Origin of the sequence: Nocardia sp. NBC_01377 (assembly GCF_045040005.1) — a bacterium.
GTDB classification, from domain to species: Bacteria; Actinomycetota; Actinomycetes; order Mycobacteriales; family Mycobacteriaceae; genus Nocardia; species Nocardia noduli.
In genome coordinates this window covers 7,764,695-7,995,380 of the sequence record NZ_CP109566.1, presented here as the reverse complement: position 1 = coordinate 7,995,380, position 230,686 = coordinate 7,764,695, and the positions used below count along the sequence as shown (strand labels likewise).

General features: G+C 67.7%; 200 protein-coding genes, 2 tRNA genes, 4 pseudogenes and 3 riboswitches (2 of these 209 cut by a window edge). Of the genes and pseudogenes, 85 read left to right on the top strand and 121 right to left on the bottom strand.

Annotated features, from left to right (window positions below; all coding sequences use genetic code 11):
- A protein-coding gene (locus OG225_RS36765; protein ID WP_405179305.1) for an A/G-specific adenine glycosylase crosses the window boundary here: on the top strand, nucleotides 1-735 show its 3' portion. The gene continues 198 nt to the left of window position 1, outside the view; the window shows 735 of its 933 coding nt (coding positions 199-933); its start codon lies beyond the left edge, outside the window; it ends in the stop codon at nucleotides 733-735.
- On the opposite strand, the gene OG225_RS36760 is transcribed toward OG225_RS36765, so the two are convergent.
- A complete protein-coding gene (locus OG225_RS36760; RefSeq protein WP_405179304.1) occupies nucleotides 732-1,478 on the bottom strand; it encodes an alpha/beta fold hydrolase in 747 nt (248 codons plus the stop codon). The two genes, OG225_RS36765 and OG225_RS36760, sit on opposite strands and share 4 nt — an antisense overlap.
- A gap of 241 nt (nucleotides 1,479-1,719) precedes the next feature.
- Here OG225_RS36760 and OG225_RS36755 point away from each other — a divergent pair, with 241 nt between their 5' ends.
- The 4 genes from OG225_RS36755 to OG225_RS36740 all read left to right on the top strand — a co-directional run bounded on the left by OG225_RS36755 (nucleotide 1,720) and on the right by OG225_RS36740 (nucleotide 3,821).
- The gene (locus OG225_RS36755; protein WP_216913350.1) at nucleotides 1,720-2,037 is read left to right on the top strand and encodes an antibiotic biosynthesis monooxygenase; all 318 of its coding nucleotides are present in this window, start codon (nucleotides 1,720-1,722) and stop codon (nucleotides 2,035-2,037) included.
- A gap of 114 nt (nucleotides 2,038-2,151) precedes the next feature.
- A riboswitch (cobalamin riboswitch) is annotated at nucleotides 2,152-2,273 on the top strand.
- A 31-nt stretch (nucleotides 2,274-2,304) separates the two neighbouring features.
- Entirely contained in the window at nucleotides 2,305-2,499 is a 195-nt protein-coding gene (locus OG225_RS36750) for a CbtB-domain containing protein (protein WP_216913352.1), read from the top strand.
- Nucleotides 2,490-3,305, top strand: coding sequence for a CbtA family protein (locus tag OG225_RS36745; protein ID WP_405179303.1), 816 nt, complete (start codon nucleotides 2,490-2,492; stop codon nucleotides 3,303-3,305). The genes OG225_RS36750 and OG225_RS36745 overlap by 10 nt, the downstream gene beginning before the upstream one ends.
- A gap of 36 nt (nucleotides 3,306-3,341) precedes the next feature.
- On the top strand, nucleotides 3,342-3,821 hold the full coding sequence (locus OG225_RS36740; RefSeq protein WP_405179302.1) for a hypothetical protein: 480 nt from the start codon (nucleotides 3,342-3,344) through the stop codon (nucleotides 3,819-3,821).
- A 64-nt stretch (nucleotides 3,822-3,885) separates the two neighbouring features.
- Here the strand turns inward: OG225_RS36740 and OG225_RS36735 are convergent, their stop codons facing one another.
- Together OG225_RS36735 and OG225_RS36730 are read right to left on the bottom strand one after the other, a co-directional pair.
- Nucleotides 3,886-4,326 carry an OsmC family peroxiredoxin gene (locus tag OG225_RS36735; RefSeq protein WP_405179301.1) on the bottom strand — a complete coding sequence of 147 codons (441 nt, stop codon included), beginning with the start codon at nucleotides 4,324-4,326 and terminating at the stop codon, nucleotides 3,886-3,888.
- A gap of 62 nt (nucleotides 4,327-4,388) precedes the next feature.
- Nucleotides 4,389-4,844, bottom strand: coding sequence for an SRPBCC domain-containing protein (locus OG225_RS36730; protein WP_405179300.1), 456 nt, complete (start codon nucleotides 4,842-4,844; stop codon nucleotides 4,389-4,391).
- Nucleotides 4,845-5,151: 307 nt separating this feature from the next.
- Between OG225_RS36730 and OG225_RS36725 the strand changes: the two genes are divergently transcribed.
- Nucleotides 5,152-6,534, top strand: a complete 1,383-nt coding sequence (locus tag OG225_RS36725; protein ID WP_405179299.1) for a sensor histidine kinase — start codon at nucleotides 5,152-5,154, stop codon at nucleotides 6,532-6,534.
- A gap of 22 nt (nucleotides 6,535-6,556) precedes the next feature.
- Nucleotides 6,557-7,219 (top strand): response regulator, encoded by a 663-nt coding sequence (locus tag OG225_RS36720; RefSeq protein WP_405179298.1) that lies wholly within the window; start codon nucleotides 6,557-6,559, stop codon nucleotides 7,217-7,219.
- Nucleotides 7,220-7,290: 71 nt separating this feature from the next.
- Here OG225_RS36720 and OG225_RS36715 read toward each other — a convergent pair whose 3' ends face one another.
- Nucleotides 7,291-7,944 (bottom strand): VWA domain-containing protein, encoded by a 654-nt coding sequence (locus OG225_RS36715; protein WP_405179297.1) that lies wholly within the window; start codon nucleotides 7,942-7,944, stop codon nucleotides 7,291-7,293.
- Nucleotides 7,945-8,147: 203 nt separating this feature from the next.
- On the opposite strand from OG225_RS36715, the gene OG225_RS36710 reads away from it, so the two are divergent.
- On the top strand, nucleotides 8,148-8,600 hold the full coding sequence (locus OG225_RS36710) for a DUF1877 family protein (protein WP_216913366.1): 453 nt from the start codon (nucleotides 8,148-8,150) through the stop codon (nucleotides 8,598-8,600).
- Nucleotides 8,601-8,675: 75 nt separating this feature from the next.
- Here the strand turns inward: OG225_RS36710 and OG225_RS36705 are convergent, their stop codons facing one another.
- The 18 genes from OG225_RS36705 to ftsH form a co-directional block, all read right to left on the bottom strand.
- Nucleotides 8,676-11,234, bottom strand: coding sequence for an ATP-dependent Clp protease ATP-binding subunit (locus OG225_RS36705; protein ID WP_216913368.1), 2,559 nt, complete (start codon nucleotides 11,232-11,234; stop codon nucleotides 8,676-8,678).
- A 277-nt stretch (nucleotides 11,235-11,511) separates the two neighbouring features.
- Nucleotides 11,512-12,249 (bottom strand): DUF1772 domain-containing protein, encoded by a 738-nt coding sequence (locus tag OG225_RS36700; protein WP_405179296.1) that lies wholly within the window; start codon nucleotides 12,247-12,249, stop codon nucleotides 11,512-11,514.
- A gap of 143 nt (nucleotides 12,250-12,392) precedes the next feature.
- Nucleotides 12,393-12,953: an FHA domain-containing protein gene (locus OG225_RS36695; RefSeq protein ID WP_254190225.1), complete on the bottom strand. Its 561-nt coding sequence runs from the start codon at nucleotides 12,951-12,953 to the stop codon at nucleotides 12,393-12,395.
- Between the two features lie 320 nt (nucleotides 12,954-13,273).
- Nucleotides 13,274-13,633 carry an Lsr2 family protein gene (locus tag OG225_RS36690; RefSeq protein WP_109525088.1) on the bottom strand — a complete coding sequence of 120 codons (360 nt, stop codon included), beginning with the start codon at nucleotides 13,631-13,633 and terminating at the stop codon, nucleotides 13,274-13,276.
- A gap of 115 nt (nucleotides 13,634-13,748) precedes the next feature.
- Complete coding sequence (gene lysS, locus OG225_RS36685) at nucleotides 13,749-15,227, bottom strand: lysine--tRNA ligase (RefSeq protein ID WP_405183491.1); 1,479 nt, start codon at nucleotides 15,225-15,227, stop codon at nucleotides 13,749-13,751.
- A 359-nt stretch (nucleotides 15,228-15,586) separates the two neighbouring features.
- Entirely contained in the window at nucleotides 15,587-16,009 is a 423-nt protein-coding gene (locus OG225_RS36680; protein WP_216913434.1) for a rhodanese-like domain-containing protein, read from the bottom strand.
- Between the two features lie 8 nt (nucleotides 16,010-16,017).
- Entirely contained in the window at nucleotides 16,018-16,614 is a 597-nt protein-coding gene (locus tag OG225_RS36675) for a cysteine dioxygenase (RefSeq protein WP_405179295.1), read from the bottom strand.
- Nucleotides 16,615-16,802: 188 nt separating this feature from the next.
- Nucleotides 16,803-17,594 (bottom strand): type III pantothenate kinase, encoded by a 792-nt coding sequence (locus tag OG225_RS36670; RefSeq protein ID WP_109525086.1) that lies wholly within the window; start codon nucleotides 17,592-17,594, stop codon nucleotides 16,803-16,805.
- A 32-nt stretch (nucleotides 17,595-17,626) separates the two neighbouring features.
- A complete protein-coding gene (gene panD / locus OG225_RS36665; protein ID WP_405179294.1) occupies nucleotides 17,627-18,073 on the bottom strand; it encodes an aspartate 1-decarboxylase in 447 nt (148 codons plus the stop codon).
- A gap of 14 nt (nucleotides 18,074-18,087) precedes the next feature.
- Nucleotides 18,088-19,056, bottom strand: a complete 969-nt coding sequence (gene panC, locus OG225_RS36660) for a pantoate--beta-alanine ligase (RefSeq protein ID WP_405179293.1) — start codon at nucleotides 19,054-19,056, stop codon at nucleotides 18,088-18,090.
- Nucleotides 19,053-20,009, bottom strand: coding sequence for a Rossmann-like and DUF2520 domain-containing protein (locus tag OG225_RS36655; protein WP_405179292.1), 957 nt, complete (start codon nucleotides 20,007-20,009; stop codon nucleotides 19,053-19,055). The genes panC and OG225_RS36655 overlap by 4 nt, the downstream gene beginning before the upstream one ends.
- 124 nt (nucleotides 20,010-20,133) lie before the next feature.
- Nucleotides 20,134-21,525 (bottom strand): DUF6779 domain-containing protein, encoded by a 1,392-nt coding sequence (locus OG225_RS36650; protein ID WP_405179291.1) that lies wholly within the window; start codon nucleotides 21,523-21,525, stop codon nucleotides 20,134-20,136.
- Between the two features lie 70 nt (nucleotides 21,526-21,595).
- Nucleotides 21,596-22,072, bottom strand: a complete 477-nt coding sequence (locus tag OG225_RS36645; protein ID WP_405179290.1) for a DUF3180 domain-containing protein — start codon at nucleotides 22,070-22,072, stop codon at nucleotides 21,596-21,598.
- Nucleotides 22,069-22,602: a 2-amino-4-hydroxy-6-hydroxymethyldihydropteridine diphosphokinase gene (folK, locus tag OG225_RS36640; protein WP_405179289.1), complete on the bottom strand. Its 534-nt coding sequence runs from the start codon at nucleotides 22,600-22,602 to the stop codon at nucleotides 22,069-22,071. The genes OG225_RS36645 and folK overlap by 4 nt, the downstream gene beginning before the upstream one ends.
- A 28-nt stretch (nucleotides 22,603-22,630) precedes the next feature.
- Entirely contained in the window at nucleotides 22,631-23,050 is a 420-nt protein-coding gene (gene folB / locus OG225_RS36635; RefSeq protein ID WP_405179288.1) for a dihydroneopterin aldolase, read from the bottom strand.
- Nucleotides 23,047-23,901 carry a dihydropteroate synthase gene (gene folP / locus OG225_RS36630; protein WP_405183490.1) on the bottom strand — a complete coding sequence of 285 codons (855 nt, stop codon included), beginning with the start codon at nucleotides 23,899-23,901 and terminating at the stop codon, nucleotides 23,047-23,049. Before folP ends, folB begins: the two co-directional genes overlap by 4 nt.
- Nucleotides 23,902-24,006: 105 nt before the next feature.
- Nucleotides 24,007-24,594 carry a GTP cyclohydrolase I FolE gene (gene folE, locus OG225_RS36625; protein WP_405183489.1) on the bottom strand — a complete coding sequence of 196 codons (588 nt, stop codon included), beginning with the start codon at nucleotides 24,592-24,594 and terminating at the stop codon, nucleotides 24,007-24,009.
- A gap of 196 nt (nucleotides 24,595-24,790) precedes the next feature.
- On the bottom strand, nucleotides 24,791-27,199 hold the full coding sequence (gene ftsH / locus OG225_RS36620) for an ATP-dependent zinc metalloprotease FtsH (protein WP_405179287.1): 2,409 nt from the start codon (nucleotides 27,197-27,199) through the stop codon (nucleotides 24,791-24,793).
- A 417-nt stretch (nucleotides 27,200-27,616) separates the two neighbouring features.
- Here ftsH and OG225_RS36615 point away from each other — a divergent pair, with 417 nt between their 5' ends.
- Nucleotides 27,617-28,561 carry a hypothetical protein gene (locus OG225_RS36615; protein WP_405179286.1) on the top strand — a complete coding sequence of 315 codons (945 nt, stop codon included), beginning with the start codon at nucleotides 27,617-27,619 and terminating at the stop codon, nucleotides 28,559-28,561.
- A 22-nt stretch (nucleotides 28,562-28,583) separates the two neighbouring features.
- Here OG225_RS36615 and OG225_RS36610 read toward each other — a convergent pair whose 3' ends face one another.
- Entirely contained in the window at nucleotides 28,584-29,405 is an 822-nt protein-coding gene (locus OG225_RS36610) for a DUF1266 domain-containing protein (protein ID WP_216913400.1), read from the bottom strand.
- A gap of 142 nt (nucleotides 29,406-29,547) precedes the next feature.
- On the opposite strand from OG225_RS36610, the gene OG225_RS36605 reads away from it, so the two are divergent.
- The gene (locus tag OG225_RS36605) at nucleotides 29,548-29,784 is read left to right on the top strand and encodes a DUF2277 domain-containing protein (RefSeq protein ID WP_109525075.1); all 237 of its coding nucleotides are present in this window, start codon (nucleotides 29,548-29,550) and stop codon (nucleotides 29,782-29,784) included.
- A gap of 22 nt (nucleotides 29,785-29,806) precedes the next feature.
- On the opposite strand, the gene OG225_RS36600 is transcribed toward OG225_RS36605, so the two are convergent.
- The gene (locus OG225_RS36600) at nucleotides 29,807-31,096 is read right to left on the bottom strand and encodes a PucR family transcriptional regulator (RefSeq protein WP_405179285.1); all 1,290 of its coding nucleotides are present in this window, start codon (nucleotides 31,094-31,096) and stop codon (nucleotides 29,807-29,809) included.
- A 185-nt stretch (nucleotides 31,097-31,281) separates the two neighbouring features.
- On the opposite strand from OG225_RS36600, the gene OG225_RS36595 reads away from it, so the two are divergent.
- The 3 genes from OG225_RS36595 (at nucleotide 31,282) to OG225_RS36585 (ending at nucleotide 35,042) form a co-directional block, all read left to right on the top strand.
- On the top strand, nucleotides 31,282-32,874 hold the full coding sequence (locus OG225_RS36595; RefSeq protein ID WP_405179284.1) for an aldehyde dehydrogenase family protein: 1,593 nt from the start codon (nucleotides 31,282-31,284) through the stop codon (nucleotides 32,872-32,874).
- Nucleotides 32,871-33,710, top strand: a complete 840-nt coding sequence (locus OG225_RS36590; RefSeq protein WP_405179283.1) for an SDR family oxidoreductase — start codon at nucleotides 32,871-32,873, stop codon at nucleotides 33,708-33,710. Before OG225_RS36595 ends, OG225_RS36590 begins: the two co-directional genes overlap by 4 nt.
- A 453-nt stretch (nucleotides 33,711-34,163) precedes the next feature.
- Nucleotides 34,164-35,042 (top strand): LysR family transcriptional regulator, encoded by an 879-nt coding sequence (locus OG225_RS36585; RefSeq protein WP_405179282.1) that lies wholly within the window; start codon nucleotides 34,164-34,166, stop codon nucleotides 35,040-35,042.
- Between the two features lie 32 nt (nucleotides 35,043-35,074).
- On the opposite strand, the gene OG225_RS36580 is transcribed toward OG225_RS36585, so the two are convergent.
- Nucleotides 35,075-36,670 (bottom strand): amidase, encoded by a 1,596-nt coding sequence (locus OG225_RS36580; RefSeq protein ID WP_405179281.1) that lies wholly within the window; start codon nucleotides 36,668-36,670, stop codon nucleotides 35,075-35,077.
- Between the two features lie 252 nt (nucleotides 36,671-36,922).
- Between OG225_RS36580 and OG225_RS36575 the strand changes: the two genes are divergently transcribed.
- From OG225_RS36575 to OG225_RS36565, 3 genes are read left to right on the top strand one after another with little or no spacing between them, the layout of a single operon-like run.
- Nucleotides 36,923-39,616: a serine/threonine-protein kinase gene (locus OG225_RS36575; protein ID WP_405179280.1), complete on the top strand. Its 2,694-nt coding sequence runs from the start codon at nucleotides 36,923-36,925 to the stop codon at nucleotides 39,614-39,616.
- Nucleotides 39,613-41,763, top strand: a complete 2,151-nt coding sequence (locus OG225_RS36570; protein ID WP_405179279.1) for a protein kinase domain-containing protein — start codon at nucleotides 39,613-39,615, stop codon at nucleotides 41,761-41,763. Before OG225_RS36575 ends, OG225_RS36570 begins: the two co-directional genes overlap by 4 nt.
- Nucleotides 41,764-41,783: 20 nt before the next feature.
- Nucleotides 41,784-42,467: a cyclase family protein gene (locus OG225_RS36565; RefSeq protein WP_405179278.1), complete on the top strand. Its 684-nt coding sequence runs from the start codon at nucleotides 41,784-41,786 to the stop codon at nucleotides 42,465-42,467.
- A 19-nt stretch (nucleotides 42,468-42,486) separates the two neighbouring features.
- Here the strand turns inward: OG225_RS36565 and hpt are convergent, their stop codons facing one another.
- The 4 genes from hpt to dacB all read right to left on the bottom strand — a co-directional run bounded on the left by hpt (nucleotide 42,487) and on the right by dacB (nucleotide 47,003).
- Nucleotides 42,487-43,047 carry a hypoxanthine phosphoribosyltransferase gene (hpt, locus tag OG225_RS36560; protein ID WP_216913417.1) on the bottom strand — a complete coding sequence of 187 codons (561 nt, stop codon included), beginning with the start codon at nucleotides 43,045-43,047 and terminating at the stop codon, nucleotides 42,487-42,489.
- A gap of 79 nt (nucleotides 43,048-43,126) precedes the next feature.
- A complete protein-coding gene (gene tilS, locus OG225_RS36555; protein WP_405179277.1) occupies nucleotides 43,127-44,227 on the bottom strand; it encodes a tRNA lysidine(34) synthetase TilS in 1,101 nt (366 codons plus the stop codon).
- 216 nt (nucleotides 44,228-44,443) lie between these two features.
- The gene (locus OG225_RS36550; protein ID WP_405179276.1) at nucleotides 44,444-45,553 is read right to left on the bottom strand and encodes a zinc-dependent metalloprotease; all 1,110 of its coding nucleotides are present in this window, start codon (nucleotides 45,551-45,553) and stop codon (nucleotides 44,444-44,446) included.
- 13 nt (nucleotides 45,554-45,566) lie between these two features.
- A complete protein-coding gene (gene dacB / locus OG225_RS36545; RefSeq protein ID WP_405183488.1) occupies nucleotides 45,567-47,003 on the bottom strand; it encodes a D-alanyl-D-alanine carboxypeptidase/D-alanyl-D-alanine-endopeptidase in 1,437 nt (478 codons plus the stop codon).
- A gap of 196 nt (nucleotides 47,004-47,199) precedes the next feature.
- Between dacB and OG225_RS36540 the strand changes: the two genes are divergently transcribed.
- Nucleotides 47,200-47,691 carry an inorganic diphosphatase gene (locus tag OG225_RS36540; protein WP_109525065.1) on the top strand — a complete coding sequence of 164 codons (492 nt, stop codon included), beginning with the start codon at nucleotides 47,200-47,202 and terminating at the stop codon, nucleotides 47,689-47,691.
- 108 nt (nucleotides 47,692-47,799) lie between these two features.
- Here the strand turns inward: OG225_RS36540 and OG225_RS36535 are convergent, their stop codons facing one another.
- The 4 genes from OG225_RS36535 to OG225_RS36520 all read right to left on the bottom strand — a co-directional run bounded on the left by OG225_RS36535 (nucleotide 47,800) and on the right by OG225_RS36520 (nucleotide 51,524).
- Nucleotides 47,800-48,039 carry a hypothetical protein gene (locus tag OG225_RS36535; protein ID WP_216913424.1) on the bottom strand — a complete coding sequence of 80 codons (240 nt, stop codon included), beginning with the start codon at nucleotides 48,037-48,039 and terminating at the stop codon, nucleotides 47,800-47,802.
- A gap of 230 nt (nucleotides 48,040-48,269) precedes the next feature.
- Nucleotides 48,270-50,126 carry an MDR family MFS transporter gene (locus OG225_RS36530; protein WP_405179275.1) on the bottom strand — a complete coding sequence of 619 codons (1,857 nt, stop codon included), beginning with the start codon at nucleotides 50,124-50,126 and terminating at the stop codon, nucleotides 48,270-48,272.
- Nucleotides 50,123-50,626 (bottom strand): MarR family winged helix-turn-helix transcriptional regulator, encoded by a 504-nt coding sequence (locus OG225_RS36525; protein ID WP_405179274.1) that lies wholly within the window; start codon nucleotides 50,624-50,626, stop codon nucleotides 50,123-50,125. The genes OG225_RS36530 and OG225_RS36525 overlap by 4 nt, the downstream gene beginning before the upstream one ends.
- A gap of 76 nt (nucleotides 50,627-50,702) precedes the next feature.
- Nucleotides 50,703-51,524, bottom strand: a complete 822-nt coding sequence (locus OG225_RS36520) for a crotonase/enoyl-CoA hydratase family protein (RefSeq protein WP_405179273.1) — start codon at nucleotides 51,522-51,524, stop codon at nucleotides 50,703-50,705.
- A 217-nt stretch (nucleotides 51,525-51,741) separates the two neighbouring features.
- Here OG225_RS36520 and OG225_RS36515 point away from each other — a divergent pair, with 217 nt between their 5' ends.
- The 3 genes from OG225_RS36515 (at nucleotide 51,742) to OG225_RS36505 (ending at nucleotide 53,250) form a co-directional block, all read left to right on the top strand.
- Entirely contained in the window at nucleotides 51,742-52,062 is a 321-nt protein-coding gene (locus tag OG225_RS36515; protein ID WP_405179272.1) for a 2-oxo-4-hydroxy-4-carboxy-5-ureidoimidazoline decarboxylase, read from the top strand.
- 61 nt (nucleotides 52,063-52,123) lie between these two features.
- On the top strand, nucleotides 52,124-52,600 hold the full coding sequence (locus OG225_RS36510; RefSeq protein ID WP_405179271.1) for a YbaK/EbsC family protein: 477 nt from the start codon (nucleotides 52,124-52,126) through the stop codon (nucleotides 52,598-52,600).
- Nucleotides 52,601-52,782: 182 nt separating this feature from the next.
- Nucleotides 52,783-53,250 carry a flavin reductase family protein gene (locus OG225_RS36505; protein WP_405183487.1) on the top strand — a complete coding sequence of 156 codons (468 nt, stop codon included), beginning with the start codon at nucleotides 52,783-52,785 and terminating at the stop codon, nucleotides 53,248-53,250.
- Between the two features lie 30 nt (nucleotides 53,251-53,280).
- On the opposite strand, the gene OG225_RS36500 is transcribed toward OG225_RS36505, so the two are convergent.
- The gene (locus OG225_RS36500; RefSeq protein ID WP_405179270.1) at nucleotides 53,281-54,600 is read right to left on the bottom strand and encodes an aminotransferase class V-fold PLP-dependent enzyme; all 1,320 of its coding nucleotides are present in this window, start codon (nucleotides 54,598-54,600) and stop codon (nucleotides 53,281-53,283) included.
- Between the two features lie 47 nt (nucleotides 54,601-54,647).
- Nucleotides 54,648-54,760: riboswitch (SAM riboswitch) on the bottom strand.
- 33 nt (nucleotides 54,761-54,793) lie between these two features.
- The gene (locus OG225_RS36495) at nucleotides 54,794-56,218 is read right to left on the bottom strand and encodes a DHA2 family efflux MFS transporter permease subunit (protein ID WP_405179269.1); all 1,425 of its coding nucleotides are present in this window, start codon (nucleotides 56,216-56,218) and stop codon (nucleotides 54,794-54,796) included.
- Between the two features lie 98 nt (nucleotides 56,219-56,316).
- Between OG225_RS36495 and OG225_RS36490 the strand changes: the two genes are divergently transcribed.
- The 3 genes from OG225_RS36490 to OG225_RS36480 all read left to right on the top strand — a co-directional run bounded on the left by OG225_RS36490 (nucleotide 56,317) and on the right by OG225_RS36480 (nucleotide 62,529).
- Entirely contained in the window at nucleotides 56,317-56,772 is a 456-nt protein-coding gene (locus tag OG225_RS36490; RefSeq protein WP_405179268.1) for a MarR family winged helix-turn-helix transcriptional regulator, read from the top strand.
- A 166-nt stretch (nucleotides 56,773-56,938) separates the two neighbouring features.
- On the top strand, nucleotides 56,939-61,177 hold the full coding sequence (locus OG225_RS36485) for a Pls/PosA family non-ribosomal peptide synthetase (RefSeq protein WP_405179267.1): 4,239 nt from the start codon (nucleotides 56,939-56,941) through the stop codon (nucleotides 61,175-61,177).
- Nucleotides 61,177-62,529 carry a M1 family metallopeptidase gene (locus OG225_RS36480; RefSeq protein ID WP_405179266.1) on the top strand — a complete coding sequence of 451 codons (1,353 nt, stop codon included), beginning with the start codon at nucleotides 61,177-61,179 and terminating at the stop codon, nucleotides 62,527-62,529. The genes OG225_RS36485 and OG225_RS36480 overlap by 1 nt, the downstream gene beginning before the upstream one ends.
- A gap of 3 nt (nucleotides 62,530-62,532) precedes the next feature.
- Here the strand turns inward: OG225_RS36480 and OG225_RS36475 are convergent, their stop codons facing one another.
- Both OG225_RS36475 and OG225_RS36470 read right to left on the bottom strand, forming a co-directional pair.
- Nucleotides 62,533-62,721 carry a hypothetical protein gene (locus tag OG225_RS36475; protein WP_405179265.1) on the bottom strand — a complete coding sequence of 63 codons (189 nt, stop codon included), beginning with the start codon at nucleotides 62,719-62,721 and terminating at the stop codon, nucleotides 62,533-62,535.
- 32 nt (nucleotides 62,722-62,753) lie between these two features.
- The gene (locus OG225_RS36470; protein ID WP_405179264.1) at nucleotides 62,754-63,344 is read right to left on the bottom strand and encodes a DUF2752 domain-containing protein; all 591 of its coding nucleotides are present in this window, start codon (nucleotides 63,342-63,344) and stop codon (nucleotides 62,754-62,756) included.
- A gap of 47 nt (nucleotides 63,345-63,391) precedes the next feature.
- Here OG225_RS36470 and OG225_RS36465 point away from each other — a divergent pair, with 47 nt between their 5' ends.
- The 3 genes from OG225_RS36465 (at nucleotide 63,392) to OG225_RS36455 (ending at nucleotide 66,860) form a co-directional block, all read left to right on the top strand.
- Nucleotides 63,392-63,661, top strand: a complete 270-nt coding sequence (locus OG225_RS36465) for a hypothetical protein (RefSeq protein ID WP_357788575.1) — start codon at nucleotides 63,392-63,394, stop codon at nucleotides 63,659-63,661.
- A gap of 298 nt (nucleotides 63,662-63,959) precedes the next feature.
- A complete protein-coding gene (locus OG225_RS36460; RefSeq protein ID WP_405179263.1) occupies nucleotides 63,960-65,015 on the top strand; it encodes an alpha/beta fold hydrolase in 1,056 nt (351 codons plus the stop codon).
- A gap of 627 nt (nucleotides 65,016-65,642) precedes the next feature.
- Complete coding sequence (locus tag OG225_RS36455; protein WP_405179262.1) at nucleotides 65,643-66,860, top strand: FAD-dependent oxidoreductase; 1,218 nt, start codon at nucleotides 65,643-65,645, stop codon at nucleotides 66,858-66,860.
- A 16-nt stretch (nucleotides 66,861-66,876) separates the two neighbouring features.
- On the opposite strand, the gene OG225_RS36450 is transcribed toward OG225_RS36455, so the two are convergent.
- On the bottom strand, nucleotides 66,877-67,650 hold the full coding sequence (locus OG225_RS36450) for an ATP-grasp domain-containing protein (RefSeq protein WP_405179261.1): 774 nt from the start codon (nucleotides 67,648-67,650) through the stop codon (nucleotides 66,877-66,879).
- Between the two features lie 667 nt (nucleotides 67,651-68,317).
- Here OG225_RS36450 and OG225_RS36445 point away from each other — a divergent pair.
- Nucleotides 68,318-68,989 (top strand): hypothetical protein, encoded by a 672-nt coding sequence (locus OG225_RS36445; protein WP_405179260.1) that lies wholly within the window; start codon nucleotides 68,318-68,320, stop codon nucleotides 68,987-68,989.
- 299 nt (nucleotides 68,990-69,288) lie between these two features.
- Nucleotides 69,289-70,824 carry a PepSY-associated TM helix domain-containing protein gene (locus tag OG225_RS36440; protein ID WP_405179259.1) on the top strand — a complete coding sequence of 512 codons (1,536 nt, stop codon included), beginning with the start codon at nucleotides 69,289-69,291 and terminating at the stop codon, nucleotides 70,822-70,824.
- A 3-nt stretch (nucleotides 70,825-70,827) separates the two neighbouring features.
- Here the strand turns inward: OG225_RS36440 and OG225_RS36435 are convergent, their stop codons facing one another.
- The gene (locus OG225_RS36435) at nucleotides 70,828-72,006 is read right to left on the bottom strand and encodes an endonuclease/exonuclease/phosphatase family protein (RefSeq protein ID WP_405179258.1); all 1,179 of its coding nucleotides are present in this window, start codon (nucleotides 72,004-72,006) and stop codon (nucleotides 70,828-70,830) included.
- On the bottom strand, nucleotides 71,999-73,354 hold the full coding sequence (locus tag OG225_RS36430) for a glycosyltransferase 87 family protein (protein ID WP_405179257.1): 1,356 nt from the start codon (nucleotides 73,352-73,354) through the stop codon (nucleotides 71,999-72,001). Before OG225_RS36430 ends, OG225_RS36435 begins: the two co-directional genes overlap by 8 nt.
- Nucleotides 73,355-73,607: 253 nt before the next feature.
- Between OG225_RS36430 and OG225_RS36425 the strand changes: the two genes are divergently transcribed.
- Nucleotides 73,608-73,823 (top strand): heavy-metal-associated domain-containing protein, encoded by a 216-nt coding sequence (locus tag OG225_RS36425; RefSeq protein WP_054814835.1) that lies wholly within the window; start codon nucleotides 73,608-73,610, stop codon nucleotides 73,821-73,823.
- A gap of 307 nt (nucleotides 73,824-74,130) precedes the next feature.
- Here OG225_RS36425 and OG225_RS36420 read toward each other — a convergent pair whose 3' ends face one another.
- Nucleotides 74,131-75,306 carry an acyltransferase family protein gene (locus OG225_RS36420; protein ID WP_405179256.1) on the bottom strand — a complete coding sequence of 392 codons (1,176 nt, stop codon included), beginning with the start codon at nucleotides 75,304-75,306 and terminating at the stop codon, nucleotides 74,131-74,133.
- Nucleotides 75,307-75,554: 248 nt separating this feature from the next.
- Between OG225_RS36420 and OG225_RS36415 the strand changes: the two genes are divergently transcribed.
- From OG225_RS36415 to OG225_RS36385, 7 genes are all read left to right on the top strand, one after another.
- Complete coding sequence (locus OG225_RS36415; protein ID WP_405179255.1) at nucleotides 75,555-76,811, top strand: heavy-metal-associated domain-containing protein; 1,257 nt, start codon at nucleotides 75,555-75,557, stop codon at nucleotides 76,809-76,811.
- The gene (locus OG225_RS36410) at nucleotides 76,808-78,241 is read left to right on the top strand and encodes a decarboxylase (protein ID WP_405179254.1); all 1,434 of its coding nucleotides are present in this window, start codon (nucleotides 76,808-76,810) and stop codon (nucleotides 78,239-78,241) included. Before OG225_RS36415 ends, OG225_RS36410 begins: the two co-directional genes overlap by 4 nt.
- Nucleotides 78,211-79,542 carry a pyridoxal-phosphate dependent enzyme gene (locus OG225_RS36405; protein ID WP_405179253.1) on the top strand — a complete coding sequence of 444 codons (1,332 nt, stop codon included), beginning with the start codon at nucleotides 78,211-78,213 and terminating at the stop codon, nucleotides 79,540-79,542. Before OG225_RS36410 ends, OG225_RS36405 begins: the two co-directional genes overlap by 31 nt.
- Before the next feature lie 72 nt (nucleotides 79,543-79,614).
- Nucleotides 79,615-80,325, top strand: coding sequence for a zf-HC2 domain-containing protein (locus OG225_RS36400; protein WP_405179252.1), 711 nt, complete (start codon nucleotides 79,615-79,617; stop codon nucleotides 80,323-80,325).
- Between the two features lie 74 nt (nucleotides 80,326-80,399).
- A complete protein-coding gene (locus tag OG225_RS36395) occupies nucleotides 80,400-80,921 on the top strand; it encodes a zf-HC2 domain-containing protein (RefSeq protein WP_405179251.1) in 522 nt (173 codons plus the stop codon).
- Entirely contained in the window at nucleotides 80,918-83,323 is a 2,406-nt protein-coding gene (locus OG225_RS36390; RefSeq protein WP_405179250.1) for a heavy metal translocating P-type ATPase, read from the top strand. Before OG225_RS36395 ends, OG225_RS36390 begins: the two co-directional genes overlap by 4 nt.
- A riboswitch (cobalamin riboswitch) is annotated at nucleotides 83,307-83,449 on the top strand. It overlaps the preceding gene by 17 nt.
- Before the next feature lie 135 nt (nucleotides 83,450-83,584).
- Nucleotides 83,585-84,268 (top strand): energy-coupling factor ABC transporter permease, encoded by a 684-nt coding sequence (locus OG225_RS36385; protein WP_405179249.1) that lies wholly within the window; start codon nucleotides 83,585-83,587, stop codon nucleotides 84,266-84,268.
- Between the two features lie 88 nt (nucleotides 84,269-84,356).
- Here OG225_RS36385 and OG225_RS36380 read toward each other — a convergent pair whose 3' ends face one another.
- Together OG225_RS36380 and OG225_RS36375 are read right to left on the bottom strand one after the other, a co-directional pair.
- Nucleotides 84,357-84,524 (bottom strand): hypothetical protein, encoded by a 168-nt coding sequence (locus tag OG225_RS36380; RefSeq protein ID WP_405179248.1) that lies wholly within the window; start codon nucleotides 84,522-84,524, stop codon nucleotides 84,357-84,359.
- Nucleotides 84,521-84,730: a heavy-metal-associated domain-containing protein gene (locus OG225_RS36375; protein ID WP_405179247.1), complete on the bottom strand. Its 210-nt coding sequence runs from the start codon at nucleotides 84,728-84,730 to the stop codon at nucleotides 84,521-84,523. The genes OG225_RS36380 and OG225_RS36375 overlap by 4 nt, the downstream gene beginning before the upstream one ends.
- 280 nt (nucleotides 84,731-85,010) lie before the next feature.
- Between OG225_RS36375 and OG225_RS36370 the strand changes: the two genes are divergently transcribed.
- A complete protein-coding gene (locus tag OG225_RS36370; RefSeq protein WP_405179246.1) occupies nucleotides 85,011-86,960 on the top strand; it encodes a cytochrome c oxidase assembly protein in 1,950 nt (649 codons plus the stop codon).
- On the opposite strand, the gene OG225_RS36365 is transcribed toward OG225_RS36370, so the two are convergent.
- The 7 genes from OG225_RS36365 to OG225_RS36335 form a co-directional block, all read right to left on the bottom strand.
- Nucleotides 86,918-89,203 carry a heavy metal translocating P-type ATPase gene (locus OG225_RS36365; protein ID WP_405179245.1) on the bottom strand — a complete coding sequence of 762 codons (2,286 nt, stop codon included), beginning with the start codon at nucleotides 89,201-89,203 and terminating at the stop codon, nucleotides 86,918-86,920. The genes OG225_RS36370 and OG225_RS36365 overlap by 43 nt on opposite strands.
- A gap of 141 nt (nucleotides 89,204-89,344) precedes the next feature.
- Nucleotides 89,345-93,430, bottom strand: a complete 4,086-nt coding sequence (locus OG225_RS36360; protein ID WP_405179244.1) for an AMP-binding protein — start codon at nucleotides 93,428-93,430, stop codon at nucleotides 89,345-89,347.
- 3 nt (nucleotides 93,431-93,433) lie between these two features.
- A complete protein-coding gene (locus OG225_RS36355) occupies nucleotides 93,434-93,655 on the bottom strand; it encodes a phosphopantetheine-binding protein (protein WP_405179243.1) in 222 nt (73 codons plus the stop codon).
- A gap of 26 nt (nucleotides 93,656-93,681) precedes the next feature.
- On the bottom strand, nucleotides 93,682-95,208 hold the full coding sequence (locus OG225_RS36350; RefSeq protein ID WP_405179242.1) for an AMP-binding protein: 1,527 nt from the start codon (nucleotides 95,206-95,208) through the stop codon (nucleotides 93,682-93,684).
- On the bottom strand, nucleotides 95,205-95,774 hold the full coding sequence (locus OG225_RS36345; RefSeq protein ID WP_405179241.1) for an FcoT family thioesterase: 570 nt from the start codon (nucleotides 95,772-95,774) through the stop codon (nucleotides 95,205-95,207). Before OG225_RS36345 ends, OG225_RS36350 begins: the two co-directional genes overlap by 4 nt.
- Nucleotides 95,771-96,658 (bottom strand): TauD/TfdA dioxygenase family protein, encoded by an 888-nt coding sequence (locus OG225_RS36340; RefSeq protein WP_405179240.1) that lies wholly within the window; start codon nucleotides 96,656-96,658, stop codon nucleotides 95,771-95,773. Before OG225_RS36340 ends, OG225_RS36345 begins: the two co-directional genes overlap by 4 nt.
- A 165-nt stretch (nucleotides 96,659-96,823) precedes the next feature.
- Nucleotides 96,824-97,840 (bottom strand): alpha/beta fold hydrolase, encoded by a 1,017-nt coding sequence (locus OG225_RS36335; protein WP_405179239.1) that lies wholly within the window; start codon nucleotides 97,838-97,840, stop codon nucleotides 96,824-96,826.
- Between the two features lie 198 nt (nucleotides 97,841-98,038).
- Between OG225_RS36335 and OG225_RS36330 the strand changes: the two genes are divergently transcribed.
- Genes OG225_RS36330 through OG225_RS36315 form a run of 4 tightly spaced genes read left to right on the top strand, consistent with a single transcriptional unit; the run spans nucleotide 98,039 to nucleotide 102,198 of the window.
- A complete protein-coding gene (locus OG225_RS36330; protein WP_405179238.1) occupies nucleotides 98,039-99,337 on the top strand; it encodes a lipopolysaccharide biosynthesis protein in 1,299 nt (432 codons plus the stop codon).
- A complete protein-coding gene (locus OG225_RS36325) occupies nucleotides 99,334-100,227 on the top strand; it encodes a glycosyltransferase family 2 protein (RefSeq protein ID WP_405179237.1) in 894 nt (297 codons plus the stop codon). The genes OG225_RS36330 and OG225_RS36325 overlap by 4 nt, the downstream gene beginning before the upstream one ends.
- 25 nt (nucleotides 100,228-100,252) lie before the next feature.
- Nucleotides 100,253-101,197 carry a glycosyltransferase family 2 protein gene (locus tag OG225_RS36320; RefSeq protein ID WP_405179236.1) on the top strand — a complete coding sequence of 315 codons (945 nt, stop codon included), beginning with the start codon at nucleotides 100,253-100,255 and terminating at the stop codon, nucleotides 101,195-101,197.
- Complete coding sequence (locus OG225_RS36315) at nucleotides 101,194-102,198, top strand: alpha/beta fold hydrolase (protein WP_405179235.1); 1,005 nt, start codon at nucleotides 101,194-101,196, stop codon at nucleotides 102,196-102,198. Before OG225_RS36320 ends, OG225_RS36315 begins: the two co-directional genes overlap by 4 nt.
- A gap of 19 nt (nucleotides 102,199-102,217) precedes the next feature.
- Here the strand turns inward: OG225_RS36315 and OG225_RS36310 are convergent, their stop codons facing one another.
- From OG225_RS36310 to OG225_RS36260, 11 genes are all read right to left on the bottom strand, one after another.
- Nucleotides 102,218-102,850, bottom strand: a complete 633-nt coding sequence (locus tag OG225_RS36310) for an MspA family porin (protein WP_405179234.1) — start codon at nucleotides 102,848-102,850, stop codon at nucleotides 102,218-102,220.
- 103 nt (nucleotides 102,851-102,953) lie between these two features.
- Nucleotides 102,954-104,471: a class I SAM-dependent methyltransferase gene (locus OG225_RS36305; RefSeq protein WP_405179233.1), complete on the bottom strand. Its 1,518-nt coding sequence runs from the start codon at nucleotides 104,469-104,471 to the stop codon at nucleotides 102,954-102,956.
- Nucleotides 104,468-105,292 (bottom strand): family 16 glycosylhydrolase, encoded by an 825-nt coding sequence (locus OG225_RS36300; protein WP_405179232.1) that lies wholly within the window; start codon nucleotides 105,290-105,292, stop codon nucleotides 104,468-104,470. Before OG225_RS36300 ends, OG225_RS36305 begins: the two co-directional genes overlap by 4 nt.
- Nucleotides 105,289-105,504, bottom strand: a complete 216-nt coding sequence (locus OG225_RS36295) for a hypothetical protein (protein WP_405179231.1) — start codon at nucleotides 105,502-105,504, stop codon at nucleotides 105,289-105,291. The genes OG225_RS36300 and OG225_RS36295 overlap by 4 nt, the downstream gene beginning before the upstream one ends.
- Nucleotides 105,505-105,507: 3 nt before the next feature.
- The gene (locus tag OG225_RS36290) at nucleotides 105,508-107,661 is read right to left on the bottom strand and encodes a hypothetical protein (RefSeq protein WP_405179230.1); all 2,154 of its coding nucleotides are present in this window, start codon (nucleotides 107,659-107,661) and stop codon (nucleotides 105,508-105,510) included.
- On the bottom strand, nucleotides 107,658-109,895 hold the full coding sequence (locus tag OG225_RS36285; protein WP_405179229.1) for a glycosyltransferase family 2 protein: 2,238 nt from the start codon (nucleotides 109,893-109,895) through the stop codon (nucleotides 107,658-107,660). The genes OG225_RS36290 and OG225_RS36285 overlap by 4 nt, the downstream gene beginning before the upstream one ends.
- Nucleotides 109,892-110,809 carry a glycosyltransferase family 2 protein gene (locus OG225_RS36280; RefSeq protein ID WP_405179228.1) on the bottom strand — a complete coding sequence of 306 codons (918 nt, stop codon included), beginning with the start codon at nucleotides 110,807-110,809 and terminating at the stop codon, nucleotides 109,892-109,894. Before OG225_RS36280 ends, OG225_RS36285 begins: the two co-directional genes overlap by 4 nt.
- Before the next feature lie 109 nt (nucleotides 110,810-110,918).
- Nucleotides 110,919-111,731: an ABC transporter ATP-binding protein gene (locus OG225_RS36275; RefSeq protein WP_405179227.1), complete on the bottom strand. Its 813-nt coding sequence runs from the start codon at nucleotides 111,729-111,731 to the stop codon at nucleotides 110,919-110,921.
- Nucleotides 111,728-112,732, bottom strand: coding sequence for a FecCD family ABC transporter permease (locus tag OG225_RS36270; RefSeq protein ID WP_405179226.1), 1,005 nt, complete (start codon nucleotides 112,730-112,732; stop codon nucleotides 111,728-111,730). The genes OG225_RS36275 and OG225_RS36270 overlap by 4 nt, the downstream gene beginning before the upstream one ends.
- A gap of 49 nt (nucleotides 112,733-112,781) precedes the next feature.
- The gene (locus OG225_RS36265; protein ID WP_405183486.1) at nucleotides 112,782-113,852 is read right to left on the bottom strand and encodes an ABC transporter substrate-binding protein; all 1,071 of its coding nucleotides are present in this window, start codon (nucleotides 113,850-113,852) and stop codon (nucleotides 112,782-112,784) included.
- Between the two features lie 102 nt (nucleotides 113,853-113,954).
- Entirely contained in the window at nucleotides 113,955-114,947 is a 993-nt protein-coding gene (locus OG225_RS36260; protein WP_405179225.1) for a hypothetical protein, read from the bottom strand.
- Between the two features lie 487 nt (nucleotides 114,948-115,434).
- Between OG225_RS36260 and OG225_RS36255 the strand changes: the two genes are divergently transcribed.
- From OG225_RS36255 to OG225_RS36240, 4 genes are all read left to right on the top strand, one after another.
- Entirely contained in the window at nucleotides 115,435-116,172 is a 738-nt protein-coding gene (locus OG225_RS36255) for a hypothetical protein (RefSeq protein WP_405179224.1), read from the top strand.
- Between the two features lie 278 nt (nucleotides 116,173-116,450).
- The gene (locus tag OG225_RS36250; RefSeq protein ID WP_405179223.1) at nucleotides 116,451-117,083 is read left to right on the top strand and encodes a sigma-70 family RNA polymerase sigma factor; all 633 of its coding nucleotides are present in this window, start codon (nucleotides 116,451-116,453) and stop codon (nucleotides 117,081-117,083) included.
- A gap of 70 nt (nucleotides 117,084-117,153) precedes the next feature.
- A complete protein-coding gene (locus tag OG225_RS36245) occupies nucleotides 117,154-117,894 on the top strand; it encodes a DsbA family protein (protein ID WP_405179222.1) in 741 nt (246 codons plus the stop codon).
- A gap of 1,629 nt (nucleotides 117,895-119,523) precedes the next feature.
- Nucleotides 119,524-121,680, top strand: coding sequence for a P-loop ATPase, Sll1717 family (locus OG225_RS36240; protein WP_405179221.1), 2,157 nt, complete (start codon nucleotides 119,524-119,526; stop codon nucleotides 121,678-121,680).
- 542 nt (nucleotides 121,681-122,222) lie between these two features.
- Here the strand turns inward: OG225_RS36240 and OG225_RS36235 are convergent.
- From OG225_RS36235 to OG225_RS36215, 5 genes are all read right to left on the bottom strand, one after another.
- The gene (locus OG225_RS36235; protein WP_405179220.1) at nucleotides 122,223-122,366 is read right to left on the bottom strand and encodes a hypothetical protein; all 144 of its coding nucleotides are present in this window, start codon (nucleotides 122,364-122,366) and stop codon (nucleotides 122,223-122,225) included.
- 3 nt (nucleotides 122,367-122,369) lie between these two features.
- Nucleotides 122,370-122,714, bottom strand: coding sequence for a hypothetical protein (locus OG225_RS36230; RefSeq protein WP_405179219.1), 345 nt, complete (start codon nucleotides 122,712-122,714; stop codon nucleotides 122,370-122,372).
- Nucleotides 122,715-123,105: 391 nt separating this feature from the next.
- Nucleotides 123,106-123,414: a hypothetical protein gene (locus OG225_RS36225; protein ID WP_405179218.1), complete on the bottom strand. Its 309-nt coding sequence runs from the start codon at nucleotides 123,412-123,414 to the stop codon at nucleotides 123,106-123,108.
- Between the two features lie 22 nt (nucleotides 123,415-123,436).
- On the bottom strand, nucleotides 123,437-123,895 hold the full coding sequence (locus tag OG225_RS36220) for a DNA-directed RNA polymerase subunit beta (RefSeq protein WP_405179217.1): 459 nt from the start codon (nucleotides 123,893-123,895) through the stop codon (nucleotides 123,437-123,439).
- The gene (locus tag OG225_RS36215) at nucleotides 123,892-124,272 is read right to left on the bottom strand and encodes a hypothetical protein (protein WP_405179216.1); all 381 of its coding nucleotides are present in this window, start codon (nucleotides 124,270-124,272) and stop codon (nucleotides 123,892-123,894) included. The genes OG225_RS36220 and OG225_RS36215 overlap by 4 nt, the downstream gene beginning before the upstream one ends.
- 165 nt (nucleotides 124,273-124,437) lie before the next feature.
- On the opposite strand from OG225_RS36215, the gene OG225_RS36210 reads away from it, so the two are divergent.
- Entirely contained in the window at nucleotides 124,438-125,646 is a 1,209-nt protein-coding gene (locus tag OG225_RS36210; protein WP_405179215.1) for a helix-turn-helix domain-containing protein, read from the top strand.
- A 13-nt stretch (nucleotides 125,647-125,659) separates the two neighbouring features.
- On the opposite strand, the gene OG225_RS36205 is transcribed toward OG225_RS36210, so the two are convergent.
- Nucleotides 125,660-125,974 carry a putative quinol monooxygenase gene (locus tag OG225_RS36205; RefSeq protein ID WP_405179214.1) on the bottom strand — a complete coding sequence of 105 codons (315 nt, stop codon included), beginning with the start codon at nucleotides 125,972-125,974 and terminating at the stop codon, nucleotides 125,660-125,662.
- A gap of 978 nt (nucleotides 125,975-126,952) precedes the next feature.
- Between OG225_RS36205 and OG225_RS36200 the strand changes: the two genes are divergently transcribed.
- The 4 genes from OG225_RS36200 (at nucleotide 126,953) to xerC (ending at nucleotide 132,699) form a co-directional block, all read left to right on the top strand.
- Nucleotides 126,953-127,471 carry a hypothetical protein gene (locus OG225_RS36200; protein ID WP_405179213.1) on the top strand — a complete coding sequence of 173 codons (519 nt, stop codon included), beginning with the start codon at nucleotides 126,953-126,955 and terminating at the stop codon, nucleotides 127,469-127,471.
- Nucleotides 127,472-127,644: 173 nt separating this feature from the next.
- Nucleotides 127,645-129,078 (top strand): cell division protein FtsK, encoded by a 1,434-nt coding sequence (locus OG225_RS36195; RefSeq protein ID WP_405179212.1) that lies wholly within the window; start codon nucleotides 127,645-127,647, stop codon nucleotides 129,076-129,078.
- 313 nt (nucleotides 129,079-129,391) lie between these two features.
- Nucleotides 129,392-131,158, top strand: a complete 1,767-nt coding sequence (locus OG225_RS36190) for a replication initiator (protein ID WP_405179211.1) — start codon at nucleotides 129,392-129,394, stop codon at nucleotides 131,156-131,158.
- A 266-nt stretch (nucleotides 131,159-131,424) separates the two neighbouring features.
- On the top strand, nucleotides 131,425-132,699 hold the full coding sequence (gene xerC / locus OG225_RS36185) for a tyrosine recombinase XerC (protein WP_405179210.1): 1,275 nt from the start codon (nucleotides 131,425-131,427) through the stop codon (nucleotides 132,697-132,699).
- 102 nt (nucleotides 132,700-132,801) lie between these two features.
- Here the strand turns inward: xerC and OG225_RS36180 are convergent.
- The 4 genes from OG225_RS36180 to OG225_RS36165 form a co-directional block, all read right to left on the bottom strand.
- A tRNA-Thr gene (locus OG225_RS36180) sits at nucleotides 132,802-132,874 on the bottom strand.
- Nucleotides 132,875-132,931: 57 nt separating this feature from the next.
- Nucleotides 132,932-134,137 carry a DNA polymerase III subunit delta' gene (locus tag OG225_RS36175; protein ID WP_216917101.1) on the bottom strand — a complete coding sequence of 402 codons (1,206 nt, stop codon included), beginning with the start codon at nucleotides 134,135-134,137 and terminating at the stop codon, nucleotides 132,932-132,934.
- Nucleotides 134,138-134,199: 62 nt separating this feature from the next.
- Entirely contained in the window at nucleotides 134,200-137,001 is a 2,802-nt protein-coding gene (topA, locus tag OG225_RS36170) for a type I DNA topoisomerase (protein WP_405183485.1), read from the bottom strand.
- Between the two features lie 365 nt (nucleotides 137,002-137,366).
- Nucleotides 137,367-137,573 carry a cold-shock protein gene (locus tag OG225_RS36165; RefSeq protein WP_011206895.1) on the bottom strand — a complete coding sequence of 69 codons (207 nt, stop codon included), beginning with the start codon at nucleotides 137,571-137,573 and terminating at the stop codon, nucleotides 137,367-137,369.
- Nucleotides 137,574-138,072: 499 nt separating this feature from the next.
- On the opposite strand from OG225_RS36165, the gene OG225_RS36160 reads away from it, so the two are divergent.
- Nucleotides 138,073-140,415, top strand: a complete 2,343-nt coding sequence (locus OG225_RS36160; RefSeq protein ID WP_405179209.1) for a DEAD/DEAH box helicase — start codon at nucleotides 138,073-138,075, stop codon at nucleotides 140,413-140,415.
- 297 nt (nucleotides 140,416-140,712) lie between these two features.
- Here the strand turns inward: OG225_RS36160 and OG225_RS36155 are convergent, their stop codons facing one another.
- The 7 genes from OG225_RS36155 to ssd all read right to left on the bottom strand — a co-directional run bounded on the left by OG225_RS36155 (nucleotide 140,713) and on the right by ssd (nucleotide 146,257).
- Nucleotides 140,713-141,117 (bottom strand): Rv3654c family TadE-like protein, encoded by a 405-nt coding sequence (locus OG225_RS36155; protein ID WP_405179208.1) that lies wholly within the window; start codon nucleotides 141,115-141,117, stop codon nucleotides 140,713-140,715.
- 170 nt (nucleotides 141,118-141,287) lie between these two features.
- Entirely contained in the window at nucleotides 141,288-141,617 is a 330-nt protein-coding gene (locus OG225_RS36150) for a TadE family type IV pilus minor pilin (RefSeq protein ID WP_405179207.1), read from the bottom strand.
- A gap of 35 nt (nucleotides 141,618-141,652) precedes the next feature.
- Entirely contained in the window at nucleotides 141,653-141,817 is a 165-nt protein-coding gene (locus OG225_RS36145) for a DUF4244 domain-containing protein (RefSeq protein WP_109525583.1), read from the bottom strand.
- Between the two features lie 504 nt (nucleotides 141,818-142,321).
- Nucleotides 142,322-142,945, bottom strand: a complete 624-nt coding sequence (locus OG225_RS36140; RefSeq protein WP_405179206.1) for a type II secretion system F family protein — start codon at nucleotides 142,943-142,945, stop codon at nucleotides 142,322-142,324.
- Nucleotides 142,946-142,978: 33 nt separating this feature from the next.
- Nucleotides 142,979-143,770, bottom strand: coding sequence for a type II secretion system F family protein (locus OG225_RS36135; RefSeq protein ID WP_405179205.1), 792 nt, complete (start codon nucleotides 143,768-143,770; stop codon nucleotides 142,979-142,981).
- Nucleotides 143,767-144,990, bottom strand: coding sequence for a TadA family conjugal transfer-associated ATPase (locus tag OG225_RS36130; RefSeq protein WP_405179204.1), 1,224 nt, complete (start codon nucleotides 144,988-144,990; stop codon nucleotides 143,767-143,769). The genes OG225_RS36135 and OG225_RS36130 overlap by 4 nt, the downstream gene beginning before the upstream one ends.
- Before the next feature lie 157 nt (nucleotides 144,991-145,147).
- The gene (ssd, locus tag OG225_RS36125; RefSeq protein WP_405179203.1) at nucleotides 145,148-146,257 is read right to left on the bottom strand and encodes a septum site-determining protein Ssd; all 1,110 of its coding nucleotides are present in this window, start codon (nucleotides 146,255-146,257) and stop codon (nucleotides 145,148-145,150) included.
- A 424-nt stretch (nucleotides 146,258-146,681) separates the two neighbouring features.
- On the opposite strand from ssd, the gene OG225_RS36120 reads away from it, so the two are divergent.
- Entirely contained in the window at nucleotides 146,682-147,545 is an 864-nt protein-coding gene (locus OG225_RS36120; RefSeq protein ID WP_405179202.1) for an HAD-IB family hydrolase, read from the top strand.
- A gap of 478 nt (nucleotides 147,546-148,023) precedes the next feature.
- On the opposite strand, the gene OG225_RS36115 is transcribed toward OG225_RS36120, so the two are convergent.
- The 5 genes from OG225_RS36115 to OG225_RS36095 form a co-directional block, all read right to left on the bottom strand.
- A complete protein-coding gene (locus OG225_RS36115) occupies nucleotides 148,024-148,770 on the bottom strand; it encodes an oxidoreductase (RefSeq protein ID WP_405179201.1) in 747 nt (248 codons plus the stop codon).
- Between the two features lie 27 nt (nucleotides 148,771-148,797).
- The gene (locus OG225_RS36110; protein WP_405179200.1) at nucleotides 148,798-150,483 is read right to left on the bottom strand and encodes a dipeptide ABC transporter ATP-binding protein; all 1,686 of its coding nucleotides are present in this window, start codon (nucleotides 150,481-150,483) and stop codon (nucleotides 148,798-148,800) included.
- The gene (locus OG225_RS36105) at nucleotides 150,480-151,445 is read right to left on the bottom strand and encodes an ABC transporter permease (protein WP_405179199.1); all 966 of its coding nucleotides are present in this window, start codon (nucleotides 151,443-151,445) and stop codon (nucleotides 150,480-150,482) included. Before OG225_RS36105 ends, OG225_RS36110 begins: the two co-directional genes overlap by 4 nt.
- Nucleotides 151,438-152,364: an ABC transporter permease gene (locus tag OG225_RS36100; protein ID WP_405179198.1), complete on the bottom strand. Its 927-nt coding sequence runs from the start codon at nucleotides 152,362-152,364 to the stop codon at nucleotides 151,438-151,440. Before OG225_RS36100 ends, OG225_RS36105 begins: the two co-directional genes overlap by 8 nt.
- Nucleotides 152,365-152,428: 64 nt before the next feature.
- A complete protein-coding gene (locus OG225_RS36095) occupies nucleotides 152,429-154,036 on the bottom strand; it encodes an ABC transporter substrate-binding protein (protein WP_405179197.1) in 1,608 nt (535 codons plus the stop codon).
- Between the two features lie 369 nt (nucleotides 154,037-154,405).
- Here OG225_RS36095 and acs point away from each other — a divergent pair, with 369 nt between their 5' ends.
- From acs to OG225_RS36075, 4 genes are all read left to right on the top strand, one after another.
- Entirely contained in the window at nucleotides 154,406-156,367 is a 1,962-nt protein-coding gene (gene acs, locus OG225_RS36090; RefSeq protein ID WP_405179196.1) for an acetate--CoA ligase, read from the top strand.
- A gap of 161 nt (nucleotides 156,368-156,528) precedes the next feature.
- Nucleotides 156,529-157,746 carry a Na+/H+ antiporter NhaA gene (nhaA, locus tag OG225_RS36085; RefSeq protein ID WP_405179195.1) on the top strand — a complete coding sequence of 406 codons (1,218 nt, stop codon included), beginning with the start codon at nucleotides 156,529-156,531 and terminating at the stop codon, nucleotides 157,744-157,746.
- A gap of 86 nt (nucleotides 157,747-157,832) precedes the next feature.
- A complete protein-coding gene (locus OG225_RS36080) occupies nucleotides 157,833-158,345 on the top strand; it encodes a phage holin family protein (RefSeq protein WP_216917487.1) in 513 nt (170 codons plus the stop codon).
- Between the two features lie 84 nt (nucleotides 158,346-158,429).
- On the top strand, nucleotides 158,430-159,365 hold the full coding sequence (locus OG225_RS36075) for an alpha/beta fold hydrolase (RefSeq protein WP_405179194.1): 936 nt from the start codon (nucleotides 158,430-158,432) through the stop codon (nucleotides 159,363-159,365).
- 15 nt (nucleotides 159,366-159,380) lie between these two features.
- Here the strand turns inward: OG225_RS36075 and OG225_RS36070 are convergent, their stop codons facing one another.
- The 4 genes from OG225_RS36070 to nth form a co-directional block, all read right to left on the bottom strand.
- On the bottom strand, nucleotides 159,381-160,574 hold the full coding sequence (locus OG225_RS36070) for a MarP family serine protease (protein ID WP_216917485.1): 1,194 nt from the start codon (nucleotides 160,572-160,574) through the stop codon (nucleotides 159,381-159,383).
- Complete coding sequence (locus OG225_RS36065; RefSeq protein WP_405179193.1) at nucleotides 160,571-161,290, bottom strand: NUDIX hydrolase; 720 nt, start codon at nucleotides 161,288-161,290, stop codon at nucleotides 160,571-160,573. The genes OG225_RS36070 and OG225_RS36065 overlap by 4 nt, the downstream gene beginning before the upstream one ends.
- A 97-nt stretch (nucleotides 161,291-161,387) precedes the next feature.
- Nucleotides 161,388-162,020, bottom strand: a complete 633-nt coding sequence (locus OG225_RS36060) for a TlpA family protein disulfide reductase (protein ID WP_405183484.1) — start codon at nucleotides 162,018-162,020, stop codon at nucleotides 161,388-161,390.
- Nucleotides 162,021-162,025: 5 nt separating this feature from the next.
- Entirely contained in the window at nucleotides 162,026-162,778 is a 753-nt protein-coding gene (gene nth, locus OG225_RS36055; RefSeq protein ID WP_405183483.1) for an endonuclease III, read from the bottom strand.
- A 172-nt stretch (nucleotides 162,779-162,950) separates the two neighbouring features.
- On the opposite strand from nth, the gene OG225_RS36050 reads away from it, so the two are divergent.
- Together OG225_RS36050 and OG225_RS36045 are read left to right on the top strand one after the other, a co-directional pair.
- Nucleotides 162,951-163,193, top strand: coding sequence for a hypothetical protein (locus tag OG225_RS36050; protein ID WP_254190837.1), 243 nt, complete (start codon nucleotides 162,951-162,953; stop codon nucleotides 163,191-163,193).
- 166 nt (nucleotides 163,194-163,359) lie between these two features.
- Nucleotides 163,360-164,034, top strand: coding sequence for a Crp/Fnr family transcriptional regulator (locus OG225_RS36045; RefSeq protein ID WP_216917482.1), 675 nt, complete (start codon nucleotides 163,360-163,362; stop codon nucleotides 164,032-164,034).
- A gap of 75 nt (nucleotides 164,035-164,109) precedes the next feature.
- Here OG225_RS36045 and OG225_RS36040 read toward each other — a convergent pair whose 3' ends face one another.
- The 3 genes from OG225_RS36040 to OG225_RS36030 are packed head-to-tail and all read right to left on the bottom strand — an operon-like array spanning nucleotide 164,110 to nucleotide 165,586.
- Complete coding sequence (locus OG225_RS36040) at nucleotides 164,110-164,901, bottom strand: MBL fold metallo-hydrolase (protein WP_405179192.1); 792 nt, start codon at nucleotides 164,899-164,901, stop codon at nucleotides 164,110-164,112.
- 43 nt (nucleotides 164,902-164,944) lie between these two features.
- A complete protein-coding gene (locus tag OG225_RS36035) occupies nucleotides 164,945-165,418 on the bottom strand; it encodes a RidA family protein (protein ID WP_405179191.1) in 474 nt (157 codons plus the stop codon).
- A 3-nt stretch (nucleotides 165,419-165,421) separates the two neighbouring features.
- A complete protein-coding gene (locus OG225_RS36030) occupies nucleotides 165,422-165,586 on the bottom strand; it encodes a DUF4177 domain-containing protein (protein WP_109522717.1) in 165 nt (54 codons plus the stop codon).
- 146 nt (nucleotides 165,587-165,732) lie between these two features.
- Between OG225_RS36030 and OG225_RS36025 the strand changes: the two genes are divergently transcribed.
- Together OG225_RS36025 and OG225_RS36020 are read left to right on the top strand one after the other, a co-directional pair.
- Nucleotides 165,733-166,752, top strand: a complete 1,020-nt coding sequence (locus OG225_RS36025; protein WP_405179190.1) for an ArsA-related P-loop ATPase — start codon at nucleotides 165,733-165,735, stop codon at nucleotides 166,750-166,752.
- Nucleotides 166,752-167,903, top strand: coding sequence for an ArsA family ATPase (locus tag OG225_RS36020; RefSeq protein WP_405179189.1), 1,152 nt, complete (start codon nucleotides 166,752-166,754; stop codon nucleotides 167,901-167,903). Before OG225_RS36025 ends, OG225_RS36020 begins: the two co-directional genes overlap by 1 nt.
- A gap of 99 nt (nucleotides 167,904-168,002) precedes the next feature.
- Here OG225_RS36020 and OG225_RS36015 read toward each other — a convergent pair whose 3' ends face one another.
- A complete protein-coding gene (locus tag OG225_RS36015) occupies nucleotides 168,003-168,326 on the bottom strand; it encodes a WhiB family transcriptional regulator (protein ID WP_054816825.1) in 324 nt (107 codons plus the stop codon).
- Nucleotides 168,327-168,699: 373 nt separating this feature from the next.
- Between OG225_RS36015 and OG225_RS36010 the strand changes: the two genes are divergently transcribed.
- On the top strand, nucleotides 168,700-171,054 hold the full coding sequence (locus OG225_RS36010) for a penicillin-binding protein (protein WP_216917477.1): 2,355 nt from the start codon (nucleotides 168,700-168,702) through the stop codon (nucleotides 171,052-171,054).
- Nucleotides 171,055-171,239: 185 nt separating this feature from the next.
- On the opposite strand, the gene OG225_RS36005 is transcribed toward OG225_RS36010, so the two are convergent.
- The gene (locus OG225_RS36005) at nucleotides 171,240-171,704 is read right to left on the bottom strand and encodes a GatB/YqeY domain-containing protein (protein ID WP_405179188.1); all 465 of its coding nucleotides are present in this window, start codon (nucleotides 171,702-171,704) and stop codon (nucleotides 171,240-171,242) included.
- A 145-nt stretch (nucleotides 171,705-171,849) separates the two neighbouring features.
- Between OG225_RS36005 and OG225_RS36000 the strand changes: the two genes are divergently transcribed.
- A complete protein-coding gene (locus OG225_RS36000) occupies nucleotides 171,850-172,812 on the top strand; it encodes a metallophosphoesterase (protein ID WP_405179187.1) in 963 nt (320 codons plus the stop codon).
- Nucleotides 172,813-173,329: 517 nt separating this feature from the next.
- On the opposite strand, the gene OG225_RS35995 is transcribed toward OG225_RS36000, so the two are convergent.
- Complete coding sequence (locus OG225_RS35995; protein ID WP_405179186.1) at nucleotides 173,330-173,623, bottom strand: hypothetical protein; 294 nt, start codon at nucleotides 173,621-173,623, stop codon at nucleotides 173,330-173,332.
- Between the two features lie 106 nt (nucleotides 173,624-173,729).
- Here OG225_RS35995 and OG225_RS35990 point away from each other — a divergent pair, with 106 nt between their 5' ends.
- The 4 genes from OG225_RS35990 (at nucleotide 173,730) to OG225_RS35975 (ending at nucleotide 175,968) form a co-directional block, all read left to right on the top strand.
- Nucleotides 173,730-174,434 carry a hypothetical protein gene (locus OG225_RS35990; protein ID WP_405179185.1) on the top strand — a complete coding sequence of 235 codons (705 nt, stop codon included), beginning with the start codon at nucleotides 173,730-173,732 and terminating at the stop codon, nucleotides 174,432-174,434.
- 60 nt (nucleotides 174,435-174,494) lie between these two features.
- Nucleotides 174,495-174,568, top strand: a tRNA-Pro gene (locus OG225_RS35985).
- A 148-nt stretch (nucleotides 174,569-174,716) separates the two neighbouring features.
- Complete coding sequence (locus tag OG225_RS35980; protein WP_405179184.1) at nucleotides 174,717-175,727, top strand: ATP-binding protein; 1,011 nt, start codon at nucleotides 174,717-174,719, stop codon at nucleotides 175,725-175,727.
- The gene (locus OG225_RS35975; protein WP_405179183.1) at nucleotides 175,705-175,968 is read left to right on the top strand and encodes a hypothetical protein; all 264 of its coding nucleotides are present in this window, start codon (nucleotides 175,705-175,707) and stop codon (nucleotides 175,966-175,968) included. Before OG225_RS35980 ends, OG225_RS35975 begins: the two co-directional genes overlap by 23 nt.
- A 6-nt stretch (nucleotides 175,969-175,974) precedes the next feature.
- On the opposite strand, the gene OG225_RS35970 is transcribed toward OG225_RS35975, so the two are convergent.
- The 3 genes from OG225_RS35970 to OG225_RS35960 form a co-directional block, all read right to left on the bottom strand.
- Nucleotides 175,975-176,268, bottom strand: coding sequence for a hypothetical protein (locus OG225_RS35970; protein ID WP_405179182.1), 294 nt, complete (start codon nucleotides 176,266-176,268; stop codon nucleotides 175,975-175,977).
- Nucleotides 176,269-176,392: 124 nt separating this feature from the next.
- Nucleotides 176,393-176,572: a DUF6374 family protein gene (locus OG225_RS35965; protein WP_157978233.1), complete on the bottom strand. Its 180-nt coding sequence runs from the start codon at nucleotides 176,570-176,572 to the stop codon at nucleotides 176,393-176,395.
- A 54-nt stretch (nucleotides 176,573-176,626) separates the two neighbouring features.
- A complete protein-coding gene (locus tag OG225_RS35960; protein ID WP_405179181.1) occupies nucleotides 176,627-176,920 on the bottom strand; it encodes a hypothetical protein in 294 nt (97 codons plus the stop codon).
- Nucleotides 176,921-177,262: 342 nt separating this feature from the next.
- Between OG225_RS35960 and OG225_RS35955 the strand changes: the two genes are divergently transcribed.
- The 4 genes from OG225_RS35955 (at nucleotide 177,263) to OG225_RS35940 (ending at nucleotide 184,729) form a co-directional block, all read left to right on the top strand.
- Nucleotides 177,263-177,970, top strand: a complete 708-nt coding sequence (locus tag OG225_RS35955; protein WP_109522728.1) for a GntR family transcriptional regulator — start codon at nucleotides 177,263-177,265, stop codon at nucleotides 177,968-177,970.
- Between the two features lie 8 nt (nucleotides 177,971-177,978).
- Nucleotides 177,979-181,584, top strand: a complete 3,606-nt coding sequence (gene uca, locus OG225_RS35950; RefSeq protein ID WP_405179180.1) for an urea carboxylase — start codon at nucleotides 177,979-177,981, stop codon at nucleotides 181,582-181,584.
- Nucleotides 181,585-183,324 carry an allophanate hydrolase gene (atzF, locus tag OG225_RS35945; RefSeq protein ID WP_405179179.1) on the top strand — a complete coding sequence of 580 codons (1,740 nt, stop codon included), beginning with the start codon at nucleotides 181,585-181,587 and terminating at the stop codon, nucleotides 183,322-183,324. It abuts the gene before it with no gap.
- A 163-nt stretch (nucleotides 183,325-183,487) separates the two neighbouring features.
- Nucleotides 183,488-184,729, top strand: coding sequence for an FAD-dependent monooxygenase (locus OG225_RS35940; protein WP_405179178.1), 1,242 nt, complete (start codon nucleotides 183,488-183,490; stop codon nucleotides 184,727-184,729).
- On the opposite strand, the gene OG225_RS35935 is transcribed toward OG225_RS35940, so the two are convergent.
- Nucleotides 184,702-185,250 (bottom strand): MarR family winged helix-turn-helix transcriptional regulator, encoded by a 549-nt coding sequence (locus OG225_RS35935; RefSeq protein WP_405179177.1) that lies wholly within the window; start codon nucleotides 185,248-185,250, stop codon nucleotides 184,702-184,704. The two genes, OG225_RS35940 and OG225_RS35935, sit on opposite strands and share 28 nt — an antisense overlap.
- Nucleotides 185,251-185,310: 60 nt before the next feature.
- Between OG225_RS35935 and OG225_RS35930 the strand changes: the two genes are divergently transcribed.
- On the top strand, nucleotides 185,311-187,413 hold the full coding sequence (locus OG225_RS35930) for an MMPL family transporter (protein ID WP_405179176.1): 2,103 nt from the start codon (nucleotides 185,311-185,313) through the stop codon (nucleotides 187,411-187,413).
- Here OG225_RS35930 and OG225_RS35925 read toward each other — a convergent pair.
- The 4 genes from OG225_RS35925 to OG225_RS35910 form a co-directional block, all read right to left on the bottom strand.
- On the bottom strand, nucleotides 187,399-188,079 hold the full coding sequence (locus OG225_RS35925) for an arsenate reductase ArsC (RefSeq protein WP_405179175.1): 681 nt from the start codon (nucleotides 188,077-188,079) through the stop codon (nucleotides 187,399-187,401). The two genes, OG225_RS35930 and OG225_RS35925, sit on opposite strands and share 15 nt — an antisense overlap.
- Nucleotides 188,080-188,868: 789 nt before the next feature.
- Complete coding sequence (locus OG225_RS35920; protein WP_405179174.1) at nucleotides 188,869-189,321, bottom strand: Fur family transcriptional regulator; 453 nt, start codon at nucleotides 189,319-189,321, stop codon at nucleotides 188,869-188,871.
- An 85-nt stretch (nucleotides 189,322-189,406) separates the two neighbouring features.
- Nucleotides 189,407-190,438, bottom strand: a complete 1,032-nt coding sequence (locus tag OG225_RS35915; RefSeq protein ID WP_405179173.1) for a tetratricopeptide repeat protein — start codon at nucleotides 190,436-190,438, stop codon at nucleotides 189,407-189,409.
- A complete protein-coding gene (locus tag OG225_RS35910) occupies nucleotides 190,435-191,853 on the bottom strand; it encodes an AAA family ATPase (protein WP_405179172.1) in 1,419 nt (472 codons plus the stop codon). The genes OG225_RS35915 and OG225_RS35910 overlap by 4 nt, the downstream gene beginning before the upstream one ends.
- A gap of 453 nt (nucleotides 191,854-192,306) precedes the next feature.
- Here OG225_RS35910 and OG225_RS35905 point away from each other — a divergent pair, with 453 nt between their 5' ends.
- Nucleotides 192,307-193,659 carry a serine hydrolase domain-containing protein gene (locus OG225_RS35905; RefSeq protein WP_405179171.1) on the top strand — a complete coding sequence of 451 codons (1,353 nt, stop codon included), beginning with the start codon at nucleotides 192,307-192,309 and terminating at the stop codon, nucleotides 193,657-193,659.
- Nucleotides 193,660-193,662: 3 nt separating this feature from the next.
- Here the strand turns inward: OG225_RS35905 and OG225_RS35900 are convergent, their stop codons facing one another.
- The 3 genes from OG225_RS35900 to OG225_RS35890 are packed head-to-tail and all read right to left on the bottom strand — an operon-like array spanning nucleotide 193,663 to nucleotide 196,935.
- Entirely contained in the window at nucleotides 193,663-194,580 is a 918-nt protein-coding gene (locus OG225_RS35900; protein ID WP_405179170.1) for an aminotransferase class IV, read from the bottom strand.
- Nucleotides 194,580-195,614 (bottom strand): aspartate-semialdehyde dehydrogenase, encoded by a 1,035-nt coding sequence (locus OG225_RS35895; protein ID WP_216917535.1) that lies wholly within the window; start codon nucleotides 195,612-195,614, stop codon nucleotides 194,580-194,582. The genes OG225_RS35900 and OG225_RS35895 overlap by 1 nt, the downstream gene beginning before the upstream one ends.
- Nucleotides 195,615-195,669: 55 nt before the next feature.
- Nucleotides 195,670-196,935 (bottom strand): aspartate kinase, encoded by a 1,266-nt coding sequence (locus OG225_RS35890; protein ID WP_109522741.1) that lies wholly within the window; start codon nucleotides 196,933-196,935, stop codon nucleotides 195,670-195,672.
- A 218-nt stretch (nucleotides 196,936-197,153) separates the two neighbouring features.
- On the opposite strand from OG225_RS35890, the pseudogene OG225_RS35885 reads away from it, so the two are divergent.
- Nucleotides 197,154-197,563, top strand: a pseudogene (locus tag OG225_RS35885) (YjbQ family protein).
- A 1-nt stretch (nucleotide 197,564) separates the two neighbouring features.
- Here the strand turns inward: OG225_RS35885 and OG225_RS35880 are convergent.
- A complete protein-coding gene (locus OG225_RS35880; RefSeq protein WP_405179169.1) occupies nucleotides 197,565-198,140 on the bottom strand; it encodes a dihydrofolate reductase family protein in 576 nt (191 codons plus the stop codon).
- A 73-nt stretch (nucleotides 198,141-198,213) separates the two neighbouring features.
- Between OG225_RS35880 and OG225_RS35875 the strand changes: the two genes are divergently transcribed.
- From OG225_RS35875 to OG225_RS35860, 4 genes are all read left to right on the top strand, one after another.
- Nucleotides 198,214-198,828: a TetR/AcrR family transcriptional regulator gene (locus OG225_RS35875; protein ID WP_405179168.1), complete on the top strand. Its 615-nt coding sequence runs from the start codon at nucleotides 198,214-198,216 to the stop codon at nucleotides 198,826-198,828.
- A 30-nt stretch (nucleotides 198,829-198,858) separates the two neighbouring features.
- Nucleotides 198,859-199,050, top strand: coding sequence for a DUF1918 domain-containing protein (locus OG225_RS35870; RefSeq protein WP_109522745.1), 192 nt, complete (start codon nucleotides 198,859-198,861; stop codon nucleotides 199,048-199,050).
- A gap of 166 nt (nucleotides 199,051-199,216) precedes the next feature.
- Nucleotides 199,217-199,672 (top strand): SRPBCC family protein, encoded by a 456-nt coding sequence (locus OG225_RS35865; RefSeq protein WP_405179167.1) that lies wholly within the window; start codon nucleotides 199,217-199,219, stop codon nucleotides 199,670-199,672.
- A gap of 76 nt (nucleotides 199,673-199,748) precedes the next feature.
- On the top strand, nucleotides 199,749-200,957 hold the full coding sequence (locus tag OG225_RS35860; protein ID WP_405179166.1) for a low temperature requirement protein A: 1,209 nt from the start codon (nucleotides 199,749-199,751) through the stop codon (nucleotides 200,955-200,957).
- A 6-nt stretch (nucleotides 200,958-200,963) separates the two neighbouring features.
- On the opposite strand, the gene OG225_RS35855 is transcribed toward OG225_RS35860, so the two are convergent.
- From OG225_RS35855 to OG225_RS35840, 4 genes are all read right to left on the bottom strand, one after another.
- The gene (locus OG225_RS35855; RefSeq protein ID WP_405179165.1) at nucleotides 200,964-201,812 is read right to left on the bottom strand and encodes an ion transporter; all 849 of its coding nucleotides are present in this window, start codon (nucleotides 201,810-201,812) and stop codon (nucleotides 200,964-200,966) included.
- Nucleotides 201,813-201,941: 129 nt separating this feature from the next.
- Entirely contained in the window at nucleotides 201,942-203,564 is a 1,623-nt protein-coding gene (locus OG225_RS35850; RefSeq protein WP_405179164.1) for a GMC oxidoreductase, read from the bottom strand.
- A 108-nt stretch (nucleotides 203,565-203,672) separates the two neighbouring features.
- Nucleotides 203,673-205,328 carry an alpha/beta hydrolase gene (locus OG225_RS35845; protein WP_405179163.1) on the bottom strand — a complete coding sequence of 552 codons (1,656 nt, stop codon included), beginning with the start codon at nucleotides 205,326-205,328 and terminating at the stop codon, nucleotides 203,673-203,675.
- A gap of 106 nt (nucleotides 205,329-205,434) precedes the next feature.
- Nucleotides 205,435-206,202: a sulfite exporter TauE/SafE family protein gene (locus OG225_RS35840; protein ID WP_405179162.1), complete on the bottom strand. Its 768-nt coding sequence runs from the start codon at nucleotides 206,200-206,202 to the stop codon at nucleotides 205,435-205,437.
- A gap of 267 nt (nucleotides 206,203-206,469) precedes the next feature.
- On the opposite strand from OG225_RS35840, the gene leuA reads away from it, so the two are divergent.
- Complete coding sequence (gene leuA, locus OG225_RS35835; protein WP_405179161.1) at nucleotides 206,470-208,263, top strand: 2-isopropylmalate synthase; 1,794 nt, start codon at nucleotides 206,470-206,472, stop codon at nucleotides 208,261-208,263.
- 292 nt (nucleotides 208,264-208,555) lie between these two features.
- Nucleotides 208,556-210,241: an AAA family ATPase gene (locus tag OG225_RS35830; protein ID WP_405179160.1), complete on the top strand. Its 1,686-nt coding sequence runs from the start codon at nucleotides 208,556-208,558 to the stop codon at nucleotides 210,239-210,241.
- Between the two features lie 47 nt (nucleotides 210,242-210,288).
- Here the strand turns inward: OG225_RS35830 and OG225_RS35825 are convergent, their stop codons facing one another.
- The gene (locus OG225_RS35825; RefSeq protein WP_405183482.1) at nucleotides 210,289-211,185 is read right to left on the bottom strand and encodes a LysR family transcriptional regulator; all 897 of its coding nucleotides are present in this window, start codon (nucleotides 211,183-211,185) and stop codon (nucleotides 210,289-210,291) included.
- A gap of 112 nt (nucleotides 211,186-211,297) precedes the next feature.
- Here OG225_RS35825 and OG225_RS35820 point away from each other — a divergent pair, with 112 nt between their 5' ends.
- The 4 genes from OG225_RS35820 (at nucleotide 211,298) to OG225_RS35805 (ending at nucleotide 216,803) form a co-directional block, all read left to right on the top strand.
- Nucleotides 211,298-212,272: an EamA family transporter gene (locus tag OG225_RS35820; RefSeq protein WP_405179159.1), complete on the top strand. Its 975-nt coding sequence runs from the start codon at nucleotides 211,298-211,300 to the stop codon at nucleotides 212,270-212,272.
- A 431-nt stretch (nucleotides 212,273-212,703) separates the two neighbouring features.
- Complete coding sequence (locus tag OG225_RS35815) at nucleotides 212,704-214,380, top strand: FAD-dependent oxidoreductase (RefSeq protein ID WP_405179158.1); 1,677 nt, start codon at nucleotides 212,704-212,706, stop codon at nucleotides 214,378-214,380.
- Nucleotides 214,381-214,860: 480 nt separating this feature from the next.
- Nucleotides 214,861-216,096, top strand: a complete 1,236-nt coding sequence (locus OG225_RS35810; RefSeq protein ID WP_216916074.1) for a Mur ligase family protein — start codon at nucleotides 214,861-214,863, stop codon at nucleotides 216,094-216,096.
- Nucleotides 216,093-216,803: a type 1 glutamine amidotransferase gene (locus OG225_RS35805; protein ID WP_216916077.1), complete on the top strand. Its 711-nt coding sequence runs from the start codon at nucleotides 216,093-216,095 to the stop codon at nucleotides 216,801-216,803. Before OG225_RS35810 ends, OG225_RS35805 begins: the two co-directional genes overlap by 4 nt.
- Nucleotides 216,804-216,806: 3 nt before the next feature.
- Here the strand turns inward: OG225_RS35805 and OG225_RS35800 are convergent, their stop codons facing one another.
- The 9 genes and pseudogenes from OG225_RS35800 to OG225_RS35760 all read right to left on the bottom strand — a co-directional run bounded on the left by OG225_RS35800 (nucleotide 216,807) and on the right by OG225_RS35760 (nucleotide 227,810).
- On the bottom strand, nucleotides 216,807-217,181 hold the full coding sequence (locus tag OG225_RS35800; protein WP_405179156.1) for a type II toxin-antitoxin system VapC family toxin: 375 nt from the start codon (nucleotides 217,179-217,181) through the stop codon (nucleotides 216,807-216,809).
- The gene (locus OG225_RS35795) at nucleotides 217,178-217,432 is read right to left on the bottom strand and encodes a type II toxin-antitoxin system prevent-host-death family antitoxin (protein WP_308165518.1); all 255 of its coding nucleotides are present in this window, start codon (nucleotides 217,430-217,432) and stop codon (nucleotides 217,178-217,180) included. The genes OG225_RS35800 and OG225_RS35795 overlap by 4 nt, the downstream gene beginning before the upstream one ends.
- A gap of 70 nt (nucleotides 217,433-217,502) precedes the next feature.
- Nucleotides 217,503-218,717 carry a putative zinc-binding metallopeptidase gene (locus OG225_RS35790; RefSeq protein ID WP_405179155.1) on the bottom strand — a complete coding sequence of 405 codons (1,215 nt, stop codon included), beginning with the start codon at nucleotides 218,715-218,717 and terminating at the stop codon, nucleotides 217,503-217,505.
- A gap of 6 nt (nucleotides 218,718-218,723) precedes the next feature.
- Entirely contained in the window at nucleotides 218,724-219,629 is a 906-nt protein-coding gene (locus OG225_RS35785) for a transglutaminase N-terminal domain-containing protein (RefSeq protein WP_405179154.1), read from the bottom strand.
- Complete coding sequence (locus tag OG225_RS35780; protein WP_405183481.1) at nucleotides 219,626-221,218, bottom strand: alpha-E domain-containing protein; 1,593 nt, start codon at nucleotides 221,216-221,218, stop codon at nucleotides 219,626-219,628. Before OG225_RS35780 ends, OG225_RS35785 begins: the two co-directional genes overlap by 4 nt.
- Nucleotides 221,210-222,946, bottom strand: a pseudogene (locus OG225_RS35775) (circularly permuted type 2 ATP-grasp protein); the annotation flags it as partial. The pseudogene OG225_RS35775 and the gene OG225_RS35780, both read right to left, overlap by 9 nt.
- A 235-nt stretch (nucleotides 222,947-223,181) precedes the next feature.
- Nucleotides 223,182-225,287: pseudogene (locus OG225_RS35770) on the bottom strand (transglutaminase family protein); the annotation flags it as partial.
- A gap of 234 nt (nucleotides 225,288-225,521) precedes the next feature.
- A pseudogene (locus OG225_RS35765) lies at nucleotides 225,522-226,793 on the bottom strand (transglutaminase family protein); the annotation flags it as partial.
- 372 nt (nucleotides 226,794-227,165) lie between these two features.
- Nucleotides 227,166-227,810 carry a Uma2 family endonuclease gene (locus tag OG225_RS35760; RefSeq protein WP_405179153.1) on the bottom strand — a complete coding sequence of 215 codons (645 nt, stop codon included), beginning with the start codon at nucleotides 227,808-227,810 and terminating at the stop codon, nucleotides 227,166-227,168.
- A 92-nt stretch (nucleotides 227,811-227,902) separates the two neighbouring features.
- Here OG225_RS35760 and OG225_RS35755 point away from each other — a divergent pair, with 92 nt between their 5' ends.
- On the top strand, nucleotides 227,903-228,559 hold the full coding sequence (locus OG225_RS35755) for a hypothetical protein (protein WP_405179152.1): 657 nt from the start codon (nucleotides 227,903-227,905) through the stop codon (nucleotides 228,557-228,559).
- Between the two features lie 176 nt (nucleotides 228,560-228,735).
- Here OG225_RS35755 and recR read toward each other — a convergent pair whose 3' ends face one another.
- Nucleotides 228,736-229,344, bottom strand: a complete 609-nt coding sequence (recR, locus tag OG225_RS35750; protein WP_405179151.1) for a recombination mediator RecR — start codon at nucleotides 229,342-229,344, stop codon at nucleotides 228,736-228,738.
- A gap of 11 nt (nucleotides 229,345-229,355) precedes the next feature.
- Nucleotides 229,356-229,697, bottom strand: coding sequence for a YbaB/EbfC family nucleoid-associated protein (locus OG225_RS35745; RefSeq protein ID WP_109522764.1), 342 nt, complete (start codon nucleotides 229,695-229,697; stop codon nucleotides 229,356-229,358).
- Nucleotides 229,698-230,169: 472 nt separating this feature from the next.
- On the opposite strand from OG225_RS35745, the gene OG225_RS35740 reads away from it, so the two are divergent.
- Nucleotides 230,170-230,686, top strand: the 5' portion of a protein-coding gene (locus tag OG225_RS35740; protein WP_405179150.1) for a MerR family transcriptional regulator. It continues 299 nt past the right edge of the window; only the first 517 of its 816 coding nucleotides appear in the window; it begins with the start codon at nucleotides 230,170-230,172; the stop codon falls past the right edge of the window.

Sequence of the window (230,686 nt, the reverse complement as noted above, 5' to 3'; positions counted from 1 at the left end):
TGGCGTGAGTGGGTCGCGCGCTGGCCGGTGCCATCGGCGATGGCGGCCTCCTCGCAGGCCGAGGTGCTGCGGGCCTGGGGAAAACTCGGCTATCCGCGCCGGGCGCTGCGGTTGCACGAATGCGCGCGCGTCCTCGCCGCCGACCACGGCGACGAGGTGCCCTCCGATGTCGACGTGCTGCTCGGCCTGCCCGGCATCGGGGCGTACACGGCACGCGCGGTCGCCTGTTTCGCCTACGGTCAGCGTGTTCCCGTGGTCGACACGAACGTTCGCCGCGTGGTGGCGCGCGCGGTGCACGGACTCGCGGACGCGGGCAATCCCTCCTCGCGCGACCTCCCCGAAACCGAGGCGCTACTACCCGAATCCGTCGACCGCGCGGCCACCTTCTCCGCCGCCCTGATGGAACTCGGCGCGACCGTGTGCACCGCGCGCAATCCCGACTGCGCCCGCTGCCCGCTGCCGAGTTGCGCGTGGATCACCGCGGGACGACCGGCGTCGGACACCGTGCGGCGCACCCAGAAATACGAGGGCACCGACCGCCAGGCCAGGGGGCGGCTACTCGACGTGCTGCGCGACGCCACCGGACCGGTCGAGCGGATCCGGCTGGATCTCGCGTGGACCAGAGATCCGGGCCAGCGGGACCGCGCGCTCGATTCGCTGCTGATGGACGGACTGATCGAACAGACCGAGGACGGGCTGTTCGCGCTGGCGGGCGAGGGCGGGTCTCCCGGTTAATCGCCGAGAACTCGGCGCAGGAACCGCTCCACCTCGGCGCGATAACGCTCCGGCTGATCGTCGTGCACGAGATGTCCCGCATCCTTGACCAATACGTAGTCGGTGCCCGGCCTGACTTCAGCCATCTGCCGCATCTGCGCGGGCGGGGTGATGGTGTGCTCCCCCTCGATCAACAGGGTCGGCACCCGAACGGCACGCCACTGCGCCCAGAAATCCCGACTCCCCCACTCCTGGGAGATATCGCGGAACGTGGCGACCGCGCCGTGCAGCCGATAACCGTCGGGGCCGTGCTCGAACGAATTCAGGAAATAGCGACCGGCGACCGGGCCGAAGAAATCGATCACCGCGTCCGCGTCGGGAAACGGCTGCGGCCACGACTCGACCATCGCGGCCCAGTCGTCGGCGGTGCGGCCGGTGAAATCGGGGGCGATGTCCTCCACCACCAGCCCGCGCACCCGATCGGGGAACTCCGCGGCGAAAACCCAGCCGTGCAGGCCGCCCATGGAATGGCCGATCACGACCATCGGCTCGGTGATCACCTCGGTGGCGGCGGCCAGATCGGCGATGAAGGCCTCGGTGGACAACTCGGCGGGCGCCGGACGGCCGTGACCGGCGGCGTCGAAGGTGTAGAGGTGCCCGAACGGGCGCAGCCACGCCAGGTGGTCGGACCAGGTCCGCGCACTACCCATCAAACCGTGCAACAGCAGGATGGGCGTCCCGGAACCACCTTCGTCATACAGCACTGGAACATTTTGCCGCGCCTGCGGCGTGGCGGGTTCGCGGCCCTTATGTCTCGCGTCCGAGCGGTCGAGACTCGCGCCTGCGGCGCATGCGCTTCGACCGCTCGGACGCGAGACGGCCGCGAACCGGGCGCTCGAAAGGCTCGCGCCGGGGTGGGAGGGGTGGGCGGGAGGTGGGGTGGGGGGTGGGGTGGGCACGGAACGGTTGTGGGACTCGGGGCGGTATCTCCGTATTGTCGGGGGCATGGCTGTTGTGAAGATCAACGCGATCGAGGTTCCCGAGGGCGCGGGCCCCGAGTTGGAGAAGCGGTTCGCCCATCGGGCGCACGCGGTGGAGGGGTCGCCGGGGTTCCTCGGTTTCCAATTGCTGCGGCCCGTGGCGGGGGACGATCGGTACTTCGTCGTCACCCAGTGGGATACCGAGGAGTCGTTCGCCGCGTGGCGGGACGGGCCCGCGCGCACGGCGCACGCGGGCGGGGGCGGGCAGAAGCCGGTGTCGACGGGTGCTTCGCTGCTCGAATTCGAGGTCGTCATCGACGTGCCGGCCACCTCCGGTTCCTGAGCGAATCAGGCGATCTACCGGCAGTCGCGGGTATCGGACATGCTGGTAGACGCGCCGTGCGCGGGGGCACGCGCCACGGTCCGTATTGACGCGGAGTGCGGCCAGGTGTCACAGTTCGAGTGATAGAGCGATGGTGACCAGGTCATCCGGTGGAAATCCGGAGCGGTCGCGCCACTGTGTTCCACGCACCGGGTCCCGGTGCCGGAAAGCCAGACGCCGGCACCGTCGCATCAACTCGACGGGACGCGTATCCCTAGGAGGACTCGAATGGCCATCGCGCATTCACCGAGCCGGACCGCCGAATCGCTGGCGACCGTTCTCATCACAGTAGGTGTCGTACTTCTCGCACTGCTCACGCTGTACCTGGTCGGTTTCGACCAGGGCGCCATCTCACGCAGTGGGATGTTCATGCACGAGTTGATGCACGATGGCCGCCACCTGCTGGGTGTTCCGTGCCACTGACACCACCGACGACCGCCGACCCGCTGGGCGGCTCTTTGAAAACCCTGCTGTTACGTGGCCTGCTGGCCGGCTTGATCGCCGGCCTGCTGGCCGCGACAGTCGGCTACTTCGTCGGTGAACCCAAGATCGACGCCGCCATCGCCATCGAAGAGGCCGCGTCGGCCTCGGAACCGGCGCATCAGGAGGCGGCCGAGTCCGCGGGTCACACCCACGGTGACGAAGAGGAACCCCTGGTGAGCCGGGACGGCCAGAAGGCCGGGCAGTTCCTCGCGCTCGGACTCGGCGGTATGGCCTTCGGCGCGATCTTCGCGGCGGCGGCGCATCACGCGCGACGTTTCACCACGCTTTCGGGTCCGAGGCTGGCACTCGGACTCGGCATCGGCGGATGGCTCGCCATCGCGGCGGTGCCGTTCTTCAAATATCCGGCGAACCCGCCCGCGGTGGGCGACCCGGAAACCATCAACGACCGCACACTGCTGTGGGTGGCGTCGGTCCTGTTGGGTCTCGTCGCCGTCGGCGCGGGGGTCTACGTGTACAAATCGCTGCACGGAAAACTCGACACGCTCCGACTGATCGGCGGGGTCGCGGCCTTCGTCGTCGTCGTCACGCTCGGCTACGTCCTGCTGCCAGGCGTCGACGAGGTGAAGGCGGATTTCCCGGCGAGCCTGCTGTGGCAGTTCCGGGTGGCGTCACTGGCGCAGACCGCGACGCTCTGGGCCGCGCTCGGCCTCGGCTTCGCGTTCCTGACCGAATTCACCACCCGATCCACTACCCCGGTACGGGAAGAAGTCGCTACCGCGGTGTGATCCGCGCGTCGCATGGACGAAGGCAGTGTCGGTCTCATGACCGACACTGCCTTTTCCGTTCCCGCGTCGCTGCGTCGGGCCGATCACGTGCCGCGCCCGGTCGCGGTCGCGTATCTGGCCTTGGTCGTCGCGCTGCTGGCCGGGATCGCCGAGACGATCGCGCGGGTCGCGATCGCGCTGGACGATTCCGACGTCGAGCCCGCGGACCTCGCGATCGAGCTGACGACGCGCTGCGTCCTGTATACGGCCGTACTGCTCGTGGCGATCCGGATGACGCACGGCGATCGATGGGCCCGGCTGCTGCTGACATTCGGCATCGGCGTCGTCGGCCTGGCCTCGCTGCTGATCGAACCCCTGACCGCCGCGCTCGATGCCGATGACCTGGGCGCGATCCTCATCGGCGCGACCGTCGACGACGTGCTGGTGGCGACCCTGCGAACGGTCCACATCCTCGCCGTACCGATCGCCGTCGTCGCGATGTACAGACCTGCCGCGCGGAACCACTTCCGCCGGTGACACCGCCTCGCGTCGCCGGAACTTCCCGCGCACCGACCCCTCGGGTGCGCGGGAAGTCGGCGCGTCAGACCAGCGCGGCGTCGAGGGAGATCTCGTCGACGCCCGCGAGCGCCTTGCTCACCGGGCATCCGGCCTTGGCCGCGGCCGCGGCGGCCGCGAAACCGTCGGCGTCGAGGCCGGAAACCCGGCCACGCACGGTCAGCTTGATCCCGGCGATACGGAATCCGCCCGCCGGATCCGGACCGAGAGTGACGTCGGCGCTGACATCCAGGCTCTCCGGCGTTCCACCCGCGTTGCCGATCTGCGCCGAGAGCGCCATCGCGTAGCAGGAGGAGTGCGCGGCGGCGATCAACTCCTCGGGGCTGATGGTGCCGTCGGCGTCCTCGGCGGAACGCTTCGGGAACGACACGTCGTATTTGCCGACACCCGAGCTGGCCAGTTCGACCTGGCCCGAGCCGTCCTGGAGGCCGCCGGTCCAAGCGGTGCGCGCGGTACGAGTAGGCATCACGGTCCTTTCACAGAAGTCACAGAGTTCGATGCGATCGCAGACGAACCTACTCGCCGGATTCAGTCCACGGTGCCGGTACGGCGATCGAGTTGCTCCAGCACGAGCGGCCAGGCCACCAGATGCCGATCGCGCGCCACCTCGTTCGGAAAACCCGCGTGCCGCAAGCGAAGTCGGATACCGCGCGGCTGATGGACGAATTGGAAGGTGACGACTGTTTCCGCGCCCTCGGTCCCGTCGGCGCCGGTGACCCAGGTCAGTTCGACCAGGCGTTCCGGTTCCAGGCGAAGGAATCGGCCGTAATGCGGATAGCGGTTGCCCGCGTGTTCGGTCTCGAAGAAGAAGGGCTCGTTCACAGCGGGCTTCATCAGCACCGAACCGGGTGCGGCAAACCAGATATCGAAACCCTGGGTGAGTGCCGCGTATAGCAACGCCGGTGGTGCTGACATGACGCGCTCGACTTTGAGCTCGTGCGGACGAGCGGAGAGATCCGGAAAGCGAATCGGCTGGTCGGACATGACTGGACAATACCCGGACGACCCCGCCGAACCTGGAATTCGCTACTCGGAACGGGTAACCGCACCGATCCGCTCCCCGTCGCGCGCGCACGAGTTCCCGCTGCCACGAAGCGGTCCCGCTACCACGTGGTCTACCGGCGACGGCGAGGGCCGATATCCGCCATGCTCGAGCGAATCCATCGCGGGCGGCACCGGCGGGTACGTCGCGCGGCGGTCGTCCGGGTACGCGGCGCGGCCTATCCGGGCGGTGTACTTCGTGTACCCGCGACCGGCGGAATATGCGAGGAGGCGGACTAGTCTCACAGGGGTGAGAGCGCCAGGCATACCCAATCGTGGCTCGGTCCTGTGGGACTGTGGACTCGCCTTCGCCGTCGCGGTCGTGCAGGTACTGGGAGGACGCGCGGCGAATCTGGGCCAGGACGACGTGCAGTCGCTGGATCTGTTCGGCTACATCCTGCTGCTCGCGGGGCCGATCGCGCTGGTATTCCGCAGGCGTCAGCCGCTCGCGGTGCTGCTGATCGCGCTCGCGGCGGCCGGGATCTACCTCGCGCTCGACTACGGATACGGCCCGATCTTCATTTCGCTGGTCATCTCCTTCCTCACCGCGGCGATCATCGGATCACGATGGTGGACTTACCCGTTGGTGCCCGCGGGATACCTGTTGATGGTCTGGCCGGTACCGCATCTGATCGGTCGCCCGACCGACGCATGGCAGCAGTTCGGCATCATGGCCTGGCTCGGCGTCCTGGTGGCGGTGGCAGAGGGGATCCGTCAGCGTCGAGCGGTGCTGGAGGCCCGCGCGCAGCGCGTCGAAGCGGCGCGTCGCGACGAGGAGGCCCAATTGGAACGGCGGGCGAGCGAGGAACGTCTCGCCATCGCCCGCGAATTGCACGACGTTCTGGCGCACAGTCTTTCGCTCATCAACGTGCAGTCCTCGGTGGCGCTGGAACTGTTCGACAGGAAACCGCAGCAGGCCGCCACGGCGCTGGCCGCGATCAAGACGGCAAGCAAGGAAGCGCTCGCCGAGGTACACGTCCTGCTACAGACGATTCGCGCCGGTTCGGTCTCCGGGGCCGCCGCGGAAGAGCCCGAACCGGATCGGACCGAATCGCACGGCCGGACGACGCTGTATCGCAACCTCTTCGGCGTCCGGCGCGACGGCGACGACGGTGTCCGCAACGGCGCGCAGCGTGTCGTGACCGAACCGCAACCCGCACCCGCGCCACGCACCCCGACGCCGAGTATCGATGATCTCGACGGCCTGTTGCAGCGCACCCGCGCGGCCGGTGTGCACGTCGACACCCGGGTCATCGGCTCCCCGACGAAACTGCCGAGCGTGCTCGATGTGGCCGCGGCCCGCATCATCCAGGAATCACTCACCAACGTGGCCACGCACGCGCCCGGCGCGGGAGCGACGGTCACGGTGCGCTACACCGCCGAATCGGTGGATCTGACGATCGACAACACCAGACCCACCGCGCCGCAGGCGAAGTCGACGACCGGCGGCCGCAACGGCATCATCGGCATGCGCGAGCGGGCACACGCGCTCGGCGGCCAGCTCACGGCGGGCCCGCGACCCAGCGGCGGCTTCCGTGTCGCGGCCCGGCTGCCCGTGCGGGTCATGGCGGCGACCGAATCGAACGGTCGGAACGCTTCGCTCCCGGACGAGTCGACGCCGCGGGAGCCGTGATGGGCACCGGACGGCGGCCGCGGTGAGCATCCGGGTGCTCGTCGCCGACGACCAGGCGCTGGTGCGCGGCGGATTCGTCGCGCTGCTCGACGCCCAGGACGATATCGAGGTGGTCGGCGAGGCGGACAACGGCGAACAGGCCGTCCGGATGACACGCAGTCTCGCCCCCGACGTGGTGCTGATGGATATCCGGATGCCGATCCTCGACGGCCTGGCCGCGACGAAGCTGATCGCCGAGGACGCGCGGCTGTCCGGGGTGCGCGTGGTCGTGCTGACCACCTTCGAACTCGACGAATACGTTTTCGAGGCGATGCGCTGCGGAGCGACGGGTTTCCTGGTCAAACACACCGAACCCGCGGATCTGCTGCGCGCGGTGCGGGTGGTCGCCGAGGGCGAGGCGCTGCTGTCGCCCGGCGTCACCCGCCGCCTGATCGCCGAATTCTCGGCGCGTGCCAAGCCCCCGCCGGACACGATGCTGACCGAACTCACCGATCGCGAACGCGAAGTGATGGCGCTGGTCGCCGAGGGGCTGACCAATGCCGAGATCGGTGCGCGACTGTTCCTGAGCCCGGCCACCGCGCGCACGCACGTCAGCCGGATTCTCACCAAACTCGGCGCACGCGACCGCACCCAACTGGTGGTGCTCGCCTACGAGTCGGGACTCGTCCGCCCGGGCTGGCAATAGCGCGTCGGGCTCGGCTGTCACCGCGGCCTCGCGGCGATCGCTCGCACGTCAGCCGCGCGAATTCGCCCGATCTAGACCTGATCCTGCCCCGGCTGCGCCGCCGCGCGCTCCGCGTCGGAGAAGCCGCCGTCCCAGGCCGCCGCGGGCGCCGTACGGCGGCGCGCCGAATAGGCCGCACCCGCCCGGAACGCACCGGCCACACCTGCGGGAGCCGCGGTGTAGGTGATGGATCGGCGCGGGTCGAAGCCCATCTGCGAACCGATCCGCACCGCGTCCATATTCGCGCCGAGGAACAGGAAATCCCAGGAGTAGACCTCCTGCTGCTGGGTGATCAAGGCTCGCACCGCCTCGTGGGTCCATTCCCTGCTGGAATTCTCGTGACCGTCGGTGAGCACGACCACGATCACCGTGCCCGGCCGCTCGTTCTCCGGTCGGTCGGCCAGGCTTTCGCCGACCTCGGTGACCAGTTTCCCGACCGCGTCGTAGAGAGCCGTGCCCCCGCGTGGACGCAGATCCAGCGCGGGCACCCGCTCGATCGGCAGATCGGCGTAGACGCATTCGTATTCGGTGTCGAATTGCGCCAGCGTCACCCAGGTGCTTCCCGGCAACGCGCGCTGTTCTTCGATATAGGCGTCGAAACCGCCGTCGGTATCGGACTTGATCGATTGCATGGAACCGGAACGATCGAGCAGTACGGCCAGCAAAGTCAGTTCGGCATTCGTCATCTCACTGCCCCTGGTAGTGAATATCTCGAACGCTGTCCACGGTACGCCGCCGTACCTACCGAACGGTCGACAAGTAACGACGGTCGATGTGGATTCCGATCGGGTAGTAGAGCGTGGCGGGATGCGCGGTCGCGCGCTGTCTGCTCACGCTGATACCGTCGCGGCACTTTGACCGAAAGAACGACCGGGGGTCGAATATGGGCATGATCATGAGCTTCGCGGCGATCACCACCGAGGAGTTGGCGAGCGTGCTCACAGATGCCGACGCGGTGACCGAACTCGTCGCGACGGGACCGAGAGCCGGATACGCCCGGGTGGATCTCGACAAATCATGGGACGGGATCCGCTATCTCATGCGCACGGCCGGGCTCGGTGTCGATCTGCTCGAAGACGGTCGCACGATCGGTGACGAGGGCACCATGTCCGGGTGGAGTACAGCCGATGTGGAACGCGCGGCCGTAGCCATGCGGGATGTGCCGTTCTCCGACCTGCTCGACCGGTACGACCCGAAGCAGATGGAAGACGCGGACGTGTACCCGAATATCTGGGCCACCGAATGGGCGCTGGACTACCTGCTCGATAACTACCGCCGATTGCGGCATTTCTTCATCGACACCGCGGCCGAGGGGCAGGCGGCGCTGATGGTGTGGGGCTGAGCGAGCCCCGAGGCAGGAGAACACGAAAAAAGCCCACCCACGGCGTGAACCGTGGGTGGGCCTTTTCGTGGTCGACTACTCGCCCGAGGCGGCCTCGGTCGGGCCTTCGGTCGCGCCGGTCAGCACGACTTCGGGCTTGTCCTCGGCGGCGGGGGCCTTGGTCAGCTTCGCCTTGGGGGTGAAGGTGAACTTGGCGTCCTCGCCGGAACCTTCGCCGTCCCAGCCCTCGACGTCGACGAAGACGGTCTGTCCGGGGCCGATCTCGCCGAAGAGGATCTTCTCCGAGAGCTGATCCTCGATCTCGCGCTGGATGGTGCGACGCAGCGGCCGCGCACCGAGCACCGGATCGAATCCACGCTTGGCCAGCAGCGCCTTGCCCTGCGCCGACAGCTCCATCGACATGTCCTTGTTCTTCAACTGCTTGCCGACGCGCTCGATCATCAGATCGACCATCTGCACGATCTGATCGGTCGTGAGCTGGTGGAACACAATGACGTCATCGATGCGGTTGAGGAACTCGGGCCGGAAATGCTTCTTCAGCTCGTCGTTGACCTTGAGCTTCATCCGCTCGTAGTTCGAGCCCTCGTTGTTGGACTGGGTGAAGCCGAGACCGACGGCCTTCGAGATATCCGAGGTGCCGAGGTTCGAGGTGAAGATCAGCACCGTGTTCTTGAAGTCGACGGTGCGGCCCTGGCCGTCGGTGAGACGACCGTCCTCGAGGACCTGCAACAGGGTGTTGTAGATCTCCTGGTGGGCCTTCTCGATCTCGTCGAACAGCACGACCGAGAACGGCTTGCGCCGCACCTTCTCGGTGAGCTGGCCGCCCTCCTCGTAACCCACGTACCCGGGAGGGGCACCGAACAGGCGCGAGGCGGTGAAGCGGTCGTGGAACTCGCCCATGTCGATCTGGATGAGCGCGTCGTCGTCGCCGAACAGGAAGTTCGCCAGCGCCTTGGACAGCTCGGTCTTACCGACACCGGACGGACCGGCGAAGATGAACGAACCGGACGGACGCTTCGGATCCTTCAGGCCGGCGCGAGTGCGGCGGATCGCCTTGGAGACCGCCTTGACGGCATCCTCCTGGCCGATGATCCGCTTGTGCAGCTCGTCCTCCATGCGGAGCAGACGGGTGGTCTCCTCCTCGGTGAGCTTGAAGACGGGGATACCGGTCCAGTTGGCCAGCACCTCGGCGATCTGCTCGTCGTCGACCTCGGCCACGACGTCCAGGTCACCCGAACGCCACTGCTTCTCCCGCTCGGCGCGCTTGGCGACGAGCTGCTTCTCCTTGTCGCGCAGCCGCGCGGCCTTCTCGAAGTCCTGCGCGTCGATGGCGCTTTCCTTCTCCCGGCGCGCGTCGGCGATCTTGTCGTCGAATTCGCGCAGGTCCGGCGGAGCGGTCATGCGACGGATGCGCATGCGCGCGCCCGCCTCGTCGATCAGGTCGATCGCCTTGTCCGGGAGGAACCGGTCGTTGATGTAGCGGTCGGCCAGGGTGGCGGCGGCGACGAGGGCGCCATCGGTGATGGAGACCCGGTGGTGTGCCTCGTAGCGGTCACGCAGACCCTTGAGGATGTTGATGGTGTGCTCGACGGTCGGCTCGCCCACCTGGACCGGCTGGAAGCGGCGTTCCAGGGCGGCGTCCTTCTCGATGTACTTGCGGTACTCGTCGAGGGTGGTCGCGCCGATGGTCTGGAGTTCACCACGGGCCAGTTTCGGCTTCAGGATCGAGGCCGCGTCGATGGCGCCCTCGGCCGCGCCCGCACCGACGAGCGTGTGCAGCTCATCGATGAACAGGATGATGTCGCCGCGGGTGTTGATCTCCTTGAGCACCTTCTTCAGGCGTTCCTCGAAATCACCGCGGTAGCGGCTGCCCGCGACCAGGGAACCCAGGTCGAGGGTGTAGAGCTGCTTGTCCTTGAGGGTCTCGGGGACTTCGCCGTTGACGATGGCCTGCGCGAGGCCCTCGACGACGGCGGTCTTACCGACACCGGGCTCGCCGATCAGCACCGGGTTGTTCTTGGTGCGGCGGCTCAGCACCTGCATGACGCGCTCGATTTCCTTCGAGCGGCCGATGACCGGGTCGAGTTTGCCCTCGAGCGCGGCCTGGGTCAGGTTGCGACCGAACTGGTCGAGCACCAACGAGGTGGACGGCGTACCCGCCTCACTCCGCGTGCCGGATTCGACGGCTTCCTTGCCCTGGTACCCGGACAGCAGCTGGATGACCTGCTGACGGACCCGGTTGAGGTCGGCGCCCAGTTTGACGAGCACCTGGGCGGCGACGCCCTCGCCCTCGCGGATCAGCCCGAGCAGGATGTGCTCGGTGCCGATGTAGTTGTGACCGAGCTGCAGCGCTTCGCGCAGGCTCAGTTCCAGCACCTTCTTCGCCCGCGGGGTGAAGGGGATGTGACCGGACGGGGCCTGCTGACCCTGGCCGATGATCTCCTCCACCTGGCTGCGCACACCCTCCAACGAAATGCCGAGGGATTCCAGCGACTTCGCCGCGACGCCCTCGCCCTCGTGGATCAACCCAAGCAGGATGTGCTCGGTGCCGATGTAGTTGTGGTTGAGCATCCGGGCCTCTTCTTGGGCCAGGACAACGACACGCCTCGCGCGGTCGGTGAACCTCTCGAACATCGCTCCCTCACTCTCCTGCTCAAGCCTTCACTGGCGTCCGACGCTTCAGTGCTGTTGTCCAACCTGTGGTCGTCAGCCTGCCATGAAGCCCGGGGGTTGCGGTCCCCGCCTCCACTCTAGTTGGCAGGGGTTCGAGCCGCCGCCGGTCCACCCTATTGGGGGCCGATGACAGCACCGTCATTCACTCACAACGTGAGCGATGCGGGATTCGTTTCCGTGCAGGTTTTGCCTACAGCGAACAACGGACTCCCGACCCCGCATCGGCCGCTTCTCCGCATCATCCTTCATAACCGCGGTGCTCGCCACACCGTGGAATCGGTGTGGCGAACGACGAACGCGCCGGATCGGCCGTCCCGCGGGTCGCGAGACCCGCGTTCCGTCCCTCCAGGGTAATCACCCGAGGGCGCGTGCTCCTATGCCCTGCCTGCCCGCGTACGGGCCGGGGTGTCCGGTACCGGACATCGGACGCGGCCTCCGAGGTTTCGGTCGCACCCGGAGCGGCTGACGCGTTCGCGCGGCCGTGCTGCACACCGGCGACGAACAACGCGCCGCACAGCACCAGGAACGCGGCGGTGTGCAGCACAGCTCTGACGATATTCCAACGGACCCAGGCGGATTCGAAATCGGCGCGGACCGCGCCCGGGTCCGCGAGCGCGGCGACGTCGCCGGCCGAGGCGAGTTGATCGTTCAACGGCACATTGAGGGTGCCCGTGACAGCGAAGGCGACCACATTGAGCGCCAACGCGATCCCGATCCAGATCAATGTCGCGCGGTGATCGGCGCCGAGATGCAGTGCCGCCGCGGCGACACTGCATACGAGCGTGCCGACGAATCCGACGAGGAACCACGGATTGATGATCACCACGTTGATCTTCTGCATCACGTCGATGATCGTGCGATCGTCGCCACGGCCGAGCGCGGGCATCACCGACATGGCGTAGGCGTAGAAAACCCCCGCGATCAATCCCGTCGCGAGTGTGGCCGCCACCAGGACGGCGATTCGGAGCGCGAACATATTCTTTTCTCCTGCCTCGGAAAACCCCTCCCGATCACGGTCGGGCTCGATACATCCGAGTCAACCGTTTCCGGGCGGGCTCCTCCATGGCCGAGAATCTCGGCTACCTGTTCAATCGTCTACCGCCCCCGAGGGGGCGCCGATCACAGATCCCGGTCGGAGATGATGCCGCTCTGCATGGCGAGAAAGGCCAGCCGCACGCGTTTCTGATTCTGCGGCAAACTCTCCACACCGAACTTGGCGAACAGCGCGCGCAGATGTGTCTTGATGGCGTCGACGCTGAGGAACAATTCCTCGGCGATCGCCTGATTGGACGCGGGTGTCGCGAAACTGGCGCCGTTCTTGTACGGCCTGCACAGCGCGATCAGAACCGACCGCTGGGTTTCGGTCAGCGAGCGCATCGTGGGGATGGAGCCGCTGGCGGTGCGGGTGGCGTCCTCGGCCACACTGCCGAAATCGTGGAAGGACACCAGCGAGGTGCCGACCCGGATGCGATCACCGGCCATCAGCCGGTGTCTGCCGACCAGCCGCTCACCGTTGACGAACGTTCCGTTGCGGGACAGACCATCGTCGACGATGGTCCAGTGCGCGCCGATGTACTCGACCGCCGCGTGCAGGCGGGAGACCTCGGCATCCCAGCTCAGGGTCAGATCGGCCTGGGGGGAACGTCCGATGGTGATCCGCTGCCGGTCGGGGGTCAGCATGATCTCCTGCTGACGACCGGCGTCATCGGTGAATCGCAACAATGATCCGATGAATCCTGTCACTGCGCCGATACCTCGTCTCTCCATACCGCCAGTGACATCCTTCGCACGGCTTCCATGGTGCCGCGCCGGGGTGGTCCGAGCAAGATCGCGTGGGGTCGTCGGCCGAGCACCTCGATTACCCGACCCTCCCACTATGGCGCAACGATGTCGGAACCGCCTACCGCGACCGATACCGGTCATACCCGGGCCGTATCACAAACGAAGCTGCCACCCCGGCGTCGCACGATTTCGCCCGGGGCGGCAGCCCGAATTCGATTTCAGCTCTTCGCAGCCTTGTTGTAAGCGTCGGTGATGTCGGCGGAGATACGACCCCGCGCGGATACCTTGTGCCCATTCCGGCGAGCCCACTCACGAATTGCGGCACTTTGTTCCCGGTCGATCGAGACCCGGCTCTTCGGACTCGCCGCGGCACCGGCGGCGGCTTTGACGCGCCGACGACCACTGACCCGGCGCGCGCTGGAAACCCACTGCTCCAGCTCGTCACGAAGCTTCGAAGCATTGGCCGACGACAGGTCGATCTCGTACGAAACACCGTCGATCGCGAACTCGATGGTCTCGTCCGCGATGGACTCACCGTCGACATCGTCGATCAGGCTAACGGTGACCTTCTTTGCCATGAGATGAACGTCCTCTCGAAATCGTGCGACCCGCATACTAGGCCGATTACCCGAGGCAAGAATACCTCGAATTCTAAAAATTCCAAGACGAGACTTCGGCTATGCAATCCAGCGCTCAGCGAGTGACCGGACGCACAATTGGGAACAGTATCGTTTCTCGGATTCCCAAACCTGTCAGCGCCATCAACAACCGATCGATTCCCATACCCGTTCCGGTTGTCGGCGGCATGCCGTGCTCCATCGCGGCGAGGAAGTCTTCGTCCAACACCATAGCCTCGTCGTCACCGGCGGCGGCAAGCCGTGCCTGATCCACGAAGCGTTCGCGCTGGATCACCGGATCTACCAACTCCGAATAGCCCGTTGCCAACTCGAAGCCGCGAACATAGAGATCCCACTTCTCGGTAACTCCGGGCTTGCTCCGATGCTGTCTGGTGAGCGGAGAAGTCTCCACCGGGAAGTCACGAACGAAAGTCGGCGCATACAACTTGTCGCCGTACTGATGCTCCCAGAGTTCCTCGACGAGTTTGCCGTGCCCGTAGCCCTTACCCGCGGGAATTTCCAGGCCGACCCGATCGGCGAGCGCAAGCAATTCCGCGACCGACGTTTCCGGGGTGACCGCTACGCCCAGCGCATCGGACAGCGACGGGTACATCTCGACCGTCGCCCACTCGCCGCGCAGATCATATTCGGTGCCGTCGGCGAGCATGACCACCTGGGTGCCGAACGCTTCCTGCGCGACTTCCTGCACCAATTCCCGAGTCATCCTGGCCGAGTCGTCATAGGTGCCGTATGCCTCGTAAGTTTCGAGCATCGCGAACTCCGGCGAATGTGTGGAGTCGGCGCCTTCGTTGCGGAAGTTCCTGTTGATCTCGAAGACCTTCTCCAGGCCGCCGACCACGCACCGTTTCAGGAACAACTCGGGCGCGATTCGAAGGTAGAGGTCCAAATCGAGGGCATTGGAATGGGTGACGAAGGGTCGCGCCGCCGCACCGCCGTGCAGGGTTTGCAGCATCGGGGTCTCGACCTCGAGAAAACCGCGGCGATCCAGCGCGGCACGAAGCGCGCGCACCACACCGACCCTGGTCCGCGCCATTTCCCTGGCCTCGGGACGCACGATCAGATCGACATAGCGCTGCCGAACGCGCGATTCCTCGTTCATCTCCTTGTGGGCCACCGGCAGCGGCCGCAGCGCCTTGGCCGACATGGACCAGGAATCGGCCATGACGCTCAATTCACCGGTCCGCGACGCGATCACCTCGCCGTGGACGAATACGAAATCGCCCAGATCGACGTCGGACTTCCAGGCCGCGAGCGCGTCGGGGCCGACACCGCTCAGGCTGATCATCGCCTGCAACTTGGTGCCGTCGCCCTCCTGCAGCGTCGCGAAACAGAGCTTTCCGGTATTGCGCAGGAAAATCACGCGACCCGCGACGCCGACCTGTAATCCGGTGTTGGTATCGGCGGCCAGGTCCGGATAGGCGGCACGAATTTCGGCGAGAGTATGGGTCCGCGGCACCACGACGGGATAGGCCTCGGTGCCCGACTCGAGCAACCGTTCCCGCTTGTCCCGCCGAATGCGGATCTGCTCGGGAATGTCGTCGACGGCCGGTGCGGGACGGCCCGACTTGCCCCCGGCAGCCGACGCCTTCGTAGGCTCGGAAGAAGGGGGTTGGGGGGTGCTCACGACCGCCCGTCGCTGACGCTCGGCGGGGTCGCGAGCAATGCTGCTGCGCCTATGGATCGCTCGCTACGCTCACTCACAACCAACTACCCTAGCGGGCAGCGGAAATCGTTTTGCGAGCCGCCCGGGCAGTGCCGCGCGAATGCCCGTCCGATGCCGATTTCTCCTGGCCTCGGCGCACGGCTTTACCCGGCGGCGGACCCGGCGATAACCGGGGGCCGTCCGAAACCTATTGCGTCGCCGAAAAACTCGACGGGGGGTCGATCGCCGAATTACAGCGAAGCCAGCGAAGCCACCTCACGGGTGAAGTGTGACGCGCGGATTCCGATGGTCAGCAGTCCGGCCGCCTTCAAGGCCTGGTAGCCGCCGACCAGATCGGTCGCCCGGTGCAGGCCGAGTTCTTGCAGCGACGCCGCCGCCAGGCTGGAGGTATAACCCTCCGAGCACAGGATGATCCATTCCACGTCGTGATCGGTGGCCGTGGCCAACCGCGCGGAACTGGTCGGATCGAGCCGCCACTCCAGCACATTCCGTTCGATGACGAGCGCGCCCGGCAGGGTGCCCTCACGGCCACGCTGGGCCTGCGGCCGGATATCGACCAGGATCGCTCCCCTGGCGAGTGCCTCCGGCAATTCGAAGGCGTAGATCCGATTCAAACGGGCGCGCGCGTTGTCGAGCATCTGATCGATGGTCAGGCGGCTCATCACATATCACCTTCGGGCTGGTCGGTGAGAACGGTCGAGGTACGTCGCAGGGTGCCGTGACCGGTCACCTCGTAGTACGACATAGCGGTGAGCGGCGGCGAATACGCGTGCACACTCAGTGTGGGTTCGAGCGGGCCGACCGATTCCACGGCGGCGGGCGCGCGCATGACATCGTGCACCCAGCCGATAGGGAAAGAAGCCTGATCACCCGCGGCCAACGTGCGGCTGCGCAATTCGGTGCCATTCCAGCGGAATTCCGAGAGAGCGCCGCTGAGCACGGTGAGCGCGCCGAGCGAACCCGCGTGGTCGTGCAATTCGGTGGATTTTCCCGGCGTCCAACTGATCAGCCAGACATCGACCTCGTCGTCGGAGAGCAACCGGGTGGCCCAGCGCTCCTCGGACGGCCAGATGCCATGGTCGGGCAGCAGATGGTCGTAACGTCCCGCGAGGACGTCTTCGGCGCCCTCGTCGGTCAGGCGCAACAGATCCGCGGGACGCAATCGCGTCGGCAACGCGGAGGCCACGGCTCGATCGATCGGCGGAACGGCCGAATGGCGATCACGTCCGGAAGTAAGGGAAAGGACGGAAGAACGCATGAGCGAATCTCCAGGATTTGTGCGACGGTCGAGGGACGTAGTCAGCCTCGAACTGTCGAGGCCAAATCAGCCTCGACAACACTCCGTATTCAGATCCTGGGTGCTCACGCCGTAATACACAGGGGCGAGCATAGCAGCGGATCCGCGATGAGCAACACCCGCTCGACAGTGATCTACGCCCCACCCGTTCATTTTCGGCGCAGCTGATTGCGCTCGTAGACCAGGCGCAGGCCGATCAGGGTGAGATGCGGTTCGTGATGGTCGATGGTCTCGGACTCGGGGACGATCAGCGGCGCGCTGAACCCCGTCGCCACCACCGCGACATCGTCGCCCGCGAAGGCGTCGAACTCGTCGCGTATGCGATCGATGAGTCCGTCCACCATGCCCGCGAATCCGAAGACCGCCCCGGATTGAATGGCCTCGACGGTGTTCTTACCGACCACCGAACGCGGTCTCGCCAATTCCACCCGGCGCAGCGCGGCCCTTTCGATCAGGGCTTCGCTGGAGATCTCCACACCCGGCGCGAGCACGCCGCCGAGAAATTCTCCCTTGGCCGAGACCAGATCGACCGTGGTCGCCGTGCCGAAATCCACGACGATCGCCGCTTTTTCGAAACGATGATGCGCGGCAAGGGTGTTCACGATCCGATCGGCGCCGATCTCCTTCGGATTGTCGACCAGCAGCGGAATTCCGGTGCGCACACCGGGTTCGACTACCACGTGCGGAACGTGATGCCAGTAGCGGTCCAGCATCGTGCGCAATTCCCGCAGCACCGGCGGCACGGTCGACAGCGCGGCGACGCCGACGACCTGTTCCAGATGTTCGCCGACCAGTCCACGCACCTGCATGGCGAATTCGTCGGCGGTCAGCAGCGGATTCGTGTGCATCCGCCAGTGCCGCGCCAATTTCGCGTGCGAACCGCTTCCGGAGAACAACCCCAGTTCGATACTCGTATTGCGGACATCGATGGTCAGCAGCATTGCTCAACCGATCCCGTAGGTCGCGGTGCTCGTCAGGCGAAGGCCAGGGGCGCGGGACGATCGGCCGCGTTCAGCGAACGCGGCGAGGTCAGGCCCGAACCCTGCGGCGCGTGCGCCGGATCCGAACCGAGGTCGGTCGGGCGGTTGCGGTCGTCGACGAAGACGACCTTGGGGGCGTAACCCGCGATCTCCCGCTCGTTCATCATGCCGTAGGCGATGAGGATGACCAGATCGCCCGGATGCACCAGATGTGCTGCGGCGCCGTTGATTCCGATGACGCCGGACCCGCGCTCGCCCGCGATGACATAGGTCTCGAGGCGGGCGCCGTTGTCGATGTCGACGATGCAGACCTGCTCGCCCTCCAGCAGATCGGCGGCATCGAGCAGATCCTGGTCGACGGTCACCGAACCGACATAGTGCAGATCGGCGTGGGTCACGGTGGCCCGGTGGATCTTGGATTTCATCATGGTGCGCAACATCTGTGTCGCCTTTCCTACTGAGCTGCCCGAGCGGGCGTGGAATCGGCCCCGGGCTGCCGGGGCTCGGAGGTCGGGGAAGCGGACACGGTCGGATGGCCGTCGATCGTGACACCGAGCGGGACGGCCGCGTTGTCGATCAGCCGGGTGGCGCCGACCCTGGCCGCGACGAGGAGCCTGGCATTGCCCCCGGCGAGGACAGCCTCGACCGGTTCGAGAGTCGATGAACGCAGTTCCAGGTAGTCGAGTTCGATACCCGGCGCCTCATCGAGCACCGCGCGCGCGGCGGCGAGCGCGCCGTCGGCGCCGAGACCGCCCGCGTGTCTGCCCGCGGCCAGCGCCGCCGACAGGGCGAGCGCCGATTCACGTTGCGCGGCATCGAGATACCGGTTGCGCGAGGACATGGCAAGGCCGTCGGTCTCGCGCACGGTCGGCAGCGGGACGATCTTCACGTCGAAATTCAGATCGCGGACCATCTGCCGGATCAAGGTCAGCTGCTGATAGTCCTTCTCACCGAAGAACGCCTCGGACGGGCGCGCGATCTGTAGCAGTTTGGCGACCACGGTGAGCATGCCCGCGAAATGCGTCGGCCTGCTCGCGCCCTCCAGCTCCGCGCCGAGCGGGCCGGGATGCACGGTGGTGCGCGGGCCGTCGGGGTACATATCGGCGACGCTGGGCGCGAAGACCAGATCGACGCCCTCGGACCGCAGCAGTTCGACATCGGCGTCGAGGGTGCGCGGGTATTTGTCGAGATCCTCGTTCGCGCCGAATTGCAGCGGATTGACGAAGATCGAGACGATCACCACCTGATTGGTGCGCTTGGCGCGGCGCACGATCTCCAGGTGACCTTCGTGCAGCGCGCCCATCGTCGGCACCAGGCCGATGGTGCGCCCGACACCGCGCAGCGCCTTGGCGATCGCGCCGAGCGCGGCCGGATCGTGGTGCACGGCCAGCTCACCCGGCCGGTACGAGGGTCGATTCGTCATCGGGTCCGTCCTTCCAGGAGCTCGATCAGGGCGGGATCGGTCCCGGCCCATTGGGCGGTGCGCAACGAGAGCGCGCGATAACTCGCGGCCACCTGCGGGTCCACGGCGTCGAGCGCTTCCAGGTGGGCCGCGACGGCCGCGGTGTCACCTCGGGCGACCGGTCCGGTCAGAGCGGCGCGACCGCGACGCAGGGCATTGTCGAGCGCGGCCGAGGCCAGCGGTGCGAGCAGCCGCTCGGCCAGGCCGTTGGGCTGATCGTTGACCAGTTGCTGACCGAGCAGCCCCTGACCCGACAGCGCCTCGCGCAGCGCGGCGACCGCGTCGACGATCACCGTCACCAGGTGGTTACTGCCGTGCGCGAGCGCGGCGTGGTACAGCTGGCGGTTCTCCTCCCGCACCCGCACCGGCTCGCCGCCCATCTCGATGACCAGCGATTGCGCGATGGCGTAGCCGATATCGTCGGCCGCGGTGACGCCGAAACAGGCATTGCCCAGGCGGGCGACATCCTCGTCGTGCCCGGTGAAGGTCATGGCCGGGTGGATCGCCAGCGGCAGCGCGCCCATCGCCGCGAGCGGACCGAGCACCGCCACGCCGTTGGCGCCGGAGGTGTGCGCCACGATCGTGCCCGCGCGCACCGCGCCGGAACTCGCCAGACCGCGTACCAGGCCGGCCAGTTCGGCGTCGGGCACCGCGAGCAGCAGCAGTTCGCTGCGCTCGGCCACCTTCTCGACCGGCAGGATCTCCGAATCGGGCAACCTGGTCCGCGCCCGGTGTACCGAGGCGTCGGAAATCGCCGAAACACCGAACACCACGTGTCCGGCACGTTCCAGCGCCGCGCCGAGGGCCGAACCCACGCGTCCCGCCGAGACGATTCCCACCGTCAGCCGTGCGGGCGCTGGGTCGAAATCCTTCGATCCCTTACCTGAACTCTCGGGCGCGTTGTCGGAAGTCACGCTTCTCGAGGTCAACATTGTCCTCTCGATGTCGTTCCAGTCCCGCGGGGCGGGTACCAGACGTTACGAGTTGAGGATATCGGCCGGGGATTTGCCGACGCCATGCCCCCCGGCGTGATGTGCGCTACCCGCGACCGTTGCCGTTCTCCTCGGACTGGAGGTTGGCCATGATCTCGGCGACCGAGAGCCGTCGAGAGGGGCTGCCCGAACCCGAATCCTCATCGACCCTGCGGCGTCGGCGCGCGGTGCCGACCTGACGTACCGGGGCGGCCGGTGTCGTCGGGCGCGGTGCGGCGTGAGTGGGTTCGGGACGCTGTTGCGCGGCGCGGCGCTCTTCGGCCCGCTTGTCCTCGGCTCGCTGCTCCTCGGCCCTGCGCTGCTCGGCGTGTTCGTTCTCGACCCGCTGCTCCTCGACCCGCTGCTCCTCGGCGCGGCGGTTCGCTTCGTCGGAGCCCCTCGCCTCGGTGAACGCGTCGGACCAGACCGACGAATCACTCGTGCGTCCACCGTTCGCCGCGGCCGATTCGTCGTAGTCATCGGAATAGTCGTAACCGTCGGCGAAGTCGTATCCGCCGGTATTGCCGGACTGTTCGCGACGGCCGTCATCGACGGCATCGCCGTATTCGTTGCTGTCGCCGCATTCATTGCCATCGCCGTACCCGCTGCCGGAGATGCCCGCATCACCGTCGCGGTAGGAGTTCCCGTAGCCGTCGGTGGTGGCGAACCTGTCCGCGGCGCGGTAATCGGCGGCGGCGAGATCGGAATCCGCGTATCGGTAACCGTCGTCGAATTCGCCGGAGGGGTAACCGTCGGAATCCGCGCCCGAATCCCCGGCACTGCCCGGTCGGATGCCACCCGCGTGCTCTGCCGGAACGACCGCGGTCTCGGCGGTGACCGGCTCGTCGAACGGGCTCGCGAAGAGGGGCGGTTCGGGATGGTGCGGTTCGAAGACGGGGGTGATGGTGCTGCGGGGCGGATGCGGCAGATGTGGACCCCAGCCATCGGCATTCGCGGAGCTATTGTTCGCCGGGCGTTCGGCGCCGCGCTCGAGTTCCTGGATCCGGGTAGCGTCGGCGCGCAGGGCGGGCCGGTCGGCGAGTAGCTCACCGTCGAAGAGGCGCTGCAAATTCTGCCGGAGGATGGACAGTTCCATGCGCAGCGCCGCCATTTCGGAGGCGTCGGCGCCGACCTCTTCACGCACCCGGGACTCGACTCCGAGTTCGTATTCGCGCCGTGCTGTGATCTCGCGTTCCAGCTGCAGTTCGTAGACGGTTTGCAGATCGCGCGCCTTGGCCTTGTCGACCGCGGATTCCTTGCGGAATTTCGTCGCGGCCAACGCACCGATCGCGGCCGCCCACAGCGCGGCAACCAGTCCGATCCGCACGAATTGGAGGCTATTGCTGAAGACCAGGAAAACGCTGGCAACCAGCCCGAGAAGGATCAACGTACCGATGAACAATTTTCCCGCTTCGTCCCGTCGCCGACGGGAAGTGCTGCTACGGGAGGGTGAAACCATGAACGCCAGGGTAGCCCGGATGCGACCGCCCGCCCACAAATTCATTCTGTGATTCCACCCGGAACGATTGCTAAGTGGTAGCCGTATCATCGGTCGGGTCTTCCGGTGCCCGACAGCAATACTCGAGCCACAACGCGGCGCCGACCAGGGCGGCTCCCGCCAGCAGGCCGACGATCGCGCCGGGAGAATCGGCGGTGGCCGCGCGTAGCGTTCCGCGCTGCGGGAACACCCAGAACAGGAAGCCGAGCCAGATCCCCGAGGCGATCGCGCCCACGTGTGCCGATGCCTTCGCCAGCGCCACCGCCCGAGCGACGGTGATCGGATGCAACTGATGCCTGCCGTCACCGATCTCACGATCGTTGACCCTGGCCCGGATGACGAAGGCCAGCGCCACCTCGATCGCGGCCACCGGATACAGCGAGGCGCCCGCCAGCACCGAGATCGGCGGAAAACTGCTGTAGGCGACCCTGGTCGCGATCCATGCCGCGATCGTGGCGACGAGGAAATCCGCCACCAGATCCAGCACGCGGGTCGGTGAGAGTTTCACGAGGCGCCCCTCGGCTCGCCCGACAACGACAACTCGGTCCGCAGCACCCCGTCGCGCTCCTCGTCCGCCAATTCGGCCAGCAGCTCACGCACCGTACGGATCGCACCGTCGACGGGCAATGTCGCGTCCGGTTCGACCTCCAGCCACGGCACCAGCACGAAAGCCCGATGACGCGCCTGCGGATGCGGCAGCGTCAGCACCGGATCGTCGCTGAGGATCGGCTCGGTCCCGGTACCGCACCAGACCACGTCCACATCCAGGGTGCGCGCACCCCAGCGGATGACGCGCACCCGCTCGGCCGCCTGTTCCATCCGCTGCCCCTCGGCCAGCCAATCCCGACAGTCGAGATCCGGATCATCCACCAGCACAACGGCATTCAGATAGTCGTCCTGATCGACACCGCCCCACGGCGGCGTCGAGTACACCGAGGACACCGCCACGACCCGACCGCCGAAACCGTCGACGACACCGCGCAGGTAGCCGAGCCGATCACCCATGTTGGAACCGATCGACAGAACCGCCCGGCTCACGAACGCGCCTCGCGGGCACCGGTCCCGATCATCCGGTCACCGCCCTGGTCCGCGAGGTGACCACCCGGACATCGGCGAAGGTGTGCGGAATCGGCGCTGAGGGTTTGTGCACGACCACCTCGACGGCGCGGATCCGCGGATCGGTCATCACGTCGTCGGCGACCTCGGAGACCACCGTCTCGATCAGATCGCGCGGGGTGCCAGACACGATCCGCACCGCCCGATCCGCGAGCGCGCCGTAGTCCACGGTGGCGGCGAGGTCGTCGGAAGCGGCGGCCGCGGCGAAATCCACCCAGACGGTGAGATCGATGATGAACTCCTGGCCGTCGCGTTTCTCGTGCTCGAAGACGCCGTGGTGGCCGAACACGCGCAATCCGCGTAGTTCGATCCGGTCCGCACCGGAACCGAGGCCGCGCTCACGGCCGGAATCGATGGACGTTTCGGTCATCCGGTCGCTCCCCGTGACGATGCGCCCGCCGACGCGGCGGCGTGCGGTTGATCGGCGGCGGCCCGCCAGGCATCGGTCACCGCGAGCGCGTCCAGCGAGGCGCGGACATCGTGCACCCGGACACCCCACGCGCCGTGCAGCGCGGCCAGCGCCGAGATGGTCGCGGTCGCCGTCTCCCTGCCGTCGGGCGGGCGCGGGCCCGACTCGCCGGCCAGCAGCGCGCCGAGAAAACGTTTGCGTGACGCGCCGATCAGCACGGGGAGCCCGTCGGCCACCAACCGCGGCAGCGCGCCGAGCAGGGCCCAGTTGTGTTCGGCGTTCTTGGCGAAACCGAGGCCGGGATCGAGCAGCAGTCTGTGCGGGTCGACGCCCGCGGCGACAGCCATGTCCACCTGGGCGTTCAGTTCCGCGCGCACCTCGACGACGACATCGTCGTAGTGGTCGGCGGGACCGGTATGGCGGTAATCGGCCGCAGCCCGCCAGTGCATGAGGATCCAGGGGATATCCGCCGCGGCGACGACGTGCACCATCGCCGGGTCGGCGCGGCCGCCCGACACGTCGTTCACGATCGAGACCCCCGCCACGATGGCGGCCTCGGCCACGTCGGCGCGCATGGTGTCGACACTGGTCGGCACACCCGCTTCGACCAGCGCGCGGATCACCGGGGTCACCCGCGCGGCTTCGGTACCCGGATCGATCCGGATCGCGCCGGGGCGTGTTGACTCACCGCCGACGTCGATGATGTCGGCGCCGAGTTCGTACAGCGCGATGCCGTGCGCGACGGCGCGATCGGTGTCGAGATATCGGCCACCGTCGGAGAACGAGTCACTGGTGACGTTCACCACGCCCATCACCACGCAACCGCGACCGGAACGCGGGGTGAGGATTCCGACTCGCGTCACCGGCTCACCGCCGCTGTGACCCTCGCGCTCCCGGATTCCGCCACCGCCGCTGCCTCACTTCCGAAGAATGAGGTCGAGTGCCTCCGAACGCGAGGAGGCGCTGGTCTGCAACAGTCCGCGCACCGCCGAGGTGGTCGTGCTCGCACCCGGCTTGCGGATACCGCGCATCGCCATGCACAGGTGTTCCGCCTCGACGACCACGATCGCGCCGCGCGGATCCAGCTTCCGCATGACCGCGTCGGCGATCTGGCTGGTCAGCCGTTCCTGGACCTGAGGGCGCTTGGCGTAGAGATCGACCAGCCTGGCGAGTTTGGACAACCCGGTGACCCGACCGTGTGCGCCGGGGATGTAGCCGACGTGCGCGACACCGTGGAAGGACACCAGGTGGTGTTCGCAGGTCGAGTACAGCGGAATGTCGCGGACCAGCACCAATTCCTGGTGCCCCTCGTCGAACGTGGTGTTCAGCACCGCGTCCGGCTCGGTGTACAGACCGGCGAAGACTTCCCGGTAGGCGCGGGCGACACGGGCGGGAGTGTCGAGCAGCCCCGGTCGATCGGGATCCTCGCCGACCGCGATCAGCAATTCTCGAACGGCCGCCTCGGCGCGCGGTTGGTCGAACGGACGCCCGCTCTCCACCGCGATGAGTTCCGGCCTGGCCTGATCCGCGTCGGACCCGCCGCGTTCGGCCCCCTCGGAGCCGTTGCGCGTCTGATCGACGACGTCATGCTTGGGCGACAATCGAGGACACCTCCAAAATCCCGGGTGCAGCAATCACTAGGCACCCCGATGGTCGAGCGTAATCGGCCGCTTCCGGTGGCCTCACAGGGCCACCGGAAAATCAGTGCCGACCGTTCGGTCCTTCCCAGTCCCGATTCTCGCCATCGTTCTGCTGAGCGGGTTCGTCGTAGCCACCGCGGTCGTATCCGCGATCCGCACCGGGCTGCCCCTGCTGCGGATTGGCCCACGGCTGGTAGCCGCCGTGCTGATCGCCCTGGCCGGACCGTCCGCCGCCGTACCCCTGCTGTCCCGACTGCTGCGGTTCGTCGCGCGGCGGCCAGCCCGGAGCCGACCAGCCCGCGGGAGCGCCGTAATCCGGACGCGAACCGTGCGTCGGACCGCCCTGGCGGGGCAGCGCGTGGGTCGGGGCCTGCGGCAAGGGGTAACCACCGGTCGGATAGCCGCCCGAGGATCCCGGATGGCCGTACTGCGGCTGGGCCTGGTAGCCCTCCTGCGGGTAGCCGTTGGCGGGCGCGGGCTCGCGTTGCGCGGTCGCGGCGGCGGGCAGCGGAACCACCGGCTCCGGCGGCCACGGCTCGCCGCGCTCGGCGGCCAGTTCACCCGGCGTCTTGACCGGCGGCTTGTCCGAGGGCACCCGATCGCCGAAATCGTTGAACGCGGTGATGCGCGGACGTTTCTGCACCGCGGTGAGCAACGGCTCCAGTTCCTTGCGGTGCAGCGTCTCCTTCTCGAGCAGCGCCGTCGCGAGAACGTCGAGCACGTCGCGGTACTCGTTGAGAATCGACCACGCCTCGGTGTGCGCGGCCTCGATCAGGTTGCGCACCTCCTCGTCGATGGCGCCCGCGACCTCGTGCGAGTAGTCCGAACTCACGCCCATCGAGCGGCCGAGGAACGGATCGCCCTGTTCCTGGCCGTAGCGCACCGCGCCCAGACGCGAACTCATGCCGTATTCGGTGACCATGGCGCGCGCGATCTTGGTGGCCTGGTCGATATCGGAGGACGCGCCGGTGGTCGGCTCGTGGAACACAAGTTCCTCGGCCGCGCGGCCACCCATCGCCATCACCAGGCGGGCGATCATCTCCGAGCGGGTCATCAGGCCCTTGTCGTCCTCGGGCACCGTCATGGCGTGACCGCCGGTGCGACCGCGGGCGAGGATGGTGACCTTGTAGACCGGTTCGATATCGGGCATCGCCCACGCGGCCAGGGTGTGACCACCCTCGTGGTAGGCGGTGATCTTCTTCTCGTGCTCGCTGATGATGCGACTCTTGCGGCGGGGGCCGCCGATGACGCGGTCGACCGATTCCTCCAGCGAGTCGCCGGTGATCACGGCGCCGTTCTCGCGGGCGGTGAGCAGCGCGGCCTCATTGATGACATTGGCGAGATCCGCGCCGGACATGCCGACGGTGCGCTTGGCGAGACCGTCGAGGTCGGCGTCGGGGGCGATCGGCTTGCCCTGCGAATGCACGCGCAGGATGGCGCGACGGCCCGCGAGATCCGGATTGCCGACCGGGATCTGACGGTCGAAACGACCGGGACGCAGCAACGCGGGATCGAGGATGTCGGGGCGGTTGGTCGCGGCGATCAGGATGATGCCGGTGCGGTCGCCGAAGCCGTCCATCTCGACGAGCAACTGGTTCAGCGTCTGCTCGCGCTCGTCGTGACCGCCGCCGAGGCCCGCGCCACGTTGACGGCCGACCGCGTCGATCTCGTCGACGAAGATGATGCACGGGCTGTTCTGCTTGGCCTGTTCGAACAGGTCGCGCACACGGGAGGCGCCGACACCGACGAACATCTCGACGAAATCCGAACCGGAGATCGTGAAGAACGGCACACCCGCCTCGCCCGCGACAGCGCGCGCGAGCAGCGTCTTACCCGTTCCCGGCGGACCGTAGAGCAGCACGCCCTTGGGGATCTTCGCGCCGAGCGCCTGGTAGCGCACCGGATTCTGGAGGAAGTCCTTGATCTCGTACAGCTCTTCGACGGCCTCGTCCGCGCCCGCCACATCGGAGAACGTGGTCTTGGGCATGTCCTTGGACAGCTGTTTGGCCTTCGATTTACCGAAGCCCATCATGCCGCCGCGGCCACCGCCCTGCATACGAGCCATGACGAAGAGGAAAAGGCCGAGCAGGATGACCGTCGGCAGGACGAACAACAGGATCTGGGTGAGCAGACTCTCCTGTTTGACCACCGTGTCGTACGGTGCGCCGGATTTCTGGACCGCGTCGAATATCTGCGCCGAGGTCTCACTGCCGCCGGGGAACTTGGCGATGATCTTGCTCTCGCCCTCGGTGGCGTCGTTGCCGTTGTTCAGCTCGATCCGCAACTGCTGTTCGCGGTCATCGATCTGGACGTTCTTGACGTTGCCCTTGTTCTCGAGCTGGCTCAGGGCCACCGACGTATCGACGCTCTTCCAGCCGCGCGTGTCGTTACCGAAATAGCTGAACGCATAAACAACGAGCAGGATGCCCGCGATTATGGCCAGAGTGCGAAACACTGTCTTGCGGTTCATAGAGCGTCGGCCGGGTGGCCAGTCCTTTCCGGTGTCTCCGGTCTGCCTAGCGGAACGTCGGGCGGCGTCTGTGTCGCAACCCGCCGTGGCGGTGTCGGATCACACCCTCGCCCACCCGCGTGCGGGACGGATTCGGATGCGGACAAGCCACGTTACCGCGTACGGTCTACTCGATACATCGCGCAGTTCGGCAGTTGGTGCAGTTCGACAGGTAAACGGCCGGGGAACGAAGGTGGTTCCCGAGATCCCCGCTCCGGTTTACCCCGAGTGGTCACAATCATGGCATGTTCGGCCTATCGTGAGCGACGACACAACATCGCGGAGTGGTCGAGCGGCCTCGAAGGAGGTGGGCGAAGCGACAGATTTTCGCCGCGCAGGTCGCCCGCATACGCCACACCAGACAAGAGCGCAGGGGGTATGGACATAGTCGAGCTACGGACACCCACAGCGATAGTGCGCCACGGTCACGGACGATTGATCGTCCTACGGCCGGGGAGCGAAGGCGAGCGCGTACTCGACGTACCGGTCACCGACCTACTCAAGGTCAGGCTGAACCGTCGCGCCGACGACGCCGTCGTCATCGAGATCTTTCTGCGTTACCCCACCCCGGTGCTGACCGGCGTGCCCGCCGACCGCACCCCGCTTCCCGTGCTCATCGCCGAGCACGACGTCCCCGCCGCGACGGGGATCGTCGACCGGATCAACGATCAGGTGCTGGCGAGCCAGCGCATCGACGTCGCCGCGCCCGATCTGCATCCGCCCGCTCCCAGCTGGGCCAAGAGTGGCCCCACCCGCGCCGATGTCGAGCGCGCGGTGCGCAGGATGACCCCGAGGCGCGAGGTGAAATCCGCCGTCGCGGCCCTGCACCGTTACGTCACCCCCGACGAATACGTGCTGGAGACCGCGATCGCCGTCGGCCATCCGCCCGCGGGAACCGGTCAGGGGTTGCTCGCCGCGACCACCGAACGGCTGTTGTTCGTCTCGATCGGTCCCGGTGAGCGCTACGCGCACGAACTGCCGATTCCGGCCGTGCTGTGGGCTCGCACCACCGACGGCGTCCCGTCCGCGCCCGGCGAGATCGGCGCGCGTGGGGAAGCCGGTATCGATGTGCACGACGGCAATGTCACGCTCCACTTCACCGGCACCGAACGCGCCGATACCGAGCGGGTCACCTGCGCGGTGAATTTCGCGATCCGTCGCGATTCCGCCGACGGCGCCGCTGGGCCGGCCGATCCCGGTGTGGCACAGCTGTATTCGGAATGGGAACTGCTGGTGGAACGGCATTCCCTCGGCATGGTGGACGACACGCAGTTCCAGCGATACGGCAGGGGCATCCTGCGGTCGTTGCCCGACGGCGGATAGCGCGACGCCGCCGGGCCGAGCGCTACCCGGCGTTGAGCGTGATCCGCCGCCACGGACTCGTCGGGCGCAACCACAGGCGCAGTAGTTCCATGCGCCGGTCGACGCCGCCGTTCTTGAGTTCGGCGAGATCCTCGCAGGCCTGCCAGTAGGTCCACCCGGCGAGATAGGCGTCGCCGAATTGACGCCAATTGCGGTATTTGCGCTGCGCCAACGGAAGCGCGCGCATCAAATAATCCCAGGCCACATCGGCTTCCAGGTAACCCGCGGTGAACGCCATCCTCGCCACCGCGACCACCCTGGCCAGATCCCAGGCGTGGATATCGCTGGGCAACGGGCGGGCCAGATGATCGGTGAAACCGATTTTGATCGCCTGCGACCAGATGTCGTAATCGCGGACCAGCGCCTCCGGATTGTCCATTCCACGAAACGAACCGACCTGACGCAGAAATGCGCGGTGCCGGTCGGCGCGTTCCCCGAAGCGATCGCGCTCGCTGGCGTTGATGGACGCCATCACCAGCGGGTGCACCAGCGCGTAGAGCGGTGCGTGCATCCCGGCGAGCAACTGTTCCATGGAGGCCTGCGCCTCGGTGCTGTCGGTGATGCCCCACGCGCCGGTCAACGTGTCGATCGCGAGTTCACGGCGGTCTCCGAGCGGGTGCTCGCGTTCCGGACCGAGGAGTAGCGCGTCGTGGAAGGCGTCCCAGCGGGCCGAATAGAAACCGCCGAGCGCCAGCGCGCGCAGTTCGTCATCGGATACCGCGGACCCGGACCAATGATCTTCTTCCCGCTTGTCCAGTTCGTCGTAGGGGAATGTGGTCAACGGGGGTACACCGCGGGAAGGCATATTCCGATTCTTCCCCATGTAACTCCGTCGGTCCCGTACTTATCGTCAACACGTGGGTCTTCCGGGAGATTCTTCCGGGAGATTTCGGCCTCCTCGCAAACTTGTTCTGCCGTGATACGTAGATGGGGGCTAATGTGCACCCATGCCCGACAACATCACCCTTCTGCGTGGCCTCGAGCCTGCCGCAACCGAGCAGGAAATCTACGCTGCCGCACTGCAGTACGTGCGAACGGTCGGTGGAGTCTCCGGCCTGAGCACCGCCACCAAGGCCGCCGTCGACAAAGCAGTCACCGCGATCGCATCCGCTACCACACAGCTATTGGCAGACCTGTCGAGCGCACCCGCTCCGTCGGCCGCGCAGTCGACGCTACGCGACTAGCGCTGACACCTGGACGGCGTGCTCACGGCAGCGCGTCGACCCCGTAGGCGGCGACGCAGGCCATGGCGATCTCCAAGGCCAGGCCGCGCTGTTCGATCGAATGACCGAGCAGTTCCTCGATCCGCTGGATCCGATAGCGCACGGTGTTCTTGTGCACGCCGAGCAGTCTCGCCGCGCTCTCGGGACTGCGCCTGCTCAGCAGGTAGGCGTGCAACGTCTCGCGCAACCGCGCGGCATTGACGTCACGGCCCGCGAGCGCGCGCAGTTCCCTGGCGACGAGCCCGTGCATGGCAGCCTCGTCCGCGCCCGCGAGGTAGGCGACCTCGACAGCTCGGTAGGCGGTCACCCTGGCCGCCGCGGCTCCTCGTTCGGCGACCTGACGCGCGGCCACCGCCTCCCGATGACTTTCCCTGAAGCCGCTCAGCTGTCCGGTCGGCACCCCGAACGCCACCCGCACGGGCGCGAGCGGCAGGCCGGACAGCGCGAGTTCGAGCGCGCCGGGGGCGGACAGTTCCTCCGCCCGCGCCGTGTCGAGTCCGGCCCACGCCCACATACCGCTGGCCCCCGAGGGCAGTGTGAGTACGCGGTTGCTGCCGAGCGCACCGGCCAGTTCGGTGGCGACCCGGTCGAGCAGGCCGACCATCTCGCCGTCGCCGCCGAGTTCGGCGGCCGGTTCGTCGGCCCAGAGCACGAAGGCCACATGCTGTTGCGAGAGCCGGTAACCCAACCGCACCGACGCGAGTTCGGTGTCGATCTCGTCGCCCGCCAGTAGTGCGCGCACCGTCTCGGTCCTGCGGTTGAGCGCGGCGCGCAGGACCTGTTCACGCTCTTCCATATAGGTGTCGGTGAGCTGTTCCACCGACATGCTTATCCATTTCGTCGATCTGTCGAACAGGCGCAGCATCACCGCGCGTTCCAGTTCGCGCGGCACCTTGTGCTGGTCGATGACGTCGTTCATGTACTCCAGGACCGCGTCCATGCCGGAGTGGTAGGTCCGCAGCAGCACCCGCAGTTCGAATCCGCGCCTGGCGATGGTGCGCGCGAGCGCGTGCGCCTCCTCGGGAATGACGAATTCGAGGCCGTCGGTGGTGAGACCGCTCAGCATGGTCCGCGCGTGCGAGCGGGTACTCGCGGCCAGGTCACGACGCATATCGCGGTCGGCGAGTTCGGGCACCTTCGCGACGATCGCGGTATCGAGCCGCTCGACCACCTGGTCGAGGGTTTCGGTGCGCATCGTCTCGAAGACGTACTCGGCCAGCCACTCGCGGACCACTTCGCTGTCGGGCCCGACGCGTTCGGGTGCCACGGCCATCGCCCGCCTCCCTCGTTCATCGCGGTCCACCGCGGAAATTTGGTTCCAGAGTACAAATTCGCGGGACATACTTGACCGCACGGGCCAAGAAAGTCCTCTGGAATTGTGTCACGATCATAGGCAGTGAGCTGATTCACAGTGATCGGTTCCGCGCGGTTCAGCACAACGTCAGTGGGAGAACAGCAGTGACCGATACCGAGCGGCCCAAGGCCACCAACGGGAAGGCGGCAGCGGAGGGCACCGGGCCCGCCGTCATCGAGGTGCGCAATCCCGGCACCGGCGAGATCGTCGGCACCGTGCCGGACCAGAGCGCGCGCGAGGTCGCGGCGCAGGTCCGTGAACTGCGCCTCTACCAGCCGGAATGGGAAGCCATCGGCCCCGACGGCCGCAAGGAATGGTTGCTGAAACTCCAGGACTGGCTGATCGACAACACCGAGCACCTGGCCGACGTCCTGCAATCGGAGACCTCCAAACCCCGCGCGGACGCCCTGATCGATCCCGCCTTCGGCTGCGACCTCATCGGGTACTACGCCCGGCGCGCGGCGAAATTCCTCGCCGACGACCACCCGTCGCCGCACAGCCCGCTGGCCAGGGTCAAGAAGTTGACGACGGTCTACCGGCCGTACCAGGTCGTCGGCGTGATCACGCCGTGGAATTTCCCACTGGCGATGCCGATCATGGATGTCATCCCGGCGTTGGCCGCGGGCGCCGCCGTCATCCTCAAACCGTCCGAGGTGACGCCGCTGTCGGCGCTCGAATTGGCAAGGGGCTGGGCCGAGATCGGCGCTCCGCCGGTTTTCGCGGTCGTCACCGGCGCCGGGGCCACTGGCGCGGGCGTCGTCGCCGAGGCCGACTACATCCAGTTCACCGGGTCCACCGCGACCGGACGCAAGATCGCCGCGGCCTGTGTCGAGCGGATGATCCCCTACAGCCTCGAACTGGGCGGTAAGGATCCGGCGATCGTGCTGGCCGACGCCGATATCGATCGGGCCGCGCACGGCATCGCCTTCGGCGGCATGTTCAACGCCGGTCAGGTGTGCATCTCGGTCGAACGGGTGTACGTCGAAGCGCCGGTCTACGACGAATTCGTCGCCAAACTCACCGCGAACGTCAAGGCGCTGCGCCAGGGCATCGACGGACGCGACCTGAACCACGACGTGGGCGCGCTGGCCAACGAGAACCAGGTGAGCATCGTGCAACGGCACGTGGACGAGGCCGTCGCCGCCGGCGCGACCGTGCTCACCGGCGGCAAGAGGACGGGACAGGGCACCTTCTTCGAGCCGACGGTGCTCATCGACGTCGATCACAGCATGTCCTGCGTCGCCGAGGAGACCTTCGGCCCGACGCTGCCGGTGATGAAGGTCGCCGACGAGGCGGAAGCCATCCGACTGGCCAACGATTCCGTCTACGGTCTCTCGGCCTCGGTCTGGACCGGGGACAAGGATCGCGGCGAGCGGGTGGCACGGCAATTGAACGCGGGGGCGGTGAACATCAACGATGTGTTCGCCAATCTGTTCAGTTACGCGCTGCCGATGGGCGGTTGGGGCCTGTCCGGGGTCGGCGCGCGCTGGGGCGGCGCGAACGGTGTCCGCAAGTACTGCCGTCAGCAGGCCATCACCAAGCCGATCCTGCCGACCCAGGGCAAGGAACTGTTCTGGTACCCGTACAAGTCCTCGAATCTGCTGATGGCCGTCGGCGCCATGCGCGCGGCGGGGGCGCGCGGCCTGCGTCGCGTCGACCTGCCCGCACTGCTCAAACTCCGAGGGGACAGCAAATGAGCGACAAGTTCCGCGCCGCGATGCGCGGCAAGGTCATCGTCATCACCGGTGGCGCGCGCGGTATCGGCCTCGCCACCGCGACCGCGTTGCAGGCGCTCGGCGCGAAGATCGCCATCGGCGATATCGACGAGACCACCGTCAAGGAATCCGGCACCGCGCGCGATTTCGAGCTGTACGGGAAGCTCGACGTCACCGACACCGCCTCGTTCGAGAGTTTCCTGGACGAGGTCGAACGCACCGTCGGCCCGATCGACGTCCTGATCAACAACGCGGGCATCATGCCGACCGGCCGACTCGTCGACGAACCCGATCAGGTCACCCGTCGCATTCTCGATATCAACGTCTACGGCGTGATCCTCGGTGCCAAACTGGGGCTGGCCCGGATGCTGCCGCGCAAGAGCGGCCATATCGTCAATATCGCGTCGCTGGCGGGTGAGACCCATATCCCGGGTCTGGCCACCTACAACGCCAGCAAACACGCGGTGCTCGGTTTCACCGACACCCTGCGCGAGGAGTACCGGGGTTCGGGCGTGCACTTCTCCTCGGTATTGCCGACACTGACCAATACCGAACTCGGTTCGGGCGTCACGCCGCCGAAGCTGTTGCGTCCGGCCGAGCCGGAGGAGATCGCCGACGCGATCGTCGGCCTGATCGCGTCGCCCAAGTCGAAGGTCAGGGTGACCGCGGTGGCCGGGGCCATTTCGCGGTTCGTGGGATTCCTGCCGGAAGCGGTCGGCGACAGTCTCGGCCGCGCGCTGGGTTCGGGTCATGCCTTCCTCGACGATGTCGACGCCGATCGGCGCAAGGCCTACGAGGACCGGGCGCGCAGCGTCTGATCTTCCGCACCGCGAAACGGGGCGCCGGGGAAGTTCCCCGGCGCCCCGTTTCGCGTCCGCGGGGTCCGTCGCCGTGGTGCGTCCGGTGTGCCGGAGCCTCCACCGAGCCCGTCGACAAACCAATTAGTGACTAAAGTCACGCGACTGAATTTCGCAGATCCCGGCCGGAACCGACGAATGATTCCTGCCGATTCACCGATGTCGATCGACCGGCCGGACCTCACGTGCGCGGCCGATGAAGTTTGGACCATTTCCCCTGGTCGGACGTCCAACATTGATAGGTCATGCCATCTTTTTCGAGTCTGCTCGAGATTCGCCCGCTGGAGCGTGCACATGACCATGACAAGCAATATGCTGTCCTTAACAAACCTATCGACGGTTTCTGAGGCCGTATTCCGACTTTTTGGCTTGATAAGGCTAGAAATTCCCGACTAATTCTGATAGCAAGGGGCTATGGACCCGCACTTGCGCGACCTGCGGTATTTCGTCGCTGTCGCTGAGGAACTGCATTTCACCAACGCCGCCCAGCGGCTGCACATCGCTCAACCCACGCTGTCGCGCCAGATTCGCCAGCTCGAACGTCAGCTCGACGTGGTCCTGTTCGACCGCAACCAGCGCAGCGTCGCCCTGACCGTCGCGGGTAAGGAACTGCTCGAAGGCGCGCGCAAGATCCTCGAACTCTGGGAGGTCACCAACGTCTCCCTCCAGGAGGCGGGTGAAGTGCTGCGCGTCGGCATCCAGTCCGCGCTCGGACGGGGTCTGCTCAACGATCTCGAAAGCGCGAGCGGACATCGCCTCGCCCTGCACGCCGCGTCGTGGACCGACGCGTCGAGCGGACTCGGCGGACGACAGGCCGATCTCGCGCTGGTGTGGCTACCGCTACCCGATCCGAACCGCTACCGCTGGCAGGTGCTGCGCACCGAACCACGCTGGGTGTTGCTGCCGGAGAATCACGCGCTGGCCGACAACGAGATCATCGAATTCACCGATCTGCTCGACGAGCCGTTCATCGCGCTGCCCTCCGAAGCCGGTGCGGTACGCGACTTCTGGCTCGGCAACGACGCCAGGAACGGGCGTCAGGCCAAGATCGGCGCGGAGGCCGCGACGCCGGAAGACAAACTGGAGGCCGTCAGCCTCGGACTCGGTATCTGCCTCTTGGCCGAGAACAATGTGCCGATGTACCGCTGGCCCGGACTCGCCGCACGTCCCGTCAACGGACTCGCACCGTGCGAACTCGCGGTGGCATGGCGCGCCGACGACTCCCGCCCGACCATTCTCGAATTCGCCGGCCGCGCCGTCGACGGCGGTTTCAGCGCCACCTCATCGAACTGACCGAGTGGCGTCCAGCCGACGCGCCGACGCGCCTACGGGGCGATGCGCCGCCACGGGCGATGTTGTTCCAATTGGGCCGCGAGGCCGAGCAGGGTGGATTCACTGCCGGGCGGGCCGGCGAGTTGGGCGGCGACCGGGGTGTTCGTGCGGGTATGGGTGCCCATCGGGATGGATGCCGCGGGCCAGCCGACCAGATTCCACACGGGGGTGAAAGGGGAAAGGCGGGCGGCGGTGAGAATGTTGGCGAGCCAGCCGCGGGCTCCGCGAATGCGTGCGCGGGGCGGCGGGGCCGCGAGCGTCGGGGTGATCACGACGTCGTAGTTGTCGAACAGTTCCAGTAATCGCGCTTCGATCCGATCGATCTGCGCGGGGCGAACGAGCCGCAGGCGGTCCACCAACCTGCCGAGTGCGAGATGACGCCGAGTTCTCGGCTGTAGTCGTTCGGGTCGCGGTAGTCGTTCGACGCCGGGTAGTTCCGCGGTGAGCCACCGTAGGAGTACCGCCGGTAGAGCGGCCCCGTAGGGCACGGTGACCGTGTCGATGATATGCCCGGCTCGTTCGGCGGTTTCGGCCGCGGACCGGGCCGCTTGCGCCCACTGCCTGTCGACCCGGAAGAAACGGTGCGGCGGGGCGAGGGCCAGACCGATACGTAGTCGTCCCGGTGTATCCGGCTCGGCCAGATCGGGCCTGCCCGCCATCACCGACAGCATCAGCGCCGCGTCATCGACCGTCGTTGCGAGAACACCGTTCTCGGCCAGACCACCCCAGCCGTCGACGCCGATATCGGCCGGAACGGTGTACCTGCCCGGCTTGAAACCGAAAACTCCGCAGCACGCCGCGGCGATGCGCACCGAACCCGTGCCGTCGATACCGTGCGCCACCGGAACCAGGCCCGCGGCCACCGCCGCGGCGGCCCCGCCCGCTCCGCGCTCCAGATTCCACGGGTTGCGGGTCGCCGAATCCGCGTCGTCCGCCATCGGCCACAGACCCATCTCGGAGATCGCGCTCGTCCCGACGACCACCGCGCCCGCCGCGCGCAACCGGCGCACCACCGGGTGATCGGCGGTGGCGGGCGACCGGTCGGTGGCCTCGGAACCGCGCGACATCGTCACGCCGGTGACCGGTAGGCCGTGCTCGACCGCGACGGGAACCCCCGCGAGCGGCAGGACGTCCAGATCGTCGCGCTGCTCGACCGCCGCCGCCTCGGCGCACGCCGCGTCCGCGCGAATGAGCGTGAGCGCGTTGGTTTTCGAATTCTCGGCCGTGATCCTGGCCAGCGCCGCTTCGACCGCGTCGGTCGGGGTGAGCGTGCCCTCGCGCACGTGCGCGGCGACCGCCGTCGCGGTGCGGACGTCGAGCGCGTGCACCGCGCGTGGAGCCGATTTCGAGGCGTCCACTGTGATGGGGGCCACCCCGGTGAGCGACCTCGATTCGCGGTCCGATACTGTCTGCTTGCTCGCCGCGTTACCCGGTCGCCGCATCTCGTCGGGGCTCCCGTGATCGCGATCGGCCGTCGTGTCCGTACCCGTGGTCCCGGCCGTGCCGGTGGAGCGGAGGATCTCGCCTGCCTCGTCGCGATCGTGTTCGGCTGCTGTTTTCGCGCTCGTCGTGCGCGCCGTGTAAGACATGTGCTGATTCGCCCCCGTCGCTTCGTTGTCGAATTCGGGTGATCTGCTCTCGCGCCGCAAAGTATCATTCCGACTACTGCTCGGGGGATGATGGCGTCGGGTGTTGCGGAAATTTCCGCAGCGGCCACCGACCGATCAGCGCGGAATTCCCGAACATCCGCCCAGCCGCAAGGTCCGAGAATGAGTGCCGAGTCCGATAGTTTTTCCAGTCCGGACATGGGTTCCGAGGGCGGAACCGGTGGCCGTGGGGCTGTGACACGAGCCGAGTCGAGTGCCGTGGAGGCATTCGCCGCAGCCTGGGAATCCACCGCGCGCGCCGCGGCGACCGGGAACACCGTGTCCCAGCTGCCCGAGATCGCCGAATATCTGCCCGATGCCACGACCCTGCGCAGAGAAGCCCTGGTCGAGCTGATTCGCGTCGATCTGCGCCACCGCTGGCTCCGGCGCCCCGGCACCAGGACCGGATCCGCGGAATCCGAACGCGACGTGCGACGCAAAAGGCTCAGCGAATACTGCGCCGAATTTCCCGAACTCGATCGCGACAGCATTCCCCCCGGCCTGGTCTACGAGGAATTCGTCGTCCGTCGGCACAGCGGTGAGCGAGTCGATCCGCGCGAATGCCTTCGCGAATATCCAGGACAGGCCGCCGAACTCCGAGGTCTGCTCAATACCGACGACCTGGACCAGAGCACCCACCGGGCCGCGATCGAGGACTCGACGCGCGTCGGCACGCCGGAGGCGGACGACGACATCACCCGCACCGCGTCGGTCCCCACCGTGGCCGCGCCGGAATCCGACCTGAACCGAACCGCCCCCGTCTCTCGTGGTACCGAGGTGAATCGAACCGCGGACGCCACTCAGACGGACGCCACCGAGACTGACGCCACGCAAACGGACGCCACCGAAACCATGGCCGCCGGTACGACGGATCCGACCGACGCCACCGGGACGGCCACCGCGATCGGCACGACGGCGGGCCACGAGCCCGGACTGTTCCGTGTTCTCGATCGCATCGAAATCGGCCAGCGCATCGATGATTTCGATCTGCTCACCGGGCTGGGCAGTGGCGCGTTCGCCCGTGTCTTCCTGGCGCGGCAGCGTTCGCTGCAACGGTTGGTCGCGGTGAAGATCTCGGCCGATCACGGCACCGAACCGCAGACCCTGGCCCAGCTCGACCACGACTACATCGTGCGGGTCTTCGACCAGCGTCTGCTCGATACCGGCGACGAATTCGCGGGCGGTTCACGTCGATTGCGCCTGCTCTACATGCAGTTCCTGCCCGGCGGCACGCTGCTCGGTGTGTTGCGCTGGGTGCGGGCGACCCCGCAGGAGGAACGCAGCGGCAGACTGCTGCTCGACGCCGTGGACGCGGCGATGGAGGAGAAGGGCGAGATCCGCCCGACCGATTCCAGTCTGCGCGCCGAGATCGCCGCGCTGAGCTGGCCGGAGACGGTCGCCTGGCTCGGTCGACGCCTGGCCGAGGCACTGGACTACGCCTCGGACCACGGCGTGCTGCACCGCGACGTGAAACCGGCCAATGTGCTGCTCACCGCGGAGGGCGTGCCGAAACTGGCCGATTTCAACATCAGTTTCAGCCGCAATGTCGAAGGCACGAGTCCGGTGGCCTACTTCGGCGGCTCGCTGGCCTACATGTCACCGGAGCAGCTGGAGGCCTGTCATCCAGGTCGCGAGCGCAGCGCGGCGGATCTGGACACCCGCGCCGATATCTACTCACTCGGTGTGGTGCTGTGGGAATTGCTGACCGGCGCGAAACCGTTCGACGACTCCACCGCGGGCGCGAACGCGCACGGTGACGACACCACCCTCGAGGCGATGCTGGAACGTCGCAGCGGCGGCGTGGACGAGGCCGCGTTGCAACGGCTTCCCCCCGACTGCCCGGCCGCGTTGCGCCGCATCCTGCTGACCTGTCTCGCACCGGACCGGACCGGGCGCTGGGACAACGGCGCGACCCTGGCCAAACAGCTCGAACTGTGTCTGGATCCGCGGGCCCGCGATCTGGTCGACCCACCGCCGGGCAGCTGGCGACTGCGGCTGCGGCGGTGGATCGTCCCGATCCTCGTGCTCGCCATCGGTGTGCCGAACGCCCTCGCCTCGTTGTACAACATCCAGCACAATCAGCATCTGATCGTCGACAGGATGACCGAGGAGGCCCAGCGCACCTTCCTGATCATCACCGGCGTGGTCAATTCGGTGTTCTTCCCGCTGGGCATGCTGTTCGTGGTCTACCTGTCGAGATATGTCCTGACGGTGCCGCGCGGGTTGCGTCGAGGGCGGCGGTACGACCCGCAGATCCTGCGTCGTGCCAGAGCCGATTCGCTGCTGCTCGGCGAGCGAGCCGTGGCGGTCGCGTTCGCGCTGTGGATGCTGTCCGGCCTGATATTCCCGATCGCCCTCCAGGTCGCGACCGGTGAGATCACCGCGCGATCGGTCGTGCACTTCCTCGCCTCGATCTTCGTCTGCGGCGCCATCGCGGCCTCGTACCCGTTCTTCCTTGCGACGTTCTACATCGTGCGGTGCATCTACCCGATTTTCCTGCGTCACGGCGAGATCAGCGCCGAGGACGCGGTATGGCTGCGCGGTCTCGACCGCCGCTGCAACGGCTACCTCGCCATCGCGGCCTCGGTGCCGCTGCTCGCCGTGGTCGGGGTGACATTCCTGCCGCCTGGTGACATCCCCGAGGTGATTGTCGCGGTGCGGGTGCTGTGCGCGGGCGGCATCATCGCCTTCGTCGGCTCCTACCTGCTGTTCCGCGCCCTCGAGGCGGATCTGCGCGCGCTGGAACGGGTGGTCGCCCCCGGCGGCGGGGAGCGCGAGGTGCGACGGGACGGGCCCCAGCGCGCCCGCGCGTCCCGTCTCCGACGGGTTCTGCGGCCCGTACGGACCATCCGGACACGACCGAGCACGCCCGTGGAGTCGCCCAGGTGACGGTGCACTGGGCCGATTCCGTCGCTCGGTTCACCGCCGACTGGCGGCGTTCCCAGCACGGCGACCGCTCGGTGCCGCGACTCGCCGACTACGTCCCCGACGACGGCACCGCCCGCCTCGGCGTGCTCACCGAACTGGTCCGCATCGACCTGCGTCACCGCTGGGACGGTGCCGGACCGGCCAAGCGGATATCGGAATACCGCGCGGAATTCCCCGAGGTCGCGCAGAGCCCCGCGCTCGTCGAATTGGTGTGCGAGGAATTCGCGACCAGGCGTGCCCAGGGCCCGCTGCCGCTGGAGGATTTCCTCGCCGAATATCCGGAACTGGCCGACTCGGTGCGCGAGCGGCTCGCGGCCGAAGCCGAACGGATCGATACCAACACGCTGGCCCTGGACAGCCTGCCCGCCGAGATCACGCCGGGCAGGCGCATTGACGATTTCGACCTGCTCACCGATCTCGGGACCGGCGCGTCGGGGCGGGTCTTCCTGGCCAGGCAGATCTCCATGCAACGACTCGTCGCGGTCCGGTTGTCGACCACCGGCGGCGGTGAACCGCAACCCGTGGCGCGGTTGGACCATCCGCACATCATCCGCGTCTTCGACCACAAATCGCTGAGATTCGACGCCGAGGCGGTTTTCGGGCGGCTCGTCTACATGCAATACCTGCCGGGTGGCACGGCGAAGGATGTCCTCGAACAACTGCGCGGCGATCACGAATCCGACGGCGGCGCTGTCCTTCTCCGCGCGGTCGACCGGGCGATGGAGACCAGGGGCGAGATCCGCACATCGGATTCGCGTGTGCGGGAGGAGATCTCGGCGCTGAGCTGGCCGGAGACGGTGGCGTGGCTGGGCAGAAGGCTCGCCGAAGCGCTCGACTACGCCGACCGGCACGGTGTGCGATACGGCGTCATCACACCGGGCGACGTGCTGTTCACCGCGGAGGGCGAGCCGAAATTCGGCGATTTCTCCGATATCGGCGAGAAGCGGGAGAACGCGCTGCCCTATCGGTCGCCGGAGGATCTCGCCACCGCGGACACCGGCGCGGCGGATCAGCGCGGTGCGATCTACTCCCTCGGGATCCTGCTGTGGGAACTGCTCACCGGCGCGACCCCGTTCGCCCAGACCACCGATACTCGTGCGGCACTGCGACAGCGCCGCGACGGCGTACCCGCCGACGCGCTGTCGCGGCTACCCGCGGATTGTCCGCCCGCGCTGCGGCGCATCCTGCTCACCTGCCTGGAGCCGGACCCGCAACGACGCTGGTCGAACGGTGAGGTGCTGGCCAAGCAGTTGGATCTGTGCCTCGACGCCCGCGCCCGCGACCTGGTCGATCCGCCGGAGCACGGACTGCGCCTGCGGTTGCGCCGGTGGCGGATTCCGCTCATCACCCTCGCCATCCTGATTCCGAACATGCTCGCGTCGATCTACAACATCGACTACACGCGACTTCTCGTCGTTCCCCAGTTGACCGACGAGGCAGCTCGCAAACTCGATTTCGGCGCGGCGATCGTCAACACCGTCGGATTCGGTTTCGGCGCGGTCGTTCTCGTGTACATGTCCCGCCACCTCATCTTCGTCCCACACGGATTACGCAGGGGCGGGCGCTTTTCCGCCGAGACACTGCGCCGCGCCCGTACCGACACCATCCTGTTCGGCGACCGAGCGATCCTGGTGATCTTCACGATGTGGATGCTGTCGGGCACCTCGTTCCCGATCGTCATCCGCGGCACCTCCGACGCCATCACCGCGTACGACTACGCGCAATTCGTCGTCTCGCACGCGATCTGCGGCGCGATCGCGCTGGTGTATCCGTTCTTCCTGGTGAACTTCTACGTCGTGCGATGTATCTACCCGATGTTCCTGAGCCAGGGGGAGATCGACGAGGAGGACGCCGTCCGCCTGCGGAAATTGCGCCGCCGGTGCGGTATCTGGCTGCTCGTCGCCGCGTCCATACCGCTGATCGCGGTCGCGGGCGCGACCCTGCTCACCCAGGCGGATCTCGAGACGATCATCGTCGAGCTGCGAATTCTGGCTATCGGCAGTGTGATCGCGTTCTCGGGCATCTATCTGCTGTTCCGGGCGATGGAGAACGATCTGCGGGCCCTCGAGGGTGTCCAGGTTCCCGCGACACCGGTGGGCGCGGTGTGAACCGGCCGTTCGGACGGCTCGTGAACCTGTCGCACATCCACGATCCGGCGACGACACCGCTGTTTCCCGGCGATCCCGAATTCCGCCTCGACACGGTCGCGACGGTCGCGAAGGACGGCTACTACCTGCGCGCGATCCACCAGGGTGAGCACACCGGAACCCATTGGGGCGCACCGATCCACTTCGATCCCGACGGGCTCGCCGCCGACGAACTCGACGTGGACGATCTGCTGCTGCCCGCGGTGAAGATCGACCTGCGCGCACAGTGCGCCGCCGACCGCGACTACGCCGTCACCGTCGCCGACCTGTGCGACTGGGAATCGCGCCACGGCCGTATCTCGGACGGCGCGGCGATCGTCGCATGGACCGGATGGGACGCGAAATGGGGCACCCCCGATTTCTTCGGCACCGGCGAATCCGCCGGACACCAACCGGGTTTCGCCGTCGACACCGTCGAATGGCTGCTACGCACCGGCAGACTCGGCCGCCGCGGCGCACTCGGCACCGATACCTTCGGCCCCGACGTGGGAACCGACGACACCTACGCCGTCTCCCACCTGCTCTACCGCGACCACCGCATCAGCCTCGAATGCCTGGCGAACCTCGCCGACCTCCCCCACACCGGCGCCTGGATCCTCGTCGGCGGCCCCCTCTACCGAGCCGCCTCCGGCTCCCCCGCCACCATCTTCGCCCTACTCCCCTGAACGGCGAACGTGCAACCGCTCAGGCTCCGCCGCCGTAGACCTTCGGGTCGAGGGTGCCGATGTAGGGGAGGTCGCGGTAGCGCTCGGCATAGTCGAGGCCGTAGCCGACGACGAAATCGTTGGGGATGTCGAAGCCGACGTGGGCCACCTCGACGGGGGTGCGTAGGGCGTCGGGTTTGCGTAGCAGCGTGACCACCTCGAGGGAGGCCGGGTTGCGGGTGGAGAGGTTGCGCTTGAGCCAGGACAGGGTCAGACCGGAGTCGATGATGTCCTCGACGATCAGGACGTTGCGGCCCGCGATGTCCTTGTCCAGGTCCTTCATGATCCGCACCACGCCCGAGGACGAGGTGGACGAACCGTAGGAGGAGACGGCCATGAATTCCATCTGGGTCGGGATGGACAGGGCTTTCGCCAGATCGGTCATGAAGAAGATCGCGCCCTTGAGCACGCCCACCAGCAGCAGGTCACCCTCGGGGGCACCGACCGGATAGCGTTTGGCGATCAGTTCGGCCAGTTCCTGCGTCTTGACTGCGATCTGTTCCTCGGTGATCAGCACCGACGCAATGTCGTCCCCGTACACGTAGGTTGGTGTCCTTCCGTGGTTGGTCGGCACCGAGGATGTCGATCCCGATCCGGCATCAGTCACTGCGCGAAAAAATTCAGAGTCCGCGCAGTGTCAGCCTGCCACGTTCCCGCGCGGCAACCAACCTCGTCTCGGGCGACCCGCCGCCGACCGCGACCCCGCCCTGTCCCCGCCACGCCGTGACCAGTGCGTCGACCGCGCGCAAATGTTTCTCGGTCAGGGCTTTCGCACCGCCGTCGAGGAGCCAGAACCGGATGGCCCGGCGGCGCAGCGCCTCGGGGGCAGTGGCGAGGGTCTCGACCGACAGCGTCGACCCATCACCGACCGCGTCCACGATCGACTCGGCGTTCGATGGTCGCTCATGACCTCGCGCCGACTCCAGCAACTGCTCCGCTAGCGCGTCGAGGACGGTTCCGTCCGCGCGCAACTGGTCGGCCGTACGGGCCAACGCCGCGGCGACTCCACCGCCGAGCACCTCCTCCAGCAGCGGCAACACTTCGGTACGCAGCCGGACCCGGGTGAACTCCGGTGCCGAATTATGCGGGTCCTCGTACGGGACCAGTCCGAGATCGGCACACAATTGCCTGGTCACAGCCCTGCGCACGCCGAGAAGGGGACGCCCCCACGGTGCGGTGTAGGCGGCCATCCCCTGAATCGACCGTCCGCCCGATCCACGCGCCAAGCCGAGCAGCACCGTTTCGGCCTGGTCGTCGATGGTGTGGCCGAGCAGCACGGGACGGCCTTCGCGGGCGAGATCGAGGGCCGCGTATCTGGCACGCCTGGCCGCCGCCTCCAATCCACCGTCGACGCCGACGTCGACCGGTAACACCCGTGCCGTCCGGCAGCCGAGGTCCAGCGCCGTAGCGGCCGCTCGGGCCGCGACCTCGTCCGAGCCCGTTTGCAGACGGTGGTCGATGATCAGCGCGTCGACCTCGTCCGCCTCGATCACCGCGGCGGCGGTCAACGCCAGTGAATCGGCCCCGCCCGAGAGGGCGACCGCGACACCCGTGGAACTCGTCGCGCCGTCGCCTGGACTCTCGGCGAAGGTACGCAACCACGCCCTGACAGCCCTGCGCACTTCGAGTACCGCGGCGGTCTCGGGCAACCTGCGCGGCGAGGGACGACTCGCACCGAACCCACCCGAATCGGGCGGCGTCACTCCCACCGCAGGACCCATACCGGGAGAGTACCGACCGGCCACACCACCGACCACGGATGTGCGGGGCGATGCCCGGCGCGGAATCGACCTCCACCACGTCCGCCCCGGCTCCGAGACAACCGACGGCGGTCCGCGCCGGTGCCTATCGCGCGGTCCCGCCCGATACAACGAGGCCCCACCCGGGCGATCCGACGATCACGGGGTGCACCCCGATGGGACGACCCCACCCGCCGACTACCCGAGAACGCGGGCGATCCAGCGATCCCCGTCCTCGATCTCCTCCGGCCGCGGCAAGGTGTCACCGTCGGTCCAGATCGTGTTGAACTGCTGCATACCCACGCGGTCGACCACGTGATCGACGAACGCCTTGCCGCGCACGTACTGGGCGACCTTCGCGTCGACGCCTAGCAGGGCGCGCAACAGGCGTTGCAGCGGATTGGTGGGCCGGGTGCGGCGTTTGTCGAAGGCGGCGCGGATCTGGCTCACGGTCGGGACCACGGCGGGGCCGACGGCATCCATCACGTGATCCGCGTGGCCTTCGAGCAGGGTGCCGAGCACGAGCAGCCGGTCGAGCGCCTCGCGCTGCGCGGGGGCCTGGGTGGCGCGCAGCAGGCCGACGATGCCGCGCGCGGCGGGATCGTCGGGGACGTTGCCTCGGCGGCGCTCGCGCAACTCGTCGAGTAGCCGCGACAGCACTTCGGTCATCGGTTCCTCGCCCACCGCGCCGAGAATGTCGACATTGGCGCGCATGTAGTCGGCCAGCCAGGGCGCGGAGGAGAACTGGACCCGGTGGGTCACCTCGTGCAGGCACACCCAGAATCGGAAATCACTCGCCGAGACGCCGAGCGCGCGTTCCACCGCCACGATATTCGGGGCGACGAGCAGCAGGGTGCCGTCCTCGCCGGTGAACGGATCGTATTGCCCGAGAATCGCGGTGGACAGGAAGGCCAGCATGGCGCCCGCCTGCACACCGGCGGGTTTGCCGGTCAGCAGTCCGCCGCCGGTGACGCCGGTGCCGGTCAGCGTCGCCATCGAATCGGCGGCGGCGTCGATCCATCCGCGTCGATCGACGATCCGGGCCGACGGGATCGGGCGATCGTCGAGCAGTCCGCTGACCTCGCGCACCGGACTCTCCGCCCGGATGGACGCCTCGGCGAGTTCCTGGACGACCTGTTCGGCGGAGCGCCGCGTGGTGCGCGGCCCCGACGGCACCACCGCCGCACCGGTGCGCGCGGCCAGCCGCCAGTCGACGGCGCCGGTCAATCCGGAACCGCGCCGCTGCCGCTGGTCCTCGCCCGGACCCGCGGAATTCGGCTCGACTGATTTGTCAGCGCCTTCGAACATGGTCAACCACCCGTCACGAGCATCCGCAGTTGCGCAGCGTCCCGGCGATGGCGTCCAAGGCTGGCCTGCTCACCTCGGGGGGCCGATCGTTGGACATCAGCGCGAAGGTCAGCACCCGACCGTCACGGTCGAGCACATATCCGACCAACGCGCTGGCCACGGACAGAGTTCCGGTCTTGGCCCGGACCCATCCGGCGCCTTCCCGGTTCCGGTCGACATAGCGGCTGGTCAGCGAACCGGTGGCGCCCGCCACGGGCAGGTCGTCCAGTACCGGGGCCAGTGTCGCCGCCAGGGTGTCGATCTCTGGCTTCGCGACCGTGCCCGGCGCGGTGACGTTCTCGCCTTCGGCCCTGGCCGCGGTGGCGAGCACCGTGTCGAGCAGGTGCGCGGGCAGCCGATCGTCGACCGACAAACCGCTGCTGTCGTGCATGACCGCGCCCGCGCGATCGAAACCGGCCTTGTCCAGTGTCGCGCCGATGGCGGTGACCGCCCCCGCGAACGAAGGGGCGTTGCCGGTGGCGACCGCGATCTCCCTGCCGATGGTCTCGGCCAGGACGTTGTCGGAGTGGACCATCATGTCCCGCAGCCGGTCGCGCAGCGGCGCCGAACGCACACTCGCCACTTCGGCGGCTCCCGGCGCGGCCGATCCGAGCCGGACCCGTCCGGGATCGAGTCCGAGTTCGGTGGCGAGTCTGCGCCCCGCGTCCAGGGCGGGGTCGGTGGTGCGCGGCGAATACTCGACCAGCGGATCGACGCGGCCGCCGTCGATCATCACCGACTCGATGGGCGCGATGGACCCGTCTGGGATGTCGACCGGATCCCAGCCCTGCGCCATGGTCGGCCCGGTGAACGCCGAGGTGTCGACGACGATCGTGTCGACAGGGCGTCCGGAGGCCCGGATCCGGTCGACCAGATCCGACAGCCGCGCGCTGTTCGGGTAGTAGCCCTTGCCGTCCGGCTGGGCGGTGATCGTCGGATCGCCGCCGCCGACCAGCACGAGTTCGTTCGGAGCCGATCCGGCGACGACCTTGGTGACCACCCGCTGATCGGGCGGCAGCACCAGCAGGGCGGCGGCCGTGGTCAGGATCTTGGCGGTCGACGACGGAATCATCGGCCTGCCAGGATCCGAACTCCACACGGTCGCGCCGGTGTCGGCGTCGGTGACGATTCCGGTGAACGCGCCGAGATCGGGATTGCCGATCACCGGGGCCAGCGCGGCGGCCAGCGCGGCCTGACTCGGCGCGGGAGCCGTCGCGGGAGCCGGGACGACCTGCGGGGACGCGGTGACCGGGGCGGGCGGTGCGGCGACGGTCAGCCCGCCGTGGCGGAATTCGGGGGTCCACGGCTTCACGACGATCAGCCCGGCGGCGGCGAGCCCGAGCACGACGATCAGGGTGAGACCGAGTCCGATCCAGATCCTGCGCCGCCGTCTGGCGGCCAATCCACCGATATTGCGTTGACTACCACCCACTGGCCCGCCGTCTCCCTGACTCCGCCGCCGCGCGCCGCCGTGGCGCACCCGTGCCCTTCAAAGTATCGGCCCCACCGGTCACACTATCCTCGTACCGCTACCGTTCCCCTGAACAGCATGGCGAGTCGGCATTCGTGCCCGCCGAGCCAACGAATGCACCATAGAAGGAGATGGCGTGGAGTTCGACGTCACCATCGAGATCCCCAAGGGTTCCCGCAACAAGTACGAAGTCGATCACGAAACCGGCCGGGTTCGTCTCGATCGCTTCCTCTACACGTCGATGGTCTACCCGGCCGACTACGGCTTCATCGAGAACACCCTGGGTGAGGACGGTGACCCGCTGGACGCGCTGGTCCTGCTGCCCACATCGGTGTTTCCCGGCGTGATCGTCGAGGCCAGGCCCGTCGCCATGTACAAGATGGAGGACGAGGCGGGCGGCGACGCCAAGGTGCTGTGCGTGCCCGCGGGCGACCCCCGCTGGAACCATATCCAGGATCTGGCCGACGTGCCCGAGTTCGAATTGGCCGAGATCAAGCATTTCTTCGAGCGCTACAAGGATCTGGAGCCCGGCAAATTCGTGAAGGGCTCGGAGTGGGTCGGGCGCGCGGAGGCCGAGGTCGAGATCGAGGCGTCCTTCAAGCGGTTGCAGGAGAACGGCGCCCACTAGTAACGGGCGGTGACGACAACGAAGCGGGAAGCCCGGTCGGGCTTCCCGCTTTCGTTGTACTCGGTCGAAAAGAGCCACCCGGTATTCCGGACGTCCCTCCTCTGGCTATCAGTAGTAGATGTAGAGGTCGTACCCGCTCCAGGTCTCGACACACTCCCAGTAGTAGCCACCGGTGCTCGGCGAGGCGCCGTCGGCGCTGCACGCGGCCAGGGTGGCGTAGGTGCCGTAGTAGTACCCGGTGTCCACGGCGGCGTACTGCGGCGCGGCGGAGGCGGACGCTGCCGTCGACACCCCGGCGACGGTAGCGACAGCCAGCAGGCCGGCGGCGATGAAGGATTTGATGCGCATGTGTTTGCTCCCTGTTGAGGTTTTTCCGACGGGATTCACGTTAGGTCCGCAAAGCCGTCGCAACAGCCACCCCTAGGGGTTCATCGAGCCCTCCCTCGGGCGACTCACCTTCCCCACCCTTGGTGAGGTCCGATCCCCACCCGAGCGCCCGTGAAACGACGGAGTGGGCCGTCCCGCGCACCGGCTCCCGGTGACACGGAACGACCCACCCGGATCGCTTTTCGACGAACTCAGGCGTTCTCCCGATCCACCTCGTCGACTTTCTTCGAAACGCCGTTGGTCGCGCCCGACGTCGTGCCGCCGCGCTCGACGGCAAGACCGGCCGACTCCCCCGGCGGCTCGTTTACCAGCGGCTGCACCGATTCACCGCCCGCGAGCGGCAGGCCCGTCCGCTCCACGAGTGCCATCTCGGCGTCGACGAGGGATTTCGCGGCGGCCTCACCGTCGGCGGCCTGGATGCCACCCAGGAGCCGCAGCGGGAGTTCTTTCCAGAACAGCACGAGAATCAGGCCGATCAGGGACGCGGCGACCGCGACGAGGAATACCGTCGACATCGAATTCGCGAAACCGACCTGGAACGGCCTCGCCAGTTCCGGACTCAGCTGCTGGATGATCGAACTGTCCTTGAGCACCTCGCCCGCCGCCGAGGTGTCCTGGGCGAGCAATCCCTTGGCCAACGCGACGTCGGCCGGGTTGGTGCTCTGCGCCCCCGCGACGACGGCCGCGCGGAACTGCGGATCGGCCGAGGCCGACTGGAGTTCGCCGGAGATGTTCGGGGTCATCCTGGCGAACAGCACCGACAGGAAGATCGCGACGCCGAAGGTGCCGCCGATCTGCCGGAAGAAGGTGGCCGCGGCGGTGGAGACGCCCATGTCCTTGGCGGGCAACGCGTTCTGCAACGCCAGGGTCAGCGGCTGCATCAGATTGCCGAGGCCGAAACCGCTGATGGCCATGAAGGCCATCACCACCCACAGCGGGCTGTCGGCGTCGAGGAAGTGCAGCAGCAACATGCCGATGGTCAGCGTGATGACGCCGATCAGCGGGAAACGCTTGTAGCGGCCGGTGCGCGAGATGAGCTGTCCGGAGATGATCGAACCGGTCATCATGCCGAGCACCATCGGCAGCATCTGCAAGCCCGCCATGGTCGGACTCGCGCCACGCACCACCTGGAGGTACTGCGGGAGCAGCGCGATTCCGCCGAACATTGCCGCGCCGGTGACGAACGAGATGATCACGCCGAGCGAGAAGGTGCTGTTGGAGAAGATCCGCAGCGGGATCAACGCCGCGTCCTTCAGGCCCCGCTCCACCATGACGAAGCCGATGATGCCGAGAGCGCCGACCACGTAGCAGATCACCGCACCCGGACTGCCCCAACCCCATTGGTGTCCCTGCTCGGCCACGATGAGCAGCGGCACCAATCCGATGGCGAGTACGAGCACGCCCCACCAGTCGACGCGATCGGTGCTGTGCGGTTTCCTCGGCAGTCTCAGAACCCGCGAGACCACGAACAGCGCGATCAGCCCGAGCGGAACGTTCACCAGGAAGACCCAGCGCCAACCGCTCACCCCGAGTATCGAACCCGTGCCCGCGAGCACGCCGCCCGCCACCGGACCGATGACGCTCGACGTACCGAAGACCGCCACGAAATAGCCCTGGTACCTGGCGCGTTCACGCGGGCTGACGATATCGCCGAGGATGGCGAGCGCCAGCGACATCAAGCCGCCCGCGCCGAGACCCTGCACGGCGCGGAAGATGGCCAGCTGGTACAGCGTCTGCGCCAGCGTGCACAGCAGCGAACCGAAGACGAAGATCGCGATACCGATCATGAAGAACGGCTTGCGGCCGTACATGTCGGAGAGTTTGCCGTAGAGCGGCGTCGCCAGCGTGGCGGTGATCAGGTAGGCCGTGGTCGCCCATGCCTGCATCGAATACCCGTGCAGATCGTCGGCGATGGTGCGGATCGCGGTCGAGACGATGGTCTGATCCAGCGCGGCGAGCAGCATGCCGAGCATGAGGCCGCTGAGGATGGTCAGGATCTGCTTGTGCGTGAAACCCGCGGGGGATTCCGTCACTGCGGGTGCGGTCACGAACTGTTCTCCGTCCCTGTGATGGTGGCGTGGGATTCGCGGAGAGCGGCAACCATTCCGGGCCGCGCGCGATCGAAATCGTCGACGAACCGACGCAGCAGTTCGGCGAAGGTGGCCCGGTCGGCGGGAATCCAGGACTCCGTCACCCGGGTGAGGTTCTCGTGGCGACGGCGGCGGATCCGCTCGCAGACCGAGCGACCGCGTTCGGTCACCACGAGCACCGAGGCGCGGCCGTCGGTAGGATCGGCCATGCGCAACACCAGTCCCCGGTCGACGAGGTGGGCCACCTGGCGGCTCACCGTCGACGCGTCGCTGTAGACCGCGGCGGCCAGAGCGCCGGAGCGCATCGGCCCGTCCTGGAGCAATCGGAACAGCACGACGAACACGGCCGGATCGACTCCGTCCTCGGTGCGGATCTGGGCCGCGGTGCGTTCCCTTACGCGCTGTAACCGGGTGAGCTGCACCGCGATCGTGTCGATCGCCTCGTCGTCCACGTCCACCTTTACTTGCGTAACAATTAGTTGCTTGACGCAAGTATGTAGGCGTGCGAACGAAGAGAGCAAACCTCAGGTTGGTTCAACGGCCCTTGAACTGCGGATCCCGCTTCTCGAAGACCGCCTGGATCGCCTCGGTCAGATCCTCCGAGGGCAGGAAGGCCGAATTCCACGCCGAGACATAGCGCAACCCGGCCGCCACCCCATCCTTGGTGCGCTGTTCCAGGACATCCTTCGCGCCCTGCACCACCAGCGGCGGATTGGCCGCGATATCGCGCGCCAGCGCGTGCGCGGCGTCGAGTACGGCGTCCTGATCGGCGTACACGTCGTTGACCAGGCCGATCTTCTCGGCGCGCGCGGCGTCGATATCCCTGCCGGTGTAGGTCAGTTCGCGCAGATGCCCCTCGCCGATGATGCCGGGCAGCCGGTGCAGCGACCCGATATCGGCGACGATCGCCACCTTCGCCTCACGCAGGCTGAACTTGGCCTCCGCGCTGGCCAACCGGATATCGGCCGCCGCGATCAGGTCGAGCCCGCCGCCGATGCACCAGCCGGAGACCGCGGCGATCACCGGCTTGCGGCAATCGGCCACCGCCGTCACCGCGCCCTGCATCTTGCGCAGCTCGACCAGGAAGTCCGTGCGCGGCCCGGCGAACGCGCGATCGGCGAGCAACGCGCCGAAGGTCCCCGCCATCGCGGGCAGATCCAGTCCGTAGGAGAAATGCCTGCCCGAACCGGTCAGCACGATGGCGCGCACCTCGGGATCGGCGTCGAGCTCGCCGAAGACCAAGGGCAGCTCGCGCCAGAAGTCGGGGCCCATCGCATTGCCCTTGCCTGGACCGATCAGGGTCACCTGCGCGACGTGGTCCTTGGTTTCGACGCTGAACGCCTGCCAATCAGTCATTTGTACAGCGTATCGACAACGCGGGCACCTGCGTCCGCTGATCCCCGGATATCGTCATCGACAGCCCCGCCGACCACCGCGTTCCGGTTTTCGCAGGCGGAAGCGGTCGCGCCCGGTAAATGCTGTGCTAAATCGATGTGCACCGGTGGTTCCTCCGCAGTTTCGCCCCGCATCATGAACGAGTCGGCAAACCTCTCAATTCGGTTCGGAGATCACAATGCTGATGCACCGAGGAATCGGCTTGGACCGCTTCAATTCCCTGCCGCGCACGCGTGCCGTGCACGCCATGTACACCTGCTGCGGCAATGTCACCTGGGCGACCCTGATAGTGGCCGCGCGCCCCTTCGCGGATCACGACGCACTACTGAACGCGGCCGATCTCGAGCTACTCCAGCTCTCGCAAGCCGATCTGGATCGCGCGCTCGCCGCGGTCGGCCACGAACACCTCGGCGCACATACGGTCACCGAACTGACGAAGGTCACCAGGGACCGGATCGAACGCATGCTGGGGCCGGAGGAAGGCTATCCCGAGTACTGAACCGACACCGACCTGGCCACTTCGCCCGGCGTACCCTCCGCAATCGCCTTACCCTGGTGCCATGCGCAGGTCGTCGTTACCCCCGGTCGCATGCCGGGTCTCGGACACGCTGATCGCGCGCGGACATCACGGTGTCATCGTCAGCAGACCCGAACCGGCGGCCACGGCCGCCGAGGCGGCGCGCTCGCTCGGTGTCGATGTGGGCGCGATCACCAAATCCCTGGTCTTCCTGCTGGACGACGATCCGGTGTTGCTCCTGGTATCCGGTGCGCACCAGGTCGACCTCCAGCACACCGGGCAGCGCCTGGAAGGCACGCTGACCACGGCCCCGGCCGAGATGGTGCGCGAGGTCACCGGGCAGCCGATCGGCGGCGTCGCCCCGGTCGGTCATCCCACCAACCTGCCCACCTGGGTCGACAACGCGCTGTCCGGTCACCGGGAAGTGTGGGCCGCGGGCGGTCATCCGAACACGTTGTTCCGCACATCGTTCCGTGAACTCGTGCGGATCACCGCGGGCCTGCCGATCGACGTCGACTGATCCGGCGCGTGCTCGTCGGGCACTCCCGTGACATATCGAACAGTGGCCGAAGCCCGCGCGGACGTCCGCGATCGGTCGCGCGGGCGTAACTTCGACATGTGACCGAAGTACCACCGCCGGGCGCCGGAATCCAGATACCCGACGATCTGAGCGGCATCACCGCCGAGCAGTATCGGGCCTCGATGCGCCACTACCCGGCGGGCGTCACGGTGGTCACCCTGAATTCCGAGCGCGGCCCGATCGGTTTCACCGCGACCTCGTTCGCCTCGCTCTCGCTGGAGCCCCCGCTCGTCTCCTTCAATATCGCCCACACCTCGTCCAGCTTGGACGCCATGCTCGGCGCGGATTCGGTGGTCATCCATTTCCTCGGCGAACACCAGCACCACCTCGCCCAGCGTTTCTCCCGCACCGCCGACGAGCGTTTCTCCGACCGCTCCCTGTGGACGCCCCTCGACACCGGCGAGCCGGTCCTGCACGGCACCCCCATCTGGGTCCGCGCCACCGTCCACCACCGAATTCCCATCGGTGACCACACTTTCGTCGTCGGCCTGGTCACCCGCGTGCACGACAACACCGACGAGACACCCGCGGCGGCCCCGCTGCTGTACTACCAGGGCCGCTACCACCGCCCCACCTCGCTGGACCGATAGGTTTCGCAGCGGATCACGCCGCGCGCGGGTTCAGCCGAGGGCGCAGGGGGAGGTGCCGATCGGGTCGGTGGCGGCGAAGGGGCGGGTTTCGGGGGTGGGGTTCCAGTGCGCGCCGGTTCGGGCGTAATCCCAGCCCGTGCCCCTGTCGACGAGCGTGGCGACGGCCTCGATGAGTCGCTCGACATCCGCCGAGCTGGTGCCGAGGCCGACGCTGGCGCGCAACGCGCCGTCGAGACCGAGGCGGGCGAGCAGCGGGTGGGCGCAGAAGCGGCCGTCGCGGACGCCGATCCCGTGTTCGGCGGAGAGGTAGGCGGCGACGTGGCCGGGTTCGTAACCGTCGAGGGTGAAGGCGACGATGCCGACCGAATCGGGGCTGTCGGACCACAGGCGCAGCAGTTCTACGCCGGGCACCGCGGACAGGCCCTCGCGCAGCCGCTCGGCGAGACGATGTTCGTGATCGGCGAGGGTTTCGGCGTCGACATCGCACAGCGCCTCGCAGGCGGCGGCGATAGCCGCCGCGCCGAGCACATTAGGCGAACCCGCCTCGTGACGCTGCGGTGCGGGAGCCCATTCCGTCGAATCCACAGCCACCTCGCGCACCGCGCCGCCGCCCGCGAGATACGGCTCGGCGGCGTCGAGCCAGTCGCGACGGCCGACGAGAACGCCCGTGCCGAACGGCGCGTAGAGCTTGTGACCGGAGCAGGCCAGGTAATCGACTCCGCTGTCGCGCAGACTGATCCGACGGTGCGGGGCCAGCTGCGCCGCGTCGACCAGGATGCGCGCGCCACATCGGTGGGCCACCTCGGCGAGCCGCTCGATCGGCAGCACTTCACCGGTGACGTTCGAGGCTCCGGTGACGGCGAGCAACGCGGCGGGCCTGGCACACAATTCGGCGACGAGCAGCGCGATGGTCTCCTCGACGGTGTCGGCGGCCCGGACCACGCGACGTCCGTTCCTGGTCCACGGCAGGAAGTTGGCGTGATGTTCGGTATCGAGCACGACGGTCTCGCCCGGCACGCATCCGGCCAGCAGGTTGAGCGAATCGGTGGTGTTGCGGGTGAAGACCACGACCTGGTCTTCCTCGGCATCGAAGAACCGGCTCACCGATCCGCGCGCCGATTCGTAGCATTCGGTGGAGATCCGGGAAGCGTAACCCGCGCCCCGGTGCACACTGGCGTAGTACGGCAGCAACTGCTGCACCCGATCGGTGACCCGGGCCAGCGCGGGGGCGCTCGCCGCGTAGTCGAAATTCGCGTAGGTGGTGGTTCCGCCCTGGACGAGCGGCACCTGGAGATCGTCGCCGGACACCCGCGCGAGCGGGGCACAGGTCTGGTTCGCCACAGAAGTCATCACAAAATCCCATCGGCCGAGGGGACTCGCGATCAGGAGATCGTTCGAGTCCGCGCTTGCCGCGCCCGGTCGGGCGCGGCCCGGTCGTCACCCGGAGCACCCCACCGCGGAGGAGGGTTGCCGACCAGCTAGCCGGGGCTTGACGCTGGTACTCATGACCTGAATCGAGGTTGGCAGAAGCATCACCGCCCTGTCAACCGCGACATTCCGACGACTCTTCGCGCCACAACACCAACGAGGTGACGAAGGACACGACCGCGGCGAGCGTGAGACACAGGAACGCCCGCTGGAAACCCACCTCGACGCCGTTGCCCGCGACCGTCGCCCGGTACAGCACCACCGCGAGCAGAGCGGCGCCGATGGATCCGCCCATGCGCTGGAGGATGTTCACCACCGAGGCCGCGTCCGGCAGCTGTTCGGCCCGCACCGCGGCGTAGGCCGAGGCGACGATCGGCACCCCGGTCAGCCCGGTCGCGATCCCTCGGAACAGTAGAAGCACTTGGATGACAACGGGATTCATCGAGGCGTCGCCGAATACGAAGGGCAGCGACACCGCGACGAGTACCAGTCCGCCGACCGCCGCGACGGCACCGCCGCCGTACCGATCGGTGAGGCGACCGCCGATCGGTAGGATGACGACACCGCCGATCCCGAACGACAGCAGCAACAGACCGGTCGCCACCAGCCCCTTCTCGTGCAGATTCTGAAAATACAACGGCAGCAACAGCATCGACCCGAACAGCGACATCCCGCCGAAGAAGTGGGCGACGGTGGCCGCCGCGAAAACCGGACTGCGGAACATCGTGATGTCGAGGAGACTCGCCTGCCGCGCACGCACCGCGCGCAGCACGAAACCGCCGAGCGCGAGCGCTCCCACCACCAGGGAAACCCACACCGTAGGCGCGGAAAGTCCACCGCGACCGCCGAATTCGCTCAATCCGTAGACGAGCGCCGAGAGCCCGAGCGCGATCAGCGCGAATCCGGCGATATCGAAACTCGCCGTCACGTCCGACGCCGGCACACGGGGCAGCGAGCGCCGTGCCAGCACGAAGGCCACCACGCCGAACGGAATATTGATCAGGAACAGCCACTGCCAGTCCAGATGCGCCAGCATCAACCCGCCGACGGTCGGGCCGATCGCGGGAGCCGAGACCACCGCGATACCGACGACGCTCATCACCCTGCCGAGCCGATGCGGACCGGCCACCCGCCCGATCATCGCCTGACCGGCGGGCACCAGCAAACCGGCCGCCAACCCCTGACCGATTCGCAGGGCGATGAGCCAGCCCATACTCGGCGCGAGCGCGCACAGCCCCGACATCACGGTGAACGCGATCAGCGCGCCCATCCACAGCCGGTCCATCGCGACGCGGCGGCCGAGCCACCCGCACAGCGGAAGCGTGACCGCGAGCGCGAGCAGATATCCGCTGGCGATCCATTGCGCGCTGTCGAGCGTCGCGCCCAGATCCGTGGCGATGGTGTCGAGCCCGATATTGACCAGTGACGTGTCCAACATGCTCATGACCGCACCGAAGACGACGACGCCCGCGACCCGCCACACGCTCGCGGGAATGGGTTCGAGCACGGGAGCGACGGCGGCGGTTCGAGTATCCGACATGGATCCTCCGTTATCGATCGATATCCGAGATCTGTAGATCACTGAGATTGTTGAGATTATCAACAGTTTGTCGAATCAACAATGGATACAATTTCCGGATGTCAGACGACCCGTCGCATCCGCCCGGCCTGCTCCGGTTCCCGACCTATGCCCTCGGCAAGCTGCACAAGGCCGTGCACGCGGAGATGGGCATGTCGTTGCGCGAGCATTGGGTGCTGGTCTACCTGGAGGAATACGCCGAACTGTCCCAACAGCAGGTCTCGACCGCGCTCGGCATCGACCGCAGCGAGGTCGTCCGATTGATCGACGGACTCGAACGCGACGGCCTGGTCGTTCGCACCCGCGACGCCGCTGACCGGCGCAAATACCGACTGACGGTCACCAAGGCCGGGCGGGCCGAACGCCGTCGCACCGACGACATGATCGAGGCCGCCGCCAAGCGCGTACTACGTCGACTCGACGACGACGAGCAACGCACACTGCACCGCCTCGCCCTCAAAGCGCTCGGTGAGGACCCGTCGCTGAGCGACCGAAACCGGCATTCCGCCCGGTAGACCCGCTGGGACGCGGCGAGAACCACCGTGTCCGGGCGCACGAACCAGGCGATACCCCGAGTACCGTAGATACTCGGTCACCGTGGCGTTTGCCCTCTGGTAACCCTCTTGTGAAACAACCAAGGGTGAAGAGCTAGGCAGGTCGATGAGAGGTGGTCAGGACGTCATGCTGCAGCCGCAGGTCGACGCCACGGCGAGCGAGGGCCAGGACACGGGGGCGATTCCCGATCCATTGTCACGCGGCAGCCTCGCCGCACCCGCACGCACCCTGGTCGACATACTCGCCGCCACGGCGATCGATTACCCCGACGCGCCCGCCATCGACGACGGCGAGGTAGTCCTCGGCTACGCCGAACTCCTCGCCGAGATCGACGTCCTCGTCGCGCGTCTCGGCGCGGCGGGAGTGAGCGCGGGCGACCGCGTCGGCGTCCGCATGCCGTCGGGCACCCACGAGCTCTACGTGACCATCCTCGCCGTCCTGCACGCCGGGGCGGCCTACGTCCCCGTCGACGCGGACGACCCGGACGAGCGAGCCCGCCTGGTCTTCGGCGAAGCGAAGGTGACCGCCGTCGTCACCGCGAACGGCATCGAATCCGTCCCCGCCGCGAACACGCCGGTCGGGCAGGACTCCGCCGCGGATACGTCGGTCGAGCGGGAGCCCGCCGCGGATACGTCGGCCGGGCAGGCCGAAGTCGCACCCGAACAGACCACGAGCGCGGCGGCCACCGCAGCGTCAGCTGGGCCGGAACCGGGCACGCCCGAATCGGCCCCGCCGGGACTGGCCGCAACCGAGCCGACCGGACCCGAATTCGCGAAGTCCGAACCATCCACAACCGCGTCGGACTCGGGACACGCAGAACCGGCCGGAGCCGAACGAACCGCGACGGAGGTCCGCACCGCACTTCCCGATCCCTCCGACGACGCCTGGATCATCTTCACCTCCGGTTCCACCGGCACCCCGAAGGGCGTCGCGGTGACGCACCGCAACGCCGCCGCCTTCGTCGACGCCGAGGCGGAGCTCTTCCTTCGCGAGGCCCCCATCGGCCCGGGCGACCGCGTGCTGGCGGGCCTGTCGGTCGCCTTCGACGCCTCGTGCGAGGAGATGTGGCTGGCCTGGCGGCACGGCGCGTGCCTGGTCCCGGCTCCGCGCGCGCTGGTCCGCACCGGCGCCGATCTCGGGCCGTGGCTGGTGCGCCGGGAGATCAGCATCGTCTCCACCGTCCCGACGCTGGCCGCGACCTGGCCCGCCGAGGCGCTCGATCCGGTCCGGCTGCTGATCTTCGGCGGCGAGGCCGTGCCACCGGAACTCGCCGAACGCCTTGCCGGGAAAGCGGATTCGGCGCGCGAGGTGTGGAATACCTACGGCCCCACCGAGGCGACCGTCGTCGCCTGCGCAGCACTGCTCGACGGCTCCTGGCCGGTGCGTATCGGCCTGCCGCTGCACGGGTGGGATCTCACCGTGGTCGATCCGGCGGGCAATCCGGTGGCCGAGGGCGAATCGGGCGAGCTGGTCATCGGCGGTGTCGGCCTGGCCCGATATCTCGACCCGGCCAAGGACGCCGAGAAATACGCTCCGCTGCCGTCGCTGGGCTGGGAACGCGCCTACCGCAGCGGTGACCTGGTCCGTAACGACAGCGCCGGACTGGTCTTCCTCGGGCGCGCCGACGACCAGATCAAGATCGGCGGCCGCCGTATCGAACTCGGCGAGATCGATAACGCGTTGCAACATCTGCCCGGTGTCACCGGTGCGGCGGCGGCGATCCGAAGTACCAAGGCGGGCAACAAGATCCTGGTCGGCTACCTGACCGGCCCGGATAGCGACTACGACCTGAAAGCCGCGCGCGAGCGTCTCGCCGAACAGCTTCCGGCCCCGCTGGTGCCGCGACTGGCCGTCGTCGCCGAACTGCCGACGCGCACCTCCGGCAAGGTCGATCGCGACGCGCTGCCGTGGCCGCTGCCCAAACAGAAGGACATCGAGGCCGAAGCCGGACTCAGCGAGACCGCGCTGTGGGTCGCCGGTCTGTGGGACGCGCTGCTCGGCGCGGAGGCCACCACCCCCGATATCGATTTCTTCGATGTGGGCGGCGGCTCGCTGGCCGCCGCGCAACTGGTCGCCGCGCTGCGCGAACGCTATCCGCACATCACCGTGGCCGAACTCTACGACCATCCGCGCCTCGGGGCGCTCGCCGATTTCCTCGACGACAGCGCACCCGTCGTCGCCGCGGAAGAACGCGTCGTCCGGCCCACCCCGCTGCCCGCCCAGGTGTTCCAGGTGCTCGCGACCATTCCGCTGACCACCCTCACCGGTTTGCAGTGGCTCACCTGGCTCGCCATCGTCGGCAATATCGCCGCGTGGTCGGGTTCGTTGCCCTGGCTGCCGCACCTGTCGTGGTGGTGGGCGCTGATCGCCTTCCTGCTCTTCATCTCCCCGCCCGGCCGGATGGCACTGTGTGCCCTCGGCGCCAGGCTCCTGCTCGACGATGTGAAACCGGGCAGCTACCCGCGCGGCGGTCACGTGCACCTGCGACTGTGGACGGCGGTGCGACTGTCGGAGGCCAGTGGCGCCGAGAATCTGTCCGGCGCACCGTGGATGGTGCCCTTCGCCCGGGCGCTCGGCGCGAAGATCGGCAAACGCGTCGACCTGCACACGCTGCCACCGGTCACCGGAATGCTGGAACTCGGCAACGGGTGCAGTGTCGAACCCGAGGTCGATCTGTCGGGCTACTGGATCGACGGCGACCTGGTCCATATCGGTCCGATCTCCGTCGGCCCCGGCGCGGTGGTGGGTTCGCGCTCGATTCTGCTGCCCGGCACCAAGATCGGGAAGAACGCGGAGATCGCGCCTGGCTCCGCTGTATCCGGCAAGGTCAAGGCCGATCAGGAGTGGGGTGGCTCGCCCGCGGTGAAGGTCGGTAAGGCCCAGCACCGCTGGCCCGACGAGACCCCGGCGCGCGCGGCGCACTGGGTGCTGATCTTCGGCATCACCTCGATGGTGCTCGCCGCCGTCCCGATCATCGGACTCGCCTCCGGCGGGGCGTTCATCGCCTGGTGGATCCGCGACACCACGACGCTGACCGAAGGTCTCGGCCGCGCCTTCGCCATCCTGCCCGTCGCGTCGTTGCTGAGCCTGGCCGTCTACGCCGCGGTGACGATCGTCGCGGTGCGGCTGTTCAGTATCGGCCTGCGGGAGGGTTACCACCCGGTGCGCAGCCGGACCGGCTGGCAGGCATGGTCCACCGAGCGTCTGCTGGATTCGGCCCGGACCTTCCTCTTCCCGCTCTACGCGAGTCTGCTGACCCCGATGTGGCTGCGCCTGCTCGGCGCCAAGATCGGCCGCGGTGTCGAAGTGTCGACCGTGCTGCTACTGCCCAAATTCACCACCGTCGCCGACGGTGCCTTCCTCGCCGACGACACCATGATCGCCGGATACGAACTCGGCGGCGGATGGCTGCACATCGGCGAGGCCAAGGTCGGCAAACGCGCGTTCCTCGGCAATTCCGGGATGACCGCCCCGGGACGGCGGGTGCCGAAGAACGGACTCGTCGCCGTCCTGTCGGCCGCGCCGTCCAAAGCCAAAGCCGGTTCGTCCTGGCTCGGCAGTCCCCCGGTCCGGCTGCGCCGCGACTCCGAAGGCGGCGATTCCGACCGCACCTTCGATCCGCCGCTGCGCCTACAGATCGCGCGGGCCGTGGTGGAGACCTGCCGACTCGTCCCGGTGCTGGTGACCTTCGCCATCGGCCTCGGCGTGCTGTTCACCCTGGCCTGGCTGGCGCAAATGCTCGGTCATCTGCCCGCCGCGCTGCTCAGCGGTGTGGTGCTGCTGGCCGCGGGAGCGGTCGCCTGCGGCAGCGCGGTCGCCGCGAAATGGTTGATGGTCGGACGTATTCACGCGGAGGAGCATCCGCTGTGGAGTTCGTTCGTGTGGCGTAACGAGGTCGCGGACACCTTCGTGGAGACCGTCGCCGCACCGTGGTTCGCGCGCGCCGCGACGGGTACACCCGTACTCAACCTGTGGCTTCGCGGACTCGGTGCGAAAATAGGACGCGGGGTATGGTGCGAGTCCTATTGGCTACCGGAGGCGGACCTGGTGACACTCGGCGACGGCGCGACCGTGGAGCGCGGCTGTGTGGTGCAGACCCATCTCTTCCACGATCGGATCATGGCGATGGACACCGTCACCCTGGGCGCCGGAGCCACTCTCGGCCCGCACTGCGTCGCGCTTCCGGCCGCGGTGATCGGCGCGGGCGCGACCATCGGACCGGCCTCGCTGGTCATGCGCGGCGATGTGGTGCCGCCGTCGACCCGCTGGTGGGGCAATCCCATCTCGCCCTGGCCCGGCGCGATCGCGAGCGTGCCGGAAACCGAGGCCGAATCGGAAGCGGGCCGAGCGAAAGCGGCTCGCTGATGCCGAGCAAGTTCTACGACGTTCCGATCGACGAATACCTACCCCAGAACGGCAATCGCGGTTACCGGGTCTCCAGGTACGAACTCGAACTGAGCTACCGGGTGGCGAGCAACCGCCTGGCCGGACGGGCCGAGATCACCGCGGTGACCACCGAGGTCCGACCGCGTTTCGCCGTGGACCTGTCGCAATCGCTCGCCGTCACAAAGGTTCTCGTCAACGGCGTCAAGGCCTCGAAATACGCTCATCAGCACAACAAACTGGTGATCACACCGCAGCAGCGCATTCCGGCGGGCGGTGTGCTCTCCCTGATCGTGCTGTACAGCGGCACACCGAAACCGGTGCGCGGACCGTGGGGCGAGGTCGGCTGGGAGGAACTGACCGAGGGCTCGCTCGTCGCCAGTCAGCCCAACGGCGCCGCGTCCTGGTTTCCGTGCGACGACCACCCCAGTTCCAAAGCCAGCTACCGCATTTCGATCACCACCGACACCCCGTACTACGCGCTCGCCAACGGATCACTCGTCGGTAAACAGACCAAGGCCAGCCAGACCACCTGGGTCTACGAGCAGCCCGAACCGATGGCGAGCTATCTGGCCACCATCCAGATCGGCCCGTACCGGAAATTCCGGGTCGGCTCGGTGCAGAGTCCGGTCGCCATGTACGCCGTGGCCCCGGTGCGGTTGCGCGCCAACTTCGAACACGATTTCGCCAGACAGCCCGCGATGATGGACCTGTTCATCGAGAAATTCGGGCCGTACCCGTTCGGCGGCTACACGGTGGTGATCACCGACGACGAACTGGAGATTCCGATCGAGGCGCAGGGCATCTCGGTTTTCGGCGCGAACCACTGCGACGGCCGTCGCGGTTCGGAACGACTCGTCGCGCATGAACTCGCCCACCAGTGGTTCGGCAACAGCCTGACGATCCGGTGCTGGCGTGACATCTGGCTGCACGAGGGTTTCGCCTGCTACGCCGAATGGCTGTGGTCGGAGGCCTCGGGCGGCGCGTCGGCCGATCAGCAGGCCAGGGCCGCGCGCCACAACCTCTTCCGGCAGCCGCAGGACATCATCGTCGGCGATCCGGGCCCGCGCCGCATGTTCGACGACCGCGTGTACAAACGCGGCGCGCTGACCCTGCACGCCCTACGACTGGAACTCGGGGATGCGGCGTTCTTCGACCTCGTGCGCGAATGGGCGGCCCGCTACCGGCACGGCTGGGTCACCACCGAGGAGTTCACCGATCTGGCAGGCCACTACAGCCTGCTACCGCTGCGCCCGCTCTGGGACACCTGGTTACACGCCGAGGTACTGCCCCCGCTGCCCCCACTGGGCGGACAGGCCAGCTCCGCCCGCTGAGATTCAGAAGACCAGGTAGCGGGCGGCCAGTTCCTCGATGAGCGGATCGTCCTCGGCGACCGAGGCCAACGCGTCCAGATCGGTTTCGATCGCGATGCGACGCGGATCGTCGTGTTCGGAATCGGGTACGCCGTCCTCGGCGAGTTGTCGTAACAACTTGACGCGGACGCGGTGCCTGAGTGTGTCGCTCATATTCGAAGCTTGCCCGATGCGAGCCACCGAAATCAGATCGGCGCGAGCCAGGAACCCCACGGCGTATTGCGGAACACCGAATACACCGCGATGACGGACAGCAGTATCCACATGGTGCTGCGTTCCATCTTCGGCACGACGAGGCGTTGACCGCGCCACGCGTGTCTTGTCCACGCGCCGACCCACACCGCGAGGGCGAGTATCAGCGGGATCGCGATCAGGCTGCTGTGCAGCGAGTCGATGACCCGTCCGTCGGTCAGGTTGTGCACGGCCCGCATACCACCGCAGCCCGGGCAGTACAGGCCGGTGAGGGCGTAGAACGGGCAGTACCCGTAGGCCCCCTCCTCGTGCGGGTCCCGGAAATGCAGCAGCGCCAGCGCGCCGATACCCGCACCCGCCGTCAGCAGCGGCAGCGGCATCGCTCGCCAACCCCGATGCTTGGGTTGCGCCAGAAATCTCCCCGACCCCGAGTCCGCACCCGGTGCGACATGCGTGCTCTCCACGAGGAACAACGGTAGCCGCGTCGGCCCGATCACCGCCACCGCCACCGCGATCACCGAACCGATTTCCGGCCTCCGAGCGGCCCGGATGGCACCGCGGTCGGTTCGAGCCCGAGCGAACATGATCAATTCCATACCGCGTTTTCCCAGCTCGAACTAAAATTTCGGCCGTGGATGCCGCTGAATTTCTTCGGCTCGACGGATATGGGGTCAGTTCGGCTCGCAGACTCGAATTCGGGAATGTGGGTCACTGGCACGCCCCCCAGGAGGGCGAGATCGCAGGCGCGGTGGCAGTGGAGATAGACCCGGGTGACGGAAGTTCGGTCGTGGTTTTCGTCCAAGCGCCGCACAGACGCGACGTACCCGACGATTTCCACCCGAACGATCAGGTCTGTCTGGTCATACCGGACATGATCGCCGAACTTCTCGACTCCGACTGATCGTCGTACTCACGACACTCCCTACCCGCCCGACCACGAAGCCGCGGTAGCTCCTGTCCGCGCGAACGGTCGACCGGTAGTACAAGCCGCCACACCCGCGACAGCGCGGATCCGGCGGTGCGATCCTGGCGGCCGGGCCGTCGAGTACCCGAGATCTTTTGTTCGGAAAAGCAGTGTTCGCCGTACCGAATACCGGGTATTCGACCGTTCGAGCCAGGATTTCCGCCATCGAGCGCTTGCACTAGCAAGCACCCCAGCTTGCAGGGTACGGTGACGGCAGACACAAAGGAGTGCTCGAATGCTGGTCACGTCGATGAAGACGCTAGCGGGACTACGCGGTAGCGAACCGCTCACCGCGGCCTACCGTGCTGCGCTGCGCAACCGCACCTTCGCCACCGCGTCGCTGAACAAGCCGACCGTCCCCCACGACGTCATCCCCGTGACCACCGCCGACGGCGCCCGCCTGCGGGTGCACGCCTACGGCCCCGCCGACGGCGAGACCCTCGTGCTCGTGCACGGGTGGAGTTGTAGCATCGAATACTGGAATCCCCAGATCAACGCCTTCGCCGACCGCTACCGCGTCGTCGCCTACGATCAGCGCGGCCACGGCGAGAGCGAACTCGGCCGCGTCCCGCTGGGTCCCGCCAGCCTCGCCGACGATCTCGTCGCCGTACTCGACGCGGCCCTGCCCGCGGGCAAGCGCGCCGTCCTCGTCGGCCACAGCATGGGCGGAATGACCCTGCAAGCATGGGCCGCCCGCTACCCCGAGCAGGTCGTCGAACGCGCCTCCGAAGTCGTCCTCGTGAACACCGCCGCCAGCGAGATCCGGCACGAGACCGACATGATCCCGGTCCTGAACAAGCCGCTCACGGTCGCGGACCGACCGCTGACCGTCCTCGGCGCGACCGTCAGGATGCCGTCGGCCATCGCCGAGACGATGCTGTACTCCCCCGTGCCGCTGCCGGGCGGCTGGCTGGCCAACACGGTCTTCAAGGACCGTGCCATGACCAAGAACGCCACCGCCGACGAAGTCGAGTTCGCGCTGAGCGTCATCCGGTCCTGCCGCCCGCTCACCCGCGGCCTGCACGCCGTCGCCCTGCTCGACATCGATCTCGGCGACTCCGCCGAACACCTGACCGTCCCCACCACGGTCATCGCGGGCTCGAACGATCTGCTCCTGCCCGAACGGCTGTCCCGCCGCATCGTCGAACTGCTCGACCGCACCGGTTTCCTCGCTGACTACCGCGTCTGGCCCACCGGCCATCTCGGCAATATCGAGGCCGCCGACCGCTTCAACGCGGTACTGGAACAGGTCGTCGCCCGCAGTTACCAGCAGACCGCGACCGCCGTCTGAGCCGATTCGGCGTCCATCTGCTGCTCGAGCAGCTTCGGTTGGTCAGTCAGATTTGCCTGGTCGACCCGATTTTCGCCGGGTCCGATTCCACGGCGACTTCCCCGCATCGAGAAGGGGGAAGCTCCTGGTTACGTATCCGATGGAGCTTCCCCCGGATCGAAGGGTAGCGGGCGCGTTGGGCTCGCGGGCCACTATCCCGGTTCCGGTCACCCGGAACATCTTCGAGCATACAGAGGGTTATGGTGCGAGGGGTGTCGAGCGAAGAGCCGACCGACCTCGTGTCCGGTACCGTTCGCCCGGCGGAATGTCATGTCGCGGGCGACCGATTCGGACTCGCACGTCCGCGAGCATGACCCTCGGTTTCCGGGACGTGGCCGGACCACATTGCGACCGACGGAATGTCATGTCGCGGGCGACCGATTCAGGCCCGCACGTCGGCAAGCATGACGTTCGGTTTCCAGAACACTGCCGGACCGAACTGCGACCGGCGCGAATCTCTTCCACACCGACATTCATAGCTATCATTCAGCAATGACTCCGGGGCGATCGACTACGGCCGCGCCGCACGCGCCCCACTCGTGGCCCCGGTAACCGATCGAACTGCCCACACATCGGTTGAGGTGGTGAATGTCGAATACAGGTGACAGGGCTCGTAACAGTGTTGCCCCCGGTTCATCGGCCAAACGGGCACTGATAATCGGCGCTGGCGTCGGCGGCATCTCCATCGCCCGAGGATTGCTACGTGACGGCCATGACGTGACCGTATTCGAACGGGCGTCCGCCGTGCGGGACGGTGGTGGTGCGGTGACCATCTGGCCCAACGGGGCGAAGGTGCTCACCCAACTCGGCGTCGATATGACCGGAGCCGGTCGGCTTCTTTCGGCGGTGCACGTGTCGACCGCTACCGGACGTCGCCTCGCCGTGATCGACGTGACGGCGTTGGGCGCAAGGATGGGAGCCCCCACCCGGATGGTTCCCCGTCGGGTGCTGCTGGAACGACTGATGGACGGTTTCCCGCCCGATCGAATCCGCTGCGACGCGCGCGCCGTTGACGTGACCAACACTCCAGGGGGCGTACGAGTCGATTTCGCGGACGGCACATCGGACGAGGGGGATCTGCTGATCGGCGCGGACGGTCAGCACTCGACGGTGCGCGCCGCGATGAGCGCACCGGAGGCGACACCGACCGGCTGGTGCAGCTGGCAAGGACTGGTAGAGCTGCCCGAGATCGCCGACGGCGACGTCGGCGTGATCATCATCGATGAAGGCGGCAACCTCGGCCTGTGGCCCGCGGGCAACGGCAGCCTCCAGTGGTGGTTCGACCTGCCGTGGACCCCCGATTTCGTCCACCCCGATTCCCCCATCGACGCCATCCGGTCACATTTCACCGGCTGGTCCCACCCGGTCGACCGCGTGCTGGACACATTGACCGACGACGACCTGAGCATGTCCCCCTTCCCCCACTTCCGGCATCCGATACCGCGCGAATGGGGCCGCGGCCGATTCACCCTGCTCGGCGATGCCGCCCACACGATGCCGCCCACCCTCGCCCAGGGCACCAACCAGGCGCTACTGGACACGATGGTCCTGCGCCGCGCACTGGCCTCCGCGCGCACCACCCCCGAAGCGCTGAGCTGGTACGGCAGAACCCGCCGCCGCAAGGTCGCCGCCGTCTCCTGGGTGACCTCACTCCAGGTCTCACACGGCGAGTCCGCGATGAAGCCCGCCGGACTCCTGCCCCCCGGTTTCGCGACCTCGGCACTGACGAGTTTCCTTCGGGCAACCAGCCATTCGAGAATGTCCGCCGAAGCCACCGAGAAATTCTCACCGATCGACACCCGATGAGGGCCATGCACTCTCGTCACGCATCCGCGCGGGCCAACGCCTCCGCTTCCATCGCGGCGATGAAGTCGGCCACGTTCGAACCGTAGACGCCCCAGCTGTTCACACCACCGAGTTCGACGAGACGAAGCACGCCGTCGTGGCCGACACCGACATCGACGGTGATCATGGTGGAACCCTGCGCGAGCATGCGCGCCGCCGCGGTCTCCGCGAAAACCCGGACGTGGTCCGGGACGGGGAGGTACGGCTCGATCGGATAGGAGCTCCCGCAGACGAAGCGGCCGTCGCGGCAGAAGCAGCGGTACTCGCGCTCGAATGTCACCACCTCGGACACGACGACGAGTTCGTCCCGGTATCCGTCGTAGAGCTGGAGCCAACGCTCCAACTCCGCGATCGCGTGAACGCCCGCGGGGAACAGCTTGTAGTTCGTATCGCTCCGGAGGAAGACCCGGTCACCGCCGAACATGCGCCGCAACGGGAGACGTGGAACCGCCGAGAACGGCACGAGGACAGCGGTGCGGCCGAGGAGGTCGTACACGTGCCGGTAGTAGGACGAGCACCGCAACGTCGGGTAGTCGTCGAACACCGCGTCTCCGAGTCGTGACACTCGGCGCAGACGCGTCATCGTCAACATCGTGCCGTATCCGACGATCGCGCGGCCCTCCTCGACGACCGGCCAACGACCCATCATCACGTCATGCGGCTCGACGATCAGGGCATCATCGAGCGCGGCCGCGACGATGGCGGAGCCGGGGAACTCCTCGTGGACATCGATGATCCAGCGCGGTCGCATCGCACGATGCTACGTGCGACGCATGGGATTTCCGGCTGAATTCGAACCACTTACGACCAAACCTCGGCCAAGCGCGACGAGCGAGTGCCGCCGGATTCGGTGGACCGCCGCAAAGAACAAACCGACGGCGGCCGGCGAAGTGCACGGCAAGGCTCGGCGAACGAAAAACCGTCCAGAGCTGGAACCATTCGCTTGGTACCTGTCGCAGTATCGGTTCGTGAGCTGGAGACGATATGTGGCGCACGGGGTGCCCGGCGGCTATCGGATCGGAGACAAAAGCCCGGCGCTGGTGGGGCAATCACTATGAGTTGTGTCCGGACGAGCTGGTGGCCGAGTCGAACAGCGGGCCGGACTACGAGAAGTTGACCGCGCTACTCCGGCGTTACCGGATCCAGAAGCGGTAACGAGGGAATGCCTTCGGCCGTCGATCCTGAAATATGGAGCCGCCTGGGGGAATCGAACCCCGGTACGGATCTCCCGAAATGCCCAGCTCAGCGAACTGGCTTTGCAACATCGCCGCTGTTCAACCGCTATTTCAGGACGATTCATGACATTACAGAACCGAATGCTACCATCCGGGTGATGACGCGGTAGTCACCCCGTCGACCTGGGATTTCTCTGGATGGTGATGACGGCGTCATCACCCACAACCGGTGCTCGCGCGGGGGTGCCACAGCCCCTACCTACCTCGGCCGACATCAGCGACGCCACGGCGATCGGCGCGACTCTGCTGCGGCGCAGACGGAAAGCTCATCGTGACGGTTTCGATCAGATGGGTGAACGCGCGGGCGGTATCGTTCCCGATATGTCCACCGCGTCTGTCCTGGCCGCGCGCCTGCGCGGCGCGATGACAGGCGCGGTGTCGGGTGCGGCGGCGCTGGCCGCCCACGGGATGGGTGGCGGCATGCTTCCCACTGACAGCACGCTCGTGCTGTTGGTGGCGGGATGCGTATTGGTCGGAGTCATCGGCGCGGGACCGGCGGGTCGCTGGTGGCCGGTGCCGATCGCCCAGCTCGGTGCAGGGCAACTGCTCGGTCATCTCGTGCTGGCGTGGACTTCCGAGCACACCCACCCGATGGCATTGACACCGGCCATGCTGGTCAGCCATGCCGTGTTCGCTGTCGTCGTCGGCATCGCGCTGGGAATCGCCGAGCGCCTGGCCCGCGCGGTGGTGTCTTCGCTGCGCTGGTGGCTGGTGCTGCTCACCCGCCACGCCGAGACCGTCGCCGACCAACGGTGTCTCGCGGTGCCGGGCCGGAATTCGCCGACGCCTGCGCGTCTGCTGCTGAGTTCGGGCCTCGGCAACCGCGGCCCGCCCGTGACCGCCGCCGCCCTGTGAGGCTGTCCCCCTAGGTCACGCACCTCGTCCACGACATGGGCAACGCTGTTGCGCGTTTCGCCGTCGTGGATCGGATGTGGTGCGGGCCGAGCGTTTCTCGCGTTCGGGTGCCGTGTTCGGCTACCCGGACGGCTCCGTCCATGACGCACCGCACCTTTCGCGACTGCCGGGTTCGCCGGCGGCCGCGCGCTACGGCATGGGTCGTGATCGTGGTGGCGGCTGCGTGATGCCGCCGAAGTCTCTCCCCGGCACGAGCCGGGAGAGACCAGTTCCTTGCGCCCGGAGAGGGCTTTGCGTTCATGTCTTCCACAACCGCCGGAGTCGGCGACCCGCCGGAAACCCCCGCCGACGACGATGGCCTCGCCGCGTCGGCGACAACCGTGACAACCCCCGATACCGACACCGCCGCGGCGGATTCCCCCGACAGCCCGGCGTCTTCGACGGCACGGACAGCGCCGCGCAGCTGGCGGCCGTTGATCCTGCGACTGCACTTCTACGCGGGAGTGCTGGTGGCACCGTTCATCCTGATCGCGGCCGTGACCGGCGGTCTGTACGCGCTGTCACCGGTGATCGAGAAGTTCGTGTACGCCGAGGTGCTCACCGTCGAATCCACCGGCGCCGCACCGCTGCCACTGTCACAGCAGGTCGCCGCGGCCCGAGCCGCCTACCCGGACCTGGCGGTCACCGCGGTCGCGCCCCCGGCGTCCTCGACCGCCTCGACACGGGTGCTCTTCACCGACCCCGGTCTCGGCCCCGACGAACTGAAAGCGGTCTTCGTCGACCCTTACACCGGAACCGTCCTCGGTAGCGAGACCTCGTGGTTCGGATCACTGCCGTTCGCCACCTGGGTCGATGTCCTGCACCGCGACCTGCATCTCGGCGAGGTCGGAAACCTCTACAGCGAACTCGCCGCCTCCTGGCTGTGGATCGTCGCCCTGGGCGGATTGTTCTTGTGGTGGGCCAAGTTCCGCAGCGACCGCGTCCGTGGCCGACGCGCCCGCCTCCTCGGCGTCGACCGGTCGGTGCCGGGCCGGGCACGCACCCTGAACTGGCACGGCGCGACCGGTGTCTGGATCGCGGCGGCGCTGCTGTTCCTGTCGGCCACCGGCATCACCTGGTCGCCCTACGCCGGCGAACACGTCACCGATCTGCGCGCGGCGATGTCGTGGCAGCGGCCCCAACTCGACACCGATCTGACCGGCGACGCCGCGGCGACCGAGGGCGCGCACGAGGGGCACGGTGGCGCGCACACCGGGCCGGTCGACATCACCGGTGTCGACCTCGACCAGGTCGTCGCGGCCGCGGACCGGGCCGGGGTCGGCGCACCGGTCGAGATCACCCTGCCCGCCGAGCCGGGACAGGCCATCGGCGTGGCCGAAGCCGCGAAAGCCTACCGGCTCACCACCGATTCCGCCGCCATCGATCCGGCCACGATGCAGGTCACCGGTACCGTCGACTACTTTCGCGACTACTCGCTGATCGCCGAACTCGCCGACTGGGGCATCCGCGGCCACATGGGCGTCCTGTTCGGACTGCTCAACCAGCTGCTGCTCCTGGCCGTCGCGCTGACACTGGTCACGGTCATCGTGCGCGGCTACCGCATGTGGTGGCAACGCCGCCCGACCCGCGGTTCGGCGTGGGCGCTCGGGCGGCCACCTCTGCGCGGCGGCATCGGCCGAGCGCCGCGCGCGGGTGTCGTCGTGCTCGCGGTCCTGGCTGTCGCGATCGGCTGGTTCCTGCCACTGCTCGGCATCACACTGGTCGCGTTCCTCGTCATCGACCTCGCCCTGGCGGCACTGAAGCGCCGGTCGGCGCGAGGGCGGCAAGCGGTGTGAGGATCACCGCGATCCGGGCCGTCGCCGTGTTCGCGACACTCGATCCGCGCGAGCACGGCGACGCCGTCGGCGGTGATTCCCGCCGATCAGGACCCGTGCGAGGACCGAGCGATGGTCGGAGCCGGGAACAACGACGGTGCGCACCGATTCCGCGGCGCCGGCCGCGACGAGGACGTGGTCGATCCCGATGATCGGCCCCCAGCGCCGATCGGCGGGGAAGGTGAGCTGCGGGCCGGCGCCCGCCAGGTCGGCGGCCTCACCGAAACGTCCTCCCAGCAGCGCGCGGAACGCGGCGTGGTCGCGTGTCGCGTTGAAGTCGCCGCCCGCGACGGCGGGTGTCGGCGCGTTCGCGAGTATGTCCCGGATCAGGCCCATCTCGATCCGCCACGCGCGGTAGTCCTGTGACGGCGGAACCGGATGAAAGGCGAAAACGGGTAATGGTCCCAGCAGCGGATGGTCGAGGACCGCGCCGAGGTTGGCCATGACGAAGCCGTCGAAGCGCTTCTCATCGCGCATCGGGTACCGGCTGTAGATGCCGGATCCGCTCGCTCCCCCGCCGGGGCGCAGGTAGTGGTAGGGCAGTTCCGTGTCGATCCCGGCGGCGCTCAAGCCTGCGACCGCCTGTCCGGTCAGTTCCTCCACCGTGAGCAGGTCGGCCTTGTTCTCCCGCGCGGTCGCCGTGATCACATCCGCGTCGGCCGCACCGTAGAGCAGATTCGCCTGAATCACCACGAACGGAAGGCCGCCCGGATGCCCATCCGCGACGAACAGCGGCAGCTGGGTCCACGCCCCGCCCAGCAGCACCGCCAGTGCGACGAGCACGGCCCGAAACCGCCGGGCGATCGCGAACAGCACCAGCCCGATGCCGGAACCGAGCATCAGGTATGGCGCGAACGAGGCCAGCAACACCGCCGAAAAGCGCTCGGATACACCGTAGTACAGTGCGACTCCGAGTGCCGCGGCAGCGGTGGCGGCCCAGCCGGCCGTCGTGAGCAGCCGTGCGGCCCATCCGCCGCGACGGCGACTCCGCGGCGGGCGCGCACGATCGGGTTCATCCGCCGGGCCACTCGAGGCGGACGGTTCGGGCGGGCACACCCCCGCGCGGGGGATCGCCTCGTCACCGGCCTCGCGCGAATCCCCCGGCTCCGCGCTGTCGGTGTCCCCCGAGCGCGTCTCACCCATCGGATCCAGCCGGGCCCGAGGGCACACCGCGGGCCGCTGTCGACCGGCGGTCTCCTTCCCCGGAGACAGCCGTCGCACGGTGGTCCGCCCGCCCGATGACAGACAAGGCCAGCAGAGTGGTGAGCAGGCCGATCGGATAGGCGGCGCCCGCCACCGATTGCCACAGCGGCCGTGCGTAGACATAGTTCGACCGCTGCACGAACAGCAACACCTCGATCACCGGCCCGGCCAGCCCGATGAACCACAGCACGACCAGCGCGCGGGCGAAGCGCCCGTCGCCGAGCGGACCCGTGCGCAACCACATCAGCAGGGGAACCAGCCAGATCCACTGGTGCGACCACCCCAGCGGGAACAGCGCCGCCGCGACCGCGGCCGGAACCCAGATCAGGACCACTCGATCGTGTCGGAACCGGGCGACGACCAGCGCGGCCGAGCCGATGAGCAGCGCCGCGCCCGCGATCCAGAGAGGGCCGAATCCGACATCGCCGCCCGCGAAGCGACTCAGCGCCGCGCGCAGGGACTGGTTCGCGACGGTGGCGACACCACCGACCCGATCGGCGCCCTCCATGATCACGCCACCGAGGAAATAGTCCCGGCTCTGGCCGGGAAAGACCACCCAGCCCACCGTGATCGGCACGACCGCACCGGCGCAGGCCCACAGCAGCCTGCCTCGCCCTCGGGAGCCCACCGCGGCGAACGCCGCCACCGGCACGATCTTGGCGGCGGCGGCCGGTCCGGCGAGTACACCGGCCACCGGTCGCGCACTCCACACCGCCACCACGACCGCACACAACAACAGCAGCGACAGCTGGCCCTCGTACAAGCAGTGCCGCACCGGCGCGATCCACAACAGACCCGCGCTCCACCATGCCGCCGAACTCAGCAGATGCGGGTCGCGCACCGCGCTCCGACCGCTGAGCAGGCTCGACAGCAGAAGGACGCTCACCACCAGCGCCGTCACACCCGCCACCGTCCACAGCACCGCGACCAGCGCGAACGGCAATACGCTCAGCGGCGCGAAAGCCAATGCCACCCACGGCGGATAGAGATAGGGAATGGTGACCGACCCGTCCCCGGTGCGAGTGACCGCCTCGTACAGTCGCCCGTCGGCGGCCCAGCCGGGCGCTGACACGAATACCCGCAGGTCGCCCAGGTAGTAGTCACTCGCGGTGACGATCAGGAAGACACCCATCGCCGCGACGGAGAGCAGCAGGGCACCCGCGGCCAGGACCGCTCGCCGCCGGTCCGCCGCCGGATCGGTGAGCACATCGCCGATCCGGTGTGTCGTCGGGTCGGCCGGTCGCGGCGCGGGTGCGCTCGGACCGCCGTCGGCATCTGTGTTCGTCATCGAGACCTCTCGTCACGAGGTGACCGTCACTCAGAGGTCGTCGAAGGACGGCCCGCGGTTCCCGTCGATGAGCAGGCCCCAGCCATCGCGGAACCGCCGCGTCCGCCGAACGTGGCGACCGACGGGTTCGGCGGCCTGCCGGAGCCGCGATACCGGGCATCCCGCCGGCAACCGCAGTATCATCGGTAGTCGCGGCCTCGCCGCTCGGCGATCACCGCACCGGAACGTCCAATTCTCTGATGACGGGAGTGTCGTGTCCGAAACCAAGTTCGCCGTGGATGGTCTGCATTGCCAGGGATGCGTCGGGACGGTCGAGAAGGCGATTTCGACCATTCCCGACGTCCACCGCGTGAGCGTCGACCTCGATATCGAGGGATTGTCGCAGGTCACCGTGGACGCCGATCACGAGCTCGGCGCCGAGGAGATCCGCCGCGCGCTGCGCAGCGGCGGGAATTTCACGTTGGTCTGAATCGGCACGTCATCGGCGCGACAGCCGCACGGCGCGCGCCGATGACGGGTGCCGGTGGACTTCGCCGCGTGCAGCCGCATCTCCCCCGCTTCGGCCACAAGTCCGCGGCGGGATCGTGGATCGCTTGCCGGCCTTTCATCACACCGGTTTGACACGCCGCGAAGTCCGCGGGGAGTCGACGGGCGGCACAGGACCACCGGCGCCCGATCGAACTCCCTCGGTGATAGTCGCGGCGCGAGGGCTCCCGGTTCCCTCGGAATCGAGCCGAATCCGGTCGACCGGCATCCGAATGCCGCAGAGCCCGAGGTCAATCGCGCATCCGGCGTTCGCGCGCCCCGAACGGCCCGCGGGTGGTCCGGCGACCGTCGAACAGCCATGACAGCACCGGCACGCGCGACACCACCGCGTAGACGACCAGCGACCCCGACAGCGCGCCGACGATGATCACGGCGTACTCGATCAGCGGCGGCAACGCGGGTTCGAGCAGCAGGTACGCGATGGACAGAATCAGGCTGTTGTGGAAGACGTAGACGACCATCGCGGCATCCGCGGCGCGCGCCGCGACGGCGTTCACACCCGATGCGAGTCCGCGCATCGTGGTGAACACCACCGCGGTCATTCCCGCACCGACCACCGGGACGAGCAGGTGGTGCGCGCAGCTCGCGAGCGCCCCGCCGCGTTCGGCGAGCGCGGCGCTCGCGGACGCCGCCGCACACCAGGCGAGTCCGTGCGAGGGCGGGCACCGCTCGAAGCGCCGCAGCAACTCCGGCCGCGACCCGAGTGCGACACCGACCACGAAGGACGGCGCGTAGATCACCAGTAGCTGGAGGTTGACCAGGCCGAAGGCCACGTTGTCGAGACCGGTCACCACCGTCGCCGCCCACCCCGCCGCCACCAGCAGACCGGCCGTCAGCAATATCGCGGCCTCCCGGTGACGGGCCGCGGTGACCCATCCGAGGAGGTGTTCCACCCGGGCGAGAACCCGTTCCCGGCCGAAGCGGGCGAACGGCGCGGCGAGTGCGAGCCCGTAGAGGAACAGATTCATCAGGAACCACAGCTGGAACACCCACAGTGACGGCTGGGCCAGCAGCCCGCGCCAGCGCTCGGCCGTGTCCGCGTGCGGCCCGGTGGTCGAGGCGATCAGCCACAGTTGGGGCGGGCCGAGCACGAGCACACCGGCGGCGAAGGGCACGAGCAGTCGCCGCGCGCGCTGGGCGGTCCACGCTCGGGCGTCGTGCCGCCGCAGCGCCGAGATGGCGAAATACCCCGCGATGGTGAAGAAGGCGGGCATACGGAAGGTGTGCACGAATCCGGCGACCGCCGACACCACCGGGTGGATGCCGTCGCCCGAGTACCACGGCAGGCCGTGATAGACGAACGCCGCGTGGAACGGGATGCCGAGGAACATCAGGATCGCGCGCGTCGCGTCGATCCACGGCAGCCGCGCGCGCCGCTGCTCCTCGGTGGCCGGATCGCCGGTCATCGCTGGTCGGCGCGGAGCGGTGGCGCGGAGCGGACTAGCTGATCCCTCATGGGCGAGTAGTCGCGGCACCGGGTCGAGCGGTTCCCGGACAAGGATGCGCCCGTGGTGGACTCACGTTCGCGGCGCCGTAGCGGTGCGGTGCGCGAAGGATCGCGACAGCGGCGAACCCCGGCTATCGTTGATAGCGCATGGGTCTCACCGGTCGCGACCGTGTCGAGATCGCCGTTCGCTCGGGAAAGGGAGTTCCGATGAGTGACGACGCCATCGCACACTACGACCGCGCCACCGCATCGCGCGTGCTCGCCGAACTGGGGGGCTCGGATCGCTTCCTGGCCGAGGTGGACGTGCCCGCGACCCTCGTCGAATATCACGCTGTTCCCATGGAATTCGACGGTGACGAGACGCTGACCCTGTCCCAGCGCCTGTATCTGGAACGGTTCATGCGTCCGTGCCGTCCCGAGGAGGTCACCTCGGCCACGCACCGAGTGACCTGGCTCGATGAGGACGGTGTCGCCAATACCGGGCATTTCCACGCCGACGGTCTCGGGCCGATCGTCCCGATAGCCGCGCGCGGCGCCTGTCTCGCGCTGTCGCGTGCTCTGCGCGCCGATTCCGGCTTCCGCGACCGCGCGGCCGCGCTGGATCGGGACGCGCGGATCGTACTGGCCGCCACCACGACCGATCAGGAGCCCGCCGACATCTTCCGCGTCGGATTCGAGGCGACCGCGCGGGCGCTGGCGCAGCACGCCCTGCTCGCCCACCGCACCCCGCATCGGTCACCGATCGATTTCGCGGTGGCGATGCGGGATTCGGGTCTGTTCACCGCCGTCGCGACGCGCTGGTTCTGGGAGTTGCAGGCATCCACCTACCGGCGCGGGATGATCCCGGTGACGCTGGACGCCGATCCCGGCGGCAGGCTGCGCTACAGTCCACGGTCGATAGCGACACTGCGAGCGATGAAGGACGCCACCATCGCCGACGCACACACCGTCATGACCAGGGCCCGCACCGTCGAAGGTCTCGACACCGAAGAAGCCATCGCCAAATACCACGACGAACTCGACCTCGTTTCCCGCCAGTACGCGCTGCTGGCGCCCGGCGCGCGCCCGGTCTGTCTCGCGAGCGTGCCCCATCGCGTCGGCACGACGACATTCACCCTGCTGCCGCTGGTGGTCGAACGATTCGTCGAGGCGTTCGCCGTGGCGGTGCGGCGCTGCGAGATCCGCGCGCGGACACCCGAGGCGGACCTGACCGACGACATGGGCGCGCGGACCTCGTTCGCGGTACCGGACATGAACTGCAAGCATTGCGTGCTCACCATCGGCTCGGTACTCGCCTCGATGGACATCGTCGTGCACGAGATCGATCTCGACCGCAAGACGGTGCGCGCCGAATTCCGCAGTCCGCGCAACCGGGAACGCGCCTTCGCCGCGCTGCGCGACAGTGGCTACAACCCGGTCGCCGCCGTGGGGGAACCGACGCCGACCGCGAAAACCGCGGGATGACACCACCATCGATCCCGGCGGCGGTCGCTCCCCTGGTCGGACAGTATCTGGATACCGCCGTCACCGCGCTCGCCGCAGAGCACGGCACGCCACTGCACGTGGTGTTCCCACAGGTCTTCGCCGACAACCTCCGCGAGATCCGCACCGCACTCGACACCCGCGCCGTCGAGCACCGGATCTTCTACGCGCACAAGGTGAATCGGTCCCGCGCGTTCGCACGCGCGGCGTTCGAGGCAGGCATCGACATCGACATCGCCTCCCCCGGCGAATTCGACAACGCCCTCGCCGCGGGCTTTCCCGCCGACCGCATCGAAGCCACCGGTCCCAAAGGCGAGAGCTTTCTGCGGCGGCTCATCACGACCGGGGTGACGGTGAACGTCGACAACCTCTGGGAGCTGGAACGGATCGGTCAGCTCGCGGAGCGGCCGGTGCCGGTTTTGCTGCGGGTCGGCGACATTCCGGGGACGGCGACGAGCCGATTCGGGATTCCGCTGTCGCACCTCACGCGCGCGTTCGACATCCTGGACGCGGTGGGCTCGCGAATGATGTTGCGGGGCTTGTCGTTCCATCTCGACACCGCCGACGCCAGGGACCGGCTGCGCGCCGTCGCCGCATGCGCCGTACTGCTGGAACAGGCGTGGAGCCGCGGATTCGAACCGTCGGTGCTCGACATCGGCGGCGGACTGCGTCAAGTGTTCACCGCCGACGCCACAGGTTTCGACACCTACACCCGCGCGCTGCGGGAATCCCTCGGCGGACGAGGGCGCCGGATGGCCTGGGCCAATGCCGCTTTCGGCTACCAGGTCGAGGGCGACACGGTTCGCGGCACCCCGGTCTTCCACAAGTACGGCAATACGGTCCCGCCCGCCGCAGCGCTGGGCGAACTCCTCGACACGCCGGTGCCGGGACATCGCAGGTCACTGTCGGCGCTGCTGTCGGACAACATGCTGCAATTGTGGCTCGAGCCGGGCAAAGCGCTGGTCGATCGCGCGGGGATCACGGTGGCGTCGGTGGAGTTCACCAAAGAGCTGGCCGACGGCACGATCCTGGTCCATCTCGATATCAGCCGGGACACGGTGACGCCCGCCGACCAGGAGGTACTCGTGGACCCTCGGCTCGTCGCGATCGGCCCGCCGCCGGCGCCCGAGCCCGTCGGGGTGTTCCTGGCCGGACGACTGTGCCTGGAGCGCGATATGGTCAGCAATCGCGCCGTGCGGCTGCCGTTTCGCCCGCGCGCCGGTGATCTGCTGGTCTTCGCCAATACCGCGGGCTACAACTCCGACCTGTCCGCCGCGTCCGCGGGTCTGCATCCGCTGCCGCCCAAATTCGCGGCCGCGCGCGGACCGTCCGGATTCGTCGTCGTCCCCGACGCCGAGTATCGACCCGTCGAGGAGGAATCGTGCGCCCGCACGACAGCATCACCGAACTGATCGGCAACACTCCCCTGCTGCGCCTCGATCCGGCGGCACACGGCATCGAGGGAGTAGTTCTGTTCGCGAAACTGGAGTCGCACAATCCGTTCGGGTCGGTGAAGGATCGCGCCGCGTGGGGCATGATCCGCGACGACCTCCCCGCGATCCGGGCGCAGGGCCGCTCGTTGCTCGAAGCGTCGAGTGGCAACACCGCCAAGGCGTTACGGGTGCTCGGCGGGCTGCACGGCATCGAGCTGCGCGCGGTCACCAACCGCATCAAGGTCGGCGAGGTCCGCGACATGCTGAAGCTGCTCGGCACCGAGATCGTCGAGCTGCCGGGGCTCTCGGAATGTCCCGACCCCACCGCACCCGACGACGTGTCCTCGGTGATCGCGGCGACCACGGCGAAAGAACCCGGCCGCTGGTACCACCCGTCGCAGTACACCAACGAGCGCAACGTGGAAGCACACCATCACGGGACCGGCCGCGAGATCCACGAGTCACTGGCCGCGGCGGGCATCGACCGGGTCGACTACGTGGTCGGCGGTCTCGGCACCACGGGATCGACGCGCGGCGCCGCGTCGTATCTGGCCGAACACAATCCCGGGCTGCGGACCATCGGGGTGGTCTCCGCGCGCGACGACTTCGTCCCCGGCATCAGGTCCGAGACCGAGATGTGGGATGTCGGGCTGTTCCGGCCCGACTTCTACGACCGCATCGTCGCCGTCGACGCCGATACGGCGGTGGACGCGACGCTGACGTTGGCACGGCGGCACGGTGTGCTGGCCGGTCCGACCTCGGGCGCGTCCTACGCGGCGGCCCTGGACGTGCTGCGCCCCGCCGCCGCGGCGCTCGGCCCGCACGATCCGCCGCTCGTCGCGGTGATCATCGTCTGCGACCGGCTCGAACCGTATCTGTCCTACCTGCGGGCGCGCCGCCCCGATGTCTTCGACGACGAACACCGTCCGCCGCCGCCGCATCCTCGTGAGCTGGCCGCGGTCGGGCGCCTGACGCCAGAGGCACTCGACGAGGCCGACCGAAACCAGCGGATCACCATTGTCGACACCCGCGGCGCCATGGCCTATCGGGTGGCCCATATTCCGGGAGCGGTCAACGTCCGCGACGACTTCCTCGAGGAGATGGCGCGGCAGCAGATACCGTTCTGCCGTTCGCGGCCGTTGGTCTTCGTGTGTCCGGTGGGGCGGGTGTCGCAGCACTTCGCGGTGTTGGCGCGACGCGCGGGCTACGACGCCTACAGCCTCGCGGGCGGCATCGCCGCCTGGCGCGAAGCCGGACTCCCGTTGGAACGCGGGCGATGACCCGGCCGCCCGGCGGACGGCGAACGGGGGTTCGGCGGCCCCGATGACGCGGCTGATGCGAGAATCGGCGCCGTGGAATGCTCGGTCGCGCGAGAGGCACTGTCGGCTCGCCTTGACGGTGAAGCGCAGGCGGTGCCGTCGGCCCGTGTCGATGAACACCTCACGACCTGCGCGGGATGCCGGAGCTGGTACGACGCGGCGGAGCAGGTGACACGGCAGGCTCGCCTCGCCCCAGCGCCGCCCGTTCCCGATCTCACCGAGCAGATCCTCGCCGCCGCACCCGCGCCGCGCCCGGCGCGGCCGATTCGGCTCGTATGGCGGGTTCTGCTCGGCATCGCCGCGGCGGCCCAGATCGCGGTCGCGCTCGCTCAGGCGTTCGGCGTCGATTTCGGGATGACGACCATGGACGGACATCCGGCTCCGATGGCGACCCACCTGCTGAACGAGAGCACCGCGTGGGCGGTCGCCCTCGGAACAGGGTTCCTCTTCGCGGCGGCGCGTCCCGCCACCGCCGAGGCAATGCTGGCGGTCGCCGCGGCCTATCTCGTCGTCCTCGGCGGTTATGTCACCGTCGACTGGGTCGAGGACCGGCTCACCGCCGCTCGACTGGCATCGCACTCGGTAGCGCTGATCGCAGTCCTCGTGCTCGTGCCGGTCGCGCGGTCACGGCGACACACCAGCGCGTCACGACCGCACGAGGGTCGAGTATCCAGGCGACAGAGCACCGAATCCGGGTCCGGCACAGGCGGCACCGGCGCGGCCACCCGCGGGTCCGCGGCGTGACCCGCGCCGCATCCCCCGGCGCCGACTCCGGTTACCCCAGGAACCACGGAGCCGTCGCTCGCGACCACTGCGGTATGGAGTGCGAAACGGCACGGGAAGCGGCATCGGCACTGCTCGACGGCGAACAGGCTGCCGTCCCCACGACACGGTTGCACGCGCACATCGAACGATGCCCCGCCTGCCGCACCTGGCGCGACCTGCTCACCGGAATCGACGCGGCGCACGGTGCGGGCAGCCCACCCGACGTGCGGGCGCCGAGCGCGGCGCCCGCGGACGACGTGGCGATCACCCGGCCGCGAGGTCGCGCCATCGGTTCCGGCCGGTATCACGCGGGCACATCGATCGTCCACCTGGCGCTGTCCGTGGAGGTGGCGTTGCTGATGGTGGCGACAGGTCTGCCGCCGCTCATCGCCTCGATCGGGACGCCCGTCGCGCTCGCGTTGTCGGTCGCGACCCAGTGGGTGCTGAGGACGCGAGCGGCCCCGGCGCGCCCCGAAGACCTCGATCTCGCGATCGCCCTGCCGCCGCGCGCGGTGCCGGGACGCACCAGACCTCGTGTCGTGCCCGCGCCCGGCACCGCTCGACGCACCCGGTGACTGCGATCGGCACCCGCGACGACGCGGTGCGACGACACGTTCGACTGACCATCGATGGCATGACCTGCGCCGCATGCGCCGACCGGGTACGCCGCGCGGTGGAAGCGCTCGACGGCACGTCCGCGACCGTCGATCGGCTCACGGGCACCGCCGACATCGACGCACCACGGCGATACCGCACCGCCGATCTGTGCCGGGTCGTCGAAGCCGCAGGCTATTCCGCCGCCCCGCGCGGGACGGTCCCGGATCCCGTGGACGCGGGACATCCGGCGTCACCGTACGCCGCACCGCTGCGCCGCGCGTCGGCCGCGACCGCCGTCCTCGTCGCGGCATCTCTCGCGCAGGACACGATCGTCCCCGCGTGGTGGCCGTGGTCACTGCTCGCGGTCGCGGCGGCGTGCGTCGTCGGCACGGCTCACCCGATCCACCGGGCGGCATGGCGGGCCGCGCGGCGCGGGCACGCCACGATGGACACCCTCACCTCGTTCGGCCTGCTCGGCACCTTGGCCTACGCGGGCGCCGCCGCCGCGGGCGCGGTCGGCGCCGCGCAAGACTCCGCGAGCGGACGCTACGCGTGCGTCGCGGCGGCCGTGACCGCGGTCGCCCTCGCCGGACGCCACCTGGAACGACGGGCCGAGCAGCGGGCGGGCCGCGCGATCCGCGATCTCACCGCGCTCGTCGCGCGGAACGTGACGGTGCGCGGCATCGACGGCACGGAGACCGAGGCGCCCATCGACGCTCTCGCGGAGGGACAGAGTTTCGTGGTGCGCCCCGGGGAGGTCGTGGCGGCCGACGGTCTGGTCGTGCACGGCCGCTCGGCGATGGATGTGAGCGCGCTCACCGGTGAGACCGCTGTTGTGTCCGTCGGTGCGGGCTCGGCGGTGACGGCGGGCACGGTGGCCGTCGACGGCCCGCTCGTCGTGGAGGCGGCCGCGGTCGGCGAGGCCACCCGGTTGGCGCGGATGTTGCGTTCGATCGATCGCGCCCACACCTATCGCGGGGATTTCCAGCGTCTGGCCGACCGCGTCGCCGGGCGCTTCGTCCCCGGCGTCTTCGGTCTCGCCGCACTCGCCGTGATCGGATGGCTGCTGCTGGACGGTCCCCCGGCCTCGGCGGTCCGCGCGGGCCTCGCCGTCGTGCTGGCCGCCTGTCCGTGCGCACTCGGCCTCGCCACTCCGACCGCTTTGCTGGTCGCCTCCGGTCAGGCTGCCCGGCTCGGCATCTTCTTCAAAGGACAGCGCGGGCTGGAACAGGCCGCGGGCGGCGGCGTTGTCGTCTTCGACAAGACCGGGACCCTCACCGCGGGAGGTCCGGGCGTCGTCGCGGTACACCTCGGTCCCGGCATCGAGCGCGCACAGGCTCTGCGTGCCGCCGCCGCCGTCGAAGCCGTGTCACGGCATCCGGTGGCGGCGGCCATCATCGCGACGGCCCGCACCGACGACCTCGAGGTCGCGACGGCGAACCGGGTCACCGAACATCCGGGCCGCGGGGTGATCGGCGTCGTCGGGCACCGCCGGGTGGCGGTGGGGCGACCGTCGTTCGTCCGCGACCACGGGTTCGCGGTGTCCCCCGAACTGCGGGAGACCCTACGCGCGGAGGAGTATCTCGGACGGACGGCCGTCCTGGTCGCGGTCGGTGACCGTGCCGTCGCGGTCCTCGCGGTGGCCGAACAGGTCCATCCATCCGCCGCCTCGGCCGTCGCGCGCCTGCGCGCACTCGGGCTGCGCAGTGTGCTGCTCACCGGTGACAACCCGTTCGCCGCCCAGGAGGTCGCAGACCGGGTCGGGATCGAGGACGTGATCGCCTCGGTGATGCCCGAGGACAAGGCCGAGGTCGTCCGCGCGCTCCAGGACAGCGGCCGACATGTCACGGTCGTGGGTGACGGCGTCAACGACGGGCCCGCGCTGGCGGTCGCCGACCTCGGGATCGCGCTCGGCGCGGGCACCGACGTGGCCATGGAAGCGGCCGACCTCGTCATCTCGGGCCGCGACCTCACCCGGGTGCCGTACGCCATCGGCTTGGCCGCGGCCACACTGGCCACCATTCGGACCAACCTCCGGTGGGCACTCGGCTACAACCTCGTCGTCCTCCCGCTCGCCGTGGTCGTCCTCGACCCGCTCGGAGCCGCGGCCGCCATGGCGCTGTCCTCGATGTTCGTCGTGTCGAACAGCCTGCGGCTGCGCCGGTTCACCCTGCCGAACCTCGCGGACGGCCGCGACGCGCACCCCGGCGATGACGCGAGTGTGCGCGTGTCGCCGGGAATCGCCTGTGAGGGCGGGTTTCCCGACGATTCATCGGCTACGATCCCTGTGCGGCTGATTTGCCGGGACCGGCGGGAAAGCCGGGTCGGCGGCGGTCGGCACTCGTTCACCGAGATGCCGTCCGAAGGGAATCCGGTGTGAATCCGGAGCTGTCCCGCAGCGGTGTGCGGAAGCGACCACCATCGTCCGCGCGGCGAACCGGGTTCTCCCCGGAGCCCGCGGTCGGTCGACGTATCCGGCGATACGTCTCCGCTAGCCCGAAGACCTTTCAGCCCGTGCTGGACGCGCCGCGTCCAGGGGTGCATCGCCTCGCGGAATGGGCGCATGGCCGTTGTCGGTGCGCGCGCCGACCCGACCGAGCCGTCGCGGGCGGTGGACCGGTTTCATCGGAAGGACCGCGCAATGCATATCGAACCGGGAATCGTCGAAGGCCCGAAGATCATCCTCAGCTACGCCACCTCGGGCGCCGCGGGCGTCTACGCCGCCACGCTGGCGTATCGACATTTCAGAGAGCGCGGGCCGCTCTCGCTGCTCGGCGGCACCGCGGCGACCACCGCGGCGGTCTTCACCTTCTTCGAGATCCTGCCGCACTATCCGGTCGGCGTCTCCGAGGTCCACCTGATATTGGGCTCCACGTTGTTCCTGCTGTTCGGGGCCGCGCCCGCCGCGTTCGGGCTCGCGCTGGGCCTACTCCTGCAAGGGGTGTTCTTCGCGCAGTTCGACCTGCCGCAATACGGTATGAACGTCACGACCCTGCTGGTGCCGCTGTTCGCGCTGCAATTCGTGGCGCGGAAGGTGATCGCCGCCGACACCCCGTACGTGCGGCTGAAATACCGTCAGGCGCTCGCGCTCTCGACCACCTACCAGGCGGGCATCGTGACCTGGGTCGCGTTCTGGGCGCTCTACGGCGAGGGCTTCGCGGTGCGGACCGTCGCCGATATCGCCACGTTCGGTCTGTCCTATCTGGTCGTGATCGCGATCGAACCGTTGGCCGACCTGGCGGTCCTGGCCGGAGCGAAGACACTGCACCAACTGAAGGACAGCAGCCTGCTGGAACGGCGGCTCTACAACCCCAGCCCCGCCTGACCGTATATCGTTGCGCGCCGCCGGGTTTCGATGAACTCGAAACCCGGCGGCGTCCGTTTTCCCGAATGCCGGGCAGCGCGCTCGCGGCTCACCGACCGGTCGACGAGACGCCGCGGTGGTCGTGGGGCGGCGCGTCGGGAATGTCCGACCATGGACCGAATCGGCCCACCAGCCAGGCGAGGGCGAACACGGCGGCCAGCGCGGCGACGAAGGCGAGCACGCGCAGCCACACAGGCTCGGGTCCGTCACCGTTCACGCATCGACCACTTCGTAGCCCGCCTCGTCGACGGCCGCGCGGATCACGTCGTGGGCGCCCGAGGACGCGCCGGTCACAGTCACCTTTCCGGTGGCGATCTCGACATCGACCGAGTCCACTCCGGGCAGCGCGGTCAGCGCGCCGGTGATCGCGTTCGAGCAGTGCTCGCACGACATCCCCGACACCGTGTACGTGGTCTCGCTCATGACGTCCCTTTCCTCCGAGTCGCCGCCGCGCACCAGGCACGACAGGTTTCCGCATCAATTGTCGGATGCCGGGCGCGCGTGGTTCCCACGGGCTCCCGCGCTATCGTGACCACGGCGGTTCCCGTGCCCGACGCGGCCGACCTCCCTATCCGGCGACGGCCGCGGAGATTCCCGTCACATCCGTGTGCGCGAGGGAACCATGACCTCGCCGTGACCGACCGTAGACATCGGCGGCCGACGGTCGGACCGCGGCGACGACAGATCTCGGAAGGATGTGGACGTGGGTATCGGTGCGTACTCCGCGCGAACGGTCCGGTTGGCCGCGGTGGCACTGTCGGCGGCAACAGTGCTCGGCGCGGCCGTTTCCGCGGGCGCGATGCCCTACACCGCGGCGGGCACGGCCTTCCCCGGACTGACCCAGGCGATCCTCTACACGGTGTTGCGGGCGGTCGCGATGGCTGCGGGCGCGGTCACGGTGGGGGCGGCGCTGTACACCGTGTGCTGCACAGAGACCGTCGAGAACGAGCGGGTCGGCGTGGACGGCTACTACGGACTGCACCTCATCGAGCGCGCGAGCGCGGTGTGGGCGGTGGCCGCGATCGCGCTCATCCCGGTCTCGGCCGCCGATATCGGCGGCATGACGACAACCCGGACGCTCGGTTCCGGTGCACTCGCCGCGTTGATCGACGCGGGTGACCGACCCAAGGCGTGGATCGCGGTCGCGATCCTCGCCTGCGGGGTCGCGGTGCTTTCCAGATTGAGTCTGGCGTGGATGGGCGCGGTGGTCGCGCTGGTGGTCTCGGCCGTCGGCGTGCTGCCGCCGGTATTGGTGGGTAACGCGGGCGAGGGGCCGGACCACGACTTCGCGACCGGAGCGGTGATGCTGTTCCAGGTGGCGGTGTCGGCGCTGTGCGGCTTGCTGTGGTGCGCGAGCGCGCACATCACGCGTGGGGGCGCGCACACGGAGACGGTGATCGCCCGCGTCCGTTCGCTGACCATGCTGTGCCTCGGTGTCGCCGCCGTCACGGGCGCGGTCCTGGTCGCGATTCTGCTTCCGCCGGAGCGGATGCTCACGACCGGGTACGGGCGGCTGGTGCTCGGCGCGGTCGCCCTCGGTGCGCTGACCGGGTGGCTGGTGTGGCGCGCGCGGCCGGACCGGCCGGGTGAGGGTGTCCTGCTGGCGGCGGCGGGCGCGGCGATGCTCGTCGCGGTCTCGGCACTGTCCGCGGCGGGGGTCAGGCCCGCTCCGGCGTTCGCCGGGCGATCGTTCACCGCGCACGAGGCGTTCATCGGCTTCGACGTGGTGAACGCCCCGACCGCCTTGCGGATGCTCACGTTCTGGCGCTTCGACGTCGTCCTCGGCGGCGCCGCTGTCGCGGGCGCGGTCCTGTACTGCTACGGCGTGCTGCGGCTGCGTCGGCGCGGCGACGCGTGGTCGCCGTGGCGGACCCTGTCCTGGCTCGGCGGATGCGCGAGCCTGCTGATCGCGACCTCGTCGGGCGTCGGCGCCTACGGGTACGCGATGTTCAGCCTGCACATGATCACCCACATGGCGTTGAACATGGTGGTCCCGGTGCTGCTGGTGCTCGGAGCGCCGGTGACGCTGCTGCTGCGGGTCGTGCCCGCGGCGGGGCGCGGCGGGGCGCGCGGGTTGCGCGAGGGCGTGCTCTTGGTACTGCACGCCAGGCCCACCGCCGTGCTGGCCCACCCCGCGTTCTCGATTTCGATGTTCGTGGTGTCGCTCTACGGGCTGTACTTCACGCCGCTGTTCGAGAACCTGATCCGCTACCACTGGGGGCACGTGCTGATGAACGTGCACTTCCTGATCGTGGGCTATCTGTTCTATTGGGCGATCATCGGCATCGATCCCGGCCCGCGCAGGCTGCCGCATCTGGGCAGGCTGGGCATGTTGTTCGCGATCATGCCCTTCCACGCGTTCTTCGGGGTCGCGGTGATGTCGATGACCTCGGTCATCGGCGACCGGTTCTACACCAACCTCCAGTTGCCGTGGGGTATCGACCTGCTGGCGGATCAGCGGGCAGGCGGCGGTATCGCCTGGGTGGCCGGGGAGGTTCCGGTGCTGATCGTGGTCGGCGCCCTGCTGACGCAGTGGGTCGCCCAGGATCGCCGGGTGGCCGCGCGCACCGACCGCAAGGACGAGACCTACGGCGACTCCGATCTGGACGCCTACAACGCCATGCTCGCCGAGTTGGCGCGCTCGCGCCGCTGACCCGCGCGGCGCAGGCGCAGGCTGTTGGTGACCACGAAGAACGACGAGAAGGCCATCGCCGCACCGGCGACCAGGGGGTTGAGCCATCCGGCGGCGGCGATCGGGATCGCGACGACGTTGTAGCCGAAGGCCCACACGAGATTGCCCCGGATGGTGCGCAGTGTCGCGTGCGCGAGTTCGATGGCGTCGGGCACGGTGTCCAGGTCGGCGCGCACCAGGATCACGTCCGCGGCCGCGATGGCGACATCGGTACCCGCCCCGATCGCGAGCCCGAGATCGGCGGTGGCCAGGGCCGCGCCGTCGTTGATGCCGTCGCCGACCATCGCGACCCGGTGCCCTTCCTCGCGCAGGGCGGTGATCCTGCTCACCTTGTCCTGCGGGAGCAGTTCGGCGAAGACCTCCGTGACACCGATCTCGTCGGCGACCGACCGCGCGGCGTAGCGGTTGTCGCCGGTGAGCATGACGGTGCGCAACCCCAGCCGGTGCAGTCGCGATATCGCGGCGGCGGCGGAATCCTTGACGGTGTCGGCGACCGCGATCACCGCCACGGCCGTGCCGTCGACCGCGACGTACACCGCGGTGTGCCCCATCCGTGCGTGCCGATCGAACGCGGTCTCGAGCGCGGCGGGCACCGGCAGGCCCCGTTCGGTCATCAGCCGCGGGCGGCCGATCAGCACGTGTCGGCCTCCGACGTCGCCGTGCGCGCCGAGGCCCGGCAGCGCCTCGAACGCCTCGACCTGCGCCAGCTCGCCCGCGCGCCGGGCCCACGAGGTGATCGCCGCGGCGACAGCGTGCTCGGAGGCCGCCTCCACCGCCCCCGCGAGCATCGGAACCTCGGATTCCTCGATCCCGGACGCGGCGACCCCGACGACGCGCATCACGCCGTTGGTGACCGTGCCGGTCTTGTCGAAGACCACGACGTCGACATCCCTGGTGGCCTCGAGCGCCTGATGGCCCTTGATGAAGATCCCCGACTGCGCGCCGCGTCCCGAGGCGACCATGAGCGCGGTCGGGATGGCCAGGCCGAGCGCGCACGGGCACGCCACCACCAGCACCGCGATGCCCGCGGCGCCCGCGCGGTCGAGTCCGCCGCCGAGCGCGAGCCACACCGCGAACGTGCAGGCCGAGATGGCGAACACGACGGGCACGAACACCGCCGAGACCCGGTCGGCGACCCGCTGCATCCGGGCCTTGCCCTGCTGGGCCCGCTCGACCAGGCCGATCATGCCCGCCAGGGCGGTATCCGCGCCGACGGCCGTCGCTTCGACCACGATGCGTCCGGTCAGCGATACGGTGCCGCCGACGACCTCGCTGCCCTCCGTGATCTCGACGGGAACCGACTCACCTGTCATCGCGCCCGCGTCGAGGCTGGTCGCGCCCCGCACGACCACGCCGTCCGCGGCGATCGTCTCGCCGGGACGCACGACGAAGCGCTGTCCCGCGCCGAGTTCGGAGACCGGCACGGTGATCTCACGCCCGTCGCGGGTCAGCACCGTCACCTCGTTGGCGGCCAGCGCGGCCAGCGCCCGCAGCGCACCGCCCGCGGTCCGCTTGGCCCTGGCCTCGAAATAGCGTCCGGCGAGCACGAAGGTGACGATGCCCGCGGCGACCTCGAGATAGATCGAGTCGCTGGACCAGATCGCCGCCCAGACCCCGTCGGGTGTCTCGGTGCGCGCGGGCGAGAGGTACATGGTGTGCAGGGACCAGACGGTGGCGGTGAGCACGCCCACCGACACCAGGGTGTCCATGCTCGCGCCGCCGTGTCTGGCGTTGGCGAAGGCCCTGCGGTGGAACGGCGCGGCCGACCACAGCACCACCGGCAGCGCCAGGACGGTGAGCAGCACCTGCCAGCCGTCGAATCGCGCGCTCGGGATGAAGGCGAACATCACCGACAGATCGGCGAGCGGGAAGAACGCGATCAACGCGACGAACAGGCGTCGGCGCAGGTCGATGACGGCGGCTTCCTCGCTCGTCGAGCCGGCGAGCGCCGGGCGCGCCGCGGTGGCGGGTTCGGCGGAGTACCCGGCGGCCACCACTTCCGCGCACAGCCGCTCGGGAGTGATCGAGGCGTCGGCGTCGACCGTGGCCGTGCCGGTGGCGTAGTTCACCGACGCCGTGACCCCGTCGAGTTTGTTGAGCCTGCGCTCGACCCGGTTGGCGCAGGCGGCGCAGCTCATCCCGCCGACCGCGAGGTTGACGCGGGTCGGCGCGGCGACCGTGGTCGCCTCGTGGTCGGTGATCATCGCGACTCCCTTTCGCGGGACGGACGGGTTCGACAACGGTCGACAGATGCGCGAGGGGTGAGGGACACGCCAAGGCAGTCGGATCGTAGCGAACGCCGGTTCCGGCGCGGTCGGGTGATCCCGGCGACACGGCGCCGCGGGTCAGCGGGTGCCGGTGGGCTGCGGCGCGCGCAGTCCGAGCAGGTCGACCACGTCGGCGGCGGTGCAACCGGGCACCGGCGTCACGTGATCGGAGATCCAGTCGGGGTCGAATCCGGCGAGTTGGATATCGCACCACCGCAGCACGGCCGCGCGGGACAGGTCATCGAGTTCGGCTGCGCGGGCCACCCGATCCCGCCACTCGGGCAGCGGCACCGTGGGGCCGGTGCCGATGAGGTCGAGCACCTCGGCGAGGGCGACGGGCTCCGGTCCGGCGGGGTCGAGGACGCGCGCTCGGGCGACAGGTCGCCCGCGGGTCGTATCGATGATGACGCGGGCGGCGGCGTCGGCGCGGATCACCGGTTCCCGCACCGTGGTTCGGGGACGTGCCCGCACCGAGGCCACCGCCGCCGCGATGTCGTGCAGGAAATCGCCCGCCGCGCCCCTGGTGTCGCGCGGGTGCGGCAGCACCCGCCCGAGGCGCACGACGGTGGTCGGCACCCCGAACTCGGTCGCGGCGACCGCCGCCAGATGCTCGGCGACGGATTTGGTCTTGGCATATCCGGTCGGCAGCGCGTCGGGGACGGCCAGGTTCCCCCTCGGCCCGGCGGCGGTGGCGGTCGAGACCGCGGTCAGCGCCGCGCCGCAGGCGCGAGCCAGGCACAGCAACCGATGCGTCGCACCGACATTGGCGGGGCGAAGGCTCCGGTAGGAACGTAGCGCGCTGATCTCGGCCGCGCTGTGCACGATGTGCCCGAGCCCGTCCCGAACACCGGGGCCGACGGCCGCGACATCCCCGACGAGGACCGACAGACGCCCCGCGCGCCACGCACGCTCGAACGCCGCCGCGGCGGACACGGCGGCACAGGCCGCGCGCAGCCGGGACGCGCCGCGCTCGGGGTCCTCCGCTCTGACCAGGGCGATCACCTCGTGGTCGGTGGTGTCGAGCAGCTCGGCGAGCAGATAGGCCCCGAGCAGGCCCGTTCCTCCGGTGAGCAGAACCCGTCCCGGTGCGCCCGCACCGGGGGCGACGGCGGACAGGCTTGCCCGCAAGGCGACGACCTCGGCCGCCAGGTCCACCGGTTCCGGTGCGCTGTCGCGGACACGTGCCGCCAGCGCGCCCGCGCTCGGGCGGGCCAGGACCTCCTCCACGTCCACCGCGACTCCGAGGGCGACCGTCAGCCGGTTCGCCAGCGCGATCGTCTGCATACTGGTGCCGCCGCAGGCGAAGAAGTCGTCCTCGGCGGTCAGGTCGTCGCGGCCGAGGACCGCGCGGAAGACACCCAGTATCGGGTCGGTCGCGGGATCCTCGGTCGCCGCGACGGCCGGGATCGCCCGCCGGCCGGCCGCGCGGTTTCCGGTCCGAGGCAGGCTCTCGACCGGGATGATCCGCGCGGGCACCCACGCCGGGGGCAAACGCCGCGACAGCCGCCGCCGTACGGCAGCCAGTCGCTCGGGGTGGATCGGCTGGTCGGCGGTGACCAGCGCGTCGAGCGCGAACTCGCCGTTGCGGGTGATCCTCGCGTCGCCGATATCCGGCTCGCCGCGCAGCAGGTCCTCGATCGCGCGCACCGCGACGCGCCCGCCACCGATCTTCAGCACGTCGTCGACGCGCTCGAGGTAGTGCAGGACTCCGTCCGCGTCGACGTGGACGCGATCGCCGGTGTCGAAGGCGCGCACCATCCGCTCACCCACCGGGATCTCCCGGAATCCCGATCCGGCGTCGGCGGGCAGATAGCCGTCGGCGAGCATCGGCCCGTACAGGTGCAGCACACCGGTGCCGACGGCCTGGTCCGGATCGAGGAGATCCACCGCGAGCACGGCCCCCGCGTGCGGGAACAGCGGGCCGAGCGGGACCGGCGCCGAGCCGTCCGCTTCGGCGCACGCGCACACGACCGCGGCCTCGCTTGGACCGTAGCTGTTGACCAGCGCGGGCCCGTCCGTGCGCCGCCAGCGCGCGACGAGCTCCGGTGCGACCTCCTCGCCGCCGATGACGACCTGGCGGACCGACGGCGGCAGTTCGGCCGCGCCCGCGTCCCTGGCGATCGCGAGTTCGTGCCATAGCGCCGTGGGCAGATCGAGCACGGTGGCCTCGGCCCGGCGGGCCAGGTCGAGCAGGGCGGCGAGCGAGCCGCGATCCGCCGCGCGGGTCGCGATGACACATGCTCCGGCGGCCAGCGTGACGAAGATCTCCTCGATGCTGGTGTCGGCGCGCAGCGGCGCGAACTGGATCACCCGGTCGCCCGGTCCCCACCCGTAGCGATCGGCCGCGTCGGCGGTGAACGCCGCGAGTGCGCCGCCGCCCACGCGCACCGCCTTGGGTCGCCCGGTCGACCCCGAGGTCGTCACCACATACCCCGCCCCGGCGTGGACTTCGTCGTCCGCGGCCCCGCAGGCCGGGACTGCGGTGACATCGATGACCCCGCCCGGCAGGGCCGACCCCAGTCGCGCCGCATTGGTCGCCTGCCGCTCACCGTGGGTCAGCGCATCCGGCTCGAGCGCCGTCACCAGCCGATCCAGTTCTTCCGGGGGCAGCGTCACATCCAGTGCCGCGTGCGCCGCACCGGCGAGTTGGACGGCGAGCACGGTGATGACGTCGCAGGCTCCTCCCTCCGGCAGGATCGCCACGATCGCCCCCCGGCGCACCCCGCGCGCGGCGAGCGCACGCGCGCGGGCGCGGGCCGAGGCGAACAATTCGGCGGTGGTGATCGTGCGCGGTCCGTCGACCAGCGCCGGGGCGTGGGGAGCGCGGCGGGCGTGGTCGCGCAGGCGGGCCAGTGGAGCCGCGCACGGCGTGGTGACCGGCTCCGAGACCAGCACGTACTCGGTGGCGAGATCGCCGATCGCGCCGTCTCCCGATCGTGCGACGGCCTCGATGGCCCGGACCACGGCGTCGGCGTGGCGGCTCAGTTCCGCGTCGGTGTATCCGCGCGGATTCGCGCCCATCACCAGTTCCGCCGCACCGTTGCGCAGATACAGGTGGATGGACAGATCCTCCACCGGCCCCGCGCTGAGGTTGTGCGCGTCGACCTCGATGCCGGGCAGGTCGAGGTCGTAGTCGAAGGGCATGATGTTGACGATCGGGCCGAGCAGGCTGCGTCCGCCGCCGATCAGCCCGAGCCGGGCGCGCAGCAGTTCGTGCCGGTAGCGCGCATGTCCGCGCGCGGCGCGCATGGTGGCCCCGATGCCCGCGGCGAGTTCGGCGACGGTCTCGCGGGGATCCACGCGCACCGGCAGCGCGACGGCGTTGAGGATCATGGCGGGCACGACCGCCGCGACCGATCCCATGCGATTCATCATCGGCACACCGAGGACCACATCGCGTTCGCCGGTGCGGCGGGCCACATAGATCGCGACCGCCGCGAGCACCGATTCGGCGAGACCGTATCGCACGCCGGTCCGCGGTTGGTACCGAGTGAGGCGGCGCCGCGTGCGCAGCCGATCGCCCGACGGCGAGCCGGGCGTCGCGGTGAGGATCGGCGCACTGCGCCTTGGCAGCGTGTCGAGCCAATAGTGCTGCGCCTGGGAATATCGCGGCGACCTCTCGTAGGCGAGCTCGTCGGCGACCACATCGGCGAGGCCGCGTTCGGGTCGCGGTAGGCGGCGTCCGTCGAGCAGCGCGCGGTAGTGGTCGGCCGCGCGTGCGGCGCAGACGGCGAATCCGTAGCCGTCGAGGGCGACGTGGTGCGCGCGGTGGTACCACACGACCGTGTCGGAGGCGGTGATCAGGACCAGGTGCCGCGCGGTCACCGCGGCGAAGGGGTCGCACGGTTCGGCCAGATCGGCACGCATCAGCGCCCGCGCCTCGGTGTCGGGCTCCGCGTGGGCGGACAGGTCGACGAGTGTCACCTCAACGTGTTCGGGCGCCGCGATGTACTGCCGCACACCGTTGTCTGTATGCCGCAACCGAATGCGCTGGGCCTCGGTGTCGGCGACCATGGACCGCACCGCGCGCGCCCACAGCTCGCCGTCGACCGCGCCGCGCAACGTGAGGTATTCGGCCAGCGCGAAAGCGCCGGTGTCGCGCCACAGGCGTTGCGCGTCGACGATGCCGCGCTGCGCCGGGGTGAGCGCGAGTTCGCCCGTCACCGGTCATACCCCCAATTTCTCGAACCACGCACCGAGCACCGGTTTCTCGGCCAGGTCGGCGAAGGAGATCCGCGCGCCCGCCGTGCGCCAGCGGTCGATCAGGGTGGCCAGCCGCAGGGAATCGAGTCCCACGTCGACGAGTTCGGTGTCGTCGGTGAGTTCCCCGGGATCGGCGAAGAGTACGTCCACGAGGTCGGCGATCACTTGTTGCCTGGTCAATGGCATTCGGCAGTCCTGTCCGGGTTCGGAGATCAGTTGACGCGCCGGTCACGGCCCGCCCAGAACCGTTCGCGCAGTTCGCGGCGCAGGATCTTGCCGCTCGGATTACGCGGGACGACATCGATGAACTCGTAGCGCGAGGGCACCTTGAATCCGGCCAGCCGCCCCGCCAGGAACCGGGCCAGATCCCTTGTGGTGACCTCGGTTCCGGGTCGGGCGACGACGAAGGCGTGCACCCGCTCGCCCCACCGGTCGTCGGGAGCGCCGACCACGGCGCAGTCGTGTACCCCGGGGTGGGCGGCGATGGCCTTCTCCACCTCTGCCGGGTAGACGTTCTCGCCCGCGACGATGATGAGGTCCTTCACCCGGTCCCGGATCACGAGATATCCACCGTCGTCGAGGAATCCGGCGTCGCCGGTGCCTATCCAGCCCTCGGGTGAGAGGGTGGCCGCGGTCGCGTCCGGGTCAGCGAAGTACTCGACCATGCGGGCCGGACTGCGCACGAACACCTCCCCCGATTCGCCGGGCGCGCGCGGGGTTCCGTCCTCGTCCCGGATCTCGATGTCGACGCCGGGATACGGCAGGCCCGCCGCGTCCAGCCGTCGCCGGTCCGCGCGGTGATCGGCGGGCGGCAGGCAGATCGCGGTGTTGCCGGTCTCGGTCAGCCCGTAGATCTGGGCGAAATCACAGTCGAAGACCTCGACCGCTCGGGCGAGCAGGTCAGGACCGATCGGCGAACCGCCGTAGACGATCTTGCGCAGCGAGGCGAACTCCGACGCGCCGACACCGGGCTCCGACAGCATCAGCAGCAACATCGCGGGCACGAAACAGCTCGTCGTGACCGCGTTCTCGCGGACCGCTCGGATCGCGTCGACGGCGGTGAAGACCGGGAGCACGACGTTGGCCACGCCCGCGTTGAGACCCTGTGTCGCCCACCACATACCGCCGATATGGAACGACGGCAGCGCGATGAGTCCGACATCGTCGGCCCGCCAGTCGATCCAGTCCAGTCCCGCCGAGTCCAGCAGTCCGCGCACCGCGAAGAAGCTGCGATGCGCCAGCACGACACCCTTCGGCCTGCCGGTCGTTCCGCTGGTGTACATCTGCACCACCGGCGTGTCGGAGGTCGCGGAGAATTCCCCGACGGCGCGGTCCGGCGCCCGGTCCCGCCACGCCGGGTACTCGGCCACCTCGACCACCGTGGCGCCGGTGGCGCCCACCCGGCCGGGATCATCGGTGACGACGACACCGGCGTCGCTGTGGCCGAGGATATAGGCGATCTCCTCCGGCGCGAGCCGCCAGTTGACAGGGACCAGAACCGCGCCGAGTCGCGCACAGCCGTAGAGCAATTCGTAGACCGCGGGGGTGTCGAGGGCGAGGTGGACGACTCGATCGCCCGCGCCGACGCCTGCCGCGGCCAGCGCACGGGCCACCGATCGTGAGCGCGCGGCGAGTTCGCGGTAGGTGAGCGTGTCCGTGCCCGCGATCAGCGCGCGGGATCGCGGGCTGATGACCGCATGGTGTTCGAGTGCCGCCACCAGTGTCGAGGGCGAGTTCATCGCGCCGCGTCGGCCACGGGCTGCCCCGGCGGGTCCAGCAGGACTATCTCGATGTCACCGCAGGCGTAACCGCCCGCCGGATCGGTGAACTCGACCCGGGTCCGCAAGGCGAACAACGGCCGCGAACGGTGCCGGAATTCGATGTCGCCGATGGTCAGCGTCGCCGAGTACCCACTCGACCGGATGGGACGAACGTATCGGCTCTCGAATCTGCTGATCAGCACCGAGGGCAGTTGCCTGACCCAGTAGTCGGCCAGCGACCAGTTCGCGATCTCGGGCGCGAGCCGGTCACGGATGGTCACGGCCAAGGTGTAGTAGATCAGCTGGTTGTAGGAGATATTGAATTCCACGGCGTTGAAATGGCCGGTGTCCTCGATGTAGCAGGACTCGGTGATGGCGAATTCCCCCACCCCGACGATCGAGTCGCCACGCGGCTCGACGTGGGCGCGCCGCAGGTAGATGGTGTCCTTGCTCGCGTAGGGGCGCATGGTCCGCTCCAGCAGCGCGATATCGGCGGCGGTGGCATCCGATACCGAAGGGCCGTTCGGTGATTCGATCGTGGTCACGCGGCTTCCTCACTGGTCAGGGGGAATTCGTCGAGAACGGTCACCCGATACGACTCGGTCGCCTCGTTCCCGGGGTTGTGCAGGGCGCGGTGGATCAGGGTGCGGTTGTCCCACAGCACGAGGTCGCCGGGCTCATAGGAACGCAGGAAGATGTTCTCGTGCTCGTAGCCGGTGTCGAGTTGACCCGAGGCGGCCAGCAGGTCCGTCAGCAGCGCCTCGGGCAGCGCGGCGCCTGCGGCGTCCTCGATGGCGTAGGTGAACGCCTCGGAGATGTAGAGCAGGTCTTCCCCGGTCACCGGGTGGCGCAGGACCGTGGGCCACCGTTGCGGCGGCGTACGGCGCTCCACCTCGGCGATGATCTGCCCGAGTGGGCGGAACACGTCCTCGGGCCGGATCTTCACATAGCGGCGCGCGCTGTGCAGGCAGTAGGTGTTCTCGATCGCCGCGCGCAGGCGCGGGCCGAGCCGCCGGTACGCCTGCGCCATATCGATGAAATAGGTGCCTCGGCTGACGGTGGGGAGCTTCCGCGGATAGAAGCAGGTGATCGCGAAGGGGCGCGGCATGAACTGATAGTCCGAATGCCAGAACGCCCCGGTCTTCGGCACTCCGACCCGGCCGGTGTCGCGGCTGATGTTCGAGGAGACGAAGACGTATTCGCTGTCCGGATGGTGGTACATGGGTTCGTAGTAGGCGACCGGTTCGCCGAATGCCGCGCCCAGCGCGACGAATTGCGCGACATCGAGCGTCTGCGCCTTCAGCACCACGATCTTGTCGTGGTAGACGTGACGTCGCAGGGTCGCCAGATCGTCCGCGGTGACCGCCGCGGGATCGAAATCGTGCACCTCGATGCCTCGGCCACCCTCGCTGCGGGTGTCGATCCTCATGTTCTTCCTCTGTCCAGCTGTGCGGTCCGACCGATGTGCGCCCCGGAGGACCGCGGTGATGATGCGAGCCGACAGGCCGCCCCCGCCAGGAGCCGTTGCTGTCGTGCTAGATAGTCGGGCGCGACGCGCTCCGGGTTCCCGTGCACGGCGGCCGTGGCGGCGATCTCAGTGCGAGCGGGCCGCGGCGGCGGTGAGGATCGCCTCCACCTGCGCGTGGACGGCGGCCTCCCCCACCATCGACAGGTGCCCGCCCGGCACGTGACGTATCCGGTCCTCGGGCACGCCGAGTCCGCGCCACAGCTCGGCCTGGCCGGGCGCGTCCTCGGTGAGCAGTACCGTCACGGCGGCGCAGTCGCGAATGCGATAACGGCGCTGCGCCCGCATCCCCAGCTCCCAGAACACGCGCTTCTGGCGCGCCGGGTCGTAGCGGATCAGGCCCGCGCCCGCCGCGCGCAGCACATCCGCCGCCAGGCGCAGCGGGCGCGGCGCGGTGCGGGCCGCTCGTTCGCCCGCGCTGAACCCCTCCTGCCCCGGACTCCACATACGCAGCGCGACATCGGCGTCAACGACGGTGTCCAACAACACCACCGCGCCGACCCGCTGCCCGCGCGCCCGCAGCAGCGCCGCGACCTCGAGTGCGACGATGCCACCGAAGGAATGGCCGACCAGCAAGTAGGGGCCCCCGGACTGGGCGGCGGTGATCGCGCGCAGATGACGCCGCGCCGCGCCCCGGACTCCCCACGAGGCCCGTGCCCGGCCCTGCAACCCGTGCGCCTGCAACCCGTACACCGCGAGCGCGCCCGTGCCCGCGCCGCCGAGCCCGGCGAGCAGCGGCAGGAACCACGCGACCGTCGCGCCCGCCCCCGCGAAACAGAACACCGCGGGCGACCCGCCGGGCCGCAGCCGCTGCGTCGACGCTCCCCGCGCGCGGAAGCCGCCGCGGTGGCGCTCGAGCACCCGATCGACCTGTTCGTCCAGGGTGGGATCGCCTCGGAAGTCCGCGGCCTCCAGGGGCGCGACCATCGTGATGCGCGATCGCGCGACCACTTCCTCGACCTCGAGCGAACTTCCGCCGAGATCGGTGAAGGTGTCTTCGGGTTCCGGGTGTACCGCGAGCACTTCGGACCAGACGGCCGCGAGTTCGTCGCGGGCCGCCACGCGGCTTCTCGGGGCCGTAGGCATTCGTCGTCTCCCATCACGGCAACCCACGCGGACCGCCTCTGTCACAGCAGTCGCCCGGTGATCTGTCCCGGTTCCCGTGACCGCCGCCGCGGTCGTGGTACTGTTCGATCGCGCCCCGGGCCGAATCCGGCCACACTCCCCCGCCATCAGCCGCCCGACAGCGGTTGCGACCGCTCGGCTCGAGAGCGACATATCGTGGTGGGCGACACCGACATCGGCGCGAGCGACGCGCCACCCGACGACAGTGCTCGGCGATTCACCTCAGACTCCGGCGCGCTGATGATCGCCGGAGTTGTGAACGGCGGACTGGGACTGGTCTTCTGGGCGGTGGCGGCCCGCACACTGCCCGTGGAGGCGGTCGGGCGATCCGCGACCGCGGTGATGGCGGCCACGACCATCGGCGCGCTGTCGAATCTGAGCATGGGCCCGTTCTTCGAACGTTTCCTCTCGACCGCGGGCGCGGCCGGCCGCACGGTGATCTTGCGCACCCACCTCGTCGTCGCCCTCGTCGCCGCGATACTGGCGCTCGGCTACGTCGCCGTCGCGCCGAGGGCCGAATTGTTCACCGACGGCGGGGATGTGGTGATGTTCGTCGTCACCACCGTGGTGGTCGGCGCCTTCGCGCTCCAGGATTCGATACTCATCGGCCTGCTGCGCGGGCGGTGGACCGCGATGAAGAACATATTCCACGCGGTGGCCAAACTCGTGCTGCTGCTGATATTCGCCGTCGTGCTCGCCGACTCGACGGCGGTGCTGCTGGCATGGACACTGCCCGCCGCGGTCGCCGCGGGCACGGTGGGTGTCCTGATCGCCGCCGCGCGGGGCGGGCTCGACGAGATGTTCGGTCGCGGCGACACGGCGGTGCCGCCGCCGGCCGCGCTGGTCAGGGAATGCGCGTCCCTGTACGGCATCGTCCTGGTGAACGCCCTGCTGCCGGTCACGGTCCCGTTGCTGGTGGTGCACGAACTCGGGGTGGTGGACGCCGCCTATTTCGGGGTGTCGTGGACCTTGGTCGCGGGCGTCACCCTCATCCTGTCGATGATCAGCGGCCCGTTCGTCGCCCGCGCGGCCGGTCGCCCGCCGGATCTGCCCGCCCTGGTCCGCCGCCAGACCCGGCTGCTGCTCGCGGTCGCGGCGGCGGCGGCGCTCGCGCTGGGCGTGATCGCCCCGATCGCGATGACGGTGATCGGAGCCGAATACGCGGACAACGCCCGCCCGCTGCTGATCGCGATGGCGGTGACCCAGATCTTGTCGGTGCCCGGCTATGTCTTCGGCGGTCTCGTGCGGGTGCGGCGCCGACTCGGCTACGCCCTGTGCGTGCAGATCGGCATGGCTGCGGGGGTGATCGGCCTGACCTGGGCACTGCTGCCCCGATACGGCCTGTCGGCGGTCGGAATCGCCTACCTGATCATGGAATTCGCGATGATACTCGCCGTCGTCCGGCCGATCCGCCGGATGCTCGCCGATATCGACGCCGACGCGGCGCGACAGCCGTGAAGGATTCGCCGCCGCCGGTGACGGTGGTCGTCCCCGCGCACAATGCGCGGGCGTTCCTCGCCGAAGCCGTCGAATCCGTACTGGCACAGGACTTCACCGACTACGAACTGCTGATCGTCGACGACGGTTCCACCGACGGCACGGCCGAGATCGCCGGGGGATACCGCGATCCGCGTGTCGTCGTCGTGCGCAGGACGTGGGAAGGAGTCGTCGGCGCGGCCAACCACGCCCTCGATCGCGCGCGGGGCGAGTTCGTCGCCCGGCTCGACGCCGACGACGTCATGTTGCCGGGCCGTCTCGCCGCGCAGGTCGCCTATCTGCGCGGACATGCCGGGGTCGTCGCGGTCGGCACCGACTACCGGCTTTTCGGCGACAGCGCGGGACGCGTGCGGATGCCGAGAAGCGACCGGGCCTGCCGCCAACGACTGCTGCTGAGTAGTTGTTTCGCGCACTCCACCGTCATGATGCGGCGCAAGGTGCTGTCGGACAACGGGATTCGGTACGCTCCCGAGACCGGGGGTTTGGGTGAGGACTACGCCCTGTGGTGCGAGCTGAGCGCCTACGGCGCGTTCGCCAACCTGCCGATACTCGGCGCCGCCTACCGGGTGCACCCGGCACAGGCGAGCGACCGGAGATGGCCCGAACTGCTGGACTCCTACTGCGCCATCGCCCGCGCGCACGCCGCGCGCACGGGCCATCCGGCGCTCGAAAGCGATGAACTGCTCGCCCTGCTGGCGCCGGTCGACGCCGCGACCCCCGTCGATTCGCGGACCGTGGCACGTGCCGCGTGGCACGCGCTACGGCGTGCGCCGGGAATCGAGACCACGAGATTCGTCGCCGCGAACGCGGCACGCCGCATGAGGGAGGCACGTGCTGCCCGACGGACCTGACACCGGCCGACGATCCGGAGTGGACGTGATCATCCCGGTATCCGACGCCGCCGATCACATCATCGACTGTGTCGCCTCGCTGGCACGTCTGACCCCGCGCCCGGACCGGGTGATCGTGGTGGACGACCACTCCGGCGACCGCAGCGGCCCCCTCGCCCTCGCGGCGATCACCGCCGCGGGGCTGGCGGGGACGTTGATCACCCACGCGCACCGGCGGGGTCCTGGCGCGGCCCGCAACCGCGGCCTGGCGGCGGCGACCGCGCCACTGGTGTGGTTCGTCGACGCCGACGACACGGTCGACCCCGACGCGTTGCGTATCCTGCTGGACGCGCTGGGAGAACACGATTTCGCGGTGTGCCGGACCAGTCTGGCCTGCGAGACCGGCGAGGTGGACGGCATCGACGAACCGCCGCCGGACCGGGCGGCGGTGACCGGCCTCGAATACGCGGGCATGCTCCTGGACGGACGCGCACGCGCCTACGCGCCGACGAAGCTGTTCCGCCGCGCGCTGCTCCCGGCGCGGCCGTGGGACGAGGTGCGCCGCTACGAGGACTTGGCCGCGATGATCGCGCTGGCCTGTTCCGCGCGCACCGTCGCCCTGGTGGCCGAGGCGCCCTACCGCTACCACCGCCGCGGCGGTTCCGCGTCACGGATCTTCGACCCGGCGAGTTTCGAACTGCTGGCGCTGCCCGAACGGGCGCTGTCGCGTCTGCGCGCCGCGGGCGCCGCGCCCACCCGGGCCGCCGCGGCCGAGTTCACCGCCCGCGAAGCCGTATTCCCGCTGGCGCATCTGGCCATGCGCGCGGCGCCCGATCCGGACGCCGCACGCGCCATCCGCGCCGCGGGCCGGATGCTGGGCCGCGCGGACCTGGTCGCGCTCGCGGGCGCGGGTCACCTGCGCACGGTCGCCGCGACTGTGCTGCTGAAGACCTTTCCCCGCTGCTACGCGAGAATTCTGAGGACACGATGAGCGCGCGGACACGACAGGCCGCGACCGAGGCCGTACTCGAGGTATGGCGAGAACTGCTCGGCGTCGACACCATCGGCGTCGAGGACACCTTCACCGATCTGGGCGGGACCTCGTTACAGATCGTGGAACTGCGCGACCGGCTGGAACAGCGTTTCGGGCTGCGGCTGACGGTGGCCGACCTGGCCACCGCGGCAACCGTGGCGGAGTTGGCCGAACGCCTCGAACGGCAGGGGCGGCGCGCCTTCACCGGCCGCGCCCCCGTGACGACCCGCATCGGACGCGACAGCACCAACGCCACGACCACGGTTTTCTGCCTGCCCGGTTCCGGCGGGAGTCCGTGGTCGTTCGTGCCGCTGGCGGGCCGCCTGCCCGACGGCATCGTCTTGGAGGTGATCTGTCAACGCGGCCTGGAACACCGCGGCCCCGCGCACTACCGGATGCGGTCGCTGGTGCGCTACGCGGTGCGCGCGATCCGCTCGGTTCAGCCGCGCGGTCCCTATCTGCTGCTGGGGCATTCGATGGGCGGGGTCGCCGCACTCGAGATCGCCGAGCGATTGCGCCGCGACGGCGAGGATATCGCGCTGGTGGTCCTGCTGGACGCGCCGCTGCCGCTGGCCACCGCCCGGATGCTGGGTGAACCGACGCGGGCGCCCGGCGGGGCGGTCACCGCCAGGAGCGGCTCGCTTCCGCACCGGATCGACCTGTACGCGGCCATGCTCACCGCGGGACTGGTGCGCAGGCCCCTCGGACGCCAGCAGGAGTTGTTCTACGAGATAGGGCTGCGCGTGCAGAACCGGCACCGGCTCCGGCCGCGGCCCTGCCCGGTGCTAGCGGTGGTCACCGATCAGACCGCCCACCACGTGCCGGGCTGGCGCCGAGTGCTCGGCGACATCGCGGTGATGCCCGTCGACGGCGGGCATATGGATGTGGTCCGGGACGGACCGGTGTCGTGGCGGCTGGCCGAGCGGATCGGCGCGGAGATCCTGCGGCGGCGCGGGTGACCCGCGCCGCCGAGGCTTCTCAGATATCCCAGACGCGCCCGAAGGTGGTGACAGTGTCACCGGAGTCGCTGACCACCGTCACATAGGGCTGGATCGTGGCCGGGCCGACGACGCCGGTCACGGTCCCGAAGAAGTTCACGATGCTGATGTATCCCTGTGCGCCGCCGATCTTTCCGCTGGCGACCTCGACCTGCTTCACGCCCGGACCGAATCCGACCTCGAGCTCACCGCTCAGGGTAGGGATGAGGCTGCCGTTGAACCCGAGACTGGACACGCCGCTGTCGACGTTGAAGCCGAACGACGGGGTCGAATAGCTCAATTTGATCTTGCCGGTGAGGGTGGCGGGATAGCCGACCAGGTACCCGATCTTGATCGTGCCGGTGAACTCGTCGGCCTTGTCACCGGTCACCGTGAATTCCGCTTTGCCGTTGTGCTGCCACTGCCGGGTGAGCGGATTGCGGTCCAGCGGCGCGAGACCGCGCACGAAGGTGTCGGCCTGGATGGCGGTGATGGTCCTCGACTTGGCATCCACCACGATATCGGTGTTGTCCACCGCCGCGGCGGCGACACCGCCGCCGAGGGTGGCCGCCAAGGCGACGGCGAGACCCGCCGCGGCGAGTCGGGCGCGGGATCGGGGGTACGAGCGCGACATCGGTGTCCTCATGTTTCTCTCATTTCTGTCACTGCCCGCCGGAGTCGGCACGGCAGACGGAGCGGGCCTTGCGGCCCATTCGCGCTGTGGAGGGACGGGGCTTTCAGCGCGTGACGGGTAGACCCTGCCCGTGTGGTCCGGCGTGGTCGTCGCGCTGTTCGCGGCGGTAGCCGATCGGCAACGCCGCCAGCGCTCCCGCGGCGAACAGTTCGAGTCGCCGTGTGTGGCCGTCGGTCGCGCCGAGTTCGACGCTCCCCGGTAACCCCGCGAAGTCGGACGACGCGAAAACTGGGCTGAGAACATCGAATTCGGGTCGGCGCCGCAGCCGTGCCCCCGCGTCGGGGCCGCGCTCGACACGGTAGGCCGGACTCGGCGAGAGCGCACCGGCCAGCGCGGAGTGGTCCGCGTCCACGAAGCCGGGGAACCGCTCGCGGTCGATCACGAGCGCGTTCAGTTCGGTATCGACCGGATCGGACAGTTCGGCGATGATCCGCTCGTCCTCGAAAGCCCATCTCGGGCCGTCGAGCAGATCGGCCGGACGGCGCGAGATCGCGTACCCCGCGGTGCGCGCGCCCGCGAACCGGTCGATGACGGCGCGGTAGTCGCGCACGCGCGGGAGGAAGTTCTGGAGGTAGCGGTAGGGGCGGTAGGGGTCGCAGCGCAGCACGCCGCTGTCGAGCGCCCACATCGAGTCGAACATGGTCCACCCCGCCGCGTCCGTCACGCGGATCGACTCGCGGATGAAGTGGGCCTGCGCCGGGATCTCGGGCAGACAGGTGGAGGAGAACACGGCGTCGAACGAGCCGTCCCGGAACGGCAGGTGGAACTGGGCATCCGAACAGATCGCATCGATCTCGGCGGTCACGAATCGCTTGACCGCGAGCAGGTTGATCAACTGGCCGTCCAGGCACACGAGGTGTTCGGGTATCCGGCCGGAACGGGCGAGAAGGTTCTCGAACATCCCGTGCCCGCCGCACAGCGACAGCACCCGCGACCCGATCGGCAAGCGCGCCACCTGCAACGCGGTGGCCGCGGCGCGTGGCGAATAGAACCGCTGAGCATAGAAACTGCCGTCGAGGACCGTGTTCGGCGACCGGCGCGCACGGGCGGCGGCCGCGCGGGCGCGCACGACCGCCAGGCGCCGATGCGCCCGCGCCGCGACGGGCGCCGGAAGCGCCCTGGCCAGGCGTCGGCGGACGCCGATGTCGCCCAGGACGCCGTAGTCGGCGTCGGCGGCCAGCGCCGCGGCTTCGAGCCGCGCCGAACGGATGTGCGACTCGACCGCGAAATGCTCGTAGTCGTCGAAGCCGCCGATCGCGAGTCGGTGGACGAGCGGACTGTGCGCGCGCAGCCACCGCAACAGCCCCTCGACATCGCCGCGGCGCAGGTAGTCCACGGCGGCAGCCTGGATCGGCACGTACGGCGCGAGCGCCTCCTCGTGTCCGCCGTACCCCTTGCCGAGCCCGAGCAGCAGCACGCCCGCCACGATCGGGAACTCGAAGCTCTCCCCGCGCACCAGCCCGTAGTCGATGTCGTCGCCGGAACGGGCGGCCACCGTGTCGAGGACGAGCGGACCGCCGGTGTACGGGCAGACCAAGTGCTCGATCGTCGCCGCCCTCATCGCCGCCGCTCCGGTTCGTACACGCTGACCCAGTCCACCTGGACCTCGGTGGACTCGGGAGTGCCGACCCACGGACACGGCGGCGCGCCGTCCTCCAGTGCCTTGCGGCACCCGCCCGCCTGCGCCTGGATGCCCAGCCACATCGGCACCGAGGGAACTCGATCGCCGGTCTCGGTGGCCCACACCCGCCCGTCCACGGTGTAGCGGATCTCGCCGGGCAGCCATTCGACGCCTAGGGTGTGCCACCGGGTGAAATCACCCTCGAGCACCTGCTTGGACTTCTGCGCACGGCCTCGCTCGTCGGTCCAGTGCACGAAGGCGTCGAGGTAGTCGCGGCGGCCACCGAAACTCTCCGCGAAATCGATTTCCGGCGGCCAGGTCTCGTTCTGCGGCCACAGCAGCAGGTGGAAAGTCACCGCGTCGCTGGGATCGGCGCGGACCCGGACCTCCCACTTGCCGTACAGCCGCGGGTGCGGCCACATGCCGGTGCCGCCGGTCACCATGCGGCCGAACTCCTGATAGCCGCGCAGCACCAGCATCCCGTCGCGCACGACCGTATGCGAGGGCAGCCAGTAGCTGTCCGGATCGCCGCCGGGGACGCCGCTGTAGCGGCCCCAATCCGATTCGGTGAGATCGGGACCGGTGAAGTCGTCGACGAAGACCTGACGCCAGCCGTCGAGATCCCCGCGCGGCGCCGCGACGCCGGAGGGCCCCGCCGCGCCCGCGCGGCCGTCGATGCCCGTCACCAGCAGGCAGACCCCGATCGAGACGACGACCGAGACGACGACCGCGCCCCAGCGCCACCCGCGTGCCCGCCTCACGTCATCACGCCCATGCGGACCACCGTCGCCGCGATGCCGAGCACAACGGCCACGACCACCAGCGAGTGCAGCACCGGACGCGACGTCGCCAACCGGTCGATGCTGCCCTTCGCCGACACCGTCCGTTCCCTCAGCAGGGTCGACACCGTCAACAGCGCCAAGGCCAGCGCGAACATCACCGCGCCGCCGGGTCCGATCACCAAGCCCCACATCTGTCACCTCCCTGGAGTGCGGGCGAGTACGAGCGCGTGCGGCGTCCGCTGCACGACGCGATAGCGTCCTTGGGCCACCAACTGGTCGCCGAAGGCGTAGAGCCAGCCGTGCGGTGCGCCCCACTGCAATTCCAGTGCCGCCTGCTGGCTGGTGCTGAGCAGGATGTAGTCGGCCGCGAACGACTCGACGCAGTCGAGCGTCCACACCGAGCACACCCCGCCCTGGGGCCACACCACCGTCGTCAGTCGTCCCTGCTTCAGCACCCCTTCACCGTTGGCGGGCAGCAGGGTGGTGCCATCGGGAACCGAGTCGAGCAGCGAGCGCGCCGCCGCGGCCAGGTCGGCCGGATTCCGCTCGAACGCGGTGTTGAGTCCCCGTGTGGTGACACCGAGCACCGACGCGCACCACACCGCGACCGTGAGCACGAGAACGGGCGCGCCGCGCCGGAAGGCCGCCGCGCCGAGACGGCGGTACAGCCGGTACAGGCCCAGCGTCGCCAGCGGCGCCATCACCGGCAGCGCGTAGTAGAAGCAGCGCAGCACGATCTCCCCGCCGTAGCTCTGTGCCGCCACGAGCGTGAACGGCGCGAGCAGAACCGCGGCGACGGCGGGCGCCGACGGCTTGCGCCGGTACAGCAGCCAGCCGAAGCCCGCCAGCACGGCAAGGCTTCCGCTCCAGGCGATCCGCACGCCCTGCATCCGCCGATACTGTGCGGCGCCGCTGAACCGGTCACCGAGACCGGATTGCAGCGAGGAGCCCACCTTGCCGAAATCTCCCAGGATCACGTGCAAGTGGCCGGTCCAGTAGTCCGGCGCGCCGTAGCTGAGCCACAGCAGGAACAGCACGCCCATCGCGAGGGGAAGACAGCGCTGCCGCAGGCATCCCACCGCCGCCATCAGGGTCAGCGTCGCGATCGTCAGCACGGGGGTGAGCTGATGGCTGACCACCATCGCCGCGGCTATGAACAACAGCAGCAGTTCCAGCAGCAGGGCCTGAATCCTGCCGATCCCGGGCGGAAGACCGGGAACCCGGACGATCGCCGTCGAGATCCGCTGTCCGAGAGTGCCTTCCAATCGCGGGATGGGCGCGGATCGCACCATCCACAGCAGTGTCGCCACGATGGCGCAGTGCATGACGAAGACCACCGCCTGCGGTGCGAAGTAGTCCTGCTGGAACCAGTTGCCGCAGACGTAGATCGCCATCGCGATCCACGCGAGCCGTCTGCCGCCGGTCACGACCGTCGCGATGGTGAAGACCGGCAGCGCCGCGAAGGCGGCGAGGACCGCGGGCGCCCACAGCAGCAACGGCGCGGCGTCGGGCAGACCGGCCAGATCCACGAGCACCGCCGCCGCGTCGAAGAATCCGGACCAACTGAATCTGGCGTCCAGGCTGGGCGGCAGCCGGTGCGCGGCGCCGATGTAGTCGATGAAGCCCACGTGCACGAACCCCGTGCTCACCACCGGACTGCCGTCGGCGACGCCGACGAGTTGATACAGCAGGCACACCAGCAGCGCGACGGCGGCGCCCGCGACCGGCTGATCGAGCCTGCGGCGACCCACCGCGATCGCGAAGGCGACCGCGACCGCGGCCAGCGCGGCGAACATCCGCCATCCGACCACCGCGATCAGCCCGTACGGCCCCGCGGCGTCCAGGTCGATGACACGGGTCTCCCACCACCCGAGCACGGCCGCGCCCACGAGCGCCGCCACCGCCGCGACCCGCCACCGATCCCATCGGCGGACCGGCACGCGAACCCGCGCCGCGCGGGCGCCGTTCACCCGGCCGGACCGGACGGCGACGTACGCGGCCACCACCGAAACCGCGGTGACCAGCACGGCGCAGGGCACCGGGGCCCACCATCCCCCGGCCACCTGCCCCAGCGACAACAGCAGCCAGCTCGCCCACGACGCGCTCACCCCGAGCATGATCGTGATCGCCCGGCTCGGCAGCGCCAGCAACGCGACCACGGGCAGGCCCGGCGCGAAGGACACCATCACCAAGACAGCCACCACGCGGACCGGACCCGCCGCGTCGACCACCGCGGCGGCCGTCGCCGACGCGGCGACGACGGCGACCGCGACCGGCGCCCACGACGGGATGGCCGCTACCCGGCGACCGCCCGATGTGCCGGATGCGGCGACCGCGAGGGCCGTCATCGGCGTCTCCGCAGGCCGCCCTCACGAACACGGCTGCGCAGCAGGTGCACCGGTCCGGTCAGGTAGCCGGCGAGCTCGATGTAGGTCAGTTCGCGGGGATAGTCGGCGCTCTTGTCGCGATTCTTCTCCGAACCCGGGTCCAGGAGCAGACGCAGCCCGCCCGGCAGCACCGCCGCCGTCGCGAGCAGCGCCGGGCCACCGCTGACCGCGAAGCGGATCACGTTGGCGCACATACCGACCCCGTAGTCGTACATCTGTCTGCGCAACGCGGGCATGGTGGCCCGGTGATGGTGGCGAACGATGGCGGCGGGCTGATAGACGATCGCGGCGCCGCCGAGGATCATCCGGCGGAACATGTCCAGATCCTCACCGCCGCGAGCGGGCGAACCCGTACCGAGCACGGTGTCGAATCCGCCCACCGCCGCGAGCCACTCGCGCCGCAGGACCATGTTGTTGCCCGAACCGAACTCGCTGCCCGCGACCGGATACGCCGGTCCGCGCCGCCCGGCCACCACATGCGGCTCGTACCGGCTCAGCCGGGTCAACAGACCGGACCCGCCGCCGGGTTCCCACACCATCGGCCGGTAGCCGCGTTCGAATCCGCTGCTCTCCTCGAACCAGCGATGGGTGACAAGGCCGAGGTCGGCGGGCACGACCAGCCCTGTGACACAGCCGATCTCGGCATCGGTGTCGGCGTCGAACACCTCGCACACCCGCGCGAGCCAGTCGGGCTCGGCCTCGACGTCGTCGTCGGTGAACGCGACGACCTGCCCGATCGCGGCGGCGATGCCCGCATTGCGCGCCCTGGACACACCCCGGCGGGGTTCGGTGACGATACGCAGCCGGGGGTCGGCGATACCGCGCAATGCCCGCGCGACACGGCCTGATTCCGGGTCGTTGTCGACGACGATCACCTCGTGCGCGCGGCGGGTCTGATCGAACAGCACCGACCGCACGGCGGCGGGCAAGGTGTCGGCGCGGCCCAGACTGCACACCACCACCGACGCCGTCGTGGTCCCGCCGGGCCACGACGGCGCGGGGGCGGGCGCGGCGTCGCGCAGACCTTCGCAGGCCGAGAGCAACTGTCCCGCGACATCACCCATCGGGTCGAGCGCCACGTCCACCTGTCCGATGGGCCGATGGTTCGCGCGCACCAGCACGTGAACACGACCGGGCAGGGTGTCGCCGGGTACTCGCCGCGTCGCCTCCATCGGTTCCGCCGTCCGGTCCACACACCACACCGGCACGTGCGCGCCGTCCTCGGGTGCGCCCTTCGCCCCGGTCGTCGCCGAGACCGTGCCCCGCCGCAACAGACCGTCCGACCACCCGGCGACGGCGGCGACGAGACCGGCCACCGTCCACCAGATCCGGGACAGCGCGGCCCGGTCGCCTCGTGCGAACGCCGACAGTTCCCGGCCCACCGCGCGCGGGATGGCGACCAGCGCGTGATCGGCCTCCGCCGACATCGCCCGCGCGGCGCCCTCGAGCCGCATCAGCGTCGCCTTGGAGCCACCCTCGGCGAAGCAGCGGCGGATCAGGTACCGGCCGGTGCAGCGGTCGGCGGACACGTGGTGGTCGACGGGCGCACCGGGGATCCGCCGTATCCCCCCCGACGGCGCCACCGCGCGCATACGGATCGCCAGGTCGGTCTCCTCGCATCCGCTCGGCACCCCGCCCCGCCTGCCGAGCACCGACCGGAAGGCGCCCGCCTCGACGGCCACCGGCCGCCGCAGCCCCATATTCGCCCCGATCGGATTGCGGATCTGGGCGCCGAACGGAGCCATCCCCGCGTAGTCGCAGCCGATCGCCCAGTCGAATTCGGGTGGCAGCCAGCGCGGCCGGTCGCGCGAACCCGGCCACACCGCCACGACCTCGCCGCCGACGGCGAGCAGATCCGGGTCGGCGAATGCCGAGCGCATCGCGGCCAGCCAGCCCGCACGCGGCACCGCGTCGTCGTCGACGAACAACAGCACCTCGCGGTCCAGGGATTCGATACCGGTGTTGCGTGCCCCGGACAGACCGCGCTCGTGGCGGTTCTCGACCACGGTGACCGAGGGGAACTCCGCCGCGCACCGGTCCCGCAGCGCGGCGTTGTGGTCGACCACCACCGCGACCGCGGCTCCCTCGGTCTCGGCCTGGGCGCTCACCTCGCGAACGCACGCCGACAGCAGATCCCAGCGGCGTTCGGTGTAGCAGCAGATCACCACGCCGACCGTCGGTTCGCCATCGCTCACGTCGCGTCCTCGACCGCGTCGGTCCCGGCCGCCGGGGCGAGCCCCCGCGCGTTCCGATCCACGCTCGCGCACGGCGATTCCGTGCGGCGGGGCGCGAAATGCGTTGCCGCCGGTGACAGTCGGATGCTGCGATCGCGAGCTCGCCACTCGTACAGCAAAGTCCGCAGCACCCGCCGCCCGTCCCGCCAGGCGCTGAGATTGCTTGGTCCGTGCAGGCGATGTTTCTCGTGGCTGGGCACCTCCCGGATGACCAGCCCGGCCGCCGCGGCGCGGCAGGTGATGACGGTCTCGATCTCGAAACCGTCGCCCCAGCGGAAGGCCCCGTCGTCGGGCCGGTGATCGGGCAGGTCGAGCAGCGGCAGCACATCACGCCAAAAAGCGTTGTAGCCGTAACACAGATCGGTGAAATGCATGCCGAACAGCCGATTCGCGAGCAGGGTCAGGCCGTTGTTGCCGGCCCGGCGCAGGGCGGTGATGTCCGCGCTGCCGCCGCCCGCCGCGAATCGGGTGCCCTTCGCGAAATCCGCGCCCGACAGCAGGGTGGCGACGAAGGCGTCGATCTCCCTGGCGTCGGCCGAACCGTCCGCGTCGAACATGACGACGATTTCGCCGGTGGCGGCGGCGAATCCGCAGCCGAGCGCGTTGCCCTTGCCCCACCTGGTCTGCCGCAGGACGACAGCGTCGGGACGCAATCGCGCGACCACGTCGACCGATTCGTCGGCGGAACCGCCGTCGACCACGACGACTTCGTAGTCGTCCGGGATCGTCGGCAGTACCTGCCGCAGATTCGGGGCCTCGTTGAGCACCGGAACGACGACCGAGACGCGCGGCCAGTCGCCGTTCGCCGAACGATCGCTGCCCGCTGATCGCCCGCCGCGGTTGCGTCCGCGATACCAGTGGCCGCCAGTAGACATACTCATCCTCAGATCGGGTCGGTCTCCCTCTCGCACCGACTCACCGGACAAGTCGCGCCGCGCCGCCGAATGGTTCCCGCGACACCGAATCCCGGCTGGGCCGCCGCCCTCACCGCACGACGGTCGCCGCGGCCGAATCCTGTTCGGGCACAAGCCCCATCACTACGTGTGGCCGACCCGTGACCGGGTTGTCCATGATGAGCGCCGACACACCGAACACCTTCCGCAGCAACTCCGGGGTGAGCGTCGCGACCGGGTCGCCCGCCGCCACCACCCGACCGCCCGCGAGGACCACCACGTGGTCGGCGTAGGCCAGCGCCTGGCTCAGGTCGTGCATCGCCACCACGATGGTCGCGTCGAGTTCGCCGAGCAACCGCAACAGCGCCAATTGGGCATGGATGTCGAGGTGATTGGTGGGTTCGTCGAGCAGGATCACCGGGGCCTGCTGCGCCAGCGCCCGCGCCAGCAGCACCCGCTGGCGCTCACCGCCGGACAGTCCGGAGAAGGGCCGGTCGGCGAAGCCGTCCACGTCCACCCGCCGCATCGCCGCCGCTACGATCTCGCGATCACGCGCCGAATCCGGCTGGAAGTACTTCTTGTGCGGTGAGCGGCCCATCGCGACGATCTCGCCCACCGTGAATTCCGCCGTGGCGCCGTGATGTTGAGTCACAACGGCGCGCATCCTCGCCATCTGCTTGGCCGGAGTGCGCCACACGTCGCGCCCGCCGATGCTGGCGGTGCCCGCACTCGGCCTGCACGCGCGGTAGATCGCGCGCAGCAGCGTCGACTTCCCCGATCCGTTCGGCCCGACCAGCGCGGTGATCCGTCCCGGTTCCGCGCTCATGTCGACATCGTCGAGAATGGTCGACCCGTCGATCTCGACCCGCAACCCCGAAACCCGCACCGAGGCATCCGATCTCATACCGCCCCTCCCGACCGGCTGCGTTTGAGCAGCCACAGGAAGAACGGCCCGCCGAGCGCCGCGGTGAAGATGGTCAACGGGTACTCGTTCGGGATGTCGATCGAGCGGGCCGCCAGATCGATCAGCACCAGGAACGCCGCGCCGAGCAGCGCCGCGGCGGGCAGCAGACGCCGGTAGTCGGCGCCGATCACGAAGCGGGCGATGTGCGGGATGATCAGGCCGACGAATCCGACGCCGCCCGCGATACTCACCGACAACCCGGTCAGCACCGCGACGATCACGATCAACCGCACCCGCAACCGGTTCACGTCGACACCGAGCGCCACGGCGTCGTCGTCGCCCATCGACAGCGCGTTGAGCCCGCGCCCCTGCATGGTCAGCCAGCCAAGGCATACCGCGGCCAGCGCCGCGGGCACGACGAGCGCGCCCAGTTCGACGCCGGCCACACTGCCCATCATCCAGAACAGGATGCCGCGGATCTCGGCGGGTTCGGAGCGCAACTGGATCAGGCTCGTCGCCGCCGCGGCCACCTGACCGACACCGACACCGGCCAAGACGATGCGGGGACCGGTGAATTCACCGTTGTGATGGGCGAACAACAACACCAGCAGCAGCGCCGCCACCGCCCCGGCGAACGCGGCCAGCGGCACGCCCAGGTTGCGGATCCACAGCGCCGACGCCGACGACATCACCGCGACGGCCGCCAGCGCCGCGCCCGAGGAGACCCCGAGCACGAACGGATCGGCCAGCGGATTGCGCACCATGCCTTGCAGCACCGCGCCCGCGACCGACAGCGCCGCTCCGACGAGCACCGCCGCCAGCACGCGCGGGACCCGTAACTGCCAGACGATCATCCCCGACAGGGCATCCGGGCCCGCTCCGCTGTGGAACACGTGGAATCGCAGCGTGGCCCACACCTGCGCGACCGGCACCGTGACCGATCCCAGCGCGACCCCGGCCAGACACGCCAGCACGACCGCCGCGACGCCGACGCCGAGCACGATCGAGGGCCGGAACCGCCCCGACCCCGCCCACCGGGTGCGCGCGGGCTCAGAAGGCGTAGGGGTGGGCGACTCTGGCGATCTTCTCGATCGCGTCGGCGTTGGCGGGTCCGAGATAGATGCCATCGGAGACTTTCACGTAGGTCCTGTTCTTCGACGCGTTCCACTGCGGATAGGCGGCGAACAGTTTCGCGGCCTCCGCGTCGAGATCCTCACCCGGCCGGTACGCGCCGACGACGAGGACGTCGACCTGGGCCGCGGCGAGTTGTTCCGCGCTGAGGTTCCCGGTGAGGTCCCAGCCGCCGTTCGGGAAGCTCGGCTCGCCTCCGGCCGCGCGGACGACCGAGTCGTAGATGTTGCCGGAGAACACGGCGGGAAGACCGTTGGCGTTCATCACGCTCATATCGGGGAACGCGATCAACATCCGTTTGGGCGGTTTGCCCTCGACCTTGCCGCGCACGGCATCGATACGCCCGCGCAGCTGGTCCGTCAGCGCGGATGCCCGGTCGCGCACCCCGAACACCTCGCCGATCAGTTCCACGAATCGCAGCGACGACTCGGTGGAACCGTCACGGTAGGTCCGCTCCTCCGCCGCGGTGATGTCGCGGGGTTTGCCGTAGGCGCAGTTCACCGGATTGACCAGCGTGCGAATCCCGGCCTGGTGCAGCATGTCCCGGCTCGCGAAGCCGTATTTGGGATCGAATCCGCCCGACCAGGTCGACACCACCAGGTCCGGGCGCAGGGCCAGCGCCTGTTCGGCGGGAACGTCGGCCGCGTCGTTCAGTGTCAGCCCGGCCTTGGGCAGGGCCGCGACCTTGTCCGCCATCCCCGGGATATCGGAGACGCCGTAGAACTGGGTATTGGCGGCGACGGCGGACTCGAGTCCCAGCGAGACGAAGGTCTCCGCCTCGCCGACGGACGCGCCTTGCAGGATGAGCACCCGCTGCGGCGGCCGCTGGAAGGTCTGCTGGAAACCGCAATTGTCGACGGTGACCGGGTAGCCCGCGGCCGGTGCGGCGGAATCGTTCTCGCCGACGGTCGCCGTGCCGCAGGCCCCGAGCAGCCCGCTGCCACTGAACAGCAGCCCGCACATGGCGAGCCGGAAAAGGCTTCGTGTCATCACGTCGCGTGGCCGTCCTCTGCGATGTCTGTGCCGCGGACCGCACCCGGCCCGTCACCGCAGTAGTCGCCGCGAGCGGCCATCCGGTTCCCGTGGCACCGGTCACATGTGCCGCACCGGTACGCCGGATTCGGCGCCCGCGCGCCGCAGATGGCGACGACGGCGCACCAGCGCGGCGGCGAACAACAGCGAGCCTGCCGCGACGACCAGCGCCGCTTGGGGAACCGGCAGCGCCCACATCGTCTCGGCGACCACCACACCGGGCTCACCGAAAGTCACCGGCACACCGCCGATATCGGTCGGCAGGAAACCGACCTGGGCATCGAAGCGCACTCCGGGCCACACCCCGCTCAGCCGAACCGTGCCCGTATACGAGGCGCCGGGCACCAGCACGACGGTGGGCACGGTGGCGAGATCGGGCAGTATCCGCGTGCTGTAGAGGCCGGACAAACCCGCGACGACGCGCCCCATCACGGTAACGGTGCCGGTGTTGGTAACCGTGAAGCCGATCTCGGCCGATCCCGGCGCGAACGGGTCGCGCACCGGCCGGTATTCGCCCGCGACATCGGTGATCTCGACCGCCGCCCGCACCGTTCCCGCCACCCGAAGCGGGATCGGGCGCCAGGTGTCCACCGCCGCCCCCGCCGGTCGCGATCCGTCGGCGTCGACGGCCGCGACCGCCAGCGGATGGTCCCCGGCCACAGCGTCGGCGGCGACCGAGAAGGTGAACGAAACCCGTGCGGTACCCCCGGCGGCCACGGTCACCTCGCTCCCGTCCAGGACAAGTACGCCCGCCTCCGATTCCCGTGGTGACCAGCCGACCATCCCGTCGGCCCCGGTCACGGTGCGCCCGGCCAGCAATCTGGCCGTCACGGCGCGCCCGCACGCGTTCTCGATCTCGACGACCCCGGTCGCCCGGCCCCCCGGACCCACGGGCGGACCGGCCGCGACGAACGCGTCACGCAACGACCAGCACACCACCTGCGGGGGCACGGGCGCCGCACGCGGGTCGCCCGCACCGCACACGGTCACGACGACGGCCACCGCGGCGCAGCACACGCCCCTGGACACCGTGCGGCCGCGATTCGAGATCATGAGTCCAGCATGGCGTCCACATCGCCGCGTACTCAACCCACCGCCCGCCGTGCCCCGGCGCGCGATGCCGCCCGCGCCACCGGTCGGGAACCCTGCGCCGCACCACCGCGACCAATCGGGTACGACACGTCGACAACCCACCGGAGATCGACATCTCGAAGCACGGCGCGTCCCCGCCGCTCGAGCCTCGAAAGGCCCCCGCACCAACCGAAACCGCCACGCCGCCAGGCCCGCGCCTCCAGTGTGTCCACAATCACATCTACCCAGACGGCGAGCGTGCCCGCACACGAACGAATCCGCTGGCGCGACCGCGAAGAATGACCGACCAGTCCGCGCGCGACCACTGAGAATCAGGCTTCCGCCAGTGGATTCGGCACCGGAACACCCACACCGGAACACACCCCGCACCACAGGCCTATCGGGGGGCGCCCCGGCATACCGCTCCGGAATTGCTGACCGCGCCCCGCGACGGGCTCGGCTCGGCCGAATGGATGAGGCATCGGCGCCCATCCGCCATACTGTCATCGGCCCCGCTCACATGAGCGGCGCGGAGCCGGGAGACGACACCGTCGCGATGGCCGCCGTTCGGCCCGAGGCCGATCCGACGATGGAAAGCACGATGAGAACCACGCCGCGCGCAGCTCCACCAGCGAGGGTGCTGCGTTCGTCGGCTTTCGCGGTCGTGTGCGTACTGCTGTCGGTCTCCGGTCACGCCGTCACGGCCGGGCATCCGGTGTCGCTGTCCACCTCGACGCTCGCGACGATCTTCATCGCCGCGACGACATGGTCGATCACGGATCGGCGACGCGGCCTGTTCTCGATCACCGCCGGATTGCTCGGTGGTCAAGCGCTGTTGCACTGGTGGTTCACCGTCGACCCCGGGGCCGGTGCGCACGCGCACACGGGGTCGGCCGAGCACATCACCGAGACGCGATCGGCGCCGATGCTCGCCGCGCACGTTCTCGCCGCCGCGCTGTGCGGGGTGTGGCTGTGGTGGGGCGAGCGCACCGCCTTCGCGTTGGCGCACACCCTCTACACGAGATTCGTCCTGCCGCTGCTGCTGTTGTCGCCACACCCGACGACGGCGACCGCGCCACCGCGTGCCCGCACCGTGACCACCGGCGAACGTCCCCGTGTTCACGACGCTCTGCGGCACTGCGTGGCCCGGCGCGGTCCACCGCCTGGCGCCATCCCCCATCGAAGAGTCCGTCTCACAGCACCCTGACCTCCCGATCGCTGTTCCGGCTGTTCCGTCGGTCCACCGCTCGGGCGCCGCGCTGTGCCGTCGACGGACGCCGTCCTCGCGGCCCCCGGCCGAGGGCGTTCGACAACGGCAGGCGCGCCCGGCTCGTGACGCGCACCGGGATCGCTCTGCCATCGAGACCGATGCCGCGTGCGCGCGCGTCCCGACCAGAAGATGCGATATGAACTGGCTCTACCCTGTGCTGCGACGACGCAGCGCCACGACCGTCCCGGCTACGACACGGGCCATCGTCCCGGTACATGCCGATGTCCACCGATGACCACCTGACCGCGCTGGCATTGGCCGCGGGCGCGGGCGACCGGAACGCTCTGGCCGAATTCATCCGGTCGACCCAGGCCGATGTCTGGCGGTTCGTCGCCCACCTGACCGATGTCCAGTCCGCCGACGATCTCACCCAGGAGACCTATCTGCGGGCGATGGGCAGCCTTCCGCGTTTCGCGGGCCGCTCCACCGCCCGCACATGGTTGCTGTCCATCGCGCGCCGCGCTGTCATCGATCGCCTGCGCAACGCCTCCGCCCGCCCCCGCACCGCCCGCGGCGCGGATTGGGAGGCCGCGATCGAACAGCGGCGCGACCGCCACGACGGCGATGTGAGCGAGGACATGGTGGTCGCCGACCTGTTGCGCAGGCTGCCCGAGGAACGCCGCGAGGCATTCGTGCTCACCCAGATCCTCGGGCTCAGTTACGCCGAAGCCGCCCAGGCCGCCGACTGCCCGGTCGGCACCATCCGGTCCAGAGTCGCGCGAGCACGCGAGACGCTCGTCGAGATCTGGCGCGGCATCGAGGCGGAATCCAACGTCTACCACCTTCCCGCCGGCCGAGCGGCCGGTCGCGGCGGCGAGGTCGACACACCGGTCGCACGAGCACGATGACCCGAGGGGAGCCCGCGGCACGCAGGCGCCGCGGGCTCCCCGCACGACTCATGGAACGAGACAACACACAATGAATCGACGACCCACGAACCCACTCGCGACAGCCGACAAGACCGAAAAGCGCCGCCGCACACTGATCCAGATCGCGGTCGCCGCCGTTCTCGTCGGTCTCATCGCCGCGATCGGCGCCAATATCGCTGTCAAGCGAGCCGACCGCGACCGTCCCTCGGCGACCCCGTCGATACCCGCCGTCAGCGGCCCGACCGGCGTCACCGGCTCCCTCACCGACCAAGGCGCCATCCGCATCGGAAAACCCGGTGCGCCCAGAACGATTCGACTCGTCGCCGATCTGCAATGCCCGGCGTGCAAGGAATTCGAACACACCTACGGCCCCCTGCTCGAGGACGCGGTGACCAACGGCAGAGCCACCGTCGACTACGACATCATCGCCTTCCTCGATCGCGCCTCCACGAGCGAATACTCCTCCCGCGCCGCCAACGCCTCCTATTGCGCCGCCGAATCCGACCCGACGAAATACCAGCGGTGGCTCGCGACCATGTACGACCACCAGCCCCGCGAAGGCAGTGACGGACTTCCCGACACCACTCTGGTCACCATCGCCGCGGGCGCCGACTACACCGACCCCGCGTTCGGCAGCTGCGTCACCGACCATCGCTACATCGACTACGCCCGCGCCCGCACGCAGGAGGTGCTCACCGGCGGCGTTCAATCCACCCCCACGATATTCCTCGACGGCACACAGGTCTCCGCCACCGAACTCGCCGCCGCCCTGTCCACCGATCCACGGTGAACTCGCGGCGCCACAGCGTCTTTCGCGGGCACGCGCACAGATGGCGCGGCACCGGGATCCACCCCCCACAGCCACCTGTTCACTGATAGTCTCCGAGACGACGCCGGGTGTTGGTTGTGCTCCGCCCCCGTCTTCTGAGAAGTGGTGGGACGGCGAGGGAACGCCGTCCCACCACCGGAGAGTACGAACCCGGTGGCGGATCGGCCGGCCGGCTTCGACAGCTTGTCCGGCGGGGTCCTCGAGTCTCCAGTCACGGTAGTCGGCACCCTGAAAGCAGCGGCAGCCGTCTCCGCGACCCGTCGGTGATGACGACATCGCAACTCTGAGCGACTTCGGCAGACAGGACTTTCGGCTCCAACGCACCGCAGACCGCGTCAAGCCGTAGGCGGGACCTTCGTGCGTGCAGCCCGACATCGTCTACGACACCCAAGAAGACCGCCCGACCAAGAAACCATTCCCCTCCTGATCGACCTCGCGGCAATGCTCGTGGCCCTGCCATGGTGCGCGCGGTCACCATTCCGGCGGACGCGTAGGTGACGCGTACAGGTCCGAGAGATCGTGAAATGGCCGGCACTCGCTGCACGAGAGGCTGTCAAGCCAGTCGAGCGACGATCCGGCGGCGCGGGACATCGACATCGGATAGAGACTTTGAAGCTGACCGAAACAGAGCAACATCTATTGCGACACACCCTGTCTCACCGCGAAACCTATTTCCGGGCGCCGGACAGACCGTCTCCCGATCAGCACGCAGCGTCGGGATGCCGCTGTTCGCCCCCTCGTACACCGCAGAACGAAAGAACCCCCCGGGGGATCAATCAACCCAGGCCGCCCCGACGAACACGCAGGTCAACTCGGCAACACCCGACTATCCGAGGCGTCCCGTCAACACAATCCGATGACTATGTCATCACCAGAACTGCACAAAACAGACATTTGACGACAAAAATGACCTCTACCTGCGGTTTTGCATCGCAAATCTGAGCCGCCTGGGGGAATCGAACCCCCGACCTTTTCATTACGAGAAGTGACGACTACCACTAGCAACTCTGAACTATCAAGAGGGTGATGAAAATGCATCTGAGCTGGCTATATGAAAGCTCTCAACAATCCGTGACAACCGAATGCACGTTCGACTCAAGATGACGTCGCCAGACTTAGTTGGGACTTAGTTGGAGCAACTCCGCTGCCGTCGCTTGCGTGTCGCAGCACGACACACCGTAACCCAAGAGGGCGCAGCTATCGACCAGCGTCGACCGGGTCGCAGGGGTTGAGTGCGGCACACCAGGATCTGACATCCGGGCAGCGGAATGCGGCCAGTCCGCGCAGAGCAGACACCGCCCTACTCACCGGGGCGAGATGTCGGCCATACACTTCCCTGTCTGTCTGGGACACCCGGTTCAGCGGCAGCCTGTTCCATACAGAAGCGCAAGCCTGTCAGTGACGAGTCTTCGTGACGGGATGCGTGCAGCGGCAATCAGAGGATGCAACTTCTCAGAAATCGACACCATCATCGAAACCCTGTGCAACGATTGCTCGTTCGGAGGTGACGGAAGTGAAGTCTGCTCCGACAAAGACATTCAGCAGCGATAGGCGACGTACAGGTGCTGCGTGGCGACGAGAGGGAGGGCTATGGTCAGGCGCAGAAACAAGAGGACAAAGCAGTCAGCCGCCACTGCATCGAGTAATCCGCCTCAAATTGCAACTTCAGGTTCTGCCCAAGCTAGTCTTCAAGTAGTTGTCAAAGTTCCAAAGGATACATCTCTCAAACTGCCAAAAGATGCAATAAAGCGCATCAACATCGGACAGTCTTTTGCCGAGTATGATGCGGCACTGAATGACCCCACGATTTATGTTCACACGCCAGCACTTGCCGCTGCTGCCGACCCGGAGAGCGGAAAAGTGTTCTTTGTGGGCCGCCGCGGTACTGGAAAAACAGCTATTCGTAGGTACTGTGCGCTCAATGGAGACCAGACCAGGGTTATCGTCCCAGAAATATTCAGCCCTTCGTCAACGCTACAAGAAGTAGAGCTGCTCCGGAATGTAAAGCAGAGACCTTTTCGATCGCTCGTAACCGCTTTTAGGCGGGCGATTCAAATTGAGATTGTTTCAATCTGGCTGGACAGCTACCCTACGCGCCCCTCTATCCCTAGCGAGGTCCAGCAAGAGTTGGATACTTTTGCAGATTTGGATTTTGATCTGCGTAGCCTTAAGGCGATATCGCGCATTAGCGGAGCACTAGCGGACGGTGATGATGAAAGATGGTTGCGCGAAAATAAAATAGCCAAGCAAGTGGCCGACGGAATCAAGAAGATGTGGTCCAATGTACTGACCACTCAAACGGTTCTAATTGATAGCATCGATGACTATTGGGAGGGGAGCGACGAAGGGCTCGTCTATCTGACAGCCTTCATGCACGCCTGTCAGGAAGTATCTACCCAGATTCCAAAAGCACGCGCCATTCTATTTCTTAGAGAGAATATCTTCGAACGCGTTAGAGCACTGGACACCGAGTCATCCCGCATTGAAACTGCCGTTGTAGGAATGGAATGGACAGAGCGTCAACTGCTCGAAGTGGTCGAACGTCGCCTGAATAGGAATCTAACGGCGAAATTCGACCTGAAAGGCGGTACGTGGCAGGCGTTCTTTGAACAGCCAGATGATGCGTGGCGAAGCGTGCTCGACTACTGCCAGCGGCGGCCAAGAGATGTCCTAATCTATGCCAGCAATGCTGTTGAAGCGGCGCAAGGTGCAGGACATGAGCGAATCTTGATTGAGGATGTTCAGCAGGCAAGGCGACGCTTCTCAGACAACCGATTTAAGGATCTGGGCGACGAGTACTCGGAAAATTACCCCCGCATCGCTACAGTACTTTCTCGCTTTTACGGCCTTGGAACTGCTTTTACTTTCGCCGGAGTTGAGTCATTGATCATGATGCTTCTTGACGACCCGGAGGTATCTAGATTCTGCGGTACGTGGATATACGAGAACTCTTCTCCCGAGAAATTCATTCGACTTCTGTATGACATCGGTTTCGTTGGAATACGTAGCGATGGAAAGCCCGTGAAGTTTCGCGCCCTGGGGCCAATGGACACTAGCCCACCTCCCGTGTCCAATACGACTGATATTGTTATTCACCGATGCTACTGGGACGCCCTGGACCTCCAGGATCGCCTGGTTCGCGATCTTTCCGGGAAGAAAGGTTTTGGGAAGATCGGAATAATCGAAGATCTTCCCGGCGGGTTCGATCCCAACGAATATGCGGACGCTGTCGAAATGGCCCTTTCCACGTTGCAAGAACTGCCTTTGGGAACCCCTGGAGCGACAGATTTCGAAGAAGTCGTTGGCGATGTATTGAAGCTCTGCTTTTTTCGAAGTCTCGTAAATGTCGAAGAGAGGGTCAGAAATCACAATGGTCGAGTGATACGCGATTGGATTGCATCGAATCGAGCCACTAGCGGATTCTGGGAATCGGTACGTTCGCGATACGACGCCGTCCAGATCACCTGGGAGTGCAAGAACTACACAGACCTCCATGCTGATGACTTCCATCAACTCTCCTACTATATGTCCGAGGCGGCGGGAAGATTTGTTGTTGTCGTATTTCGCGGTGAAATAAAGCCGAGTTACTATGAACATATGCAGAGAGTGCTGGCGAGCACAAAGGGCTTGATACTTCCGCTAAATACCAAAGATCTTATGGTTTTTCTTCGACAAGCTCTAAACGGCAAAATCAAGGAAGACCACATCCAAGACCGTTACGATACTATCGTAAGGAAACTTTCATAGTCTTTGGCGCAGCGTCACATTCGATGGCAAGCCCCGGAGGGGCGCGGCAGCTCGTATACATGGTGCTGGGTTAGGAACGTCGCGTGGGGGGTGGGCACTGAAGGTGCTGGGTGTGGCGGTTTGGAGTCCTTCACTCCTGTGGTTCTGCGCCTGGGTGCCCGCCCGCAGCGGAGCGAAGGGCGGGCACCTGGGCGGCGCGGCTTTGCCGCGCTCTTGTTCCTGTAGAGAGAAATTCGGCAAGTTCTCTTTCGTTGGGTTCCCTCTCTCCTTTCTTCTTTTTCTTCTTTCCCAGGGTTCCCAACTCTTCTCACACTCTCTTCTCCACATGAATTCAAGCCTGCGCCCACCAACTCTTCCGCGAATGATCAGATTGCCAAGTCATCAGCTGAGCTGCTGGCAGGCACCCGCGCGAAGGGTCCGCAGGTGGTGAGGGTTCCCGATACCGGCACGGCAAGTGTCTTCGGCATCCACGGGTGTTCGGCGGACATGCGAAAACCCCGGTTACGCGGTGGTGCGTAACCGGGGTCTCGGTCGCTGGCGTGTCAGGGTTGGTTTCGGGTGGCGCGGCGGTGGACGTAGGCGGGTCCGCGTAGGCGATCCCACCACAGTCGCAGGTAGAAGGGGATGCGGGCGCGAGCCTTCTTGCGGAGCGGAATGGGTTGATCGGCGTCGGCGTATCGCTTCATGGGTCAGCCTCCCGGGCATTCTCTTGTCGATACCGTACGGGTTGCGGTGTGGTCGGTGAAGTCGAAAGGCCGGTTGGTCAGTGATCCGTAGACGCGGGCTCGTATTCGCCAGTCTCCGGCGACGCATTCTGCGGACACATGATAGGTGCGGGTGGGTACCGGGATGGCGGAATCGACGGTCAGTGCCTGGGGTATCCATGATCCGTTGACTACCCGGTCCAGGGTCAATTCCATGGTGTGACTTTCCGGGGGGATGTCGCATTCGGCCTTGGCGTCGCCGAAGATGACAGGGGCGAGCACGCTCGGACGGCTGAACGTGAATTCCAGGCCACAGGATTTGGCAGCCACCGGTGTCGGGCTCGCGGATGCGGTAACGGGCACGGCGAGCAGTGCGAGAACTGCGATAGCCGCTGCCGATCGTAAGCTATTGAGGGACAATATAATTCCTTTGCAAGGCGTGGACGATTCGGCGATCGGCAATGTCCCCGGTGGTCGCACTGGCAAGTACAAGTCACCGGAGGCTGCCGTTCCCGCTGATGCTCCTGGGCCTCTGACATATCGGGCATCGGGCGGGAAGTTGGAGGGGCGGAGTTGCCCCGGGCCGCGGTGTCTTCCTGGGCACGGGGGAAGACGCCTGGGATGGTCCGGGGGCTCGCCCTGCCCGCTGTTGAAGGGAAGCCAGCTGTCCCGGGGTCTCAGGGCCGGGGCTGGGCGCTGCGGGCAAGTCTCGGGTGTGCGGTCAGTGGTTGGGGTTCCAGCTGCCGGACGCAGGGATTGTGCGGTCGGGAACGATGAGTGTGCAAGTCAGCGCGAGGGCTTTGGGGCTGGCACCGAAATGCCCGAGCGTGGGGGCGAGGATGGCGCGTGCGTGGTGTTTGCGGGCGGTTCCCACGATCAACGCTGTCGGCATGTAGGTGTCGGCGTCGACGGTGAGGGTGTGCGCGAGGTGGAATCCGTGCGCGCGTGCCAGGGCGGTGATGACGAGGTGGTCGGCGGGCTCGGCCGGGCTGTGTTCCAGGTTGATCAGACCTATTGCGTTGATAGGCAACCGTGTTCACTCCTCCCCAGGTTCACACATGGGTGTGGGTGTCGGCGTGGAGGCAGACCCGGATGGAGTCGAGTACAGCCAACCCGGAGGGCCGGAATGTGCTGTGTGCGGGAGTGATCCATGCCCGGTAGAACAGTCCTCGGTCCGAGGGTGAGGGCAGCATGATTTCTGCTCCGTCGTTCAGGATCGTGACCCTATTGCGCCACAACGGCACATCTCGGGCTGCGATCCGGGCGGGGATATCGGAGCAGGTGAGAAAGGTCCACTGCCCCTCACGCGGGTGGGAGATGATCGGTCCGCCTCCGTGCTGGCGTCGGTCCAAGTCCATCTTCACCATCTGCGCGAGTTCGGCGGGCAACTGGATCGCCCACACCAGACCGGCGCGGACACTGATACGCCCGGTACCGGGCTCGACGGTCGCGGGTAGGTGGCAGATACGGCGGTAGTACTCGCACCGCGAAGCGGGAGTGTCGGCGGTCATGACCGGTCCATCTGTTGTCGAGCGGCGGTGAGGTCGTCGACGGCGTTGATGTGCGCGGTGAGTTCGGCAACTGAGTCCGCGGTGACGTTGCCTGCATATCCGGCGACCTCGTCACTGGTCAACAGTCCTTCGCCTTCCAACCCGGACAGCAACCCGGCGAACTGCTCGGCGGTAGGGACACGGCGGACATACCACCGCAGCCAGCCTCGTGCCCCGTCTGCGGGCTCCGGGAGCGGTGGACCTTCCTCCTCGAGTCGAACCAACCGAATCGCGTTACGTTCGTCGCGGTGACTACGCAGATACGCCAGGTTCGCGTTGTAGTGCTGCTGCGCGGTCGGCTCGCGCTGGTCTTCGTTGTCGTCGCTGGGCCATCCCATTCCCTGCGCCTCCCTACTCGATTCACGTGGTAGGCACCCGCCACCGGCGAGTGAACCTCAGACCGGCAGCGGGGCTGAGATCACCGTGCCGTACCGGTCGGACGTGAAGTACGAAGGAATTTCGTACTCTTGGCACTGAGGCTCCCGTTAAATGGAATGGTGACCATGACCCAAGATCGCGGTAGCGTGGCTGCGCGTGTAGCTCAGGCGCGGAAGTTGTCTGGTCTTACACAACGCCAGCTTGCGGAACGGGCTAATGTTTCGATCGGCCTCGTCCGTTCGGTCGAACAGCGCCGCGTGGCAGCGACTCCGGCGTTCCTGGGCGCAGTGTCGAAGGCTTTACGGGTCTCGGTGATCGAGCTGACCGGGCAGCCGTTCACACCTGCTCCCGGTCCCGATACTGAAGTTCGCGTTGCCATTGCGGTTCTTCGCACCGAGTTGGCCGCGTTCGACATCGACAATGCTGATGTCTCGACAGTTCGACCACTTGCGCGGATCTCCGCTGATGTCGAGAAGGTGCGCAGTTTCCGGCGTGCGGCGTCGTTCCACAAACTCGGAGAGGCTCTGCCCGAACTGCTGGGTGAGGTGCGAGCGGCGGTGCACCGCGCGATCGGCCACGAGCGAGATGAGGCTCTGACCTTGTTATGCGAGTTGTACTACTCAGCGCACAGCCTCGCTCACAAGCTCGGATACGTCGACCTCGCTGCGCTCGCTGTCGACCGAATGACATGGGCCGCATATGAATGCGGGCATGAACTATGGATCGCGACAAGTCAGTTCCAACGCGCCGCTCTGCTGACATCGGGCGGAGACTGGACGGCTGCTCTGAGATTTCTAGAACGATGCCGATCGAGTATCGAACCGCGTCTTGGTGCCGGTCGTCGGCATGATCTCATTGCGTGGGGTGGTCTGCATCTGCAATCTGGGCTCGCCGCTTCACGATCCGGCAAAAGCGACCTTGCCGACATGCACCTCTCCGAAGCACGTGAGGCAGCGATGCGGCTCGGCGACGACCTGGACCCCATCCTGTCCTTCGGACCGACGAACGTGGCTATCTGGTCAGTTGCGCTGGCGGTGGAGGCTATGGACGGTGCCGAGGCGCTGAACCGCGCGAAGGCGGTCGTAATCCCCGATGCCACGCCGAAGGAACGGGCTGGGCACCACTACATCGACGTCGCTCGTGCGTATCTGCTACACGGTGACCGTTCCCGGGCTTTCGATGCCCTTCTGACCGCAAAGGCAATCGCGCCAGCGCAGACCCGCTACAACCCGATGGTGCATGAAACGACGCGCGCACTCGCCAGAGCGGAAGTGCGCACGGTTGATACGGTCCACGGCTTCGCGGTGTGGTGCGGGATTGCCAATCGCCTGTAGCTGGGCCGCCAGGTCAGTTGGCTGGCGGGAGACCTTTTACTACGGCCGGAGTCAGGAATTCTACGCGGAACGACTTGATGTACTCGGATCGCCGGTCGAGGAAATGGCGTGTGTGCGACTGCCGTTCGTGCTCCTCGAATGCTGCACGATCGCGATAGACCTCGTAGAAAACTCGCGAGAGGGGTTGGTCTTCCACGGTGTGGGTGGCATAGACAAGGGTGCCAGGCTCACTATCCGCAATGCTCTTCACGGTCTCTGCTACCAATTGGTCGAATGCCTCGGCTTTCGCGGCATCGATGAGATCGAACTTCACTACGAGTGCGTGCATCTGCTAACCGTACAGACCTTCGGATAGTCGGAGCATGTTCTAGGGCCTTGCCATGCGGGTCAGCGGAATGTCTGGTTCGTTTCGAAAGGTTCCATTGATCGAGATCAGAAGATTTTCATTTGTCAAGTCTGACACTCGTACAAATTGGGTGGATTTGGATGCAACGGGCAGTGATGAGATGTGCCGAGTCGTAGCGAGACGTGATGTGCTGTTGGATATTCGCAGGTAGCACCTGGTGTGTCAGTCTTCGTCAGCTAGTTGCAAAACTGGCTTGCAAATTTATGTGGTATTGGTCACTATTTTCTGTGTTGATCTTGGGTGCACGTCCAGGACGGGGATTGTGCGGACTTTGGCAGTTGTGCCGTGTCGTTGCTGATCAGGTCCGGTAAAGCAAAGTGTTGCCAATTGCGGTACCTGAGTTCGCTGGATCGGCCACCGTGGCACCGCTGCGCCAGGTTATGCAATCTGCATAACCTGGTTTGCTTGACCTGGGCGGCTGGTTGGGGATCATAGATAGCAGAAGTTTCGTTCTGAGGCCGCTCGGCCACAGCGCATCCCCGCAATCCCCAGGACTATTTATCGACTGATTACCTCGGCCACGGTGCCGACAGGCAGATGCCCCGCAGCCGTCCCCCCATACGGGACAGGCCACGCACGAGGGGACGGCCTGAACGAGTAGCGAACCCCACGAAGGCAGAAGTTTGGTCGCCTCACCTTCGTCAAGGTTCCCCATTCCATCCTTTTGCAGAAACCGAGGTCTCTGCTGTGTCCAGAGTAGTCGAATCCCCCCAAATTGGGTGCATTTGCCCCCGGCTTGACAACAATCTCACAGCTCATGCTGACAGATAGCCGTCGCCGGAAGGTGCGCCGCTGGTCGGGATGTGTCGGAGGGCGTGACCCTCCTATCCGCGCTGTTGAGCGCGTCTCTGATGCCGCACGCGCGGCGTGGCATCGACCTGGCCTGATAGTTGCGGGCCTGTGAAACATCCTTCGATAACGCAACACACCGATGAAAGGTGGGCAGCCGACGTGGCTACCGACAACGAAAACAACATGACCGATCGTCGCCGGAACATCCGGTTCCGGGTCGAGTTCGCGGAGTTCTTCTACATGGGCCTCTACCAGATGGGGCCGGTACAGCCCCTTCGAGAGTTCTCGCAGGATCGTTCTCGTCCCGGTCGTCAGGTCCGTGACGAGGTGACGGGGCTGTTGGCCTGGAAGATCAAGGTCTCTGATCCTGCGGTGGAGAACGCGGACCGGGCCAGTTACTCCGTGCACATCCTCTCGGATGAGGAACCGGCGGTGACGACGGCGGAGATCGGCCCGCACATGCGGCCGATCGAACTGGTCGATGTGACTGCTCAGCCGCGCCTGAAAGGGGCTGGTGAGTACAAGGTCCAGAGCTACCAGATTCGGGCATCGGGCTACGCCGTCGCTCCTGGTGGCAAGTCGACGGGTTCGGGTCCGGGTCCGGCGGCGGGTAAGAATCCCGCCTGATCGGTGGCTGCCCCAGGTCGCACGACGGGTTGAGTTCCCGGGTGAAGCTCGAGATTCATCCGGGGGCTCACCCCCTGGGATACCACGTGAACCAGACACGGAAGGTCCACACATGTGCAGTAGCACAACATAATTCGATTCGATTACTGCAACACCTGAGAGAGGAAATGAGGATGGCACGTTCGGCTGATTACGAGAATCCGGGTGCACGCGGCCCGGACTTCTTCGACACGATGGGGTTGCTGCTGGTGAAGCTGCTGGTGGCCCTGGTGCAGGGCGCTGGGCTGCTGTTGTTGTGGGCGGGGTTGTTCCCGATGGTGTCGCTACCGCTGGCCGCGTCCGGTGCCGGGTGGTGGTGGCAGGGCTGGCCGTTGGGGGTCGCCATATTGGTGCTCACCCTCGCGGGGTGGGTGAGCTGGTGGGCCTGGTGGCCGGGGTCGTGGCGGCGTTGGGTGTGGGGCCGGATGCGATCGCGGTTCCTGTCCTGGTCGCGGTACAAGGTCGGCTGGAACAAACTCACCGCCACGCACGGGCTGACCAAGATCCTCGACACCGGGGTTCTGACGCCATTCCTGTACAAGGTCTTCATCGGGGACGTGGCCGACGAACTGCTGATTCGGATGGTGGCGGGTCAGAAGGTCGCGGACTGGGCCGCGCAAACCGACGCGCTACGCCACGCCTTCCGCGCGGTCGGGGTGCGGGTGCGCCACACCGAATCCGGGTTCGTGCGCTTGCAGGTGATCCACAAGGACATCCTGCAAGATCCGGTGCCGCTGCCTCGGGTGGACGCGAAGTCCTGTGATCTGACCGCACTCACGATCGGTGTGACCGAGATGGGTGAGTCGTGGAGTATTCGCCTGCTCGGCAATCAGATCCTCGTCGCGGGCATGATGGGCTCCGGTAAGGGGTCGGTGATCTGGTCACTGATCGCCGCGTTGGGGCCTGCGATCCGCGAGGGGCGTGTGGTGTTATGGGTGATCGACCCCAAGGGCGGTGCTGAATTCGGTGCCGCTCGCCGGTGGTTCGCTCGTTTCGCCTACGACAACGGCACGCAGGCGTTGGGCATCCTCAAGGATGCGGCCGACATGGTGCAGGCTCGTGGCGAGTTGTATATGGACCGGCCCGAGCGACGTATCACCCCGTCGGTGCGCGAACCGTTGGTGTTGGTGATCGTGGATGAGGCGGCGAGCCTGACCGCCTACTACTCCGATCGCAAGATCAAAGACGAGATTCTGCGGTATCTGGGGATCGTGCTCACCCAGTCCCGCGCGATGGCGGTTCCGGTGGCGGGATGCATCCAAGACCCGAGCAAAGCCATCTTGGAACAGCGGCAGCTATTCAGCTATCGGATCGGTTTGCGCATGGCCGAATCCACACAGCCGAACATGGTGTTCGGCACCACCGGCCGTGACCGGGGCGCGCTGTGTGACGAAATTTCCGAAACCACACCGGGATTGGGGTATGTCGAACATGAGGCGTCCACCGATATCGCGCGGGTGCGGGCCTTCTGGGTCACCGATGACGATATCGGATGGATCATGGACACCTACCCGCCTGCCCCTCGTGGGGATGGTCTCGACGGCTCTGGCAAACCCTTGATCGCCTGATCACCTGCACCGAATCTGTACCCGATCTCCAGCATCTGAAATCCTCCCGACGCGGTTGGCGTCCCCTGAATCTTTTCTCTCCCGGCGCGTGTTGAGCGCCCCTCTCGATGGTTGATTGCGCATCTCGGCGCACCCACGAAACCAATTCTCCCGGCGCGTGTGGCGCTCCCGTGACCGTTGTACCGGCAGCGGCACACTACTTATTAATTCTGTTCCGGCACTTGAGATTTCGTCATCATGCGGCACAGGATCGGCTCGGCGTGGTCCGGTCGGTTCGGTGTCGCGTATTCGACTGCGGGACAGGAGTTTTCCGGTGCAAGCGAGTTTGTTGGACGACCCGGTGGAAGTCACCGGGGAAGACGGACAGGTCATCAACCCCGGTCACGGGCCGTCGATGCTGGAAGTGGCGATAGCGGCGGCGGATCGGCACGGGGTCTGTGTGCGCCCGGTGGTGCTCGAGCAGACCGATACCCGGACCGGGCGCACGACGTTCGTTCCGGTGCCGTGTGGGGCCACTCTGGAATCCAAGTGCGGGCCGTGCGCGCGCAAAGCTCGGGCGTTGCGTAAGGCACAGTGCCGGGAAGGTTGGCACGCGACCACCGAACCGGTCAAAGCCCGTGCTCGTCCGACCTACGACCAGGAAGGGTTGATCGGATACCGCGCGGATCTGGTGCCGATGCTCGATGAGGCGCGCGAGGTCGGCAATACGGCTGAGGTCGCTGAGATCGAAGCGGAGTTCGTGTGGATCGACAGCGAGCTAGCGACCCTCGGGATGCGGGGCAAGGCTCCGAAAGACTGCGCGGCCGACGAGATCACACAGGGGCCGACACCCAAGGCAATGCGTAAACGGTCCACCCGGCGACGCCAAGACGTTCCCAAGACCCTGCCGCGTCTCGAGGTCGCTGACCGGACTGTCGGCAGTGAACGGGGCGGGCATTACTCGTCGATGTTCGTCACGCTGACCATGCCCAGCTACGGCAAGGTCTACGGCGACGGCTCCGCACGCAACCCCGGCGCCTACGACTACCAGCGCGCGGCGTGGGACGCGATCACCTGCTCACGGCTGTTCTCCCGCTGGATACAGAACCTCCGACGCGCGATCGGCTGGAACGTCCAATACTTCGCGGTGGTCGAACCACAGAAACGCGGCGCTCCTCATCTGCACATCGCCCTACGTGGCGCGATCCCCCGTGCACTGCTCATCGCGGTCAACGAAGCCACCTATCACCAAGTCTGGTGGCCGCAAGTCGGTGAGATGGTCTATCCGGGGGCGGCGGTACCGGTCTGGGACGAACACGACGAGACCTTCACCGACCCTCGCACCCATCGCCCGCTGACCGAGTGGGAAGACGCACTCGATGCGATCGGCCCGACCGACCAACCGGCGCACAAAGCGGCGTTCGGGCCTCGTATCGACGTGCAAGGGATCGCGGCAGGGACCAAAGCAGCAGGCGAGGCGATCGGCTATCTGTGCAAGTACCTCACCAAGTCCGTCACCGAAGTCCTCGAGGCGCGTACCTCTCGCCAACTCGACCACTACGACCGGCTGCACGCGGCGCTGTGCCGGACACCGTGTGGTCCGCGGTGCGCTATCTGGCTGCTCTACGGCATCGTCCCCAAGGGCGCGAACGCCAAAACGGTGCCCGGAATCTGCAAGGGCCGCGCACACCGACGCGAAACCCTCGCACTACCCGGGAACCGGGTACTGACCTCGGAAGCATGGACCGGCAAGACCCTCGGCGACCACAAAGCCGATCGACTGGAGTTCGTGCGACGCACCCTCGCGGCGGTCGGCCTGGACAAACCCGCCCAAGATCCCCGGCAATACACCTGGGCCACGGTCGCACCGGGCACCCGGATGCCCTCACGAACGAAAATGCTGCTCTCGGCAATCGGGCAACGCGTCGCCTGGCGCGCGGAATACGACGGCGCTTTGTATGCGGCACAGCATCCGGACGATGGTTCGTTACCGGACGCATGTTCGGCAACTGAGGCGAAGCCGCCTCCACCCGCCGCCCATCAGCTAACCGATGGCAACAATATTGATCTTGACCACTCTGGAGTCACTGATGTCAGCTGAGACCGAACACGGGCGGCCCCTTCACCGGTGGGCGACGACCAAAGGGGCTGCCGCGTACATCTGCGTGCATCCGGAGGTGCTGCGGCGATGGAATCGACACCGGGATGAGCACTCGTGGCTACCGAAACCGAGGCGGATCGGAAAGGATTTCCGTTGGGATCTAAACGCGCTGGATGCGGCTTTGGAGGCGCGCGAAGGCTAGCTAGGCCGGTGAGGGCATGAGGACGGGTCGCCCTCCGCGTCCGATCGGTGTTGCCGGTGCGGTGATGCTCACGGAACTGTCTTCTGGGCATTGGCAGGCTCGCGTATTGGTGCGGGATGCGTCGGGCAAGAGGCGTGAGCTGAGTCGAGTGTCCCCGCTCAAACGGGACTCTCGGGGACGAAAGATCCCTGATCGCAATGGCGCTCGTGCTGCCGATGCGGTTTTGAGTGCGGCGAATCTGGTGCGGGTGGATGCCGGGGGTGAGTTGTCGGAGGCTACGACTGTTCGGCAATTGTGGGATCTGTACCGCATTCACCTCGTTGAACAGGGGCGGGCGGGGGCGACGGTTGAACGCTATGACATCGTCGCTGAGACGTTCAACACAGCTTTCGGTGCCCGGCGTCTACTGGAAGTCACGACGTCTGCTGTTGAGGCGTTTCTCAAGGATCTAGGCAGCGCCAAGGGACCGGGCACGATGCGGACCGGGCGGAATGTCCTGTCAGGGATGTTCCGATACGCGGTCCGCAAAGATGCTCTGACAGTGAATCCGGTTCGCGAATCCCAGTTGGCACAGAATGTCGAGGCCAAGGGACGCACGGGCGGATCACGAGACATCACCGTGGATGAGCTGCGCTTCATCCTGGCGGCGGTGCGTACATCCGCGGTGGCTTGCCCGCGAAAGCTGTCACGCGCCGAGCGGAACCGAGAGAAACCCGTGAAGTCGTACACCGCACCGACAGTGGCGGACTTCTGCAAGAGTGCGGACTTGGCCGATTGGGTGACCCTGCTCGCCGGTACCGGCCTTCGGCGTAGCCAGGCATTGGGGTTGTTGTGGTCTGACATCGACATGGAGCGTCGTACGTTGCGCACAACGGGCAAGGTGGTCCGGGTCAAAGGTGAGGGCCTGGTGCGCGTTGTCGGTGACGAAGATCCCAAGAACCGAAAGGGTGCTATCGCGCTGCCTGACTTTGTTATCGAGATGCTGAAACAGCGGCGTAAGGATCTGGCGGCCCGTCAGTTGGCTTCTCCTCCGACCGGTAAGGACGTGCTCGATCTGGTGTTTCCCTCGGCCGTGTGGACCCTGCGTGATCCTCAGAACGTGGGGCATGAGTGGCAGCGAGTTCGCGACGCGCTAGAGATTCCCGACGATGTGACGGCGCACAGTTTCCGTGGGGCGGTAGCGACGATTCTCGATGACGCTGGGCTGTCGGCGCGGGTGACAGCAGATGTCCTTGGGCATGTCGATCCCGCGATGACTCAGCGGCGGTATATGGCCCGTGGGAGGGTCCATCACGCGGCGGCTGGCGCACTGGATCGCGCGGTAAGCAATCCTGGCTGATCAGCTGCGATGCCGTGGGACTTTGTTGGGACTTAGTTGGGAGTTCAGCCAGATAGGTGCAACTCGGGTGAGGCCGAAACTGGCCTCTACCTGGGACTATTGAGCCGCCTAGGAGAATCGAACTCCTGACCTTTTCATTACGAGTGAAGCGCTCTACCGACTGAGCTAAGGCGGCGTGCCTTTCGGCCACGCGAGTCTATCGCCTCGGTGCCCGTATCGCGAAAACGGGTGGTCAGCCGGATTGGGCGGCGATCAGCGAGGCGACCATGGCGGCGACGGCGAAGCGGGGTTTGACGTTGAGGTCGAGTGCTTCGCGGCAGCTCAGGACGGCTTCGATGGAGCGGAGCAGACCTTCGGGGCGGACCCGGTCGGCGAGGTCGTGGATCTGATCGGACAGGTCGGGGTGGGTGAGGACGACCCCGGAGCCGTTGCGTGCCGCGCCGTATCGGACGACGAGCGCGTCGCGGTAGAACCCGGCGACGTCGATGAGAGCGCGGTCGAGGGCATCGCGGCCGGTGCGGGTCGCACGTGATTTCTGACGACGTTCCAGGTCTTTCAGTACGCCCGCCGAACCGCGGGTCGCGCTCGCCGAGCCTTTTCCGGTGCCGCCCGCGCCGAGGGCGGTGGCGAGTTCGTCCCGCTCGCGGTCGTCGCGGGTCGCGCTCATCTGTTTGGCCTCGTCGTCGGCGGATTTCACCAGGTCGTCGGCGGCGGCGTAGGCGGCACCCGGCCGGGACACCGCGCCGACCAGGGCCAAGGCGCGTTTTCTGCTCGAACGCGCTGCCTCGTCGGTCGCGAGGCGGCGGGCGCGGCCGACATGTCCGCCGCTGATCGAGGCGGCCCATTCGGCGGTCTTCGCGTCCAGTTGATCGCGTTCACGCAGCACCCTGGCGATCGAGGGCACCGACGGAGTCACCAGGTGCACGTGCCGACAGCGCGAACGCAGGGTGATCGAGATGTCCTCCGGGTCGACCGACGGTGCGCAGAGCAGGAAGACGGTGCGATCCGGCGGCTCCTCCACCACTTTCAACAGAACATTTCCCGCCGCTTCGGTGAGCCGGTCGGCGTCCTCGACGACAACAACCTGCCAGCGGCCGGTAGACGGACGCCGCGAGGCGATCTGCACGATGCCACGCATCTCCGCGGTGCGGATACTCAGCCCCTCGGGAACGACCCGGCGCACGTCACCGTGGGTACCCGCCAGCGTCGTCGTGCAGGCATGACATCGCCCGCATCCGGGAGTTCCCGCGTCCGTGCACTGCAACGCGGCGGCGAAGCACAGCGCGGCAACGGATCTGCCCGATCCGGGGGGGCCGGTGAACAACCACGAATGGGTCATCGCCCCCTCGATGACTCCGGCGCGCGCCGCGATCGCGGCAGCCGTCAGCTCGGACTCGACCGCATCCTGGCCGACCAACCGATCGAAGACACCCGCCACGCGATACACCCTAGCCGCAGGTACCGACACGACTCACCGTGGTCGGTGCGTCGGTTCGCACCTCAGGACTTCTTCGCTGCCGTCTTCTTGGCGGGAGCCTTCTTGGCCGCGCCGGTCGTCTTCTTGGCCGCCGTCTTCTTGGCGGCGGTCTTCTTCGCGGGCGCCTTCTTCGCGGTCTTCTTCACCGGACCGCGCGAGCGCCGATCGGCCAGCAGTTCCGAGGCCCGCTCATCGGTGATCGATTCCACCGCATCGTCTTTGCGCAGACTGGCATTGGTCTCGCCATCGGTGACGTACGGGCCGTAGCGTCCGTCCTTGATCACCATCGGCTTGCCCGTGGCCGCGTCGTTGCCGAGTTCACGCAGCGGCGGCGCGGTGGCCGCGCGTCCACCGCGACGCTTGGGCTCGGCATAGATCTTCAATGCCTCCTCCAGCGTGACCGTGAAGATCTGATCCTCGTCGGCCAGCGACCGCGAATCGGTCCCCTTCTTCAAATAGGGTCCGTAGCGACCGTTCTGCGCGGTGATCTCCTCGCCCGACGCGGGGTCGGTCCCGACCACCCGCGGCAGCGACAGCAGCTTGAGCCCGTCCTCGAGGGTGATCGTGGCCAGATCCATCGACTTGAACAGCGAACTGATGCGCGGTTTCGGTCCCGTGGCCTTCTTGGCCGTCTTCTTCGCGGGTGTCGCGGCTTCCTCGGCCGGTTTCGGCAGGACCTCGGTGACGTAATCACCGAAACGTCCCTTCTTGGCAAGGATTTCGTGCCCGGTCTCGGGATCGACGCCGAGTTTGCGCCCCTCCTGCGGAGTCGAGAACAACTCCTCGGCGACCTCGTTGGTCAGCTCGTCGGGGGGCAGATCATCGGGCAGGTTGGCCCGCTGCGAGATCGAATCACCGTCGGGATCATCGGGATTGACGATCATCCGTTCCAGGTACGGACCGTAGCGACCGACCCGGACCACGACATCGCGTCCCTGATCGTCGTTGAACAGTTTGATCGAGTTGATCTCACGGGCGTCGATATCGTCGAGTTGTCCGCCGACCATCTTCTTCAGCCCACCGGACCGCGCCACCGACCCCTCGGCACCGCTGCTACCACCGAAATAGAAGCTGGACAACCAGTTTCCGCGTTGTTCACGCCCACCGGCGATCGCGTCGAGATCGTCTTCCATCGCCGCGGTGAAATCGAAGTCGACCAGTCGGCCGAAGTAGGCCTCGAGCAGCCCGATGACGGCGAACGCCACCCACGATGGCACCAGCGCGCTACCGCGTTTGTACACGTAGCCGCGATCCAGGATCGTCTTGATGATCGACGAATACGTCGACGGTCGCCCGATGCCGAGCTCTTCGAGCGTCTTGATCAGCGACGCTTCGGTGTATCGCGCGGGCGGATTCGTGCTGTGCCCATCGGGATTCAGCTCGACCGCGGTGACGCCCTGGCCCTCTTCCAGCGCGGGGAGCCGGGATTCGGCGTCGTCGGACTGACCGCCCGCTTCTTCATCGACACTCTCCACGTAGGCCTTGAGGAAGCCGGGGAAGGTGATGGTGCGGCCGGACGCGGAGAAGACGCATTCCTCGCCGGTGCCGGCGACGCCGGTGATACGCAATGTCAGCGTGGTGCCGCGCGCGTCGGCCATCTGCGAGGCGACGGTGCGCTGCCAGATCAGTTCGTAGAGGCGGAATTCGTCGTTGTCGAGCCGCGAATGCAGCTGCCCCGGGGTCTGGAACGTGTCACCGGACGGACGAATCGCCTCGTGTGCCTCCTGCGCGTTCTTCACCTTGCGCGTGTACTGGCGCGGCGACGGCGAGACGTAGTCCGCGCCGTACAACTGCGTCGCCTGCGAACGGGCCGCGGCGATGGCCGACTCCGACAACGTCGTCGAGTCGGTACGCATGTAGGTGATGTAGCCGTTTTCGTAGAGCCGCTGCGCCACCCGCATGGTGCGCTCGGAGGTGAAACGCAGTTTGCGCCCGGCCTCCTGCTGCAACGTCGAGGTCATGAACGGCGGATACGGCTTGCGTGTATAGGGCTTGGCTTCCGCTGAGGAGACCACCAGCGCGGTTCCGTCGAGCGCCTCGGCGAGTCGGCGGGCGTGAGCCTGGTCGAGAACGACGACGCCGTTGGCCGTTTTCAACTGCCCGTCCGGGCCGAAATCACGACCGGAGGCGACCCGCGCGCCGTCCACGTTGACCAGGCGCGCACCGAAGGTCCGCGGATTGGTGGTGTTCTCGTCGCCGGATCCGGCGTCGAGCTTGGCTGCGATATCCCAGTACTCGGCCGAGCGGAACGCCATGCGCTCACGCTCACGCTGCACGATCACCCTGGTCGCGACGGACTGCACGCGGCCCGCCGACAACCGCGGCATGACCTTCTTCCACAGCACCGGACTGACCTCGTAGCCGTACAGACGGTCGAGGATGCGGCGGGTCTCCTGCGCGTCGACCAGATCCGAGTCGAGTTCACGGGTATCGGCGGCGGCGGCGAGGATCGCCGGTTCGGTGATCTCGTGGAACACCATCCGGCGGACCGGCACCTTGGGCTTGAGCGTCTCCAGCAGATGCCAGGCGATGGCCTCGCCCTCGCGGTCGGGGTCGGTGGCGAGGTAGAGCTCGTCGGCGTCTTTCAACAGACTCTTGAGCTCGGTGACCTTGGCCTTCTTATCCGGGCTCACCACATAGATCGGCTCGAAGTCGTTGTCGACATCGACACCGAGGCGGGCCCAGGACTGCCCCTTGTATTTGGCGGGGACATCCGCGGCACCGCGCGGAAGGTCCCTGATATGACCGACAGAGGCCTCGACCGTGTAATTGCGCCCGAGATAGGGCGCTATCTTGCGGGCCTTGGTCGGGGACTCGACGATCACGAGACGACGCAGGGGACGGCCCTGGTCGGCTGCACCGCGGTCTCGTGTTGCCACCGGCGAATACACCTTTCCTTCTCGACCCGCGCGACGCTGTTACGCGCAATGCGCGGCTGGGGTAAACAGCAGCGGCTACTACTCGAGCCGCTACCAGACACGTTTATACCTTGACGCCGGCTGCGTTCGAGTGCTTGCGACTCGAACCACCGAGCGTACGTGGTCACCGCCGTTCAGTATGCAGTGTGCCCGACCACACCCGCCGCGACATGTCCGGGCACGGCGTGTATCGGATCGTGTCCTACCCCAGATATAGCTCGTCCCTCACCCCCGTTACCGGCGGTGAGGGACGAGCTGAATCGTGGCGTCGCTCAGGAGAGCGCGCGAACTCCGGTGGCCTGCGGGCCCTTTGTGCCCTGGCCGACCTCGAACTCGACCTTCTGGTTCTCCTCGAGGGTACGGAAGCCGGACCCCTGGATCTCGGAGTAGTGGACGAAGACGTCAGCGGACCCGTCCTCGGGCGCGATGAAGCCGAACCCCTTCTCCGCGTTGAACCACTTCACAGTTCCCTGTGCCATTCTGTTCCTTCTCTTTTCTACCGGAACGGCGGACAACTGGGTTCGTCCACCGGGCCCGTTGAGAGCGCTGTACTGTTGGTTCCCCCTGCAGGAAAGCAACCAAGCACACCGTTCGCAACATCGATCCTGCTGACGGTTTGGACTTTGGATCCGTCCCTCGAACACAGAAGCTTGCGACCAGGAACCAGTGAACCATGTCTTCGAGCAATTCAACAGTCGAGTTACCGACAATTTGCAAAAAACTTGATCTTGCGAATGCGCAGGTAAGGGACACAATGCCCGAATCCAGACTTGAGGTTCGTTTGCTTAGCGATAACCGAGTGTACGTTCAGCAATCCGGCTGTGACCCAGGTCGCTATTGGGTATCGAAAAGGCGCCCAAGCCTTGCTAACTACGCACGTTTCACACTTTCCGCACGTGTTGTGGACGTTCGGAGGTGAATCCTGCCGTCGGAGCGACCTCAGCGAACGCCGGCAACCCCCTCGGATACGGGCGATCGTTGCTGAATCGTGTCCTGGAAGGAGTGCCCGGTTCCGACACCGGACTCATCCATGTCGCCGAGCTGCCCGCGCGGGCCGCATGCACCACTACCTGGCCCGATTGGGCCGCGCCCGAGGTTGTCACCGCGTTGCGCGAGACCGGCGTCGACGCCCCGTGGATTCATCAGACCCGGACCGCCGAGTTCGCCGCAGGTGGCAGCAACGTCGTGATCAGCACCGGAACAGCATCCGGCAAGTCGCTCGGCTACCAACTGCCGGTGCTGACCGCGCTTCTGCAAGACCCGCGTGCCACCGCGCTCTATCTATCCCCCACAAAGGCATTGGGCGCCGATCAGTTGCGGGCAATCGGATCGTTGACCCACGAGGGACCACTGCGCGATATTCACCCCGCCACCTATGACGGCGATACTCCGGCCGAGATAAGGCAGTGGGTACGCGCCAACGGACGGTGGATCTTCACCAATCCGGACATGCTGCACGTGGGGATACTGCGCTCACATCAACGCTGGGCCCGCGTGCTGCGCAGGCTGCGCTATGTCGTCATCGACGAATGCCACGCCTACCGGGGAGTCTTCGGTTCCCACGTCGCGCTGGTGCTGCGCAGGTTGCGACGCGTCGCCGCACGGTACGGCGCCGATCCGGTCTTCATCCTCTGCTCGGCGACCACCGCCGAGCCCGAAGCTGCCGCGTCACGGCTCATCGGCGCACCGTGCGTCGCCGTCACCGAGGACGGCTCACCGCAGGGTCCGCGCACGGTAGCGCTGTGGGAGCCGCCCCTGCTCACGACCGTGACCGGGGAGAACGGGGCTCCGGTCCGCAGGTCGGCGACCTCCGAATCGGCCAGGATCATGGCCGATCTGGTGGCAGAGGGCGCGCGCACGCTCACTTTCGTTCGATCCAGGCGGGCCGCGGAACTGACCGCGATGGACGCCAGACGGCGCCTCGCGGAGGTAGAGCCGCAGCTCAGCACCCGGATCGCCGCCTACAGGGCCGGATATCTGGCCGAGGACCGCCGAGAGCTGGAAGCGGCGTTGTCGAGCGGGGCGCTACTGGGCGCGGCGACCACGAATGCCCTGGAACTCGGGGTGGATATCGCGGGGTTGGATGCCGTGATCGTCTCCGGTTTCCCCGGCACTGTCGCCTCGTTCTGGCAGCAGGCGGGCCGGGCGGGGCGACGCACGCAAGGATCGCTCGTCGTACTCGTGGCCAGGGACGATCCGCTCGACACCTATCTCGTGCACCATCCGGACGCGCTGTTGGACAAACCCATCGAAGCCACCATCACCGATCCGAGCAATCCCTATGTGCTCGGCCCGCAACTGCTGTGCGCGGCCATGGAACATCCGCTGACCGATGCCGAGGTCGACGCGTTCGGCGCACGCGAAGTCCTGGACGAACTCGCAGCCCAGGGCCTGATCCGCCGACGATCCACCGGCTCGGACGCGCGCTGGTACGTGACCGCCGAAACGCAGCCGCACGACGCGGTGGATGTGCGCGGGGGTATCGGCACACCCGTCGCGATCATCGACTCGGAAACGGGCAGGCTGCTCGGCACCGCCGACGCGGGCCGTGCGCCCGCCACCCTTCACGAAGGGGCCGTTCACCTGCACCAGGGCGATACCTATGTCGTCGATGAGCTGGATCTCGACGGCGGCATAGCGTTCGTCCACGCCGCCGAACCCGGATGGACGACCAGCGCCAGGCAACTGACCTCGATAGCCGTCGACGCGATCACCGAACAGCACCGACACGGAGCGGTGACCAGCGCGTTGGCCCAGGTCAGGGTGACGAGTCAGGTGGTCGGCTACCTCCGGACGCTTGTCACCGGCGAAATGCTCGGCCTCGTCGAACTGGAGATGCCCGCGCAGATCCTGCCGACCAGGGCCGTTCTCTACACCGTCACACCGGCGCTGCTGGCCGCCGCCGGGATAGCACCGCATCGGGTCCCCGGAGCCCTGCACGCTGCCGAACACGCGGCAATCGGCCTGCTCCCCCTGGTCGCGACCTGCGATCGCTGGGATATCGGTGGCGTGTCCACCGCGAATCACCCGGATACCGGCCTCCCCACGATCTTCGTCTACGACGGGCAGGCAGGCGGCGCTGGTTTCGCCGAACGAGGATTCGTTCAGCTGCGCCGCTGGCTGTCGGCCACGCTGGAAGCAATCGATTCGTGCGGATGCGCGAGCGGATGCCCCTCCTGCGTCCAGTCCCCCAAATGCGGTAACGGCAACCACCCGCTCGACAAGGTCGGGGCGGTCTTTCTGCTCGCGGCCGTAGTGGCCGAACTCGACGGCGACGAGACCGGGATTCCGCCCGGTCGAGACCACTTTTTCGATTCGTGACCCGGGCGCGCTCCCGGCGTGACCGACCGGCGATGTGAGCCGAGGTCACCAGCTGTCAGCTACGGGAGCCCTCCCACACCTCCCCGGCCACCGGGCGGCTCGCGGGGTCCGAATAAAGAGGACTAGTTTCATATTAACTGGCTTATTGCCACACGCATTCGTGTCCGACGTGCGGTTACCTTCACCGCATTTCCACGAACACTCCGAGAATTGATGCAATACCGCGATTATTCGACCACCCTATTGGTGAAATAACCCCGTCGCGCACTACCACTGATCGGTGTCTATACGCACCCGTCATTGTTGATCAGTCAACGGCCCCGCTCTCGCGACAGCGCGAACGGAACGGTGCCCGAACAGACCTATTGGTACATTCCCTTCCGCGCTGATCACGGCATCCCATTCGACAACGTCACAACCACGCATCCGCGAACTCATGAGATGTACTACTTCTTCTCCCTCGGCACACGCCACTTCCGTTCCCGCCACCAGCGCGCCCGCCGCGGCCAGCGCGCCGAGATCCGCCGCGGCCTGCACCCGATGCCGCGCCACCACCACCGCGCCCACCTGAGCGATCATCAGCGTGACCGCGATCAGCGCGGTGACCGCCACGCACCCGAGAACCGTTGCCCCGCCCCGGTCCGAATCCCACCGCGCGTGACGGTCCGATTCGGTCGGCCCACACCCGCCAGAGGCGATCACCCCGCGACGGTCCGCGATGACCCTCGAGCCCATGGCGCGACTGCACGAACGGGTAACGGTAGCGCCGGTCGGTCGGGTCGCGTCCGAGTCGGCGGAACGGAACCAACCCCTCGGACCGCTCGCGCTCCACATCGCTGTCATGCGCCCGCGTGAGAACGGCACCCGCACCCTCATCGCATCCCCGGCTCGGGTGCCGCGACCGCCTCGGCTCGTAGGACGAGGGTTGGGAGTAATGGGGTTTCGGCGGAGACCACCGCGACGATGTGCTCGCCTCCGCCGCGGATGGTGATCTCCGCGCCCGGTGGTGCGACCCGGCGGGCCACGATGCTCGCGTTCTCGTGGTCGCCACGCGCGGTGAGACGTGCGGCTTCGCGAGCGGCGTCGACACAGCGCACCTGTGTCGACGCCGCGAGCAACGCTCCGAGACAACACAGGACAGCCGCGACGATCGCCGTCAACGCGATGGCGGCCTCGACCGTCACCGCGCCCCGTTCTTCCACCAGAACGGTCCTACCACAACGCCGGAACCACGAGGTCAGACCGCCGTGTCGAGCGCCCGCTCGATAATCTTGGTCAGCGCGTCGACGATCGAATCGCCGGTGACGACGCCGTACAGCACCGCGCCGAATGCCGCCGCCGCGATAGTCCCTATCGCGTATTCGGCGGTGGACATGCCCTCCTCGGCGACCACCGCGCGCATGATTCGGTATCGAATCTTCCACAGTGACAGCTGGATTCGCTGTGGTGTGGAACGGATCGGACGGACGGTCGAGACCTGCCGGGTCGGATCGCACGGCATTACCGGAGCGGCCCTCGCCACGCCGGAGACCGGCGCGTTCGGGGGACGAGAGGCCGGGGGTGTCCTCTCGAATCGCGCCTCCGCCCCATGTTTCACCGCAACCTCGACATCGTCGCCTCGCACCATGTGCCCCTCTCCCCTCGGCCCGAGCGGCTGCTCCGCGCGGGCAAGTTCCGACAGTGTGTGAACTCGCGCACTCCGGCTCGGTATGCACCTCGACCCGCGCAATGCGGATCGGCTCGGCGGTGTACGCGGAGTGCGTATCCCAGGACCGCATGCTGTGCGGCCGATCAGCACGTGACGCAACGGCGGGCCACAACTTGTGCGGCCGCCACCCGGTCCAATTCCGGCCGGTCGTCGCATCGACACCCCAGAACCACGCGAGGACCGATGAACCGGAAGCGGTCAGAGCAGACCACCACCGAGGACATGCGCGGCCAGGCCGACCACGACCGGAATGATGCCGAGACAGAGGAATGCGGGCAGGAAGCACAGGCCGAGCGGCCCCGCGATGAGCACCCCCGCACGTTCGGCGCGTGCGGCTGCCACATCCGCCGCCGCACCGCGCCGCTGTTCCGCCAATTCGCCGATGGCCGTGGCGAGCGAGGAGCCGGAGCGAGCCGAGCGCCGCGCCATCCGCGCCAGCGCTTCGACATCCTCGGCACCCGGTCGCCCACTCGCGTCGCGCACCGCGCGTTCCCACGCCGCCGTCGCGTCGGCACCGAGCTCCAGCAGGCCGGACGAGCGAACAAGCGCTTCGCGCAGGACTTCCGGCGCACCGGAAGCCACGGCCGCGGCGGCACTCGCCATCGGCATACCGGCTCGTAGACAGGCTGCGAGTAGGTCGAATACCGAGGACACCGCGAGCGGGTCGGTCGTTTCGACCCGCGGTCGACCGCGCGCCGAGGTTTCCGCGCCGTGCGGATTCGCCGCGCGCAATCGTCGGCCGACGGCGGCCCGTCCCGGCAGAACCAGCACGGCGACGGCGAGCAGCAAGAAAGCGATCGCGGCCACGAGCACCCCGCCCATCTCTCATCGACTTCGAGCACATCCCACGGCGATTCATACGAGTGCCTTTCCCGTGATGGCATCGGTCCACAGCAGACCCGCGCAGATCAGTCCCGCGCCGAGCGGCAACAGGATCGTTCCCGGACCAGAACCGAACAGCACCCGCAGTGGCGCGGCGCCCATGAGCTGGCCGAGACCGACACCGAGCAGCGGAAGCCCGGCGAGGACAGCGGCCGTGGCACGCGCACCCGCCAGCGCGGCGTCGGTACGCGCACGAAAGCGGATGCGGCCGAGCAGATCGGTGCGGGCCGCGGTGAGTAATTCGGCGAGCGCGAGTCCATGCTGTTCTGCGACCTGCCAGGCGTCGGCGATGCGGTCGAGTTCGTCGGCGACGACCGCATCCGGTAGGCGTAATCCCTCCGCCGCCGAACCACCGAGCCTGCCGCGCGCCGCACCGATCGCGAACGCGTGCGCGGCGACTCCCCGTGCTTCCTCCGCCGCGACGCCTGCCGCGGCACCCGGATGCGCGCCGACCCGCAATTCCCCGATGACCGCCTCGAGGGCTTCCAGGAGATGGGTGTTCTCCGTCGCACGCCGACGATCGCGGCGCACTTTCCGCGCCCTGACCACGGTGGTCGCTCCCACCAGCGCCGCGGCGATCACCGGGCCGATTCCGAGCACCATCATGACGACGGCGGCGATCGCGACCGCGATACCGACCGCGGGGCGACGCGTGCCGTGTCGAACGATCGGCGTGTTCCCGAACAGCCGTTCCCGACGTCGAGCCGCGGCGGGCCGTGGCACGATCACCAGCGCTAACGCCAGGCTGACCGCCGCGGCCGTCACCGCGCACCCTCGTGGGCCGAGGGCGTGGCCCGCGCCGCGAGCAGACCGGTGAGCGCGGCCCGCGCCGGTGTGGCGTCGGTGTCACAGCGCCATGCGGGAACGACCCGGACGTGTCCGTGCCGGTTGCGTTCGAGGACGCCGATCTCGCGCAATCCGCGTGATCCGTCGGCGCGGCGGTGGACGTGCAGAACGACCTGCACGGCGGCGGCCAGTTGGCTGTGCAAGGCCGACCTGTCCATGCCTCCGAGAGCCGCGAGCGCCTCCAGGCGGGCCGGGACTTCGCGCGGCGAGTTCGCGTGGACGGTTCCCGCACCGCCGTCGTGGCCGGTGTTCAACGCCGTTAGGAGATCGACGACCTCGGCTCCTCGAACCTCTCCGACGACGATGCGGTCGGGCCGCATCCGCAACGCCTGGCGGACGAGGTCGCGAACCGTGACGGCACCGATGCCTTCCACATTCGCGGTGCGCGCGACCAACCGGACGACATGGGGGTGCGGTGGCGCGAGTTCGGCGGCGTCCTCCACGCAGACGACCCGCTCCCGCGAATCCACCTCGGCCAACAGCGCCGACAACAAGGTCGTCTTTCCCGCGCCGGTACCACCGACGACGAGGAACGCAAGGCGCGACCGAATGATGTCCCGCAGCAGTGGTTCGACCTCGACGGGGATCGAACCGGCCGATACCAGGGCGGACAGCCCCTGGGTCGCGGGACGCAGAACGCGCAGCGACAGACAGGTGCCGCCGTGCGCGATCGGGGCGAGCACGGCGTGCAGCCGCACGCCGAACGAAGCACCGAGCGCCGCTTCGGTTCCCGGCAGTTTGCCGTCCACCCACGGCTGCGCGTCGTCGAGACGACGTCCCGCCGAGAGGGCAAGCCGTTGCGCGAGGCGGCGGACCGCCGCCTCGTCGGCGAAGGTGACCTCGGTCTTCTCCAGCCCACGGCCGCGATCTATCCACACCGCGTCCGGTGCGGTGACGAGGACATCGGCGACCCCCGGGTCGCGCAGCAGCGGTTCGAGCACTCCCGCACCGGTCATCTCGGTCTGGAGCAGGCGCAGCGCGCGGAGCAGATCGGTGTCGCCGAGTACGCCTCCCGCCTCCGCGCGGACAGCCGCGACCACACGCGCCGGGTCGGGATCGGCCGAACCGCTCGCCAATCGCTCGCGGACCCGGCCGAGCAGTTCCTCCGTCACCACCGTGTTCGTAGTCGCCGCGTTCATCGCGGCCGACCCGTTGTTCGCGCGAAGCGCGCCCTGCACCCACGACAGGTGGTGAGACGACCGGTACTCTCTCGGCCGGTCGGTTCGGAGCGGGACTGCGCCGCCGAACGCCGACCGGTCTGCCCGTCCGCACCGCGGCGGGAATCTCCGGTCCCGGTCATCGCACACCCTGGAGGGCGGGTGCGCTCAGGACCGAGAGGATCGCGTCGGCCGCGCTGCGCAAGGGGCCGCGCCGCAGGGTGAGACCGCCCCTTTCCAGCCGGGCGGGAAGGTCGCCTTCGGCCCGGACGGCGGCGAGCAGCGGGAGGTCGAGGAGTTCGGCGACCTCCGCTCCTCGCAGCCCGCCGGGTGCAGGCCCACGAACCACCAAGCCCTGATTGGGATTTCGCTGACGTATCCGCGTCGCCACGGATTCGGCCGCCGCGATGGCGCGCAGCTGAGCGGGAACGACGAGCACGACGAGATCCGCGCAGTCGATCATCCGGTCCGCGTGCGGGCCTCGCTCGCCCGAAACATCACAAATGACGAGATCGCCTGCGGCACGGCCTGCTTCGATCACAGCGTGGGCCGCGGCGGCGCCGATCTCCCCCGGCAATCGGCCGGCACCACCGCGCCCGCAGGCGAGCACGCACAGTCCTGGCGCGGCGGCGGGGAGGGCGTCGTGCAGCGCGCCCGCCGAAACCCGCCCGTCTTCGACGACCAGATCGGGCCAGCGCAGTCCCGACACCGTCTCGATGCCCAGCAGCAGGTCGAGGCCACCGCCGAGCGGCGCTCCGTCGACCAGGACGGTGTCGGGACGGAACTTGCGCGCGGCCGAACGCAGCGCTGTCGCGGCCGCGAGAACGGAGGCGCCCGCGCCGCCTCCCGCACCCGCGATCGCCACGACGACACCGTCTCCCGCGCGGTACTCACCGTGCTCAGCAAACTTCTCGATAAGCCCGACGGCGGCGCCGGGCAGCGCGATCACCCGCTCCACGCCGACGGCGGCCGCGCACTGCCAATCGGCCAGTTCCGGCTCGCCCTCGGTGACCAGGACGACGCCGATTCTCCGGGGGTTTCCGGCCTCGGCACAGGCCATGGCAGCGGGTGTGTCGAGGATCACCAAAGGGGCAGAAGCCCAGGTGTGACGGCCGACGGGAACATCGCGCTCGTCGAGCGCGCGTTCGGCGGCGGCCGCGATGCGGCGGACCTCGTCGCGCAGCCGCGTATCCCCGATGAGAACAAGGGCGGGCGGGGTGGTGACCATCCGATCCGGAGTGGAATCCATGCAGGTCAGCGTGGTTGAGATGGCGCCCGTGCGACAGCCCCGATATGCCGAATGTGGATAACTCGCCTGCTGTGGATGAATTCGCGACCGGAAAACAGCAGGTGATCCACCCCGGAATAGAGGACGACCCCAGCCGGGGGGGGAGGAGGCTGGGGTCGTCGGGGTTCAGCCCCGGGGGGTCGGGCTGAACGCGCCTGGACTATGTCCAGGTGCCAGCAATACTACACCCAAGTCCCGCCCAGAACGCAAGTCTGACGCGGGAGAACTTTGTCGTACCCACCGGCCCGGCGGGCCTCCGGCAAACCTCCGGCGTCCGGCTTCCCGGCCCGCGAACAAGGGTTCGCGCGGCATGCGATTCGCCCGGCGAGAGCGCCCGGGCAGCGTCCGGACGTGCGCGCCCGACACGAGCACCTATCCTGTACGAGTGACGGGCCAGGGCGAGCACAGATCGGTTCCGGACCGGACCGCGCCGTTCACGGCGTCTCCGGACGAACCGACCGCTGCGCGGGTCGCCGCGTTCTTCGACCTGGACAAGACGGTGATCGCGAAGTCGAGCACCTTCGTCTTCAGCAAGCCGTTCTTCGCGCAGGGCCTGCTCAACCGCCGCGCCGTATTGGAAAGCAGCTACGCGCATTTCCTGTTCCTGCTCTCCGGCGCCGACCACGATCAGATGGAGCGGATGCGCGCCCACCTGACCGATATGTGCGCGGGCTGGGACGTCGAACAGGTGAAATCCATTGTGGCCGAGACGTTGCACGAGCTCGTGGACCCGCTCGTCTACGCCGAGGCCGCCGATCTCATTGCCGACCACAAGATCCGGGGACACGATGTCGTCATCGTCTCGGCCTCGGGCGAGGAGATCGTCGGTCCGATCGCCGAAGTACTCGGCGCGTCACACACCGCGGCGACCCGGATGGTGGTGGAGAACGGCGCGTACACCGGCGAGCTGGAGTTCTACTGTTACGGCGAGGGCAAGGTGACCGCGATCGAAAAGCTCGCGGCCAGTGAGGGTTACGATCTCGCCCAGTGCTACGCGTACTCCGATTCGGTCACCGATATCCCCATGTTGAGCGCGGTCGGCCACCCGACGGCGGTGAATCCAGATCGCGCGCTGCGACGCGAGGCGACGGCGCGGGGCTGGCCGATTCTGACCTTCTCCAATCCGGTCTCGCTGTGGGCGCGATTCCAGACTCCGTCCTCGACCACGGTCGCCGCGACCGCCGCGGTCGGGCTCAGCGCGATAATCGCGGGCGCGATCACCTACCGGATCCTGCGCGGGCGGCGCTGAAACCCGACGGTCCCCCGCGGGCCGACAAGAGGCAGGTCGAACGGCGATCCGACCACGAAACGCCGGGTGACACCCCGGATATTCAATGCTTGACGAAGCCTTGAAGTGAGACCCGTCACAGTGTAGAAAGGTAGCTACGGAGGGCGAAAGGCCAAGGCTGGACCGGAAGAGAAGGTCGAGTCTCCCGATCGTACTTCCCAGCACGGACACCAGGCACCCACGCGGAGCACGCCGCTACAAGGGCAGAAGCGTTGTGGGCCTGCGAGATTCGGATTCCGGCGGCGAGAGCCTCGCACAGGTTGCGGGGATTAACCGACGCAGTCCGGAGCATCGCCGAGGCCGCGGAACACAACCCACCGAGCACGCCTGGTAACCGGGTAGTCCGTGCTAGCGGGCGGTGAGGTCGTCGTTGACTACGCCGCCCGCTTCGATGTCCGCACCCCCTCGGGGCACGTTCCGCGCGATCACCGCGCGGAACTCATCCGGCGGCCGAATCCGCGATCGAGGTAGCCTCTCGCGCCCCGTCCTCCAGCGCGCCGCAGCACAGGATCGTCCAGCCTCCCACCGCGTCCGGGGTTCCCGTGGCGAAACCGGCGGCCGCGTCGAGGTAGGCCTGCCGCCGCCGCAACCAGAACACCTCGGGCACACCGAGGCCGTGCGGGTCCAGCCCACTCGACACCGCGACCAGCCGCGACGCGGCGCGCGCGACGACACCGTCGGCGGTGCCGAAGGGACGGAGCGTGAGCAGTTCGCCGTGCACCACCGCCGCGATGACCGGGGCGGGCGCGGTGGAGCCCAGGGCGGTCTGCGCGAGCAGATCCAGGCGCTCGGAAATCCCCCGGTCGGCACGCGGACGGCCGAGCAGCGTCTCGTCCTCGACCATATCGGCGGCGGCGAGCAGATGCAGTCGTGCCAGCGCCTGTAGCGGCGCACGTTGCCAGACGCCGACCAGGTTGCGCAGCGCGTCGCCGTCGAGGGCCTGTCCCACCCGGAGGGCCCCGGCCAGGATCGGATCATCGACGTGACCGTCGGGGCGGAGCTCGGTACTGCCACCGTCGACGGCCGAGGACGAACGCGCGGCGCGAACCGCGGCTTCGGCGGCGGTGGTCACCCAGCCGCGCCGATTCGATTTGTGCCTGTGTACCGCGGCGAGCGCGTCACGGGCACGGTCGGCGGCATCGCGGACGCCGGGCAGGTCGACCAAGGGCTGTAGCGGATCGGTCACGGAATACGAGGCTAGCCGTCGCCCGATTCACCCCGTCAACAGGTCACGCCCGGGTATGGCCTCCAGCAGCCGCCGCGTGTACTCCTCTTTCGGACTGTCGAACACCTCGCTCGTGGGAGCGGACTCCACCACCCGGCCCGCTCGCATGACCAGCACCTCGTCGGCGATCTGGCGGACAACGGCCAGGTCGTGGCTGATGAACAGGTACGACAGCCCGAGTTCGGCTTGCAGGTCGTTGAGCAATTTCAGGATCTGCGCCTGAACCAGGACATCCAGTGCCGAGACCGCCTCATCGCAGACCACGACCTCGGGGGAAAGCGCGAGCGCGCGCGCCACCGCCACCCGCTGCCGCTGACCGCCCGACAGTTCGTTCGGGTAGCGACGCATCACCGAATGCGGCAGCGACACCTTGTCGAGCAGATCGCGCACCGCTGCCTCACGTTCCCTCGCCGTGCCGATCCGATGGGTGCGCAGCGGTTCCTCGATCGTGCGGAAGATCGAGTACATGGGATCGAGGGAACCGTACGGGTCCTGGAAAATCGGCTGCACCCTGCGACGGAAGGCGAAGGCGCCCTTGCGATCCAGCCTCGCGATCTGCTGACCGTCGAAGGTCACCGAGCCCGAGGTCGGCTCGAGCAGGCCGAGGACCATCTGCGCCAGCGTCGACTTGCCCGAACCGGATTCGCCCACGATCGCGGTGGTCGTGCCGCGTTTCAGCCGGAATCCGACATCGTCGACCGCCCTGAACACGGTCGACGACCATGGTCGCGCGCCCCGGATCGCGAACTCCTTGGTCAGATTCCGTGCGACCACCACATCGGTGGGGGCGTCACCGCCCGCGTCCTCGGCGACTCGAACCGCCTGTTCACGCACCGCTATGCGCTCACGTACCGAGGACAGTCGCTGCGAGGCCAGGGAGGGCGCCGACGCGACGAGTCGCTTGGTGTAGAGATGTCGGGGGTCGCGCAGAATACGCAGCGCCGGACCGGATTCCACCACCTTGCCCCGATACATCACCACGAGGTGTTCGGCGCGTTCGGCGGCGAGTCCGAGGTCGTGGGTGATGAGCAGCACGGCGGTGCCGAGTTCGGTGGTCATCGCGGCGAGATGGTCGAGGATCTGACGTTGCACGGTGACGTCGAGCGCGGACGTCGGTTCGTCGGCGATCAGCAGTTTGGGCCTGCACGCCAACCCCATCGCGATCAGCGCGCGCTGACGCATCCCGCCGGAGAATTCGTGCGGATACTGGTTGACGCGGCGCTGGGCGTCGGGCATTCCCGCTTCCTCGAGCAGTTCGACGGCGCGTCGCGCGGCGGCCTTACCTTTCGCGATCCCGTTGGCTTCCAATGTCTCCCGGATCTGGAAGCCGACTTTCCACACCGGATTCAGATTCGACATCGGATCCTGCGGCACGAGCCCGATGCCCCTGCCTCGCACCGCGACGATGTCCTTCTTCGACGCCCCGGTCAGGGCTTTGCCGTCGAAGACGACGGAACCCGAGGTCACCCGGCCCGTGCCTGGCAGCAGGTCGATGACGCTGTGCGCGGTGGTCGTCTTGCCCGAACCCGATTCGCCGACGATCGCGACGGTCTGGCCGGGATAGACCGAGAGACTCACCCCGCGCACCGCGGGAACCTGTTGTCCCTCCGAGGTGAAACAGACGGTGAGGTCGTCGATCTCGAGCAGGGGGCGGTCGGATATCTCGCCGGTCATCGTTTCCTCGCCTTCGGATCGAGCGCGTCACGCAGGGCGTCGCCGAGCAGGATGAAACTCAGGACGGTCAGCGCCAGTGCCGTCGCGGGATAGAACAGGATCGGCGAACCGCCACGCAGTTGTTGCTGGTTGGTGTCGATATCCGAACCCCAGGAGACGACGGTGCGCGGCAGTCCGACGCCGAGGTAGGACAGCGTCGCCTCGGTCACGATGAAAACCCCGAGCCAGATCGTGGTGACCACGATCAGCGGTCCCGCCGAATTCGGCAGCACGTGACGTATCAGCACGCGTATTCGCGAGACTCCCAATGCTTTGGCCGCGGTGACGTACTCGCTGTTCTTCGACTCGATGACCGCGCTGCGTGTGATGCGAGCGGCCTGCGGCCAGGTGAACGCGGCCAGAATCACGATGACGGTCCAGATGGTGCGCTGGTCGAGCAATTGCATGATCACGATCGCCGCCAGCATGAGCGGGATGGCGAAGAAGATCTCCGCGATACGCGAGACGACCGAATCGAGCAGGCCGCCGTAGAAACCGGCCAGCGCGCCGAGCGTTCCGCCGATGAGAAGGAACATCGCGGTGGCGCCCAATCCGGTCAAAACCGATGCGCGGGCACCGTGAATGGTCCGCGCGAAGACGTCGCACCCCTGCTTGTCGAACCCGAAGGGATGACCGGGTCCACGCGGATCCATGCTGAAATCGCCGTGGCAGTAACGCGGATCCTGGTCGGTGAACAGTCCGGGCCACACCACCATGAGCACGACGACCACGATCATCACCGCCGCGACGAGGAAGATCGGATTGCGCCGCAATTGACGCCAGGCGTCGCCGAGAATGCCGCGCGGCGCGCCCGATTCCTCCACCCGATCGGTGACGAGTACTTCCACCTCGTCGGGTGGGGCGAGGAAATACGGCTGGCGCGGCCCGGAATTCTCCGCTGAATACTTACCCAGATCAGGCATAGCGGATCCTCGGGTCGAGCGCGGCATACAGCAGATCGACGACCAGATTCGCGATCAGGAAGACGACGATCAGCACCGTCACAAAGGAGACAACGGTTGGCGGCTCACCGCGCGTGATCGCCTGGTACAGCGTGCCGCCGACACCGGGAATATTGAAGATGCCCTCGGTGACCACGGCCCCGCCGATCAGCGCGCCGAGGTCGGCGCCGAGAAAGGTGATCACCGGAATCAAGGAATTGCGCAGGATGTGCACGGTGACCACGCGCGGTCTGCCCAGACCCTTCGCGGTTGCGGTGCGGACATAGTCGGCGGACATGTTCTCCGCCACCGAGTTGCGCGTCAGCCGCAGCACGTACGCGAACGACAGCGACCCGAGGACGAGCGCGGGAACGAGCAGTTCCCCGAAACTCGCGTGCCCGGTGACGGTCACCGGAGCGATTCCCCATTTCACGCCGAGCAGGAATTGGGCGAGGAATCCGGTGACGAAAATCGGCACCGCGATGATGATCAGGCTGACCACCAGCATGGTCGAATCGAACAGCCTGCCTTTGCGCAGGCCCGCGATCAGGCCGAAGATCACGCCGAACACGCCTTCGATCAGCACCGCCATCAACGCGAGTTCGATCGTGATCGGGAAGGCGCGGGCGAGTTCGTCACGCACCGGCCTGCCGGAGAACGCGGTGCCGAAATCGAGGGTGACGATCCCCTTCAGGTAGAGCAGGTACTGCACGAAGAACGGCTCGTCCAGGTGGTAGCGCGCCCGGAGTTGGGCTTCCACCGCGGGGGTCATCGGTTTATCGCCCGCGAGCGCCTGGATCGGGTCACCGGGAACAAGGAAAACCATCGCGTAGACGAGCAACGTCGCCCCGAGGAAAACCGGGATCATCTGGAGTAGACGCCGCACGATGTACCAGGCCATATCGTCTCCTGGGTGAACGGCGCGGCCGTGCCGCCGGAGGTGGCGGCACGGCCGGGCCTGGCGGCTACTTCTCGATATTCTCGAAGTCGAACAGGCCGTTCCACGCCAGTTCGGCCTTGGTCACCCGGTCCGAGTGCCCGGCGGCCGCGACGTAGTCGAATATCGGGATATCGGCCATATCCCTGATCAACAGGGCTTGGGCCTGTGCAACGATCCGGTAGGACTCCTCCTGGGTCGGCGCGGCGAGCGCGGCGTCCAGCAGTCGGTCGAATTCGGGATTCTTGTAGTCGACGTTGTTCGTATCGGAGAAGCTGTAGTACTGCGAGGTCAGGAACTGCAGCATGGTCGGGTAATCGCCCTGCCAGCCGTATCGGAACGATTTTCCGATCGTTCCGGCGTTCACGAGATCGCGGATGTTCTTGAACGTCGGATACGGCGTGCCGACCGCGTCGATGCCGAGGGTGTTCTTCACACTGTTGGCCACGGCCTCGATCCAGGCCTGATGACCGCCGTCGGAGTTGTAGGCGATCTCGTAGCGGCCGGTCCACGGCGCGATCGCGTCGGCCTGCGCCCACAACCGCTTGGCCTCGGTCGGGTTGTATTTCAGCACTTCCGAACCGGGCAGATTGCCGTCGAATCCGGGCAGGGTGCTCGCGGTGTAGTCACGGGCGGGCAGCCTGGTTCCGTTGAAGATGGTCTCGCAGATCTGTTCCCGGTTGATCGCCATCGAAATCGCCCGGCGGCGAAGCAAACCCTCCTCGCCGCTGAAATGCGGCACCGCGGCCTGGACCCCGATGTGTTGATTCTGCGCGGTGGGCTTGGTGATGGCGCGGTCGCCGAGATCGGCTTCGTAGGTGGTCAGCGCGCTGTCGGGAATGGTGTCGAGGGTGTCGAGATTGCCCGCTTGCAGATCGGAGTACGCGGTGTCGAAGGACTGGTACATGACGAAACGCAGACCCTTGTTCTTGGCCGGGCGTCCGCCGCGATAGTCCGGATTCGGCACGAGGTCGATCTTGACGTTGTGCTCCCACGCGCCGTTATTCGCGAACTTGTACGGCCCGTTGCCGATCGGGTTCTCGCCGAAGGCCCGCATATCGGCGAACGCGGATTCGGGCAGCGGATAGAACGGCGCGTAGCCGAGTTCGGTCTCGAAGTCGATGGACGGCTGCTTCAACTCCACCGTGAACGTGCGATCGTCGACGACCTTCAGGCCCGACATCGTCTGTGCCGTCGGCTTTTCCGCCGACACTTCGTCGAATCCGGCGATCGGGGTGAAGACGTAACTCTGCAACTGCGCGTTGGCGCCGAGCGCCCCGTAGTTCCAGGCATCGACGAAGGACTTCGCCGTCACCGGGGTGCCGTCGGTGAACCTCCAGTCCGGTTTCAAGACGATGCGATAGTTCTTGCGATCTGTCGTCGTGATGGATTCGGCCATCTCGTCGTGGGCGACACCCTTGTTGTCGTAGTACTTCAGACCCGCGAACAATCTGTCGACGACCCGCCCGCCGTAATTCTCGTTGGTGTTGGTTGGTATCAGCGGATTCTGCGGCTCACCGCCGTTGGTGGTGACGATGGCGGGATCGGCGGTGTCGCCGGAGGAACACGCGGACAGTCCGAGGCTCGAGGCCAGCACCAGCGCCGCGGTCAACGCGGTAACTCTGTGGAATCTCAACGCGTTCTCCCGAATTCGGCATCGAGCAGTTCGGCGGGCACGCGACGACCATGGTGTGCCCGATCCGATCCACCAGGAACGTTTCGGAGATTAGCCATCGGTGGCGGCGCTGTCACCGGATCGAGCAAGGTTCGGTGCGCTTGTTACCAATGCGGCAACATGAGAGAAACAGGGAAAGATCGCCGATCGGCCGAAGGTTCGCCGTCGCCCGAGGTGGTAGGCGGGCAGGCCGGACGACGTCGGTTCCGGCGAACGAGACAGTTCCGAAACCCGGTGGACACACCCGGCCCGGCGGCGTCGGCCGTTGACTACTGTCGAACCGGCCGCGTCGAACAGTGCGCCCAGGTTACGTGGAAAAGAAGAGGCGAGATGACCGAAACGAACGCCGATCACAACGACTCGTACCCACCGACCCCGGAGTTCGCCGCCGCGGCGAATGCCGATGTCTCGTTGTATCAACGAGCCGCGGCCGACCGTGAAGGATTCTGGGCCGAGCAAGCCAACCGCCTGCACTGGCACCAACCCTTCACCCAAGTCCTGGACTGGACCGACGCCCCGGTCGCCACCTGGTTCGGCGGCGGGCAACTCAACGTCGCCTACAACTGCGTCGACCGCCACGTCATCGACGGATACGGCGACCAGGTCGCCATCCACTTCGAAGGCGAACCCGGTGACTCCCGCGCCATCACCTACGCCGAACTGCTCGCCGAAGTCTCCCGGGCGGCGAACTACCTCACCGAAATCGGACTGGTCGCGGGCGACCGCGTCGCGGTCTACATGCCGATGATCCCCGAAGCCATCGTCGCCATCCTGGCCTGCGCCCGCCTCGGCCTGACCCACTCGGTGGTCTTCGCCGGATTCTCCCCCACCGCACTACGCCAACGCGTCGATGACGCTCGAGCCCGGCTGATCATCACCACCGACGGACAATGGCGACGCGGCATCCCCGCGCCCATCAAGGACGCCGTCGACCAAGCCCTCTCCACCGACACCAGCGGCGGTGAACCCCACACCGTCGAACACGTCCTCGTGGTTCGCCGCACCGGCATCGAGGTCCCCTGGACCGAAAACCGCGACCTGTGGTGGCACGACACCATCGCCCACGCCTCCCCCACCCACCAAGCCCAACCCTTCGACGCCGAACACCCCCTGTTCATCCTCTACACCTCCGGCACCACAGGAAAACCCAAAGGCATCCTGCACACCAGCGGCGGCTACCTCACCCAAACCAGCTACACCCACCACACCGTCTTCGACCACAAACCCGACACCGACATCTACTGGTGCACAGCCGACATCGGCTGGATCACCGGACACTCCTACATCGTCTACGGACCGCTGTCCAACCGCGTCACACAGGTCGTCTACGAAGGCACCCCGAATTTCCCCGACGAACACCGCCACTTCCAGATCATCGAGAAATACGGAGTCACGCTCTATTACACCGCTCCCACTCTCATCCGCACCTTCATGAAATGGGGACGCCAGATCCCCGACACCCACGATTTGACCAGCCTGCGTCTGCTCGGTTCGGTCGGCGAACCCATCAACCCCGAAGCCTGGCGCTGGTATCGCGACGTCATCGGCGCGGGCACCGCCCCCATCGTGGATACCTGGTGGCAGACCGAAACCGGCGCCATCATGATCTCCCCGCTGCCCGGGGTGACCGCCACCAAACCCGGCGCGGCCATGACCGCGCTGCCCGGCATCTCAGCCCAGGTGGTGGACGAGGAAGGCACACCGGTCCGACACGGCGAAACCGAAGCCAACGGCTACCTCGTCCTCGACCAGCCGTGGCCATCGATGCTGCGCGGTATCTGGGGCGATATGGACCGTTACCGCGAAACCTACTGGACCCGCTACGCCGAACAAGGCTGGTACTTCGCCGGTGACGGCGCCAAACTCGACACCGACGGCGACCTGTGGATCCTGGGCCGCGTCGATGACGTCATGAACATCTCCGGACACCGCATCTCCACCGCCGAAGTCGAATCCGCCCTCGTCGGACACTCCGGTGTCGCCGAAGCCGCCGTCGTCGGCGCCACCGACCCCACCACCGGACAAGGCATCGTCGCCTTCGTCATCCTCACCGCCGACGCCACCGATACCGGCGAAGCTCTGATCACCGAACTGAAAGCCCAGGTCTCCAAGGAGATCAGCCCGATCGCCCGACCACGCGAAATCCACATCGTCCCCGAACTCCCCAAAACCCGCAGCGGCAAAATCATGCGCAGACTCCTGCGCGACATCGCCGAAGGACGCGAACTCGGCGACACCTCCACCCTCGTCGACCCCACCGTCTTCGAGGCGATCCGCGCGGACCGCGCCTGATCCGGCCCGGACGCGGTGGGTGGCGATCCGAGTCACCCGCCGCATCCGTTAGGATTGCCCGAGGTGTGCCGGGAAGTCTGGTCGGCATGCGGGCGAATACCCGGTGTTGGATTCGGCGGGTCACGCGTCCGCAGCTCGGACGACCCCGCGGAAGGTAACCTGTGATCACTCGAGTCCGGTCGGAACTCACCCGCTACCTACGGACCGAAACCGTCGGCGGCACACTCCTTCTGGCGGCGGCTGCCATCGCGTTGCTGTGGATCAACTCGCCCTGGGGCGACAGCTACGTCACCATGACCGAGACGGTGCTGTCGATCGGGCCCCTGCACCTGGAACTGACCCTGGCGGACTGGACCAAGGACGGTTTGCTGGCCGTCTTCTTCTTCGTCGCCGGACTCGAACTCAAACGCGAACTCGTCGTCGGTGAACTCGCCGACCCCAAACGCGCCGCGTTGCCGATCATCGCGGCGCTCGGCGGTGTGGTCACCCCCGCGCTCATCGCGTTCACCGTCGGCCACGGAGTTCCCGGAATGGATCGCGGATGGGCGATACCGGTCGCGACCGATATCGCGTTCGCCCTGGCGGTTCTGGCCATGACCGGATCGCGAATCCCGGCGAGCGCCCGTGTATTCCTGTTGAGTCTCGCCGTCGTCGACGATCTGGTCGCCATCATCCTGATCGCGGTGCTGTTCACCGCCACCCTATCGATGCTGTGGTTACTCGCCGCGGTGGCCTGCTGTGGCGCGTGGGCGCTGGCGCAGCACCGCAGAATCCGCACCCCGCTCGTGTACGTCCCACTGGCCCTGCTGAGTTGGTACGCGCTGCACGAAGCGGGAATCCATCCGACGCTGGCCGGTGTCGCACTCGGCCTGCTGACCCGGGTGCGACCGGATCCGGACGAGGAGCAGGCGCCGGCGACCCGGCTGGAGCACCTGATCCAACCGGTGTCGGCGGGGCTGTGCGTCCCGCTGTTCGCCCTGTTCGCCTCGGGTGTTCCGCTCAACGCCGAGGTTTTCGGCGAACTGTTCACCGACCGGCTCTCGCTGGCCATCATCCTCGGCCTGCTGCTCGGCAAGACGATCGGCATCTTCGGGATCAGCTGGGTGGCAATCCGGTTGGGTGTGGCGAAGCGGCCCGCCGGGCTCGGCTACCGGGATATGTTCGCCCTGTCGGTGCTCGGCGCGATCGGGTTCACCGTTAGCCTTCTTGTGGCGGAGCTCGCGCTGGGTGATATCGGCGACGGCTCCGCCGAGGAATTGGCGAAGGCCGCGGTGTTGGTGACGTCGATGGCGGCGTCTCTCGCGGGTTCGGCGCTACTGTTGCGGCGTGGGCGTGTCCACCAGGCACGGCGCGACGCAGATGCGCTAGAACCGGAGTAGGCGACGGCGCGAGCCGAAGCGCCACGGAAACGCCATGGATCGAATGGAGTCGAGGCAGTGCCGGGACAGGGAGAAGGGTCGACCAAGTGAGTTTCACCCAAGGCGGTAATGGGTCACAGCGTGGCAATGGCACCGATACGGAGCACCGGTCACTGACCTCCATCCCCTTGACCGATGCCAACCCGATCGGGTCCGCGAGCTTCGGCAGCCTGGTCCGCGACGCCACCGAGCAGATGTCGACGCTCGTTCGGGCCGAAGTGGAACTGGCCAAGGCCGAGGTGACCGGCGAGATCAAGAAGGGGCTCCAGGGCAGCGTCTACTTCATCCTCGCGCTGACCGTGCTGCTGTTCAGCTCCTTCTTCTTTTTCTTCTTCCTCGGTGAGTTGCTCGATGTCTGGTTGCAGCGCTGGGCGGCGTTCCTCATCGTGTTCCTGCTGATGGTGCTGGCGACGGCCGTACTCGCCTTCCTCGGCTATCGCCGGGTCAAGAAGTTGCGCGCGCCCGAGAAGACCATCGATTCGCTCAAGCAGGCGCGTACCGTGCTGCCGAGCGGATTCGGCGGGTCCGCGCACGAGGAGCATCTCGCCCTGAAGAAGTAAGCGGCCTCGCCGGTGTACGGGCGAAACACGCGCCGCGCGCCCACCGCGCGCACCTCCGCTTCGCGCGCACTAGGCTCGGTCGGCGTGTCGTCGAACCTCACTCCCGACCCGTCCACCGTCCGCTACGACGGCCCGTGGACGCACCGGGATGTTCGCGCCAACGGCATACGCTTCCACGTGGTCGAGGCGACGCCGGAACGCCAGGACGCCGGGCTGGTGGTGCTGCTGCACGGTTTCGCCGATTTCTGGTGGTCGTGGCGGCACCAGCTGACCGATCTCGCCGATCTCGGATATCGGGTCGTCGCGGTGGATCTGCGCGGCTACGGCGACAGCGACAAACCACCGCGCGGATACGACGGCTGGACGCTGGCCGGGGATGTCGCCGGACTCGTCAGGTCGCTCGGCCACACCGAGGCGACCCTGGTCGGGCATGCCGAGGGCGGACTGGTCTGCTGGACGACGGCGGTACTGCATCCGCGACTCGTCACCTCCATCGCGCTGGTCAGCTCACCGCATCCGGCGGCGCTCAAGGCCGCGGTCCTGCGAGACAGTCACCAGCGCTCGACCTGGCTGCCGAATTTCCTTCGCTACCAATTGCCGAGATATCCGGAGAATCTGCTCACCTCGGCGGACGGGTTCGAAGTGGAACGACTGCTGCGGCAGCGCACCAGCGCCGAGTGGGCGGGTACCTCCGAATTCGTCGACACCGCGCGACGGATGCGCTCGGCGATCCGGATTCCCGGCGTCGCGCACTGCGCGCTGGAATATCAACGCTGGGCCTTCCGCAGTCAGTGGCGGCCGGACGGACGCCGATTCATGGCGACCATGCGCGATCCCATCCACATCCCGGTTCTGGCCCTGCGCGGCGAATCGGACTCCTATCTGCTGCGCTCGACGTTCCATCGCGGACAGCAGTGGTCACCGCGACGTCGTCTGGTCACCGTCCCCGACGCGGGGCATTTCGCGCATCAGGAGAATCCGGACGTGGTGACAGCCGAACTGGCCAAATTCCTCGGCTGAGCCGATCCGTTCGGATCAGCTCAGCACGCAGGCGCCCGTATCGATCGGCGTGTTCGCGCCGATCGCGGCCTCCAGGTCGGGACGGACCTCCGCCAGTGTCAGCACGTAACCGGTGTCGTCGTCGGTGACGGCGGCGCCGAACACCATGCCGAGCACCTGCCCCTCGGTATCGACGAGCGGACCGCCGGAATTGCCCGCGCGCACGAGTCCGCGCACGGTGTAGACCTCGCGTTCCACGGTGCCGTTGCGATAGATCGTCGGACCGGTCAGATCCAAGGTCTCGCGGACCCTGGCCGCGCTGGCCGTGTACGGGCCGCCGCCGGGGTAGCCGAGCACGATCGCGCTCTCCCCCGATTTGGCGGGTTGGGGCGCCTGCGGCACGACCGGCGCGGTCAGCCCCGGCACCTCGAGGACCGCGACGTCCTTGGACGGATCGAACAGCACCACGGTGGCGTTGAGCGGGCCGCGGGCCGTATCCACCGCGACGCTGGTTGTCCCCGCCACCACGTGGGCGTTGGTCATCACCCGTTCCGGCGCGATCACGAAACCCGAACCCTCCAGCGCCCGCTGGCAACTCGGCGCGACACCGCGGATGCGGATCACGCTCTGCTGCAACGAGGCCGCGACGGGGCTGGCGAGCACGCTCGGATCGGGCGGCTCGACGGCCGCGATGGGCGCGCGCCCGAACGGCCCGATGACATCGGGCAGTCCCGAAGTGTTGAGCAGTCTGGAGAATTCGTTGGGCACCTTGCGCAGCCAGTTCGGCGCGACCTGGTTGACGTCGGTCAGCACCTTGGAACCGTTGATCGCGGTGGCGATCGCGGGCTGCGACGAGGTCGCCAGCGGCAGCGCGAGCAGCCACGCGGTGACGAGCACCGCGACGGCCTGGAGTCCGGCGCCGACCACGCTGTCCACGCTGCGGGTGAACGGATGTCGCATGCTGCCGCGGGCGGCGCGGCCGAGCACCATCCCCGCGACCTCGCCGACGATCACCAGCAGCACGATGAGCAGCACACCGGTGAGCACGCGCCTGCGGCCCGCGTCGACGTGGACCAGGATGTGCGGGGCGATGAGGATGCCCGCGACCGCGCCGAGCACCACACCGAGAAAAGCCAGCGCCGAGGCGACCGCGCCCTGCCGCCATCCGGAGGACGCGGCGAGCAGAGCGAGCAGGATCACGGCGATATCGAGCCAAGCCGATGAGCTCATAACGTCATTCCCACGGCGGCGAGCGAGGTTTCGAGATCACGCACGTCGTCACGATCCCATTCCGGTTCCCAGCCGGAGGATCCGAAGAGTCCGGCGAGTATGCCGCCGGTGAGTCCCCACACCAGCAGACCGTCGACCTGGAACGCGGGACTCCGATAGCCGAGCGGGCCGCGGACGAGGAACCGGTTGGCCGGGTCGAGCAGTTCGGCGAGCGGAACGCGCACCACCCGCTCGGTTTCGCTCTGATCGACCACGCGCACCTCGCTCGGCGCGCGCCAGTAGCCGACCACGGGGCTCACATCGAAACGCGACGGCGGCACGAACAGTTTCGGCAGGACGACGATGGGTTCGACACCGGCGGGGTCGAGTCCGGTCTCCTCGCTCGCCTCGCGCAGCGCGGTGGCGATCGGACCGGCGTCGTCGTCGTCGACCGCACCGCCGGGGAAGGCGACCTGCCCGCGATGCTGGCGCATGGTGGACGCGCGCTGGGTCAGCAGCACGTCGGCGTCGGCGGGTAGTCCACCGGGTCCGCTCGGATCACCGTCGGCCGAGCCGCCGAACAGGACCAGCACCGCCGCCTGTCGCGGTTCGCCCGAGATCGTCGCGGCACGACGGATGGCGCGCGCCAGCGAGAGGGTTTCGGCGGCATCGTTTGCGCCGGGTTCGGTGGCGAAACGCAACCACCGAGGGACATCGGCGGGAGTCGACGTCGTCATGCCACCCCCTCGGCCGTGCCGGCCCCGGTGAACGCGCGCACCATCACCTCCGCAAACGATCTCGTCGCCCGCAACAGTCGCTGCGAGATCCCCTCTGTCACGCCGTGACCCCCAAGCGTGCCGCGACGGTATCAGTGATGTCGTCGACCCCGGTGAACGACCGCACAACCACGTCCGCGACGGATCCGTCCGCGCGAAGCAGCACCGAGATCGGCAGTACCGAAGGCGCGCCGACGGCGGTGCGCACGGCGGCGTCCGGATCGAGAACGCCGGGCAGGGTCACGTCGAGTCCCGCCAGCCGGGACAGCGCCTTGTCCTCATCGGGATCGCTGTGCACAGTCAGCACGGTAATCGCGTTCCCCGCCCGCTGTGCGTACTGCTGCAGATATGGCAACTCCTGTGCGCAGGGTCCGCACCAGTACGCCCACAGATTGAGCAGCGCGGGTTTACCCGCGAGCGCGGTGACCAGGTCGACCGGCTGTCCATCGGCGAGGCAGGTCAGGGTGATCGCCGCGAGCGGTCGGGAGGTCTCGGCCTGCGGTCGGGATGTCGCGTCCGGGACCGGACACGGCGCGAGTCCGGCTTCGTCACGGAGTTGCTGGGTGACCAGCGAATTCGGGCGGGCCTGAGGTTCCGGCGCCGAATCGTTCCCCTCGCGGGGCCACAGGGCGACGGCGAGCGCGACGACGGTGATCAGTCCGGCCAGCCCGAGTCGCGCGGCGACCGGCAGTCGTGTCACAGGCCGACCATTCCCAGCAGGTGTTCGCGCTCGGGTCCCTTCACCAGTTTGGCGGCCGACTCGGGATCGGTCGGTCCGGCTCCGAAGGAGGGGCAGTCCGCCGCCAGGACGCAGACCCCGCAGGCGGGTTTGCGGGCGTGGCAGACCCGTCTGCCGTGGAAGATCACCCGATGCGACAGCAGGGTCCATTCCTTGCGTTCGATCAGTCCACCGACGATGTGTTCGACCTTGACCGGATCCTCCTCGTCGGTCCACTGCCAGCGACGCACCAGGCGGCCGAAGTGGGTGTCGACGGTGATACCGGGAACGTCGAAGGCGTTGCCCAGGATGACGTTGGCGGTTTTGCGGCCGATGCCCGGCAACTTCACCAAATCGTCCATGGTGTGAGGCAATTCACCATCGTGATGTTCCAGCAGTGCCTGACCGAGACCGATGAGCGAATTCGTCTTGTTGCGGTAGAAGCCCGTCGGCCGGATGTATTCCTCCATCTCGGCCCGGTTGGCCTCGGCATATGCGCGCGCGTCGGGGTAGCGGGCGAACAGCGCGGGGGTGGTCATGTTCACACGAACGTCGGTGCATTGCGCGGAAAGTATTGTCGCGACGGCCAATTCGAGCGGCGTCGCGAAGTCCAGCTCGCAGTGCGCGTCCGGGAAAGCGCGAGCGAGGGTTCGGTTCATCCGCCGCGCCCTGCGGACCAGCCCGAGGGGGGTTTCCGCTTGTCGCGACCGGGTTTTGCGTTTGGGAGCCACCGCTGCCGTGGGTTGCGGATCGGTCGCCTCGGCGGCGGGCACGGACCCGCCGACATCGGCGGTGGAAGGGGTGGCACGCACTCGTCCACCATACGGAACCCGACCGGGGCCTATCCCGCCCAGATCGGTGCCCGTGTTCCATCTGAGACCTGGACCGTGTTTACTCCTCGCTATGCAAGGACTCGCTGTGGTGCTCTTCCCAGTGGTGTTGATGCTGTTCGCACTGCTTATGGAGCGGGTCGAGAATCGGCTCCGCAAACTTCTCGAACCCGAACCCGAGGTTCAGCAGTACTTGGACAAAGCAAGCAACGCCGAGGTCAAGGAGCTGACCAAGCTCGGGCTGCCCGCGGCGGTGGCCCGGATGCGCAAGCGCCGGTCGAGGGGTGAAGAATTGGATGTCGCGCGGGCAAGCTGAGCCGCGCCGACCACCGACCCGACAGCCCCTCACTCACATCGGCCACGCCGCGCAACCCAGTCGTTACGTGGTGTCTGTCACTGGGCGATCCCAACTCCGCGTAGACTCCGCTGTTGGCCGATTCGCTTCGGTCCAGGACAGAGCCATTTCCCTAAGGAGCACATTCGTGGACGAGGCCCTCGCCAGAGCAGGCATCTTCCAAGGCGTAGAGCCCACCGCTGTGGCGGCACTCGCCAAACAGCTGCAGCCTGTGGATTTTCCACGCGGACACATCATCTTCAATGAGGGCGAACCCGGTGATCGGCTGTACATCATCACGACCGGCAAGGTGAAGATCGGCCGCCGCAGCCCCGACGGCCGGGAAAACCTGCTGACCATCATGGGTCCTTCGGACATGTTCGGTGAGTTGTCGATCTTCGACCCGGGTCCCCGTACCTCCACCGCGACGACCGTCACCGAGGTCAGGGCCGTCACGATGGATCGGGACGCCCTCAAGTCCTGGATCGATCAGCGGCCCGAGATCGCCGAACAGCTGCTCCGGGTACTCGCCCGGCGTCTGCGTCGCACCAACAACAACCTGGCCGACCTCATCTTCACCGATGTTCCCGGCCGGGTCGCCAAGGCACTGTTGCAGCTCGCTCAGCGGTTCGGCACGCAGGAAGCGGGTGCGCTGCGCGTCACCCACGACCTCACCCAGGAGGAGATCGCCCAGCTGGTCGGCGCCTCCCGCGAGACCGTGAACAAGGCCCTGGCCGATTTCGCGCATCGCGGCTGGCTGCGGCTGGAGGGCAAGAGCGTGCTGATCTCCGACTCCGAGCGTCTCGCTCGGCGCGCGCGCTAAGAAATACACGAAAACCCGCCGACCCGGGGGCTCCGCTGGGTCGGCGGGTTCGTCGCGTTCCTACGGGTGCGCGCCCTAGCCGTTCGTACGCAGGTACTCCAGCTGGGCGCGCACCGAACTGCTCGCCGCGAGCCACAGTCGCTCGTCCACGTCGGCGTAGACCTTGCGGACCACTTCCATCGTGTCCGCGTCGGGACCGAGTTCGCGCAGTGCCGCGCGGACCTGCTCCAGCCGTTCGTGCCGATGCCCGATGTAGTACCGGGTGATCGGCTCCAGATCCGGGTGGTCCGGCCCGTGCGCGGGCAGCAGGGCCCGGCCCGCGCACGTCGCGACCAGCCGGTCCAGCGAGGCGAGATAGTCGGCCAGGGTGCCGTCGGTGGAATCGAGCACCGTGGTGCCGCTGCCGAGGATGGTGTCGCCGGTCAGTACCGCGTCCTCCAGGACGAAACTGACCGAGTCACCGGTGTGGCCGGGGGTGGCGAGCACGTCGATGGACAGGCCCGCGGCCTCGATCACCTCACCGTCGGCCAGCGGCTCCGAGGAACCCCGCAGGAAAGTGGGGTCGGTGGCGCGGACCGGGCTTCCGGTGAGTTCGACCAGACGATCGATACCGCCGGTGTGATCGTGGTGGCGGTGGGTGATCAGGGTGAGCGCGACCTTGCCGCCGGTGACCCTGGCGATGTCCTCGCTGTGCGCGTGATCTTCCGGGCCGGGATCGACCACGACGAAATCCGACGATCCCGCTCCACGCAGGATCCAGGTGTTGGTGCCGTCGAGGGTCATCTGGCCGGGATTGTCGGCCAACAGGACCGCCGCTGTCGGCGTCACCTGCCGCAGCTGCCCGTATGAGGGATGTGTCAGCGTCATCGGTTTATCCCATCGGATCGGGAGACGTTGTCCACCACCGTGTCTAGCGCACCTCGGCGATGAGTTCGACTTCGACCGGGGTGTTCCTGGGAAGTTCGGACACACCGACGGCCGAACGCGCGTGCACACCCGCGTCCCCGAAGACCTCACCGAGGAATTCCGACGCGCCGTTGATGACGAGGGGCTGATCGCTGAAACCCGGCGCCGACGCGACGAATCCGACGACCTTCACGATGCGCACCACATTGTCGAGTCCGACCAGATCGTGCACCGCGGCCAGCGCGTTGAGCGCGCACAGCCGTGCCGCTTCCGCGGCCTGTTCGAGGGAGACCTCGGCGCCCGCTTTACCCGTCGCCGAGAGCTGTCCGTCGACGAAGGGCAGCTGGCCCGAGGTGTAGACCAGCGAACCGGTGCGCACGGCCGGGATGTACGCGGCGACCGGCGGTACGACCGCGGGCAGGGTCAACCCGAGCCGGTCCAGATTCTTCTGCCACGAGGTGGCGGCTTCGGCGGACACGGCCTACTGCCTCGGGCGCTTCAGGTACGCGACATGCTGCTCGCCGGTGGGGCCGGGAAGCACGCTCACCAGTTCCCAGCCGTCGGCGCCCCACTGGTCGAGAATCTGCTTGGTCGCGTGCGTCAGCAGCGGCACGGTCGCGTACTCCCACAGGGTCACATCACTCATACCGGTGAGACTAGCGCGCTGCCCTGTGACGTCGGCGCATCCCCGGTGTCTGATACAGAACGGCCGCAAATCCTCGCGTCAACCGGATCCCCGGGGCGGACCTCTCGAACGGGTTATAGGCTCCGCTCGTGGGAGTACCAACAGCAGTGCCTATTTCGGCAGAGCCTGCGCGGGAGACGGGGTGGCCCGAGCGCGCCGAGACCGCGCGCCTGCATTTCGTCTCCGGAAAAGGCGGGACGGGGAAGTCCACGGTCGCCGGGGCATTGGCACTCGCACTCGCCGCCGGTGGCAGGCGGGTACTGCTGGTCGAGGTCGAGAGCAGGCAGTCCATCGCGCAGTTGTTCGACCTGCCGCCGCTGCCGCCGACCGAGACCCGGATCGCGGCGGCGGACGGCGGCGGCGAAGTGGTCGCGCTCGCACTCGATATCGAGCACGCGTTTCTCGAATATCTCGACATGTTCTACAACCTCGGATTCGCCGGACGCGCGATGCGCCGAATGGGCGCGATCGAATTCGTCACCACGATCGCGCCGGGACTGCGCGATGTGATCGTGACGGGAAAGATCAAGGAATGCGCGGTCCGCACCGATAAGGCGGGAAAACGGATCTACGACGAGGTGGTCGTCGACGCCCCGCCGACCGGGCGGATCGCGAGTTTCCTCGATGTCACCCAGGCGATGGGCGAGATCGCCAAGGGCGGTCCGATCGCCTCGCAGGCCGACGGTGTCTCCCGGCTGCTGCATTCGGATCAGACCCTCATCCATCTGGTCACCCTGCTCGAGTCGCTACCCGTGCAGGAAACCGCCGACGCCGTCGCCGAACTCACCGCGAACGACCTGCGGATCGGCACCGTGATCGTGAATCGCGCGAGCGAGGGTTTCCTGCCTACCGACATCCGCGACCGCGCGGCCGCGGGCGATATCGACACCGAGGCGATCGCCGCCGAACTCGCGAAGGCCGGGATCATCCTGTCCGATGCCGATTTCCGCGGCCTGGTCACCGAGGCCCGTGAGCACGCCACGACATTGCAGGCCCAGGACTCCAGCGCCGAGGAATTGCGCGGAGTCGACGTGTCCCAGCTGTATCTGCCCGCCCTCGCCGACGGCATGGACCTGGGCGGCCTCTACGAACTGGCCGAGCACCTGAGCACGCAGGGAGTCCGCTGATGACCAGTTCGGCAGTCCCCGTCCCGCTCGACATCTCGGCGATCATCGATGACCGCACCGCCCGCGTCGTGGTCTGCTGTGGGTCGGGCGGCGTCGGCAAGACGACCACCGCCGCGGCGATCGCCCTGCGCGCGGCCGAGCGGGGCCGCAAGGTCGTCGTGCTCACCATCGATCCGGCGCGTCGACTGGCCCAGTCACTCGGCGTCGCCGATCTGGACAACTCCCCGCAGCGGGTCGAACTCGGCCCCGAGGTCGAGGGCGAACTGCACGCGATGATGCTGAACATGCGTCGCACCTTCGATGACATGGTGCTCGAGCACACCAGCCCGGACAAGGCCGAACAGATCTTCGCCAACCCGATCTACCAGACCCTCGCGTCCTCTTTCGGCGGCACGCAGGAGTACATGGCGATGGAGAAACTCGGCCAGCTGGCCGGACGGCGCGAATGGGATCTGATCGTCGTCGACACCCCGCCCTCGCGTAACGCGCTCGACTTCCTGGACGCGCCCAAACGTCTCGGTAATTTCCTCAACGGCAAGATGATTCGGCTGATCATGGCGCCGGGGCGCGGGGTCGGCCGCTTCGTCACCGGGGCGATGAGCCTGGCGATGCGCGGCGTCTCGACCATCGTCGGCGGTCAGCTGCTCAAGGACGCGTCGAATTTCCTGCAATCGCTGGAATCGCTGTTCGGCGGATTCCAGGATCGCGCGGACCGGACCTACGCGATGCTCTCCAAACCCGGCACCCACTTCCTGGTGATCGCCGCACCGGAACCGGACGCACTGCGCGAGGCCTCGTTCTTCGTCGACCGCCTGTCCACCGAACACATGCCGCTGGCCGGTCTCGTGCTGAACCGGACCCACCCCGCACTGTGCGCGGGCCTTCCCGCCGAACGGGCGCTCACCGCCGCCGATCAGATCGCGACGGCCGAACCGGACACCATCGGTTCGGTCACCGCCGCGGTGCTGCGCATCCACGCGCAGCGGGTGACGACTTCCAAGCGCGAGCTGCACCTGCTGCACCGGTTCACCGGCGCGCATCCCCGGGTGCCGATCGTCGCCGTGACGGCGCTGCCGTTCGAGGTCTCGGATCTGCGCGCGCTGCGCGCGGTAGGCGATCAGTTGACCGGAACCGCCCCCGAATCAGCCTGATCCGAACCGGACACCGCTATCCACTAAGTCGCGATCGCTATAGCCACGAACGAGAACGAGCCCGCGGCGGCGGGCTCGTTCCGATATCCGGGTTCCCCTTTACATCGCAATTTGATGCTGCCGCTGGGCCTGAAAGAAATCGGCCCACGACGTCACCTCGGGATGTTGTTTCAGCAGCGCGCGACGCTGTCTCTCCGTCATGCCACCCCACACCCCGAACTCGACACGGTTGTCGAGGGCATCGGCGCCGCACTGCATGAGCACCGGGCAATGCCTGCAGATCGTCGCGGCCTTGCGCTGCGCCGCACCACGGACGAACAGCTGATCGGGGTCTACTTCCTTGCATCGAGCCTGGGCTACCCAGGCGATTCTCGCTTCGGCCTGCTCCACGTCCAATCGAGCGATGGGGGTTGTCATGTGCATTTGGTGTGCCCCTTTGCAGTCCGAACACCGGGTCATCGGCGCTCCAGAATCGCGTGACAGCCTCGCAGCAACCCGTACCCCGCTGCGAACTGCACCACATTCCACTTTGAGTGTTAGCTCTATCACACTGGGTTCTCAATCTAGGTAAAGGTATGGGCTCAGCGCAAGACCGTCTCGAGTTTTACTGGTACGTGCGTCCCTGCGGGCCGTGGTAGAGAACCGGTCGGTCGGCTCGCCGCGCGGTTACCCGGCTCGCGACACGCCGAGGTCGAGAGCGCGACACGCCCGTCCGTTATCGCGATATCGGGAATTCCCCGAGAACCGGCAAACACTCGTGCGAGCGGTGGCGAGCGAACCCCGTAGTCTGGGACCCGTGCCGATCACACATACGCTCGCGAAGCTGACTGGCAGCTGCGCGTTGGCCGCAGTGCTCGTCGCCGGTCTCTTGTTCCCGCTCGCGGGCGGTTTCGGATTCGTATCCAACCGTGCCGCCGACGCCGTCGACAATGTCTCCTCCGAGCTGGTCGAGGGCACCGTCCCCGCGGTCTCGACCATGGTCGACTCGACGGGTGCGCCGATTGCCTGGCTGTACGAGCAGCGCCGGTTCGAAGTCCCGAGCGACAAGATCTCCAACGACATGAAGTTGGCGATCGTGTCCATCGAGGACCGACGATTCTCCGAACACGAGGGCGTCGACTGGCAGGGCACGCTACGCGCGTTCCTCACCAACACCAGCAGCGGCGAGGTCCAGCAGGGCGCGTCCACCCTGGACCAGCAGTACGTCAAGAACTTCCAGCTGCTCGTCGTCGCCAAGACCGACGCCGAACGGCGCGCGGCCATCGAGACCACCCCGGCCCGCAAGATCCGTGAGATCCGGATGGCGCTGACGCTGGACCGCGAACTCACCAAAGAGGAGATCCTCACCAGGTACCTGAACCTGGTGCCGTTCGGTAACTCCTCCTACGGCATCCAGGACGCCGCGCAGACCTACTTCGGCGTCGATGCCGCCGATCTCAAGGTCGGGCAGGCCGCGATGCTGGCCGGCATGGTGCAGTCCAGTTCCAAGCTGAACCCCTACACCAATACCGAGGGCGTGCTCGCGCGTCGCAACACCGTGCTGGACACCATGATCCAGAACATCCCCAACCGCGCGGACGAATTCCGCAGGGCCAAGGCCGAGCCGCTCGGCGTGCTGCCCGAGCCCAAGGGCCTGCCGCGCGGCTGCATCGCGGCCAAGGATCGCGGCTTCTTCTGCGACTACGCGCTGCAATACCTGGCCAACGCCGGAATCAGCCGCGAACAGATCGACAAGGGCGGGTATCTGATCAAGACCACCCTCGACCCGGCCGTTCAGGATTCGGTTCAGCGTTCGTTGGCCGAGGCCGCCAATCCCAACCTCGACGACATCGCCGAGGTCATGTCGATCATCGCGCCCGGCGCGGACTCCCATCCGCTCGTCGCCATGGGCAGCAGCCGCACCTACGGCCTCAACCGCGACACCAACGAGACGGTGCAACCGCAGCCCTATTCGATGGTCGGCGACGGCGCGGGCTCGATCTTCAAGGTCTTCACCACGGCCGCGGCCATGGAGAAGGGTATGGGGATCAACGCCGAACTCGACGTCCCCGGCCGCTTCGACGCCAAGGGCCTCGGCAACGGCGGTGCGCGCGGTTGCCCGCCCGCCACCTACTGCGTCGAGAACGCGGGCAAGTACAAGTCGCCGATGTCGGTGACCGAGGCGCTGGCGACCTCGCCGAACACCGCGTTCGTCAAACTCATCCAGGCCGTCGGCGTGACGCCGACCGTCGACATGGCCGTCCGACTGGGCATGCGCTCGTTCACCGAAGCCGGAAGTTCCGGTCACGGCAACCAGAGCCTCGCCGACATGGTGAAGGAGCAGAACCTCGGCTCGTTCACCCTGGGACCGGTGGCGATCAACCCGCTCGAACTGTCCAATGTGGCCGCGACGCTGGCCTCCGGCGGCCGGTGGTGCCCGCCGTCGCCGATCAAAGAGGTCATCGATCGTGGCGGCAAACAGGTTCCGCTGACCCAGCAGGCCTGCGAGCAGGTCGTCGAGCCGGGTCTGGCGAACACCCTCGCCAACGCGATGAGCAAGGACGACACCAGCGGCACCGCCGCGGGCGCGGCGCGGGCCAGCGGCTGGAACTGGCCGCTGTCCGGTAAGACGGGAACCACCGAAAGCCACCGTTCCTCGGCATTCCTCGGATTCACCAACTCGCTCGCGGGCGCCGCCTACGTCTACGGCGACAGCCCGACGCCGGGCGAGATCTGCTCGTTCCCGCTGCGCAGCTGCGGCAGCGGTGACCTGTTCGGCGGTAACGAACCCGCCCGCACCTGGTTCAACGCGATCAAACCGGTGGTCGAGAAATTCCCGGCGCCGGTGCTGCCGCCACTGGACGACAAGTACGTCCGCGGCTCGAATCAGGCACAGGTTCCCGACGTCACCGGCATGCCGCAGGGCGAGGCGACCGCCGCGCTGGTCGCGGCGGGATTCCAGGTGCAGGCGGTGAACGGCAACGGCTCGCTGCCCAAGGGCAGCGTCATGAGCAGCGCGCCCAACGGTTCGGCCATTCCGGGCTCGGTGGTCACCATCTACATCAGTGACGGCACCCAACGCGCGGCACCCGCACCGGGGCCGACACCGGGTGCCCCCGCACCGCCCGCGCTACCGCCCGGACTTCCGCTACCGCCCTGGTGGCCGAGGTAGAGCTGCAATTTTGGCCGCTGGTGCGGCGTGGTTCGCGGCCCCTCGGTCTTGCTACTCGGCGTCCGAGACTCGCGCCTGCGGCGCATGCGCTTCGGACGCCGAGTAGCAAGACGGCCGCGAACCCTGAGGGCGCCCACTCCGAACCTGTTCGCGGGTGGTGGCGCCTTCGGGTTCGCCGGGTGCACTCAGAGGCGGGCTTTGACGGCGGCCGAGAGGCGCGAACCATCGGCTTTGCCGTCGGCGAGCGCGGTGGCGATCTTCATGACCTGTCCCATCTGCCGCATGCCGGGACGTTCGCCGTTCTGCTCGGCGACCTGGGCGATCGCCGTGTCGGCGATATCGGCGACCTCGGCTTCGGTGAGCTGTGTCGGCAGATAGTCGTCGATGATCCTGGCCTCGGCGTGCTCGTTCGCCGCCAGCTCGCCGCGCCCGGCCTGCGTGAAGACCTCGGCGGCCTCGCTGCGTTTCTTCGCCTCTTTCTGCAACACGGAGACGACCTCGGCGTCGGAGAGTTCGCGCGACTGCGAACCCGCGACCTCGGCGGTCTGGATCGCGGCCAGCAGCATACGCAACGTGGCCAAGCGCAACTTGTCCTTGGCTTTCATCGCGGCGGTCATATCCGTCCGCAGCCTCGCTTTGAGTTCCGACATGGGCCCAACCGTAGCCGGTCGTCCCTGCACCTCCCACATATTTAGTGCCCGGCACGGTGTCGCGGGCACAGGCCGGACCGGGCAAATGCGACACCGTGCCCAAACACACTCGGCGTTCCGCGCCGGGCTCACCTATGCTGGGCAAATGCCCGTAATCTCGACTTCCGTTGTCCGCCGTACCGCGCTGGGCGCTGTCGGAGCCGCGGTGGCCGGAGTCGGCTACGCCTCCCTCGTCGAACGCAACGCGTTCATCCTGCGCGAGGCGACGATGCCGGTTCTGCAACCCGGTTCGTCGAGCCTACGGGTGTTGCACATCAGCGACCTGCACATGATGCCGGGACAGAAACTCAAGCAGCAGTGGCTGCGTGATCTCGATCGGCTGGAACCGGATCTGGTCGTCAACACCGGCGACAACCTCTCGCATCTGAAATCGGTGCCCGCGGTGGTCCAGGCGCTCGGCGGATTACTCTCCCGCCCCGGCCTTTTCGTGTTCGGCAGCAACGACTACTTCGCGCCGGTGCCCAAGAACCCCGCGAAGTACTTCAACAAGAACCATCGTCGCGTCTACGGCGCCCCGCTGCCGTGGAAGGATCTGCGCGCCGTCTTCACCGAACGCGGCTGGCTCGACCTCACCCACGTGCGGCGCGATCTCGAGGTGTCCGGAATCCGCATCGCCACAGCGGGCGTCGACGACCCGCATCTTCAGCGTGACCGCTACGACACCGTGGCGGGGGCTCCCAATCCGCTCGCCGATCTTCGCATCGGCCTGACGCATTCGCCCGAGCCCCGCGTGCTCGATCGTTTCGCCGCCGACGGCTACGACCTCGTCATGGCGGGTCACACCCACGGCGGCCAGCTGGTGCTGCCCGGTTACGGCGCGCTCGTGACCAACTGCGGTATCGACAAATCCCGCGTGAAGGGCCCGTCGCAGTGGGGCGAACACACCCAACTGCACGTCTCCGCAGGAATCGGCACCTCGCCGTGGGCCCCCTACCGCTTCTGCTGCCGTCCCGAGGCGACCCTGCTCACCCTGGTCGCCGCACCGCCGAAGCGCCCCAACGCCGCGACCGACCACGGGATTTCGACCTCCGAGGCCGTCGCGCGCTGAAACGCGCCGAACGGGGGCGGGTATTCGGCGCGGGGTGCGTCGACGGGGACGAACGCTGTAAGGTCGCGTGCCGAGACTTGATGTCGGAGCAGGGGAACGACGAACGTGAGACTTTCCAGGGGTAGAGCACTCTTCGTCACGGCCGAGGCCGTCGGTGGGGCGCGGTGGTGAGCGACGGCGCGGGCAGACCTGCGCCCGGCGCGGATGTCCGCGCGGTACCCGTTGGGGGACGGCCGGATTCGGCCCTCGACAGCCCGGTAGACACCGTGCCTACTGCCTGTGCCGAGACGAACGTGTACGGCGAGACGGCTTTCGGTGTACCGGCGCACGCACCCGGGGCCGTCGATTCGAGAAATCCGTTCGGGGTGCCGGTGGAATTGCCGCCTCCGGTGAGCGCTGTACCGCACGGGAATATCGCCGGGGGCTATGCCTCGTCCGGACCGGGGTTCGTCACGGATCAGCAGGGGGACAGTCCATTCGGGGTGATCCACGAGTCGGCTGGAAGTTCTGTCCTGGCTCAGCCGGAATGGAATCCCGTCGGCGGGTCGGCGTATTCCGGTTCGACAACGTCGGCGGCGCCGGTGTCGTCGGAATCCAGCACTCCGGTGTCAGCGTCGGTGTCGGAATCCAGCACTCCGTCGGCATCGGCATCGGCATCGGCATCGGCATCGGCATCGGCATCGGACGGATGGCAACCACGCGTGTGGGAATCATCGACCTCCACACCCCGCGCACGAGCGTGGCAGATACCCGAGGCTGCACCCCCACCTTCGTCCGGCTCGATCCCCCCGGCCCACCACGGTTTCGGCACCGCCCCGAGCGAATTCGACGAGTGGCGGTTCGGGGCGCGCGCTTTTCCGTCCGACTCCATCCAGCAGCCGAGGCGGGGCAGGCGACGGCTCGTACTCGCCGCCGGGGTGGCGGTCGCGCTTCTCGTCGCCGGGGTGGGACTCGCGACGGCGGCCGGAAAGCGCGGTGGTGACCTCGGCAGCAATGATCCGACACCCGGCCTGGTCAGCGCGCTGACCACTTCGATCAGACCGGCCACAAGCCCCAAGGCAGCGGCCGCCGTCAGCAATGAGACCCCGGTGGTCCCCGGCTACCAGGTGGTGGTCGCCCCCGACAGCGGCGCGGCCTACGACGTCCCCGCGGATTGGACCGTGTCCGCACCCGAGCATTCGGGCGGTTTCGGCACCCCACCGAATTCGGTCGGCGGCAAAGGCTACGCCACCGAGGGCAAGAACTACTGCCCCGGCTCGACCCGAACGGTCTCCTTCCTCACCGGCACCGACGACGCCGATTCCGCCGCCGCCGCAATACAACTCGGCACCCGCACGGCCAAAGCCGCCTACCCCGACTCCCCTACCGGCGGCACCCCCGGCCCGGCCCAACCACTGGACTCCCTCGACGGAAGCCGTCACGGCGTATTCGTCGAGACCAGGGGCGCCATCACCGACGCGAAACCCGGGTGCGCCACCGAGTACTCCATCTACACCTTCGCCACCACCGCCGAAATCGGCAGTTTCGTCATGGTCATCGCCGCCGACACCGGCGTCCCCAAGGCAGTCGACCCCGACACCGCCCGCCGCATATTCGCCAGCATCCGCCCCCACGGAACCTGACTGACCTGCGGGTTTAACGTCTGGACCTTCCCTGTTGTAAGCTACTGCAGGTTCGCTTCACGGGGTGTGGCGCAGCTTGGTAGCGCGCTTCGTTCGGGACGAAGAGGTCGCAGGTTCAAATCCTGTCACCCCGACGTGTTGGTTGAGACACAAGAAGAGGCCCTGACCGTTCCACGGTCAGGGCCTCTTCTGCTTTCCGTCGACAGACATTCCGCAGGGACTGCACAAGAGGCCGCCGACCAGGCCACCGAAGCGGAGTCCCTGCGCAATCTCGCGGGGGCGGTGGCCGAGTTCAGTGGGTCGTCGCTGCCGATACGGTTCGACGACTGGCGACAGGCGGTCGACACCCTGCTGGCTCTGTCGAGCGAGCGCGAACTGCCGGTGGTTGTCGATGAATGCCCCTACCTGGTGAAGTCGAGCCCCGGCCTGCCGTCCATCATTCAGGCGGCCCTCGCGCCGAGGCGCGCCGAACGACTCGCCTCGCGGTCCCGATTGCTGCTGTGCGGTTCGGCCATGTCGTTCATGGGATCACTGCTCGCCGGCACCGCGCCGCTTCGCGGACGGGCGGGCCTGGAATTGATCGTTCCGACATTGGATTACCGCCTCGCGGCCCAGTTCTGGGGAATCGAGGATCCGCGCTTGGCGCTGCTCGTGCACGCGATCGTCGGCGGGACCCCGGCCTACCGGCGCGAATTCGTCGAGGACGACACCCCGGCGGGCCTTGCCGACTTCGACGACTGGGTGCTGCGGACCGCCCTGAACCCGTCGAGTCCGCTGTTCCGCGAGCCGAGGTACCTGCTCAGCGAAGAACCGGGTCTACGCGATCCCGGCCTCTATCATTCGGTGCTCGCCGCTGTCGCCCAAGGGAATTCGACGAGTGGCGGCATCGCCTCGTATGTCGGTCGCAAGACCAGTGACATCACCCACCCACTCTCGGTCCTGGAGGACTGCGGCCTGCTGCGACGTGAGCCGGATCTGTTCCGCGGTAACCGCATGATCCATCGGATCAGCGAACCGCTGGTCACGTTCTATCAGGCTGTCGCCCGTCCCGACTGGACCGAGTGGGAACGCGCCCGCGACTCCGCCCGTTTGTGGAAACGGCGTCGGCACCGCTTCGAAAGCAACGTGCTCGGACCACATTTCGAGGAGGTGTGCCGGAACTGGGTTGCCGATTACGCCGCCGACAGCGTGTTCGGGGGGGCCGATCACCCGCGTGGGCAGTGGGATGGTGAACGATCCGGCGAACAAGAGCACTCACGAGGTCGATGTGGTGGTTTTCGGCGAATTGCCTGACGGCACCGAGGCGCTGCTGTCCATCGGCGAGGCGAAGTGGAACGACGTGATGGGCAGCGGCCATATCGACAGATTGCGCCGCATCCGCGACCTGCTGTCCACGAAATTCGATACCACCCACACCCGACTTGCCTGCTACAGCGGAGCGGGGTTCATGCCTGCGGCGCTGGCTGCGTCCGATCGGGGCGACGTCGTGCTGATCGACTCGGACGCGCTCTATTCCAGCGATCGAGAGCGGTAGCGACGGTTACCGCGCCTGCTCGTGATTCCAGGCCGAGACGCGGCGGGCGTAGAGGACGTTGCCGATGCCCGCGGTGAGGAAGAAGAGGGCGAGGTGGATCCAGGGGGATTGGCGGCGGCTGGGGGGTGCGGCGGCGGGCGGGTCGGTGGGGATCGGGAGGGGCTGGGTGAAGGGCTGGGTCACCGGGTGGGAGCGGCGCGGGGGCGGCGGGGCGAACCTGGCGGGCGGTGGCGTGTGGCCGGAGCGTGTGTCCGCGCCCTGCGCGTAGGGGGCGGCGGCGCCCCGGTTCGGCGAGGCCATGATCGGCTCCCCTCCTGCTGTGCGTGATTGTCGGGGATCTCACAGTAGACCGACGATGACGCCGTTGACACCCGAAATCGGTGGTGACCTGACGGTAACTCGACGCCCGCTCGCGAACGGTGGTTCAGCGGGGACGTCCGCGCAGGTTCTCGGTGTAGATTCTGAGTCCCTCATCGAGTTTTCCCGCCGCGTTCTCTAGCTGCTCGGGCGTCAGATGCTTACCGAACGCGGCGGCGTCGAGCAGCTGACGTTTGACCTCGGTGATGTTCGTCGCGGCCCGATCGAGGCGGGATAACTCGGACATAGCGAGACCATACACCTGATCGAACATATATTCGATACGAGCGCGGTCTCCGATTCATTCCCGGTCGAGGTCGGTGTAACCGGCGGCGCGCAATGCCCTGGACGCCGCGGCCTTGCGGGCGCAACGATCGGGATGGCACGGGCGGTGGCGACGCAGGGCCTGACGGGCTTCGATGACACTGAACGGCTGTTCCGGCGCCTCGTGCGGCCACCCGGACGGCCAGACCTCGCGCACCAGGTCGTCCCCGTCGGCGGCCGGGGACGGTAGCGGCCACCAGACCGTCCCGACGATGACCGCGAGCAGCCCGGAGACCAGGATGAGCAATCCGACGAGCACGAACAGTTCCATCGCTACCTCCACGAGGCTCGAGTGCGGAGCACCCGGCGCCGGGGTGTGGGCCACCCTCCGACGGCGCGGTCGGAGGGTTGTGCCGCTGAGGGGGTACGGCATCATCCCGGCGCCGGGGCTGTCATCAGCCTGGGGGCGCTATATGTCATTCGATAGCGTCCGGGTGTTGCCAGCTGTTGCAGTCTTCTCCCCATTTTCGACGGGAATCGGTGAAGTCGGTGACCGGCGGGCGGTCGCGGGGCGAATTCTCGGTGCCTATCCGCATTCGTGGTGAGCAGACGCTTACGCCCGGATAACTTACCGTCATCTCGACGAAACACGAGGTACATAGCGTACACAGGCATGTCGACACGGGTGGCTACACTGGCCGATGCTGCGGGAAGGCCGTTGCGCGACGTCGTTTATACGACGTTACGCAGCGAGTTGATGAACGGTGACATCAAATTCGGCGAACGCCTGACCGAGCCGAAATTGTCGACGCGCTTCGGAATTTCGCGGACCCCGATCCGCGAGGCATTGACGGTCCTGTGTTCGGATGGACTGCTGCGCCGCGAGGAATACGGCTTCAGCCCCGTGCGCCCGAGTATTCCACTGATCCGGGACCTCTACGAACTTCGAATCACCTTGGAACTCGGCGGTATCGCGCGCGCTATCGACAATCCGTCGGTGCGCCACGATCTCGAACTGCTGGAAACCGAGCGTCAGAGCTGGCTGGCATTACAGGCCGATCCGCCCGAGCAGGAGCCGGGATTCGTGGTGCGCGACGAGGAATTCCACGTCACGCTGCTGACCTCGGCGGGGAACGCGGAGCTGGTACGGGCGTTGCAGGCGGTGAATTCCCGTATCAGGCACGTGCGGATGTACGACTTCATGGTCAACAACCGGATCGAGACCACGATCACCGAACATCTCGGGATTCTCGACGCGGTACTCGCCCAGGATCTTCCGCTCGCGTATCGACTGCTGCACAGCCACATCGGGGAATCCCTCGATGTCGTGCTCGAGCGCGTCACCAGGGCCATCGCCGCGATGTCCATGGAAACCGAGTAGGAGCCGCGGTGGATTTCGATACCGTGCTCGTCGCCAATCGCGGCGAGATCGCCTGCCGGGTCATGCGGAGCGCGCGTGCGCTCGGGTTGAAGACCGTCGCGGTCTATTCCGAGGCCGACGCGGGCGCGGCACACGTCGAATTCGCCGATACCGCGGTACTACTCGGGCCGAGCGCGGCGGCCGATTCCTATCTGCGCGCCGATCGGGTGATCGACGCCGCGCTGTCCAGCGGAGCCGGTGCGGTTCATCCCGGCTACGGATTCCTGTCCGAGAACGCTGAATTCGCCGCCGATGTGGCCGCGGCCGGTATCGCCTTCGTCGGCCCGACGCCGGAGCAGCTGCGGATATTCGGTGACAAGCACACCGCACGCGAGGCGGCGCGCGCCGTCGGGGTGCCGCTGATTCCGGGCAGCGGTCTGTTGGAATCGGCGGATCACGCGGTGTCGCAGGCGCGGCGGGTCGGTTACCCGGTCATGGTGAAGGCGGTCGGCGGTGGCGGCGGTATCGGCATGCAGTCCTGTGCCGAAGACGACGAGGTTCGTGCCGCCTACCAGCGGGTGCAACGGCTGGCGTCGACCAACTTCTCCTCGTCCGGGGTTTTCCTCGAACGTTTCGTCGCTCGCGCCAGGCATATCGAGGTGCAGGTGTTCGGCGACGGGCAGGGCCGGGTGGTCAGCCTCGGCACCCGTGACTGTTCGCTACAGCGGCGCAATCAGAAGGTCATCGAGGAGGCGCCGGCGCCCAATCTGGCCGACGAGACGATCGAACGCCTGCTCAGCGCGTCGCGGGAGCTGGCGCGTTCGGTCGACTACCGGTCCGCGGGAACCGTCGAATTCGTCTACGACGCCGACCGCGGCGAGGCGTCCTTCCTGGAGATGAATACCCGTCTGCAAGTGGAACATCCGGTGACCGAGGCCGTGACCGGGGTGGATCTGGTCGAGTGGATGCTGCGGCTGGCGGGCGGGGACAGTTCGATGGTCGACGAACTGCCCGAACGCGGTCCCGCGATCACCGGGCACGCCGTCGAGGCGCGCGTCTACGCCGAGGATCCGGCGCACGATTACCGCCCGAGTGCGGGTCTGATCACCGTGGCCGACTTTCCCGACGACGCCAGGGTCGACACCTGGGTGCGCACCGGAACCGAGGTCAGCCCGTATTACGACCCGCTGCTGGCCAAGGTGATCACCGCGAACACCACCCGCGACGCGGCCTTCGACGATCTGTCTCGCGCGCTGTCAGGCACCGTCATCCAGGGCGTCCGCACCAATATCGCGCAATTGCGCGCGGCCGCGCACGACACCGCGGTCCTCGCCGCCGACCATCTCACCTCGACGCTGGCCGGAATCCACCCGGTCGAACATCGCGTGGACGTGCTACGCGGCGGCACCATGACCACCATTCAGGACCATCCGGGTCGAATCGGGTTGTGGCAGGTCGGCATTCCCCCGTCCGGCCCGATGGACGATCTGTCGTTCACCCTCGCCAATTCCGCCGTCGGCAACCCGCCGCAGGCGCCCGCGCTGGAATGCACGCTGCACGGTCCGCAGCTCGCGTTCTCCGAGCCGACCGTGGTGTGCGTGACCGGCGCGGAGGCCCCCGTCACGGTCGACGGTGTGCCGGTGCGGATGTGGCAACCGGTGACCGTCGACGCCGGAGCGGTCCTCGATCTCGGGGTGCCGTTCGATACCGGACTGCGCACCTACGTCGCGGTCCGCGGCGGTTTCGACGCACCGCTGTACCACGGCAGCGCCGCCACTTTCACCCTCGGCGGTTTCGGCGGGGTGACCGGGCGGGCGGTGGCATCGGGCGATGTCATCGGCATCGTCGCGGGCGCCGAACTGGGTGCGCCGCACGATGTCACGCCGGACGAGCGGCCGGAGTTCGGGCACGTCTGGGAGTTGGCGGTGGGGGTCGGTCCGCAAACCGCGCCCGCCTATTTCACCGATGCCGACATGGCGCAGTTCTACTCGCATCCGTGGCGGGTCGGCAGCCACGCCAATCGCACCGGCATCCGCCTGGAGGGGCCGAAACCGACCTGGTCGCGGGGTGACGGCGGCGACGCCGGGCTGCATCCGTCGAATCTGCATGACAACCCGTACAGCGTCGGAACACTGAACGTCTCCGGTGACACGCCGATCCTGCTCGGCCCGGACGGTCCGAGCCTCGGCGGTTTCGCGTGCCCGCTCACGGTCGTGTCGGCCCACCGCTGGAAACTCGGTCAGATGCGCCCAGGTGACACCGTGCGATTCATCCCGGTCGACGACACCGAGGCCGACGCGCTTCGCGGTTCGAATACCGCGCGGGCACGAGCCTCGATCGGCACATCCGGTCGCGCGGGTGACGACGATCGCGGCATCCTCGGCGGCGTCGAGGCGGCCTCCGATCGCCCGGGGGTGGTCTACCTGCGCGGCGGCGACGACAACATCCTCGTAGAATACGGCGAGATGGTGCTCGATCTCGGACTGCGCATGCGGGTGCACGCGCTGGCCGACGCGCTCGCGGCGTCGGGCCTGCCCGGCATCGTCGATGTGACGCCGGGCGTGCGTTCCCTGCATATCCATTTCGACCCGGACGTACTCCCCCAGCACCGGATACTCGGCGTACTGGCCGAATTGGAGACCGAACTGCCCGCGATCGGCGACATGGTGGTTCCCAGCCGCGCCATCCGGCTGCCGCTGTCGTTCGACGATCCGTCCATCGCCGAGGCGATCGATCGCTACCGCAGCGGGGTGCGCGACACCGCGCCCTGGTTGCCGTCCAATACCGAATTCATCAGGCGGATCAACGGACTCGACAGCGTCGAACAGGTACGCGCGGCGGTGTTCGACGCGGAATACCTGGTACTCGGGCTCGGCGACGTGTATCTCGGTGCGCCGCTCGCGGTTCCGCTCGATCCGCGACACCGTCTGGTCACGACCAAATACAACCCGGCGCGCACCTGGACACCGTCGGACGCGGTCGGCATCGGCGGCAAATACCTCTGCGTCTACGGCATGGCATCCCCAGGCGGATATCAGCTGATCGGGCGAACCATTCCGATCTGGTCGAGTTACCGCCAGTCCGCGCCGTTCGAGCCGGGGACGCCGTGGCTGTTCCGGTTCTTCGACCGCATCGTCTGGGAACCGGTCACGCCCGCGGAACTACTCGAATACCGCGCCGCCGCGAAAGCGGGCCGATTCGACGCCGAGGTGGGCGATGGCACCTTCGCCTATGCCGATCACCTGCGCGTGCTCACCGAGAACGCCGCGTCCATCGCGGAATTCGAGACGCGGCAGGCCGCCGCTTTCGAGGCGGAGAAGCAGGCGTGGCGCGCCTCGGGCGAATTCGAACGCGCCGCCACCGTGGAGACGGTCGCCGAACCCGCGGCGGACCCGCTGGACGGGTTGCCGCCGGGAGCGACCGTGATCACCGCGCCGATGATCGGCAATGTGTGGCGCGTCGAGGTCGAAGAAGGTCAGCGGCTGGCGGCGGGAGACCCGGTTGCCATCCTCGAAGCCATGAAATTGGAGTTGCCGGTGCACAGCCCGGGTGCCGGCACGGTCCTGAGGGTGTTCGCCGCCCCGGGAGCCAAGGTGGAACCGGGAACCCCGCTAGCAGTGATCGGAGTGGACTGAATGCCCGCAGGCGTCGTGGACAATACAGACAGCACCGAGGTACACGGATCTCCGATCGAACGGGTGGCAGCCGCCTTCCGGCGAATAGCCGAGGTGGATCGCCCCGAGGTGTGGATAACACTGCGGGCACAGCGCGAAGTCACCGCCGAGGCCGCCGCGCTCGAGCGCAGACTCGCCGCCGGTGAAGCACTGCCACTGGCCGGTGTCCTGGTGGCGGTCAAGGACAATATCGACGTGGCCGGGTTGCCGACCACGGCGGCCTGCCCCGATTTCGCCTACACCCCCGAGGTCACGGCGTCCGCGGTCGAACGCCTGGTCGCGGCGGGTGCGCTGGTGTTGGGGAAGACCAATCTGGATCAGTTCGCCACCGGCCTGGTCGGCACCCGCAGTCCCTACGGGGCGGTGCGGCACGCGGTGCATCCCGAATTGATCTCCGGTGGTTCGAGTTCCGGCTCGGCGGTCGCGGTCGCGCTCGGCATCGCCGATATCGGCATCGGCACCGATACGGCGGGTTCGGGACGAGTGCCCGCGGCGTTGCACGGCATCGTCGGCATCAAGGCGACCCTCGGGATCATTCCCGCGCACGGCGTCGTCCCCGCGTGCGCCGACTACGACGCGGTGACCGTCTTCGCGACCGATCTGGACCGCGCCGTCGCGGCGGCCAGGATGATGACCGGGCGTGACGACCGTGATCCGCGCAGCAGGACCTGGCCCGCCGATATCCGGCTCGCCGCCCCGCGACAGCCACGCCTGGCCGTGCCGCGCGCGGAGGATCTCGCGGCGCTCACCCCGAGCTACCGCAAAGCCTTCGCCGAAACCGTCGCCGCCGTGACGGAATCGGGCATCGTCACCAAGGAGATCGACATCTCCGGACTGCTGGAGGCCGCGCTACTGCTCTACGACGGCTCGATCGTCGCCGAACGCTATACCGCGGTAGGCGCCTTCCTCGACACCGCTCCCGCAGGCGCGGATCCGACGGTGGCGGCGATCATCGCGGCGGCGGGCCGCACCACCGGCCCCGGTTTCGCGGCGGATCTGGATACCCTGGCCCGCGCCGAATCGGCGGCCGAGGAGTTGTTACGCGAATTCGACGGACTGCTGCTGCCGACGACCACCGAACATCCGAGTATCGAAGCGGTGCAGGCCGATCCGATCACCATCAACCGCAGAATGGGCACCTACACCAACTTCTGCAATCTGCTGGATATGGCGGCGGTGGCGATTCCGGGCGCACCGACCGCCGACGGCGAACCGTTCGGCGTGATGGTGGTGACACCGGCCTTCACCGACCAGGTCGGCATCGATCTCGCGGCCCGCATCGCCTGCGTCGAATCACCGACACTGGTCGCCGACGGCGTCGACCTGGCGGTATTCGGCGCGCATCTGCGCGGGCAAACGCTGCACTGGCAGTTGGAGGAGATCGGCGCGCGGTTCACCGGGGAGGTCGAGACCACCGACGCCTACCGGCTCACCGCGCTCGACACCACACCGCCGAAACCGGGTCTGGTGCGCCACGGCCCCGGACTCGGCGCGCCGATCGTGGGCGAACTGTTCCGGGTCTCGCGCGCCGGACTCGGCGGCTTCCTCGCCGAACTGCCTCCGCCCATGGCGTTGACCAGTATCGAATTGGCCGACGGCCGTTCGGTGATCGGCTTCGCCTGCACCTACGACTCCGCGGTGTCCGCCACCGATATCACGACGTTCCGCGGGTGGAAGGCGTATTCGCAGCGCAAGAACTGATCCGAATTCTCGAAGCGATGGACCGGGGCCGGTAACGGCTCCGGTCCATCGTCGTCTCCGGGACCAGATCCTCATACGCACGTATTGAACATTTGTACTAGACAAACGTGCAACCGCTCTGTTAGACATATGTCTAAGACATTCGAGCAAGATTGAGGCCATCATGAACTCCCTCGACAACGCCACCGCCGCACCGCGCGTACTCGTCTGCGGCGGCGGCATCGGCGGCAACGCCGTCGCCCTGCAATTGGTCCGCGCCGGAATCCGGCCGACCGTGGTGGAACGCGCGGCGGCCCCCCGCCCCGGCGGTCAGGCCGTCGACCTGCGCGGACCGAGTCGCGACGTCGCGAACCGGATGGGCCTGATGCCGGGCATCGATGCCAAGCGGCTCGATGAGCGCGGCATGCTGTACGTCGACGCGGCGGGCGAGGAATCGCTGCGCATGCCCGCCGCCATGTTCGACGGCAAAGGCGGCGTCGCCGAAATCGAGATCACCCGTGGCGACCTGAACCAGGTCCTGCTCGACGCTCTCACCGAAGCCGGGGGCGCGGACTACCGCTACGGCGACCGGGTCACCGAGATCCACCAGGACGCGAACGGCGTCGACGTCACCTTCGCCTCGGGAAACGCCGAGCGCTACGACATCGTCATCGGCGCCGACGGGTTGCATTCCGCCACTCGCGAGCTGGTTTTCGGCCCAGAGCGCGACTACAGCACCTACCTGGGCGGATACATGTCCTTCTTCACCATGCCGACCCCGGCGGGCGTGGAACCGCACTGGTTCTCCATGCATTCCCTGGTGGGCGCGACCGGTATCGGGATCAGGCCCGACGCCGATCCCGCGACATGCAAGGCACTCGTGGTCGTACGCGGTCCGGCCGATCCGGCGCTGCGCCGCGACGTCACCGCTCAGCAGCGGTTGATCCGGGAGCGGCTCGCAGGCGGCGGGTGGCATGCCGAGGCCATGCTCGCGGCCATGGACGACGCACCGGATTTCTATTTCGACGAACTGGCCAGGATCGAACTGCCGACCTGGTCGCATGGACGGGTCGTACTCCTCGGTGACGCCGGGTACTGCGGTTCACCGCTGACCGGGCAGGGCACCGCGATGGCGCTGGTCGGCGCCTACCTGCTCGCGGGCGAGATCTCCGCCGATCCCACCGATCCGCACGGGGCGCTGGCCGCCTACGAGGCCGCGTTGCGCCCGTTCGTGGCGGCCGCGATGGAATTGCCGCCGGGCGGGGTGAAGGCGATGACCCCGTCGACCCGTCTCGGCATCCGCGCGGGCATGGCCGTCTCCCGCCTGATGACGACCAGGATGATGAAACCGCTGATGATGCGCATGCTCGGCAAGACCGATAATTACGCGCTGCCCGATTACCCCCGGGCGGTCCGCTCCGCCTGATCGCGGCTCACCGCGCCGAGCGCGTCGAAATGCTGTCCGAGCCCCTCGATGATCGCCGAAAGCACCCGGTGCGTGGTCCGCAGATCGTCCACGCCGAAGTCCGCGATCGCGGCGCGGGTGCTCTGTCCGACCGGGACGAAGAAATCCTCGGCGGCGGCCCGACCCGGTTCGTCGTGGTACAGCAGCACCCGACGCCGATCGGATTCGTCCCCGGCTCGGCGCAGATGACCGGATTCGATCATCCGTTCCACCAGGTAGGTCACCGCCGCCGACGACATCCCCATGAGTGTGCCGAGTCGGCCCGGAGTGAGCGGGACACCCTCGTATTCGGCCGTCGCGATATGAAGCAGGGCGCGGAAGTCATTGGGGCGCAGACTGTTCGACCGCGCGAAGATATGACCGAGTTGATCGGAGACAGCGGTGAGCGCGCGCAAGTCGGCGCCGATCTCTCGTTCCAGCGCGGCGCGTTCGGAACCCGCGTCGGCGGAGTGCGCGGCGGCCGTCGCATCACTGTCGGTCACGAGGTCAGCGTACAACTCTCTCGATTGCTTGATAGTTAAGAATATGAGAGAGTCCGTTTCGTGGGTATCTGGGATCGCTACGCCGTCGCCGTCACCTCCCGTCGCTCCTGGGTGTTCCTCCTGCTACTCATCGGACTGTCCGCGGCGCTGATCGGCGGCATCGGCGACAACGACACCGCGGGCCAGGCGCCGAACTCGCTGCCGGATGCCTCGGAATCGGCACGGGCGAAGGAAGCCGCCGCGCAGTTCCCCGACTCCGGTGCCGCCTCGGCCATCGTCGTGGTCACCAGGACCGACGACGGCACGCTCACCGAATCCGACCGCGCCGCGACCGTCGAGGCACTGACCCGCGCGAACGTCGCCGGGGCGGCCGGTCGGGAGCAGACGGCGCCGGTGCCGTCGCAGGACGGCCGAGCACTGCTGGGCCAGGTCTCGATTCCCGCGCGACTCAACGGGTCGGCACTCACCGACCGGATCGACGCCGTGCGGCAGGCGGCGGGCGAAGGTCTGCCCGACGGACTGCGGCTCCAGATCACCGGCGGTCCCGCCTTCGGCGCCGATATCGCCGATTCGTTCTCGGGAGCGAACACCACCCTGCTCGCCGTCACCGCGATCGTGGTCGCGGTGCTGTTGATCCTGACCTACCGCTCACCGGTGCTGTGGCTCGCGCCGCTGCTGGTGATCGGCTGGGCGGACCGCCTGGCGACGACCGTGGGAACCGGCGTGGCCAGGGCCACCGGCCTGAGTTTCGACGGTTCCACCGCGGGCATCACCAGCGTGCTCGTCTTCGGCGCGGGCACCAACTACGCGCTGCTGCTGGTATCGCGCTACCGCGACGAACTACACACCGAACGCGATCACCGCACGGCGTTGCGCCGGGCGGTGCGGCGCGCGGGTCCGGCGATCCTGGCGAGCAATCTCACCGTCGTGGCCGCCCTGCTCGTGCTGGTGACGGCATCGGTGCCGAGTACGAGAAGTCTCGGCGCGCTGGCCGCGTCGGGACTGTTGGTCGCCTTGGTCTTCGTCCTGCTCGGCCTGCCCGCCGTGCTGGCCGTGTGCGGGCGAAACATCTTCTGGCCCTTCGTGCCGCGCCCCGATGGTCGCGACCCGGCCGAGCGCGGAATATGGCATGCGATCGCGCTGCGGGTCATCCGGCGGCCCGCGCTGGTCGCCGCGAGCGCGACGGCACTGCTCGCCGTCTGCGCCGCCGGACTGTTCACCGTCGACGTCGGACTCTCCCAGACCGAACAGTTCCGCGTCACCGCCGAATCGGTCGACGGATTCGACACCCTCGCGACACATTTTCCCTCCGGCTCCTCCGACCCGGCGTTGGTGATCGCGCGGACCTCGGCCGCGCCGCAGGTGCGGGAAACCCTCGCCGCGACGCCGGGCGTCGTCCGCGCCACCGACATCGCGACCGCGCCGACCGGGCTCACCCGATGGTCGGTCGTCATCGATGCTCCACCCGCCTCCGATCGGGCATTCGACATCGTCGAATCGATGCGTACCCGGCTCGCCGAGATCGACGGCGCGCACGCCGTCGTCGGCGGCAGCGACGCCGAGGAACTCGACGTCACGACGGCGGCCGCACGCGATCGCTTGCTGATCATCCCGCTCGTTCTCGCCGTCGTCTGCCTGGTGCTGCTGGCCCTGCTGCGCGCGGTGCCCGCCGCACTGCTGCTGGTCGCGGTCACGGTGCTGAGCGCGGTCGCCGCCCTCGGTCTCGGCAGTTGGCTGAGCGTGCACCTGTTCGGATTCCCCGCGATCGACACCGACGTGCCGCTTTTCGCGTTCCTGTTCCTGGTGGCACTCGGTGTCGACTACACGATTTTCCTGGTCACCCGCGCGAAGGAGGAGACACCGACACACGGCACGACCGGCGGCATCGTCCGCGCGGTCTCCTCGACCGGCGCGGTCATCACCAGCGCGGGAATCGTGCTCGCCGCGGTGTTCTGCGTACTCGGCGTGCTACCGCTGATCACCCTGACACAGTTGGGAATCGTGGTCGGACTCGGCATCCTGCTCGACACGTTCGTCGTGCGCACGGTCATCATTCCGGCGCTGTTCACCCTCATCGGGCCGCGCATATGGTGGCCGAGCCGCACGATCGATCCGGGCACGGACGAGGTGGCACTCGCCGACCGAACCTCATCGAGCGCCTGAGCCGCGCAGCACCGCGATACCGAGTTCGACCAGCAACTCCCCGACCCGCCGCTCGATATCGTCGCGGATCGGACGGACCTGCTCGACGTCGAGACCGGCCGGATCCTCGATGATCCACTCCAGGTAGCGCGGTCCGGGCAGCAGCGGGCAGATATCACCACAGCCCATGGTGATGACGACGTCGGCCGCCGCGATGATGTCCTCGGTCCACGGTTTCGGATATTCGTCGCCGATGTCGACGCCGATCTCCGCCATCGCCGCGACGACGGCCGGATTGAGCGCGGGGCTCGGTTCGGACCCGCCCGACCAGGCCACCGCCCGGCCCCGCGCCAGCTGGGTGAAGAAGCCCAGCGCGATCTGCGAGCGGCCCGCGTTGTGGGTACACAGGAAAAGCACCGTCGGATGGCGACGCGCGACCTTGCCCTCCAGCCGCGCTCGCGCCTGCAACTGCTGACGACAGAAACGTTCGGCCAGCGTCGGCAGGTAGAGCGTCACCCGGGAGCGAGCCGCGAATTCGTCGTAGGACGACATCAGATAGTGGTGCACCGTATCCCAGTCGAAAACCGTCACGAATTCGGCGCGTAAACGTTCCTGCGCGCGTTCGAGGGCGATCTCGTGATCGAGTGCCAGGAGTCGATAGGACGGGGTGACTGAATAGTCAGGCACCTGTTCAGCCTGTCAGGCCGTGGTTGAAGCGGCAAGCGAACGTCTCGTGAAACGCCGCCGAACGCGGTGAGGCCGAGCCGGTCACCCCTCGTGTGGACCGGCCCGGCCCGTACCTCGGATGGGATCGTCGGCGTGCACAGATTGGTTACCTGTCGCAGTGGTGATGCCTCGATCGCCGATCAGCTCTCGGAAGAGCCATATGCCATGCCTGCCCGACAACGTTCACGGTCGGCCCGGTCACCCCTCGTCGACCGGCCCGACCGGTGTTGTCTCCGGTCCGACTTGTCACCCCTCGTGTGGACAAGTCGAGCCTGGATCCCACCCCGGCAGTGGCTGTTATCCCCCCTTTCCCCGGTTACCGGCGGCAGTGGTCGACAGCGTGCGACCCCGCGTGGTTCGTCCCGTCTGCCATCTGTGCTCCCTTCGTCCTCTGCGGAATGTCTCCGGTGTGGTCCGGCTTCGAGACAAACAATGCCGTCGCGCGCTTGCTGGGGACTTAATAAGACCTTGGAGTAACGAAGTGGCCGGTGCGGAAATCAATTCGCTCCGCCCCGGCGACGTTCGCGGGATGATGTAGGCGGTGCGCCAAAAGGATTGGAGCGACGATGGAAACCGTGGTGGTCTGGGTGCTGGCCTGCCTGCTGTACTGGTGGGGCCTGCTCTGAATCGAAGGATCCGGCCGCGCGGCTGCTCTCGCCCTCGGCACGGCGGGCGCGCGGACCCTGTCCTGGTAGGCACCGACGACTTCGCCCCCGGTCATCGACCGGGGGCGAACTGGTTCTCGGGGAACTACTGGCGGGGCGAGGCCGCCGCGGACTGCTCGCGCGAGCGGCAGGCGGGGCACAGACCCCAGAAGACGACCTCGGCCTCATCGATCGCGAATCCGTGGTTGTCGTCGGGTTCCAGACACGGGGCGCCGCCCACCGCGCAATCCACGTCGACGACCGTGTCACAGGCCCGGCAGACCAGGTGGTGGTGGTTGTCCCCGATCCTGGTCTCGTAGAGCGCCGAGGAGCCCGCGGGCTCTATCCGGCGCAGGATGCCCGCGTTCACGCACGCCCTGAGCACGTCGTAGACGGCCTGGGTCGAGACGGTCCCGAGGGCTTCGCGCACGGTGGCCGCCACCCGTTCGGCGTCCGAATGCGGCCTGGTGGCGACAGCGTCCAACACCGCGAGCCGGGGGGCGGTCACCCGAAGGCCCGCCGCCCGCAACCACTCGCGTGGGCCGCCACTGTTCTGCATGAATTCGATGGTCACCCGCTATTTGGAGTTAGTCAAGAAAGCGAACCCGCATGTGAGGCGACCGACACGCCCCCGCCGCTGTCGTTCAGGTCGGCGGCGGAGGGGCGGGCGGGGTGAAACGCCACGACGGCGGAATCAACAGGGTGGGCGGCACCCGCGGATAGTTCGGCGGCAGTTGGATCGGCGAGGGGTAGAGGGTCTGTGGGAAACGGTGCAGGGTGGGCGACACGCGCGTGGGTTTCGGCCCGTCGGAATCCGAACCGTCACCTTCGGACAGGATCACCCCGGACACGATATTGCCGACCACCGCCAACGCCACGAGCACTAGGACCACCGGCCGCCGAAGCGACGATCTACGCGGCTCGGTGTGCGTGCGCGCCGCGTCCCGCGCCGCCGAATGTTCCGCCGCGGCAAGCTCGGCCATATCGTTCTCGATCATGGCGAGCCCGACCCGCACCGCGGGCGCCCTCGACGGATCCCATTCGGCGACCTGACGCAGCCTGCGCATCGCCGAGTCACGGCGACCGGCGGCGAGATCGACCGAGGCGAGTTCATACAGCGCGTCGGCGTTGTCCGGGTCGAGCCGCAGGGCCTCGTGCAACACGCGCTCGGCCTCGGCGAGCGCGACCGCACCGGTGAACTGGCGGAGCATATATCCGCGCAGGACATACAGATCCGCGCTCTCCGGATCCAATTCGATGGCGTGGGTGATGATTTCCAGCGCGGCGGCCAGGTCGACGTCCATCGTCACCATCGCCAGAATGCGTTGATTCTCCGAACTCTCGGGATCGAGCCGCACACATCGCAACGCCGCCGCCCGCGCCCGCGCGCTCCGTTCGCTCGCCTCGTCACCGGCGGCGGCGGTAGTGGCCAGCTGCGATTCGGCCAATGCCTTGATACGCCAGGCGAACTCGTAGGCGGGCGCGTTCCGGAGCGCGGCTTCGGCGCAGTCGAGGGCCCTGTCGTAGTCGCCGGTGGCATACCACGAATTCGCCAGGTGCGCGTGCGCCTCCGCGTGGTCGGGCTCGCCGGCCAGCACCGTGGACAGCAGCGCCCGCGCGGCTTCCGGCCGCTTCAGGCCGATCAGCACCCTGGCTTTTTCGACCTGCGGATTCACCGCAATTTCATTCGCTTCATATACATCGCCAGATCGTCGTAGCTGCCGTCGCCGTTGGCGAATTCCACGACATTGCGGGCGGATTCGAACCACGCGCCCGCACTCGGCTTGATCCCCGACAGCGCCGAATGCATATCCGCCATCGTGACCGGCCTGACCTCACCGCTCTTGATGGATTCCGCCATCGCCAACTGGGTGGCCGACGTGCAGACGTGCGCCAGATCGGCACCCGAGAAACCCTCGGTGAGCTGGACTATCGCACCGAGGTCGATACCGGCGACCGGCCGGTCGCGCAGGTGGTAGTGCAGGATCGATCGGCGCGCGGCGGGATCGGGGAGCGCGACCAGGATCATGCGATCGAACCGGCCCGGACGGCGCAACGCGACATCGACATCCCACGGATGGTTGGTCGCTCCGAGGACATACACGCCGTCGTTGACGTTACCGACCGAATCCATCTCGTTGAGCAGCTGATTCACCACGGTGCGCATGGTGGCCGAACCCGACATCTGACTGCGTTTGTGCCCGAGCGCGTCGATTTCGTCCAGGAACAGCACACACGGGGCGTTGCGCCGCGCCACCTCGAAGACATTGTGCAGATTGCGTTCGCTGGCCCCGATGTAGATATCCAGGATGTCGGCGATCTCGATCGGATAGAAATTCGCGCCGAGCTCACCGGCGATCGCGGAGGCGATGAAGGTCTTGCCGCAGCCGGGCGGACCGTAGAGCAGCAGGCCACCGCGCGCCGACGTGCCGAAGGCCTTGGCCAGCTCCGGATTCCGCAACGGTCCGAGCAGGGTCAGGTCGAGCTGACGTTTCACCTCGTCCATACCGCCGACCTCGGCCAGCGTCACCCGCGACTTCTCGAACAGCCCGGCGTCGCCGTCGGCGGCGTATTCGCCCGGACCCTGATCGACGAAGGCGGGCGCGACGATATCGGAAACCTGGTCCTCGGCGGCGGCCCAGTCGTATCCGTTCGCGGGAGCGGTGCTCGGATCGGGTTCGGGGGCTTCGGGATTCGGATCTGCCGGGTTCGACACGTGCAGGTTCGGATGCGCCGGGTTCGACATAGCCGGATCGGACGCGGGTGTAGTGACATCGGCCGGACCGGACGCGGTCGGCGAATCCGACGCTGCCGTGTCTCCCCCGGACGTCGACGCGGCAGGAGGCGAAGTCTGGGATGCCTCCGGCGCGACTCCCCCGGACGCACCCAGCGCGGTCGTGCACTGCTGGAGCAGTTGCAGAACTCTCGGGTTGCCGGGTTCCTGGGTCAGTGCCGCGCCGCACTGCCCGAGCGCCTCGGCGTGGCGACCGCGTTCGGCGAACAACTCGATGACCCGCACCCGCAGCGCGAGCACCTCGGGACTCCGTTGCAGCGCCGCGAGCATTTCGGTCAGCACCGGATCGTCGATCACAACAGCCCCCGTTTTTCGAATACGCGAAATCCACCTAGATCGTAGACGTTTGCGGCCGGTATGCCGTCCATGGCGCAGGTCACATCTGTTCGCCAGGAATACATTCGCCGGGGCACTCGTTGTAGCTGACTGTCGACGTTCGGACAGCCCCGGGCCTCACCCCATTGTCGCTACGAGCGACCACCCGCCGAGAGGCGCTTGTGGGACGTCGACGCAGGTCGTGACGTCGAAGTGACGTTCGACGATCGGACGCCGCCGGATCTTCGGATCCGGCGGCGTTTCGCGTATCGGCGGCATCGGTCGCCGTTCGCGCCGAATGCGCGGGCCGTGTCTCGGAACCGTCGATTCGGTGGTGACCGGACTCGACTCACACGCAGACCACCACTTCCGATCGGCGCGACGACCTCGGCCCATTGGCCGGTGCGCGACCGCTCGGAGCGATAGCCTTCCGACATGGGGCGTATCCGTGGTTCGCTCGCCGCGCTCACCGCGGCAGCGCTGGTCGTGGGGAGTGCCGTCACCGCCGTCGCGCAGGCCGACCCCGTCGGGGGCGAAATCTCCTGCGCGGTGCGGTCGGACAGGGAACCGGAGCGGGCCGCGCCCGAGGAGGTCGGATTCGACTCCGCACGGCTGGACGCGGCATTGCGATTCACCGGTACGCGAAATCGGCTCAACGTACAGGTCTTTCGGCACAACTGCCTGGTCGGCGAGGGCCCGAACAATACGGTGACCGATAACGTCGCGTGGAATATCTGGAGTTCCACCAAGAGTATGGTGTCGATCCTGGTCGGAATGGCGTGGGACCGTGGCCTGATCGATCTGGCAGCGCCGATCGACCGCTATCTGCCCGCGGGCCTCGGCGACGCGGCGCACCGTTCGATCACCGTGGAGAATCTGCTCACCGAAACCTCCGGGATGAGAGTCGGTGTGCTGACCGAAGGGCTGACCGGCGTCATCCCGATCGATCCCAACAGCGCGGTGCAGGCGCTCGGGGTGCCGCTCGACACTCCCCCCGGCACCGCGTTCAGCTACAGCCAGCGCAATGTCGACCTGCTGGCCTACGTCCTGGAATCGGCGATCGGCGAACCATTACAGCAGTTCACCCAGCGCGAATTGTTCGATCCGCTCGGTATCGCCCGCACCGATTACTACTGGGCGCGCGACCGCGCGGGCCACACCTACGGCTACGCGCACCTGATGATCCCGCCCGACGATTTCGCCAAACTCGGTCTGCTGCTGAGCAACGACGGCCGGTGGGGCGCGCGGCAGATCCTCTCGGAGGAATACCTCCGGAAAGCGCGCTCGCCCTCCGCGACGAACAGTTGCTACGGCTATCTGTTCTGGATCGGCCCCGGCTGCGCCGAGTTCGCGGCATTCCTGCCCCGCGATATTTTCTCGACGGCCGGATTGGGAATGCAGAACATCTTCGTGATCCCCAGCCTGGACCTCATGGTCATGTGGACCGGCGTCTTCGGCAATGTCAGCAGCCAGGGTATTTCCGGGGTCGTGCAGAACACCGCCGAATTGCCGCACGAATTCTTCCGCAGACTCTTCGACGCCATGGTCGACAATCCGGTTCCCGATCCCGGACCGTTCGTCGAACCGCCGCTGCGCCTGGATCCGGGACGACTTGTCGACTCGAATTTCCTGCTCGCCGTCTTCGGCGTCGGCCCGTTCTCCTATCCGGGCTGCGATGTGTTCGCGTGCCTGAACTCCCCGCTGGCCGCGCCGTTCACCGACGCACCGCCCGGTTGCGCGATACTGGCCTGCCTCGGCCCAGGCCCGCGCACACCGGGCATCCGCTGACAGCTATCGGAGCAGCCGGGTGACCCAGCCGTGCACGTCGTCGGTGCGCAGGGCCGCCGCGTGACGTTTGCGCACGGCCTGGGATATCGGGCCTGGCGCACCGCTGCCGATGACGCGACCGTCCACCTCCAGCACCGGCGCGGCCCCCGCCGACGTGCCGGTGACGAAAATCTCGTCGGCGATGTACAACTCGGTCAGATCGACACCGCGTTCGATGACGGGAATGCCGTCCTCCGCCGCGAGCGTGAGAACGGTGCGCCGATTGATGCCGTCGAGAATGTCGCAGGAGACGTCGGGGGTGATCAGCGTGCCGCCGCGCACCAGGAAGATATTGGCCGCGCTGAGCTCACACACGTGCCCGTTGCCGTCCAGGAAGACACAATCGTCGTAACCGCTGTCGATGGCGTCCTGTTTGGCGAGCACCGAATTCACGTACGCGCCGTTGACTTTCGCGCGCGACGGAATGGCATTGTCCGGAATCCGACGCCACGGACTGGATTTCAGCCGCATACCGTCCTGCGGCACGATCGGCACCGCGTCGTAGACGAACATGCTCACCTGGATCTCGCATCCGCGCACCCTGGTACCGGGAATCGATGCCACGACGTGCACCGTCGCGCGGACGAAGACATCATCGGTGGGAGCGTTGGCGGCGATCAATTCGATGACCGCCGACCGGAACCGCGCGAAATCCCATTCCACCGCGAACCGATCGATCCCGATGATCTTGCAGGATTCCTCCAGACGCCGGAAATGATCGTCGAGGCGGAACGCCGTGTACGCCGAACCCTCGGGATGCACGGGAAATACCGTGTACACGCTCAGGCCGTACAGCACCGCCGACGTGGCGATACCGACGTGCGCGTCCTCGGCGGGAACGAGCCGGTCGCCGAGATACACCTCGGAGTAAGGGTTCGCCATCAGCGTTCGGCGAGAAGTACTTCGGCGATCTGGATGGTGTTGAGCGCGGCGCCTTTTCGCAGGTTGTCACCCGAGACGAACAGGGCGATGCCGCGACCGTCTGGGGCGCCGGGGTCGTGGCGGATTCGGCCGACGAGGGATTCGTCGCCGCCTGCGGCCTGCAAGGGGGTCGGGACGTCGACGAGCCGGACTCCGGGGGCGGCGGCGAGGATCTGGGTGGCGCGTTCGACCGAGAGTGGTTCGTCGAATTCGGCGTTGATCGACAGCGAGTGTCCGGTGAAGACCGGGACGCGGACGCAGGTTCCGCTCACCAGCAGGTCGGGCAGGCCGAGGATCTTGCGGCTCTCGTTGCGCAGCTTCTGATCTTCGTCGGTCTCGAAACTGCCGTCGTCGACGATCGCCCCGGCCAGCGGGATGACGTCGAAGGCGATAGGCGCGACGTATTTGTTCGGCGCGGGGAAGGACACCGCGCCACCGTCGTGCACCAGTTTCTCGGCGTCGTCGATCACGGCGCGCACCTGGGTGGCGAGTTCTTCGACACCGGCCAAACCGCTGCCGGAGACCGCCTGGTAGCTCGACACGATCAGTCGGCGCAGCCCGGCCGCGTCGTGCAGCGGCTTGAGCACCGGCATGGCCGCCATGGTGGTGCAGTTCGGGTTGGCGATGATGCCCTTGACCAGATTGCGGGTCTGCTCGGGGTTGACCTCGCTGACGACCAGCGGGACATCGGGGTCCTTGCGCCAGGCCGAGGAATTGTCGATCACCGTGACGCCCGCCGCCGCGAAACGCGGCGCCTGCACCCGGGACATGGTGGCGCCCGCCGAGAACAGCGCGATGTCGAGACCCGACGGATCGGCGGTCTCGGTGTCCTCGACTACGATCTCGCCGCCGCGCCACGGCAGCGTCTTACCGGCCGAGCGCGAGGACGCGAAGAAACGCACCTCGTCGGCCGGGAAATTCCGTTCCTCGAGGAGTTTGCGCATCACGGCGCCGACCTGACCGGTCGCGCCGACGACGCCTACCCGAATGCCCATGACTGAAGTCCTTCCGACGCGATCGGTCGATGTGCGCGGCGCGGTGTCGCGCTGCTCAGCGGCCGGTTCCGGCGTGCACGACGGCGACCTCATCGCCGCCGAGATCGAACGCCTTGTGCAGCACCTTCACCGCTTCGTCCAGCTCGGTGTCCTTGACCAGCACCGAGATCCGGATCTCGGAGGTGGAGATGAGGTCGATATTGACCCCGGCCTCGGCCAGCGCCTCGCAGAAGGTGGCCGTGACGCCGGGATGACTCTTCATGCCCGCGCCGACCAACGACACTTTGCCGATGTGGTCGTCGTAGAGCACCTGGGAGAAACCGATCTCCTCCTGGCGCGCGGTGAGCATCTCGACGGCGCGCGCGCCGTCGGTCTTGGGCAGGGTGAAGGTGATGTCGGTCTTGCCGGTCTCCACCTTCGAGATGTTCTGTAGGACCATATCGATATTGACTTCGACGTCGGCGACGGCACGGAACACCTTGGCGGCGTAGCCCGGTTCGTCCGGCAGTCCGACCACGGTCACCTTGGCCTCGCTGCGGTCGTGCGCGACACCGGTGAGGATTGCTTGTTCCAAGGGGATGTCCTCCATCGATCCGTAAACGTAGGTGCCCGGCTTGTCGGTGTAGGACGAGCGCACATGGACGGGCACGTTGTAGCGGCGGGCGTACTCGACGCACCGCAGCATCAGGACCTTCGCGCCGCAGGCGGCCAGTTCCAGCATCTCCTCGTAGGAGACCTGGTCGAGCCGCTGCGCGTCCGGCACGATCCTCGGGTCCGCGGTGTAGACGCCGTCCACGTCGGTGTAGATCTCGCACACATCGGCTTCCAGCGCGGCGGCCAGCGCCACCGCGGTGGTGTCGGAACCACCTCGCCCGAGTGTGGTGACGTCCTTGCTGTCCTGGCTGACACCCTGGAAACCGGCGACGAGGACGACCAGGCCCTCGTCGAGGGCCGAGCGCAACCTGCTCGGGGTGACGTCGATGATCTTCGCGTTACCGTGCGCGCCGGTGGTGATGACACCCGCCTGCGAACCGGTGAACGAGCGGGCCTCCGCGCCGAGCGAGTGGATGGCCATGGCCACCAGCGCGTTGGAGATGCGCTCACCGGAGGTGAGCAACATGTCCATCTCGCGGGCGGGCGGCGACGGGGCGACCTGCTGCGCGAGATCCAGGAGTTCGTCGGTGGTGTCACCCATCGCGGAGCAGACGACCACCACATCGTGGCCCTGCTTCTTCGTTTCGACGATCCGTTCAGCGACGCGCCGGATACGCTCGGCGGTAGCCACCGAGGATCCTCCGTACTTCTGAACAACGAGAGCCACGACAGGGTCCTCCACGATCGACGATCAGCTGCTGACAGCTGTTCAGACTACCGGCAGAAGCCTCGCGAATCTGTGCCTACCTCTCGGGCCGCCCCCGTCGCGCCCGTCGCGACCGGGTCCTTTCCGACCCTCGATTTCGCAAAGACTCACTGGTGCTTCATGTTCTGAAAGTCCGCGGCGTGACACCGACGCGGACCGGAGTCGAGGAGAATGCTGTTATGAAGAGCACGGTGCTGAATGTGCGGACCGGAGTTTCGGAAGTCGTCTTCGACCTCACGCCGCAGTGCGCGGCGTTCGTCGACGGGGCGGGTGACGGACTGCTGAACATCTTCGTCCCGCACGCGACGGCGGGTATCGCGATCATCGAACTCGGCGCGGGCAGTGACGACGATCTGCTGGCCGCCCTCGGCGATCTGCTGCCCGCCGACGATCGCTGGCGGCACGCGCACGGTGCGCGCGGCCACGGCCGCTCGCACGTGATGCCCGCGCTGATCCCGCCCTACGCCACCGTGCCCGTGCTCACGGGCTGGCTGGCGCTGGCACCTGGCAGTCGATCGCGCTGGTCGACCTCAATGTCGACAACCCCGACCGCCAGGTGCGCCTGTCCTTCCTCACCGACGCGGGCTGACTCAGGATCTGGTGAACCAGGTCACCTGGGCGCCGTTGCCGAATTCCTCGCGCCGCGTCGGCGTGAACAGCGTGGGGTCGAAGGTCCCGGAGAAGGCCGATATCCCGCTGCCCGCCACCACGGGATAGCTCTTGATGATCAGCTCGTCGATTTCGGTGAGCAGTTGCCCGGCGAGCACACCGCCGCCGCAGAGCCAGATATCGAGGCCCTCCTCTTTCTTCAGTCCGCGCACGAGTCCGAGCGGGTCGGATTCGACCAGTTCGACGTTCGGATCATCGATCCGCCCGAGCGTGCCGGACACGACGTACTGCTTCATATGGCTGTACGGACCGGTCACTCCCGCCGACAGCGCGGGCTCGTAGGTGCCGCGGCCCATGAGGACCGTGTCGCAGCGCTTGTTCGGCTGGTCGACTGCCATGCCGACGTGGCCGCGCAGATGGGTGGGGACGAATTCGGGATATTCCGTGTTGGTCCACGCGCCTATCTCGGCGTCCAGGGGATAGAAATCGTATTCGCCGCCCGGACCGGCGATGTAGCCGTCGAGCGAGACACCCACGTAGTAGACGAGTTTTCGCATTCGGATACCATCCAACCTGTTGTACTCTATCTGAAGTGGCTTGAAGGTAGTACTACAGAAGGAGTGGTGTCAAGTGCGGACCAACCCGGGACGACGGCGGGCACTGATCGATGCGGCGATCGAGGTGCTGGCCGCCCAGGGCGCGCGCGGGCTCACCTTCCGCGCGGTGGACAAGGAGGCGGGCGTCCCCGCCGGGACCGCGTCCAACTACTTCGCCAACCGCGACGACCTGCTCACCCAGGCGGGCGCGCGGTTCTACGAGCGATTGCAGCCGAGTCCGGAAATCATGGCGAAGGTGACCGAAGGGCCGAGGACCCGGGCGAACATCACCGAACTCATGACCGAGGTGGTCGGACGGATCGAAGCGTTCAGCACCGGCTACCTCGCACTGCTGGAACTGCGCCTGGAGGCCACCAGGCGACCGGCGCTGCGCGAGGTGCTGACCGAACGGGTCCGCGCCGATCTGGAATTCAATGTGCGCAACCATCTCGACGCCGGGATGCCCGGTGACGAGCAGTCGGTGCGCCTGCTCTACCTGGCGCTGAACTGGCTGATCCTGGACCGTCTCACCCTGCCCGGACTGTTCACCGAGGAACAGAGCGCGAGCCTGATCGAGGACGCGGTGCACCGACTCGTCGGCCCCGATTCGAAAGACGAGCCACATCACAGCAGGTCGAACGGGTTGTGACCCGTGTCACTCACGGTCGATAATGGGGTGATGATGGCGAATGTCGGAGACCGGCTCCACGTGCACGGGCACGTGGTCGGACAACGTGACCACCAGGGCGAGATCATCGAGGTGCGCGGCAGGGGCGGATCACCGCCGTATGTGGTGCGGTTCGACGACGGACACGAGTCGCTGATGTACCCAGGCCCCGACGCGATCGTCGAACCGGCTACCGCCGACTGACGGCGTGTGCCCCGGGTGGTGACGCCGCTCTCCGCCCCCGGCGCACTTCCGGCGACATCACTACCCTCCGGTAGAGCCATATCCGAACCGAATAGCCAGGTTGACGGATGTGAAGACGGCTGTGCAGAATCGGCCGAGTTGATCCGCCGGGGGGTGGAGGTATGGCATGCGCACGAAAATCGACATTCACTTTGTCGTCGACATCACCCCGGCACAGGTTCTAGAGGCCCTGGCGGCCACCGAGATGTTCCCCGAGTGGTCCACCTACCACGACGCGCGCGTGGCGACCCGCGACGAGCGGGGCAGACCGCACCGGGTCTACGTCACCGCCGACGTGATGGGAAGTTCCGATCTCCAGGTCCTCGAATACGAGTGGACCGAATCGCGCTGCGCCTGGCAGGTGGTCGACAGTTCGCGCGGTATCGGCGGCGACGGCTGGTTCCAGGTCGCGCCCGGCCCTGCCGGAACCAAGGTCTGGTACCACGTCACCGTGCATTCGCGGATTCCGCTACCGGGACTGCTGATGAAGCGCACGGTCCAGCGCTGGCACGAGACCGTGGTCCAGAATTTCATCGAATTCGCCGAGGCGTACCCCGAGCCCAGGGACTACCGGATGATGTGACCGGAATCGTCCCGACGATTTCGCCGAGGGAAAACCTCGGTCGCCGACCCGGCCCCCGGATGCGACGATATGCGCCATGATCGGTAGCAAGAGGATTCGGTTCCAATCGCAAGCCGAGGACGGCTCGGTCACCCAGCTCGAGCTCTTCTTCGATCTCGTCATCGTCTTCGCGTTCACGATGGTCACCGATCTCGCCGCCGAGGAGACCACAGCCAAGAACATGCTGCGCGCCGTACTGGTGCTCGCGGTCATGTGGTGGGTGTGGATCGCGTATTCGTGGCTGGGCAATGTGGTCAAGGCGGACGAGGGTCTCACCCGGGTCGCGATGTTCGCGGCGATGGGCGGCGGCCTGATCGCGGCCATCACGATCCCCGAGGCCTTCCACGATCTGCCCGGCGGCTGGTTCGGTCCGCTGGTGTTCGCGATCGCCTATCTGGTGACCCGCATGATCCACGTCGGAGTCTTCTACTTCGCCAGCGCCGAGGACACCCAGCTGCGCGGTCAGGTCACCCGATGGGCGCTCGGCTCCATCACCATCGGCACCACCCTGCTCGTGATCGCCGCGATGACCGAAGGGCACGTGCAGATCGCGCTGTGGATCGCCGCGATCGCGGGCGACATGCTGTGGACGATTCTGGCCGGCGAGGACTGGCGGGTGAATTCCGCCGGTCATTTCGCCGAGCGCTACGGACTCATCATCATCGTCGCGTTGGGCGAATCCATCGTGTCCATCGGTATCGGTGTCGCCGGGCTGCCGATCTCCTGGCCGATCACCGTCGGATCGTTGCTCGGCCTCGCGGTCGCCGGACTGCTGTGGTGGGCCTATTTCGACGTCGCCGCGCTCGCGGTGGAACACGAACTGAAGCAGGCGACAGGTCAGCGCCAGATCAAGATCGCCCGCAACTGCTACACCTATTGGCATTTCCCGATGATCGTCGGCATCATCGGCCTCTCGCTCGGCCTCAAGAAGGTGCTGTACTACGTCGGCGACGCCTCGCACCACACCCTGAAGGACGCGCTGTACGGGATCCCGCTGTTCGCGCTCTACGGCGGTGTCGTGCTGTACCTGATCGCGCTGGTGGGCTTCAAACACTATGCGACAGGCCAGATCACGATGCCGCGCGTCGTCGCCGCCGTCGCCTTGCTCGCGCTGATACCGCTCGCGTGCGCGCTACCGGCGCTGGCCTCGCTCACCCTGCTTTGCGCCGTACTCGTGGTGCTGATCGTCTGGGAGACAAAGCGTTACGCGCGCCCGCGCGAGGAGATCAGGCACGGCGCGCACTGACCGGAATCACGGGTTGCTCGACTGCTGCATGAGCAGGTGCCGGACCCTGCGCTCGTGCGGGGTGTGGCCGTAGTAGGACGGCTCGACTCGCACGCCGTCGCGCACCGCCGTCCTGATCTGGTCGACGTTCTCGCGGATCATGTCCGAGACCAGTTCGTCGGTCCTCGGATCGGCCAGTACCTGGAAGACGATGCGGAAGGTGGTGTCGGCGACCAGTCGAATGATGTCGTCGTGGAAGGGGATGTAGCGGACCTTGCCCGCGGCCGGATCCTTCTTGATGAGTTCGACGATCATCTCGTCCATCTCCGACCGGTTCTCCTCCAACGCGGCGGCGATATTGCGGGTGTAGTGACCGGTGCGCAGCACATGCGCCACCTCATCGAGTACGGCCATCGTCATCGGCCGTTTGATCACGTCGACGATGGTTTTCACGAAATGGTTGACCACCGCCGCGGTCACCCGGTCACCGAGCGCGCGATCGGCCACCCGCCCGAGCCGCACCGCGATGACCACGATGCGCAGCAGCCGGAAACCGCGGAAGAACGGGCTGGTCACCGGGATCATGCCGAGCACTTCGTACCAGTAGACGAAGGGGAAGGTCCACGGCCAGCCCGCGCGACGCCAACGCCACAGGAATTCCGCGGCGAAGATCCCGCAGATGACCCAGTCGGTCACCACGATCGTGTGGTGGACGGTGTCGGACACCGTGAAGAAGCTGACCCAGACGACCAGCACGAGCGAGACGACAGCCAATGCCAGCATGACCAGATCGGTCCACAACCCGGGCCGCTTGTCCGGGGGCCGGGCCGGATCCGACGCCGCGTCGACATTCGACGGGGTGGTAGAAGCTGCCACTGGAGGATCCCTTCAACGCCGAACGGTCAGCCGAGAGTAGCCCGCTGCGGCGGCGCGTACCGGCGTACACGCACCATATCCACCGTCCACGCGGCGGATCCGGTCAGCGGCCCGCGGGGCGCGACGGACTCAGCGACCTTCCCGTATGACGGCCTCGATATTGCGTTCGGCGAGCGCGGTGATGGTGAGCGACGGATTGACCGTGCCGGTGCTGCCGGGGATCGCCGCGCCGTCCATGACGTAGAGACCGGGATGACCGTGCACCCGCCCGTATCCGTCGGTGGCCTTGCCGAGTACCGCCCCGCCCAGCGGATGGGCGGTGAACATCGCGTTGGCGTCGTAGCCGAGCGCGCTGTATTCGACGAGGGCGTCCGCGGCCTCGGCGACCCGGCGATCGACCGCGCGGGCCACCGCCGTGGTCTCCTCGCGACTGCGCACCGACCAGGACAGCCCGACCGAATCCGACGCCCGGTCGTATCCGAGTCGGGTGCGGGTGGAATCGAGCACCATGCCGAGTGAGGCGAGCGCGCCGGTCTCGAAGGGGATGCCGGGGATGTACCAGTTCTCCAGGGTCACCGGCGCGGTGCGCTCGTCGAAGATGCGGCTCGCGCTCGGCACGCCCTGACCGAATCCGCCGACGGCGCTCGCGCCTCGGGCCAGCACGACGTCACCGTTGGTACCCCAGCCCGCGCCGATGTGCTCGTTGAGATTCGGCAGCGTGCCGGTGGCCTGGGCGCGTACCAGCAGTTCGGAGGTGCCGATCGAACCCGCGCCGAGGAAGAGACGATCGCAGGTCAGCGTGCGGGTGCCGAGCCGGTCGCCGGTGGGCGACAGTTTGGTCACCGTCACCGTGAAATGTCCGCCGGACTCCTGGGCGATGCTGTCGACGCGGTGGCCGGGGAAGATCGCCGCCTTCCCGGTCTCCCTGGCGTATCGCAGGTAGTTCTGGTTCAGGTCGAATTTCGCGCCGTTGGAATTGCCGAGATTGCTACGGGCCACCGTGGCCGACGCGCGGGAGGCCCCGGCGAGTTCGGCGCGAAGCACATCCCAGGTGAAGATCGAATCGTTGGGCAACGGTTGATATCCCGCCTTGCGCACCTGCGCGTCCCACGCCCTGGAGTGCGTGAAGGGTTGGGCGGCATAGAGATCGGCGGGAATCGGGTCGAGTCGCAACATCTGCCTGACCCGGGGGTAGTAGATGCTGTCGAGTTCTCCGTAGTCGACGACGCCGCCGAAGACGTGATCGAAGAACCGGCGTTCCGGGGCGACCATCGCGCCGGTGAAGATCACCGAACCGCCGCCGACCGCCGCGGCCCGCCACACATCGATGCCCGGGTAGGAGGTGCAGTCGAGCACACCGCCGAAACCGGCGAACCGCATCGGCACTTTGGTGACGCCGGTGAAACTGGTGCGATGCCAGAAACCGCGGCCGTCGGGTAGGTCGTCACCGGTGAAGATCTCGCGCCACGGATCGTTGGGCCACTGCGAGCCGCGTTCGAGCACGGTCGTGGCGACACCGGACTGCGCCAGCCGCAGCGCGGTGACCGAGGCCCCGAATCCGGAGCCGATCACGATCGCCGGGGAATGCTCCGGCGGATCGGGCAGCGTCGCGAAGATCTCGGGAACCCACTCGCGGAACAGGTTGAACCAGAGCGGATCCGCCGCCGCCGGGCGAGCACCGAGCACGGAACCGCCCGCGACTCCGAACAGCGCCGCCGCACCGGCCGCCCGAAAGAAGGCGCGTCTATCCACCGGCCACCTCCCTCATCACGCATGGCCGAGGCGCAGATTACCGGTATTTCGGCGTACAAACCACACCGATTCCGGCCGAGGAACGCCGCGGTGGCGGTGACCATGCGGTCAGCGGGCGAACGGCGCCGAATCGGCGGAACAGGTGGCGCCGGGAGCCGGGAGTTGCAGGTCGATCAGATAGCGCTCGCGGAGGTGGCGGGTGCATTCGTCGGCCGGTTCGTGGCCGTAGCCGTCGGAGATGACGACCAGGCGCGCGTTCACCATCGCCTGCTGCGCGCGCTGCGCGAACAGCAGCGGCGTCGCGGGGTCGAAACGGTTGTTGATCAGCAGCGCCGGTTTGTCCGAACTCAGCGTCCACGGGCCCGCGTAGCGCTGCGGGTATCCGGTCGCGGGAGCGGGCCACGCCGCGCAGGGCTGACGCAGATACAGCCAGAAACCGCTGAAGGTCGGCGCGGTCGCGGCGAATCGGCTCGCCAGCTGCGGCCAGATCTCGGGTCGGCGGGGCAGGGTGTTGTCCGCGCAGGAGATGGCGGTGAAGGAGTCGAGATAGTCGAAATCGATGGCGCCAGCGGCCAGTATCGCGCGCACCGCGCCCGCGTCACCCGAGGCACCGTGCTCGAGTTCGGTGAGCAGTTCGCCCAACGCGGGCCAGCCCTTCTCCGGGTCGTCCAGCAACAACGCCTGGGCCTGGACGGCGTCGCTGTAGGTCACCCGCACCGCGGTGTCACCGGACCCGACCGAGACGGGTCCCTTCTCCAGCGCGTCGAGCAGCGCGTCGTAGCGCGGACGCAGATCCGCGCTCGACCAGCCCGACGCCGACCGCTCGGCGAAACCGGTCGCGGCCGATATCGGCGATTCGGCGAACGCGCACGCGCTCCGGTTCGCGGCGCACAATCGCAGGAATTCGTTCAGCACGTTCTCGGCGCCGGTCGCGGTGTCGAGGATCGCCGCGGTGGTGTCGCGCGTGTAGGTGTCCGGATCGATCATCGAACTCAGCTGCAACGCGCGCACGCGGTCGCCGAAGAGCGCGCCGTACACCTGGCCGAGATAACTCGCGTACGAGCTGCCCTGATAGGTCAACTGGGACTCGCCGACCGCGCGGCGCAGCAGATCCAGATCCCGCGCGGCGTCGACGGTGGTCAGATGCGGCAGCAGCGCGGCGCTGTGCGCGGCGCAACCCGCCGCGAGATCCCTGGCCGCCCGCTCGGTCGCGGCCTGCTGTTCGACGGTGACCGGCGGGATGGTCGCACCGGTCCAGAATCCGCGCTGGTCGTCGTCGTTGGTGAAACAGCGGACCGGTGCACTGCGACCGACGCCGCGCTGGTCGAAGGTGATGACGTCGAAACGACGGCTCACCTCGCCGGCGAACATCGTGCCCTTCGCCGCCCAGTCGAGGCCGGATCCGCCGGGACCGCCCGCCGCCGCGAACAGGGTGCCGACCTCACGGTCCGGGTCGGTGGCCCGCTGCCGGACGACGGCGAGGTCGATGGTCGCGCCGTCGGGCCTGGCGTAGTCGAGCGGCACCGTCGCGGTCGCGCAGTCGTAGCGGGTCAGATCCGGGTCCGCGCACGCGGCCCAGCCCAGGCGCGGGGTCGCGGCGGCGTCGGCCTGTGCGACAAGTTCGGCGACCGCGGACTCGTGCCCGGCGACCGGGCCGCATCCGCTCACCGCGGGCAGGACGGCGATCAGGGCCGCGACGAGCAACGTGGTCGAGCGACGCGCGGTCCGGCTACGCACGGTCGCCCCGGCGACGCGGGTCACCACGGTCGGACGCCTCGGCGCCGCAGGTCGCCATCCTCGGTGACGAATTCAACCCCGAATCCTCCTTCGCCCGGTGTCGTCGGTCGGCCGGACAGCGCCGTGCGGCGACTCACGAGGCGAGCAGCCGGATCACCGCGATCGTGCCGACGACGACGATCACCGCGCGCAGCACGGTCGGCGACATGCGCCTGCCCACCGTAGCGCCGAGTTGCCCGCCGATGATCGAACCGACCGCGATCAGCGCGACGGCGGTCCAGTCGACGTCGGCGACCACGATGAAGATCACCGCCGACACCGCGTTGACGATCAGCGCGAGCACATTCTTCACACCGTTGAGCCGCTGCATGTCCTCGTGCACGAAGACGCCGAGCAACCCGATCAGCAGCACGCCCTGGGCCGCTCCGAAATAGCCGCCGTAGATACCGGTCGCGTAGACCGCGGCGAGCAGGATCGGCCCGCCGTGTTCCGGCGCTGGCCCGGCATCGCCCTCGCGCCGCTGTTTCACCCAGCGCGCCAGCCTCGGCTGCACCATCACCAGGATCAGCGCCGCGATGATCAGCACCGGCACTATGGCCTTGAACGCGTCCGCGGGAAGGGTCAGCAGCAGCACCGCGCCGGTGATGCCGCCGAGCAGGGACGCGGTGCCGAGTGTGAGCAGTCTGGCCCGCTGACCCACCAGCTCACGGCGGTATCCGATGACACCGCTGATCGAGCCGGGAACGAGTCCGATCGTGTTCGACACATTCGCGGTGACCGGCGGCAGCCCGAAGGCGAGCAGTACCGGGAACGTGATCAGCGTTCCCGATCCGACGATGGTGTTGATGCCGCCCGCCGCGATACCGGCGGCGAGGACGGCCAGCATTTCCAGCCAGGTCATGGTGAACAGTTCCTTCGACGTCCCGCCGGATGAGTACCGTACGAGCGTTCAGTTCGGACGTCGAAACGCTAACCTCCCACGACGGACGATCCGACGACGGGGACCTGCGTTGGCTCGTTGATTGCGGCGCGGTAAACTGGCCGACATCATGCTGCGGGCGCTTCTTCTCGAACGCCGCGACGGGGTCTGATCAGACCGGCTCTCCGTCGCGGGGTTTTGCCGCGCCGGTCGACCCACACGGGATCCACCACACCCTGGAGAAATCGCATGTCCCCCGCTGACGCCTTCATTTCCGGCACGCGCACCATTTCGGCCCCGTCGAAAGCCGCGCCCGTCGACCAGCCCGCCTGGAACACGCAGAAGAACTCGTCCATGCCGACGTTCCGGTACCGGCCGTTCTCCGAGGAAGTCGAGCCGATCGCCGTCGCCGACCGCACCTGGCCGGACACGATCATCGACCGCGCTCCCGGCTGGTGCGCCGTCGACCTGCGCGACGGCAACCAGGCCCTGATCGATCCGATGAGCCCGGCCCGCAAGCGCCGCATGTTCGACCTGCTGGTCCGGATGGGTTACAAGGAGATCGAGGTCGGCTTCCCGTCTGCCAGCCAGACCGATTTCGATTTCGTACGCGAGATCATCGAAGACGGCGCCATCCCCGACGACGTGACGATCCAGGTGCTGACCCAGTGTCGCGCCGAACTGATCGAACGCACCTTCGAGGCGTGCGCGGGCGCGACCAACGTGATCGTGCACTTCTACAACTCCACCTCGATCCTGCAACGCAAGGTCGTCTTCCGCGCTGACCGCGACACGGTGAAGAAGATCGCCACCGACGCCGCCACGCTGTGCCTGGAAGTGGAGAAGCGTTACCCGGACACCAACTGGCGCTACGAGTACAGCCCGGAGTCCTACACCGGCACCGAGCTGGAATACGCCAAGGACGTCTGCGACGCGGTCACCGCGATCATCGCGCCGACGCCCGAGAAGCCGATGATCATCAATCTGCCCGCGACCGTCGAGATGGCGACGCCGAACGTCTACGCCGATTCGATCGAATGGATGAGCCGCAACCTGGCCCGCCGCGAGTCGATCGTGCTGTCGCTGCATCCGCACAACGACCGTGGCACCGCCGTCGCCGCCGCCGAACTGGGCTACCAGGCAGGCGCCGACCGCATCGAGGGCTGCCTGTTCGGCAACGGTGAGCGCACCGGCAACGTCTGCCTGGTCACCCTGGGCATGAACCTGTTCTCGCGCGGTGTCGACCCGCAGATCAACTTCTCCGACATCGACGAGATCCGCCGCACCGTCGAATACTGCAACCAGTTGCCCGTGCACGAACGCCACCCCTACGGCGGCGATTTGGTCTACACGGCGTTCTCCGGTTCGCACCAGGACGCGATCAACAAGGGCCTGGACGCGATGAAGGCGACCGCCGACGCCGCGAACGCCGATGTCGACGACATCGTGTGGGAGGTCCCCTACCTGCCGATCGATCCCAAGGATGTCGGGCGCACCTACGAGGCCGTCATCCGGGTCAACTCGCAGTCCGGCAAGGGCGGGGTGGCCTACATCATGAAAACCGATCACGGCCTGGTGCTGCCGCGCAGGTTGCAGATCGAATTCTCCCAGGCGATCCAGAAGATCACCGACGGCGAGGGCGGCGAAGTCACGCCCAAGGAGATGTGGGACGTCTTCTCCGAGGAGTACCTGACCCCGATCCTGCCACTGGAGCGGATCCGCCAGAAGGTCACCGCCTCCGAGACCGACGGCGGCGTCGACTCCATCACCGCCGTGGTGAAGGTCGACGGGGTCGAGCAGGAGATCACCGGTTCCGGCAACGGACCGCTGGCCGCGTTCATCGACGCCGTCGCCACCGTCGGCTTCGACGTGCGGGTGCTGGACTACTCCGAGCACGCCATGTCCGCCGGTGACGACGCGCAGGCCGCGGCCTACGTCGAATGCGCCATCGGGGACAAGGTCGTGTGGGGCGTCGGCATCGCCACCTCCATCACCACCGCGTCGCTGCGCGCCGTCGTCTGCGCGGTCAACCGGGCCCGCTGAGCACCGCGGCCGAGTAGGCTCAAGGGCCGGACTTCACGCCTGCGGGCGAGGTGATGTCCGGCCCTCTGACCTGCTGGGGGAGAACGACAATCAGCCGATTACCACGACCGGGTGAACAGTCGTGGCAACCTGCGCGTCCGCCGGAAGACCGCGACGCGGGGCCGTGAACCCCGTGCTAGCGTTGGATTCGCATTCAAGCGCCGAGCTCTCTGCTCGCTTCCGAGCAGATGGGGGAACTGTGACAAACAACGACCACAACCCGACTTCGCCGCCCTGGCTGCAGAGTCATTCGGTGGATACGGCCGAGGTCACCGGCGATTCCGCGAGCGGGACCGCGGCGCACGACGATTCGTCCGAGACACCCGCCGCCGAATCCACCGCCGAACGCGGGCAGGAACGACCGGAGGCCCCGAACCGGGAAGCCGAATCCGCGCCGCAGCCCGAGGAACAGTACCCGGGCTATGCGAGCGGCCCCGCGGACCAGAACGCGTACGCGCCGCAGGGCGGTCCCCAGAGTTACGGCGCGGGCGAAGGTTTCGCGCCACCGGCGGAGCAGGCTTACCCACAGCCGCCGTACCAGGGCGGACCGTATCCGTCGGTGCCCTACCAGGGCGGCCCCGGCCAGGAACAGCACAGCGGCAATCACCCGATCCACCAGCAGGGTCCGCAGTACGGCGAATACCGTCAGGAGCCGGGCCCCGATCCGCGCGGGCCGCAGCAGTATCCCGAAGCCGGTCCGGGACAGGAACAGCAGAGCGGGCCCATCTACAGCTGGGCTCCGCCGCCTCCTCCGGCCCAGCAGCCGCCCCCGCCCCCGATGTACCAGTCGCCCGGCGGTCCCGGTGGACCTCCCGGTGCGAACCCGCCCGGCCCCAACGTACCCGGCGGTTTCAACGCGCCCCCGAACGCGCCGGGGCCGATCGGCCAGACCGGGCCCGGCCAGGTGTGGCAGGGCGGACCGCCCGGATACGCGCCGCAGCAGGGGACGTTCCAGCCGCAACATATGCAGCAACCCGGTCAGCCCGGTCATTCGGTCAATGACCTGAATCTGCTCAAGCGAGCCAGGCGCGCCCCGCGCAGCGGCTGGCGGCGGGCGTTGCACAAGGCGTCCGGCGGTGCGATCAATCCGGGTGAATCCTCGGCCGATATCGTGCACCGCGACCTGGTCGACCGGGTGAATCAGCCTGTGCGCGGCGACTATCGGATCGCGATCCTCTCGCTCAAGGGCGGCGTCGGCAAGACGACGACCACGGTGGGCCTCGGCTCCACCTTCGCGTCGCTGCGCGGCGACCGGGTCATCGCGATCGACGCCAATCCCGATCTGGGCACCCTCGCGCACCGGGTGCCGCGGCAGACCCGTTCGACGGTCCGCAATCTGCTGGAGGACCAGCAGATCTCGCGGTACTCCGATGTCCGCGCGCACACCTCGCAGGCACCGAGCCGACTGGAAGTGCTTGCCTCGGAACAGGATCCGGCCGTCTCGGAGGCGTTCAGCGAAGCCGACTACCGCAAGGCCATCGGCATACTGCAATCCTTCTACAACATCATCCTCACCGACTGCGGTACCGGACTGATGCATTCGGCCATGTCCGGCGTGCTGGACATGGCCAGTTCGCTGGTCCTGGTCACCTCCCCCGCCATCGACGGCGCGCGCAGCGCGTCGGCGACCCTGGACTGGCTCGAACACCACGGCTACAACAAGCTCGTCGAGCGAACCGTGGTGGTGGTAAACGCTTCTCGGCGTGGCGCCTCCACCATCGACCTCGAACAGCTGCGCAGGTTGTTCCTCGATCGCACCAGGGCGGTGCAGGTCGTCCCGTTCGACGATCATCTGGCCGAGGGCGCGGAGATCGACCTGGAACTGGTCAGCAAGCCGACCCGGCGCGCCCTGCTCGAACTCGCGGCGATGGTCGCCGACGATTTCGGCTACATCGGCGCGCAGCAGTACCGGCAGCAGGGCCCGCCCGGCGTGTACTGAGCGCGGTTCTCGCGAATGGCCCGGCGTCTCGAATGCCGGGCCATTCGCTATTTCTCGGTTACCAGCGCCGCCGCCGTGCGGAAAGCTCCGAGTACCGAGGCGATCGCGGGCCGCTTCCCCGCGTGCGGACGCGTCGCCAGTTCGTAGGCGCGCGCCGCGCGGACACCGGAGAGCCGCAGCACGGCGAGGCCCGGGTGCGCGACGGCGAAACGCGGCATCAACGCGACGCCGTAACCGGCCGCGACCACCGTTTCGATCACACGGAAGTCGTTGAGACGCTGGACCACTCGCGGTTCCACCCCGGTCACCGTCGCGATCGAGCGCAGGACGTCGTCCACCGGGAACCCGCCGCGGACGCTGATCCACGACTCCTGCGCCAATTCCGCCGGGGTCACCGAGGATTTCCCGGCCAGCCGATGGCTCGGGGCGACCACCACGTCGATCGGTTCGCGCATCAGCACCCGGGCGGCCACGCGCGCGCCCGAGACCGAGGGCGCGCGCTCGTCGCGGTGGGTGAGCACGATGTCGTAATCGGCCAGCAACCGGGAGACTCCCGCGGGCGGCACATCCTCGTCGCTGGCGAGGACGTCGACGCCGCTGTCCGCCATCGCGGTGAGCACATGCGGCAGCAGCAGCGCCCCACCGGACGGGAACACCGCGACCCGCACCCGCCCGCGCGGTGACCCGCGATAGTGCGCCATCTCCGCCACCGCCCGGTCCATGGCGGCCAGCACCTCGTCGGCGCGGACCACGAGGGCGTGTCCGGCGTCGGTGAGCCGGACCCGCCTGCCGTCGGGTTCGAGCAGGGCGACGCCCGCCTCCCGCGCCAACACCTTGAGCTGCTGCGACACCGCCGACGGGGTCATCGACAGCGCCGAGGCGACCGCGCCGACGGTGCCGCGATCGGCGAATTCGCGCAGGACACGCAACCGCTCCACCGACATCACCCTCGTGCCACCGCCCTCTCGCCATCGTCATAAAAGTGAAGCATTACTACATGGATACTCCATATTAATTCGATTGTTCTGATCTATTTCCGGTCCGACGATGGAAGGCGTGACCACCCGCGACCGATTACTCGGACTGACCGTCGTCCTGCTCTGGGGCCTGAACTTCCTCGCCATCCGCATCGGCCTCGATCACTTCCCGCCCTTCTTCTTCGCCGCGCTGCGATTCGCCGTCATCGCGATCCCCGTGCTGCTGTTCGTCCCGCGTCCCCGGGTGAATTGGCGCTGGATCCTGCTGTACGGCACCGGTTTCGGCATCCTGCAATTCGCGTTCCTGTTCACCGCGATGCGCACCGGCATGCCGACCGGCCTCGCCTCGCTGGTACTGCAATCCTCTGCCCCGTTCACGGTGCTGCTCGGCACGGTCTTCCTACGCGAACGGATCCGCCCGGCGCAGCTCGCGGGAATCGGCGTCGCGCTGGCCGGAATGGCCGTCATCGGCTGGGACCGCCTCGAACACGCGACCCTGCTGCCGGTGCTGCTCACCCTCGCGGGCGGCCTCGGCTGGGCGTTCGGCAATATCGGAGCGCGCATGGCGGGCAGCACCTCCCCCGGCTTCGACCCGCTGCACCTGACGCTCTGGATCGCGGTGGTGCCCCCGGTGCCGCTGCTGTTGCTGTCCGCCGCCGCGGAAGGCCCCACCACCGGACCGCGCGCTCTCGCCGCCTCGTTCTCCGGCACCGGCTGGCCCGCCCTGGCGGCGCTGGCCTACATCGCCGTCCTCGCGACCATCGTCGGCTCGGGCCTGTGGACCTACCTGATGGGCCGCTACCCCGCAGGCACGGTCGCCCCGTTCTCCCTGCTCGTCCCCGTCGTCGGCATCGCCGCCGCGTGGGCGTTCCTCGACGAGACACCCACCGCCACCTCGCTGGTCGGCGGGGTCGTCGTGATCGGGGGTGCGTTCGTCGCCACTTCCGCGCGGTCGTCGGGGGCGAAGGAGGCTGTCGTTCCGGTTCCCGCCGTCGTCGTCCCGGCGACCGTGACGGTCCCGGCCACCGCCGTCGCCCCAGCCGCCGCTGTCTGAACTGGAACACACCTGGCCATCACGCCGAAGTCCGCTGGTACCAGGGTCCGTACGGCTCGGCGATCAGCTTGCAACACACCTCGCCGAGGTCCGGTGCCCCATCCCTCGAAGGGCTTCGCACCGAGCGAATGGCGCGAAGTCGCCATGGGGCGCGACGCTCGGCGGTACTCTCTGGACGCCCGTACTCGCGCGGCCCGTCGATGCTTCATACCGACGGTGACCCGCGGGCGGCGTCCGGGGTTGGGTCGGTCGACTCGGAGTCACCACTTTATGGTGGGTGCGGCGGTGCAGGTAGGTCCCCGAAGGCTTAGGCAGCAGAGAAGCGCATGGCAGACAAACGATGGGCCGTCTCGCGGAGATCGATGATTCGCGGCACGGTGGCAGTGGGCGTTGCTGGAGTCGCGACAGCAGGCGGTTTTTCGGCAGGCGCGATGAGACCGGCGTCGGCGGGCGCGCAGCCCGGTCGACGTGTCGCGGTACTCGGCGGTGGGGTGGCGGGGTTGACCGCCGCCCACGAACTGGCCGAACGCGGATTCCAGGTCACCGTGTACGAGCGACGTGCCATCGGCGGGAAAGCGCGGAGCATTCCCGTGCCGGGCACCGGCTCCGGCGGGCGGCCCGATCTGCCCGGAGAACACGGGTTCCGCTTCTTCCCCGGCTTCTACCAGCACATTCCAGACACCATGCGGCGTATTCCGTTCGCGGGCAACCCCGACGGCGTCTGGAACAATCTGCTCGCCGTGCCGGAAGCCCGTTTCGCCCGGCGCGACGGTGACGACTTCCGCACGCTGCCGCTCGGCCCACGCGCGCGCACCGAACCGACGCCGGAGGCATTCCTCGAGACCGTCGGCGCGGCGATCTCCACCTCGCTGAAACTGCCCGCGCCCGAAGGGCTGTGGTTCGCCAATCGCCTGCTCGTCTTCAACACCAGTTCCGATGCCAGGCGGCTCGGTCAGTGGGAGGGGACGGCGTGGCACGACTTCGTCGGCGCGCACCGCCGTTCCCACGAATTCCGCGCACTGCTCTCGCGGGCACTGACCAGCATCATGGTCGCCGCCAAGGAGGATGTCGCCAGTGTGCGCACCATCGGCACCATGGGCGAACAGTTCCTCGGCAACCCGTTCGAGGTCGGTAACGACGGCGCGCTCGACCGGGTGCTGAACGGCCCGACCAATGCCGCGTGGATCGACCCGTGGACGGAACGTCTGCGCGCACTCGGGGTCGAATTCGCGCTCGGCGCGGAAGTACGCGGACTGGAGGTGCGCGACCGCAGGATCGCGGGGGCGCGCATCGTCGACGCGGCCGGGGCTCGCACGGTGGAGGCCGATTATTTCGTCGTCGCGCTTCCCGCCGAGATCGCCCGCACCCTGTGGTCACCCGCCGTTCTCGAATTGCAGCCGGAATTGGCGTCGATGGACCGGCTTTTCGTCGATTGGATGACGGGCATCCAGTTCTACCTGCGGACGCCGTCGGATATCTCGCGGGGCCATACCGCCTATATCGACGCGCCGTGGTCACTCACCTCGATCAGCCAGAATCAGCACTGGTCACGCAAATTGCCCCAGTACGGCGACGGCACCGTGCAGGACTGCCTCTCGGTCGACATCTCCGACTGGAACACCCCCGGTGTGCTCTACGGCAAGACCGCCAAGGAGTGCAGTCCCGACGAGATCGCGCGCGAGGTCTGGGCGCAGATGCGTCAGCACCTCGACGACAACGGCGAATCCCTGCGCGACGCCGATCTGCATTCCTGGTTCCTCGATCCCGGCATCACCTGGAACGCCGCCCAGGGCCGCAACGCCAACGCCGATCCGCTGCTCATCAATACCGCCGGTTCCTGGGAGTACCGCCCCGAGTCGCACGGCACGATCGAGAATCTGTTCCTCGCCGGTGATTACGTGCGCACCAACGTGGATCTCGCCACCATGGAGGGCGCCAACGAATCCGCGCGCACCGCCGTGAACGCCCTGCTCGACGTCGCCGGATCGAACGCGGCGCGCTGCCGCATGTTCGAGATGTACCGCGCCGTCGAATTGGAACCGCTGCGCCAGATCGACGCCGACCGCTACGCCACCGGACAACCCAACCTGTTCGACCGGGCGGTGTGAGCGGCGTTCGTCCCGCTCCGAACCAGTCGACAACCGCACCGCAGCCGTCTGCGAGGTGGAGGAAGCCGATCGGTGCACCCCACGAAGGCCCCCGGCACCCGCCGCACCGATGGCTACCCGAGCATCCCATCCGCCCCGTCGTGGGCGTGATCTTCGTCATCCCCCCGCCGCAGCGAGCCCCTGCGCGTCAACCCGCGCCCACCTCGTCCGCGACGCCGACCTCGTCCCCCACCGGATGATCCAAGCCGATCACCCGATCTCCGCCACAGATCAATACGCCCCCACCACGGGCGCGAGCCTTACGAGCGCCCTCGTTCGCGGCCCGTCTCGCGTCCGAGCGGTCGAAGCGCATGCGACGAAGTCGCGAGTCTCGACCGCTCGGACGCGAGACGAAAAGGGGCCGCGAACCCGCGGCCCCGGCCGCCGATGTCACCGCGAACCCGCGGCCCCCGGGCCGCCAAGTGACAGTAAGCTCACGGCGTGGCAGAGATTTCGGTGCGTGGGCGTATCGCCCTGCGGGCCGCGGCGGCAGCGTCGTGGGCGTCGCAGCGAGCGGGTCGCGGCAAGGGGTCGATGATCGGCGGGCTGATCGCGCTGAAAATCGATCCGTCGATCATGGATCAGCTGGGCCGTGGCAGGCGCACGGTGCTGGTGACCGGCACGAACGGCAAGTCCACCACGACCAGGATGACGACGGCGGCGCTGGCGACCTTGGGCGAGGTGGCCACCCAGGCCGACGGCGCGAATATGGACGCCGGGATCGTCGCCGCGTTGAGCGCGCATCCGGGTGTCGAGTTGGCGGCGATCGAGGTGGATGAGCTGCATCTGCCGCATGTCACCGATTCGCTGGTTCCAGCGGCGGTGGTGTTGTTGAATCTGAGCCGCGATCAGCTGGATCGGGTGGGCGAGATCAATATGATCGAGCGCCGTCTGCGGGCCGGACTGGCGAAACATCCCGATACCGTGGTGATCGCCAACTGTGACGATGTGCTGGTCGCCTCGATCGCCTACGACCACCCGAATGTGGTGTGGGTGGCGGCGGGCGGCGGCTGGGCCATGGACGCGACGAGTTGCCCGCGCAGTGGTGAGCCGATCGTGTGGGAGGGCGCGCATTGGCGCAGTACCGGCACCGATTTCGAACGGCCGGAACCGAATTGGTGGCTCGACGGCGAGGAGTTGCGCGGCCCGGACGGTGTCCGGTTGCCGTTGACGCTGGCGTTGCCGGGCAAGGCGAATCGCGGTAACGCGGCGCAGGCGGTGGCCGCCGCGGTCGCGCTCGGCGCCGATGCCGGGCAGGCTGCCGCGGCCGCGGGGACCGTGCGTGAGATCGCGGGCCGCTATCGGACCGTGCAGGTCGGCGAGCACGCGGCTCGGCTGTTGCTCGCGAAGAATCCGGCTGGCTGGCAGGAGGCGCTGTCGATGATCGAACCGTCGTCGGCGGGGCTGGTGATCGCGGTGAACGGGCAGGTGCCCGACGGCGAGGATCTGTCCTGGCTGTGGGATGTGCGTTTCGAGCATTTCGAGGGTGTGCAGGTGGTGGCGTCCGGTGAGCGGGCCACCGATCTCGCGGTCCGCCTCACCTATGCGGGGGTGGAGCACACGACCGTGGCCGATCCGAAGCGGGCCATCGCGTCCTGTCCGGCGGGCCATGTGGAAGTACTCGCGAATTACACCGCGTTCCGGGATCTGAACCGCGACCTCGAGGCGAAGTCATGAGTGAATCGACCGTGCGGATCGGGCTGGTGCTGCCCGATGTGATGGGTACCTACGGCGACGGCGGCAATGCGCTGGTCCTGCGTCAGCGTGCGCGGATGCGCGGCTACGACGCCGAGATCGTGGAGATCACGCTGCCCGACCCGGTGCCGGAATCGCTGGATATCTACACCCTCGGCGGTGCGGAGGATTCGGCGCAGCGGTTGGCGACCCGGCATCTGCAACGCTATCCGGGTTTGCAGCAGGCGGCCGCGAAAGGTGTTCCGGTTCTTGCCATCTGCGCCGCGATCCAGGTGCTCGGCCAGTGGTACGAGACGTCGACCGGCGAACGGGTCGACGGCGTCGGCCTGATCGATGTCACCACGTCCCCGCAGTCCAAGCGCGCCATCGGCGAGGTCACGACGACCCCGCTGCTGCCCGGCCTCACCGCCGCATTGACCGGTTTCGAGAACCACAGGGGCGGAACGAAACTCGGCGGCGACGCGACAGGTCTCGCTCGCGTCACCCGCGGGGTCGGCAATGGTGTCGGCGACGGTCTGGAGGGCGTCGTCCAGGGTTCGGTCCTCGGCACCTATATGCACGGCCCCGCCCTGGCCCGTAACCCGGAACTGGCCGACCTGCTGCTGCGCCGTGCCCTCGGCGTCGACGAACTGGCCCCCCTCGATCTCCCCGAGGTGGACCAGCTCCGCCGCGAACGCCTGCGCGCCTGAGTTCTAGACGGCCAAGATCGCGACGTCGTATTTCTGACAGTAGGGATCGCGGGTCACGAACGTCAGCCCCTCGCACCGTGTCTGCGCGACCAACATCCGATCGAACGGGTCACGATGCAAGGGGGGCAATCGCCCAGCTACGATCGCGTGTTCGTGGCTGATCGGGAGTGCGAGAAGACCACTGTCCCTGATGCGTTCGGGAAGGTCGCTGGGTCCCGCGAGTTTCCCTGTCGCCTGCTTGATCGCCACCTCCCACAGGGTCGCGGCACTGGGATATACATCCATATCGTGATCGATCCGATCCACGATGTCCGACGACAGTGCGGGGTCATCGGTCAACCACCAGAGAACCACATGGGTGTCGAGAAGGAGACTCACGGCATCGAGCCGAAATCGTCGGCGATCGAGGCGTTGGTCTCATCGGAATCCCATTCCGGCCCGAGCACGAGTTGTCCACGCAGCGACCCACGCCCACGGCGGTCGACACGGCGAATGAGCGGTACAACCTTCGCGACAGGATGGCCTGCCCGGCTGATGACGATCTCCTCGCCGTGTTCGACTCGCTCGATTATCCGCGACAGATTGGTCTTGGCCTCGTGGATATTGAACTGCTCCGCTGCGCCACTCACCACACCACCTCCTTAGCTAAGAGCTTAGTCCGACAATTCGGCGAAAGCGATGGAACAGCGAAAACGCTGCTCAGACCGCCGAGGTGGCGCAGAGTTCGTGGACCAGACGCATCTTCTCGAGGACCGGTTCGGGGAGGACGAAGGGGTAGAGGTCGGGGTGGCCCATGGAGCGGTTCACCATGTTCAGCGACCAGGCCAGCGGCAGCCACTGTTCGATGATCTTGTCGAATCCGGCGGGCCCGGGCTGCGGCCGGTCCAGGGTCGCGCCCGCGGAGGCGATGCCGAACGCGGCGGCCGTGTCGAGGGTGTCGCGGATGTGCAGGTAGTGGGCGAATGTCTCGGCCCAATCCTCGGCGGGGTGCATGGTGGCGTAGGAGGAGACGTGATTCGACTCCCACCCGGCGGGGGCGCCGTAGGAATAGTGGTGATCGATGGCCGCCTGATAGTCGGCGTCGGGATCGCCGAACAGGTTCAGGAAGCGTTGTCGCGCTTCGTTATCGGCGACGAGCACGGTGAAGTAGTAGTGCCCGATCTCGTGCCGGAAATGTCCGAGCAGAGTGCGATACGGCTCGGCCATCTCGATACGCAATTGCTCACGATGCGGATCGTCGGCCTCGGCCAGATCCAGGGTGATGACACCGTTCTGGTGGCCGGTGAACACCTTGTCGATCTTGCTGGACAGCAGGTCGAAGGCGAGTCCGGTGTTCGGATTCTCGTCCCGGCCGACCAGCGGGAGACCGAGTTCGGCCAGCTCCACGATCAGACGACGTTTGGCGGCCTCTGCCTCGGCGAAGGCGTCCAGTCCCGCGGTATCGGTGTCGTTGGGCCTGGTACGCGTCAACCGGCATGATTCGCACAGCGCGGGACCGGTGCCGTACACGGCGGGCGGAGCCGGTTCGATCACTTCCCGCTGGGTCGTCGTCCCTCGGAACCGCGCGCGCAACCGTTGGGCCCGAGTGAGGCGTCCCTGTTCGGGCGCCGAACCGGGCGGGTTCGGATCGAACTGCGCTCCGTTTCCACCGACGGGGACCAGCTGCCCGGCGGGCTCGGTGGGTATCTGTACGAGCCAATTGCATTTTGCGACATGCAGATTGTCGCAGAGCCGGTAACGCCGACCGTCGACCTCGCCGCTGAGATTGCCGTTGTCGCCCGTCGGGACGAAATCGGCGATGACGAGCAGGGTCCGCAGCGCGAGACTGAAACCCAGTGGGCTGGAACAGGAAAGGCAGACCGAATTCTCGAACGCGAGTTGTTGACCGCAGTTCGGGCAGGTGAAATCACGCACTCGGGTTCAAACCTCCAGTGGAGCGACGTCGACCGATACGGTAATGATGCTCTCCCTTGCGTCGGTGTAGATGATGCCCCGCAGCGGCGGCACATCCGCGTAGTCGCGACCCCAGGCCGCGGTCACATAGCGTTCATCGGCGAACTGATCGTTCGTCGGGTCGAAGCCGATCCAGTGCCCGGTCCGGTCCGAAGCCGAATCTCCCGGCACCCATACCGCCGCCCAGGCGTGGGTGGCGTCGACCCCGACCATCCGTTCCTTGCCGGGCGGCGGATCGGTGGCCAGATATCCGGACACGTATCGCGCGGCCAGACCGTGTGAGCGCAGGCAGGCCGCGGCGATGCGCGCGAAATCCTGGCACACGCCTTCGCGGGCGGCGAACACATCGGCGACCCTGGTCGAGACATTGGTCGAGCCGGACCGATAGGCGAAATCGCGGTGGATCCTGGTGTTCAGATCCGTGACCGCCTTCAGCAGCGGACGACCCGGCGTCAGCGATTCCGCCGCGTAGGCGGTGACCTCGGCACTGATCTCCGGCGGACGCAGATCCAAGGTGAATTCCACCGCGAGCGGACCGTTGACCGACGTCGGACGCGCCTGTTCCCACGGGCCGTCCGCACTGGCGGGAACCGGGCGCTGCACGTCCACCACCGATATCCCGGTGACCACAAGCTCGGTGTGCTCGGCTGTCACGTGGAAATAGGAGGTCGTGTTGCCGTAGACGTCGGTGCCGACGGAACGATCCGACGGCACCGGGTCGATGGTCAGATCGTGCGAGACCAGGCGCTGGCCGGGGAATTCACGCGGGGTGAGATAGGCGCGGCCGTAGGAACTGCTGACCTCGTCCGAATACGAGTACTTGGTTCGGTGCTCCACCCGATAACGACGAGCGAAACCGTCGCGCCCGGTCATCCGACCACCCTCGTGCTGCCCCACAGCGGTTGTATACCCGCCGGAAGCGAAAGTTTCGTCGTCTCGAACGATTCGGACACCTTGCGCAGCCGCAAATGCACACCTTCCAGCAACTCGGCGAGTTCGGTCCGCTTGCCGTCCGCGTCGGTGGCCTCCAGATCCGCCGGATCGACGCGGCGCAGCATGCGTTGCGCGTCGGCCAGAAGCCGTTGCGGCCGTGACGATCCCGACGCGCCGGGCAGCGCCTGGAAATTCTCGTCGAGCCGATCGAGCTGGTAGGCCAGTGATCGCGGATTGCTCGCGTCGAAGAGCAACAGCCCCGCGACCGCCGACACCCGCACCGAATCCCGGTGCCGCCGTCGGTAACTCACCAGCGACTCCGCGGCGCGCAGCACGGATTCGGTGACCACCTGCTGGGTCTCACCGTGGAAGGTCTGCGTCAGCGCGGCCGACATCAGCGCCGTCAGCGCCAGCCCGCGCTCGATGCGCTTGCCGATATCCATCACGTACCAGCCCGCGTCCCGCACCAGCGATTCGGACCCGATCCCGTTCAGCGAGAGCAGCGCGGCGAGGGTCAGCGAATGCATCGATGACAAGACGGCCTCGCCGTCCTCCTCGCTCCCGCGAATCTCGGCCAACGCCCGATCCACCGCGCTCAGGATCATCCAGGTGTCCTGCGACAGCTGATCGCGTACCGCACGCGCCGCCGACCCGTACCGGTCGATCGCGAAGGCGAGCGAACCGGGCAGACTCGGGTCGAGGGTCAGCGACATCAGGTAGTCGTAACCCGCACGCGAGGCGCTCGAGGTCATCTGCGAAGCACGGGTGTGGCGGGGATCACGCTCTCCCGCACCGGAATTCCCGCGCGGAAGGGCGGGTTGACCACCGAGGTTCGGTTGCGTTTCACCACCGGTGAGACCGCCGGATTGTGACTGACCGCCGGCCGACTGCGACTGCGACTGACTGCCACCCGACTGCGACTGACCACCGCCGGACTGCGACTGACTGCCGGGCGACTGCGATTGGTTACCGGCCGACTGGGACTGGCCACCAGCTGACTGCGACTGGCCGCCACCCGACTGCGTTTGACCACCGTCACTCGGCTGAGACCGACCACCGACACCCGACTGCGACTGACCACCCGCATCCGGTCGATCCTCACCAGCGGGACCCGATTGTTCCTGCCCAGCCGCGGCAGACCGGGACTGCGGCCCATCGGCCACACCCGACTGGGACGAGGACGTCACGGTGGTCTCCGATCCGGATTCCGCCGCACCGAGCGCAGTCGCGGATCGATCCTCTCCGACTGTCGACGGCGACTGCGCGGCCTCCGTCTCCGTGCTTGCCGAAGCGGTCGGGGAAATATCCCCGTTCCCGGGATCAGCGCCGGAATCCACCGAACCGGAACCCGGAACAGGCTGCGTATCAGCAGCACTCGCGGCGGCGACCGAACCCTCTTCACCGGCCGGGGATCCGACCTCGGACCGCACCGACGTCGCCTGCTGCGGGACGGGCGGTGTCTCGGCGGGCGAGGCCGTCACCACGGCGGGCGGGGCGATGGTGCCGGTCGTCCTCGCCAGCGCCGACATCAGGATGGGAAGGGCTTCCGCGCCGTCGAACCAGGCGCGGTAGCGGTAGTCCTGGTAACAGTCGTTGGTGGCGATGAGCAGGCGGACCACCGACTCGGCGCGTTCGCTGTAGCGGCCCATCCAGAACAGATCGTTGAGGACGCGGGGCGAACTGATCGCCTCCACGATCGCGGGCGACCGCTGCGGGCGTTCCTCGACCTGGGGTTCGGCCGAGACCGCCGTCACCTGGGTCGGCGCCGCGCGCACCCACACATCCTTGGCGGCGACCTTGATGACCGCGCGATCCGGTTCCAGCCGCTGTCGCAGCTGGCCGAGACCGCCCGCCATGGCCGTGTAGCCGCCGCGTCGCGCCAACGAGAACAGGCGGATGCCGACCGGCGCCGAGGCCAATCCGCCGTATCCCTGCACCGCGGGCGACACCGAGAACTGGGCCGGTTCCTGTCCGACCCACTGCCACGGATTCGCCTCGATCCGCGACTTCGACGCCTCGATTTGTTCGGACGACAATTCGGGACCGAACAGGGTCGAACCGTCGACCGCCGACCGGATGACCAACCGATCCAGCCGCGCCAGCAGGTGCGACCGCTCGCTGTCGTCGCCGCCCCAGTAGGTCGGCGTGCTGTCGAGAAGTAGTTCCTCGCCGAGCAGCGCGCGCGAGATCCGCGGCAGGAATCCGGTCAGCGCCGGACTTTCCAGCAGACCGCTGCCGAGCGTGTTGACCACGGTCACCGCGCCCCGGCGCAGCACTTCGACCAGCCCGACGACACCCAGGTGGGAGTCCGGGCGCAGATCGAGCGGGTCGGAGAATTCCGCGTCGACGCGGCGCAGCACCACGTCCACGCGTTTGAGGGTGCCGAGCGAGCGCATCCACAGCGCGCCGTCGCGGACGACGAGATCGGCGCTCTCGACCAGCGGGAAACCCAGCGTCGCGGCGAGATAGGCCTGATCGAACGCCGTCTCGGAATGCACACCGGGACTCAGGACGACCACCATCGGGTCGTCGACGTCGGCGATGGGCGCCGATTCGATCAGCATCAACCGCATGGCGCGCGCGAACGGCGTCAGCGGGCGCGGGCTGGAATGTTCGAAGGATTCGGGGATCGCGGTCGAGATCACGCGCCGGTCGGCCAGCGCGTAACCGGCGCCCGACGGCGCCTGCGCCCAATCGGCGACGACCCGGAAGTCCCCGTCGCCCCACCTGCTGATATCGCAGGCGTGCAGGAACAATTGATGACGCCCGGGAATCGTGATGCCGTGCGCGGCTCGCACGTATCCGCTGTTGCCGAAGACGATCTCGGGCGGGAGCAGACCCGAGGTGATGGTGCGGCGCGAACCGTAGATATCGGTGAGCACCTCGTCCAACACTCGCGAGCGCTGCACGAGCCCGGCTTCCAGCCGGGTCCAGTCGTCGGCCGACACCAGCAGCGGGATCGGATCCAGTCGCCACGGCACCGGTTTCACCGGTTCCCCCGAGCCGTTCACCTCGGTATAGGTGATGCCGTCGTCCTCGATCAGCCTGCGGACCCTGGTGTCGAGTCTGCCGAGTCCTGTGGTGCCGATATCGAGGAAATCCGACGACAGTTCCGACCACATCGAACGGACCGTCCCCTGCGGGTCGACGAGTTCGTCGTAGTAGCCGGAGGTCGGGAGACCGCATTCGTCGTAGGCCCCCGACGCTCCGCCCTCTTCCCGGTACCGGGCGAACTGTTCGGCTATCTGCTCACGCACCGTGACTCGGCGAGCTTCCCGTGCGTTCCATAAGGTGCCCTGTTCGTCACGCGCCGACGAGTCCTCGTGGTCGCTGCGCGGGTCGGATTCGAGTACGTCCGTCCGGGTCCCGGCCTCGGATGACCCGGCCTCGGATGCTTCGTCGTTCATCGCTGCGCGCCTCCCCTTGGGGTGGCCGCCGCATACTCCGCATCGGCCACCATGCCGACCTCATTTCCGCTGCCCGACGTGTTGTTTACCGGTCGTTGACCAGCCCCCAAACGGTGCGAGCCCGGCGTAGATCCAGGATGCCCGGCGCGCCGACATCGGTCGACTGTGCTGCAATCTTCGCACGGAGTTCGCCGGGATCCATCGGGGTCGTGGTGTGACCGGCCGCCTCGAATCGACGATTCCGCCGCGACTGCGCGACTTCCGCGTTCACCGGGGGCTCCTCCCAGTACTGCCCGCCCGGATGCGACACGTGATAGGTGCAGCCGCCGCGCGAGATCCCGGTTCCGGCGTCGAGCAGGTCGAAGACCAGCGGCGCGTCGACGGTGATCGACGGATGCAGGGAATTCGGCGGCTGCCAGGCGCGGTAGCGAACTCCCGCGACCTGGACATCGGTCTTGTCGGTGGCGAGCAGCGGAACCGGCATGCCGTTGCAGGTCAGCACATACCGTTCCCGGTCCGCGCCGACCACCCTGACCTGGATTCGCTCCACCGACGAGTCGACATAGCGGGCGGTGCCGGTGGCTGCGGACTGCTCGCCCAGGGTGTGCCAGGGTTCGATGGCCCCGCGCAGTTCGATCTCGATATCCCCGATGACCACCGTGCCGATGCGCGGGAACCGGAATTCGGTGAACGGATCGAGCCAGCTCGCGTCGAATTCGATGCCGTGCGCGCGCAGATCCGCGGCGACCTCGGCGATATCGGTCATCAGGAAATGCGGGAGCAGGTAGCGGCCATGCAGATTGGCCCCGTGCCGGACCAGCCGCGCGCGCAACGGCTCCCGCCAGAAGCGCGCGACCAGCCCGCGGACCAGCAGTGATTGCACCATCGCCATCTGGAAATGCGGCGGCATCTCGAATCCGCGCAACTCGACCAGTCCGAGCCGACCCCTCGCCGAATCGGGGCTGTAGAGCTTGTCGATGCAGAATTCGGCGCGGTGGGTATTACCGGTGAGGTCGGTGAGCAGATGCCGCAGCGCGCGGTCGATATGCCACGGCGCGACGGGCTGGTCGCCGCCCGCCGTATTCGCGGTGAGCCGAGCGATTTCGGAGAACGCGATCTCCAGTTCGTAGAGCGCGCCCTCGCGGCCCTCGTCGGCCCGTGGCGCCTGCGACGTCGGGCCGATGAAACGGCCGGAGAACAGGTACGACAGCGCCGGATGACGCTGCCAGTAGGTGAGCATCGACACCAGCAGATCCGGTCTGCGCAACATCGGTGATCGCGCGGGCGTCACACCGCCGAGGGTGATGTGATTACCGCCGCCGGTCCCGCTGGAACTGCCGTCGACATCGAAGGATTCGGTGCTCAGTCGGGCCAGTCTGGCCTGGTCGTAGAGGGTGGACAGCAGTTCGGCCTGTTCGGCGAAGGACGCGGTCGGCTGCACGTTCACCTCGATGACGCCCGGATCGGGGGTCACCGACAGACTCTGCAACCGCGCGTCGACCGGAGGTCCGTAGCCCTCCAGCACCACCGGATGCCCCGGCAGTCCGGTGACCGAACCCGACGGGTTGAGCGCGGCGGCGGCGTCCTCCACCCGCGCGATCAGGTCGATGAAATCGGACAGTTGCTCCACCGGGGGCAGGAATATGTGCAGCCGCCCGTTGCGCACCTCCGCCACCACGGCTGTCGTCGGTTCCCAGTGGCCCGATTCCACGACCGCGGGCGGATCCTCGCGCACCGGGCGCAACGGACCCATGAACAGCGGGTCGTTATCCGGGCGCGGGCGAGGGGTGCGCCAGGAGATGGCGTCGAGCGGTAGCCGCAGACCTGCGGGGGAATCACCGTCGGCGAGGACGATTCGGCCTCCGGGAGAATCCTCCGAACGGCCGCGTCGCAATTGCCAGTCCGCGCTGGCCCACCCTCGGCCGTCGCTCCTGCGATACAGCGGGAGCACGTAGGCGACGGGTTCGGTGACCGGTTCGTCGAGACGTTCGAGCAGTTCCTTCCGCGTCTGCGGGGAATCGTCCTCCGGGTCGATATCGGCGGGGACGGGCGGATCGCCCGCCGGGGTGCGCAATGTTCCGGCCAAGCGGGCCAGCGGATCTTCGTAGGCGGGGCGGACCTGCGTCCGCGGCAGTCCGAGCCCTTCCGCCAGATGCGCGATCAGACCCTCGGCGGTCCGGAAATCGGCGCCGGGGATCCGGCGCGGGCCGGGAAGGACCGCGGTGGCGCCCGCGTCGGTATTGCCCTCCACCCGGACGATGCGCAGATCCTCGTCATCGGAGACGCCGGTGTGGTCGGTCACCACCGACCTGTCGGAGCCGTTGGTCTTCGCGGAACCGTTGCCGTCGGCGCCGTTCGTGCCCGGAGCCGGATCATCCTGTCGCGCAACCGCGTCGACCTGCGCGGGCGCGGTGTCGATCGGTGTCCACGGATCGATGAGCAGATCCGGGCGGGTCCACAGCGGTTCGTTGTCGGTGCGCCAGACGATGGCGATCTCCCAGCGCGGCAACGGTTCACCGGGGTACCACTTGCCCTGCCGGTACTGCACCAGTCCGGTGGGTGCGTAGATGCGACGGAGGCGGTCGGCCAGGTCGACGGCGCGTTCGCGTTTGTGCGCGCCGTCGGCGTCGGTGGTCCACTGCGGACTCATCTGATCGTCGACGGAGACGAAGGTGGGTTCGCCGCCCATCGTGAGTTCGATTCGGTCGGCCGCCGTCCTCGCGTCGAGTTCGACACCCGCCGCTCGGATCCGTTCCCACTGGGAGTCGGTGTAGGGCAGGGTGACCCGGGGATCCTCGTGGATACGCCGGACGGTGTTGGAGAATTCCAGGGTGGATTCGGTGCGGCCGGTCGCGCCGGAGATCGCCGCCGACGTGCTGGGGTGCGGGGTCGCGGACAGCGGAATATGGCCCTCGCCAGCGAAAAGACCGGAAGTCGGGTCCATCCCGATCCAGCCCGCGCCGGGCACGTAAACCTCGGTCCAGGCATGCAGGTCGGTGAAATCCGCCGGAGGACCGGACGGTCCATCAAGCGATGGCACGTCCTGCGCGAGTTGCACCAGGTAACCGGAGACGAAACGTGCGGCGAGACCGAATTCGCGCAGGATCGACACGAGCAGCCAGGCGGAATCCCGACAGGATCCGATCGCGGTGCGCAAGGTGTGATCCGGTGTCTGCACACCGGGTTCCATGCGGATCGTGTATCCGACATCTTCTCGCAACACGCGGTTCACTTCGACGAGGAAGTCGATGGTTCGCGGAGTGCCTTCCGGTTGGTGCGCACGCACCCACTCCCGCACCAATTCTCCCGCACCGGAACCCGGTGTCGATTCGTCCACGCGCCGCAGATACGGCTCGAGATCCGCCGTCAGTTCCGAACTGTAGGTGAACGGAAAGTATTCGGCGGAATCCTCCATGAAGAAATCGAAGGGATTGACGACCTCGAGATCGGCGATCAGGCCGATCGTTATCGACAATTCCCTGGTCGGCTCGGGGAATACGAGCCTGGCAAGGAAGTTGCCGAAGGCGTCCTGCTGCCAGTTGACCCAGTGTTCGGCCGGTGTCACGCGCATCGAATAAGCCTCGATGCGCGTGCGCGAGTGCGGGGCCGGACGCAGGCGCACCACGTGAGGATGCACCTCCACCAGCCGGTCGAAGGTGTAGGTGGTCCGGTGCTCGAGTGACACCTTGATGCCCATGAAGCAAGTTCACCACACCGCGCCGATGCGTGCGGTGCCATGCAGCAGGCGTTTTCCGGACAGCAACATTGCGTCATATGCCGACACGCGGCCGACTTCCCACATCCTGTGCACGCCCGGTGATAAGACCGCATTACCAATAGATCTCATCGGGAGGTCAAAAATATATGCCTGCTCCGATATGCCGATCTTGCGAAACCGCGATCGATCACTGCCACGGCACGCTCATTATCCACGTGGGCCGCATGCCCGAATGCACGGATCTCGACTGCATCGATTTCGATCACAGCCGTCACACATTCCTCATCGACTGCACCGATATCGCGGGCGGATGCCCCTGCGTCAACCGCTACCGCAGCGCCCGATAAACCGTCAATCCACTCCGTCGTCGAGCTCCTGCCAGGTCAACCGCACATCGAACGGCACCAGGCACTCGATGGCCGGAGACGAAGCGTCACCTCGGCTGCGATGGCCGGACGTGACGTAGTTCCCCGCGGAATCGAGCGTCAACATTTCGATGGAGATCGCCGGTCCGTCCTCATCGACCATCCGGACGATCCAGTAGTGCTGTGTGCCGAACCGGGCGTACTCGGCACGCTTGTCGACGAGATCAGCGGTGATCGTCGTCGGTGAGACAACCTCTACCACCAGCACCGTTTCGGCTACCGTCGGTTTCCGCTTCCATTTCGGCCGGGGCTCATCGATGCGGCGATAGACGATGGCATCGGGACGCTTGTAGTGGAACGGAACCTCCGGGACCAGCATGTCGACATCGCGGTTGACGCGCATACGCGGCTGCGCGGATCCGCGCTTCGCGGATCCGTCCAGGAGTGCGCGCTCGATGTTGCGGGAAATCGCGTTGTGGTTCGGAGACGGCGACTCGCAGTGGACGACCATGCCGTCCTTGATCTCCACGGTGGCCGACATGCCCTCGGGCATCGCGAGATAGCCGTCGATATCGACGGGAAACACATAGGTCTTCGGTGAAGACCAGTCGAACGCGTCCGACACGGTCACCGTACTTCGGCTGGTAGTCGCCGGTAGTCGTAGGTCAGCGAAGTGGGGAAGGGCAGCGAGTCCGCGGTAGTGCCGGGTCGTAGGCTGGGCGGGTGAATTACGACCACGTGCTGTTGCCGTCCGGGGTTGCGTCGACGCCGGACGAGGCGGACGAGTATCTGGCGGGGCAGCAGGGGCTCGCGGAGACCGCGGTGGTCGCCGAGCTGGCGGCGGTGCTGAATCGCCGCAACGGCGAATTGCCCGAGGCGGATACTTTTCTGGGAACGGAGTCGGTGGGCGGAGCCGCGACCGGGGCGGTGCTCCAGGTGTCGTGTCCGTACGACGCGATCGGATTCGTCCGGAATCTGCTGTTCGAGATCGCGACGCCGCGCGAGTACGCGGTGTACGATCCGCAGCTGGCCTGGCTGATCGATCCGGCCGGACGGGTCGACATCACCGTGACGCACGGCGGCGCGGGCGAATTCCCGTACGTGACGAAAGCGCTGTTGGACCTGTGGATTCCCGCCCTGGTCGACCCGAACCCCTACCTCATCGCCGAACGCGCCGATCAGGTCTACATCCAGACATATCGGGACCCGGTCGGGGTGTACACGATCGAATACCGCGACGGCTCGCCCGACAGGCATTTCGGTACGACGTCGGAGGATCCGTCCGAGGTGGTCGCGCTCATCTGGGCGTGGGCCGTCGGCGAGACGCTTGCCGACACCGATTGGAAACGGGTCGAATTCGAGCCCGAACAGCGCTACTGACTCCGGAGGGCCGAACGCGACGACCGGCAGGCGATATGCCGCAGCAAACCGCGGTGCACGCGACCGGATCAGCGACTGAACGCCGGTCGAGCCCAGTCGGATTGCGGTGAACGGAGATCCGACGGGGCTCGATCCCGTGTCAGCTAATGGCAGTGCGACACAGCGGGGAACGGCGTTCAGAGTGCGCGGCGACCCGAAAGCGCTCGGCCGAGCGTCAATTCGTCGGCGAATTCCAGGTCGCCGCCCATCGGGAGGCCCGAGGCCAGCCGGGTCACGCTGAGGCCGGGGAAATCTCGCAGCATCCGAACCAGGTAGGTGGCTGTCGCCTCGCCCTCGGTATTCGGATCGGTCGCGATGATGACCTCGCTGACGTCGATCCCGTCCTGCTGATTGCCGATGCGCGCCAGCAGTTCCCTGATCCGCAACTGGTCGGGGCCGATACCGCTGAGCGGATCGAGCGCGCCGCCGAGAACGTGGTAGCGGCCTCGGAATTCCCGGGTGCGCTCGATGGCCTGCACGTCCTTCGGCTCCTCGACCACGCAGATCATGGTGCGATCGCGGCGCGGATCGGCGCAGATGCGGCACAGCTCGTTATCGGCGACGGTGCCGCACATCACGCAGAACTGCACGCCGTCGCGCACCTTCTGCAACGCGGACTGCAACCGGTCGATGTCGGGAGGTTCCACCTGGAGCAGATGGAAGGCGATGCGCTGTGCGCTCTTCGGCCCGACGCCGGGGAGTTTGCCCAGTTCGTCGATCAGATCCTGGACCGGACCCTCGTACAACTGCGGAAACCCTAGAAATCCGGCAGACCGGGCAGCGCGCCGCCGCCGAGTCCACCGGAGAGAGGACCGAGACGCTCGACGGCGATCTGCTGCGCGTTCGCCATGGCGTCGTTGACCGCGCCGATCACCAGATCCTGTAGACCTTCGACATCCTCCGGGTCGACCACCTTCGGGTCGATCGTCAGCGCGATGACCTCACCACTGGCCTTGATGGTGACCTTGACCAGCCCGCCGCCGGCCTGACCTTCGACCTCGGAGGCCGCGATCTCGGCTTGGGCTTCCATCACCGCCTGCTGCATCTGCTGCGCCTGGGCGAGTAACTGCTGCATGTCGAACTGACCACCGGGCTGCACGGCATGTCCTCTCTGCGGAAAGTGTCGTGGTCCAGCGTAGTGGACGGGCGCGGGGCGATTCCGCCCGCGCCCGAGCCCGAGAGCCCGGTCACCGAGGCCGCCTACGCGTGCCGCCGCGCCGAGCCGATCGATAACGGAACCATTGCCGAAAATCTGAAAGACCGCGACCGGGCCTACCATCGAGAACGGGTCGGACATGAGTCTGGAGACGACATGGGCACGAACCGAGCACGCTTCCGCTCCGTCCTGATATCGGTGTCCGCCATGTTCATCATGGTCGGAGCACCAGCGGCCGCCGCCGATTCCGGGGTGAATCCGCCGATGGACTGCGGCGGCGGGCCAGGACGGCGGTTACGTGGTTCGGCTATTCCTGGCAGCGCGACACCGCCCCGCCCACGCTGATGCTGACCTTCGCGCTGGCATGACCGCGCGATCTTGACCCTCCCGTCACGGGAGGGTGTGCTCTGTAGACATGACAGCGACGGTGTCGATCGGGGAATTCTCCAGACTGACCTATCTCAGCGTGAAGACGCTGCGCCACTATCACGATGTCGGCCTGCTCGCGCCGGTCGATATCGACGCGCATTCCGGCTACCGCCGCTATTCGACCGATCAGGTGACCCGCGCCCATCTGATCCGCAGGTTACGCGGCCTCGATATGCCCATTCCCGAGATCAGGGCGGTATTGGAGGCGCCGGATACCGACACCCGCGACGCCGCGCTACGCGCGCATCTCGAGCGGATGGAGGAGCAATTGCAGCGCACCCGCGACGCGGTGGCGTCGCTGCGCGCACTGCTCACCCCGGCCGCGCCGCTCGCGGTGGAATACCGCACCGTCGCCGCCTTTCCCGCGCTCGCGATCCGCGACGTGGTCGGTCGCGATGCCATCGGCGACTGGTGCGAATCCTCGTTCGCGCTGCTGTACGAGACCATCGCCGCGGCGGACGGTGTACCCGCCGGACCGGGCGGCGCCACCTACTCGATGGATT

Coding starts and splice junctions, on each gene's coding strand:
- OG225_RS36690 (WP_109525088.1), bottom strand. CDS start 13,633: ATGGCAAAGAAGGTCACCGTTAGCCTGATCGACGATGTCGACGGTGAG.
- OG225_RS36260 (WP_405179225.1), bottom strand. CDS start 114,947: ATGATCTCGAATCGCGGCCGCACGGTGTCCAGGGGCGTGTGCTGCGCC.
- OG225_RS36700 (WP_405179296.1), bottom strand. CDS start 12,249: ATGTTCGCGCTCCGAATCGCCGTCCTGGTGGCGGCCACACTCGCGACG.
- OG225_RS36510 (WP_405179271.1), top strand. CDS start 52,124: ATGCGCAGGTCGTCGTTACCCCCGGTCGCATGCCGGGTCTCGGACACG.
- OG225_RS35955 (WP_109522728.1), top strand. CDS start 177,263: ATGTCGACACGGGTGGCTACACTGGCCGATGCTGCGGGAAGGCCGTTG.
- OG225_RS35940 (WP_405179178.1), top strand. CDS start 183,488: ATGAACTCCCTCGACAACGCCACCGCCGCACCGCGCGTACTCGTCTGC.
- OG225_RS35965 (WP_157978233.1), bottom strand. CDS start 176,572: ATGTCCGAGTTATCCCGCCTCGATCGGGCCGCGACGAACATCACCGAG.
- OG225_RS36245 (WP_405179222.1), top strand. CDS start 117,154: ATGAATCGACGACCCACGAACCCACTCGCGACAGCCGACAAGACCGAA.
- OG225_RS36355 (WP_405179243.1), bottom strand. CDS start 93,655: ATGCCATTGACCAGGCAACAAGTGATCGCCGACCTCGTGGACGTACTC.
- folP (WP_405183490.1), bottom strand. CDS start 23,901: ATGGGCGTGGTGAACGTCACCAGTGACTCGTTCTCCGACGGTGGCCGA.
- OG225_RS36315 (WP_405179235.1), top strand. CDS start 101,194: ATGAGCGCGCGGACACGACAGGCCGCGACCGAGGCCGTACTCGAGGTA.
- OG225_RS36515 (WP_405179272.1), top strand. CDS start 51,742: ATGCTGATGCACCGAGGAATCGGCTTGGACCGCTTCAATTCCCTGCCG.
- OG225_RS36490 (WP_405179268.1), top strand. CDS start 56,317: ATGTCAGACGACCCGTCGCATCCGCCCGGCCTGCTCCGGTTCCCGACC.
- OG225_RS36410 (WP_405179254.1), top strand. CDS start 76,808: ATGACACCACCATCGATCCCGGCGGCGGTCGCTCCCCTGGTCGGACAG.
- OG225_RS36475 (WP_405179265.1), bottom strand. CDS start 62,721: ATGAGCGACACACTCAGGCACCGCGTCCGCGTCAAGTTGTTACGACAA.
- OG225_RS36140 (WP_405179206.1), bottom strand. CDS start 142,945: ATGGGCGGGGTGCTCGTGGCCGCGATCGCTTTCTTGCTGCTCGCCGTC.
- OG225_RS36065 (WP_405179193.1), bottom strand. CDS start 161,290: ATGACGACGTCGACTCCCGCCGATGTCCCTCGGTGGTTGCGTTTCGCC.
- OG225_RS35805 (WP_216916077.1), top strand. CDS start 216,093: ATGAGTGAATCGACCGTGCGGATCGGGCTGGTGCTGCCCGATGTGATG.
- OG225_RS36100 (WP_405179198.1), bottom strand. CDS start 152,364: ATGGCCTGGTACATCGTGCGGCGTCTACTCCAGATGATCCCGGTTTTC.
- OG225_RS36195 (WP_405179212.1), top strand. CDS start 127,645: ATGGCACGTTCGGCTGATTACGAGAATCCGGGTGCACGCGGCCCGGAC.
- OG225_RS36500 (WP_405179270.1), bottom strand. CDS start 54,600: ATGACTTCTGTGGCGAACCAGACCTGTGCCCCGCTCGCGCGGGTGTCC.
- OG225_RS36005 (WP_405179188.1), bottom strand. CDS start 171,704: ATGTCGGAACTCAAAGCGAGGCTGCGGACGGATATGACCGCCGCGATG.
- OG225_RS35825 (WP_405183482.1), bottom strand. CDS start 211,185: ATGTCGGTGGAGCGGTTGCGTGTCCTGCGCGAATTCGCCGATCGCGGC.
- OG225_RS35960 (WP_405179181.1), bottom strand. CDS start 176,920: ATGGAACTGTTCGTGCTCGTCGGATTGCTCATCCTGGTCTCCGGGCTG.
- OG225_RS35840 (WP_405179162.1), bottom strand. CDS start 206,202: ATGACCTGGCTGGAAATGCTGGCCGTCCTCGCCGCCGGTATCGCGGCG.
- OG225_RS36455 (WP_405179262.1), top strand. CDS start 65,643: ATGTCGAATACAGGTGACAGGGCTCGTAACAGTGTTGCCCCCGGTTCA.
- OG225_RS36460 (WP_405179263.1), top strand. CDS start 63,960: ATGCTGGTCACGTCGATGAAGACGCTAGCGGGACTACGCGGTAGCGAA.
- OG225_RS36600 (WP_405179285.1), bottom strand. CDS start 31,096: ATGGCCGTGGCACCCGAACGCGTCGGGCCCGACAGCGAAGTGGTCCGC.
- OG225_RS36205 (WP_405179214.1), bottom strand. CDS start 125,974: ATGCACGCACTCGTAGTGAAGTTCGATCTCATCGATGCCGCGAAAGCC.
- OG225_RS36255 (WP_405179224.1), top strand. CDS start 115,435: ATGGATGAGGCATCGGCGCCCATCCGCCATACTGTCATCGGCCCCGCT.
- OG225_RS36040 (WP_405179192.1), bottom strand. CDS start 164,901: ATGACGCTGACACATCCCTCATACGGGCAGCTGCGGCAGGTGACGCCG.
- panC (WP_405179293.1), bottom strand. CDS start 19,056: ATGACGAATCGACCCTCGTACCGGCCGGGTGAGCTGGCCGTGCACCAC.
- OG225_RS36750 (WP_216913352.1), top strand. CDS start 2,305: ATGGCCATCGCGCATTCACCGAGCCGGACCGCCGAATCGCTGGCGACC.
- OG225_RS35860 (WP_405179166.1), top strand. CDS start 199,749: ATGATCGGTAGCAAGAGGATTCGGTTCCAATCGCAAGCCGAGGACGGC.
- OG225_RS36305 (WP_405179233.1), bottom strand. CDS start 104,471: ATGAGGGCGGCGACGATCGAGCACTTGGTCTGCCCGTACACCGGCGGT.
- OG225_RS36755 (WP_216913350.1), top strand. CDS start 1,720: ATGGCTGTTGTGAAGATCAACGCGATCGAGGTTCCCGAGGGCGCGGGC.
- OG225_RS35920 (WP_405179174.1), bottom strand. CDS start 189,321: ATGCAGAACAGTGGCGGCCCACGCGAGTGGTTGCGGGCGGCGGGCCTT.
- ssd (WP_405179203.1), bottom strand. CDS start 146,257: ATGGATTCCACTCCGGATCGGATGGTCACCACCCCGCCCGCCCTTGTT.
- OG225_RS36415 (WP_405179255.1), top strand. CDS start 75,555: ATGAGTGACGACGCCATCGCACACTACGACCGCGCCACCGCATCGCGC.
- OG225_RS35865 (WP_405179167.1), top strand. CDS start 199,217: ATGCGCACGAAAATCGACATTCACTTTGTCGTCGACATCACCCCGGCA.
- OG225_RS36375 (WP_405179247.1), bottom strand. CDS start 84,730: ATGAGCGAGACCACGTACACGGTGTCGGGGATGTCGTGCGAGCACTGC.
- OG225_RS36585 (WP_405179282.1), top strand. CDS start 34,164: ATGGACCCGCACTTGCGCGACCTGCGGTATTTCGTCGCTGTCGCTGAG.
- OG225_RS36105 (WP_405179199.1), bottom strand. CDS start 151,445: ATGCCTGATCTGGGTAAGTATTCAGCGGAGAATTCCGGGCCGCGCCAG.
- OG225_RS36000 (WP_405179187.1), top strand. CDS start 171,850: ATGCCCGTAATCTCGACTTCCGTTGTCCGCCGTACCGCGCTGGGCGCT.
- OG225_RS36580 (WP_405179281.1), bottom strand. CDS start 36,670: ATGTCTTACACGGCGCGCACGACGAGCGCGAAAACAGCAGCCGAACAC.
- OG225_RS35815 (WP_405179158.1), top strand. CDS start 212,704: ATGAGACCGGCGTCGGCGGGCGCGCAGCCCGGTCGACGTGTCGCGGTA.
- OG225_RS35970 (WP_405179182.1), bottom strand. CDS start 176,268: ATGGCCTCGCCGAACCGGGGCGCCGCCGCCCCCTACGCGCAGGGCGCG.
- OG225_RS36020 (WP_405179189.1), top strand. CDS start 166,752: ATGACCAGTTCGGCAGTCCCCGTCCCGCTCGACATCTCGGCGATCATC.
- OG225_RS36550 (WP_405179276.1), bottom strand. CDS start 45,553: ATGTTCGAAGGCGCTGACAAATCAGTCGAGCCGAATTCCGCGGGTCCG.
- OG225_RS36435 (WP_405179258.1), bottom strand. CDS start 72,006: ATGGGTGAGACGCGCTCGGGGGACACCGACAGCGCGGAGCCGGGGGAT.
- OG225_RS36420 (WP_405179256.1), bottom strand. CDS start 75,306: ATGACCGGCGATCCGGCCACCGAGGAGCAGCGGCGCGCGCGGCTGCCG.
- OG225_RS36365 (WP_405179245.1), bottom strand. CDS start 89,203: ATGATCACCGACCACGAGGCGACCACGGTCGCCGCGCCGACCCGCGTC.
- OG225_RS36710 (WP_216913366.1), top strand. CDS start 8,148: ATGATCATGAGCTTCGCGGCGATCACCACCGAGGAGTTGGCGAGCGTG.
- OG225_RS36735 (WP_405179301.1), bottom strand. CDS start 4,326: ATGCCTACTCGTACCGCGCGCACCGCTTGGACCGGCGGCCTCCAGGAC.
- OG225_RS36590 (WP_405179283.1), top strand. CDS start 32,871: ATGAGCGACAAGTTCCGCGCCGCGATGCGCGGCAAGGTCATCGTCATC.
- OG225_RS36495 (WP_405179269.1), bottom strand. CDS start 56,218: ATGTCGGATACTCGAACCGCCGCCGTCGCTCCCGTGCTCGAACCCATT.
- OG225_RS36210 (WP_405179215.1), top strand. CDS start 124,438: ATGACCCAAGATCGCGGTAGCGTGGCTGCGCGTGTAGCTCAGGCGCGG.
- OG225_RS36050 (WP_254190837.1), top strand. CDS start 162,951: ATGCAAGGACTCGCTGTGGTGCTCTTCCCAGTGGTGTTGATGCTGTTC.
- OG225_RS36695 (WP_254190225.1), bottom strand. CDS start 12,953: ATGCTGACCCCCGACCGGCAGCGGATCACCATCGGACGTTCCCCCCAG.
- OG225_RS36110 (WP_405179200.1), bottom strand. CDS start 150,483: ATGACCGGCGAGATATCCGACCGCCCCCTGCTCGAGATCGACGACCTC.
- OG225_RS36385 (WP_405179249.1), top strand. CDS start 83,585: ATGCATATCGAACCGGGAATCGTCGAAGGCCCGAAGATCATCCTCAGC.
- OG225_RS36470 (WP_405179264.1), bottom strand. CDS start 63,344: ATGTTCGCTCGGGCTCGAACCGACCGCGGTGCCATCCGGGCCGCTCGG.
- OG225_RS36705 (WP_216913368.1), bottom strand. CDS start 11,234: ATGTTCGAGAGGTTCACCGACCGCGCGAGGCGTGTCGTTGTCCTGGCC.
- OG225_RS36290 (WP_405179230.1), bottom strand. CDS start 107,661: ATGACGGCCCTCGCGGTCGCCGCATCCGGCACATCGGGCGGTCGCCGG.
- OG225_RS36295 (WP_405179231.1), bottom strand. CDS start 105,504: ATGTGGGGCTTGGTGATCGGACCCGGCGGCGCGGTGATGTTCGCGCTG.
- OG225_RS35905 (WP_405179171.1), top strand. CDS start 192,307: ATGGGGCGTATCCGTGGTTCGCTCGCCGCGCTCACCGCGGCAGCGCTG.
- OG225_RS36145 (WP_109525583.1), bottom strand. CDS start 141,817: ATGCGCGCGGTGGTCGCCGAGGAGGGCATGTCCACCGCCGAATACGCG.
- OG225_RS36280 (WP_405179228.1), bottom strand. CDS start 110,809: ATGTCTACTGGCGGCCACTGGTATCGCGGACGCAACCGCGGCGGGCGA.
- OG225_RS36615 (WP_405179286.1), top strand. CDS start 27,617: ATGGACATAGTCGAGCTACGGACACCCACAGCGATAGTGCGCCACGGT.
- panD (WP_405179294.1), bottom strand. CDS start 18,073: ATGTTGCGCACCATGATGAAATCCAAGATCCACCGGGCCACCGTGACC.
- OG225_RS35785 (WP_405179154.1), bottom strand. CDS start 219,629: ATGACCGGGCGCGACGGTTTCGCTCGTCGTTATCGGGTGGAGCACCGA.
- OG225_RS36430 (WP_405179257.1), bottom strand. CDS start 73,354: ATGACGAACACAGATGCCGACGGCGGTCCGAGCGCACCCGCGCCGCGA.
- OG225_RS35880 (WP_405179169.1), bottom strand. CDS start 198,140: ATGCGAAAACTCGTCTACTACGTGGGTGTCTCGCTCGACGGCTACATC.
- OG225_RS36480 (WP_405179266.1), top strand. CDS start 61,177: ATGCCGAGCAAGTTCTACGACGTTCCGATCGACGAATACCTACCCCAG.
- folB (WP_405179288.1), bottom strand. CDS start 23,050: ATGACCGAAACGTCCATCGATTCCGGCCGTGAGCGCGGCCTCGGTTCC.
- OG225_RS36450 (WP_405179261.1), bottom strand. CDS start 67,650: ATGCGACCGCGCTGGATCATCGATGTCCACGAGGAGTTCCCCGGCTCC.
- OG225_RS36395 (WP_405179251.1), top strand. CDS start 80,400: ATGGAGTGCGAAACGGCACGGGAAGCGGCATCGGCACTGCTCGACGGC.
- OG225_RS36340 (WP_405179240.1), bottom strand. CDS start 96,658: ATGAGGATCGACACCCGCAGCGAGGGTGGCCGAGGCATCGAGGTGCAC.
- OG225_RS36165 (WP_011206895.1), bottom strand. CDS start 137,573: ATGGCACAGGGAACTGTGAAGTGGTTCAACGCGGAGAAGGGGTTCGGC.
- ftsH (WP_405179287.1), bottom strand. CDS start 27,199: ATGAACCGCAAGACAGTGTTTCGCACTCTGGCCATAATCGCGGGCATC.
- OG225_RS36335 (WP_405179239.1), bottom strand. CDS start 97,840: ATGCCTACGGCCCCGAGAAGCCGCGTGGCGGCCCGCGACGAACTCGCG.
- leuA (WP_405179161.1), top strand. CDS start 206,470: ATGTCCCCCGCTGACGCCTTCATTTCCGGCACGCGCACCATTTCGGCC.
- OG225_RS36265 (WP_405183486.1), bottom strand. CDS start 113,852: ATGACACGAAGCCTTTTCCGGCTCGCCATGTGCGGGCTGCTGTTCAGT.
- OG225_RS36730 (WP_405179300.1), bottom strand. CDS start 4,844: ATGTCCGACCAGCCGATTCGCTTTCCGGATCTCTCCGCTCGTCCGCAC.
- OG225_RS36070 (WP_216917485.1), bottom strand. CDS start 160,574: ATGAGCTCATCGGCTTGGCTCGATATCGCCGTGATCCTGCTCGCTCTG.
- atzF (WP_405179179.1), top strand. CDS start 181,585: ATGCCCGCAGGCGTCGTGGACAATACAGACAGCACCGAGGTACACGGA.
- OG225_RS36715 (WP_405179297.1), bottom strand. CDS start 7,944: ATGACGAATGCCGAACTGACTTTGCTGGCCGTACTGCTCGATCGTTCC.
- OG225_RS35780 (WP_405183481.1), bottom strand. CDS start 221,218: ATGTCGGCGCTGGCGAGGACGACCGGCACCATCGCCCCGCCCGCCGTG.
- OG225_RS36015 (WP_054816825.1), bottom strand. CDS start 168,326: ATGCACATGACAACCCCCATCGCTCGATTGGACGTGGAGCAGGCCGAA.
- OG225_RS36240 (WP_405179221.1), top strand. CDS start 119,524: ATGGTCAGGCGCAGAAACAAGAGGACAAAGCAGTCAGCCGCCACTGCA.
- OG225_RS36130 (WP_405179204.1), bottom strand. CDS start 144,990: ATGAACGCGGCGACTACGAACACGGTGGTGACGGAGGAACTGCTCGGC.
- acs (WP_405179196.1), top strand. CDS start 154,406: ATGACCGAAACGAACGCCGATCACAACGACTCGTACCCACCGACCCCG.
- OG225_RS36220 (WP_405179217.1), bottom strand. CDS start 123,895: ATGACCGCCGACACTCCCGCTTCGCGGTGCGAGTACTACCGCCGTATC.
- OG225_RS36535 (WP_216913424.1), bottom strand. CDS start 48,039: ATGCGCATCAAATCCTTCATCGCCGCCGGCCTGCTGGCTGTCGCTACC.
- OG225_RS36215 (WP_405179216.1), bottom strand. CDS start 124,272: ATGGGATGGCCCAGCGACGACAACGAAGACCAGCGCGAGCCGACCGCG.
- OG225_RS36520 (WP_405179273.1), bottom strand. CDS start 51,524: ATGACTGATTGGCAGGCGTTCAGCGTCGAAACCAAGGACCACGTCGCG.
- OG225_RS36275 (WP_405179227.1), bottom strand. CDS start 111,731: ATGAGATCGGATGCCTCGGTGCGGGTTTCGGGGTTGCGGGTCGAGATC.
- OG225_RS36030 (WP_109522717.1), bottom strand. CDS start 165,586: ATGAGTGATGTGACCCTGTGGGAGTACGCGACCGTGCCGCTGCTGACG.
- OG225_RS36350 (WP_405179242.1), bottom strand. CDS start 95,208: ATGAACTCGCCCTCGACACTGGTGGCGGCACTCGAACACCATGCGGTC.
- OG225_RS36440 (WP_405179259.1), top strand. CDS start 69,289: ATGTCTTCCACAACCGCCGGAGTCGGCGACCCGCCGGAAACCCCCGCC.
- tilS (WP_405179277.1), bottom strand. CDS start 44,227: ATGGGTCCTGCGGTGGGAGTGACGCCGCCCGATTCGGGTGGGTTCGGT.
- OG225_RS36505 (WP_405183487.1), top strand. CDS start 52,783: ATGCGCCACTACCCGGCGGGCGTCACGGTGGTCACCCTGAATTCCGAG.
- OG225_RS36250 (WP_405179223.1), top strand. CDS start 116,451: ATGCCGATGTCCACCGATGACCACCTGACCGCGCTGGCATTGGCCGCG.
- xerC (WP_405179210.1), top strand. CDS start 131,425: ATGCTCACGGAACTGTCTTCTGGGCATTGGCAGGCTCGCGTATTGGTG.
- OG225_RS36610 (WP_216913400.1), bottom strand. CDS start 29,405: ATGCCTTCCCGCGGTGTACCCCCGTTGACCACATTCCCCTACGACGAA.
- OG225_RS36675 (WP_405179295.1), bottom strand. CDS start 16,614: ATGCGTTCTTCCGTCCTTTCCCTTACTTCCGGACGTGATCGCCATTCG.
- OG225_RS35895 (WP_216917535.1), bottom strand. CDS start 195,614: ATGGGCATTCGGGTAGGCGTCGTCGGCGCGACCGGTCAGGTCGGCGCC.
- OG225_RS36740 (WP_405179302.1), top strand. CDS start 3,342: ATGACCGACACTGCCTTTTCCGTTCCCGCGTCGCTGCGTCGGGCCGAT.
- OG225_RS35900 (WP_405179170.1), bottom strand. CDS start 194,580: ATGGCGAACCCTTACTCCGAGGTGTATCTCGGCGACCGGCTCGTTCCC.
- OG225_RS36235 (WP_405179220.1), bottom strand. CDS start 122,366: ATGAAGCGATACGCCGACGCCGATCAACCCATTCCGCTCCGCAAGAAG.
- OG225_RS36485 (WP_405179267.1), top strand. CDS start 56,939: ATGCTGCAGCCGCAGGTCGACGCCACGGCGAGCGAGGGCCAGGACACG.
- OG225_RS36670 (WP_109525086.1), bottom strand. CDS start 17,594: ATGCTGCTGACCATCGATGTCCGCAATACGAGTATCGAACTGGGGTTG.
- OG225_RS35870 (WP_109522745.1), top strand. CDS start 198,859: ATGATGGCGAATGTCGGAGACCGGCTCCACGTGCACGGGCACGTGGTC.
- OG225_RS36605 (WP_109525075.1), top strand. CDS start 29,548: ATGCCCGACAACATCACCCTTCTGCGTGGCCTCGAGCCTGCCGCAACC.
- OG225_RS36310 (WP_405179234.1), bottom strand. CDS start 102,850: ATGTCGCGCTCGTACCCCCGATCCCGCGCCCGACTCGCCGCGGCGGGT.
- OG225_RS36650 (WP_405179291.1), bottom strand. CDS start 21,525: ATGGTTTCACCCTCCCGTAGCAGCACTTCCCGTCGGCGACGGGACGAA.